Origin of the sequence: Pseudomonas sp. NPDC077649, from assembly GCF_044542855.1 — a bacterium.
Classification (GTDB): Bacteria; Pseudomonadota; Gammaproteobacteria; order Pseudomonadales; family Pseudomonadaceae; genus Aquipseudomonas.
The window spans coordinates 643146-824238 of sequence record NZ_JBITVF010000001.1 but is presented as its reverse complement, the minus strand read 5'-3'; the positions used below and the strand labels follow the sequence as shown (position 1 = coordinate 824238).

The window sequence follows — 181093 nt, the reverse complement described above, 5'->3', positions numbered from 1 at the left end:
CGACCTCAACAGCCTGTTCGCCCAACGCCGCAACCTGGTCTCGCCGGGATTCTGGGGCATGCTGCGCGACATCCTGCGCTTCAACCGCCAGACCCAGGACGACCTGGCCTGCGGCCGCATCGCCGCCGACACCACCCTCGGCGACTACCTCGCGCGCAACGGCTACGGCCAGCGCTTCATCGACCACTACATAGTGCCCATGGGCGCGGCGATCTGGTCGATGTCGCTGGCCGGCATGCTCGGTTTTCCGCTGCAGTTCTTCGTGCGCTTCTGCAAGAACCACGGCCTGCTGTCGATCAGCGACCGCCCGCAGTGGCAGGTGATCGCCGGCGGCTCGCGCAGCTACGTGGCGCCGCTGACCGCCGGCTTCGCCGAGCGCATCCGCCTGAACTGCCCGGTGCAGCGGGTCGAGCGCGACGCCGGCGGCGTCACCCTGCACAGCGCCGCGGGCGCCGAGCGCTTCGACAAGGTGGTATTCGCCTGCCACAGCGACCAGGCCCTGGCCCTGCTGGCCAAGCCCAGCGCCGCCGAGCAGGCCATCCTCGGCGCCCTGCCCTACGCCGACAACGAGGTGGTGCTGCATACCGATACGCGCCTGCTACCCCGGCGCAAGCTGGCCTGGGCCAGCTGGAACTACCGCCTGGGCGGGCCGACCGATCTGCCGGCAGCGGTCACCTATAACATGAACATCCTGCAGGGCATCGACAGCGATACCACCTTCTGCGTCAGCCTCAACCAGGGCGCGGCCATCGACCCGGCCAAGGTGCTCGCACGCTTTCGTTACGCCCACCCGCAGTACAGCCTCGCCGGCGTGAGCGCCCAGGCGCGCTGGGAAGAGCTGCAAGGCGCCCAGCACAGCTACTACTGCGGCGCCTACTGGGCCAACGGCTTCCACGAGGACGGCGTGCTCAGCGCGCTGCGCGTGGCCCGCGCCTTCGGCGAGGCGCTGTGATGCACAGCGCCCTGTACAGCGGCTGGGTGCAGCATCGGCGCTTCGCCCCGCGCGCGCACGCCTTCCGCTACCGCATGGGCCTGCTCTACCTCGATCTGGACGAGCAGGACGCCCTGTTCGCCCTCTCAAAGCTGGCCGGGCGCAGCCGCTGGATGCCCTTGGCCTTTCGCGAGTCCGATTACCTGCCGCAATTCACCCGCGGCGGCATGCCCCTGGCCGAGGCGGTGCGCCAGCGCGTCGAGCAGGCCATCGGCCGGCGCCCGCTGGGGCGCATCTGCCTGCTGACCCAGCCGCGCAGCTGGGGCCTGGCGTTCAACCCGGCGAGCTTCTTCTACTGCTTCGACGCCGACGAGCAACTGCTGGCGATCCTCTGCGAAGTGAGCAACACGCCCTGGCGCGAGCGCTATCACTACGTGCTGCCGGCAGCCGGCACTGGGCGGCAGCAGTTCAGCGTGGCCAAGGCCTTCCACGTCTCGCCCTTTCTGCCGCACGAGCTTGAGTACCGCATGAGCTTCAGCCCGGTGGGCGAGCGCCTGGGCATTCATATGGCCGACTGGAACGGCGAGGAAAAGCTCTTCGACGCCAGCCTCAGCCTGCAGCGCCAGCCCCTGAGCCGCGCCAGCCTGCACCGCCATCTGCTGAGTTTCCCCTGGATGACCGCCAAGACCCTCGCGGCCATCTACTGGCAGGCCCTGCGCCTGCTGCTCAAACGCGTGCCCCTGTTCGCTCACCAGGCCGCGGAAGGCGACTTCCGCGTCGCCCGCCCGCAACCGAAGGACCTGCCCTATGAAAAGCTCTAGCCTGACCTCCGCCAAAGACAGCGTGCGTGCCGGCAGCGGCCTCGGTGCCGGCCTGTTGCGCCGCGCCGTACTGCGCCAGCTGGGTCGCCTGCGCCATGGCCGGCTGACCATCCACGAGGGCGCCGAGACCCTGCACTTCGGCGACCCGCAGGCCAGCCTGCGCGGCGAAATCCGCGTGCTCGACGGCGCGGTCTGGGGCCTGGTGGCCGGCAACGGTTCGATCGGCTCGGGCGAGGCCTATATCCACGGGTACTGGAGCACCCCGGACCTGACCGCGGTGATCCGCATCTTCGTCGCCAATCTGGAGGTGCTCGACGCCATGGAGCGCGGCCTGGCGCAACTCGGCCGGCCGCTGATCCAGGGCCTGCACTGGCTCAACCGCAACACCCGCCAGGGCTCGCGGCGCAATATCGCCGCGCACTACGACCTGGGCAACGAACTGTTCGAGCAGTTCCTCGACCCGACCATGATGTATTCGGCGGCCATGTTCAAAGGCGCGGATGACAGCCTGGAGCAGGCGCAGCTCAACAAGCTGGAGCGCATCTGCCAGAAGCTGGCGCTCAGGCCATCCGACCACCTGCTGGAGATCGGCACCGGCTGGGGCAGCATGGCCATCCATGCCGCCACCCGCTACGGCTGCCGGGTGACCACCACCACCTTGTCGCGCGAGCAGCATGCCCATACCGCACGGCGTATCCGCGAGCTGGGCCTGGAGGATCGCATCACCCTGCTGCTGGAGGATTACCGCGACCTCGAGGGCCAGTACGACAAGCTGGTCTCTATCGAGATGATCGAGGCGGTCGGCCACCGTTTCCTGCCCACCTACTTCCAGCAGTGCGCGCGCCTGCTCAAACCCGACGGGCTGATGCTGCTGCAGGCCATCACCATCCGTGATCAACGCTACGAGCAGGCTTGCAAGTCGGTGGACTTCATCCAGCGCTACATCTTTCCCGGCGGCGCCCTGCCCTCCGTGCAGAAGATGCTCGAGGTGGTCGGCCGCCATACCGACTTCAACCTGCACCATATGGAAGATTTCGGCCTGCACTACGCGCGTACCCTGCGCCTGTGGCACGACAACCTGCGCCAGGCCCGCCAGCGCCTGGAGCAGTTGGGCTACGACGACTACTTCTACCGACTCTGGGAGTTCTACCTGTGCTATTGCGAGGGAGGCTTCCTCGAACGCACCATTGGCACCGCGCAACTGCTGCTGGCCAAGCCGGCCGCGCGGCCCGCCCCTCTGCTAGGAAACTTCGATGCCTAAACTGATCGCCAACGCCCTTCTCTTCCAGCTCGGCTGGCTGGCCTGCGTATTCGCCGGCGACAGCCCCTGGCTGCTGCTGGTGGCGGCGATCATGGCGGTGCACCTGCTGTGGGTCAGCAGTTGGGCGGCGGAGGGCAAGCTGCTGCTCAGCGTGTTTCTCGCCGGCAGCGCGCTGGACAGCTTCCTGCTCAACCTCGGCCTGTTCGACTTCGGCGAGCCGCGCCAACTGATCCCGCTGTGGCTGGCGCTGCTCTGGCTGCTGCTGGCCAGCACCCTCAACCATTGCCTGGCCTGGACCGCGCAGCCCTGGTGGAAAGGCAGCCTGCTCGGCGCGCTGGCGGCGCCGCTGTCCTACTACGGCGGCGCGCAGATCGCCGGCGTCGGCCTGCCGCTGGGCACCTGGCCGACCCTGGCCATCCTCGCCGCGGTCTGGGCGGTGGCGATGCCGGTGCTGCACGGCTTCGCCCGGCTGTATCGCGCCCAGTACGAACAGAGTCTGCGTAGCCGGCGAGCGGCGTAGATTCGGCCTTGAGATCGACGGGCGGAGCGCCGCGCGCTCCCTGTCGGCCTTCGCGGCGCTCGGCGCCAACCGGCGCCGCGAACCGCTCAGCCGTCCGCACAGCACGACGGCGAGCCTTGGCGTACACTGCCGCGCCATGAGCCAGACCATCCCCCACAGCCAATTGCCGAGCGAGCCCGAAGTCAGCTGCAGCACCTGCGCGGCCTGCTGCTGCCAGCTGGAAGTGATGCTGTTCGGCGACAGCGGCGTGCCGCCGCGCTATATCGATACCGACCAGTGGGGCGGCGAGGTGATGCGCCGCCTGGACGACGGCTGGTGCGCGGCGCTGGATCGCGACAGCATGCGCTGCACCATCTACGCAGTGCGCCCGCTGATCTGCCGCGAATTCGAGCTGGGCGCGGCCGAGTGCCTGGAGCAGCGCCGCGGTATCGCCGGGGCCTATCGATAACGGAGTAACCCCGTGCGCCGCGCGCCCCCAATCCCCAGGCGAGACGCGCAACGAATAAAGACCGGGACTGGCCCGGTCTTTTGGTTCAGAAGCTCAGCCGATAATGCAGGGTGTAGGCTTCGGCGCCGTCGTTGGGGTTCTTCAGGCCGGCGTTGGAGTAGTGCACCGCGCGCAGGCCGACCTCCTGGCCGGAGAAGCGCAGGCCAACGCCGATGCGGTCCTCGAACTGGAAGGACGAGCCCAGGTCGTTGTCTTCCAGCTCGGTGCTGGAGAAGGCCGCCACGCCGATGCCCGCCTCGATATAGGGGCGCACGTGCTGGCCGGCGAACTCGTAGACGAACACCGGAGCGAACGACAGACTGTGGTTGCTCGCCGTCTCGTCGCCGTCCCAATAGGTGTACCCCAGATCCCAGTAGCCGGTCAGGCGACCGACGTCGCTCTGCAGCCAGCTGCTGCTCCAGTCCCATTGCGCCCCCAGGCGATAGACCATGGTGGAATCGCCGCTCTGGCCGATGGCAGCGGTCACGTCCGCCGCCTGTACCGCCCCCATCTGTCCCATGGACAAGGCTGCACAGGCAGCCAAAACACACAGCTTCTTCATGAATTATTCCTTCTCGAGAAGTCAGCTAGAACGAATGACCTGCACCTCAGTATAGAAGCCTTCGTTATGAGCGAAAGGCTACAAAGGTACAAAACCCCGCTCAGAATGCCCGTACTTCGGCCGTCTCGCCCAGCAGCACCGGCAATACCCGCTGCATTTGCGCAGGCGACCCGCTGCTCCAGTAACGGGTCGCCTGCGCCGGCCCGGCGGCCAGCAGCTGGCCCTGTTCGAGCAGGCGCTGCAGCTGGCGCGCCACCGCCGCGCCGGTGTCGATCAGGCTCACCGAGTCCGGCACCAGACGACGCAGCAGCGGCTTGAGGAAGGGGTAATGGGTGCAGCCGAGGATCAGCGTGTCGCAGCCCTCGGCCAGCAGCGGTGCGACATAGCCCTGCAGCAGCTCGCGGGTGGCCGGCGCCTCCAGCGCGCCGGCCTCGATGCACTCCACCAGTCCCGGACAGGGCTGGGTGATCACCCGCACATCGCTGGCGAAGCGGTCGAGCAAGGCGGCGAACTTGGCGCTCTTCAGCGTGCCGGTGGTGGCCAGCACGCCGACCACGCCGCTGCGGGTGGCCGCCGCGGCCGGCTTGACCGCCGGCTCCATGCCGACGATGGGCAGCGCCGGGTAACGCTCGCGCAGCTCGGCCACCGCCGCCACGGTGGCGGTGTTGCAGGCCAGCACCAGCGCCTTGGCGCCCTGGGCGAGGAGGAATTCGGCGATGGCACGGCTGCGCTCGCGGATGAACTCGGGGCTCTTCTCGCCGTAGGGCACGTAGCCGCTGTCGGCGACGTAGAGCAGCGACTCGTGCGGCAGCAACTGGCGAATCTCGCGCAGCACCGACAGGCCGCCGACCCCCGAGTCGAACACGCCGACCGGCGCGTTACCGGCCATCGCCACCGCCGCACACGTTGCAGGCCGGATCGCGCTTGACCCGCAGCTCGCGAAAGCGCGTGCCGAGGGCATCGATCAGCAGCAGGCGGCCGACCAGCGGCTCGCCGAAGCCGGCCAGCAGCTTGAGCGCCTCCAGCGCCTGCAGGCTGCCGACCAGGCCCACCAGCGGGCCGACCACCCCGGCCTCGCTGCAGGTCAGCTCGGCCTCGCTGCCGTGGCCGTAGAGGCAGTGGTAGCAGGGGCTGGCGGCATTGCGCGGATCGAATACCGAGAGCTGGCCTTCCAGGCGGATCGCCGCGCCGGACACCAGCGGTTTGCCGGCGGCCACGCAGGCGGCGTTGACCGCCTCGCGGGTGGCGAAGTTGTCCGAGCAGTCCAGCACCAGGTCGACGCCGCTCACCGCGGCGGCCAGCGAGTCGGCGTCCAGCGCCTGGCGATGCGGCACCAGGGTGATCTGCGGATTGATCGCGGCCAGCCGCGCCATGGCCGAATCCACCTTGGCCTGGCCGATGCTATTGGTGTCGTGGGCGATCTGCCGCTGCAGGTTGGTCAGGTCGACGCGGTCGAAGTCGGCCAGGTGCAACTCGCCGACGCCGGCGGCGGCCAGGTACAGCGCCACCGGCGAGCCCAGCCCGCCGAGGCCGACGATCAGCGCGCGGCTCTGCTTGAGGCGCAACTGGCCGTCGACGTCGATCTGTTTGAGGAGAATCTGCCGGCTGTAGCGCAGCAGCTCGTCGTCGCTGAGCATGTTGGGGTCACTCATGATGGAAACGTCCCAGACTGATGCGCTGGTGGCCGGCCAGGTCACGCCGGCTGTCCACCTCGGCGAAGCCGGCAGCTTTGAGCAGCGCGCGCACCGCCTCGGCCTGATCGAAGCCGTGCTCCAGCAGCAGCCAGCCGCCGGGCTGCAGATGGGCCAGCGCGGCCTGGATGATGACACGGATATCGTCCAGCCCGTCGGCGCCGGAGACCAGCGCGCTGCTCGGTTCGAAACGCAGGTCGCCCTGATCGAGGTGATGGTCGTCGGCGCGAATATAGGGCGGGTTGCTGAGGATCAGGCCATAGCGCCGGCCGGCCAGGGCGGAGAACCAGTGGCTGTGGAGAAACTCGGCATTGTCCAGCTTGAGGCGCTGGCGATTGCGCTCGGCCAGGGCCACCGCCTCCGCCACCCGGTCCACCCCGGTGACGCGCCAGGCCGGCCGCTCGCTGGCCAGGGCCAAGGCGATGGCGCCGCTGCCGGTACCCAGGTCCAGCACCGCCAGCGGCGTGGCCGGCAGCAGCTCGAGGGCGCTTTCCACCAGCAGTTCGGTGTCCGGGCGCGGAATCAGGGTATGGCTCGCCACCTCCAGATCCAGGCTCCAGAAGCCCTGGTGGCCAAGGATATAGGCCACCGGCTCGCCACTGCGACGACGCAGCAGGCTCGCCTGGAACCGGGCCAATTGCTCGGCATCCGGCTCGCGCTCCGGCCAGGTGCGCAGGTAGCTGCGCGGCTTGCCCAAGGCGGCGGCGAGCAGCAGCTCGGCGTCCAACCGCGGGGTGGGCGAGTCGGGTAGATCGGCGGTATTGAGCAGCGATTCGATGGTGGCCATGGTTCTCTCGTAGGGTGGATCGGCGCGTAGCTCGCGCTTTATCGACCCACCGTGCGGGATGGTGGATGAAAACAGCGTCATCCACCCTACGGGTCTGTCAGCTCTTCCCGGATCGCCTCCGGGCTGCGGTGCGCACGGCGCAGCCTACGAGGCGCACACCGTGCGGCTGCACTCAATCGCCCAGCGCCGCCAACTGGTCGGCCTGGTACTCGGCCAGCAGCGGCTCGATGATGGCGTCGACGCCGCCGGCGATCACTTCGTTCAGCGAATACAGGGTCAGGTTGATGCGGTGGTCGGTGACCCGGCCCTGCGGGAAGTTGTAGGTGCGGATGCGCTCGGAGCGGTCGCCCGAGCCCACCAGCAGCTTGCGCGTCTCGGAGATTTCCTTGTGCGCCGCGGCTTCCTGCTGGTCCTGCAGCTTGGCCGCCAGCCAGGCCATGGCCTTGGCGCGGTTCTTGTGCTGCGAACGCTCTTCCTGGCATTCCACCACGGTGCCGGTGGGAATGTGGGTGATGCGGATCGCCGAGTCGGTGGTGTTGACGTGCTGGCCGCCGGCGCCGGATGAGCGGTAGGTGTCGACGCGCAGGTCGGCCGGGTTGATCTCGATGGCCGCCTGCTCGTCCGGCTCCGGCAGCACCGCCACGGTGCAGGCAGAGGTGTGGATGCGGCCCTGGGACTCGGTTTCCGGCACGCGCTGCACGCGGTGGGCGCCGGACTCGAACTTGAGCTTGGCGTAGACGTTGTCGCCCTCGACGCGGGCGATCACCTCCTTGAAGCCGCCGTGCTCGCCTTCGTTGCACGACAGCACCTCGACCCGCCAGCCCTGCTTCTCGGCGTAGCGCGAGTACATGCGGAACAAATCGCCGGAGAAGATCGCCGCCTCGTCGCCGCCGGTGCCGGCGCGCACCTCCAGGTAGACGTTGCGGCCGTCGTTGGGGTCTTTCGGCAGCAGCATGCGCTGCAGCTTGTCTTCCAGGGCGACCAGGGCTTCCTTGGCCTGGGCCACTTCCTCTTCGGCCATCTCGCGCAGGTCCGGGTCGCTGTCCTTGAGCAGCGCCTGGGCGCTTTCGAGGTCGCCCTGCACCTTGCGCAGCTCGCGGAAGGTGGCGATCACCGGCTCGATCTCGGCGTATTCCTTGGAATAGGCGCGGAACTGGCTCTGCTTGGCGATCACCTCGGCGTCGCCGAGCAGCGCCGTCAGCTCCTCGAAGCGGTCGCTGAGGTTGTCCAGCTTGTTCAACAGTGAAGCTTTCATTGCAGACCTTTGTCCTGCGGCGCGCCCTCGTCGAGGGCGAAGAGTTCCTGGGCCAGACCGAGCGCATCGAGGCGCCCTTCGGCGGTGAGTTTCTTCATGCGCACACTGGGCGCGTGCAGCAGCTTGTTGGTCAGGCCGCGGGCCAGTTGCGCCATCACCTCTTCGGCACTGGCACCATTGGCCAGCAGGCGCTGGGCCTTGGCCAGCTCCTCGTCGCGCAGACGCTCGGCCTGCTGGCGGTAGGCCTTGAGCACGTCCACCGCGGCCAGCTCGCGCAGGCGCTGCATGAACTCCTCGGTGCCGGCGGCGATCAGCTCCTCGGCGGCCTGCGCCGCGCCCTGGCGGCTCTTGAGGTTTTCCTCGATGACCTCGTGCAGGTCGTCGACGGTATAGAGGTAGACGTCGTCCAGCTCGCCGACCTGCGACTCGATATCGCGCGGCACGGCGATGTCGACCATGAAGATCGGCTTGTGCTTGCGTTTTTTCAGCGCGCTTTCCACCGCGCCCTTGCCGAGAATCGGCAGCTGGCTGGCGGTGGAGCTGATGACGATATCGCTGTGCGCCAGCACCTCGGGGATGTCCGACAGCAGCACGGCGTGCGCGCCGAACTGCTCGGCCAGCTGGCTGGCGCGCTCCAGGGTGCGGTTGGCGACGACGATGCGCTTGATGCCCTGATCGTGCAGGTGGCGCGCCACCAGGCTGATGGTCTCGCCGGCGCCGATCAGCAGCGCCTGGCTGCGGTGCAGGTCGGCGAAGATCTGCTTGGCCAGGCTGACCGCGGCGAAGGCCACCGACACCGGGTTCTCGCCGATGGCGGTGTCGGTGCGCACGGTCTTGGCGGTGCTGAAGGTGGCCTGGAACAGCCGGCCGAGCAACGGGCCGACGGTGCCGGCCTCGCGCGCCACGGCATAGGCGGACTTCAGCTGGCCGAGAATCTGCGGCTCGCCGAGCACCATCGAGTCCAGCCCGCAGGCCACGCGCATCATATGGCGCACCGCGTCGTTGTCGCTGTGCACGTAGGCGCAGGCGCGCAGCTCGTCGAGGCTCAGGCGGTGATAGTCGGCCAGCCACTGCAGCACCTCGTCGATGCTCAGCTGATCCTGCTCCAGGTACAGCTCGCTGCGGTTGCAGGTGGAGAGGATCGCCGCCTCGCGACTGGGGGTCAGCCGGCACAGCTGCTGCAAGGCCTCGACCAGTTGCTCCGGGGTGAAGGCAACGCGCTCGCGCACCTCTACCGAGGCGGTCTTGTGGTTGATACCGAGGGCGATAAAGGCCATGCAGGGTCGCTGAGGGGCAGTACGGAAGGCGGCGATTGTCCTACTTCGACCCGGCGAGAACAACTACCGCGACCTATTGTCCCAATAGACAGTTCGCCGCGGCGTCCGCTGCCAGTGGGCTTGCCCCATGGCTTGTGTCATGATGCCGCGAACGTCGCAGGGCGCCAGCCGCCCGGAAATAACGCACGACAAGGCCCTATGAACAGACCCCTCGCGTTGCTCACCGCACTCGCCTTGCTCGGCGGTTGCCAAACCTTCGCCCCCAGCGAGCCGGACGGCACCCCGCCGGTGCAGGAAGCCGACCAGAAGACCCAGCTGGAGCCGAGCGAATACGGCTCGTTCAGCCAGGAAACCCTGTTCGCCCTGCTCACCGCCGAGCTGGCCGGGCAGCGCAACCGCTTCGACATCGCCCTCGGCAACTACGTGCAGCAGGCCAATGCCACCGGCGACGCCGGCGTCGCCGAGCGCGCCTTCCGCATCGCCGAATACCTCGGCGCCGAACAGGCGGCGCTGGACAGCGCGCTGATCTGGGCCGAGAACGCCCCCGGCAATATCGACGCGCAGCGCGCCGCCGCCGTGCAACTGGCGCGCGCCGGCCGCTACGACGAGTCCATGACCTTTATGGAAGGGGTGCTGCAACGCCAGGGCGACACCCATTTCGACTTCCTCGCCCTGTCCGCCGCGGAAACCGACCCGGACACCCGCGCCGGCCTGCTGCAGGGCTTCGACCGCCTGCAGAGCAAGTACCCGGACAACAGCCAGCTACTGTTCGGCAAGGCCATCCTGCTGCAACAGGACGGCCGCGCCGAGGAAGCCCTGGCCCTGCTGGAAAGCCAGCCGAGCAGCCAGACCGAAGTCTCCCCGCTGCTGCTGCGCGCACGCCTGCTGCAAAGCCTGAAACGCGGCGACGAGGCCCTACCGCTGCTGGAGAAGGGCATTCGCCAGCACTCGGACGACAAGCGCCTGCGCCTGACCTACGCGCGCCTGCTGGTGGAACAGGATCGCCTCGACGAGGCCAAGGGCGAGTTCTCCACCCTGGTCCAGGAAAATCCCAACGACGACGACCTGCGTTTCTCCCTGGCCCTGGTGTGCCTGGAGGCCGAGGCCTGGGAAGAGGCCATCGTCTACCTGGAAGAACTGGTCGAGCGGCGCAGCCATGTCGACGCCGCCCACTACAACCTCGGCCGCGCCTACGAGGCCCTGGAGGACGCCGACAGCGCCCTGCAGGAATACGGCCTGGTCGGCCCGAGCAACGACTACCTGCCGGCCCAGCAACGCCAGGCCGAACTGCTGTTCGCCCAGCAGCGCGGCGCGGAAGCCAGCGCCCGCCTGGCCCAGGCCCGCGAGGCGCAGCCCGACTACGCCATCCAGCTGTACCTGATCGAGGCCGAGGCGCTGAGCAACCGCAGCCAGGTCGAACCGGCCTGGGCCGTGATCCAGCAAGGCCTGGAGCAGTTCCCCAACGACCTGAACCTGCTCTATACCCGAGCCATGCTGGCGGAGAAGCGCGACGACCTCGGCCAGCTGGAAAGCGACCTGCGCTTCATCCTCGAACGCGAGCCGGATCACGCCATGGCCCTCAACGCCCTCGGCTACACCCTGGCCGACCGCACCACGCGCTATGAAGAAGCGCGCGAGCTGATCGAAAAGGCCCACCAGCTCAGCCCGGACGACCCGGCCATCCTCGACAGCCTGGGCTGGGTCAACTACCGCCAGGGCAGGCTCGACGAGGCCGAACGTCTGCTGCGCCTGGCCCTGGAGAAATTCCCCGACCACGAAGTCGCCGCCCACCTCGGCGAAGTGCTCTGGGCCCAGGGCAAACAGCGCGAAGCCCGGCGCGTCTGGCGCGACGCACTGGCCGAAACCCCCGACAGCTCCATCCTGCGCGGCACCCTGCTGCGCCTGACCGGTTCCGAGACGCTCTGATGTTCCTGCGCCACCTCCTCGTTTTCAGCCTGATCGCCCTGCTCGCCGGTTGCGCCGGCCTTACCTCGCGCGAAGCGCTGGAAGGCCAGGGCGACCCCGCCCAGTGGCAAGCCCACAAACGGCAGATCACCCAGCTCGACGGCTGGCAGATCAGCGGCAAGATCGGCATCCGCGCCCCGCGCGATTCCGGCAGCGCCACGCTGTTCTGGCTGCAGCGCCAGGACTACTACGACATCCGCCTGTCCGGCCCGCTCGGCGGCGGCGCCGCGCGCCTGACCGGCCGCCCCGGCGACATCCTCCTGGAAGTGGCCAACCGCGGCCGCTACCAGGCCGCCTCGCCGGAAGCCCTGCTACGCGAACAGCTGCGCCTCGACCTGCCGGTGTCCAACCTCTTGTGGTGGATTCGCGGCCTGCCCGCACCGGACAGCCGCAGCCGCCTGACCCTCGACGGCGACAGCCACCTGGCGCGCCTGGAGCAGGACGGCTGGCAAGTGGAATACCAGCGCTACGCCCAGCAGAACGGCTACGCCCTGCCCGAGCGCCTCAAGCTGTACGGCCAGGACCTGGAAGTGACCCTGGTGATCAAGGACTGGCAACCGCGTCTGCTGGGCCAGTAGTTTCCGTAGCCCGGATGAAATCCGGGGAATGACGACCTAATCGCACCTAGGGTGGAAAACCGCGAAGCGTTTTCCACCGCAGCCGGTGGATGGAAAAGCGTCATCCACCCTACAAGCTAAAAGCCGTAGCCCGCCCTCTCCCGCCCCCCACAATTCGCCAACTTGCACCTATGACCGCCACGCCCATCCCCGCCCACGCCGAACTCATCCTGCCCGCCCCGGCCAAGCTCAACCTGATGCTGCATATCCTCGGCCGCCGCGCCGACGGCTATCACGAGCTGCAGACCCTGTTCCAGTTTCTCGACCACGGCGACGAGCTGGGCTTCAGCGTCCGCCAGGACGGCGAAATCCGCCTGCACACGCCCATCGACGGCGTGCCGCACGACAGCAACCTGATCGTGCGCGCCGCCAGGCGCCTGCAGCAGGCCTCCGGCACCGCGCTCGGCGCCGATATCTGGCTGGACAAGCGCCTGCCCATGGGCGGCGGCATCGGTGGCGGCAGCTCGGACGCCGCTACCACCCTGCTCGGCCTCGACCACCTGTGGCACACCCAGCTCGGCGAGGAGCGCCTGGCCGAGCTGGGCCTGGCCCTGGGCGCCGACGTACCGGTGTTCGTGCGCGGCCGCGCGGCCTTCGCCGAGGGCGTCGGCGAGCGCCTCACGCCGGTCGAACTGGACGAGCCCTGGTTCCTCGTCGCCGTGCCGCAAGTCTTTGTCAGCACAGCAGAAGTTTTCGGCGCGCCCGAGTTGACACGGGATACGCCGCCCATTAAAGTTCGCAGCCTTCTTGCGGGGGGTGGTCGAAACGACTGCCAGCCGGTGGTCGAGAAGCGTTACCCAGAGGTTCGTAACGCTTTGATCTTGTTGAACAAATTTGTTTCAGCTAGATTGACCGGCACTGGAGCTTGCGTATTTGGGAGCTTCCCAAAGCGGGACGATGCTGATAAAGTCGCCCGCCAACTTCCAGGCACTCTGCCGAGCTTTGTCGCTCAAGGTCGCAACATCTCGATGCTGCACCGCAGGCTCCAAGCATTGGCCAAGAAGTGAATGCTGAGCATTCGGTTATACGATACAGGGGCGTCGCCAAGCGGTAAGGCAGCAGGTTTTGATCCTGCCATGCGTTGGTTCGAATCCAGCCGCCCCTGCCATAACCTCCCACGGGAGGCATCGCCAGCCGTATCACACAGCGTTCGACACAGAATATAGGGGCGTCGCCAAGCGGTAAGGCAGCAGGTTTTGATCCTGCCATGCGTTGGTTCGAATCCAGCCGCCCCTGCCATTTTCCATACCCATCCAGGTATACCCCAGCCGGCAGGTACTGCGCGTGTCCAAGATGATGGTCTTCACGGGGAACGCAAACCCCGATCTGGCGCGACGGATCGTTCGTCAGCTGCACATTCCCCTCGGCGATGCTTCGGTCGGCAAGTTTTCCGACGGCGAAGTCATGATCGAAATCAACGAGAACGTCCGCGGCAAGGACGTGTTCCTGATTCAGCCGACCTGTGCGCCCACCAACGACAACCTGATGGAACTGGTAGTGATGGCCGATGCCTTCCGCCGTTCCTCGGCGACCCGCATCACTGCGGTCATCCCCTACTTCGGTTACGCCCGCCAGGATCGCCGTCCGCGTTCCGCGCGCGTGGCGATCAGCGCCAAGGTAGTGGCCGACATGCTCACCGTGGTCGGCATCGACCGCGTGCTGACCGTCGACCTGCACGCCGACCAGATCCAGGGCTTCTTCGACATTCCGGTGGACAACATCTACGGCTCCCCGGTCCTGGTCGACGACATCGAAGACCAGCGCTTCGACAACCTGATGATCGTCTCCCCCGACATCGGCGGCGTCGTCCGCGCCCGCGCCGTGGCCAAGAGCCTGGGTGTCGACCTGGCGATCATCGACAAGCGTCGCGAGAAGGCCAACCAGTCCGAAGTGATGCACATCATCGGCGACGTCGAAGGCCGTACCTGCATCCTGGTCGACGACATGGTCGACACCGCCGGCACCCTCTGCCACGCCGCCAAGGCGCTGAAAGAGCGCGGCGCCGCCAAGGTCTACGCCTACTGCACCCACCCGGTGCTGTCCGGCCGCGCCATCGAGAACATCGAGAATTCCGTCCTGGACGAGCTGGTGGTCACCAACACCATCCCGCTGTCCGCTGCGGCACAGTCCTGCTCGCGCATTCGCCAGCTCGACATCGCCCCGGTCGTCGCCGAAGCGGTCCGCCGCATCAGCAACGAAGAATCGATCAGCGCCATGTTCCGCTAAGCGGAACAGGCCAGATCAACACTGCCCCGCCTCGTGCGGGGCTTTTTGCCCTACCGCCCAACGCTGGTCGCAAGCGTGCAGGCGGTTTGGTTATTTTGGAGAAATGCAATGACTGACTTTACCCTGAATGCCGAAGTGCGTTCCGACCTGGGGAAAGGTGCGAGCCGCCGCCTGCGTCGTAACGCCAACCTGGTTCCTGCCGTGATCTACGGTGGCGACAAGGCCCCGCAATCCATCAGCCTGCTGACCAACCAACTGGCCAAGCTGCTGGAAAACGAAGCCGCGTTCAGCCACGTACTGGCCCTGAACGTTGCCGGCACCACCGAAAACGTGGTGATCAAGGCCCTGCAGCGCCACCCGGCCAAAGGCTTCGTCCTGCACGCCGACTTCCAGCGCGTCGTCGCCGGCCAGAAGCTGAGCGCCCACGTACCGCTGCACTTCCTCAACGAAGCTACCTCCGTTGGCGTGAAGCAGCAGGGCGGCGAAGCCTCCCACACCATCAACGAAGTCGAAGTTTCCTGCCAGCCGCAAGACCTGCCGGAATTCCTCGAAGTCGACCTGGCTGCCGTAGAAGTCGGTCAGACCGTTCACCTGTCCGACCTCAAGCTGCCGAAAGGCGTCGAGCTGGTCGCACTGGCTCACGGTAACGACCTGGCCGTGGCCAACATCCACGCCAGCCGCGTGAAAGAAGAAGGCGCTGCCGAGTAATCGCAGCGCGGAACCCGCCCGGTAGGCGATCACGCCGGGCGATTTCCTCGAAAGGGCTCCTGTATGACTGCCGTACAACTGATCGTTGGCCTGGGTAACCCCGGCCCCGAATACGACCAGACCCGGCACAATGCAGGGGCCCTTTTCGTTGAGCGTGTGGCGGACAGCCAGCGCGTCAACCTCAGCGTCGATCGCAAGTATTTCGGCCTGGTGGGCAAGTTCAACCACCAGGGGCGCGAAGTTCGTCTGCTCATCCCCACCACCTACATGAACCGCAGCGGCCAGTCCGTGGCGGCCCTGGCCAATTTCTTCAAGATCAAACCCGAAGAGATCCTGGTGGCCCACGACGAACTCGACATGCCGCCCGGCATCGCCAAGCTCAAACAGGGCGGCGGCCACGGCGGACACAACGGCCTGCGCGACATCATCGCCCAGCTCGGCAACCAGAATAACTTCCATCGCCTGCGGCTCGGCATCGGCCACCCGGGGCACGCCAGCCTGGTTTCCGGCTACGTGCTCGGACGCGCCCCACGCAGCGAACAGGAACTGCTCGACCAAAGCATCGACTTCGCCCTCGGCGTGCTGCCCGACATCCTCGCAGGCGACTGGACCCGCGCGATGCAGAAGCTGCACAGCCAGAAGGCCACCAAGTAACCACCTTTCCCTCGAGGGACACATCATGGGATTCAACTGCGGCATCGTCGGCCTGCCCAACGTCGGCAAGTCCACCCTGTTCAACGCCCTCACCAAATCCGGCATCGCCGCGGAAAACTTCCCCTTCTGCACCATCGAGCCGAACAGCGGCATCGTACCGATGCCCGATAGCCGCCTGGACGCCCTGGCCGAGATCGTCAAGCCGGAGAAGGTCATCCCCACCACCATGGAATTCGTCGACATCGCCGGCCTGGTAGCGGGCGCGTCGAAAGGTGAAGGCCTGGGCAACAAGTTCCTCGCCAATATCCGCGAGACCGACGCCATCGCCCACGTGGTGCGCTGCTTCGAAGACGAGAATGTCATCCACGTCGCCAACAGCGTCGACCCCAAGCGCGACATCGAGATCATCGACCTGGAACTGATCATGGCCGACCTCGACAGCTGCGAGAAGCAGCTGCAGCGCGTCGCCCGCACCGCCAAGGGCGGCGACAAGGAAGCCGTGGCGCAGAAGGCCCTGCTGGAAAAACTCATCCCCCACTTCACCGAAGGCAAGCCCGCGCGCAGCCTGCTCAAGGACCTGGGCGACGACGAGAAGCGCCTGGCCAAGACCTTCCACCTGCTCACCACCAAGCCGGTGATGTACATCGCCAACGTCGCCGAAGACGGCTTCGAGAACAACCCGCACCTCGACGTGGTCAACGCCATCGCCAAGGAAGAAGGCGCCATCGTCGTGCCGGTGTGCAACAAGATCGAGGCCGAGATCGCCGAACTGGACGATCTGGAAGAAATGCAGATGTTCCTCGAAACCATGGGCATGGAAGAGCCGGGCCTGAACCGCGTGATCCGCGCCGGTTACTCGCTGCTCAACCTGCAGACCTACTTCACCGCCGGGGTGAAGGAAGTACGCGCCTGGACCGTGCGCGTCGGCGCCACCGCCCCGCAGGCCGCCGCCGTGATCCACACCGACTTCGAGAAAGGCTTTATCCGCGCCGAAGTGGTCGCCTACGACGACTTCATCGCCTACAAGGGCGAAGCCGGCGCCAAGGAAGCCGGCAAATGGCGCCTGGAAGGCAAGGACTACATCGTCAAGGACGGCGACGTGATGCACTTCCGCTTCAACGTCTGAGCCTTGTCAGCGCATAAAGAAAACCCCGCTTCGGCGGGGTTTTCTTTGCCTATCGCCCACGATCCGTAAGAGCGAATTTATTCGCGATTCCTTCATGAATATCGCGGATAAGTCCGCTCCTACAGGTGACAGCAAGCCTCTCACGCCCGGCCCTCCCCCACTGCAGGAGCCACGCCCCGCGGCGAAAGCGCCTATCGCCGACGACGCCATACTCCCACCGAGCGAGCCCCTCAGCCGCCCTCCTCATCCTTGACCTCAACCTAACTTGAGGTCCTAGGCTGGCCTCCATCCCTCCCAAGACCAAGGAGCCAGCCATGCAACAGATTCGAGACGACCTCTGGGAAACCGCCACCGAGACCCCCATGCCGGGCCTGACCACCCATGCCTACCTGCTGACCCGCGAGGCCGGCAACCTGCTGTTCTTCAACACCAGCCTGCAGCAGGAGATAGAACGGATGGGCGAGCTGGGCGGCGTCGCCTACCAATTGCTCAGCCACCGCGACGAACTGGGCGACTCGCTGCTGCAGATCCGCCAGCGCTTCGGCACTCGGCTTGGCGGCCACCGCAGGGAGCAGGCGGAATTCGCCCGCTTCGTCACACCAGACATCCTGTTCGACGACCGCGAAACGCTGCTCGGCAATATCGACGTGATCCCCACTCCCGGGCACAGCCCCGGCAGCACCTGCTTTCTGGTGCATAGCCCGACCGGCCAGCGCTACCTGTTCACCGGCGACACCCTGTACCGCAGCGCGGACGGCAGCTGGAAGGCCGGCTTTATTGCCGGCCACAACAGCCCCGCAGACCGCCAGACCATGGCCACCAGCATCACCGGCCTGCGCGAACTGGAACCCGACCTGGTCATCGGCAGCGCCTTCGCCGGCAGCAACGGTTACCAGGAAATGGGCCAGGGGGAATGGCAGGCGCATGTGGATGACGCGCTGGAACGACTAATGCGCTAAAGGCGTAACTCGGCGTCATATGGCGCAATTTTTCGCGCACAAACAAAAAGGGGTTAGCTTGCGCTAACCCCTTGAAATTTATGGTGGCTACACCGGGACTTGAACCTGGACATCAGCATTATGAGTTCGCGACGAATCACCCCACCGAGCCAGAAAGCCCCATAAATCGGGGCCGCAGCGCCCCCCTATGCTGGCTAGACCAGCTCTTTCCAGAAAATCAGGTCAATGTAGTCGCCGCTCCTCACATACGCCAAGCGCTGGCACAAAGCCATATCATGCAGTTTAATCCTTGCCGCCAGCTTGAAGAGATGGCATGCTTGAGTTAACCTGCGTGTTAAGGTGTGCGGATGAAGCTAACGAAACTGACAAGGAAGCTCATGCTTGAGAAGGCAGGGATCAATCCGTCTAAAGCTCCTATCGCAGGTGGCGGAGTCGATAAGTGGACACCAGTCATGATCCTCTCAGGCGCGCAAAGCGTTGATAAGTCGCATCTGGTTAAATCTATAGCTGAGAATGTAGATGATCCCAAGAAGCGCTCCTTCTACCTTCAGATGGTCGACGCCTTGTTTCGCGCGGTTACCTTGGATGACTTTAGCCAATTTTTTAACGGCTCCGTCGTCATCTATAAAGTGGCTCACTCCTTTAAATATAAAGGCAAAACCGAGTCACTTTACGAACTAAAAAAAGGCAAGAAAGACAGAATTTACGTCTACCCGTACAATGGCAAGTGCGGACGATTCATCTTTGTTTTGGAGGCCTTACATAAAGACCAACAAAACACTCCACCTGAAATAAAAGCCTATGCAGAACATACTATAAAGTCAATTTTAGACACTAAATTGATGGCCCCCGTTAACTGAGGTTTACCATGACTAACTATGAGATTGCTAGCCAGATTCAAGAAGACCTTGAAATCTTTGGCCCTACTTGGCGATCTGCGTTTGCCTTTGACATCAAAAGAGCAATGATTAGTAAAGGATTGAAGAACATCGACATCGCTCAGCGACTTGATGTTTCCGAAGCCAATGTTTCTCGCATGCTTCGCGGCGACCAAAACCTTAAAATCGAAACCATGTATATGCTTGCCGCCTCTATTGGTGAAAAGCTTAACATCTGCATTGCCGATCGATACAAAGATGAAATTGGTTTTTCCGAGGTTACTGAGGACATCGATTTTAACGGTGACTCCGTAGATCTTCATAAGCACATGAAAAAAATGCGTGACATGGCAATGCTCGCCCCCAGGAACGAACCCATTTATATGGAGGTCGCCAATGAAGGCGCCTTTGCTTTCCGTTGACAAAATCGAATTCGAAAAAATCAGTGTTGAGGCAAACCCTGAGTTCGATGGGGTATTTTCGTCTGAGCTGAAAAAAGTCGAATTTAACTATAAAGGCTCTAGATTCTTTCGCTCGGTAGGCTTGTCTTATCCAGACGATCAACTGGAAGACCCTAAATTTTTTTCCTTCACCTTGAACTTGGTGCTCAGCCAAGAAAATCAAAAATCTGAGATAATTTTGCCTTATAGCGTTGATGTTAAAGCAACTGCTTACATGCGCTATAACGCCGACAAACATAAAGGCGCTGATCTTTTCAGAGCTGTCCGCGCTACTGGATATGCAATTCTCTACGGTTCTATTCGGGAGATGATCTCTAATCTCACGGCTAGAGGTCCTCACGGTCTGTGGATGCTCCCTGCCGCTGATTTTAATAGCGCAGCCCAAGATGAAGCCCAGCAAGATGAGAAAGATCGCCAGGAAGGACTTGCTGAGCGCCAATCTATTGATGATTCAGACGAAAAAAACGAGAAAAAGCCCAAAAAAGCAAGCTCAATCAAAAGAAGCAAAACCAGCAATAGGTCTTTGGAATAACAAAACCCCGCTTGCGCGGGGTTTTTCTTAGGGGCAAAAGGGGACAGATTTATTTAACGGCTTATGCCCTCCCCCGCAAGGTGGCCACCCCACCTGGCCACTCCCCCGCTTCGTCAGAGCTGCCGTCGACAAGCGCGTAACGCCCTTGTTTGCTATCAATGATTGCAGCGCATTCACAGGAACCGGCGGCATGGCCAGCATCACCATCCGCAACCTGGACGACGAGCTCAAGGCTCAACTGCGTGTAGTCGCAGCCGGCCATGGTCGCTCGATGGAAGAAAAAGCCCGCGTGATCCTTCGCCAGACCCTTGCCCGCCATCAGAAGCACGGCGGACTGGGTAGCCGTATCCACTCGCGCTTCGCTGCGGTAGGCGGCGCAGACCTCGATTTGCCAGCGCGCCAGGACAAAGCCCGAGCAGCGAGCTTCGACGGATGATCCTGCTCGATACCAATGTGCTGTCCGAGCCTATGCGCGCGCAGCCTGCTCCCGAAGCGATTGCATGGGTCGATGCCCAGCTCAGCTCGATCACCGTTGCGGAGATCCTTTATGGCAGTGCCAGGATGCCGGACGGCAAGCGTAAACAGGGGGGCTCGATGCGGCTTCGGTCATGTTCGATAAGGACTTCGCCAGCAGTATCCGCCGCTTCGAAGCACTGGGCGTAGCGCTGGCCGATCCCTGGCAGGATCGAGGCTAACCCGTTCCAACTGAAAGCCGGGCCGTAGTCACTTTTCGCGCACAAACAAAAAGGGGTTAGCTTGCGCTAACCCCTTGAAATTTATGGTGGCTACACCGGGACTTGAACCTGGGACATCAGCATTATGAATGCTGCGCTCTAACCGACTGAGCTATGTAGCCAACGTGGCGCGCATTTTCCGCGTCTCGGTGGCGACTGTCAACCCTGAACCCTAGATAAATTTACGCTTTATCAAGCGGTTAGCCGGGCTGCATGCGGCAGCCGGGAGCAGGCTTGCGCCAGCCGGCGGCGAACGCCCGGCTGGCGAACCGGGCTCAGGTGCGATCCCTCTCGCAGGCGCTCAATAGCCCCCACCACCGCCCGTGGGGCTGCGCGGTTTTTCCTGCTTCTGTTGCGACATGTCGCCGCCATCGCCGCGTGGGTGGTGGTCGTGACAGGAAGAGCCGCTGAGGGCGATCAGCACGGCGAGGGCGAACAGGGGGAGCATCGGTCTGAACATAGCGGGGTCTCCTCTGCGGTTATCCCCCAAGGCGGTTAGACAGATGAGCCGGGTAAATATCGTGCGTGCGGTGCGGCGGGGAGACGAGCGGCGCACGCCGGGCTCCTGCGCCGCGCAGCGGTTCACTCAGGCCTTGCCCGGGCGGGTGGCCAGCAGCAGGCCGGCGAAGATCAGCGTGGCGCCGGCCCAGTGGTAGGGCTGCAGGCCTTCGCCCAGCAGCAGCCAGCCGAGCAGCGCGGTGAAGACCGGCATCAGGTAGTTGGACAGCGCCGCCTTGGCCGCGCCGATGACCTTGACCCCGTGGTTCCAGGCCAGGTAGGCCAGCAGCGAGGCGAACACCGCGGTGTAGGCGATGGCGGCGAGGTTGCTCGGGGTGCTGGCGAAGTGCGCGCCCTGGCTCAGTTCGTACAGGTAGAACGGCAGGATCAGCGGCACGCCGAGCAGGATCAGCACGCCGAGCAGCGCCAGCGGCGGGATGGCGTGCAGGTAGCCGGACCAGCGCCGCAGCAGCAGGGAGTACAGCGCCCAGTCGGCTACGGCGAGCAGCATGATCAGGTCGCCGCGGTTGAACGACAGGCTGGCCAGGCGGCTCCACTGGCCCTGGGCGATCAGCACCAGCAGGCCGATGGCGGCCAGGGCCATGCCCCACCAGGCGCGCCGCGCCGGCCATTCGCCGAGCAGCAGGCCCGCGCCGATAAAGGTCATCAGCGGTAGGCAGGTGTTGACCAGGGTGATGTTGATGGCCGCGGTGGTCTGCGCCGCGCTGTACAGCAGCGAGTTGTAGCCGGCGATGCCGAGGCCGGCGACCAGCAGCAGGCGCCAGCCGGCGGCCTTGAGTTGCTGGCGGTGGTGCCACAGCGGCAGCGCGACGAAGGGCAGAAGCAGCGCCAGGGCCAGGCTCCAGCGCCAGAACGACAGGGCGAAGGGCGGGATCTCGCCGGCGAAGGCGCGCGCCACCAGGGCGTTGCCGGACCAGCAGAGCACGGCCAGCAGCAGGCCGAACAGAGCCAGCGGACGGGAAGGGTTGAGCGAATTCATTGGGCGTGGCGCAGCGGGCAGTCGGCGAAATTTACGGCCCGCGAGGCGCGGCCAGGGCATGGGTTGTGCTGAGCCAGCATGGCGTCGCTTCCGGATCGGGCGGCCTTGCACCATACGGAGGCAGTGGGGGCTTGGCAAGGTTGCGGGGCAGGCGCCGGGGGCGTCGAGCCTCGGTGCGCACGGCGCACCCTGCGGGCGGAGCCTCGAGCCTTGGTGCACGCGGCGCCCCTGAGGGCGACGCATCAATCCGGCGATGCGCCCGACGCCGCCGCTGGCTCGACGCTTCTGGGGCGGCGCAGCAGACGGGTCAGCAGCCAGAGGATCAGCAGCAGGCCGGCCAGGATCACCGCGCTGGCGCCCCATTGCAGCGGGCCGGCCAGGCGCAGCAGTTCGGCCGGGTGCAGGCTGGGCTGGCGCAGCATGCGCTGCTCGGCCGCCGCGCCGCTGGTGGGGATGTCGGCCAGGCCGTCGCCGTCCAGGTCCGGCAGGTTGCGGATATGGTCGAGCAGCGCCTGCCATTCCTTGAGTTCCTGCACGCCGGGGGTGTCCGGGTCCTGGTCGATGATGGCGTCTTCGATGCGCGGCAGCGGGCGGCCGGCGGCATCCTTGGGCACCACGTCGAGCAGGCCCCTGGTCAGGTCCGGCACCAGCCAGGTGAAGCTGCCGACGTAGCTGGTGGCGCCGATGCTGTAGAGGCGAGGGTCATCCAGATCCAGCTCGCGGTAGCCGTTGACCGGGTCGCCGATCTCGATGCGGCTGACGCGGTCGAATGGCACGCGCCAGGGGTTGTAGCTGAAGCGCACGCCGGACACCCGCGGGTAGTAGCTGCGGCTGTCGCGCAGCTGGTAGGCGAGCAGCAGCACCTCCAGCATGGTCTTGATCTCGCGGGCGCTGACGTGGACCTTGATCAGCGGGTAGCCGGGTTCGTCGTCGAACTGGCCGATGCCCAGCGGGGCGATGCGGAACAGGTCGGAGACGCTCTGCACGCCGTGGCGGCCCTTGATCAGGTCGTCGCGGATGGTGCCGTTGCCGGTGAAGGCCAGGTCGGCGCCGGCGGCGTGGCGCAGGGCGTCGGTGACCAGGTTGGCCAGGGTGGTATCGGTGAAGTCGCGGCCGAGGCGCTGGTCGACCTTGGCCAGCGGCTGGTCGAAGCGATAGCCCTTGGGCGCCAGCATGCGTTCGCTGACCACCTGCTTGAAGCCCTCGACCTGGGTGGTGATCGCCGCGTCGCCGGCGATGCGGTCGTCGAGCGGGTGCAGGCGGTAGTCACGCAGGCGCGGCACGCCGTCGGCGTCGAGGCTCATGCGCAGCTCGCCGAGGTACTGGATTTCCGAGCCGGCCTGCATCACCGGGGTGCGCCCATTGACCAGCACCGGCTGCGGCAGCGCCACGTGCGAATGGCCGCCGACCACTATGTCGATGCCCGGCACCTGCTCGACCAGCTCCACTTCCTCGCCGCGCCAGCTGCCGTCGGCCTGCTGGGTGACGCCCATGTGCGAGAGCAGGATGACCACCTCGGCGCCCTCCTCGCGCAGCTTGGCGACCATGATCTTGGCGGTCTCTACAGGGTCGGCGAAGGTCACCGGCTTGATCATCGGGCTGACCGCCACGGCGTTGTTGCCGAGCAGGCCGAACAGGCCGAAGCGGATGCCGCCGCGCTCGATCAGCTGGTACGGCAGGATGCGCCCGGCCTCGAAGTGCGCCTGCAGGCTGTCGTCCTCCTTGCGCGCGGGGTCGAAGCGGATATTGCTCGACAGCAGCGCCGGCAGCGCCTCGCCCTTGGCCCTGTGCGCGGCGCCGATCATCGCGGCGAGGCCGGCGGGGCGGAAGTCGAATTCGTGGTTGCCGAGCACCGCGGCGTCGTAGCCCAGCTCGCTCATCAGGCGCAGTTCGCTGCCCATCTCGCGGGCGACGGTGTGAAACAGCGTGCCCATGGTGAAGTCGCCGCCATCGAGCAGCAGCACCGCCTCGCCCTCGGCCGCCGCGCGGCGCTCGCGCAGCAGGGTGGCCAGGCGCGCGACGCCGCCGACCGTGTCGTCGTCGTTCAGCGTGGCCGGGCTGTATTCGTTGTCGGGGCCGAAGCCGAGCAGGCGCGATTGCCAGTCGTTGCTGTGCAGGATGGTGAAGCTGCGTTCGGCGGCCGACAGCGGCGCGGCGCTCAGCAGGCCGGCGAGCAGCAGGGTGGGAAACAGGCGCATGGACGATCCTTGACGATGACTGCGGCGAAGTATGCAGCAAGCCGCCGACAGCGGCAGCGACCGATCAGGCCGCGGCTTGTCGCCAATCGGGTCAGGCCTTCATTGCCACAGGTCAGCGCCGCAGACCGGCACAGCGACTAGGCTGAAAGCAGGACAGCGAGGCGGAGAAGAGCGATGGATCACTTTCACCTGATGCTGGTGCTGCTGATCGGCGGCTTCGTGCTGCTGGGGGTCGGTTTCAACTTCCGCGAGCACGAATGGGGCGTGCGCGTGCTCGGCCTGGGGGTGTTGCTGATGCTGGTGCCGATTGCGCTACGGGTGCATCTGGCATTGGCGTAGATCGGGCGCGCCCTACCGTTTCCAGCGCTCGGCGGCGCTCTGGTCGCTGCAGCGGCCTTCGACCCAGCGCGGGCCTTCGCTGGTGTCTTCCTTCTTCCAGAACGGCGCGCGGGTCTTCAGATAATCCATGACGAAGTTGCAGGCGTCGAACGCGGCCTGGCGGTGGGCGCTGCTGGTGCCGACGAAGACGATGGGCTCGCCCGGCTCCAGGCGACCGATGCGGTGGATGATCTCGATGCCCAGCAGCGGCCAGCGCGCGCGCGCCTCGTCGGCGATCTTGGCCAGGGCCTTCTCGGTCATGCCGGGGAAGTGTTCGAGGAACATGCCGCCGACGTCGCGCCCTTCGTTGAAGTCGCGCACGTAGCCGACGAAGCTCACCACCGCGCCGATGCCGAGGTTGGCGGCGTGCAGGGCGTTGAGTTCACTGCCGGGGTCGAAGGGTTGGGTTTGGACGCGGATGGTCATGCGGGCGTGTCTCGTTTGATGAGGGCTGTGGTCAGGGTCGGTCGGCGGGCTCTTGGTGAGCCGATTGGTGGGCTGAAGCCCACCCTACGCGGAGCGCCGCCCGACCGCTCCTACAGGGGTATCAGCCGCCGGTAACGGTGGGGAAGAAGGCCACTTCATCGCCTTCGCTCAGCGGCTCGTCGAGGCCGCACAGTTCCTGGTTGCGCGCGCACATCAGGTTCTGCTCGCCGAGCACCTCCCACTCGCCGCCACGGGCCAGCAGGTGCAGGCGCAGTTCGTCGAGGCTGGCGAAATCGCCGCTGAGTTGCTCCTCGTCGCGGCCCAGGGCTTCGCGGTAACGGGCGAAATACTGCACGCGGATCATGCTGGCTCCTCCGCCTTGTAGTGGCCGCTCTTGCCGCCGAGTTTCTCCAGCAGGCGCACGTTCTCGATGACCATGCCGCGGTCCACCGCCTTGCACATGTCATAGATGGTCAGCGCGGCGACGCTGGCGGCGGTCAGCGCCTCCATCTCCACGCCGGTCTGGCCGGACAGCTTGCAGCGCGCGGTGATGCGCACGGCATCCTCGCCCTCTGCGCTCAGCTCGACCTTGACCCCGGTGAGCATCAGCGGGTGGCACAGGGGGATCAGGTCGGAAGTTTTCTTCGCCGCCTGGATGCCGGCGATACGCGCCACGGCGAACACGTCGCCCTTGGGGTGCTCGCCGGCGACGATCATCTGCAGGGTGGCGGGCAGCATGCGCACGCGCGCTTCGGCGGTAGCTTCGCGAAAGGTGGTCGCCTTATCGGTGACGTCGACCATATGCGCGCGGCCTTGGGAATCGAGGTGAGTCAGCACGGGAAAGCTCCAGGCGGGGATCGGCCGATTGTAAACCCCTGGGTCAGGATTTGGCAGGCATAAAAAAGCGATGCCGCGTCATATGCCGGGGCTCCACCCTGCTTCTGTAGCAGCGAATTTATCCGCGACCATCGCGGCTGAGGCCGCTCCTAGAAGGCGCGCAAATAACAACGCCCCTGCTCTTGCGAACAGGGGCGCGAGCGCTCAACAGCCCGAGCGCTACATATGGGTTTCCGCGTATTCGGCGAGGATCGAGCGCGGCACCCCTTGCAGGGTGATGTGCACACCGTGGGGGAAGTCCTTGAAGCGTTCGGTGAGGTAGGTCAGGCCCGAGCTGGGCGCCGACAGATAGGGGGTGTCGATCTGCGCCAGGTTGCCCAGGCACACCACCTTGGAGCCGTTGCCGGCGCGGGTGATGATGGTCTTCATCTGGTGCGGGGTGAGGTTCTGGCATTCGTCGATGAGGATCAGGCTCTGCTGGAAGCTGCGCCCGCGGATGTAGTTGAGCGACTTAAATTGCAGCGGCACCTTCTGCAGGATGTAGTCGACGCTGCCGTGGGTGCTCTCGTCGTCCATGTGCAGGGCTTCGAGGTTGTCGGTGATGGCGCCGAGCCAGGGCTCCATCTTCTCCGCCTCGGTGCCGGGCAAAAAGCCGATCTCCTGATCCAGCCCCTGCACGCTGCGGGTGGCGATGATGCGCCGGTAGCGCTTGCTGACCATGGTCTGCTCGATGGCCGCGGCCAGCGCCAGGATGGTCTTGCCGGAACCGGCGGCGCCGGACAGGTTGACCAGGTGGATATCCGGGTCGAGCAGGGCGAACAGCGCCAGCGACTGGTACACGTCGCGCGGCTTGAGGCCCCAGGCTTCCTGGTGCAGCAGCGGCTCCTGGTGCATGTCGAGGATCACCAGCTCGTCGCCCTTGATCGCCTTGATCCAGCCGACGAAGCCCTGCTCGTCGAGGATGAACTCGTTGATGTGCACCGCCGGCAGGTTGTCGGTGAGCTGCACCCGGTGCCAGGTGCGGCCGTGGTCCTGGCGGGTTTCCACCTTGCTGACGCGGTCCCAGAAGGAGCCGGTCATGTCGTGGTAGCCCTTGGACAGCAGGGAGACGTCGTCCACCAGCTGGTCGGTGTGGTAGTCCTCGGCATCGATACCACAGGCGCGCGCCTTCAGGCGCATATTGATGTCCTTGGTCACCAGCACCACGGACAACCCCGGATTACGCGATTTCAGCTCCACCAGCTGGTTGATGATCTTGTTGTCGTTGAGGTCTTCCGGCAGCCAGGTGATGGGCGCCGCGCGCTTGCTCATGAGAATCGACAGACGCCCGCAGGGGCCGCTCTTGCCGCGCTGGATGGGTACGCCGTGCTCCACGTCGTCCGGGCTGGCGACACCGAGGATCTGATCGATGAGGCGGATGGCCTGGCGGCATTCGGCGGCGACGCCGTGCTTGCCGGATTTCAGCTTATCGAGCTCCTCCAGCACCGTCATCGGGATGGCGACGTGGTGCTCTTCGAAGTTCAGCAAGGCGTTCGGATCGTGGATCAGGACGTTGGTGTCGAGGGCGTAGAGGGTTGGAGCGGTGGGCTTGGAGCGTCCGTGGTCATCCATACTCGGTCACCTTCTTGTAGTAGCCAAGCGACGCAATACCAAGGCGGTGCTGCGCCGCGGAGAGGCCGCCGACTCCTCAGTGCCGGGGCTGAGAAGGTGCAAGCAAGGTGAGGGCCAGTGGCCGCCACCTGTCTGCAGGTTTCGGCGGTCTTGCTGTTTAATTACTCCAATTCAGGTGACAGAAAAACGTTTTTTTGTGGTTTTACCGGTTTATTTGTCGCCACGACAAATAGCGCTTGGCGGGCTCCGACGACGCCGTTACAGTCCGAAGTCCCACCCGTCGTTTTTCGCCCTCAGCCGTGGTCGACCTCGGCGCAGCGATTGACCTCCACCGTGACGTGCACCAGCTCGGCAAAGCCCGCCAGACGGGCCTTGTAGCGATCGGCCGTGGTTTCGCCATGGGTCACCACGCTGACGATGCAGGCGTACTGGGCGCGACCGACGCGCCACAGGTGCAGGTCGGCCAGCTCGGTGTCGTGCTCCTGCTCCAACGCGGTGCGCACACGCTCCACCAGGGGGCTGTCCATCTCGCGGTCGAGCAGCACCTTGGCGGTCTCCAGCAGCAGGCCCTTGGCCCACACCGCGATGATCAGCGCGCCGACCACGCCCATCAGCGGGTCGAGCCAGTTCCAGCCCAGCCACCAGCCGCCGAGCAGGGCGAGGATCGCCGCCACCGAGGTCAGGGCATCAGCCAGCACGTGAAGGAAGGCGGCGTGGCGGTTGAGATCGCGCCCGCCGGCCGGCGCGTGATCGTGATCGTGATCGTGATCGTGATCGTGCCCAGCATGGCCGTGGCCATGCTCGTGCTGGTCGCGCAGCATCCAGGCCGACGCCAGGTTGACCAGCAGGCCGAGCGCCGCCACCGCCAGGGCCATGTCGAAGGCGATCGGCTGCGGCCGCCACAGACGCCACAACGACTCGACGGCGAGCAGGGCGATCACCACCAGCAGCAGCACGGCGCTGGCGAAGCCGGCCAGCACCTCCACCTTCCAGGTGCCGAAGGCGAAGCGCCGGTCGTTGGCATAGCGCCGCGCCAGCAGGTAGGCCAGCGCGGTGAGGCCGATGGCGAGCATATGCGAGGCCATGTGCCAACCGTCGGCGAGCAGGGCCATGGAGTTGAAGGCGTAGCCGGCGGCGATCTCCACCAGCATGGTCGCGCCGGTCAGCGCGGTGACCCGCCAGGCCTGGCGCTCGGCCGTGGACTCCAGCGGGCGATAGTCGTGGGAAGGCTCCCAGCGCGAATGGTTGCAGCTCGTCATGACGACTCCCTGTGCGAGGTTCGCCGCCACACTACAACCCCGGGGCGGCCCCGGGGTCAAGCCGGCGCCTGGCGCCCGTTCCTGCACACTAGGTTCCGGATTGCCTCCGGGCTGGGCGCTGCGGTCGCTGTCCTGACTCAATCGCCCCTATAGGTGGTCTTGCCCGGCCCCAGCTTCTAGAATCGCCGCCAGACTTTCAGGAGCAGATGTCCATGCTGATGGTGATTTCACCGGCCAAGACCCTCGACTACGAGACCCGGCCGGCCACGCCGCGCTTCACCCAACCCGAACACCTCGACCACGCCCAGGAACTGATCGAGCAGCTGCGCGACTTCAGCCCGGCGCAGATCGCCGAACTGATGCACCTCTCGGACAAGCTCGCCGGCCTCAACGCCGCGCGCTTCGGCAGCTGGCAGCGGCCGTTCAATCCGTCCAACGCCAAGCAGGCGCTGCTGGCATTCAAGGGCGACGTCTACACCGGGCTGCATGCCGAGGACTTCTCCGAGGACGATTTCGACTTCGCCCAGGCCCACCTGCGCATGCTCTCCGGCCTGTATGGCGTGCTGCGCCCGCTGGACCTGATGCAGCCCTATCGCCTGGAGATGGGCACCAAGCTGGTCAACGGTCGCGGCAAGGATCTCTATGCCTTCTGGGGCGAGCGCATCAGCGGCTGGCTGAATGAGGCGCTGGCCGCCCAGGGCGACGAGGTGCTGCTCAACCTGGCGTCCACCGAGTACTTCGGCGCGGTCAAGCGCAAGGCGCTGAAGGCGCGGATCATCGACACCGAGTTCAAGGACCTGAAGAACGGCCAGTACAAGATCATCAGCTTCTACGCCAAGAAGGCCCGCGGCCTGATGGCGCGCTACGTGATCAAGGAGCGCCTGACCAACCCCGAGGGCCTCAAGGACTTCGACTACCAGGGCTACCGCTACTCGGCCGAGCATTCCAAGGAAGACAACCTGGTGTTCCTGCGCGACCAGCCGCAGGACTGATCCTCGCCTCGCGGCCCGGCGCTCTGCCCGGCCGCCTCCTCTCCCGCCGCAGCGACTGGCCTGCCTGGCCGTCCCGCAGCCCTGGCCATCGAAGCCGTGGCGCCTCCACGTCCTTGGTTCCCGCCAACCAAACCCGCACGCCTTGGCAATTTCGACGCCGGCCTGTTTTAGCGCGAGCCATTGCCCGTCCTTAGTTACCCGCTAATTGCACGCCAATTAAACTGCAAAGTGCCATCGTGCAATTTGCAAGTTGCCATTAACTTGCGATCAATTAATCGTTCAGCTTGCGTTCAGGAACAGGACGAACGGTAGGAACTATCGCAAAAGTCATGCACTCATACAGCCCGTAACACATTTCAATACATAACTTTCTTGCCATTTTAAACTGCCACCATGCGAATCAACCTTCGCTGGGCGGTTTCGCCCGGAAGAAAGTAGACGGGCCACCAGAGGGAGATAGACACCCGCGCAAGAGTACCGAAACAGAGGCCTCCACTCGGGCCTAACAGACAATACCCAAGGGCCACCACTTTATATAAAGGCCCACATTTGGCGCCACTTCCGGCGCCCTACCCTACTTATGCCTGAAGGAACTTGCTGACGCACAAACAGCAAGTTCGCAGAACAGTTTTGGCCATTTGGCCAGTATTTGAAAACGCATCGAACGGACGAGGTGAATACCATGCGAATCAGTATTTTCGGTTTGGGTTATGTGGGCGCCGTGTGCGCCGGTTGTTTGTCGGCCCGCGGCCACGAGGTGATTGGCGTGGATATCTCCGCGCACAAGATCGAGCTGATCAACAACGGCAAATCGCCCATCGTCGAACCCGGCCTGGAGGAACTGCTGCAACAGGGCCTGCGCCAAGGTCGCCTGCGCGGTACCACCGACGTCGCCGCCGCCGTGCTGGAGAGCGACGTGTCGTTCATCTGCGTCGGCACGCCGAGCAAGAAGAACGGCGACCTGGAACTGAACTACATCGAAGGCGTGTGCCGCGAGATCGGCTACGCCCTGCGCGACAAGCCCGGCCGTCATACCGTGGTGGTGCGCAGCACGGTGCTGCCGGGTACCGCGAAGAACGTGGTGCTGCCGATCCTCGAGGATTGCTCCGGGAAGAAGGCCGGGGTCGACTTCGGCCTGGCGGTCAACCCCGAGTTCCTCCGCGAGAGCACCGCGATCAAGGACTACGACTTCCCGCCGATGACCGTGATCGGCGAACTGGACAAGGCCTCCGGCGACCTGCTGGCCAGCATCTACGGCGAGCTGGACGCGCCGATCATCCGCAAGGACATCGAAGTCGCCGAGATGATCAAGTACACCTGCAACGTCTGGCACGCGGCCAAGGTCACCTTCGCCAACGAGATCGGCAACATCGCCAAGGCGGTCGGCGTCGACGGCCGCGAGGTGATGGACGTGATCTGCCAGGACCACAAGCTCAACCTCTCCAAGTACTACATGAAGCCCGGCTTCGCCTTCGGCGGCTCCTGCCTGCCCAAGGACGTGCGCGCGCTGAACTACCGCGCCGGCAGCCTGGACGTCGAGGCACCGCTGATCGGCTCGCTGATGCGCAGCAACGCCGCCCAGGTGCAGAAGGCCTTCGACATCATCGCCAGCCACGACACCCGCAAGGTCGCCCTGCTCGGCCTGAGCTTCAAGGCCGGCACCGACGACCTGCGCGAGAGCCCGCTGGTGGAACTGGCCGAGATGCTGATCGGCAAGGGCTATGACCTGGGCATCTACGACCGCAACGTCGAATACGCCCGCGTCCACGGCGCCAACCGGGACTACATCGAGTCGAAGATCCCGCACGTGTCCTCGCTGCTGGGCAGCGACCTCGACGCGGTGATCGCCAAGGCCGACATCATCGTCCTCGGCAACGGCGACGAGCGTTTCGCCAAGCTGGCCGCGCAGGCACCCAGCGGCAAGCGGGTGATCGACCTGGTCGGCTTCATGCCGCACGCCAGCAATGGCGTGGCCGAAGGCATCTGCTGGTAAGGCCAAGCGTGCCCGCGCGCCCTGCGCGCGGGCACCGAGAGACGCATATGGACAAGCTCAAGAACGGCCTCAACCACGCCAGCGGCTGGCTGCTGTACCTCAGCGCGCTGATGCTGCTGGCACTGGCCCTGCCACGTACGGTGTTCGACCCCGAATCGCGGGACTTCCTCCTGCTGATCGGCATCGTCGGCATCTGGCGTTATTCCATGGGCGCCGTGCATTTCGTGCGCGGCTGCCTGTTCCTCTACCTGGTGTATCCCTGGTATCGCCGCAAGGTACAAAGACTCGGCAAGGATGCCGACCCCTCTCATGTCTTTCTGCTGGTCACCAGCTTTCGCATCGAGGCGCTGACCACCGCCATGGTCTATCGCTCGGTGATCCGCGAGGCGATCGACTGCGGCTACCCGAGCACCGTGGTGTGTTCGATCGTCGAGCTGTCCGACGAGCTGCTGATCAAGACGCTCTGGGCCCAGGCCCAGCCGCCGGCGCACGTCAAGCTGAACATCGTGCGCATTCCCGGCACCGGCAAGCGCGACGGCCTGGCCCACGGTTTCCGCGCCATCTCCCGGCAGCAGCCGGATCGCGATGCGGTGGTGGCGGTGATCGACGGCGACACCGTGCTCGAGCCGGGCGTGGTGAGCAAGAGCGTGCCCTGGTTCAAGCTGTTCCCCAACGTCGGCGGGCTGACCACCAACGAGTTCTGCGAGGTGCGCGGCAGCTACCTGATGAGCGAGTGGCACAAGCTGCGCTTCGCCCAGCGCCACCTCAACATGTGCTCGATGGCCCTCTCCAAGCGCGTGCTGACCATGACCGGGCGCATGTCGGTGTTCCGCGCCAGCGTGGTGACCGACCCCGAGTTCATCCGCGACGTGGAGAGCGATCACCTCGAGCACTGGCGTCTGGGCCGCTTCCAGTTCCTCACCGGCGACGACAAGTCCAGCTGGTACAGCCTGATGCGCCTGGGCTACGACACCTTCTACGTGCCGGATGCGGCGATCAACACGGTCGAGCATCCGCCGGAGAAGAGCTTCATCAAGGCCAGCCGCAAGCTGATGTTCCGCTGGTACGGCAACAACCTGCGGCAGAACTCGCGCGCCCTGCGCCTGGGCCTGAATCGCCTCGGCGCCTTCACCAGTCTGGTGCTGCTGGACCAGCGCGTGTCGATGTGGACCTGCCTGCTCGGCCTGTGCGTGGCGATCATCGCCAGCATCAAGTACAGCCTGATGTACCTGTTGATCTACCTGCTGTGGATTGGCAGCACGCGCCTGGTTCTGACAGTGCTGCTGATGCTCTCCGGCCACCGCGTCGGCCCGGCCTACCCGGTGCTGCTCTATTACAACCAGATCGTCGGCGCCCTGGTGAAGATCTACGTGTTCTTCCGCCTCGACCAGCAGTCCTGGACGCGCCAGAACACCAAGCTCAACCGCGGCCTGTCCAGCTTCGCCAACTGGTTCAACAGCTGGTCGTCGCGCGCCATGACCTTCTCTGCCTCCTGTGTATTCATCGCCGCGCTGTTGGCGCTGGTATGACCGAACTCGAATAGGAACTAGCCACCATGAACTCAGTCGCCAACCTCAACGTCGTCCATGAGTCCGAGGCCCAGCGCCAGCACGCTCGGGTCAAGCTGCCTGGACGCCTGCGCTACAGCAATGCCCAGCGCGAACGCATCGACGTGCGCCTGCTGGATGTCTCCGCCGGCGGCTTCAGCTTCGCCAGCGAACGCACCGCACACAAGGTCGGCGACTTCCATCGCGGCCAGCTGCAGTTCCAGCTCGACAGCCTGGTGCTGGGCCTGGACATGGATTTCCAGGTCTGCTCGGTGCAGCCCGAACAGGGCCGCGTCGGCTGCCAGTTCCACAACCTCGGCACCCGCGAAACCGCCGCCCTGCGCCACCTGATCAGCGCCCACCTGGCCGGCGAGCTGGTCAACGTCGGCGAGGTGCTGCACATCCTCCAGCGCGAGAACTTCACCAAGGCGCGCAAGAACGGTGCCGGCGGCGGCATGGGCCTGTTCGGCCGCCTGCGCGCGGTGACCTTCAGCACCGCGATCTTCCTCGTCGGCCTGGCCGCCTTCGGCTACATCGGCAAGTCGATCTACGGCCTGTACTTCGTCACCCACGCCCAGTCGGCGCAGATCAGCCTGCCCGCCCTGCAGGTGACCATGCCGCGCGAAGGCAGCGTGCAGAGCCTGGTGCAGCCCGACGGCATCGTCGAGAAAGGCGCACCGATCGCCACCTTCACCACCAGCATGCTGGAGATGCTCAAGGGCCATCTGGGCGAGGAGCAGCTCGAGCCGAGCCAGATCGAGGCACTGTTCAGCCGCGAGATGCAGGGCACCCTGACCAGCCCGTGCAACTGCAAGATCGCCCGCCAGCTGGTGGCCGACGGCCAGTTCGCCAGCAAGGGCGACGTGATCTTCGAACTGGTGCCGCAGGACGGCATCGCCACCGTCAGCGCCAGCTTCCCCTACCGCCACCTGGAACAGGCGCGCCCGGGTACCCCGGTGAGCTTCAAGGTGGCCGGCGAAGACCAGCCGCGCCGCGGCGAGATCGTCAGCAGCAGCCTGCACGATGGCGGCCTGTCCGCCGACATCCGCGTGCAGATCAAGCCCGAACAGACCCTGCCCGCCAGCCTGGCCGGCCAGCCGGTGGACGTGGTCATCGACCGCGGCCCGTCGCTGAGCTGGCTGGTCGACCGGGCCATCGCCGCCGGACGTTAACGCCATGTCTCTGCCTCTTCTCCGCCCCGCCCTGCTCGGCCTGGCCGTGAGCGCCGCCCTCGCCGGTTGCGCCGGTCTGCCCGATCAACGCCTGGCCCGCGAGGCGCTGCAGCGCGGCGACCAGCAGACCGCCGAGCGGCATTTCCGCCAGCTCGCCGAACTGGGTTACGACGAAGCGCAGATCGGCCTGGCCGACCTGTATGTCGCCAACGGCCAGCCGCAGGACCTGGCCGAGGCCGAGCGCGTCTATCGCCAGGCCCTCGACGGTTCGCCGCGGGCCAAGGCGCGGCTCGGCAAGCTGCTGGCGCGCAAGCCCGGCAGCAGCTCCGCCGAGCGCCAGGAAGCGGCCGAACTGCTGGAGACCGCCAGCCGCGCCGGCGAGCCCGGCGTGCTGCTGCCGCTGACCGAGCTCTACCTGTTCTACCCACAGGACTTCCCCGCCATGAACCTATCGCAACGCATCCATGACTGGCGCCAGCAGGGACTGCCGCAGGCCGAACTGGCGCAAATCCTCGTCTACCGCAGCGACGGCAGCTACGACCAGCACCTGGGCGAAATCGAGCGCATCTGCCAGGCCGGCCTGGCGGCGAACGACGTGTGCTACGTCGAGCTGGCCACGGTGTACCAGAAGCAGGGGCGCGCCGAAGAGCTCGACGCCCTGCTCGAACAGCTGATGGCCGACTACCGCGCCGGCCGCGTGTCGCCCAACCGGGTCGACGCCGTGGCCCAGGTGCTGGCCGATGCCGAAGTCGGCCAGCCGCAGCCCGGGCGCGCACAGGAGCTGCTCGAAGCCATCGCGCCACAGCATCCGGCCGCCTGGGTCAGCCTGGCGCGGCTGCTCTACGACTACCCGCAGCAGGGCGACAGCGAGACCCTGCTCGGCTACCTGGACAAGGGCCGCGACGCCGCCCTGCCGCGCGCCGAGCTGCTGCTCGGGCGCCTGTACTACGAAGGCAAGCTGCTGCCGCAGGAGCCGAAGAAAGCCGAGGAGCACCTGCGCAAGGCCGCGCCCAGCGAGCCCAGCGCCAACTACTACCTGGGGCAGCTCTACCTGCGCGGCTACCTCGGCGAGGTCTACCCGCAACAGGCGCTCGATCATTTGCTCAGCGCCGCCCGCGCCGGCCAGCTCAGCGCCGACTTCGCCCTGGCGCAGATGTTCAGCCAGGGCCGCGGCGTCAAGCCCAACCCGGTCAATGCCTATGTCTTCAGCCAGCTCGCCCTGCCGCGCAACACGCCGCAGACCCACGAGCTGGCCCATGCCATCGCCCAGCGCCTGACCCCGGCGCAACTGGCCGAGGCCCAGCGCCTGCTGCAAGAGGAGCGCGAGGCGCGTGGCAACGCCTGGCGCGAACAGAACAGCCTGCAGGCGAGCCAGCCATGAACAAGGACACCCGTATGCAGTTCAATCGAATCGTCAGCCAGCTCGGCCTCGGTGCCAGCCTGCTCGCCGCCGGCACCGCCTGGGCGACCGACAACCAGACCGACTTCGGCCTGGACATCAAGATCACCGCGCAATCGGAAGACGACCGCGACCTCGGCACCCGCGACGGCGGCGACGTCAACGGCATCGGTCTCGACCTGCGCCCCTGGGCCTATGCCCAGCGCGGCGACTGGAGCGCCTTCGCCATGGGCCAGGCGGTGACCGCCACCGACACCATCGAGACCGACCCGCTGCAGCGCGCCGGCGACGACGGCGAAACCGCCGCCAGCAGCAGCCGCAGCGACGCGCGCCAGCCGGACGACAGCTACCTGGCCCTGCGCGAGTTCTGGGTCGACTACAGCGGCCTCACCGCCTACCCCGGCGAGCGCCTGCGCTTCGGCCGCCAGCGCCTGCGCAGCGACGAAGGCACCTGGTGGGACACCAATATCGAGGCCCTGCACTGGCGCTTCGACAGCACCCTGCTGCAGGCCGATATCGGCGTCGCCGAACGCTTCTCCGAGTACCGCACCGACCTCGACGAGCTGGCCCCGGAAGACGAGGACCGCCGCCACTACTTCGCCGGCCTCGCCTACCAGTGGACGCCGGGCCACCGCATCGGCGCCAAGCTGCACCACAGCCGCGACGACGGCAGCCTGCCCAGCGTCGGCGAGCGCATCGACGAGCTGAGCAAGCGCCATACCGGCGACCTCACCTGGTTCGGCCTGCATGCCGACGGCGGCTTCTTCGAGCGCAACTCGCGCAACCGCCTCAACTACTGGGCGCAGATGACCTGGCTCAAGGGCGACACCGACCAGCTGCAGCAGCAGGTGATCGGCGACGAACGCGTGGCCAGCGGCTCGCGTAGCCAGGACGTCGACGCCTGGGCGGTGGACCTCGGCCTGCGCTACAGCCTCGACGAGCACTGGAAGATCGGTGCGGCCTATGCCCGCGGCAGTGGCGGCGGCGATGAGGACGAGTCGCGCCAGTTCATGCAGACCGGCCTGCACAGCAACCGCGCCAATTTCACCGGCGTCGAATCGCGCCTGCACCGCTTCGGCGAGGCCTTCCGCGGCGAGCTCTCCAACCTGCAGGTGGCCAGCGCCTTCAGCTCCTGGCAACTGGGCCAAGACTACGACGCCAGCCTGGTCTACCACCGCCTGTGGCGCGTCGACGGCGACCAGGACATCGGCGACAGCGGCGTCGACGCGCCGCTGGTGGCGGGCGAGAAGGACGTCGGCCAGGAGGTCGACCTGGTCCTGACCCGCTACTTCAAGCAGGGCCTGCTGCCGGCCTCGGTGGCGGAACGACTCGACGAACGTTCGGCCCTGGTGCGTCTGCGCGGCGGCGTGTTCCTGCCCGGCGACGCCTATGGCCGCGGCACCGACTCGGTGATGCACCGCGCCTTCGTCGACTTCATCTGGCGCTTCTGAGGAGAGATCCCATGCCACGCAGGATCAACAAGCGCCTCGCCTTCTGTCTGCTCGGCGCAGGCGCGCTGCTCGGCGCCGTGCAGCTGGCCGCGCCGCCGGCGCTCGGTGCCGAGAGCGAGCACCAGTTCGACTACCGGGTGCGCAGCGCGCCGGCCGAGCCGCTGCACCTGAAAGCGCCGACGCTGCCGGATCTGTCCGGCTACACCATGGACGCCGTGCTGGCCAAGATTCCACGCCAGGACAAGGGCCGCGTGGCGGTGCGGCGTATGCTGCGCCAGGACGCGCTGAAGGACTTCACCGGCGGCAACGAGCGCCTGCGCGAATGGGTCAAGCGCCAGCAGGGCATGCCCCAGGCGATCTTCATCGAAGGTGGCCTGGTCACCGCGCAGGACCTGGCCAAGGCCCTGCCCGCCAGCCAGTTCGAAGAACAGCAGCCGGGCGTCTACCTCGCCCGCCTGCCGATCGTGGTCGCCCAGGGCGCGACCCTGCACGTCGGCAAGGAGACCCGCGAGCTGCGCCTGTCGCAGGAACGCGGCGCCTTCCTGGTCAACGACGGCCTGATGTTCCTCACCGACACCCGCGTCACCGCCTGGCGCGAGGCCGACAAGGGCCCGGCCACCTTCCGCGGCGATCCCAAGGAGTTCCGCCCCTTCCTGGTGTCCTGGGGCGGCAGCGAGCTGTACATCGCCGGCAGCGTGCTGACCAGCCTGGGCTATTCGAATTCCAAGTCCTACGGGGTGTCGATCACCCAGTACACGCCGAACATGCATGCCCGCCTCAAGCGCGAGGAGCCGACCGGCTGGCTGATCGATTCGGAGTTCGTCGACCACTGGTACGGCTTCTACTGCTACGAAGCGCAGAACGTGGTGATCAAGGGCAACACCTACCGCGACAACATCGTCTACGGCATCGACCCGCACGACCGTTCGCACGGCCTGATCATCGCCGAGAACAAGGTGTTCGGGACCAAGAAGAAGCACGGCATCATCATTTCGCGCGAGGTCAACGACAGCTGGATCATCAACAACGAGAGCCATGACAACAAGCTCTCCGGGGTGGTCATCGACCGTAACAGCGTCGGCAACCTGATCGCCTACAACCGCGTGCACGGCAACCATGCCGACGGCATCACCATCTACGAGAGCGGCGACAACCTGTTGTGGGGCAACCAGGTGCTGCGCAACCGGCGCCACGGCATCCGCATCCGCAACAGCGAGAACATTCGCCTGTACGACAACCTCGCCGCGCTCAACGAGCTGACCGGCGTGTACGGCCACATCAAGGACCTGTCCGATACCGACCGCGACCTCAAGCTCGATCCCTTCGACACCAAGGTGTCGATGATCATCGTCGGCGGCACCCTGGCCGGCAACGGCTCCAGCCCGATCAACATCGACTCGCCGCTGTCGGTGGAGCTGTACCGGGTCAAGCTGATCGCCCCGCGCAAGAGCAACGGCATCCAGCTCGCCGGCATCCTCGGCGAAAAACAGGAACAGATCCTCGACCTGCTGGTGCGCCAGCGCCAGCCCGTGCTGATCGACCCGATCGATCCCGAGCAGATGACCAATTGACGAGGCCCACCATGATCGTTTCTCCGCTCAAATCCCTCGCCCTGGCCGTGGCCTGCGCCGCCTGCGGTGCCCTGCAGGCGCAGGAGCGCCAGGCGCCGCAATACCAGGTCGAAGACTGCTGCTCGCTGTGCCCCGCCGCGCACGACGCCAGCCGCTACACCAGCAACTACATGAAGAACTTCATCACCCTGATGGACGCCGAGGAAGGCTGGCTGTTTCGCAGCGTGGAAGACCTGCGCACCGAGTTCGGCACCAGCGAAGCCGGCTACCAGCGCCTCAAGGAACTGCGCGACGGCCTCAAGCAGCGCGGCGTGGAATTGGTGGTGGTCTATCAACCGACCCGCGGTCTGGTCAATCGCAGCAAGCTCAAGCCCGCCGACTACCAGCGCTTCGACTACGACAAGGCGCTGGCCAACTACCGCCAGGCGCTGGCGCGCTTCGAGCAGCTGGGTATCTGGGTGCCGGACCTGAGCAACCTGACCGACGAGGACAGCGACCAGGCGTTCTACTTCCGCCGTGACCAGCACTGGACACCCTACGGCGCCGAGCGCACCGCACGCCTGGTGGCCGAGACGGTCAAGCGCATCCCCGGCTTCGAAGATATTGCGCAGAAGGAATTCGTCACCGAGCGCGTCGGTCTGATGGGCAAGACCGGCACCATGCAGAACGTCGCCAGCCAGCTGTGCGGCACCGGCTACGCGGTGCAGTACGTCGATCAGTTCGTCACCGAGCCGAAGGACGCCAGCGATGGCAACGCACTGTTCGGCGAGGCGAGCAGCCCGAAGATCGCCCTGGTCGGCACCAGCCACAGCGGCAAGAACTACAACTTCGGCGGTTTCCTCGAACAGCACCTGGGCGCCGAGGTGCTCAATGCCGCCTTCGCCGGCGGCGGCCTGGAAGGAGCGATGCTCGAGTACCTGGGCAGCGAGGCGTTCCAGAAGGATCCGCCGAAGATCCTGATCTGGGAATTCTCGCCGCTCTACGACCTGGCCTCGGACAAGATCCACCGCCAGCTGATGGCCACCCTGAACAACGGCTGCAGCGACCAGAGCGCCCTGCTCAGCGCCGAGACGCGCCTGCGCCCGGGCAGCAACGAGGTGCTGGTCAACGGCGAGAACCGCCTGCTGACCCTGGCCGGCACGCGCCATCAGCTCGACCTGCGCTTCAGCGATCCCTCGGTCAAGCGCGTCGACGCCACCGTCTGGTACCTCAACGGCCGCCGCGAGCAACTCAAGCTGGAGAAACCCGACACCGCCGACACCGACGGCCGTTTCGCCTTCGAGCTGCGCGACGAGCCGGGCTGGGGCGAACAGAACTTCTTCGCCCTGGAAATCCAGAAACCCGAAGACAGCGCCGACGACCTCAAGGTCGAGGCCAGCCTGTGCCAGCGCCCGAGCGGTGCCGGCCAGCAGGTGGCCCGCCACGAGCCCAGGAGTTGAGGTTGCCCATGAAGCGATTCGCCCCCGCCCTGCTCGCCAGCCTGCTGTTCGGCGCTCCGGCCTTCGCCGCGCTGCAGCCGCCGCCCGGCTACCAGGCGCCGGTACGGCAGCAAGGCGGCCAGGCGCCCAGCTGCCCGGTGACGCCTGCGCCCTACACCGGTGCGCTGCAGTTCACCAGCAAATACGAGGGTTCAGGCAGCGCCCGCGCCACGCTCAACCGCCAGGCGGAGCAGAACTTCCGCGCGCAGACCGCGCCCATCACCCGCCTGGAAAAGGAAGCCGGGCGGATGATCACCGGCTATATGCGCACCGGTCAGCAGGGGCGCCTGGACTGCGCCATCGACTGGCTCGACCAGTGGGCCAGCGCCGATGCGCTGGCGTCCGAGCAGTTCAACCACACCGGCAAGTCGATGCGCAAATGGGCGCTCGGCAGCCTGGCCGGCGCCTGGCTGCGCCTGAAGTTCTCCGCGTCGCAGCCGCTGGCCGCCTACCCGCAGCAGAGCGCGCGCATCGAAGCCTGGTTCGTGCGTCTGGCCGAGCACACGGTGCGCGAGTGGAGCGACCTGCCGCTGAAGAAGATCAACAACCACAGCTACTGGGCCGCCTGGTCGGTGATGGCGGTGGCCGTCATCGCTGACCGCCGCGACCTGTTCGACTGGTCGGTGGGCCAGTTCCGCATCGCCGCGGGTCAGGTCGACGACCAGGGTTACCTGGCCAACGAGATGCGCCGCAGCCAGCGCGCCCTGGCCTATCACAACTACGCCCTGCCGCCGCTGGCGATGATCGCGGCCTTCGCCGAGGCCAACGGCGTCGACCTGCGCGGCGAGAACCAGGGCGCCCTGCAGCGCCTGGCCGAGCGCGTGCTGCAAGGCGCGCGCGACCCGGCGGCATTCGCCCAACGCAGCGGCGCCAAGCAGGACATGAGCGAGCTGCGCAAGGACTACAAGTACGCCTGGCTGGCTCCCTACTGCAGCCTTTACGCCTGCGGCGAACAGACCCGCGAACTGAACCGGACGATGGGGCCGTTCAACAGCTTCCGCCTCGGCGGCGAGGTGAGCCAGGTATTTGAAAGCCCGTAGGCGCGGCTTGAGCCGCGAATTTCGCGAACAAGTTCGCGCCTACGGGACGCAGCAAAACAAACCCTCCGCTCGCGGGGGGAAAGGGGGGCGCTGCCCCGGCTATTTTCGGAGAAGCCCGGATGGTCTTTTCATCCAATGTCTTTTTGTTCCTGTTCCTGCCGATCTTCCTCGGCCTGTACTACCTGTGCCCGAATCGCGGGCGCAATCTGCTGATCCTGGTCGGCAGCTACACCTTCTATGCCTGGTGGCGGGTGGACTTCCTCCTGCTGTTCGCCGCGGTGACGCTGTGGAACTTCGTCTTCGCCCTGCGCATCCAGGCCCATGCCGGCACCCAGGCGGCACGCCGCTGGGTGGTGGCCGGGGTGGTCGGCAACCTGGCCACGCTGGGCTACTTCAAGTACGCCAACTTCGGCGTGGCCAATATCAACGCCCTGCTCGAATCCTTCGGTCTCGAGCCCTTCGTCCTCACCTCGGTGATCCTGCCAATCGGCATCTCCTTCTACATCTTCCAGTCGATCAGCTACCTGATCGACGTGTACCGCCGCGACACCGAACCGACGCGCAACCTGATCAACTTCGCCGCCTTTATCGCCCTGTTCCCGCAGCTGATCGCCGGCCCGGTGCTGCGCTACAAGGACCTGGCCGACCAGTTCACCGAGCGCAGCCACAGCCTGGACAAGTTCAGCGAAGGCGCCACGCGCTTCATGCAGGGCTTCGTCAAGAAAGTGTTCATCGCCGACAGCCTGGCGCCGCTGGTCGATCACTGCTTCGCCCTGGAAAACCCCAGTACCGGCGACGCCTGGCTGGGCATGATCGCCTACACCGCGCAGCTCTACTTCGACTTCTCCGGCTACAGCGACATGGCCATCGGCCTGGGCCTGATGATGGGTTTTCGCTTCATGGAGAACTTCAACCAGCCCTATATCAGCCAGTCGATCACCGAGTTCTGGCGGCGCTGGCACATCAGCCTGTCGACCTGGCTGCGCGACTACCTCTATGTGCCGCTGGGCGGCAACCGCCACGGCACCTTCAACACCTACCGCAACCTGTTCCTGACCATGCTGCTGGGCGGTTTCTGGCACGGCGCCAACTGGACCTTCCTGATCTGGGGCGCCTGGCACGGCACCTGGCTGGCCGTCGAACGAGCGCTGGGCGTGAAAGCCGCACCGATTGTGTTCAACCCGCTGAAATGGGCCTTCACCTTGCTGCTGGTGATGCTCGGCTGGGTGATCTTCCGCGCCGAGAATCTGGAGGTGGCCGGGCGCATGTACGCCGCGCTGCTGCCCTTCGGCGACTGGCGCCCGAGCGAGCTGACCCTGGCGCAGATCAGCGGGCTGCAGATGGTCACTCTGGTGCTGGCCTGGGTGGTGATCGCCGTCAACGGCGCCCGCCAGTTCCTTGCCAGCCGCAGCCATGCGCCGGGCCTGACCCTGGCCAGCGCCGGTGTCACCCTGCAGGCCGTCGACCTGCGCATGCTGGCGCTGCGCGGCGCCCTGCTGCTGTTGTTCTGCGCCTCGCTGCTCAAGCTCTCGGCGCAGAGCTACTCCCCCTTCCTCTACTTCCAGTTCTGAGCGGAGGTCAGCCATGAATCGCCCCGTCACCACCCTCTACGTCGCGCTGTTCAGCCTGCTGCTGGTACCCACCAGCCTGCTCGCCCTCGGCGGCCTGGCGGACTATAGGCCGCCCGCCGAACCGCGCGTGCTCGACGGCAGCCTGGCCAAGAGCCTCGAGCGACACTACGACGAGCACTTCCCGCTCAAGCAGGTCGGCATCAACCTGTGGGCGGCCCTGGAATACCTGGCGTTCGGCGAAGGCCGCGCCGGCCTGGTGATCGGCCAGGACGGCTGGCTGTACTCGGACGAGGAATTCGACCCGGTGGTCGATGCTCAACGCCAGCTGCGCGACAACCTGGCACTGATCCGTGGCGTGCAGCGCCAGCTGCAAGATCGCGATATCCAGCTGCTGCTGGCCATAGTCCCGGCCAAGACCCGCCTCTACCCGGAGCACACCGGCGCCCATCAGCCCAGCGCCCTGCAGCGCAGCCTCTATCCGCGCTTTCATCGCGCGGTGCGCAATGCCGGGATCGCCGCGCCGGACCTGCTCGGCCCGCTGCAGGCGGCCAAGAGTGAGGCGCCGATGTTCCTGCGCACCGACACCCACTGGACGCCGGAAGGCGCCGAGGTCGCCGCGCGCGCCCTGAGCGAGGTGGTGCGCAGCGCCGTGCAGCTGCGCGGCGAGCCGCAGGAGTTCGTCACCGAGACCCTGGAAACCCGCGCGCACCAGGGCGACCTGACCCGCTTCCTGCCGCTCGGCCCGCTGTTCGAGAGCCTGCTGCCGAGCGCCGACCGCCTGCAACTGCGCCAGACCCATGCCGCCGGCGGCGACGGCAATGCGCTGTTCGCCGAGACCGACCTGCCGGTGGCTCTGGTCGGCACCAGCTACAGCGCCAACCCGGCCTGGAACTTCGCCGGCGCGCTGCGCCAGCACCTGCAGCGCGACCTGGCCAACCACGCCGAGGAAGGCGGCGGCCCGCTGGTGCCGATGCTCAAGTACCTGCAGAGCGAGGAGCTGAACAACGCCCCACCGCAGCTGGTGATCTGGGAGTTCCCCGAGCGCTACCTGCCGATGACCAGCGATCTCACCGACTTCGACCCGCAATGGCTCGCCGCCCTGAGAGACGGCGGCGAGCGCCAGGGGCTGGCTGCCGCCAGCCACTGATTCATCCCCCAAGGAGGACTATCCGATGAACACTCAAACCACCCTGCGCCGCTTCACCCTGGGCGCCTGCGCCCTGGCCCTGGGCCTCGGCATGTTCCAGGCCCAGGCCGACGACGGCGCCCTCTACGGGCCCAAGGCCCCCAAGGGCTCGGCCTTCGTTCGCGCCTACAACGCCGGCAACGCCGAGCTCGACGTCAACGTCGGCGAGGTGCAGCTCAAGCGGGTCGCACCGCTGGGCTCCAGCGACTTCGAGTACCTGCCGGCCGGCAGCTACCAGGCCCAGGTCGGCAACGCCCAGTTGCCGGTGCAGCTGCAGGCCGCCCACTACTACACCCTGGTCAGCCAGACCGGCAGCGCGCCGCGCCTGGTCGAGGAACCGGCGTTCAGCAACAAGCAGAAGGCGCTGCTGCGGGTGCAGAACCTCAGCGACAGCCCGCTCAGCCTGAAGACCGCCGACGGCAAGACCGCGGTGGTCGCCGATGTGCAGCCCGACGGCCGCGGCGAGCGCGAGATCAACCCGGTCAAGGTCGGCCTGGCGCTGTTCGAGGGCGAGCGCAAGGTGGCCGACCTCAAACCCGTGACCCTGGAGCGCGGCGAGGTGGTCAGCCTGTTCGTCACCGGCGCCCAGGGCAAGTTGGCGCCGGTGTGGGTCAAGCGCCCCATCGACGGTTAAGGAAACTCTGAAATAGCCGTCATTCCCGCGCAGGCGGGAATCCAGAGCCTGCGTAGTCCCTGGGCTCCCGCCTTCGCGGGAGTGACGATAAATGGCTTTTTCAGAACTTCCTTAAGGCAACGAGTTTTTTCGAGAACAAGGAAAACGGCGGGCACACGCCGCACCACATGACGCTGGAGCACCTCATGACCCTCATCTCAGGAGACACACCATGACCCCGATCATCCTTTCCGGTGGCAGCGGCTCGCGACTCTGGCCGCTCTCGCGCAAGCAGTATCCCAAGCAGTTCCTCGCCCTCACCGGCGAGCACACGCTGTTCCAGCAGACCCTGCAGCGCCTCTCCGTCGAGGGCATGCAGCCGCCGGTGCTGGTGGCCAACCTGGAGCACCGCTTCATCGTCCAGGAACAGCTGCAGCAGATCGGCCAGCAGGCGCAGCTGCTGCTGCTCGAACCCTTCGGCCGCAACACCGCGCCGGCGGTGGCCATGGCCGCCCTGCAGCTGATCGCCGAGGGCCGTGACGAGCTGATGCTGGTGCTGCCGGCCGACCACGTGCTGGACGACCAGCAGGCCTTCAGCCAGGCCCTGGCGCTGGCCACCGTGGCCGCCGAGAAGGGCGAGATGGTGCTGTTCGGCGTACCGGCCGACCGCCCCGAGACCGGCTACGGCTATATCCGCGGCAGCGTCGATGCGCAGCTGCCGGACGGCGTGGCGCGGGTCGCCCGCTTCGTCGAGAAACCCGACGCCGAGCGCGCCGCCGAATACGTGGCCAGCGGCGACTACTACTGGAACAGCGGCATGTTCCTGTTCCGCGCCAGCCGCTTCCTCGAGGAGCTCAAGCGGCACGACGTGGACATCTACGACACCTGCCTGCTGGCCCTGGAGCGCAGCCAGCGCAAGGACGCGGAAATCAGCATCGACCCGGCCACCTTCGCCTGCTGCCCGGACAACTCCATCGACTACGCGGTGATGGAGAAGACCACCCGCGCCTGCGTGGTGCCGCTGGCCGCCGGCTGGAACGACGTCGGCAGCTGGTCGTCGATCTGGGAAGTGCACGACAAGGACGCTGCCGGCAACGTCACCAAGGGCGACGTGCTGCTCGAGGACAGCCGCAACTGCCTGGTGCACGGCAACGGCAAGCTGGTCTCGGTGCTCGGCCTGGACGACATCGTCGTGGTGGAAACCAAGGACGCCATGATGGTGGCGCACAGGGACCGCGTGCAGGACGTCAAGAAGCTGGTGGGCAGACTCGATGCCCAGGGCCGCAGCGAGACCCAGAACCACTGCGCCGTGTACCGCCCCTGGGGCTCGTACGACTCGGTGGACATGGGCGGGCGCTTTCAGGTCAAGCACATCACCGTCAAGCCGGGGGCGCAGCTGTCGCTGCAGATGCACCACCACCGCGCCGAGCACTGGATCGTGGTGTCCGGCACGGCCAAGGTGACCTGCGACGACCGCGAGTTCCTGCTCACCGAGAACCAGTCCACCTACATCCCGATGACCTCGGTGCACCGCCTCTCCAACCCGGGCAAGATCCCGCTGGAGATCATCGAGGTGCAGTCCGGCACCTACCTGGGCGAGGACGATATCGAGCGCCTGGAGGACGTCTACGGCCGCAGCGATGCCGCGGTCATCAGCGCACATTGAGCCGCCGTAGTCCGGACGCAATCCGGGGCCCCGCCGCCGAGGCCCCCGGATTGCATCCGGGCTACGCCCCTGTCACAGCTTGAGACAGCCCCTGCGGTTACCCTGACAAACCGCCTTGTGTAGGATGAGGGCAGACTTTTCCAAGGCTGCCCCCATGCTGATCGGTGTCCTGCTCGTCGTCTCCTGGCTGATCCTGCTGATCCGCTACCCGCTCAAGGCCCTGCCGATCTCCATGGCGGCGCTGGCCGGCCTGGCCCTGGTCGCCAGCTGGGTGCTCTGGCAGGAAAACCGCGACGCCCGCTACCTCGCCCACCTGGAACTGCGCCTGCGCTACGATCCGCAGCAGTGCCCGGCCGACCGGCCGTTGTTCGTCACGCTGAAGAACGGCAGCGACGCCGCCCTGCTGGAACTGCGCTGGGAAGTCGCCGCCTACCGCCCCGGCAACGCCACCAACCTGGCTCAGCGCCTGTACGAATCGCCGCGCTACAGCGGCCCCGGCGAACTGCTGCCTGGCGCCAGCTGGAACGACTGCCTGCCGCTGCCCGACCTGCGCAGCGGCTACAGCCCGGCTACCCTGGAGTTTCGCGCCGAGCGCCTGCAGGGCCAGTTCGTCCGTTGAGCCCCGGGTTGCACCGCGCATACCGATAACCCGTCACAAGGAAGACCGCCGCATGTCCCAAGCCAATGTCCTGATCACCGGTTGCTCCAGCGGCATCGGCCGCGCCCTGGCCGACGCCTTCCAGGCCGCCGGTTACCGCGTCTGGGCCACCGCGCGCAAGGACGGCGATCTGGCGGCGCTGCAGCAGGCCGGTTTCCAGGCGGTGCAGCTGGACGTCAACGACGGCGAGGCCCTCGAACGCCTGGCCAGCCGCCTGAACGAGGAGATCGGCGGCCTCGAGGTGCTGATCAACAACGCCGGCTACGGCGCCATGGGCCCGCTGCTCGACGGCGGCGTTCAGGCCATGCGCCAGCAGTTCGAGACCAACGTGTTCGCCGTGGTCGGCGTGACCCGCGCCATGTTCCCGCTGCTGCGTCGCAGCCGCGGCCTGGTGGTGAATATCGGCAGCGTTTCCGGCGTGCTGGTCACCCCCTTCGCCGGCGCCTACTGCGCCTCCAAGGCGGCGGTGCACGCGCTGAGCGACGCCTTGCGCCTGGAGCTGGCGCCCTTCGCCATCGAGGTGATGGAGGTGCAGCCCGGCGCCATCGCCTCTAGCTTCGGCGCCAACGCCAGCCAGCAGGCCGAAGCACTGATCCGCCAGGACTCGCCCTGGTGGCCGCTGCGCGACGGCATCCGCGCCCGCGCCGGCGCCTCGCAGGACAACCCCACCCCGGCCGAGGCGTTCGCCGCGCAACTGCTCGCTGCCGTGCAGCGCGACAAACGCCCGCGCCTGCTGCGCCTGGGCAACGGCAGCCGCGCCCTGCCGCTGCTCGCCGCGCTGCTGCCCGGCGCCCTGCTGGACCGGGTGCTGAGCAAACGCTTCGGCCTGGCCCGCAGCCTGTGAGCGGCGCCGTGCAACTGCGCTACTACGCCCTCGGCGGGGTGCTCGCGGCGGTGCTGCTGAACCTGCTGCTGCGCACCTTCGTGCGCCTCGGCGGGGTGCTGACCACCCTGCTGATCGCCGCCGCCATCGCCGCCGGCCTGGCGCTGCTGTTCCACTGGCGCGAAGGGCGCGCGCCGAGCAACGCCGAACGCTGGCGCTTCACCGCGCTCTACGGCGGCCTGCTGGCGCTGCTCTACCTGGGCCTGCTGGCGATGATGGCCCTGCAGGACACCCCCAGCCCCATGGGCCTGTTCCTGTTCAGCCTGCACTACCTGTGCTACCCGCTGCTGGCCTGGCTGGCCTTCTCGCCGCGCCACGGCCGCTGATTCCTGGTCAGGACGACACCCATGCTGCATACCCTCGCCGTCGCCAACTACCGCTCGATCAACAGCCTGGTGCTGCCGCTGGGCCAACTCAACCTGATCACCGGCGCCAACGGCAGCGGCAAGTCCAATCTCTACCGCGCCCTGCGCCTGCTGGCGGAAACCGCCCAGGGCGGGGTGGTCAATGCGCTGGCCCGAGAGGGCGGGCTGGAGTCGAGTTTCTGGGCCGGGCCGGAGCAGATTTCCCGGCGCATGCGCAGCGGCGAGGTGCCGGTGCAAGGCGGCCCACGGCAGCACGCAATGCGTCTGCGCCTGGGCTTTGCCGGCGAGGATTTCGGCTATGCGATTGCCCTCGGCCTGCCCGAGCCGAGCCGCTCGGCCTTCGCCCTCGACCCGGAGATCAAGCGCGAATGCATCTGGGCCGGCGCCAACTATCGCCCCGCCTCGCTGCTGGTGGATCGCGCCGGGCCCATGGTGCGCCTGCGCGAAGGCCGCAGCTGGCAGGTGCTGGCCCAGCACCTGCCGAGCTACGACAGCCTGTTCGACCAGATCGGCAACGACCCCAGCTGCCCGGAAGTCTTCCAGCTGCGCGAAACCATCCGCCGCTGGCGCTTCTACGATCACTTTCGCAGCGACGCCGAGGCCCCGGCGCGCCAGCCGCAACTGGGCACGCGCACACCGGTGCTGCATCACGATGGCCGCGACCTGGCCGCGGCGCTGCAGACCATCCGTGAAATCGGCGATCGCGCCGCGCTGGATGCCGCCATCGACGACGCCTTTCCCGGCAGCCGCCTGCATATCGATTTCCAGCCGGGCGGCCGTTTCGCCGTCGAGCTGCGCCAGGAAGGCCTGCTGCGCCCCTTGAGCGCCGCCGAGCTATCCGATGGCACCCTGCGCTACCTGCTGCTGGTGGCCGCCCTGCTCACCCCGCGGCCGCCGTCGCTGATGGTGCTCAACGAACCGGAAACCAGCCTGCACCCGGATCTGCTGCCCGCGCTCGGCCGCCTGATCATCGCCGCCTCGCAGCACACCCAGGTGTGGGTGGTGTCCCACGCCAGCCGCCTGATCGCCACGCTCAAGCAAAGCCCGGCGTGCAACGCCCTGGAGCTGGACAAAGCGCTGGGCCAGACCGGCATCCGCGGTCAGGGCCTGCTGGACGAACCGGCCTGGCACTGGCCGGATTGACTCATAGTGGGTGGGGGGCGCTCGCGTAGCCCGGATGACATCGGGGCGACCACGAAAAAGCCCCGCCATCTCGCGATGCCGGGGCTTTGTCCACAACCGGAGCTCAATGCCCGTCGAGATAATGCTCGACATCCAGCGCCGCCATGCAGCCGGCACCGGCCGAGGTGATCGCCTGGCGATAGACCGAGTCGGCCACGTCGCCGGCGGCGAACACGCCGGGGATGCTGGTGGCGGTGGCGTTGCCCTCGCGCCCGCCGTTGACCACCAGGTAACCGTCCTTGAGCGCCAGCTGGCCCTCGAACAGGCTGGTGTTGGGGGTGTGGCCGATGGCGACGAACAGACCGTCCACGGCCAGCTCGCTGCTGGCACCGTCTTGGTGCTTGAGGCGCACGCCGGTGACGCCGCCGGCATCGCCCAGCACCTCGTCCACCTCGGCATTCAGGCGCAGCTCGATCTTGCCCTCGGCGATCCGCGCGCGCAGCTTGTCCTGCAGGATCTTCTCGGCGCGGAAGGTCTCGCGGCGGTGGATCAGGGTCACCTTGCTGGCGATATTGGCCAGGTACAGCGCCTCCTCCACCGCGGTATTGCCGCCGCCGACCACCGCCACCGGGCGACCGCGGTAGAAGAAGCCGTCGCAGGTGGCGCAGGCCGACACGCCCTTGCCCATCAACGCCGCCTCGCTGGGCAGCCCCAGGTAACGGGCGCTGGCGCCCGTGGCGATGATCAGCGCATCGCAGCTGTAGATGGCGCTGTCGCCAACCAGGGTGAAGCGCGGCCCGACCAGGTCCACCGCGTTGATATGGTCGAAGACGATCTCGGTCTCGAAGCGCTCGGCGTGTTCCTGCATGCGCTGCATCAGCGTCGGGCCGGTGAGGCCGTGGGGATCGCCCGGCCAGTTGTCCACTTCGGTGGTGGTGGTCAGCTGGCCGCCGGCCTGGATGCCGGTGATCAGCAGCGGCTTGAGATTGGCCCGCGCCGCGTACACCGCGGCGCTGTAACCGGCCGGCCCGGAACCCAGGATGATGACGCGGGCATGGCGAATGGCAGACATCGACGACTCCTCCCGGCACCTGCGCCGGCTGAGATAAGAACGGGCTCCCGAGCACGTGGGGAAGGCTGACACAGGGGGGAGCCCGGCAAAGTGTGAAACTGGTCGCCAGGCTAGCGAGCGCTCGGCGCGAGCGGAAATACCCATTGCCAATGCGCGACATAGAGCCCCGCTATCGACCGGAAGGATCGCCCGCCCTGGCTATACTGGGCCCATCGACTTCAGGGACGAATGCCGTCATGACCCTGCGCACCCGCCTGTTCTCGCTGTTCGCCCCCCTGCTGGTGCTGACCCTGCTGGCCGTCTACGGCCTCTCCGAGCGCCTGCTGCTGAGCCGCTTCGACCAGCAGGACAACCTGCGCCTGCAGGCCGAGGCGCACAAGGCGCATGCCCTGCTGCTCGCCCATATCCACCGCACCAGCAGCCTGCTGCGCAGCTATGCCTGGTGGGACGGCAGCTACGAGCTGCTGCTCGGCGAAGGCGACCGCAGCCGCTTCCTGCGGCGCAACCTCGACCCCGGGCAACTGGCCAACCTCGACTTCGACTTCATGGTGCTGCTCGACGACCGCGGCCAGGTGGTGGTCGAACAATGGGCGCCGCCGGACCTGCTCGACATGCTCCCGGTCGGCGGCGAGCGCCCGCGCAGCATCGCCAGCCTGCGCCGCGACATCCTCGCCCGCAGTCAGCGCCTGGGCCTTTTGCAGCACGGCGGCGATGCGCAGTTCCAGTCCGGCCAGCTGCTGCTGGTGCAGGGCGTGCCGCTGCTGCTGACGGTCAGCGCGGTGAGCAACAGCCAGGGCAGCGCCGAGGCCATCGGCAGCCTGCTGGCCGGCTATTTCTTCGACGGCGCACGCCAGGAGAACCTGCAGCTGCGCACCCTCGGCGACCTGCGCCTGCTGCCGCCCGTGGAGATGGATGACGACTGGCAACGCCTGGCCCTGCCCGCCGACACCCCGCTGCCGCAGGGCTGGCTCAGCCCGCGCAGCCTGCTCGACGCGCAGCGTCAGCGCATTGAGCTGCAATCGGCCAACAGCCTCGGCGAGCCGGAACTGCGCCTGCAGCTGACCGGCGAGCGCATCAACTTCCGCAAGGGCGGCGAGGCCATCCACTTCTTCCTCGGCCTCAGCCTGGCGATCGCCCTGGCGGCGGCGCTGCTGGTGTACATCGGCCTGGAGTTCTGGGTGCTGCGCCGCCTCGGCCGGCTCAATGGCGAGATCGCCGCCATCGGCGACCAGGCCCGCCTGCCGCGGGTCGGCGACCTCGGCCGCGACGAGCTGGGCGCGCTCAGCACCGGCCTCAACCAGATGCTCGAGCGCCTGGAACAGAGCGAGGCGCGCGACCGCGTGGTGCTCGACGCGATCCACGACGGCTACTTCGAGGTGGACGCCGAGGGACGCCTGCAGCGTTTCAACCGCGCCCTGGAGCGCCTGCTCGGCTACCGCGACGACCAGCTGCTGCACCGCCCCTTCGTCGAGCTGCTGGCCGGCGACGAGGTCGAGCGCGCCCGCCAGCTGTTCCAGCAGGCGCGCGACGACGCCAGCCGCGACACCTTCAACGCGCGCTTTCGCCGCGGCGACGGCCAGACGCTGGACTGCGAGGCGCGGGTCAGCGCCATCCGCGAGCGCGGCGGCGCCTTGCTCGGCTACCGCGGCATCCTGCGCGACGTCAGCGAACGCATGGCCTACCAGCGCCACCTGCACGACCTGGCCTACCGCGACCCGCTCACCGGCCTGGGCAACCGCAAGGCGTTCAACGAACAGCTGCAGCACGACCTCGACCAGGCGCTGAGCGGCAACGCCGGCCCGCTGGCCCTGCTGTTCATCGACCTGGACCACTTCAAGCAGGTCAACGACCAGTTCGGCCACGACGCCGGCGACGCCCTGCTGGTGGCCATCGCCGCGCGTCTGCAGCACGGCCTGCGCCAGCCCGGCAAGCTGTACCGCCTGGGCGGCGACGAATTCACCCTGCTGCTCGCCGGCGCCAGCGCCGAGGCCGCGCAGGCCCTGGGCGAGCGTCTGCTGGCCAGCCTCGGCGCGCCGTTCGACATACTCGGCGAGCGCATCGACTTCGTCACCCCGAGCATCGGCATCGCCCTCTGCCCGCAGCACGCCGGCGAGGCCGAGGCGCTGATCAAGGCCGCCGACAGCGCCATGTACCTGGCCAAGCGCAAGCGCAACCAGGTGGTGCTGTACCAGCCGCAGGCCAGCACGGCGGAGCCATGAACCGCTGAACTTTCGCCGCCCCGGCAAAGTCGGTATGGTCGCGCGACTCAACCACCCTGGAGCCCATCATGCCCGCTGCCCCCGTTCTGTCCGGCCCGCAATACCTGCGCGAAGGCCTGAAGCTGGTGCTCAGCCCCGGCCTGCGCCTGTTCGTGCTGCTGCCGCTGACGGTCAACCTGATCCTCTTCGTCGCCTTGATCGGCGTCGCCGTGCAGCAGTTCGGCGGCTGGGTCGATGCCTTCATGCCCAGCCTGCCGAGCTGGCTGAGCTTTCTCGAGTACCTGCTGTGGCCGCTGTTCGTGGTGCTGGTGCTGCTGATGGTGTTCTTCAGCTTCACCCTGCTGGCCAATATCATCGCCGCGCCGTTCAACGGTTTTCTCGCCGAGAAGGTCGAGGTGGTGGTGCGCGGCGAGGATCACTTCCCACCCTTCAGCTGGGCCGAACTGGCGGCCATGGTGCCGCGCACCCTCGGCCGCGAGGCGCGCAAGCTGGCCTATTTCCTGCCGCGCGCCATCGCCCTGCTGATCCTGAGCTTCATCCCGGTGGTCAACCTGGTGGCCGCGCCGCTGTGGCTGCTGTTCGGCGTGTGGATGATGGCGGTGCAGTACATCGACTACCCGGCGGACAACAACAAGCTGAGCTGGCAGGACATGCTCGCCTGGCTGCGCGAGAAGCGCTGGCAGAGCCTGAGCTTCGGCGGCATCACCTACGCCGCACTGCTGGTTCCCTTCGTCAATATCCTCGTCATGCCGGCGGCGGTGGCCGGCGCCACGCTGTTCTGGGTGCGCGAACGCGGCGCAGAGCCCGTCACAAAAGCGCAACCCTGACGTCACATGGGCTACATGGCGGCGGTCCACACTGCCGTCATGAGCCCGACCGCCCTACAAATCACCCTGATCAGCGAAACCTACCCGCCGGAAATCAACGGCGTGGCCAACACCCTCGGCCGCCTGGTCGAGGGCCTGCGCGGCCGCGGCCATCGCGTGCAGCTGGTGCGCCCGCGCCAGGCGACGGACCCGGCGCAGCCGCTGGACGCCGACCTGCTGCTGACCCGCGGCTGGCCGCTGCCCGGCTACCCCGGCCTGCAGTGGGGCCAGTCGGCGCTGCACAAGCTGCTGCGGCGCTGGCAACGGCAACGCCCGGACGTGCTCTATATCGCCACCGAAGGCCCGCTCGGCCTGTCCGCCCTGCGCGCCGCCCGGCGTCTGGGCATCCCGGTGGTCAGCGGCTTTCATACCAACTTCCAGCAGTACACCGGGCACTACGGCGTCGGTCTGCTGACCCGCCTGCTGACCAACTACCTGCGCTGGTTTCACAACCGCTCGCAACTGACCCTGGTGCCCAGCGCCGGGCAGCAGATCGAGCTGCAGCGGCGTGACTTCGAGCGCCTGGCCCTGCTCGCCCGCGGCGTCGACAGCCAGCTGTTCCACCCCAGCCGGCGCAGCGAGGCGCTGCGCGCCAGCTGGGGCCTGGGCCCGGACGAGCTGGCCGTGCTGCATGTCGGCCGCCTGGCCGCGGAGAAGAACCTCGGCCTGCTGGGCAAGGCCTTCACCGCCCTGCAGGCGAGCCAGCCGCGGCGACGCATGCGCCTGATCCTGGTGGGCGACGGCCCGCAGCGCGCCAGCCTTCAGGCGCAGCTGCCGGACGCGGTGTTCTGCGGCCTGCAGCGCGGCGAGGCGCTGGCCGCGCACTACGCCTCGGGCGATTTGTTCCTGTTCCCCAGCCTGTCGGAGACCTTCGGCAACGTGGTGCTCGAGGCACTGGCCTCGGGCCTCGGCGTGGTGGCCTACGACCAGGCCGCCGCCGCCCAGCATATCCACCACGGGCACAACGGCGCACTCGCCCGCCCCGGCGACGAGCACGGTTTCTGCGAAGCGGCCTGCTGGCTGCTGGAAGACGGCGAGACCCTGCGCCGGGTTCGCCTCAATGCCCGCCAGCACGCCGGCAGACAGGGCTGGGACGGCATCGTCCAGCTGTTCGAACAGCACCTGCGCGGCGCCCTGCAGGCACCGCCCAAGGTCGCCGACAGGGCTGGCGCGGCCGCAATCCGGGGCAAGGCGCCCGGGCCCTGATCCCTGCCGGATTGCAGCCGGGCTAGGCAGCCGAGGCGCACCCCGCACCCTGCCAGCGGGCGTAAAAAAGCCCCGATGTGCCGGGGCTCGAAAAGAGGCGCCGCAAACCGGCGCCCGGGGAAGTCGCAGAACCAACCCACGATCTGCTGCGCGTCGGCCCTACTGCGTTGAAAACCGGCTCGGACTGCTCATTTACAGCTCGTAAACTCCGCGCCCTCGCCGGTTTTCGCCTTATAGGACTCTAGCTCGCGAGATCGTGAGCAGGTTCTTAGACCAGCTGCATCAGCGCATCGCGGCTGAACGGCAGGATGTCGCCCTCGCGCCCTTCGCGCACCTTCAGCGCCCAGTCCGGGTCGACCAGCAGCGCGCGGCCCACCGCCACCAGGTCGAACTCCTGCTTGTGCAACCGCTCGAGCAGGTTGTCGATGCTGGCCGGCTCGGCGACCTTGTCGGTCTTGACCATGAACTGCAGGAACTCGCCGTCCAGGCCGACGCTGCCGACGGTGATGGTCGGCTTGCCGGTGAGCTGACGGGTCCAGCCGGCCAGGTTGAGGTCGCTGCCGGCGAACTCCGGCTCCCAGAAGCGCCGGGTCGAGCAGTGGAAGATATCCACGCCGGCCTCGGACAGCGGCTTGAGAAAGGCTTCCAGCTCCTCGGGGCTCTGCACCAGGCGCGCGCTGTAGTCCTGCTGCTTCCACTGCGAGAAGCGCAGGATGATCGGAAAGTCCGGGCCGACCGCGGCGCGCACCGCCTGGATCAGCTCGATGGCGAAGCGCGAGCGGCCGGCCAGGTCGCCACCGTAGGCGTCCGTGCGCTGGTTGCTGCCTTCCCAGAAGAACTGGTCGATCAGGTAGCCGTGGGCGCCGTGGATCTCCACGCCGTCCATGCCGATGGCCTTGGCATCGCGCGCGGCCTGGGCGAAGGCGGCGATCACCTCGTCGATATCCTGTTTGGTCATGCCGTGTACCACGACATTGCCGTCCTTGAGCTTCTCCATCGGCCCGTAGCCCGGCACGCCGGCGTCCGGCTCGGTACCCAGGCGTCGCACGTTGCCCACGTGCCACAGCTGCGGAACTATCTTGCCGCCCTCTGCATGCACCGCCTCGACCACCTGCTTCCAGCCGGCCAGGGCGTCCTCGCCATGGAAACGCGGCACGTTGGGGTAGCCGTTGGCGGCCTGGTGGCCGACCGTGGTGCCCTCGGTGATGATCAGGCCGACGCCGGCGGCGGCGCGGCGGCGGTAGTACTCCACCACCTGGGCGTTGGGCACGCCGCCGGGGGAGAAGGAACGGGTCATCGGCGCCATCACCACGCGGGTCGGCAGCTCCAGGTTGCCGAGGCGGAAGGGGGCGAACAGGGCTTGTACGGGGGCGCTCATGGGGTCTCCTGGGGCCGGCCAACCGACCGGTCGTCTCGTTTCAAGGGTCAAGAAAAATCAGGCCTGCAGCAGACGCTCCAGGCGCAACACGAAAGCTTCCAGCGGCTGCAGGCTGCGGCCCACCTTGAGCCGCGCCAGCACGCCCTGCCAGGCGTTGGCGATAAACACGGCGAGGTTGCCGCAGTCCTCGTCGGCACTCAGCTCGCCGCTGGCGCGCGCCTGCTCCAGGCACTGACGGAGGATTTCCACCGAGGCCTGCTGGATGGCCTCCACCTCGGCGCCGATGGCCGGCAGCATCTCGCTCATCTCGAAACTCAGGCTGCCGATGAAGCAGTGGTACTGCGGCGAGTCCTGGCGGGCGAAGTGCGCCAGCAGGTTGCGGTAGTAGCCGAGGATGCGCGCCCGCGGGCTCAGCGCCGGGTTGCCCAGCGCCTGGGCATAACGCTCCAGCCGCGGGCGGTAGATAAAGGCCAGCGCCTGCAGGGCGAAGTCTTCCTTGCTGGCGAAGTAGTGATAGAAGCTGCCCTTGGGAATCCCGGCGGCCTGGACGATCTCCTGTACCCCGGTGCCGTGGTAGCCGCGACGGGTCATCACCGCCGAGCCCTTGCTCAGGATCAGGTCGCGCTTGTCGAGTCGAATGCTGTTCATGGCGCCGAGCATATGACCGGTCGTCTCGCTCGGCACAGCACTATTGATGATGGTGATTAAGAGCTACAAAAGCGCCGATTAGCGGAGATGGCGGGATGGCCGTAGGGTGGATATCGCTTTTTATATCCACCAGAGCGGTGGATCGATAAAGCGCGATCCACCCTACGCGGCCAGGGTATCCCGACTCAGGGTTGCAGCCAGATCAGCGAGGCGAAACGCCCGGTGCGTGGGCTGCGCCGGTAGGAATAGAAACGCGGGTCGCTGTAGGTGCACAGGCCGCCGCCGCTGACCGCAGTGACGCCGACGGCGGCCAGGCGGATGCGAGCCAGCTGGTAGATATCGGCCATGTACTTGCCGGCATTGGCGCCAGGCACGAAGGCGCTTGCCGCTTCGCCGTGCTGGCGGACGAAGGCCTCGCGCACCTCGGCGCCGACTTCGAAGGCCGCCGGGCCGATGGCCGGGCCAAGCCAGACCAGCAGGTCCTCGGGCGCCACGTCGAGCGCCTGCACGGTGGCCTCCAGCACGCCGCCGGCCAGCCCGCGCCAGCCGGCATGGGCGGCGGCCACCCGAGTGCCGGCGCGGTCGCAGAACAGCGCCGGCAGGCAGTCGGCGGTCATCGCGGTGCAGGCGATGCCGGGGGTGGCGGTCCAGCTGGCATCGGCCTCGGCGACCCGCGCCGGGTCGGCGGCGACCACCTGGATACCATGCACCTGGCGCAGCCAGGCCGGCTGGCAACCCAGCTGGCTGAGCAGGCGCTGACGGTTCTTGGCCACGGCGGCGGGGTCGTCGTCGACGTGCTCGCCGAGGTTGAGGCTGTCGAACGGCGCCGCGCTGACCCCGCCGCGGCGGGTGGTGACGCAGGCGCGCACCCTGGCCGGCGCGGGCCAGTCCGGGGTCAACCAGTCATGTGCCCAGGCGTTCACCCGACGAATGCCTCGCGGTCCTGGCGCAGCAGGGTGAGCAGCCAGACCAGGTCGTCCGGCAGCGGCGACTCCCACTTCATGCGCTGGCCGGTGGCCGGGTGGTCCAGCTCGAGGAAGCGCGCGTGCAGCGCCTGGCGCGGGAATTCCTTGAGGCTCTGCACCAGGCTCGGGCTGGCCGCCGGCGGAATGCGGAAGCGCCCGGCATACACCGGGTCCCCCACCAGCGGGTAGCCGACGTGGCTCATGTGCACGCGAATCTGGTGGGTGCGCCCGGTTTCCAGCTTGACCCGCACGTGGGTGTGCGAGCGGTAGCGTTCCAGCACCCGGTAGTGGCTGACCGCCGGCTTGCCACCGTCGGTAACCGCCATGCGCTGGCGCTGCGCCGAGCTGCGGCCAATGGGCGCGTCGATGGTGCCGCCGGCGGTGATCACGCCGATGCAGATGCATTCGTAGATGCGGCTGACCGTGCGCTTCTGCAACTGCTCGACCAGGATGGTCTGCGCCTGCAGGGTCTTGGCCACCACCATCAGGCCGGTGGTGTCCTTGTCCAGGCGGTGGACGATGCCGGCGCGCGGCACGTTGACGATGTCCGGCACGTGGTGCAGCAGGGCGTTGAGCAGGGTGCCGTCGGCGTGTCCGGCCGCGGGGTGGACGACCAGGCCGGCCGGCTTGTCGATCACCAGCAGGTGCTCGTCCTCGTAGACGATGTTCAGTTCGATGTCCTGCGCCAGCCACTCGCCCTGGGCTTCCTGCTCGGCGTCCAGCACCAGCTGCGCGCCGGCATGGACGATGTCACGCGGGCGCGCCACGGCGCCGTCGACGGTCAGCCGGCCGTCCTTGATCCAGGCGGACAGGCGCGAGCGGGAGAACTCGCCGAACAGCTGCGCCGCCACCTGGTCGAGGCGCTGCCCGCCCTGTTCGAAGGGCACGGTGGCCTGGAGTTGGATCAGCTGTTTATTGATAGAAGTCATCTTCGGCAACGGCGGGAGCCCGGCCTTTGGTTTCGGCGACGGGCTTGTGGTTAAATACGGCGTCTTTGCCCCAGGGGAACCCAGGGGGCGCTCATCATAACAGGACGGCCGCGCGGCCGTCACAGGGACGCAAGCCGCCATGCAAGTGAGACACCTGCTGCTGATCGCCATCCTCGCCCTCACCGCCGCCTGTTCCTCGAAGCAGCCGGAGGTCGACGAAAACCTGAGCGAGGTGGAGCTGTACCAGCAGGCCCAGGCCGACCTGGACAACCGCAGCTACACCAGCGCCATCAGCAAGCTCAAGGCCCTGGAGTCGCGCTACCCGTTCGGCCGCTACGCCGAGCAGGCGCAGCTGGAGCTGATCTACGCCTACTACAAGAACGTCGAGCCGGAGGCCGCCAAGTCCGCCGCCGAGCGTTTCATCCGCCTGCACCCGCAGCACGCCAACGTCGACTACGCCTACTACCTCAAGGGCCTGGCTTCCTTCGACCAGGACCGCGGCCTGCTGGCGCGCTTCCTGCCGCTGGACATGACCAAGCGCGACCCCGGCGCGGCGCGCGACTCCTACAACGAGTTCGCCCAGCTCACCAGCCGCTACCCCACCAGCCGCTACGCGCCGGACGCCAAGCAGCGCATGATCTACTTGCGCAACCTGCTGGCCGCCTACGAAGTGCACGTCGCCCACTACTACCTCAAGCGCCAGGCCTATGTCGCCGCCGCCAACCGCGGCCGCTACGTGGTGGAAAACTTCCAGGAAACCCCGGCGGTCGGCGACGGCCTGGCGATCATGACCGAGGCCTACCAGCGCCTGTCCCTCGACGACCTGGCCGCCACCAGCCTGGAAACCCTCAAGCTCAACTACCCCGACCACCCCAGCCTGGTCGACGGCCAGTTCGTGCCACGCGAGGAAGAGGCGGACAACCGCTCCTGGCTGGCCAAGGCCACCCTCGGCCTGATCGAGACCGACACCCCGCTGCCGCCAGGCGAAACCCGCGCCAGCCAGGACGTGATCCGTCAGTACGAAGATGCCGAGCAGCAGATTCCGGCCGAGCTGCAGCAGGACGCCGAGACCGGCGAGACCGAAAAGAAGCGTTCGATCTGGAGCTACCTGACCTTCGGCCTGTTCGACTGATCGCCACGCCCGCATAGAAGGGAGGCCACGGCCTCCCTTTTTTATTGCCCGGAATCAGCGCACAGCCTGCCACCCGGCCCCTGTGCCGATGGCCGCGGCTTGGCTAAACTGCCGGCTTTAACCGACTAAAGAGCACACCATGGGCCTGTTCCGCCTGCTGTTCTGGATCGCCGTGATCTTCGCCGCGATCTGGATCTGGCGCCGCTTCGTCAGCAAACCGAAACGCCCGCGTCCGCGCGAGGACGCCGCCGCGCCCATGGTGCGCTGCGCCCACTGCGGCGTGCACGTGCCGCAAAGCCAGGCACTGAGCCAGGATCAGCGCTGGTACTGCAGCCAGGCCCACCTCGAACAAGGCCCGCACGCCGGTGATCGCTGACGCCAGCGTCCTCGACAGCACGCAGGGGCGGCGCATCCTCAGGCTCTACCACTTCTATCGCCTGAGCATCGGCCTGGCGCTGATCCTGCTGATCTCCAGCAACCTCGACGAGCAACTGCTGGACGTGGTGCATATCGAGCTGTTTCGCACCGGCAGCTGGATCTACCTGGTGATGAATATCTTCATCGCCGTGCTGGTGCAGAAGCCCAGGCACCTGATGCAGCTGTTCAGCCTGGCGCTGGTCGACGTGATCTTCCTCTCCGGCCTGTTCTACGCCGCCGGCGGCACGCCCAGCGGCATCGGCAACCTGCTGGTGGTGGCGGTGGCCATCGCCAATATCCTGCTGCGCGGACGCATCGGCCTGCTGATAGCCGCCGTCGCCGCAATGGCGCTGATCTACCTGACCTTCTACCTCAGCCTCAGCCGCCCGGCCGCCGCCGCGCAGTACGTACAGGCCGGCGCCCTCGGCGCGCTGTGCTTCGCCGGCGCGCTGTTCGTCCAGGGCATCACCCGCCGCCTGCGCCTGAGCGAGAGCCTGGCCGAGCAACGCGCCGCCGACGTGGCCAACCTGGAAGAACTCAACGCGCAGATCCTCCAGCGCATGCGCACCGGCATCCTGGTGCTGGATGGCCAGCACCGCGTGCTGCTGGCCAACCAGGGCGCCACCCAGCTGCTGGGGCGCGGCGAACTGACCGGCAAGATCATCGACCCGCACTGCCCCGAGCTGGTCAAGCGCCTGCAGCAGTGGCAGCACAACCCCACCCTGCGCCCGGACAACCTGCAGGCCCAGCCCGGCGGCGCGGTGCTGCAACCCAGTTTCATTTCCCTGCAGCGCGGCGAGCAGCAGCACACCCTGGTGTTTCTCGACGACATCTCGCAGATCGCCCAGCAGGCCCAGCAACTCAAGCTGGCCTCCCTGGGAAGACTGACCGCCGGCATCGCCCACGAGATCCGCAACCCGCTCGGTGCCATCAGCCACGCCGCGCAGCTGCTGCAGGAGTCGGAAGAGCTGCAGGGCCCGGACCAGCGCCTGGCGCAGATCATCCAGGATCACTCCAAGCGCATGAACCTGGTGATCGAGAACGTCCTGCAGCTGTCGCGCCGGCGCCAGGCCGAGCCGCAATTGCTCGACCTGAAATACTGGTTGCACCGCTTCGCCAGCGAGTTCCGCAGCTCGGCGCCGGCGGACCGGCAGATCCACCTGGAGACCCAGGGTGGCAGCCTGCAGACGCGCATGGACCCGCACCAGCTGACCCAGGTGCTGACCAACCTGGTGCAGAATGGCCTGCGCTACAGCGCCAAGCAGCACCGGATCGGCCAGGTCTGGCTGCGCCTGTTCCGCGACGAGGCCAGCGACCTGCCGGTGCTGGAAATCCTCGACGACGGCCCCGGCGTGCCACCCGAGCAGGAGCAGCACATCTTCGAGCCCTTCTACACCACCGAGAACAAGGGCACGGGCCTGGGCCTGTATATTTCCCGCGAGCTGTGCCAGGGCAACCAGGCACGCCTCGACTACAAACCCCGCGAAGGTGGCGGCAGCTGCTTTCGCATCACCTTCGCCCACCCGCGCAAACTGAGCTGACCATGACCCGCCAGAGAGCCTTGATCGTCGACGACGAACCGGACATCCGCGAACTGCTGGAAATCACCCTCGGCCGGATGAAGCTGGACACGCGCAGCGCGCGCAACGTCAAGGAAGCGCGCGAGTGGCTGGCACGCGAACCCTTCGACCTGTGCCTGACCGACATGCGCCTGCCCGACGGCACCGGCCTCGACCTGGTGCAGTACATCCAGCAGCGCCACCCACAGGTGCCGGTGGCGATGATCACCGCCTACGGCAGCCTGGATACCGCGATCAACGCGCTCAAGGCCGGCGCCTTCGACTTCGTCACCAAGCCGGTGGACCTCGGCCGGCTGCGCGAACTGGTCGCCACCGCCCTGCGCATTCGCTCTCCCGAGGGCGAGGACGCGCCGGTGGACAACCGCCTGCTCGGCGACTCGCCGCCAATGAAGGCGCTGCGCAAGCAGATCCAGAAACTCGCCCGCAGTCAGGCGCCGGTCTATATCAGCGGCGAGTCGGGCAGCGGCAAGGAACTGGTGGCGCGGCTGATTCACGAACAGGGCCCGCGCGCCGAGCAGCCGTTCGTCCCGGTCAACTGCGGCGCCATCCCCTCGGAGCTGATGGAGAGCGAGTTCTTCGGCCACAAGAAAGGCAGCTTCACCGGCGCCATCGAGGACAAGCAGGGCCTGTTCCAGGCCGCCAACGGCGGCACCCTGTTCCTCGACGAAGTGGCCGACCTGCCGCTGCCGATGCAGGTCAAGCTGCTGCGCGCGATCCAGGAGAAGGCCGTGCGCGCCGTCGGCGGCCAGCAGGAAGTGGTGGTGGACGTGCGCATCCTCTGCGCCACGCACAAGGACCTGGCCGCCGAAGTGGCCGCCGGGCGCTTCCGCCAGGACCTCTACTACCGCCTCAACGTCATCGAACTGCGCGTGCCACCACTGCGCGAGCGCCGCGAGGACATCGCCCAGCTGGCCACGGTGATGCTCGCGCGCCTGGCCGACGGCAGCGGCCTGGCCGCCGCCAAGCTGCAACCCGAGGCGCTGGAAAAACTGAAGAACTACCGCTTCCCGGGCAACGTGCGCGAACTGGAGAACATGCTCGAACGCGCCTACACCCTGTGCGAGGACGACCAGATCAGCGCCGCCGACCTGCGCCTGGCCGACGCCGCAGGCCCGAGCGGCGAGGCCGGCGAAACCAGCCTGGCGCAGATCGACAACCTGGAGGACTACCTCGAAGGTATCGAGCGCAAGCTGATCATGCAGGCCCTGGAAGAAACCCGCTGGAACCGCACCGCCGCCGCCCAACGCCTGGGCCTGACGTTCCGCTCGATGCGCTACCGCCTGAAGAAACTGGGGATCGACTAGGACACACAGCGTTCCGCAGGGTGGATGTCGCTGTTTACATCCACCCAAGCGCTGGATCGATACCGCATGCCGCTGGCCAAGCTAGCCCAGCCGCCCCGCCGGCGCATAGGGCGCCGGATCGATGATCGGCTCGCGCCCCAGCAGCAGATCGGCCAGCAAGCGGCAGGACGCCGGCGCCAGCACCAAGCCGTTGCGGTAATGCCCGCAATTGAGCCACAGCCCGGGATACGAAGGCACCTCGCCGATAAAGGGAATACCCTCCGGCGAACCCGGCCGCAGACCGGCCCAATGGCCGACCACCTCGGCCTCCTTCAAGGCCGGCAACAGCGTCTCCGCCGAATCCTTCAGACTGGCCAGGGCCACCTCGGTCGGCGTCTTGTCGAAGCCGGCATGCTCCAGGGTGCTGCCCACCAGGATATGCCCGTCGCGCCGCGGGATCGCATAGCGCCCGCCGGCCAGCACCATGCTCGGCAGAAAGTCCGCGGCGCACTTATAGAGAATCATCTGGCCCTTGACCGGCTGCACCGGCAGATCGATCCCCAGGCTCTTGAGCAACTCGCCACTCCAGGCCCCGGCGGCCAGCACCACACGCTCCGCGCGAATCTCGCCGTCGGCCGTGGTGACGCCACAGATCCGTCCACCCTCCTGAATGAAGCCGCTGACCGCACACTGCTCACGCAACTCCACGTTCGGCATCGCCAGCAGCGCCGCGCGCAGCGCCTTAACCAGCCGCGGGTTACGCACATTGGCCACCCCCGGCATATGGATGGCGTGCGCGAAGCCCGCTCCCAACGCCGGCACCCGGGCATGCACCTCGTCAATCTCCACCGCCCGCAACACCCGCCCCTCGCGCGCCGCCCAGGCCAGCGCCGCGGCCTCGTCGTCCAGATCCAGCCAGTACAGGCCGGTGACGTGCACCTCGGGATCGATCCCGGTCGCCGCCAGCAACTGCTCGCCGAGCTCCGGATAGAAATCCTGCGACCAATGCGCCAGCGCCGTCACTGCCGCGCCGTAGCGCCAGGGATAGAGCGGCGAAACGATGCCGCCGCCGGCCCAGGAGGATTCGCCGCCCAAGGGCCCGCGATCGAGCAGGCACACTTCGGCGCCGCCCTGCGCCAGCAGGCTGGCACTCAACAGGCCGATGGCCCCTCCCCCTACGATCAACACGCGCATGACTTTTCCTCGGACGAATACGCCGTGATCCGGGCGACCGGCACAGGAACCGGGCGAGTTCGCCAGCTGTGCGACGCTAGGCTTGGATCTTGGCTAACGAAAACGGGCCGCCTCGTGCAAGACGAGGCGGCCCGTTATACGCCAGCAGCGCGTCGGCTACCAGCACTCGGCGGCGCTACGGCTGGCATTGCTCAGCGTACGAGCGCCGGTGTGGCTGACACGAAAGTTGCCACAGGGATCGCTGGCCATGCTGCCGGTGCGAGTGGCCTGCAGGAGGAAACTGGTGGCCGTGGCGTTGCCGCTGGCCGCCAGGGTATAGCTGGTACCGGCCACCTGCGGGAACACCGCCGCCAGGTTGCCATCCGCGCCCAGGTAAGTGCCCTGAGCGGCGAAGTGGCGCTCCAGACTCTGTGCGCCGTCCATCAGCGCGGCCTTGGCCTCGGCGCGCTTGCCGCGGGCGACGTACTCGGTGTAGTTGGGATAGGCGATGGCGGCGAGGATGCCGATCACCGCTACCACAATCATCAGTTCGATCAGGGTGAAACCTTGTTGTCGTGACATCTGCTTGAGTCCGGGGCGCCGAGCAGGCGCCATTGTCATCGCTAAATTGGGTGTGCCAGGGCAATCGCTCGAAGCGGAAAGAACCAGCAGGCGGCGCCCTGTCGGAACCAAGGGGGCACCTGGCCTCTATCGCGAAATCGCGAATAAATTCGCTCCTACCCCCTCATGCCCTTGCCCTGGACGCGCCTGGGCTACTTGATCTGATTCCACGACTGGCGCCCTTCGATGACATTCAGACCATTGGCGGCAGGAATGCAATCGTCCACCCCGGTGCCGCGGCAGAGCCAGTACTTGTTATCGTCCAGCAGGTCGTAACCGCCGGTGGGAATGCCCCCCTCCGAGCCAAGGCCGGAAACGTCCATCGGCACGCCGTCGACCAGCACGGTATCGCCGCTGTCGAAACTGCCGTCCTTGTTCATGTCGAACAGGGTGTAGTTGAGCCGTCCTCCCGTCCCCAGGTCGAGTACCAGGGTCCAGCCGCTGCCGCCGCCCATGCAAGGGTCACTGGACGGAATGGCGGTCTGCACCACCAGGCGGTTGAGCAGGATGCTCGGCGCATGGATCACCCGCTCGCCCTGGGCGCCGGATACCGGCGAGGTCAGGTCGAGGTACCAGCCGCGCTGCGTGGCCCAGTTGAGCCCGGCGGACCGATCCAGCACCCGCACCAGACGCTCGTGCGCTCTGCCCTCGAAGAGGATGGAACGAGCGTCCAGCGCGCCGCGACCGGTGAAGGCGATGGAGCCGCCGTTGCTGGTCGGCTTGTCCCAGATGCCGTAGAAGCTCTGGGTGCTGCGATCGGTGACGTCGCCGGCGCTGTACATGCGTCCGCTGCCGAAGAAGATCATGTTGCCTGCGAAGCCCTCCTGCGGGTGGGGGGCGATCTCCGGCTTGACGGTGATCGGCTGGCGCTTGCCACTGCTGTCGCTGGCCACGTAGAGCGGTTGCGGCCGGCCGCCGGAGCGCAGGCTGACCTCGAAGTCGTCGGCGCCGCTGCCATTGTTCTTCAGGTTGAACTTCCACAGGTTGCCGCTGAGGTCGCCGGCATAGATGGCATCGACGTAGATGTATCCGTCGTCGTCGCGCGCATAGACGAAGGACGGGCTGGACAATCCGCCGGTCGCGGCACCGGCGCGCACCTTGTTCAGCTCGCCGCTGGCCAGGTCGACGATCAGCAGCACCGAGTCGTCGTTGGTGCTGCCGTGGCCGTTGCCGAAGATCGCCACCCACTTGCCGTCCTTCAGGCGACCGATCACCGGGTCGCCGAACACATGGCCCAGATCGGCATCGTCCTTGATCTCCCAGAGCACCTTGCTGGCGTCGAAACCGCTGCTGGAGGTGTCGGTCACGTCCAGGGCGAATACCGTCTTGCCGCCCGCGCCGAGACTGCCCACCAGCACCGAGCGCCAGCGTCCGTCGAGCACGGCGTCGCGAACCTGTAGGCCGCCGTCGACGAAGTAACGGTGGTTGTAGTCGCTGGCGGCCAGCTGTTTGACATTGCTCAGCACACCGCTGGGCATGTAGGCGAACAATTCTCGGCCGCTGTTGGCGTCGAAGGCATGAAGGAAACCGTCGTTGGCCCCGACGAACAGGGTCGGCGTGCGCCCGGCCTTGCCGGCGACGAAGGCGTTGTAGTCCTGGGCTCCGTTGCCGGGCGCCGGCACCCGCCCCTGGAAGCCCCAGTTCTGCTTGTTGGCGAGCACCAGGGTGGAATTGACGATATCGCCCAGCAGCGTACTGCGCGACCGATACTTGAGCCCGGCGGGCGCCTCGTTGGCATCGCTGCCCATCAGGTAATCGAACAGCGCCTGGTTGTTGTCGAAGTGCCCGCGCATCCCGCTGGACAACCCGCTCCAGTTCAGCGCCAGGCCCTGGCCGCTGCCGGCCGCACCGCTGTGGCCGAACAGACGCCGGGCGCTCGGGTTGATCAGCCTCCCGGCCTCCCACTGGTCGCTGAAGACGATGCCCGTGCTGGTCTGCGTCGGGCGCTTGGCCAGCAGCTTGCCGGACCAGTCGGCACTGCTGAAGTTGGCCTCGTAGACCAGGGTCTCGCTATCCAGACGCCGGGCGCTGGGCACCGCCGCCGTGTTGGAGCCGTTGCGCACGGCGATCGAACCCAGAGTGTCGCTCAGGGCCTTGGCGAAGGATTGCGGATCCTGGGCGCTAAAGAACTCGCCGCGGCTGTTGACGGCGGCGTGCAACAGGTCGTCGATCTTGGCCGGCTCGCTGGCCGACGGATCCGGCCAGGTCAGGGCGGCGCCGCTGCCGATGGCGGCGAACGCCTGCTGCGCATCGACGCTGCCACTGACCCCCAGGCCGATGCCGAAGGTCACCATATGCTGCCAGAAGGCCGGATTGGCCGGCGACGTCGGCACCCGGTTGGCCAGGTTGGCGATCAGGTCGCGGCTCCAGTAGTACATCGCCACGTCGGCCAGGGTGCCGGCGTGGTTGTCGCGGAACGGCGACTTGGGCACGTAGCGGTAGGTGGCGCCGTCCGGCCCACTGATGGTCGGCCCGTTGCCGTTATCGACGTTGCCCTGCGCGTCGCTGTTGGCAGCGCCGTCGCCATTCCAGTAGCCGTCGGTGGTGAGCAGGCTGTAGCTCTGCCGGCAGGCATAGTCCTGTCCACCGCTGGCACCCGGCGTGGAGTTCCAGGGCCCGCGCGCATCGGCGCGCGAATAGTACTCGCCGGCATCGCCCAGAGCCTTGCGCAGCGGCGTACTGCCACTGGCCTGGGCGGCGAACAGCCAGTCGTAAAAATCGCTGCGGCCGCTGCCCTCGAAGCGCCGCACGCCGCGCACCAGGGTATCGGTGGCGACGCCATCGACCGTGTTGCCGGCAAGGTTGATGGCGCCGTAGCCGACGCGGATATCGCCGCCCTGGCCATGGAAGGCCTGGCTGACGCCGGCCTTGGCCGCCAGCATGCGAGTACGGTAGTAGGAAAACCAGTTGGCGAAGTTCTGCTGCTGGTCAGCGCTGACGGCACGCTCGGCGTAGCAGCTGTCCTGGCGCGGATTGCTGGCACAGCTGCCGCCGCCGACGTAGTCGTGGTAGAAGGCCGCCACGCCGCCAGAGGCGTTGCCGATGGCGAAGCCACGGTAGTAACGCACGTTGTCGCAGCGCCGATTGAGGCATTCGTAGCTGCTGGCGGCAAAATAATCGTCCATGGTCGCCATATAGTTGCTGCGCAGGTCCACGGTCGCGCTGCCGGCATAGCCATCGAGCCAGGCCGCACTGAAGCTGGCGCTGGCGAAACGCTGGCCATCGCTCTTGATCGGTGGCAGGTAGGTGACGGCCGGGTTGAAATACACCTTGTTCAGATGACTGGAGGTCAGATAACGGCGCGTGCCCTTGCTGCAGAAATGGGTGTAAGCGCCGCCATAGGCACCACGGCCGGTACACTCGGCCTGGTTGTACCAGCCCTGCCCGGATTCCATGTAGGACGGGCGCAACTCATCGGGCATGAACCCCCAGCGCATCGAGCCCGAGTCGTCGAGGATGAACAGGATGTTCGGCTCCACCTGACCGCCGAGGTTGAGCGGCGACTGCGCCGGGGTAAAGGCCCAGGCCGCCTGCAACGACGCGCCGGTCAGCAGCGCCGCCAGCAGCGCGCGCAGGGTGAAGGAAGCCATTGCCGCTTGCATCTCATGCTCCTTGATCAGTTCTGTCCACGAATGGCGATGGCCACCGTGGAGCGCAGATGGACTTCCGCGTCGCCGCTGCCGTAACCCCGTGCCTCGACATTGAACAGGAAGGTGCGGCTGAGGCAGTCGAAGGCGCGATCCTCGCTGATCGAGCCGTCGGTCTCGCAGATGAAGGTGGTCCCACTTGCGGCGTCGCCGTAGAAATTGCTCACCGTGCAGGTCGGCGTGGCGGGCTGGCGCCGGAGATTGTCCGGTGCGGCCCACTGCTCGGCAGTCAGCACCGGACAGGCGCTCGCCACCAGGAACAGGCTGGCCGGATCGGCACTGGCCTCCACCTGCTGACGCACATAGGCTTCGCCGCTACGCAACGCCGCCTCGGCGGCCTGGAAGGCGGTGTTGTAATCGCGGGTACCACCGACCATGCGCTCCTGCAGGGTGCTGCCGGACATGGACGCCAGACCGATCACCGTGAGGATCAGCACCATCACCAGGCATACCAGGAGCACCACGCCCCGCTGCCGTTTCATCTGCATAAAGGGCCTCATCAGTCGATCCGGTTGCGCAGGGCGACCACGGTCCGGTAGACCTGGCGCAGACGTCCATCGGCGGCGACCGCCGCCCCATCGAACACCACCGTCTGATCGCGGGCACTGGCCAGTTGGCCGTCGCTCTCCAGCAGCAGCTCGAAACTGAGGGTGCGCACGTCATCCCAGCGGTTGGCCGCCTCGACCTCGGCGGCGCTCAGATAGTCGCGTACCCCCACCCCGCCGGCGGCAACCAGTCCATAGTGCGCGCGCATGGACTGCACGCCCTCGACCATCTCCTCGGCGACGCCGGTGGCCGAATTGCGCACGAACAGAGCATGCAGCGGCCGGCCGTCGACGCCGTTGCGCCCGGTCTCGGCGACGTAGAACACCCGGTGGGCGAAACCGAATATGCGCGCGGGGCTTTCGAAGCGAATCTCGGAGAATTTGAACCCGCCGCACAGGGCTGCAGCGTTGTTGGTGCCCGCGGCATGGGCCAGGGTCGGCTCCTTGACATTGGCATTCGGGGCGTTGGTGATACGGATCACCACCGCCTTCTGCAGATCCGCCACCATCACCAGTTGATTCTGTTGCATGCTCGGGCAGTAGCGGTCGACCTTGACGTTGGCGTTCTTGCCCGGCGCCATCACCTCGCCCTCGGTGAGGAAGGCCTCGCAACCGTCGTTGGCGAACACATGTACCTCGTCGCTGCCGGCCACGCCCAGCTCGCCCGCGGCACCTGCGCTGGTACGGCCCCAAACGGGACGATTGATGCCTGCCCAGTCGGCCGGATCGGCATTGCTGGCCACCACGCAAATGCTTTCTTCCGGCAGGCGCACGCCAAGGCCGATGCCGGCCGGGCGAACCTGCTGCGCCAGATACTGCAAAGCGAAACGACCGTTTTCCTGCAGCCGGTTCAGGTTGCCCTGCATGACGAAGGTAGTCTTGCTGCTGAGAAACACCTGCAGAACCGCACCGGTGACGATCAGGCCGAGCAACATGGCCACCATCAACTCGATCAGGCTCAAACCGCGCTGTTTGCGCATAGCCACCTCGTCAGATCTGAGTCACGAAAGAGAACTGCTGGGCCGGACTGCCGCCCACCCGCTCCTCTGTCCATTGCACCGTGATGGTGAAGCGTTGCCCGTCGCGAGCCACGCCACCGGTACCGTCCGGCAGCTGGCTGGCCAGATTGGCGCGCCACTGCGCCTGGTCGCGCTGGAACGGCAGGCAGTCGTCCTCTGCGGACGGCACGCAGGCCAGCTCGGCATCCAGCGCCAGGTCGTAGAGACCGGCCTGGGCGTCGCCACGACCAGCGCGCATGCGGTCGGCCATCTCGTAGGCGAGGAACACCGCATGCGAGCGAACCGATGCGCTCTGGTTGGCCTTCAGCGCGTTGAGCTGCATGGCCGCCAGACCGAGAATCGCCAGGGAAAAGATCACCACCGCGACCAGCACCTCGATCAACGAGGCGCCCTGCTGCATGCATCGGCTCATCGCGCTTGCTCCTTGGCTACCGAGACCACACCGGACAGGGCGATGGTTACGGTGCGCGCATACTGGGCCGCGCTCTCGCCGTACTGAGTGTCGACGCTCAGGGTCAGGGCCTTGGCCGCATTGGCGACCAGGCGTCCCTGGCCATCGAAGACGACCGCCTGCACGCCGGCGGGCTGGACGAAAAACGCCTCCATGGCCGGAAACTCGCGCAACAGCAGATCATCCGCGACCCGGCTCACCTGCCATATGCCGCTATCCTGCAGCGGCCCGCGCAGGCGCACCTGCTGGCCACGTTGAGCGGCTTCGCCGCGGGCATAGTTGAGCATGCTGACGAAGCCGTTGGCCTCGGCAGCCAGGCGGTTGTCGCGCAGCATCTGCGAAAAGCCGGGGGCCGCCACACCGAGGAGAATGGCCAGCACGGCGAGCGTCACCATCAGCTCGATTAGCGAAAATCCTTTCTGCGACATCACTGCGCCTCATAGACAATGCCCGCGCCATGGATAAACGGCGATGCGAAATCCCGACAAACCAACCGCTCATCCATGAAAAGTTGCCGCTCATCGCAAAAACCGACGAAGGCCCGAATACTAAACGAATAAACATTTGTTTGAAAAATGGGATGCAGCGAATGCGACACTGCCCGCAGGAATACTGCGAACCGATAGGATTTTTTTGAATTGGCACGAAAGTGCATGCCAGCCGCCGGGACGGCACATTAGCAGATCGCAGGCGCGATGAGGAAAACGCGCCGCGGCCAGACAGGTGTCCGACCGGTAGACGCGTAAGGCTTAGGGACTAGGGGGACGGTTTGTGCCGCCCACGCCTATCAGGAACAACTGGAGGAAGACTTGCGCTCGACGGCTACACCCACTGGTTTCTGCAGTGGCTCGCCCACCGGCCGAGCCACATGATGATCAGCAGGCAAGCTCCTGCAATCAACGATCAATATCCGTATTCCAATAGATTCGCTGCCTGGTTTGATCCGTCTCCGGCACGATCTCGTTGACCTTGAGGCCCTCGCAGCCGATACAGACGGTCACCAGTTCCTCTCCATTTCCATCCGCGTCCGTTACCGGGACCGTTGTGATGATTGGCGGAATCGGCATGCCGCCGCCAACAATTTCAGTGCTGGTATCACGATCACAAGACGACGGCGTGAACAGGCTCCGCTGATAAGCCTTGCCAATACCCGGCGCCCGCGAACACAACCCTGGCTTGTCACCTCCGGGTTGATAGGAATTGAACAGTACCTGACCGCCTGCAATGGCTGCAGGATTGACAATCTGCTCCCCTCGCCCATTCAAGTTCATATACCAACCGCGCGGCCCTGCGACATTACAACTGGTGTTAGCGTCGACATTGGAGAAGCTGACGTTGGCCAACTGATTGCCATCCAAATCGACGGCACCTGACTGAGTAGCGCCAGGAAGATCCACATAGGCATAGAAGCGATCCTGGACGCTGGAAACATAGGGGTAATTGCTTTCCAACGGACGCTCACGGTTGCCCGAGCCAAGCGCGACATAGACGCTGTCGCGGAGGACTGCAACGGTTGGGCGGTTCAGGAACCGCCGGGTCGTATCCAGCGTATTGGCGATCTTGGTGATCGACCAGGCGCTCTGCGCTAGGGCGGTAAGACTGCCATCCGCGTTCAATGTGGCGAAGTTGACTCTGTACAACCCACCGGCTGCGTCCGCAGCATAGGCAAAATCGACGGTGCCGTTGAAGTCCATATCTACAGTCGCCACCTCGGCAACCACAGGCGCATCGGTCGACAGATCAGTCGGCCCGCGAAGTACGACCCCACTCACAGCGTCCAAAACATAAACGCCCTTGCCCTTGGCGGAGGAACTGCATGGATACGCCGCCTGATCGCTATCCAAGCATTTGTCATAGCCACCACCAAAAACGACTACAGCCTTCTTCGCCCCCGCGTTACTGGTATCCGCCACGAAAGCCCCTTGCGGAGTCGACCAGCTCTGGCCCAGCCCCTCAAAGCCCGTTGGGCAACCGGTGTCGTTGTCGAGGCTCGGGCAACCGAAGCGCCACAAAAGCGTGGGCGAGGTTGGATTGGTTACATTCAGGCCATACACCATCCGCCCACCACGCCGCATGGAAGGATAGATGTAGGCGCTATTGACTTGATTATCCTCGCCGTATGTCACGATCTGCCCGATCGAACCGTCGAAGAAGTAGTCCTTCGGCAACGGCGTCGGCGTGGCCGTCATGTCCTGATTCGGGAAGGCAACAATCGGCGAGTTCTGGTAGAGCCGGTTGATCTTGGCCACATGCTCGGGCGCCAGCAACGACCACTGTTCCCCGCCATCCGCCGCACGCACCGACCTGAACAGCCCGTCATTGGAGCCGTAGTAGACGAAGATCCCTGTGCTGCCGCCGTAGTTGATCGTCAGTGGCCGCGAATGGATAACGTCACCATGGATACTTGGCCGACCACCGACGTCTTGCTCCTCGCCAGTTTCCGACTCTTCGGCTGCCGGCATCTTTTCACCGGCCCCAGGCTCGGTGCCTATGATGTAATCCAACAGCGCCTGATCGACATGAGAGCTGGTCAGCGCAGTTAAACCGCTAGCTCCGACAGTGAGGAGAGTGCGGGCATCGAGATCACTGCGACGGGTAACCTGGGCCACCCCCCCTTTCTCGACAAAGGGACCATCGGGCGAGTCGGACCATACGCTATTAGTGTTGGATTCATCCACGCATTGGCTGCGCGGCGGGGGAGTGATACTCAGCCCCGACCAGTAGTCGCCAGAATCTTCTGTCCAGAAACTTTCCGCGCACTCTGTCGCAAAGCCGGAAAGTGGGTTGATCGCCTGCTTACGATTGGCGTCGGCGAGCTCGGGGCGACCATTGAACAAGGTGATCTGGTAGCGCTTGAGGTTACCGAACCAGCGCGGCAGCGCCTCCTTGTCCGGACGGAACATGCCGATAAAGACCTGGTTCTCCTGCTGAGCGCGGTTGGTCGCACTCAGCGGCAGGGTAACAGCCGCAAAGGTTGAACTGGTAGAGAGGATATCGGACAGCGCATTACCGATGGCCTCGACGATTGCATCTTCACTGCGCGCAGCGAAATAACGGCCGCCCCCTACACCCTCAGATGCACTGAGCATCAGCCCGGTGTGGTCTTCGTTCTGCTGCCTATTGAACACATCAATTGCATAGGTGATGACATTGACACGCTGTTGCTGCACCTCGCCCTCTGCGTCGGTGTAGCTAACAGGAACACCATAGTCGTGCAGGAACTTGGCCCAATCATCGAAGTTCCAAGCCCTGCCGGAGGAGCTATCCACCCCGTCAGTGGGCTCTATCGTCGTTGTTGTCCCCCCCCCTTGCAAAACGGCAAGCCGCGCAGTCCGCTGATTCTGGTTGCCCGATGTGATGCAGCCGGAGGTATTCGTGCTCTTAGTAGTGATACTGCAGGAACAGTTAGTTTGACCTACACAAAGTCCAGTACCGGTAGACTCTGCCGCCGTACAGCTATCGACAGCGGCATCCGTATAGCACTGACTCGAGAATCCTAGAGTAGTGGACGGCTCGGTAACATCGGTGCGCGAAAACTCTGGTATTGGAAGAGGTGCACTGCCGGTCGAGCCGGCCAAGCCATCGGGAGTTCCTCCAACCTCAGCATAGAGCGCGCGCAACGCCGCACTATTGGCTGCACTATCGGCAGTAGGCCCACTACTGTTTGGATTACCGATAAAAATCACATAGGTGTTGGAGCACATGCTATTGGAGGTCAACGGTGAGCGGAACACGCCATACTGCGAGCTATAGCCCCCAGTATCAGCCTTGCTCGCCGGAGTACCACCACCCGAAAAGCTTTGCGCCCTTCCCGACAGGTAGTTGTACACGTCGTACATCAAGTTGCCATAGGGCGTATTGGCACTACGCTTCTCGACAGGCGCTTCGATATTCTGATAGATCGAGCCACTACCATCGACCAAGGTATTACTAAGTTGCGCGTAGCTTGCCGCTGTCAACTGCTGCAAGTTGAACCGAACATATCCGCCATCTTGGTTGGCATTGCCCTCGGTCGTGAACTCAACCAGCCCAACATTAACCTTATCCACCAGACCGGCCAATGCGCGCTTGATTGCCCGCACCTCGGACTGCCCCTGGGTCAAGCCGCCCGGCCATTGCTGGCTTTGCCGCGACCAATTGGAGGTATTATCAAGAACGAAAATGATATTCGGCAGACCACTATCGGCACCGGCACTGCCCACGAATATATCGATATCCTCAGCCTGAGCTGCCCCAGCAACCCCCAATCCGGCGAGCAGAAGAACACGCTGCAACCAATTCAGACACTTCATCATTACATTGCCCTCCTGCTACTCCGGACAAGCCGTCGCAATATTATTACTGGTCGCGCGAACCGCAACGCCCTGCCGCACAACGACCTCAGCGCCTGTAAGCACGTCACGCGCCGTTGCCCGCATTTCCCAAACAGAATTTACACACATGGAATTTTCGGATTCCGGAATAAAGCAACTGGCGTCGGAAGGATCTGCCACGTTCAACGCAGAGTTCTTGATCGGCAAAACAATCACGCAACTCGGACTATCCACTACAACAGCTATATCGACGCTGCCGTCTCCATTGAAGTCGTAGCATTTGCGATTGGACTGCCCGCATGACGCCTGAAAAATATTGGAAGGCGAACTGAGGAACTGCGCGGAACTTATTGCCTCTTCTAAGGCAGCATTGGCTGCATACTTGGCAAGGTTACGACTCTCCATATTTTGAACGACCTTAAGGTTGGTCTGAGTCATATTGAAGCCGCTAACCACCATCAGCGTCACTAACAGCAGCATTATCAGCGCCACCAGTAGCACAGCCCCTCGCTGTCGGCGGATCGACTCAAAATTGCTCATGGCAGCTCCCTCCGCCCGGCCACGTTGCGCAAGTGCACAGTGGTGGAATAAAGCTGGCGCTTGAACCCCCTTTGCGCTTCAGGCACCTCGTACTCCTCTCCCGCGAGAGTGTAACTACGAGAGTCGGTGTAGCCCGCTGTGGGCTCTGGGTTACGCGCGATGAGCGACACCTTGACTGCCACCACATCTGACCATTGAGCCGTTGCGGGGGCAGCAGTGAACTCGTCAATCTGGCCGTCACCATCGGTATCGATCCCATATTCGAAACGCATGATCTCGATGCCATCGACCAACGAGGTGACGGTGTTGTAGTTCCCACCCGCCAACTCGGCACGCACCAACTCATCACTGTCATTCACGTAGTAGACGCGGCTAAATAAGCGGTAAACCGGGGCAGGGGTTGAACAATCTCGTTGCGTGAAAGTCAGATCAGCCGAAGCACTCTTCAGCAATACCGTTCCTGGCGAGACATCCTTGCAGGCAGAAACCTGAATATGAAAGTTGCCATTGCTGAAAAGCGCGCATCCGGCAGTACCTACCGCGCAGGTGCTCGCTCGACGCAGCGCAATGAAATCGGAACTTGCCTTGCTATTCTCACAATCGGTGCCGGAGTCCGCTGCTCCCTGTACCGGGTAGCCCATAGCATCCTCCAGTTCCGCAGCACTGGTCGGACACAGGGGCGGTAGGCCCGCCGGCACCGGCTGAGCCCCGGCCTCCCCCCAGAATCCTGCGTTGGCCAACTCGTCCTCCATCAAGCGCAGCGCATATATGCCGTTCTCGATCTGCCGGCCGGTCTTCTCGATCTCTCCGCGGGTACGGCTGTTACTGATAAAAACCTCCGAAACCGCCAGCAAGATCACGATGCCGAGCACCATTGCCACCATGATCTCCACCAGGGAGAAGCCGTGCTGTCGTCCGGGCGTCATGAGACCGCTACCTTTCATCCTCATACTCCCAGATAAGCCAGAACGACATCGACGCTGACCGCCCGGCGCAACCTGTCGTCAGCACCATAGGCATTGGCGCCACAGGACAGTGGGGGGATCACCGTTGGCGTCAAGCCTTGCCAGGCAACGGTTACCCGGATGACAGCCTGCCCGGTCGCCGCGATGCTAACGTTGTCGATACAGCCCCTGGCCCCCATGATGCTGCCAAGTTGCTGCCCCGATGCCTCGACGCTGGCGCCACGAAGCGCCTGATTCCATTCACACAGATCGATCGATACACCGTAGGCGCCGGAGCAATTCTGGTTGTTCAGACCATGCACGGTGTCCGTGTCGTAGTCGCCGTTACGAGCAGCCTGGGGATTACTCCGGATTCGGCTAGCCATATCCTCCACCAACATCATGGCCTGGGCACGCTGATAGGCCTCGAACTGGCTGTTGAGCATCCGGGCATTCATGCCCGCGAGCCCCAGCAAGCCGATGGCAAGTATCAGCAGCGTGACCAATACCTCTACCAGAGTGAACCCATACTGCCCTGCGCGAAGAGATACGCTGTTCATTTCAGCATTCCCCCTTGCTGGAGCTGGCTCGACCATCCAGGCCAAGCGAAAGACAACTGACCGATGCCGCGTCGCTAGCGTCACTGCTCACTTCAAACTCCACGGCACTAGTCGTTCGGCCGGAAGCGCTGAAAATAATGCCGGCATTCGGACCAGTTATCCCCACGCCAGACGACAGGGTATGCGCCAAAATCGCAGGCTGCCCCGCCGTAGGATGTGCAATGCCCCAGCCCGCAGCCCAACCACCAGCCGCGGGGGCGAGAGTAATCTGACGATTAAGCTTGATTGCTTCGGAACGCGCCAAACTGATCGCAGTATGGAGGTCGGTGATAGTTGCCCGCACCCTCTGCTCAGCGATGATCGCGCGGTAAGACGGCACTGCGACCCCTATCAAAATGCCCAGAACCACCAGGCTTACCATCAACTCGATCAACGAGAACCCCCGAGAGCGATAAACCTGCTCTGTATTTCGGCGCGCCATAAGCTCCGAACGACCTGCAAGCAGCAGCTTCATTACCATGAGCCTCCCGCCCAAGTCTTAGCGCCACTCTGGTTGATCGTCAGGTTGCCGTCTCCAGCCTGAGCCGTACCGGACTTAGGGGCAGCAGTGATAGTGAAAGTCGGAGGCGTGGCACTCACCCCACTCAGGCTCACATCGTAATTGCGTGCAACGCTCGCCGGCTCCGGAACGCCGAGAGCGCTGACGGTGGACGCATACGCTCGCGAGTCCATAAGAATCTGCTGCTGGCGCTGCGCCAAATCCATCAAGTAGGCCTGGGCTTCGCCACGATTGGCGCGAACCACGTACTGCGTATAGGAGGGGTAGGCTACTGCGGCCAAGATACCGATAACCGCTACCGTGATCATGAGTTCAATCAGGGTAAATCCTTTGGCTGTTTGCACGCTGGGACTCCTCCATCAAATGCAGGGCAGAATTGCACAACTAGGCTATACAGGTCTTCACGGCAAGGACGACCGGCTCATCTGGACCGTTGAGCGGCACAACGCCGCTCTCTTTGTCGTTTTAATAGCCACTGCATACGAGGCAGGACGCCATGTATAAAAGCGCGAAGGGATTTACCCTGCATGAGCTAATGATCGGCATGGCCATTCTGGTCCTAACAGCCAGCCTAGGTCTGCCAACTCTGTACAATTTCATCCACGATTACCGCCTGACAGCCGCAGCGAACGACCTTCTGCTGGCAGCCCTGTATGCGCGCAGCGAGGCGATAAAGCGCAATGCACCAGTATTCCTTGTGGCGCGCTCCGGATCCTGGCCGAGCGGCTGGGAGGTGTACCCCGACTACAATTACAGCAGCACTCGAGATGAAGCGGAAAATGTACTGCTGGTGGGAAAGGAGCAGCCAGAACTGACAATTAGGGGCAATCAACCGGTAGCCGCCTACATCAGATTCAGCCCCAGCGGGAGGGCCAAACTTCCGGGCGGGGCTTTTCAAGCAGGCACCATAACCCTCTGCCACCCGAAGAGTAGATCCATGCAACGAGAGCTAGTGTTGAACTCCAGAGGTCGCCTCAAGCTCCAGAAATCTTCTCGTGAAGGCTGCTCCCCATGACCAAAGCTCAGAGCGCCTTGACCCTGAGCTCCTTGGGCATCGAGAAGGTCACGTTCTCCGGCCGCCCGTCCAGTTCGGTCTCCCCTTGCGCGCCCCAGGCGCGCAGCTGTTCGACCACCCCACGCACCAGCACCTCAGGGGCCGAGGCGCCGGCGGTGATGCCGATGCCGCTTACCCCGTCGAACCATTCACGCCGCAGGTCCTCGGCGCCGTCGATCAGGTAGGCCGGGGTGCCCATGCGCTCGGCCAGCTCGCGCAGGCGGTTGGAGTTGGAACTGTTGGGGCTGCCCACCACCAGCAGCACGTCGCACTCGGCGGCGAGCTGCTTGACCGCGTCCTGGCGGTTCTGCGTGGCGTAGCAGATATCGTCCTTGCGCGGCCCGCCGATGGCCGGGAACTTGGCGCGCAGGGCGTCGATCACCTTGCTGGTGTCGTCCATCGACAGCGTGGTCTGGGTGACGAAGGCCAGCGCCTCGGGATTGCGCACCTGCAGCTCGGCGACGTCGGTCTCGTCTTCCACCAAGTAGATGGCGCCGCCGTTGCTGGCGTCGTACTGGCCCATGGTGCCTTCCACTTCCGGATGACCCTCGTGGCCGATGAGGATGCACTCGCGGCCCTCGCGGCTGTAGCGCACCACCTCCATATGCACCTTGGTCACCAGCGGGCAGGTGGCGTCGAACACCTTCAGTCCACGGCGCTCGGCCTCGTCACGCACGGCCTTGGACACGCCGTGAGCGCTGAAGATGACGATGACGTCGTCCGGTACCTGGTCCAGCTCTTCGACGAAGATGGCACCGCGGGCGCGCAGATCCTCGACCACGAACTTGTTGTGCACCACTTCGTGACGCACGTAGATCGGCGGGCCGAAGACTTCCAGGGCGCGGTTGACGATCTCGATGGCGCGGTCGACGCCGGCGCAGAAGCCGCGGGGATTGGCAAGTTTGATATGCATGCTGGTTGTCTCGGTATTGATCGAGGATCGACGCGCCGCTATCGGTCGATCCCGGAAGATACAGCCTGCGCGGGATAAGCGCAGGCTGCAACAAGAGCTTCGCGGCTAAAGCCGCTCCCACAGAAGCGGCGATTCGGGCTAGAGCGCCTTGACCGAGAGGATCTCCACCTCGAAGTCGAGCACCTTGCCGGCCAGCGGGTGGTTGAAGTCGATGGTCACCTGCTTGTCGTCGAAGGCCTTGACCACCCCGGGCAGCTCGGCATTGGCGGCGTCGTTGAAGATCACCAGCAGCCCTTCGGACAGTTCCATGCCCTCGAACTGGCTACGCGGCATGACCTGCACGTTCTGCGGGTTGGGCTGGCCGAACCCCTGCTCCGGCTGTACCTGCACGCTGCGCTTGTCGCCGGCCTTGAAGCCGTAAAGCGCCTGCTCGAAGCCGGGCAGCAGGTTGCCGTCGCCGACCTTGAAGGTGGCCGGCTGCTTGTCGAAGGTGCTGTCGACCACGTCGCCGTTCTCCAGCTTGAGGGCGAAATGCAGGGTGACTTCCCTGTCCGGGCCGATGCGTACGTCAGTCATTGGCAGGTTCTCCGGACTTGTTGCTCTTGAACATATCCAGCGCCAGGAGGATGGCGCCGACGGTGATGGCGCTGTCGGCCAGGTTGAACGCCGGGAAATACCAGCGGTTCTGCCAGTGCACCAGGATGAAGTCGACCACATGGCCGAGCACCACGCGGTCGTAAAGGTTGCCCAGCGCACCGCCGAGCACCAGCGCCAGGGCGATGGCCAGCCAGGTTTCCTCGGGCTTCAGGCGCTTGAGCCAGACCACCAGCACGATGCTGACTACGATGGCGATAGCGGCGAAGAACCAGCGCTGCCAGCCGGCGGCATCGGCCAGGAAACTGAAGGCCGCACCGGTGTTGTAGGCCAGGGTCCAGCTGAAGTAGTCGGGAATCACCACGATCTGCTGATACAGGCTGAGGCTGCCCTCGAAATAGTGCTTGGTCAGCTGATCGACGACGAACACCGCCAGGGTCAGCCAGAGCCAGGCCAGTCGGCCGAAACGCGAGACCTCAGGCATGCTTGCGCACCTCGCCTGCACCTTCGATATTGCTTACGCAGCGGCCGCACAGTTCCGGGTGGGCGGCATGGCTGCCGACGTCGGCACGGAAGTGCCAGCAGCGGCCGCACTTGGCGTGGGCGGACTTGAGGATCTTCAGCTTCAGCCCCTCCACCTCGGTGACCACCGCATCGACCGGCGCCTCGGCCAGCGTCGCAGTCTGCGCCGCCGAGGTGATCAGGGCGAAACGCAGCTCGTCGCCGAGCTTGGCCAGATCGGCCTGCTTGGCCTCGTCGCAGAACAGGGTGACCTCGGCCTGCAGGCTGCCGCCGATGGCCTTGGCCGTGCGCAGGTTCTCCAGTTCCTTGTTGACCGCGGCCTTGACCGCCATGATCCGATCCCAGTAGGCACGATCCAGCTCGAACCCCTCCGGCAGGCGGCTGAGCCCCTCGTACCAGGTATTGAGCATCACCGACTCGTTGCGCTCGCCCGGCAGGAACTGCCAGATTTCCTCAGCGGTGAACGCCAGGATCGGCGCGACCCAGCGCACCAGCGCCTCGCTGATGTGGTACAGCGCGCTCTGGCAGGAGCGACGCGCGACGCTGTCGGCAGCGGTGGTGTACTGACGGTCCTTGATGATGTCCAGGTAGAAGCCGCCCAGCTCCTGCACGCAGAAGTTGTGCACCTTGGAATAGACGTTCCAGAAGCGGTAGTCGGCGTACGCCTCGATGATCTCTTCCTGCAGGCGTAGGGCCGCGTCGACGGCCCAGCGGTCGAGGTCGAGCATCTGCTCGGGCTGCAGCAGGTCCTTGGCTGGATCGAAGCCGTTGAGGTTAGCCAGCATGAAGCGCGCAGTGTTGCGGATGCGGCGGTAGGCGTCGGCGCTGCGCTGCAGGATCACCTTGGACACCGCCATCTCGCCGGAATAGTCGGTGGAGGCGACCCACAGGCGCATGATGTCGGCGCCCAGGCTGTCGTTGACCTCCTGTGGCGCGACCACGTTGCCGAGCGACTTGGACATCTTGCGGCCGTTCTCGTCGACCACAAAGCCGTGGGTCAGCAGCGCCTTGTAGGGCGCGTGGCCGTCGATGGCGCTGCCGGTCAGCAGCGACGAGTGGAACCAGCCACGGTGCTGGTCCGAGCCTTCCAGATACAGATCGGCGCGCGGGCCGTCGGTGTGGCCCATGTCGTGCGAACCGCGCAGCACGTGCCAGTGGGTGGTACCGGAGTCGAACCAGACGTCCAGGGTGTCGTTGATCTTGTCGTAGTCGGCAGCCTCGGCGCCGAGCAATTCGGCGGCGTCGAGCTTGAACCAGGCTTCGATGCCCTCTTGCTCGACACGCTTGGCCACGATCTCCATCAACTCGACGGTGCGCGGGTGCAGCTCGCCGCTGACCTTGTGCAGGAAGAACGGGATCGGCACGCCCCAGTTGCGCTGACGCGAGATGCACCAGTCGGGACGACCGGCGATCATGCTGTGCAGGCGCGCCTGGCCCCAGGCCGGGACGAACTGGGTCTGCTCGATGGCGGCCAGCGCGCGCTCGCGCAGGGTCGCGCCATCATTGGGTTGAGTGTCCATGCCGACGAACCACTGCGCGGTGGCGCGGTAGATCAGCGGGGTCTTGTGCCGCCAGCAGTGCATGTAGCTGTGCTGGATCGGCTGGTGCTTGAGCAGCGCGCCGACTTCGTCGAGCTTGGCCACGATGTTGGCATTGGCCTTCCAGATAAACTGGCCGCCGAAGAACGGCAGACCCGCGGTGTAGACGCCGTTGCTCTGCACCGGGCTGAGGATGTCGTCGTTGCTCATGCCGTAGGCTTTGCAGGTGCGGAAGTCGTCCTCGCCGTAGGCCGGCGACGAGTGGACGATGCCGGTACCGGCGTCGAGGGCGACGTAGTCGGCCAGGTAGATCGGCGAGAAGCGTTCGTAGAAGGGGTGGCGGAAACGGATCAGCTCCAGCGCCGCGCCCGGCGCGGTGGCGAGCACCTGGCCGTCGAGGCCGTAGCGCTGCAGGCAGGACTCGACCAGCTCCTCGGCCAACAGCAGCAGGCGCGCGCCGGTGTCGACCAGCGCGTAGCTGAATTCCGGATGGACGTTGAGCGCCTGGTTGGCCGGGATGGTCCAGGGCGTGGTAGTCCAGATGACGATGGCGGCCGGCTTGCTCAGCTCGGCCAGGCCGAAGGCGGCGGCCAGCTTGCCGGCGTCTTCCACCGGGAAGGCGACGTCGATGGCGTCGGATTTCTTGTCCTGGTACTCCACCTCGGCCTCGGCCAGGGCCGAGCCGCAGTCGAAGCACCAGTTGACCGGCTTCAGGCCCTTGAACACGAAGCCCTGCTTGACCATCTCGGCCAGGGCGCGGATCTCGCCGGCCTCGTTGGCGAAATCCATGGTCTTGTAGGGGTTGTCCCAGTCGCCCAGCACGCCGAGGCGGATGAAGTCGGCCTTCTGCCCTTCGATCTGCTCGCCGGCGTAGCTGCGGCAGCGCTCACGGGTCAGGTCGGCCGGCTGGTTCTTGCCGAAGGTGGTCTCGACCTTGTGCTCGATCGGCAGGCCATGGCAGTCCCAGCCTGGCACGTAGGGCGCGTCGAAACCGGCCAGGGTCTTGGAGCGGGTGATGATGTCCTTGAGGATCTTGTTCACCGCATGACCGATATGGATGCTGCCGTTGGCGTAGGGCGGGCCGTCGTGCAGGACGAACTTGGGCCGACCCTCGCCGATCTGCCGCAGCTTGCTATACAGGCCAATCTCGTTCCAGCGCTGCAGGGTCTGCGGCTCGCGTTGCGGCAGGCCGGCCTTCATCGGGAACGGGGTATCGGGCAGGTTCAGCGTGGCTTTGTAATCGGTCATGTCGGGCTCTTCATCAGCGGGTGGCTCTGCCAATAATCACGGGCAGCGGCAATATCGGCGGCAATCGCCGTCTTCAGGGCCTCCAGCGAGGCGAAACGCTGCTCGTCACGCAGCTTGTGGTGGAAGGCCACCGAGAGGCGCCGGCCATACAGGTCGCCGGCGAAATCCAGAAGGTGCACTTCCAGATGGGCGCTGCCGTCGCCGGCAACGCTGGGGCGCACGCCGATATTGGCCACGCCCGGTTGAATTTGGCCGTCCACCACGCAACTCACCAGGTACACCCCGGACAGCGGCACCTTGCGCCGCTTGAGCTGGATATTGGCGGTGGGAGCGGCCAGCTGGCGGCCGAGCTTCTGCCCGTGCAGCACCCGCCCGGCGATGCGGAACGGCCGGCCCAGCAGCGCCTCGGCCAGCTCGAAATCGCCATCGGCCAGGGCCTGGCGCACGCGGGTACTGCTGACCCGGCCACCGCGCACCTCCACCGTGGTCGAGGCATCGACGCTGAAACCGTGGCGCCGCCCGGCGGCCTGGAGAAATTCGAAATCGCCGGCGCGGTCGCAGCCGAAGCGGAAATCGTCGCCGATTTCCAGGTCCTTCACGCCAAGGCCGTCGACCAGCACACGCTGGACGAACTCGGCCGCCGACAGCTCGCGCAGGCGGCGGTTGAAGGCCAGGCACAGCACCATGTCGACGCCTTCGGCGGCCAGCAGGGCGAGCTTGTCGCGCAGCCGGGTCAGCCGCGCCGGAGCGGTGTCGGGACCGAAGAATTCGCGCGGCTGCGGCTCGAAGATCACCACGCAGCTGGGCACGGCCAATTCCGCGGCACGCTCGCGCAGGCGCGCCAGGATGGCCTGGTGCCCACGATGAACGCCGTCGAAATTACCGATGGTGACCACGCAGCCCCGCGTCTGGGGCTGCAGGTTATGAAGACCTCGAACCAGCTGCATAGCACGCTTCTTGTTCACAAAGTGGCCGATTATACGCACAGCCCGCGGCCCAATACAGGCGTCAGACCGTCCGCCGGGCAAAGTCGCGCAGGCGGAAACCGAGCAGCAGCAGCATGCCGAAGTAGACCAGCAGCCCGGCGACCACCAGCGCGCCGAGACGCAGCAGGCGCAGCGGCATGTCGCCCTCGGCCCATGCCGGCATGATCTGCAGCAGGCCCAGCAGCACCGCCACCATCGCCGTCACCGCCAGCACCAGCTTGAGCAGGAACAGGCCCCAGCCCGGCAGCGGCCGGAAGATATCGGCGCGGCGCAGCTGCCAGTACAGCAACCCGGCGTTCAGGCAGGCCGCCAGGCTGATCGCCAGGGCCAGGCCGGCATGCGCCAGCGGGCCGACCAGCACCAGGTTCATCAACTGGGTGAAGACCAGGGTCACCACGGCGATCTTCACCGGCGTCTTGATGTTCTGCTGGGCGTAGAAGCCGGGCGCCAGGATCTTCACCAGGATGATGCCGAGCAGGCCGATGGAATAGGCGATCAGCGCCTGCTGGGTCATCAGCGCGTCGCTGGCGGTGAACTTGCCGTACTGGAACAGCGACACGGTCAGCGGCTCGGCCAGCACCGCCAGGGCCAGGGCGCTGGGCAGCACCAGCAGGAAACACAGGCGCAGGCCCCAGTCGAGCAGGCGGCGGTACTCCTCGCGGTCGCGGCTGGCGTAGGTCTTCGACAGCGCCGGCAGCAGGATGGTGCCCAGGGCCACGCCGAGCACGCCCGAGGGCAGCTCCATCAGGCGGTCGGCGTAGTACATCCAGGACACCGAGCCGGCGACCAGGAAGGAGGCGAAGATGGTGTTGATGATCAGCGAGATCTGGCTCACCGACACGCCGAAGATCGCCGGCCCCATCTGCTTGAGCACGCGCCACACGCCGAGGTCGCCAAAACTCAGGCGCGGCAGCACCAGCATGCCGATCTTCTTCAGATGCGGCAGTTGCCAGAGCAGCTGCAGCAGGCCGCCGACCAGCACCGCCCAGCCCAGGGCCATGATCGGCGGGTCGAAATAGGGCGTCAGGAAGACGGAAAAGCCGATCATGCTGACGTTCAGCAGGGTCGGCACGAAGGCCGGCACCGAGAAGCGGTTCCAGGTGTTGAGGATGGCGCCGGCCAGCGACGACAGCGAGATCAGCAGGATATAGGGGAAGGTCACCCGCAGCAGGTCGACGGTCAGCTCGAAGCGCTCGGCCTCATCGGCGAACCCCGGCGCGGTGGCCCAGACGATCCAGGGTGCGGCCAGCACGCCGATGGCGGTGACCAGCGCCAGCACCAGGGTCAGCAAGCCCGAGACGTAGGCGACGAAGGTGCGCGTGGCCTCCTCGCCCTGCTGCATCTTGTACTCGGCCAGGATCGGCACGAAGGCCTGGGAGAACGCCCCCTCGGCGAAGATGCGGCGCAGCAGGTTGGGCAGCTTGAAGGCCACCACGAAGGCGTCCGACGCCACCCCGGCGCCGAAGGTGCGAGCGATGATGGTGTCGCGCACGAAACCCAGCACGCGCGAGACCATGGTCAGGGAACTGACCGCGGCCAGGGATTTGAGCAGATTCATGGAGTGACTCGATTTCCCGCAAACGGGCGCGCCGCTGGACAATCCGCCGGCGCGCGAAGGCGTCGAGTGTAGCGAGCCGCCATTGGTCAGGCCAGCACGGGAAAGCGCCAGCGGGCTTGACAGATGCCCAGGGGGTCGGCATGATTCGCGGCCTTATTTGTCGTAACCCCCCAGTTTTCGAGGAGCTTGACGGTGGCCAACTCACCTTCTGCCAAAAAACGCGCCAAACAGGCTGAGAAGCGCCGTAGCCATAACGCCAGCCTGCGCTCCATGGTCCGTACCTACATCAAGAACGTGGTCAAGGCTATCGACGCCAAAGACCTCGAGCTTGCCAAGTCGTCCTACACCCTGGCCGTTCCGGTCATCGACCGCATGGCCGACAAGGGCATCATCCACAAGAACAAAGCCGCTCGTCACAAGAGCCGCCTGAACGCGCACATCAAGGCGCTGGGCGAAGCTGCTGCCGCCTAATCGCGACAGGTTCTTGAAAAACCGGCCCCCGTGGCCGGTTTTTTATTGCCTGGAAGAAAGGCAAACCGCAGGACGGACAAGCCTTCGGCATGCCCGCCCGACTATAGGATCAGCCGGCGCGCGCGGCCTTGATCACCTCGATATAGGGTTCGGCGTTGCGCTGATCCTGGATCAGGGCGACGAAGTCGTGGCCCTGCGCGTCGGTAGCCGTCAGGTCGTAGCCGGCGGCGACGAAGAAGCCGACGAAACGCTCGAAGTCGTCGATACGCAGACCGCGATAGGCCTTGATCAGCTTGTGCAGCGAGGGTGGCGTGGCGTCGGCCGGCTCCACCGCCAGGAACAGCTTGATCGAGTCGTCGCTGATTTCTTCGCCAATCACCTGCTTCTTGTCTTTACGCATCGCCCGCTCCCGCCAGCATTACAGAGGGCCGGCAGTTTACCGCCGCGCCGCGCGCGGCTCAACGCGCAGCCGAGCAGGCTAGCACGCGAACATTCGACGCAACAGCCGACCTAGGTCATGCCGCCGCACGGCGCGCCGCTCCTATAATGCGCCGAGCCATCCCGGAGCCACCATGCCACGCCACTCCCTGCCGCTGTTCGCCGCCTGGCGCCAGACCCTGCGCGCCGGCTACTCCTGGAAGGCCCTGCGCGGCGACCTGAGCGCCGGGCTGACGGTCGGCATCATCGCCATCCCCTTGGCCATGGCGCTGGCCATCGCGGTCGGCGTGGCGCCGCAACACGGCCTGTACACCGTGCTGATCGCCGCGCCGCTGATCGCCCTGTGCGGCGGCTCGCGCTTCAACATCTCCGGGCCCACCGCGGCCTTCGTGGTGATCCTGCTGCCGATCACCCAGCAATATGGTCTGGGCGGGTTGCTGCTGTGCACTCTGCTGGCCGGCGTCATCCTGATCACCCTGGGCCTGCTGCGCGCCGGCCGCCTGATCGAGTTCGTGCCCTATCCGGTGACCCTGGGCTTCACCGCCGGCATCGGCATCGTCATCGCCATCCTGCAGCTCAAGGACCTGCTCGGCCTGGAACTGGCCGAAACCCCACAGCACCTGCTGCAGCAGCTCGCCCTGCTGGCCAGCGCGCTGCCCAGCCTGCAGCCAGGCGACAGCCTGGTCGGCGCCATCTGCCTGGCCACCCTGCTGCTGTGGCCGCGCCTGGCGCCGAAGATTCCCGCGCATCTGGTCGCCCTGGCCGTCGGCGCCCTGCTGGCCCTCGCCCTGGAACACCTCGGCCTGCCGGTGGCGACCCTGGGCGAACGCTTCAGCTATACGCTCGACGGCATCGAGCACCCCGGCATCCCGCCCTTGCTGCCCAGCCCGAGCCTGCCCTGGCAGTTGCCCGGCGCGGACGGCCAGCCGCTGGTGCTGTCCTTCGAGCTGGTCCGCCAGCTGCTGGCGCCGGCCTTCGCCATCGCCATGCTCGGTGCCATCGAATCCTTGCTCTGCGCCGTGGTCGCCGACGGCATGAGCGGCAGCAAGCACGACCCCAATGCCGAGCTGATCGGCCAGGGCCTGGGCAACCTGGCCGCGCCCTTCTTCGGCGGCATCACCGCCACCGCGGCCATCGCCCGCACCGCCGCCAACGTGCGCGCCGGCGCCTTCTCGCCGCTGGCGGCGCTGATTCACGCCGGCGTGGTGCTGGCGGCGATCCTGCTGCTGGCGCCGCTGTTCAGCTACCTGCCGATGGCGGCGCTGGCGGCCCTGCTGCTGGTGGTGGCGTGGAACATGAGCGAACCGCAGCATGTGGCCCACACCCTGCGCATCGCCCCGCGCGGCGACGTGCTGGTGCTGCTCACCTGCCTGCTGCTGACGGTGCTGTTCGACATGGTGCTGGCGGTCGGTGTCGGCCTGCTGCTGGCCGCCGGGCTGTTCATCAAGCGCATGAGCGAGCTGACCGACACCGCCGCGCTGAGCCGGCAGCAGCGCCAGGCCCTGCAGGATCTGCCCGAGCACGTGCTGGCCTACGCCATTCGCGGGCCGCTGTTCTTCGGCGCGGCGGAGAAGGCACTGAGCGTGCTGCGCCGCTTCACCCCGGGGGTGCGCGTGGTGATAGTCGATATCAGCGCGGTGCCGCTGCTGGACATGACCGCCATCGCCGCGCTGGACAACGTGCTGCGCGACTACCGCCAGCAGGGCGTGGCGCTGATCCTCAGCGGCCCGACCGCGCAGGTGCGCCTGCAACTGCGCCGCGCCGGGGTGCACCGGCGCGCCGGCGAACTGGCCTACGTGCGCGATCTGGCGCAGGCGCGGCAGAAGGCGCTGCGCTGGCTGGGAGAAGGCCTGGAGCCGTAGCCCGGATGAAATCCGGGCGCAGAACGCGCTTACAGCCCCTTGACCGCGTAGATGCCGGCGGCGTTGCGCCAGTAGCCCTTGTAGTCCATGCCGTAGCCGAAGATATAGCGGTCGATGCAGTGCAGGCCGACGTAGTTGGCCTTGAGGTCCGGGCGTGCCTTGCGCTGGTGTTCCTTGTCGATCAGCACCGCGGTGTGCACCGCACGGGCGCCGGCGTGGCGGCAGAAGTCGATGATCGCGCCGAGGGTGTGCCCTTCGTCGAGGATGTCGTCGATGATCAGCACGTCGCGATCGATAAAGGAGACTTCCGGCTTGGCCTTCCAGAACAGCTCGCCGCCGCTGGTCTCGTTGCGGTAGCGGGTGGCGTGCAGGTAGGACGCCTCCAGCGGGAAGGCCAGCTTGGGCAGCAGCTTGCCGGAGAAGATCAGGCCGCCGTTCATCACGCAGAACACCACCGGGTTGCGTTCGGCCAGTTCGGCGTTGATTTGGGTGGCGACGCGGTCGATGGCCGCTTCCACCTCGGCTTCGGTGAACAGGCAGTCGGCTTCCGCCATGACTTGGCGGATGTGCGCGAGATCGGCGGACATGGGGCGTTCTCTCTTGGTCGGGCTGATGAAATGAGCGGCGATCGGCGGCAAAAGCTGAGCGATCAGTCAAATAAAAGCGGGCAAAGGTACAGACCTGCGTCGCACTTGCCAAGCCTCGCCTGACCAGCGTAGCCGAGGCCGCTCGCGCGGTGTGCTGACCCATCAGTCACCCACCACCTGGCATGAGCAATGCTTTAATCTAACGCGATTTTTCCCAGAGCCCAGTTGGAGATTCCAGCCCATGCCCACTCGCGAGATCCGCCACCCGCTGATCCGTCACAAAATCGGCCTGATGCGCCGCGCCGACATCAGCACCAAGAATTTCCGCGAACTGGCCCAGGAAGTGGGCGCGCTGCTGACCTACGAGGCGACCAACGACCTGCCGCTGGAAAGCTACGAGATCCAGGGCTGGGCGGGCGCGGTGCAGGTGGAGAAGATCGCCGGCAAGAAGATCACCGTGGTGCCCATCCTGCGCGCCGGCATCGGCATGCTCGACGGCGTGCTCAGCCTGATCCCCGGGGCCAAGGTCAGCGCCGTGGGCGTGGCGCGCAACGAGGAAACCCTGGAGGCGCACACCTACCTGGAGAAACTGGCACCGGAGATCGACGAGCGCCTGGCGCTGATCATCGACCCGATGCTGGCCACCGGCGGCTCCATGGTCGCCACCATCGACCTGCTGAAGAAGGCCGGCTGCAAGGACATCCGCGCCATGGTGCTGGTCGCCGCGCCCGAGGGCATCAAAGCGGTCGAGAAGGCCCACCCCGACGTGACCATCTTCACCGCCTCGATCGACGAACGCCTGAACGAGCACGGCTACATCATCCCCGGCCTGGGCGATGCCGGCGACAAGATCTTCGGCACCAAGCAGAAGGACGCCTGAACATGTCGCAAACGGAATTCAAGGATCCGCTCTGGCGCCAGGGCCTCTCCGGCGCGCAGATGCTCTTCGTGGCCTTCGGCGCCCTGGTGCTGATGCCGCTGATCACCGGCATGGACCCCAATGTCGCGCTGTTCACCGCCGGCCTCGGTACCCTGCTGTTCCAGCTGGTGACCAAACGCCAGGTGCCGGTGTTCCTCGCCTCCAGCTTCGCCTTCATCGCGCCGATTCTGGCGGCCAAGGGCGAGTTCGGCCTGCCGGCGGTGCTCGGCGGGGTGATGGCGGCCGGCCTGGTCTACATCCTGCTCTCGGTGCTGGTCAAACTGCGCGGCCCCAGCTTCATCGACCGCCTGCTGCCGCCGGTGGTGATCGCCCCGGTGATCATCTCCATCGGCCTGGCCCTGTCGCCGGTGGCGGTGAACATGGCCATGGGCAAGGCCGGCGACGGCAGCGTCGAGCTGGTGCCCTATGCCACCGCCATGCTGATCTCGATGCCGGCGCTGCTCACCACCCTGCTGGTCGCCGTGCTCGGCCGCGGCATCTTCCGCCTGGTGCCGATCCTTGCCGGCATCGCCGTCGGCTGCCTGATCGCCGCCGTGCTCGGGGTGATCGACACCAGCGCGGTGGCGAGCGCGCCCTGGCTGGCGCTGCCCAATTTCGTCGCGCCCGAGCTGCACTGGGGCGCCATCCTGTACATGGTGCCGGTAGCGCTGGCGCCTGCCATCGAGCATATCGGCGGCGTGGTGGCGATCGGCAGCGTCACCGGCAAGAACTTCGTCAAACAGCCGGGCCTGCACCGCACCCTGCTCGGCGACGGCCTGGCCACCTCGGCCGCCGGCCTGTTCGGCGGCCCGCCCAACACCACCTACGCCGAAGTGACCGGCGCGGTGATGCTGACCAAGAGCTACAACCCGAAGATCATGACCTGGGCCGCGCTGTTCGCCATCGCCCTGGCCTTCGTCGGCAAGTTCGGCGTCGCCCTGCAGAGCATTCCGGTGCCGGTGATGGGCGGCATCCTCTGCCTGCTGTTCGGCTCCATCGCGGTGGTCGGCCTCAACACCCTGATCCGCCACCAGGTCGACCTGTCCGAGGCGCGCAACCTGATCATCGTCTCGGTCACCCTGGTATTCGGCATCGGCGGCATGGTGATCGGTGGCAAGGAATTCGCCCTGTCGGGGATTTCCCTGTGCGCCGTCAGCGCCCTGCTGCTCAACCTGCTGCTCCCCGGCGGCGCCGGCTGGAATAACAAAAGCCTCGAAGAGACCGACTGAGTCGCCCCCACGAAAAAAGCCCGCGACTATCGCGGGCTTTTTCGTACTCGACCACTGCGCCGGGCGCTTACCAGCCGACGCCGAAGCCCAGGCTGTAACGGGTCTCGTCCAGCTCGCCCTCGGCACCGCTGACGATGTCCTTTTCCGCCTTCATGTTCAGCGAGGCCCAGTCGGTGACCTTGTAGCGCAGGCCGACCTCGGCATCCAGGGTGTAGTCGGCGACGCCTTCCAGCGGCTTGCCCACCTCGCCGACGCTGAACAGTTCCACCGCCTTGCCGATCAGGTAGCGGTTGTAGTCCCACTTGACGCTGAGCGCGTAGAAGCGGTCCTGCTCGCCGTTGCTGTAGACGTAGTCGCTGCGGTTGGCCAGGGTGGCGATGGAGAAGGCGCCCAGTTCGTTGTCCCAGAACTGGTAACCGGGACCGGTACCCAGGGTGCGCTGACGCTCCAGCTCCTCGATGCGGTCGCGCTTGTACTCGAAGCGACCCTGCCAGAACCACTGTTCGGTGAGGAAGCGGTCGAGGGCGTACTCGGCGCTCCAGTTGTCGGTGCTGACCACATCGTCCTTCAGCTCGCGGTTGTACTCGGCCTGCGCGTTGTGCCGCCACCAGCCGTGGCGGGCCTGGGTCTTGACGTCGACGTCGTAGTCGTCGGTGTCGCTCTCGGCGCGCTTGTAGTCCAGCGCCAGGTCGACGTTGCCCTTCCAGGTGAAATCCTCCACCAGCGGCTTGGGCTTGATGATCTGGGCGATCTCGCTCAACTCCACGGTCTTCGGCACGTCGCCATTGGCCAGTGTCACCTTGCCCGGCTCGGCGGCCTGCAGCGACTTGGCGCGCTCGCCATTGAAGTCGTCCTGCTTGATCAGCAGCGCCTGCTCGCTCTCCAGGGTGGCGATCTTCTTCCAGTCCAGGGCGATGGCGCCGCCATAGTCGGTCTGGAGCAGCAACTTGTTGCCGTCGTAGAACTTGATGGTGCCGGTCAGGCGGTCGCCGTTCTTCAGCCAGACGGTGTCGGCGGCGGCGGTGGAGCTGAGCAGGGCGAGGCTCAGGCTGAGCAGGGAAAGCGGTAGCGAACGCGACATAACGAGGACAACTGAGCTCTGATGGGGCAAAAAGCCGGGCATTATGCGCAAGCCCGACGCCAGAGCAAGAGCTGACCGGCATCGGCCGGCAGAGTTCAGCTGTTTCCGCCGGGCGGCACTCCGCGGGGCGGCATCACCAGCCCACGCCGACGCCGATCAGGTAATGGCGATCCGAGATGGTCTGGCCCTGGCCGCGCAACTGGTCGAGCTCGTACAGCAGCGACAGCCGCGCCCACTGGTTGAGGCGGTAGCGCAGGCCGAACTCGCTGTCGAGCACGTAGTCGATGGCGTCGATATGCGGCATCTGCAGCTCGGCGTTGGCATAGAACTCCAGCCGCGTGCCCCACAGCAGGCGCTTGTAGTCCAGCTCCAGCGAGGTGGTGTCGAAGGCCAGATCGACGATGTCCGACTCCAGCCGCACCCGGTTGAACTGGGCGATCAGGTCGAAGCGGCCCAGCTCGTCGTCCCAGAAGCGGTAGCCCGGCCCGGTGCCGAGGATGCGCTGGCGCTCGATGGACTCGAACTCGTCCTCGCGCTGCTCCCCCCCCACCCGCCAGAACCAGTGCTCGGTGAAGAAGCGGTCGAGGTCGTACTCCAGCTCCCAGTTGTCGTCGACCTTCTCGCCGTTCTTGGTCTCGTGCTCCAGCTCGCCGCTCAGCACATGGCGCCAGCGCCCATGTTCGACGCGCGTGTTGCCCTTGAGCTTCCACTCGTCGACCTTGCTGTCGTTGCGCTCCATATCCAGCTTGGCGTCGAGATTGCCTTCCCAGACGCGATCCTCCAGCAGCGGCCGCGGCGGCACCAGGCGGGTGATCTCGGCCAGCGGCAGCACCTGGCTGCGCTCGCCCTCCACCCGCACCATGCCGGCGCCGGCCGCCGCCAGGGTCTTGCTCAGCTCGCTGTCGAAGCCCTGGCGGCGCAGCAGCAGGGGTTTGTCCGAGCTCAGGGTGTCGATATCCTTCCAGTCGATCAGCACCTGGCCGGCGTACTTGGTCTTCAGCGCCAGCTTGCCGCCGTCGAGCAGGACGATCTCGCCGCTGAGGCGGTCGCCGTTGTCGAGCCACACGGTGTCGGCCCACAGCGGTGCGGCCAGGGTATAAAGGACGAAGGCGAACAACAGGCGTGGCAGCATGACGAGGACAACCCATAGGGGCACAGTGGACCCGGCAGAGTCTGCATGGCCGGCCCCGCCACCGGCAAGCGCCGAGGCCCGGCGCGAGGCGCTGTACCTGGTACTGGCGCAGGTGCCGGCGGGCAAGGTGATCAGCTACGGCGAGCTGGCCCGACTGGCCGGCCTGGGTCGCGCCGCGCGCTGGGTCGGGCGCACCCTCGGCCAGTTGCCGGAGGGCACCGCGCTGCCCTGGCATCGGGTGCTCGGCGCCGGCGGACGCCTGAGCCTGGGCGCCGGAACGCCGGCGGGCAACGAGCAGCGCGCGCGCTTGCGCGCCGAAGGCATCAGTATCCTGAACGAACGGGTGGATATCCGTCGGCACGGCTGGCGCCCGATGGAGCACAGCGGTTAGAGTGCGCCCTATCACCCGTTCCCCAGATTCGAGCCCGATGCCACGCAAATCCTGGCGAGAAGCCCTCGCCACCTATGCCAGCCCCGCCACCCTGGCACTGCTCCTGCTCGGCTTCGCCGCCGGCCTGCCTTACATGCTGGTGTTCTCCACCCTGTCGGTGTGGCTGCGCGAAGCCGGCGTGGCGCGCGAGACCATCGGCTTCGCCAGCCTGATCGGCCTGGCCTACGCCTTCAAATGGGTGTGGGCGCCGATGCTCGACCAGTGGCGCCTGCCGCTGCTGGGCAAGCTGGGCCGGCGCCGCTCCTGGCTGGTGCTGGCACAGAGCCTGATCGCCGTCGGTCTGGTCGGCATGGCCAGCTTCGACCCGCAGACCCAGCTCAGCTGGCTGATCGCCCTGGCGGTGCTGGTGGCCTTCGCCTCGGCCACCCAGGACATCGCGGTGGACGCCTACCGCCTGGAGATCGTCGACGACACCCGTCAGGCCGCCCTGGCCGCCGCCTACATGGCCGGCTACCGGGTCGCCGCGCTGCTCGCCACCGCCGGCGCGCTGTATTTCGCCGAGGGCTTCGGCTCCACCGCGCAGCTGTACAAGCACGGCGCCTGGGCCGGCACCTACCTGGTGTTCGCCCTGCTGATGCTGCCGGGCCTGCTCACCAGCCTGTGGATGCGCGAGCCGCCGGTGCCGCTGAAGACCCAGCTGGCGGCGGCCAAGTACGGCTTCGTGCGGCAGATCCTCTCGGTGCTGGTGCTGATCGTGCTGCTGGTGTCGGTGCCGGCGATGTTCACCCAGTTCTTCCACACCGACTTCGCCAGCGTCCTGCGCGGCGAGGCCAGCCTGCTCGACCTGCTGCTGGAGGACCGCGCCTTCCTGCGTGCCCTGCTCTACACCATCCTCACCGCGCTGTGCCTGTCGGCCATGGGCCGGCGCAGCCTGGCGCCGGTGCTGACCCCGGTCAACGACTTCATCCTGCGTTACCGCTGGCAGGCCCTGCTGCTGCTGGGCCTGATCGCCACCTACCGGCTGTCGGACACGGTGATGGGGGTGATGGCCAACGTCTTCTATATCGACCAGGGCTTTTCCAAGGATCAGATCGCCAGCGTCAGCAAGCTGTTCGGCCTGGTCATGACCCTGCTCGGCGCCGGCATGGGCGGCCTGCTGATCGTGCGCTTCGGCATCATGCCGATCCTGCTGATCGGCGCCTTCGCCTCGGCGGCCACCAACCTGCTGTTCATGCTGCTGGTGGGCATGGGCCCGCACCTGAACATGCTGATCGTCACCATCAGCTGCGACAACTTCAGCGCCGGCCTGGCCACCGCGGCCTTCGTCGCCTACCTGTCGAGCCTGACCAACCTGAAGTTCTCCGCCACCCAGTACGCCCTGCTCAGTTCCATCATGCTGCTGCTGCCGCGCCTGATCGGCGGCTACTCCGGGGTGATGGTGGAGAAGCTCGGCTACGCCCACTTCTTCCTCGCCACGGCGCTGCTCGGCATCCCCACGCTGATCCTGATCGCCCTGCAGTGGGGCCGCGACCGCCGCCAGCCCAACGGCGACACGCCGGTAGCGCCGGCGGAGAAGGCCTGAACGACAGACAGAAAAAAGCCCCGGACCTGCCGGGGCTTTTTCCATCCGCTACGCCTCAGTCGGCCTTGGCCAGGTGCACCACCCGCTGCGGGAAGGGGATGCCGATGCCGGCGGCGGTCAGGCGCTCCTTGGCCAGCTCGGTGAACTCGAAGGTCACCGGCCAGAAATCGGCGGTGGCCACCCACACCCGCAGCGACAGGTTGACCGCGCTGTCGCCCAGACCGGTGACGAACACCACCGGCGCCGGATCGAGGTGCACGCGCGGGTCCTTGGCGATCTCCAGCAGCACTTCGCGGGCGCGCTTGATGTCGCTGGAGTAGTCGATGCCGATATTGATGTCGGCACGCCGGCGCGGTTCGCGCGAATAGTTGGTGATGTGGCCGTTGGACAGGCTGCCGTTGGGCACGATGACCACCTTGTTGTCGGCGGTCTTCAGCGTGGTGTGGAAGATCTGGATGCTGTCGACGCTACCGGCCACGCCCTGCGCCTCGATCCAGTCGCCGGCGCGGAACGGGCGGAACAGCATGATCAGCACGCCGCCGGCAAAGTTGGCCAGGCTGCCCTGCAGGGCCAGGCCGATGGCCAGACCGGCGGCACCGATCATGGCGATGAAGGAGGTGGTCTCCACGCCGATCATCGAGGCCACGCTGATCAGCAGCAGAATGCGCAGCACTATGCTGACCAGGCTGCCGATAAAGCTACTCAGCGCCCGATCCACGCGCCGCGCCTCGAGCAGACGACCGATGCTGGCGGTCAGCCGGCCGATCAGCCACCAGCCGATCAGCAGGGTGATCAGCGCCAGGGTCAGCTTGCCGCTGTACTCCAGCACCACCGGCAGCCAGGCCTCCGAGAGCTTCACCAGTTCGTCGACGTTCATCTCCATGGGGTACTCCTTTCCTGTGCATGAAACGACACCGCCATGGCAGGCCATGGCGGTCAGAATGCTATCAACCCTGCGTTGCGACGCCGCTAAGCGGCAAAGGTTCAATCGCGGAAGTTGTTGTACTGCAGCGGCATGCCGAAGTCGTGACCGCGCAGCAGGGCGATGGCCTCCTGCAGGTCGTCGCGCTTCTTGCCGGTGATGCGCACCTGCTCGCCCTGGATGGCGGCCTGCACCTTGAGCTTGGCGTCCTTGATATGGGCGACGATCTTCTTCGCCAGCTCCTTGTCGATGCCCTCGCGGAAGGTCACCTCCTGTTTCATCACCTTGCCGGAGGCGTAGGCCTCCTTGGCTTCCATGCACTGACAGTCGATCTTGCGCTTGATCAGGCTGCTGCGCACGATGTCGAGCACCTGCTCGAGCATGAACTCGGCTTCGGCGGTCAGGGTGAGGGTCTTGTCCTTGCTTTCGATGCTGCACTTGCCGCGCAGATCGAAACGGCGATCGAGTTCCTTGACGGCATTGTCGACCGCGTTGGTCAGTTCGTGTTTGTCCAGTTCCGACACCACGTCGAACGAAGGCATGGGCTTGCTCCTGATGGACGGCGCGATCCCCTTCACGGAGTGAACGCGCCTGACTTGACGATAACTATGGCGGGCCCATTATAACCGGACTGATCCACGCCGTTTGGCGTCCTTCCTCTCTGTCGCGAGCCTGCCCATGCCCAACCCCCATCTCAGCATCCTGGTGGTGGACGACGCCAAGTTCTCCAGCGCCATGATCGGTCGCGCCCTGAGCCAGGCCGGCTACCAGGACGTGCGCTTCGCCAGTAGCGCCGCCGAGGCCCTGCAGCTGCTCGAAGAGCGTCCCGCCAGCGTACTTCTGGCCGACTGGCTGATGCCCGAGATAGACGGCCTGGAGCTGACCGCGCGGGTGCGCCAGCTGGACGAGACGGCCGATCACTACACCTACGTCATCCTGCTCACCGGCAAAGAGGGCGAGAACGTGCTGGGCGAGGCCTTCGATCGCGGCGTCGACGACTTCATCAGCAAGGCGGCGATGAACGAGCAACTGGTGCCGCGCGTCTACGCCGCCGACCGTCTGTGCAACACCCTGCAGCGCCTGCTGCAGGAAAACCGCCTGCTGACGCAGAACATCGCCAGCCTGGAGCGGCGCAACCTGGTCGACCCGCTCACCGGCCTGGGCAACCCGCGCTACCTGCGGCAGAAGCTGGCCGACAGCCTGCGCCAGGTGGAGTCGCGCGGCGGCGCGGTGTGCTACCTGCTGATCGGCCTGCCAGAGGCCGGCCAGCTGCACCGCAAGTTCGGCGACCGCTTCTACAACGAGCTGCTGCACGGCGTGGCCCGGCGCCTGCAGCAACTGGTGCGGCCGCTGGACGTGCTGACCCGCCTGGACGACAACCACTTCGGCCTGATCACCCTGCTCGAAGACCTCCACGAATGCTCGCCGAGCAGCTTCAAGCGCCTGCACGAGGGCCTCAACCTCAAGGCGTTCAAGACCAGCGAAGGCTTTGTCACGCTCAAGGCCGGCATCAGCCTGGTGGGCCTGGACGCCAAGGCCCTGCCCACCGATCCGGAACAGCTGATCCGCCATGCCGAAGGCCTACTGGCCGAGTCCTACGCCAGCGGCCGGGTCGCCGCCATGCGCCTGCCGCTGCTGTGACCTGGCACGTTCTCGGCGCCGGCAGCCTGGGCAGCCTGTGGGCCGCCCGCCTGGCCCGCGCCGGCCTGCCAGTACGGCTGATCCTGCGTAACCGCGAACGCCTGGCGGCCTACCAGCAGGCCGGCGGCCTGACCCTGGTCGAGCGCGGCGCAGCCCGCCGCTACGCCATCCCCGCCGAACTGCCGCAGGCCGATGCGCCGATCCACCGCCTGCTGCTGGCCTGCAAGGCCTACGATGCCGAGGCCGCAGCCGCCGAACTGGCGCCGCGCCTGGCCGCCGATGGCGAGTTGCTGCTGCTGCAGAACGGCCTGGGCAGCCAGGACGCGGTGGCCCAGCGCCTGCCGCAGCAGCGCTGCCTGTTCGCCTCCAGTACCGAGGGTGCGTTTCGCCAGGCCGACTTCCAGGTGGTGTTCGCCGGCAACGGCCACACCTGGCTGGGCGATCCGGCCGACCCGCTGCCGCCGCCCTGGCTCGACGAGCTCGAACGCGCCGGCATTCCCCATCAGTGGAGCCCGGACATCCTCGCCCGGCTGTGGCGCAAGCTGGCGCTGAACTGCGCGATCAACCCGCTGACCGTGCTCCATGACTGCCGCAACGGCGGCCTGCGCGAACACCCGGCCGAGGTCGCCACGCTCTGCGCCGAGCTGAGCGAGCTGCTGCAGCGCTGCGGCCAGCCGGCGGCGGCCGAGCAGCTGCACGAGGAAGTGCAGCGGGTGATAGAAGCCACCGCGGCCAACTACTCCTCCATGCACCAGGACGTGGCCCAGGGCCGCCGCACCGAGATCGCCTACCTGCTCGGCCATGCCTGCGCCACCGCCCGCCGCCATGACCTGCAGCTGCCGCACCTGCAGCACCTGCAGCAGCGCCTGCTGGCGCACCTCGGTACACGCGGCCTGCCGTTGGACTGACGGCCCTGTCCACCAGCGCCCGCCCCCGTGGACAAGCCGGGCTGCGGCATGTCCACCCCACGACCTGTGCGCAGCCGCCCGATCCCGCCATGGCAATGGCCGCCCGCCCGCGCTAACCTGCCCTTCCCGCCCGTCACAGCGATAGCCACATGCGACTGCGTCAGCACCTCGACAACCTGCCGGTCGGCCGCAAGCTGCTCGCCGCGCTGCTGGTGCTGCTCGCCGCGGTGCTGCTGATCGCCAACCTGGCCTTTATCAGCGCCGCCTACTGGATCACCCAGGAGAGCATGGCGCCGCAGGCCCTGCACACCCTCGGGCGGCTGATCGCCAGTCCGGCGCTGAGCAAGGAGGCGCTGCACTCGCCGGCCTCCGCCGAAGCCCTGCTCAAGCGCCTGGACGACTACGCGCCGCTGCGCGCGGCGGTGATCTACGACAGCAACGGGGTCAGCCTGGCGCAGCTGCAGCGCGGCGAGAAACTGCAGGTGCCGTTGCAGCTCAGCCAGCTGCCGCACTGGCGCGAGACCGCCTTTCGCGCCAACCACCTGGTCGAGCTGCCGCACCCCAGCGGCCGCCCCGGCGCCCTGCTGCTGGTGGCCTCCAGCGAACTGCCCGGCGCCTTCTACACCGGCACCCTGACCGCCAGCCTGGCGATCCTGGCGCTCAGCGTGCTGCTCTGGCTGCTGGTGGCGCGGCAGATCAGGCGCCTGGTGACCAGGCCGATCCGCAAGCTGGAGGAGCTGTCGCGCCAGGTCACCCGCGAGGAGAACTACGCCCTGCGCGCCGCCCGCGGCAACCAGGACGAGATCGGCAGCCTGGCCGACGCCTTCAACACCATGCTGATGCGCATGGAGGCGCGCGAGCAGCAGCTCAGCCGCGCCCGCGACGACGCCCAGGCCGCCTTCGACCGGGCGCAGAGCCTGGCCGAGGAAACCCGCCACTCCAACCGCAAGCTGGAGCTGGAGGTGCAGGTGCGCAGCAAGATCGAGAAAAAGCTCACCGGTTTCCAGAACTACCTCAACAGCATCATCGACTCCATGCCCTCGGCGCTGATCGCCCTCGACGAGCAGCTCTACGTCACCCAATGGAACCAGGAGGCCAGCGCGCTTTCCGGCACGCGCCTGGACGAGGCGCTGAACCAGCCGGTGTTCCTCGCCTTCCCGCCGCTCAAGCCCTTCCTGCCACAGCTCAAGCGCACCGCCGAACAGCACAAGGTGGAGAAGATCGAGCGGGTCACCTGGCACAAGGACGAGGAGCCGCGCCACTATGCCCTGACCTTCTACCCGCTGATGGGCGGTGCCGGACGCGGCGCGGTGATCCGCATCGACGACATCACCCAGCGCCTGGCGCTGGAGGAAATGATGGTGCAGTCGGAGAAGATGCTCTCGGTCGGCGGCCTGGCCGCCGGCATGGCGCACGAGATCAACAACCCGCTCGGCGCCATCCTGCACAACGTGCAGAACATCCGCCGGCGCCTGTCGCCGGAACTGGAAAAGAACCGCGAACAGGCCGAGCAGGTCGGCGTCTGCCTGGAAAGCATCGACCGCTACCTCGAGGCCCGCGAGGTGCCGCGTCTGCTCGACGGCATCCAGCAGGCCGGCCAGCGCGCCGCGAAGATCGTCAGCCATATGCTCAGCTTCAGCCGGCGCAGCGACCGGCAACTGGCGCCCTGCCAGCTGCCGGCACTGATCGACCAGGCGCTGGAGATCGCCGGCAACGACTTCGACCTCACCGACAGCTTCGACTTCAAGGCGCTGCACATCGTCCGCGACTTCGACCCGCAGCTGGGCGCGGTGGCCGCCACCGCCAACGAGCTGGAGCAGGTGCTGCTCAACCTGCTGAAGAACGCCGCCCAGGCCATCCACCAGCGCAGCGCGCCCGACGAACCCGGGCGCATCACCCTGCGTACGCGCCAGGTCGGCAACTGGGCCGAACTGCAGGTCGAGGACAACGGCACCGGCATGAGCGAGGCCGTGCGCAAGCGCATCTTCGAGCCGTTCTTCACCACCAAGGAAGTCGGCCAGGGCACCGGCCTGGGCCTGGCGGTGTCCTATTTCATCGTCACCAACAACCACAAGGGGCAGATGGAAGTGCAATCCAAGCCCGGCCAGGGCACCTGCTTCACCCTGCGCCTGCCGCTGGCCCCCGCTCCCGACAGCACAGGACTCTGAACATGGGCTACCGCCTTTCCAAGATCTACACCCGCACCGGCGACAAGGGCGAGACCGGCCTGGCCGATGGCCGCCGGGTGACCAAGGACCACCCGCGCATCGAGGCCATGGGTGAGCTGGACACGCTCAACAGCCAGCTCGGCCTGCTGCTGGCCGAGCTGGCCGAAGGCGAGGCTAGGTGGCCGGGCTTGCAGGAAATCGCCGCGGTGCTGGCGCCCTGTCAGCACCGCCTGTTCGACCTCGGCGGCGAACTGGCGATGCCCGACTACCAGGCCCTGCAGGCCAGCGAAGTGCAGCGCCTGGAGGCGGCCATCGACTGCTGGAACGAGGAGGTCGGCCCGCTGGAGAACTTCATCCTGCCCGGCGGCTCGCGCCTGGTGGCCCAGGCCCATCTATGCCGCAGCGTCGCCCGCGGCGCCGAACGCCGCTGCCAGCACCTCAACGCGGTGGAACCGCTGCGCGCCGAGGGTCTGGCCTACGTCAACCGCCTCTCCGACCTGCTGTTCGTCGCCGCGCGCCTGATCGGCAAGCGCCAGGGCATCGCCGAGGTGCTCTGGCAGGCGGCGGAGAAACACGACGCACCCTAGGGGCCTGGCGAGCTCAGGCCGGGGTCAGGCACTCCGGCGCATCCAGCTTGGGGTCGTTGACCAGGGTGGCCAGGGCGCGCTCGCGCAGACCGCCCTGGGGCCTGGCCAGCAGCGCCTGCAGTTGCTCCAGCCCGGTCTCGCCGCTCAGCCACAGGGCCCGCTCCTGCTCGTCGAGAATCAGCGGGCGGCGCTGCGAGGCGGCTGCCTGGGTGATCAGCGCCACGCTCAGGTACTCGTGCCCGCCGACCGGATAGACCTCCCACAGCGCGGCGAAATACAGCAGCGAATCGGCGTTGGTCATCCAGTACGGGCGCTTGCGCGCTGCGCCGCGCCATTCGTAGAAACCGTTGGCCGGCAGCAGGCCGCGGCGCAGGCGTAGGGGTTCGCGGAACATCGGTTGCTCGGCCAGGGTCTCGGCGCGGGCATGCGCGGGGGTCTTCGACAGGTCTTTGAGCCAGGCCGGGGTCAAGCCCCAGCGCGCCGCGGCGGCTTCAGTCCCGGCGGCGCCGGCACGCAACAGCAGCACCTGGCCGTTCGGCGCGATATTCCAGTGCGGCTGCTGATCGGTGGGAAAACCGGGCAAGGCCGCCAGGGCCGGCGACCAGCGAAACAGGGCGTAGCGTCCACACATGCGGCAACTCGACAGGTAGGCAGGGGCGCGTCAGCACAGCAGCACGCCCTGGAAGGATTCCGGCTCGTCGCCGGGCAGAGGTTGCGCGGCATTGTACGCCCCGATCAGCGCGCGTGCCCGCTCGGCGTCATGGTCGGCTACCAGCAGCGCGAGCAGCCCGCAGACCGGCAACTCGCCCACCGCACCGACCAGGTGCTGGCCGAGCAGATGCGCCTCGATACCCTCGCTGGCCAGCATGCCCAGCAGCATCTCGCCCTCCAGCAGATTCTCCGGCTCGTAGATTCGTTGCATCAGTCGTTCTCCCCGCGAACCTCCAGTTGCCAGTCGACGCCGTCGGTGCGCAGCTCGAACAGGATCGGTCGGCAGCACACCGGGCAATCCTCGATATAGGACTGATCACCCGCCGACAGATCGAGCACGGCTTCGGCCGGCTCGCCGCAGTAGGGGCAGAAATAGGCCTCGGTTTCCAGCATCGCGGCCTCCTTGTGACTTGGCGGTATAATCGCCGGTCTATTGCTGGCCTGTTCGCCAGGCGTTTTCGTTCAGCACCTCATTTCAACCATAGCCGTTCTACAACAAGAGAGCATGATGGGCGCATTCGATGCCATCCGACCCTATGCCGACGCAGAAGTACGCCCCGTACTGGCGCGCCTGCTCGCCGACCCGGCCTTTCTCGGCACCCTCACCCGCTTTCGCTTCCCGCGCCTGGCCGGGCCGCTCGGCTGGTTGCTCAAGCCGCTGATCGCCGCGCGCCTGCGCAGCGAGTTCGCCGGCATCGACTCGGTGGCCAAGCTACAGGAGAAGATCGAGCCCTACGTCGACCGCAGCATCGAGCGCGCCAGCGACGGCATCACCTACTCCGGCCTCGAGCACCTGCAACCGGGCAAGGCCTACCTGTACCTGGCCAACCACCGCGACATCGTCATGGACCCGGCATTCGTCAACTACGCGGTGTACCACGCCGGCCTGCAGACGCCGCGCATCGCCATCGGCGACAACCTGCTGCAGAAGCCCTTCGTCGGCGACCTGATGCGCCTGAACAAGAGCTTCATCGTGCACCGCTCGATCAGCGGCCGGCGCGAGAAGCTGGCGGCCTACCAGCTGCTCTCGGCCTATATCAACCACTCGATCCGCGAGGACGGCGAGTCGATCTGGATCGCCCAGGCCGAAGGCCGCGCCAAGGACGGCGACGACCGCACCGATTCGGCGATCCTCAAGATGTTCCACATGAGCCGCAAGGACGAGCCGTTCGCCGCGGTGATCGACTCGCTCAACCTGATCCCGGTGTCGATCAGCTACGAGTACGACCCCTGCGACCTGGCCAAGGCCCGCGAGCTGAGCGTGCGTGCCGCCACCGGCAGCTACACCAAGGCGCCCGGCGAGGACGACGCCAGCATCGCCCTCGGCATCACCGGCTACAAGGGTCGCGTCCACCTGCACTTCGGCGCCCCGGTCGCAGGTCTGGACGACACCAAGCAGCTGGCCCAGGAACTGGACCGGCAGATTCTCGGCCAGTACCGCCTGTTCCCGGTGCACTACCTGGCCTATGCCATGTGGGCGCAGCGCGACCCGGAGCTGGCCGTGCCCGCCGCCCGCGAGCTGTTCGCCGCCGACGAACTGGCCAAGGCCGAGGCTGAGTGGAACAGGCGCCTGGCCGCCTGCAGCGCCGAGGAGCAAGCCTACCTGGTGCTGCAATACGCCAACCCGGTGCGCAACCAGTACCGGATCAAGGCCGGCCTGCCGCTCTGAAAGACCCCGCCACAAAGGAAAACGGCAGCCCGAGGGCTGCCGTTTTCGTATCTGTCGCCCATTACAGCCGCGTGCTGAACCAGGACAGCAGCAGCGCCGCTGCCAGGCAGGCGCCGCCGAAGCGGTAGAAGAAGCGATTAATGCGCAGGGTGCGCTCGTCGCACGTCTCGGCCTCGGCGCTCAGGCTTTCCAGTTCGCCCTGCGCCAGCATGCGGGCCTGGCCGCGCTGCTCGCGCAGGCGGGTCATCAGGCACAGCCAGGCGCCGGCCAGGCCGAAAAACAATGCCAGCGCATTCATCGCCACGGCCGGATGGGCGAGGAACAGCGACCACAACATCTGCAGCGACATGCAACACCTCAGGATCAGCTCGGTGCAGCGACGCCGTCGCCGCACCAGAATGGGGATTCACGCCGAAAATGAGGTGCAGCAGCGCCCGTTCCGGCCGTCGAAAGTCGTCGCGCAGTGTACTGAAATCCATGTTTTATAAGGTTCGTTTCCGACGAACGCGGCGGCTATCCCGAAATCGTCTGAAAACTGTCATATCCCTGGCCTAGGGTTTGTATCTCTCATCCTGACCACGCAGTCACGACCTGCAGTGGAGCCTTACCCTTAATGTCCGCGGAGGACCTGCCATGCTCAACCCACAACCGCTGGATCGCGACTACCTGATCGACTCGCTGGATGAAGTGGACGCAGTGGTCGACGAACTTTCCTTCAACGTGCAGGACCACCACTGGCTGGTCTACTGCGCCCTGGGCGGTCACGAACACTACGACCTGCCAGACATCGACAACCGCACCGGCATGAGCCTGCCGGAGCTCTACGAGCAGGCTGCCTGAAGCGTGCGCAGAAATGAAAACGCCCCGCAATGCGGGGCGTTTTCGTGTCGGGGCTCTGCGTTACTGCAGCAGCACCTGACCAATGGTCGGATCCTTGAAGGCACGGGTCAGGGCGTCGCTGAGCACGTCGCTGACCAGCTTGGTGTTGGTCTGCTGGTTCGGCGCCATGCCGAAGCGCTGGTTCAGCGAGGCGCCGTAACGGCCGCTGTAGCGGCGGCTGGCGCCCTGCACGTCGGCGCGGATGGAGGCGGTGATGTCGGCCTCGGTGACGTACAGGCCTTCCTTGGGCGACTGGTACTTCAGCTCGGCCAGGGTCAGGGTCAGCTGCGGCGCGTTGTAGGCGTTGCTCGACGGGGTGAAGCCGAGCAGGCGTACCGCGGCCTCGGCCTCGGCCTGCAGCTTGGGCAGGATGGCTTCGCTGCTGACGCTGATGGCGCTGGTTTCCGGATACAGCCCGCCGCGGGTGCCGAGGTTCGGCGACGGACGCCCGTCGACCACCCGTACCACCACCGGCTGGCCCTGACCGACCGCGGTCAGCGCGCTGGTGAGCTTGGGTTGCGGGCTGAGTTGCTGAGGGCTGTGGGCGCAACCGGCCAGGGTCAGGCTGGCGGCGGCAAGCAAGGCGAACAACGCGCGGTGCAACATGCTCATCTCTCCAAGAGGGGTTGAAAAAGTGGCCGGTAGTATACCCAGCGGCGACTGGCGCCGACAGCACTCGCAGTATCGGACTGCCAGCCCCGGTCTGCGGTTCCTGTCATCAGCCTGTCACCGCCGTACGGCATAAAGGACGCCAGCCCATCCGCCGGAGTTTTCGCCATGTCGCTGCTGCGCCGCCTGTTCAGCCCCCGCCGCCCGCTGCGTCATTTCGCCTGGCTCGACGCCCAGGGGCATTGTCGCGCGCTGCGTCAGGCGCAGGCGCATCCGCAGCAGGCCGGCTGGGTCGAGGTGAGCGAGTCGCGCCCCTGCTGGCTGGGGGCGCCGCTGCCCGCCGGCGTGCGCGTCACACCGGTCGTCACGCATGCAGCAGACGCCCGGCCGTTGGCGGCCTGACCGACGGAAGAAGAAAAGTCACGCAGGGCGATCAATTTCGCCTCATTCACCGCTATAATCGCGCCCCGATTATAAGGACGTCTCCTGATCGGGCCGCACCACCTCGCCGATGCTAGGTCATCGCTCCCGCCCCAGAGAGTCGCCCACTTCGCGCTGCCGTTTCCGGCCAGCCGCTTTAAGCCCATACGCAGAGCCGATTGCAGCCATGCAATGCATGACCTGCGCGGGCTAGAAGCGCGCCGAGGCAGACGAGCTTTTGAGGTTCACCGCTCCAAAAGAGCGTGAAAAAACGGTTTTTACAACTTCACAAGAGTGTGGCGAATAAATGAACAGTTTTGCGTCCGCAAATCCCAGCCTTAACCCTCCCGGCCGCGCGACCAGGCACTGCGTCTGAGTCCACCGGCATCGCCCTAGCAGGCCGACAGGCCGTCAATCTGGTGCAGTATTTCTTGGAGTGAGGTTAATGGCGCATAACGATTACCAAAGCGTAGATGTGGTGCTGGTCGGCGCCGGCATCATGAGCGCGACCCTGGGCGTGCTGCTCAAGGAACTCGATCCCGGCATCACGCTGGAAGTGGTGGAACTGCGCGAGTCCGGCGCGGTGGAAAGCTCCAACCCCTGGAACAACGCCGGCACCGGCCACGCCGCGCTGTGCGAGCTGAACTACACCCCGGAAGGCGCCGACGGCAGCATCGACATCAAGAAGTCGGTGAGCATCAACGCCCAGTTCGAGGAGTCCAAGCAGTTCTGGGCCTACCTGATCGACAAGGGCGCGATCAACTCGCCGAAATCCTTCATCAACCCGGTGCCGCACATGAGCTTCGTGCGGGGCCAGGATGGCATCGCCTTCCTCAAGAAGCGCTTCGAGGCCCTGCGCCAGCACCATGCCTTCAGCGCCATGGAGTACACCGAGGATCGCGCCACCATCGCCGACTGGGCGCCGCTGCTGATCCCCGGCCGCGACCCCGGCGAGCCGCTGGCCATGACCCGCGTGCAGGCCGGCACCGACGTCAACTTCGGTGCGGTCACCCAGCAGATGCTCGACTACCTGGCCAGCCAGGCGGACGCCAAGGTCACCTGCAACCAGAAGGTCACCGACCTCAAGCGCGAAGACGACGGCTGGCGCGTCAGCGTCAAGGACACCCAGACCGGCGCCACTCGGCAGATCCAGGCCAAGTTCGTCTTCCTCGGCGCCGGCGGCGGCGCCCTGCCGCTGCTGCAGCTGTCCGGCATCCCCGAAGGCAAGGGCTTCGGCGGCTTCCCGGTGAGCGGCCAGTGGCTGCGCTGCGACAACCCCGAGGTGGTGGCCAAGCACCAGGCCAAGGTCTACAGCCAGGCCGAAGTCGGCTCGCCGCCGATGTCGGTGCCGCACCTCGACACCCGCGTGGTGGACGGCAAGAAATCCCTGCTGTTCGGCCCTTACGCCGGCTTCTCCACCAAGTTCCTGCGCCACGGCTCGTTCCTCGACCTGCCGCTGTCGGTACGCCCGAATAACATCGGCCCGATGCTGGCGGTGGCGCGCGACAACATGGACCTGACCCGCTACCTGATCAAGGAAGTGATGCAGTCCGAAGAGCAGCGCCTGAAAACCCTGCGCGGCTTCTACCCCGAGGCCAAGGCCGAGGACTGGCGCCTGGAAGTGGCCGGTCAGCGCGTGCAGATCATCAAGAAGGACAGCAAGAACGGCGGCATCCTGCAGTTCGGCACCGAGCTGGTGGCCGCGGCTGACGGCTCCATCGCCGCCCTGCTCGGCGCCTCGCCGGGCGCCTCGGTGACCGTGTCGATCATGCTCGACCTGATCCGTCGTTGCTTCCCCGAGCAGGCCCAGTCCGCGGACTGGCGCAGCAAGCTGGACCAGATCTTCCCGGCCATGGCCGACGTCCTGGCCAAGGACGCCGAGCGCTACCGTGAAGTGCAGGCGCAGTCGAACCAGCGCCTGCAGCTCGACGCCGGCGCCTGATCGGCCCGCGCACAAGAAACCGCCCTTAGGGGCGGTTTTTTATTGATGCCGTAGCGCGCGCGCCGCTCCCCAACTTTCCGCTGGCCAAGCGTCGATGGCCGGATATGACTGCAACATTGGCTGTTGCGAACCTGTGCCGGTAAGCCCGCTGACGCCATAGTCGGTCGCACTTCATCAGCGCAAGGGAGCCCTTATGGCCAGCACCACCCCGGAAGGTTTGCAGATCCGCCCCCGACACATGGACTTCGACCTGCCCAACCCGCTGCCGCGCCACTGGAACGGCGGCGACGCCTTCAAGACCCACCTGTTCGATGCCATGTCGGTGCTGTTTCCCGACGGCGAACGCTTCTTCATCGACTCGGTGCGCCAGTTCCGCGACCGCATCGACGACCCGCTGCTGAAGGAGCAGATCCGCGGCTTCATCGGCCAGGAGGGCCATCACAGTCGCGAGCACCTGGAATACAGCCAGCGCCTGCGCGACCTGGGTTACGACATCGAGCGCATCGAGAAGCGCGCCCGCGCGCGCATCCGCTATACCCAGAAGAAGTTCTCGCAAGAGCGCCAGCTGGCCGCCACCGCGGCGCTGGAGCACATCACCGCGATCATGGCCGACGGCCTGCTGAAGAACCCGGCGCACATGGCCGGCGCCCATCCGACCCTGGTGCGCCTGTGGCGCTGGCATGCGCTGGAAGAGACCGAGCACAAGGCGGTGGCCTTCGACGTCTACAACCAGGTGTGCGGCAGCCGCAAGCTGCTGCGCCGGGCGATGGTGATGGGCACCTTCTTCTTCGTCCTCGACACCACCCGCGGCCTGGCGCATATGCTCAAGGTCGACGGCCTGCTGTGGAACTGGCGCGTATGGCGCGACGGCCTGCGCTGGATGTGGGGCAAGGACGGCGTGTTCCGCCCGCTGATCGGCACCTATCTGGACTTCTTCAAGGACGGCTTCCACCCCTGGGAGCACGACAACCTCGCGCTGCTGCACGCCACCCGCGAGGAGTTCGACGCCGCGCCGCAGCCCCAGGCCAGCGCGGCCTGACACCACCCGCTCCTTTTCTCCGGCGGAAAAGGAGCGCCCTCCCCTCAATATTTCCGCTCCGAACGTCGTTGCTCCAGAGGGCTAAGGAGCCCCTGGATCGCTCGGGGAAAGTCCCAGGTGGGGCTCGGTCGCCCGCCGCCGCAGCGCTAAAGATTGAATATCTCTCTCGCCGATCGTGCGATCTCGGTATCCAGAACGTCGATCGTCGCTTGATTCTGTCGATGCGCGGCAGTGAGGCGATGCCGTCCGTCCGCGGTACGAATCCGGATCATCCCGCCCTCGTCCACAAGTTTCTCAATCGCGATAGCAGGTAGAGGCTGGTTGAGAATCAGCATGTTCACATAATGCTGAACCGCTGGCTCGTGGATGTTGTTGTCCCTCTGGGATCGCTGCCAGTTATCCCAAAGCCCTTGGACGCTCAGTGCTATGGTCATGGGCCACTCCTTGCTGTTGAGGACAAAGCACAGGGTAGAAGGCCGCACCCGACCTGTCGAAGCAGGTCGGGCCGCCCGCCGCTCTCGCAGGAGCGTCCCGACCGTGGCGGGACGCATCAACCCAGCAGAAACCTCATCGCATCGGCCGCGCTCTGCTCGGCTATCTCCTCCATGGGAATGTGCCCGACGCCCGGGTAGGTCTTGACCTGGATGTCCGGCAAATCGCGCTGCCACAGCGGCACGTGCTTGGGCGAGATCCAGCGGTCGCGCTCGCCCCACAGCAGCAGGGTCGGCGCCTGGATCTGCGCCACCCGCTGCGGCGTGGCGTGCAGCTCCTCTCTGTTGACCTTGAGCAGCACGCGGAAGATATCCATCATGCCGCGGCGATTGCCGGGCCGGCGCGACAGGTCGTAGTAGCGGTCGACCACCCCCGGCTTGATCCGCCCCGGCTCGCCGTAGACCTCCTTGATGCCCTGGGCGATCAGCGCACGCGGCATCCACAGCGGCATGGCCAGGGTGGCGCCGGGCAGCGCGGCGGCGGCGATCATCCACGGCACCTTGGCCATGGGGTAGCCGGCCGGGTCGACCAGCACCAGCTTGCTCACCCGCTGCGGCTGGGCCAGGGCGAAGTTCCAGGCGATATAGCCGCCGAGGGAGTTGCCGGCGATATCCGCCCGCTCCACCTGCAGGTAGTCGAGCAACAGGCCGAGCACGCGAATCATGCGCTCGGCCGAATACTCGCCGTCGCGCGCCGGGCCGGTGAGGCCGAAGCCCGGTACGTCGAAACGGATGATCCGGTAGTGCGGGGCGAAGGCCTGCACCCAGCCGTCCCAGGTGTGCAGCGAGGCGACCACGCCGTGGATCAGCACCAGCGCCGGCTTGTCGCGGCTGCCCTCGTCGCGGTAGTGGATATTGAAACCGTCCAGCTCGATATAGCGCGAACCGCTCTCGGCACTGCCGTAGCGGGCCTTGAGGCGCTCCAGCGGCAGGGCGCCGAAGCCCAGACGGGCGAAACCGACGGCCAGGGGCGGTTGCAGAGACAGGCTGTTGGCGGACATGCGGGCACCTCGATCTTGTTATGGGCACCCGCCATCAGAGCATGAGCCGGCGCCGGATACCGCCCAACCTAGGTTGAGCCGGGGCACAGCGAGGCGATCAGCAGGTCGCCGAGCACCGCCTTGGCCCGCTCGATCTCCGCGCGACTGGCGCTGCGCCCGAGCAGGTCGAGGGAGGCGGCCTCCAGCGCCCAGATCAGCGCCTGGTAGACCAGCGGATCGCGCGGCGCCAGCTCCGGCTCCAGGCGCTCCACCAGCAGGCGCAGCATCTCCTGGTGGGCACGCTGGCGATGCGCGGCCAGCGGCGACTCGGCGCGCAGCGCCTCCTCCTGCATCAGACGGATGATCGGGCCGACCGCCAGGTGATAGTCGAAAAACCGCCCGACCATGGCGCGCAACCAGGCCTGCGGGCTGCCGGCCACCTGCTGCATCTCGCGAAAGCGCGCCAGCAGGAGCAGCACCGAGGTCTGGTAGATGCCCTCGAGCACCTCCATCTTGTTGGCGAAGTACTTGTAGAAGGTGCGCCGCGACACCTGCGCGGCATCCAGCAGGTCGTTCACCGTGACCTGCTCCAGGCCCTTGCGGGCGAACAGGGGAATCGCCGCCAGCTGGATATTGGTGCGCTGCAGGTGACCGACCAGCGGCCCCGCGTCGCCCTGCTGCGAGGTCAGCGCGCCGTAGCCGCCCAGGTCCTCGAACACCGCGCGGATGGCCCCGTGCTCGGCCAGCTCGTCCATGCCCTCTCCCCAACCAAGGCGCGGGTGACGCAGGTCTCCGAGCTGGGTACTCTGGAGCCGCCTCTAGCCGCGGATATTCATCGTGTCGCCCACCCTAGCACGTCGCCTGCTCTGGCCGCTGGCCATCCTTTTGCTGGTCTGCCAGGCGCCGGCCGGCGCCGCCGAGCTGTTCTACCTGGGCCAGCGCGTCCCGGACATCCACCAGCCCTGGCGCAGCGGCGACTACCAGCAGCTGCACGCGGCCCTGGAGCAGATCGACAAGACCCAGGCCAATGCCCTGCCGCGGCGCAGCGGCGAATTCACCGGGCCGATCTACCAGCGCATGGTCTCGGCGGAGAACTTTCGTCCGCAGCTGAATATCTACGCGCCGCTGGAGCTGCGGCAGAACGAGGCGCGCGAAGTGCTGTTCCAGCTCAAGGAGCTGATGCGCCTGTATTTCGATTTCCGCGCCAAGCAGCAGCCCTACGCCGCCGAGGCCCTCGGCCTGATGAGCTACTCGCTGCGCCAGCAGGCCATCCTCTTCACCCTCACCACCGAGTTCTGGATGACCCTGTCGCAGAGCGAGCAGAGCAACCCGGTGCGCCTGCAGGGCCTGCAGGAGACCAAGGCGGCGGCGGCGATGCTCACCGGCAGCGCGCTGGACTACCTGGAGCTGACCCAGGCCTTCGGCCGCGACGAGCTGCTGCTGTACAGCGCCGAACTGAGCCAGCAACTGCCGGAGCTGTTCGTCCACCTGCCGGCCGAGGTGCAGGCGCAGTTGCTGACACGCATCGACGGGCTGGCGAGCGACCATCGTTACCCCCAGGTGCAGAGCAACATGGCCGAGCTGCTGCCGGTGCTGCAGATGATCCATCGGGACGTGCAGGCCAAGCTGGCGCAGCCGCCCACGCCGGCGCTCAAGGCGCCGACGCTGGATCTGTCGCTGCCGGGTTCAGCGCAGTAGGCCGAGGCCCTTGGCCCGCGCCACCGCCTGGGTGCGGCGTTCGACGCCGAGCTTGCTGTTGATGTGGCGGGCGTGGGTCTTGACCGTGTGCAGGGAGATGAACAGGCGCTCGCTGATCTCCTGATTGGAGCAGCCGCCGGCGATCAGCTGCAGCACCGCCAGCTCGCGGGCGCTGAGTTTCTCGGTCAGCACGCCCTCCTCCGTCAGCGCCTCCTCGCCCTCGCCCTGTCCCGTCGGCAACTGCCCGAGCAGGGCCTCGCGCAGCGGGCAAACCGGCCGTGCGAGCAGGCGCTCGCGCAGCCACTGCGGCTGGTGCTGGAGCAGTTCGACGAAGGGCAGCAAGGCGCCTCCCTGCGCCACCTCCAGGCAGGCGTCGAACTGCTGCTGCGCCTCGCGCTCGCGCCCGTTCTGGCGCAGCAACTGGGTCAGTTGCGCCTGCGCCATCAGCCCAACCAGTTGCCCGCCCAGGCCGTGGGCACGCTGCTGCAGTGCGCGCAGGCGCCGCTCGGCCGCCTCCGCCTGCCCCTGCAGGCGCTCCAGCGCGGCCTGCTGCAGATCGATATGCAGCGCCAGCTGCGGGTGGAACTCCGGCGCCACCGCCCGCCCCTGGGCACCGTAGGTCTCGCCCAGTTGCGGCAGCCAGGCCGCCGCCAGCTCGACCTGGCCCTGGCGCAGCCACAGCTCGCATTTGCTCAGGGTGATCATCGCCAGGTAGTAGATCGCCGGCACGTCCCACACGTGCATCAACCGCTCGGCCTCGCCGAGCAGGGCGAAGGCCTCGGCCGGCCGGCCGCTGCGCCCTTCCAGGCCGGCCAGCACGCAGTAGCCGATCAGCACGCCGACATCGCGGCAGGCGCGCGCTTCGGCGATGCCGGCGCGCAGGCGTGGCGCCGCCTGCGGCTGCAGACGCAGGCTGAGCAGATAGCCTTCGTAGAGGGTCAGTCGCGCGCGCACCGAATAGCTACGCTGCGCCACCAGGCCCTGCAGCCGCGCCAGGCCCTGCCGCACTTCCTCCAGGGCGCGCAACACCTCGCCACGAGCCTGCAGCACGCGTGCCCGCTCGTAATGGGCCAGGGCCTCGAACAGCGGGTTGTCGATGCGCTGCGCCAGCTCCAGCGCCTCGCGATTGAGGCCGCGCGCACGCCACAGATCGCCGCGCACCATGGCCAGGTTGGCCAGGGTGGACAGGCACATGAAATGCGGACCGTAGCGCTCCGCGGACAGGCCGGCCAGCGCCTCGGCGCATTGCCGCTCGGCCCGCCCGCTGTCGCCGCGACCGCGGGCGATCACCCCATCCAGTGCCTGCCACTGCGCCAGCAGGCTGCACTGGCTGGTCGCATCCGCCGCCGGTAGGAAGCGCCCCAGTTGCTCGAGCAGCTCCTGCGCCGCATCCAACTGGCAGGCCAGCGCCAGCGCCCAGCCATAGAGCATGATCAGCCGCGGCGTGCTGGCCAGCAGCTCGTCCGGCAGGTTGGTCTTCCAGCGCAGCAGCATGGCGACGTTCTGCTCGGCCAGCAGCTGCTCCTCGGAGAGGTTCTGCACCAGGCTGGCGGCGACGTCGGCCTGGCCGGCCAGCAGCGCCTGCTCGATGGCGGCATCGAGCATGCCCTCGGCGGCGAACCAGCGACAGGCGCGCAGGTGCGAACTGCCGCGCGAGCGACTCAGGCCCTCGGCCGGTCGCGCGTTGAGCAGATCGGAAAACAGATGGTGGTAGCGAAACCAGCGCCCCTGCTCGTCCAGCGGCACCAGGAACACCTGGTTGGCCTGCAGCTGGCGGATGATCGCGGCGCTGTCATGGCTGTCGCGCAACGCGTCGCACAGCTCGGCGCAGAAGCGCTCCAGGCAGGCGGTGTCGTAGAGGAACTGCTGCACCTCGGCCGGCTGGCGCTCGATCACCTCCTCCAGCAGGTAGTCGCGGATCAGCCCCTCGCCGCCGTGCAGCTCGAGCCTGGCCTGCGCCTCGCTGCCCAGGTCCTCGCCGGCCAGCAGCCACAGGCGCAAGCCGGCGACCCAGCCCTCGCTGCGCTGCAGGATGCCGGCGACCTGCTGGCGTTCCAGGCAGGCGCCCTGGCTGGCCAGCAGGGCGTCCAGCTCGTCGGCGGTCAGGCGCAGATCCTGTTCGCTCAACTCCAGCAGCTGGCGCGACAGGCACAGACGCGCCAGGTGCCAGTCCGGCCGCTGGCGACTGGTCACCAGCAGCAGGACGCCGGGTGGCAGGTGATTGAGGAAAAACTGCAGGCAACGGTCGAGCACCGGCCCCTGGGCCAGGTGATAGTCGTCCAGCACCAACAGCAGCGGCTGACCGCCGTCCAGTTCATGGGCCAACTCGTCGAGCAGGCCATCGAGCCACTGCTCGAAGGCGAAAGGCTGATGGCGCTGACGCATCTTCAGCAGGCCCAGCGCCTCTTCCCCCAGGCTCGGGTAGAACTGCTGCAGGCCCTGCAACAGGCGTTCGAGAAAACGCCCGGGATCGCTATCGCGCTCGCTCAGGCCCAGCCACAGGCTGTGCCAATGGGTCGGCAGGCGCTCGCAGAATTCGATGGCCAGGGAACTCTTGCCGAACCCGGCCGGCGCACAGACCAGCAGCAGACGGCCCTGCAGCCCCTCCTCCAGACGCTGGCACAGGCGTTCGCGGGGCGTATGCCCCGCCGGTAGCGGCGGCCGGTAAAAACGGGCTTCGACCGGCGTGGCCGGCATGTAGGGGAAACCTGGCGAACGGGAAAGGTCAGTCATCGGCCAATTCTTGGAAGTCTCATGTATGCAGCGGGCGCGACCTGACCCCAGCCTAGCGGCTTGCACTGACCATTTGAAGCGCCGGCTACAGTCGGTAACGAAAAAGCCGGTTGGCAAGCGCAGCAGCTGCGGTTGCCAGACCCGGGCTCAACTCGCTGCGGTGCCGGCAATGGCGGACCAGGCTGCGCCATGTGCCCAGCCCGAGAAAGTCGGCGCGCAGCAACGAAAAAGCCGGCACAAGGCCGGCTTCTTCGTGTTGCAGGACGCGAGGGTTTAGCGCACGCCCGCCTGGCGCAGCGCCGCCGGGGTGTAGTCGCTGCCGGCTGCCTTGTAGTTGAAGTCGTAGGCCTGTTTCTCCTCGTTCTTCATGCCCAGGGCCAGGTAACGACCGGACAGCAGGTCGTACAGGGTCTCGACGGTGTACCAGGGAACCTGCTTGTCGTAGTAGTACTGAGCATGAGCCTCGGCCACGCGCCACAGGGTACCGCGACCGTCGTAGTGATCGATCAGTGCGGCCTGCCAGGTGTCCTCGTCGATGAAGAAGTCACGCTTGGCGTAGATGTGGCGCTCGCCGTCCTTCAGGGTCGCGGTCACGTGCCACACGCGGTGCAGCTCGTAACGGGTCAGGTCCTGGTTGATGTGGCCGGCCTTGATGATGTCGGAGTACTTCAGGCTCGGCGAATCCAGCTTGTAGGCGTTGTAGGGGATAAAGATCTCCTTCTTGCCGTTGAGCTGCCAGTTGTAGCGATCCGGCGCACCGTTGTACATGTCGAAGTTGTCGGAGGTACGCAGGCCATCGGAGGCGGTACCCGGACCGTCGTAGGACACCTGCGGGGCGCGGCGCACGCGACGCTGACCGGCGTTGTACAGCCAGGCCAGACGCGGTTCCTTGACCTGGTTGAGGGTCTCGTGCACCAGCAGCACGTTACCGGCCAGACGCGACGGGGCGGTGACGCGCTGCTTGAAGTAGAACAGCACGTTGCTTTCCTTGCTGGCGTCGAAGTCGGTCAGCGCATCGCGGAAGGTGAACTCGTCCTGGAAGTACACCAGCGAGTAGGAACCGTTGGCCTGCGGCGTGGCCTGGGTGACCAGACGACGCACGCTGCCGCCGCGGTAGCGGGTGATGTGGTTCCAGATCGCTTCCAGACCGTTCTGCGGGATCGGGAAGGGGTTGGCGGTCTGGAAGTTTTCCAGGCCGTTGCCGCCCTCGACCATCTTGGTGTTGACCGCGTTCTGCTTGGTCGCCTCGAGCACCGCCGACGGCAGGCTGGCCGAACGGTGGGTCGGATAGACCGGCATCTTGTAGCTGTCCGGGTAGCGCTTGAACATGGCCAGCTGGCCGGGAGTCAGCTTGTCCTTGTACTGCTCGACGTTCTGCGCGGTGATGGTGAACAGCGGCTGCTCGCTGGCGAAGGGGTCGGAGAGGAAGCCCTTGCCGTCGACGGTGCCGGCATTGGCCGGCAGGCCGCCGGTCCAGGCCGGAATCGAACCATCGGCGTTGCCGGCCATCTCGGCGCCTAGCGGCGTCAGGCTGGTGCCCAGCTTGGCCGCTTCGTCCGGAGATACTGCCGCCATCACGCCGCTGGCCAGCAGGGACAGGGTCAGGACGCCGCTTTGCCACAGAGTTTTTGTTGTTTTCATTCGCATCATGATTCCTCGAAATTCCTGGCCGCTTAGAAGTTCAAACCGAAGCTGAGCGCGACGAAGTCGCGGTCGATATTGGTGTTGTACTCGCCACCGAAGAAGTCGGTGTAGGACAGGCTGGCGGTGTAGGTGTTCTGGTATTCGGCATCCAGGCCCAGGCTGATGGCCTTGTTGCCTTCGTTGAAGGTCGGACCGTAGCCGTCCACGTCATGCGACCAGGACAGGCTGGGCTTGAGGTTCACGCCGGCGAACACGCTGTTGTAGTCGAGCACCGCACGCAGACGGTAACCCCAGGAGGTGTTGGTGAAGAAACCCTTGTCGTCGCAGTTCTGCGGATTCGCCGGGTTGGCAATACCGGTGCAGAGGCTGTTGTCGGGGTAGGCGCCAGCGCCGAACTCAGGTGCACGGCCGAAACGCAGCTCGTTCTTGCCCAGGTTGCTGACGTGCGTATAGCCCACCTCGCCCACCAGGGTGAGGCGCTCGGCGCCGGCGACCTGATCGACAAACTGGGTAACGCTGACCTGCGCCTGAGTCATGGGCTTGCGCACATAACCGGTCAGGGTCTCGCCTGCGCCGAACGCCGCATGGCCGCTGGTGTAGATCGGCAGGTTGGTCGGTACGCCAAGCAGACCAGCGATAGGGCCCTGGGCGATGGAGGCCAGGGTCAGATCGGTGGTGTTGATCTGCATCGGCATGTTCGGCCGATAACTCAATTCGCCGTTCACCGCGGTGGAGCCGACGTTGGTGGCGAAGCTCACGCCATGCAGGCGAATGTCTTCCGGGTATTCCAGGCCGTACTTGGCGAACAGCTCGCCTGTGGCCGGATTTTCCACCGAGTCGGGGAACAGGTAGACGCTCTGCCCCGCCTTGTAGGACAGGATCGGCGTACGGCTGTGGTAGTTCATGGTGTAGAAGCCGAACTCGGTATTGTTCAGTTCCTCGACGAACCAGCGCAGTGCGATACCGTACTGCCCGCTGTCGCGCGCGTCCTTGTCGGCCATGCGCCCCACGTACTTGTAGCCGGGGCTGCCCGGACCGCCGAAATCGCTGCCATCGACGGCCAGACGATCGACGCAGCCATCTTGCACCACATCGACGGCGAAGAAGGTGCCGCAGTTGTCGAGAACGGTCTGGTCCCACTCGAGCTGATAGAAGAACTCGGCCGAGAGGTTGTCGGTCAGGCTCTGCGACACATAGAACATGTTGACCGGGATCAGGCCTTCCTTGATCTCGGCGCCGGGACGACGGAATGCCGAGACGTCCACCGGGTTGATCGAGTTGATCGAGTTCTGGATAAAGGTGCTCTCGCCCCAGCTCACCACCTGCTTGCCGACCCGCACGCTGCCCGGCAGGTCGCCGAAGGCGTAGTTGTGGTAGAGGAAGGCGTCGAGCAGCTGCACGCCGGACGATTGCGCGGCGGTCTTGCGGTTGCTGTCGTCGATGTCGTAGAGCAGGCGGCTCTCGTCCTTCAGCTCGAAGTCGTACCAGTACTTGCCGCGCACGAACACCCCGGTATCGCCGTACTTCAGCTCGAGGTCGTGGATGCCCTTGAAGATCTTCGAGAAGGTCTCGCCTTTCTTGAAGTTCAGGCGACCGTCGTCGCCGGTCTGGGACGAGGCCTCGCCACCGTTACGAGTCCCCACCAGGCTCGGATCGGCGCCGCGCACCGCCCAGCTGGCACCGACGGACAGCTGCGAATCGAACTGCCCCTCGATCTCGCCGATATTGAAAGTGACACCGAATGCCGGAGCGACGAGGGTGGAAGCGAGGCTGACGGCCAGCGGCAGTTTCGCCAGGCGCCAGTAAGGTGTTGTTTTTGTCATCGACGCTACTCCATCTATTTTTTGTTATGGATGCTTGGACTATAGCCAGCGGGTATTACTGCTTGATCCCTCGAAAGTGTGATTTGCAGCCCCCAGGCACTCTGGCTCGCCGGTTTCAAGGCCTGCGACTAGCCAAGCATGGACGTGAAACAGCAATTAGCAAGCCAAACGCTTGTTTGACTGAGCGGTCATTTCCGCCGCCCAGTCAAACCGCTACTCACAGGGTGGAAAGGAAGGCGCTGCCGGCCTCCTGCCACTGGGCGATATCGACGCGGATGCGCTTTTTGTCCAGCTTGCCGACGCTGGTCTTGGGAATTTCGGTAACAAGGGCGATCTGCGTGGGAATCGCCCACTTGTTGATATGGCCCTGCTCGACGAAAGGCTTGAGGTGCTCCTTGAGCCCCTTGGCGTCCAGCACCTGGCCTTCGCGCGCCACCAGCAGGGCGAACGGCCGCTCGCCCCACTGCGGGTCGGGCACGCCGACTACCGCCACCTCGCGCACCGCCGGATGGCGACTGATCAGGTCCTCCAGCTCCAGCGAGGAGATCCACTCGCCGCCGGTCTTGATCACGTCCTTGATGCGGTCGCGGATCTCGATGAAGCCCATGCCGTCGATGGTCGCCACGTCGCCGGTGTGCAGCCAGCCGTGCGCCCAGAGTTCCTCGCCCTTCTCCGGCTCGCGGAAGTAGCCCTGGGTCAGCCAGGGCGCGCGCAGCACCAGCTCGCCCTGGGCCTCGCCGTCGCTGGGCAGCAGTTTGCCCTCGGCATCCATGATCGCCGCCTCCACCAGCGGCACCGGAATGCCGGCCTTGATCCGGTAGGCGGTGCGCTCGTCCTCGCTGCCGGCGCGCAGTTCCTCGTTGAGGTAGCCGCAGGAGATCAGCGGACAGGTCTCGGACATGCCGTACGCCGCGGTCAGCTGGATGCCGCGCGCCTTGGCGGCCTCGTACAGCGAGCGGTTCAGCGCGCTGCCGCCGATGATCATCTTCATCCCGCCGAAATCATGGCCCTGGGCGTTGGGTGCATTGAGCACCATCTGCAGGATGGTCGGTACGCAGTGGGAGAAATTGACCTTCTCCTCCTTGATCAGCCGGCACAGCATCTCCGGCTCGTAACGCCCCGGGTAGACCTGCTTGACCCCGAGCATGGTGGCCACGTAAGGCACGCCCCAGGCGTGCACGTGGAACATCGGAGTGATCGGCATGTAGACGTCGTCGTTGCCGAGCAGGCGAATGCTGTCCAGCGAGCTGACCGTGGCGGCCATCGACAGGGTGTGTAGCACCAGCTGCCGATGGGTGAAGTACACCCCCTTGGGGTTGCCGGTGGTACCGGTGGTATAGAAGGTGGTGGCCACCGAGTTCTCGTCGAAGTCGGCGAAGTCGTACTGCGGGCTGGCGGCGGCCAGCAGGCTCTCGTACTCGCCGACCAGGTTCGGCAGTTCGGCGGTTTTTTCCTCGCCATCGGTCAGCAGCAGGGTCTTTTCCACCGTGGTCAGCTGGCCGGCGATGCCGTTGTACAGCGGCACGAACTCGCTGTTGACCAGCACGAAGCGATCTTCGGCATGGTTCATGGTGTAGAGGATCTGCTCCGGCGACAGGCGGATGTTGATGGTGTGCAGCACCGCGCCAATCATCGGAATGGCGAACATGCACTCGAGGTAGCGGTGACTGTCCCAGTCCATCACCGCCACGGTGTCGCCGGCCTTGACCCCGGCCGCGCTCAGCACGTTGGCCAGCCGCGCGACGCGCTCGTTGAAGGTGGCGTAGCTGTAGCGCAACTGGTCGCGGTAGACGATTTCGCGGGTCTTCTCGTAGCGGCTGCCGGACAGCAGCAGGCGCTTGATCAGCAGCGGGTAGGCGTGGGCGTTGGCGGCGGAAGGGATCAGACGGGTCTGCAACATGGGGTCACCTGAGGGCACACAAGGAAGGGATGCTGCGACTCTAGAGCGGCGCCGGCGGGGCGAAATCAGCCCAAAGAATGATTTGCCACGTGACCCTTTGGCCGCTTTCGGTCACAGGTTAGAATCCAGCCATGCAGCCGGTCGCGAAACAGGCTGCGCCCAGCCCAACTTTCGTTCGAGGTAACAACTATGTCCGACATCGTCATCGTCAGCGGCGCCCGCACCCCCATGGGCGGCTTCCAGGGCAGCCTGGCCAGCGTGTCCGCCGTCGACCTGGGCGCCGCCGCCATTCGCGAGGCGGTCAGCCGCGCCGGTATCGCCCCGGCCGAGGTGCAGGAAGTGATCATGGGCTGCGTGCTGCCCGCCGGCCTCAAGCAGGGCCCGGCACGCCAGGCCGCGCTCAACGCCGGGCTGCCCGCCGCCACCGGCTGCACCACCATCAACAAGCTGTGCGGTTCGGGCATGAAGGCGGTGATGCAGGCCTTCGACGCGCTCAAGGCCGGCAGCAACCAGGTGATGATCGCCGGCGGCATGGAAAGCATGTCCAACGCCCCCTACGTGCTGGAAAAGGCGCGCACCGGCCTGCGTATGGGCCACGGCGAGATCAAGGACCACATGTTCCTCGACGGCCTGGAAGACGCCCGCAGCGGCCGCCTGATGGGTTCCTTCGCTCAGGAAACCGCCGATAAGTACGGCATCAGCCGCGAAGAGATGGACGCCTACGCCATCGAGTCGCTCAAGCGCGCCCAGGCCGCCATCAAGGACGGTTCGCTGGACGCCGAGATCGTTCCGATCACCGTCGCCACCCGCAAGGGCGAGGTGCTGGTCAAGGACGACGAGCAGCCGCTGACCGCCAACCTGGACAAGATCCCCGCGCTCAAGCCCGCCTTCCGCAAGGACGGCAGCATCACCGCGGCCAACGCCAGCTCGATCTCCGACGGCGCCAGCGCCCTGCTGCTGATGACCGCCGAAGAAGCGGCCAGACGCGGCCTCAAGCCGCTGGCCAGGATCGTCGCCCACGCCACCCAGAGCCAGGAGCCGAGCGAGTTCACCCTGGCGCCGATCGGCGCGATGAGCAATCTGCTGAAGAAGACCGGCTGGAACAAGGACGAAATCGACCTGTTCGAGATCAACGAAGCCTTCGCCATGGTGACCATGCTGGCCATGCGCGAACACGGCCTGGATCACGCCAAGGTCAATGTCTTCGGCGGCGCCTGCGCCCAGGGTCACCCGGTCGGTTCCACCGGCTCGCGGATCATCCTCACCCTGATCAACGCCCTGCAGAAAAAAGGCGGCAAGCGCGGCGTCGCCTCGCTGTGCATCGGCGGCGGCGAGGCCACCGCGGTGGCCATCGAACTGCTGTAAGCCAGCCCATCACGACAGAGCCCCGCAGTTGCGGGGCTCTTGCGTTCAGCGCATCTCGCTCAGCGCCAGCTTCACGCCAATGGCCACCAGCACCGCGCCCATCAGCCGATCGAACCAGTGGCCCATGCGGGCAAAGCCGGCGCGCACCCGCTGCTGGCTGAACAGCCAGGCGACCATGCAGAACCACAGCGCGGTGGCCAGCGCCAGGTAGAGGCCGTAGCCGGCCTGCACCGGCACCGGCGTGTGCGGGTCGATCACCACGGTGAACAGCGACAGGAAGAACAGCGTCGCCTTGGGGTTCAGGCCGTTGGTGACGAAGCCGCTGACGAAGGCGCCGCGAGCGCTACGCTCGCCCGCCGCCAGGCTCAGCTCGGCGCTGGCCGGATCGGCCGGGCGCGCGCGCAGCGCCTTGATGCCGATATACAGCAGGTAGGCCGCCGCCAGCCATTTCAGCGCGTTGAACAGCACGATCGACTGCGACACGATCAGGCCGATGCCGAGCAGCGAGTAGGTGACGTGCACGAGGATCCCGGTGCCCACGCCGAAGGCGCTGAACAGCCCGGCGCGACGACCATGGGCCACGCTCTCGCGCACCACGATGGCGAAGTCCGGCCCCGGGCTGGCCACGGCCAGCAGATGGATCAGGGCGACGGTGAGAAACTCGGTCCAGTACATGGTGGCTCCGCAGCGGCAGGCGAGGTCTGGTAGGCTCGCCAATCTACTCCTGCGCCCCCTCTGCGAAAAGGTACAGCTGATGAGCAACAGCGCCCGCGCCGTCTTCCTCGACCACGCCTCCCTCGACCTCGGCGACCTCAACCTGCAGCCGCTGCAGCAGGCCTTCGCCGCACTGACCCTGCACCCGCAGACCGCCCCCGAGCAGGTCGCCGAACGCCTGCAGGGCGCCCAGGTAGCGATCAGCAACAAGGTACCGCTGACCGCCGCCACCTTCGCCGCCTGCCCCGAGCTCAAGCTGGTGCTGGTCACCGCCACCGGCACCAACAACGTCGACCTGGCCGCCGCCCGCGCCCATGGCGTGGTGGTGAGCAACTGCCAGGGCTACGGCACACCGTCGGTGGCGCAGCACTGCCTGATGCTGCTGCTGGCCCTGGCCACCCGCCTGCCCGACTACCAGCGCGACGTCGCCGCCGGGCGCTGGCAGCAGGCCAGCCAGTTCTGCCTGCTCGACCACCCCATAGTCGAGCTGGAGGGCAAGACCCTCGGCCTGCTCGGCCACGGCGAATTGGGCGGCGCGGTGGCGCGCCTGGCCGAAGCCTTCGGCATGCGCGTGCTGCTCGGCCAGTTGCCGGGCCGCCCGCCGCGCGAGGATCGCATCGCCCTGCATGAACTGCTGCCGCAGGTGGACGCCCTGACCCTGCACTGCCCGCTCAACGAGCAGACCCGCAACCTGATCGGCGCCGCCGAGCTGGCGCTGATGAAACCGCAGGCGTTTCTGATCAACACCGCGCGCGGCGGCCTGGTCGACGAACAGGCCCTGGCCGACGCGCTGCGGCGCGGCCACCTGGGCGGCGCCGCCACCGACGTGCTGCTGCAGGAGCCGCCGCAGGACGGCAACCCGCTGCTGGCCGCCGACATCCCGCGTCTGATCGTCACGCCGCACAACGCCTGGGGCAGTCGCGAGGCGCGCCAGCGCATCGTCGGCCAGGTGGCGGAGAACGCCGCGGCCTTCTTCGCCGGTGCGCCGCGGCGGCTGGTCGGCTAAGCTGCGCAGCTTTTTCAGGAGCCCCCGATGGACCCGCGAAGCGAAGTTCTCCTGCGTCAGGCCGAGCTGTTCGGCGGCGAGCTGCTGCTGGCCGGTCTGCCGGCCGACGACCTGCTCGGCGCCCTGCCCCAGGCGCGCGGCTGGAGCTGGCACGCCGGTGACCAGGCACTGCTGCAGGCACGCTTTGCCGGGCGCAGCCAGTTCGACACCCTGATGCCGGAGGGCGACTACCGCGCCGCCGTGCTGTTTCTGCCCAAGTCGCGCGAACTCGCCGATTACCTGCTGCAGGCCCTGGCCGCGCGCCTGAATGGCCGCCCGCTGTACCTGGTCGGCGAGAAGCGCGGCGGCATCGAGCGTGCGGCCAAGCAGCTGGCGGCCTATGGCACGCCGCGCAAGCTGGACAACGCGCGCCATTGCCAGCTGTGGTGCGTGCAGGTCGAGCAGGCGCCCGCGCAGCCCGAGCTCGAAGCCCTGGCTCAGGTCTACAGCCTGCCGCTGGCCGACGGCCCGCTGCAGGTGGTGAGCCTGCCCGGGGTGTTCGCCCACGGCCGCCTGGATCGCGGCAGCGCCCTGCTGCTGGAGCACCTCGACGACCTGCCGCACGGCCATCTGCTGGACTTCGGCTGCGGCGCGGGCGTGCTCGGCGCCGCGCTCAAGCGCCGCTACCCGGCCAGCCAGCTGAGCCTGCTGGACGTGGACGCCTTCGCCCTGGCCAGCAGCCGCCTGACCCTGGCCCGCAACGGCCTGGATGCCGAGCTGATCGCCGGCACGGGCATCGAGTCGGCGCCACAAGGGCTGGCCGCCATCGTCAGCAACCCGCCCTTTCACCAGGGCGTGCACACCCATTACCAGGCCAGCGAAAACCTGCTGACCCAGGCCGCCGCCCACCTGAACATCGGCGGCGAACTGCGCCTGGTGGCCAACAGCTTCCTCAAGTACCCGCCGCTGATCGAACGCCACCTCGGCCCCTGCCGCACCCTGGCCGAGGTCGACGGCTTTCGCATCTACGCCGCCCGGCGGCGTTGAGCGGGGTTGCTCTGGGCGAGACGCTTGGGCACAATGCGCCGGTCCTAGGGGAGTAGTCTCCCGCGAGCGCCCAGCTCGCCCGGCACGCGTCAACACACTTGCTCCGCAGAGCATGGCGCGCGCGACCCAAGGCCTCCCAGAGGGGCCTGCGGTTTGACAAGACCTATGACACGCACACCTTACCCGGGGCGGGAAGGTCGTACGTGTCATAGCCGTGTCGACCCGCCCCTTTAGGAAAACCCCATGCTGGAATCCCTGTTCGTCCCCACCCTGATCGTCGCCCTCGCCGAAATCGGCGACAAGACGCAACTGCTCGCCTTGCTCCTGGCCGCGCGTTTTCGCCGCCCCTGGCCGATCATCTGGGGCATAGTGGTCGCCACCCTGGCCAACCACTTCGCCGCCGGCGCCGTCGGCAACTGGGTCGCCGGCCTGTTCTCGCCCGCCACCCTGAGCTGGATACTCGCCGCCAGTTTCGTCGCCGTGGCCGCCTGGACGCTGATCCCCGACAAGCTGGACGAGGACGAGGAATCCGGGTTGAAGAAGTACGGTCCCTTCCTCACCACCCTGATCGCCTTCTTCATCGCCGAGATGGGCGACAAGACCCAGGTCGCCACGGTGATGCTGGCCGCGCAGTACCCGCACTTCGTGCTGGTGGTGCTCGGCACCACCCTGGGCATGCTGATCGCCAACGTGCCGGTGGTGCTGGCCGGCAACTTCGCCGCCGAGCGCCTGCCGCTGACCCTGATCCGTCGCCTGGCCGCCTGCGCCTTCGCCGCCCTGGCGCTGTACGCCGGCTACCAGGCGCTGCAGTTGAGCGGCCTGGCATGACGCATCGCTGACGCCATCTAGCTGGCACATCGGCCAATTCCAGCCCCCTCCTGCCTGCTGCTACAGTGCGCTGCAGATCGCACAGCAGTCAGGAGGACAGCATGTCATTGGATGATCGGAAGAAGGTGGTGTGCCAGCACATCGACCTGACCTGGAACAAGGGCCGTCTGGCGCTGGCCGAGCAACTGCACAGCCGCGACTTTCTCTACAAGAGTTCGTTTATCGGCCGCCCGCTGAGCAGCGCCGGCTTCGCCCAGATGGTGCAGGACATCCGCCACGCCATGCCGGACCTGCAGGTGGTGGTCGAGGAATGCATCGCCGAAGGCTACAAGGTGGTCACCTGGAGCACCCTGATCGGCACCATCGAGAAACCCGCGCTGGGCTACCCGCCCAGCGACAAGGTGCTGAGCATCTCGGCCATGGCCTTCTGGACCCTGACCCCGGGCAACGAGATCCAGGAAATCTGCACCATGTTCGACATGGAAAGCTTCCGCGCCCAGCTCAATCTGGAAACCCGCCCCTTCGCCGAAAAAGCCCTGCCCTGAAACGCCAACGGCGCGCCCTGAGCCCTCAGGACGCGCCGCCGGTCCATCCCGAGGCCGGACTCAGCGCCCGGCCTTGGCCTGCTCGTACAGCGGCATCACCTTGGGAATCGCCGCCTGCAGCGAGGCGATACGGCTGCTGGAGGACGGGTGGGTGCTCATGAACTCCGGCGGCGCCCCGCCGCCGGCGGCCGCCATCTTCTGCCACAGGCTGACCGCCGCATTGGGGTCGTAGCCGGCGCGCGCGGCCAGCTCCAGGCCGATCAGGTCGGCCTCGTTCTCGTTGCCGCGGCTGTTGGGCAGGGTCAGGCTGTACTGCACCACGGTGTCGGCCAGGGCCAGGCCGCCCTCACCGAGACCGAGCAGGGCGCCAGCGCCCTGCTTGGCCATCTCGATGCCATAGGCCTTGGACATCGCCTCGCGGCTGTGCTCGCGCAGGGCGTGAGCCATCTCGTGGCCCATGATCGCGGCGATCTCGTCGTCGCTCAGCTTGAGCTTTTCGATGATGCCGCTGTAGAAGATGATCTTGCCGCCGGGGCCGCAGTTGGCGTTGAGCTCCGGGCTCTTGATCAGGTTGACCTCCCACTGCCAGTTGGCCGCATCCGGGCGGAAACGCGGCGCCTGCGGGATCAGTCGGTTGGCGACGGCCTGCAGGCGCTTGGCGTTGGCGCTGCTCTTGTCCAGCACGCCCTGGCTCGACGCCTCGCTCAGGGTCTGCTGGTAGGACTGCGCATACATCTGGTTGACCTGGTCGGCCGACAGCATGCTGAACATGTACTGCTTGCGCTCCACGCCCACCGCACCGCCGCTAGTGGTGTTGACGGCCTGACAGCCGGCCAGCAGCAGCGCCGCCGCCAGGCCACCCAGGGTAAGAACCTTGTTCATCGAACGATCTCCTTTATCGACCGACCTATGCTAGGCCGCCGCCTCGGCGCGAGCAACCACGCCACTTGCACGATGGCCGCGGGCCATCTTTGCTAAGCGATGAAACCGCCAAAACGCCGTCCGAGAGCTTATCCACGACAGCCCGCTAAGGTTTTCCGCCGACGCTGCCGATAGCCGTTTTAGAGCTTGTTCAAAGGCTCGCGAGCTAGAGCAATGCAAGGCGCAACGACCAACGGGAGTAACAGCCAAAGGCTGGCCCGAAGGGTGAGCGCCAGCGAATCAAACAGGCGAGAAAGCGGAGTGTACTTTTGTACATGAGCATTACTCGCTGCGCTCGCCCTGCGGGCCGTCCTGCGGAGTTTCAGTGACAAGTCACTGTCCGAGCCTGTTTTTAATGCAGCAGTGCCGACGCGCAGCAGCCTTTGAACAGGCTCTTACAGGCCACATCGCGCCCCGGAGCCAATATGAAGTTCAAGTCGATCCAGTTTTCCGTCGCCTTCCTCGCCGGCGCCATCGTGCTGGCCGTGGTCGTGGCCCTGGTGCTCTATGCCCTGTTCGCCAGCGCTCGCACCCAGGCGCTGGTGGAGCAACGGACCCAGGCGCTGCTCGAACAGGTCATCGAACAGCGCCTGGCGGCACTGGCGCGCGCCCAGGTCAGCGAAATCCAGCGCGAGCTGGAGGTGCCGCTGCAGATCACCGCCGACCTGGCCCGGGTCAACGCCCTGCTCGGCATGAGCGATGCCAACGGCGCCCCGCTGCTGGCCGTCAGCCGCGAGGAACTGGCCAACCTGGTGCGCGAGACCACGGCGCAGAACCCCAAGCTGCTGGGCAGCTACATCGGCTGGGAGGCGAACGCCTTCGACGCCAGCGACGACCTCTACGCCGGCAGCCGCGAGAACGGCTACGACGGCAGCGGCCGCTTCCTGCCCTGGTGGTATCGCAACGCCGACGGCAGCCTGGGTCTCGACGCCATAGGCTCGATGGAAAGCGAGAAACTGCTGCCCACCGGGGTGCGCGAGGGCGAGTACTACCTGTGTCCCAAGGAACGCAAGCGCCCCTGCGTGATCGACCCGGCGCCCTACGACGTCGGCGGCAAGATGACCATGCTCGCCTCCTTCACCTCGCCGATCCTGGTGGACGGCGAATTCCGCGGCATCGCCGGCGCCGACCTGGCGGTCAATTTCATCCAGGACCTGCTGACCCAGGCCGACGCCCAGCTCTACGACGGCGCCGGCGAGATGGCGCTGATCGCCGGCAACGGCCGCCTGGTGGCCTCGACCAAGGCCCCGGACAAGCTCGGCGAACCGGCCACCGCACTGCTCGACGCCAACGAACTGAGCAACCTGAGCGGCCTGCAGCCGGGCCAGCCGAAGTACGACATCCACGTCGAGGACGATCCCGCCGACAGCCATATCGAGCTGTTTCTCAGCTTCACCATCGGCCAGGCCGATACCCGCTGGGTGCTGATGCTGGTGCTGCCGCTGGACACCGTGATGGCCGACCTGCGCCAGCTGCAGGGCGAACTGGCCGCGCAGCGCGAAGCCGATACCCTGGGCATGAGCCTGGTCGGCCTGCTGATCGCCGCCCTCGGCCTGCTGGTGATCTGGTTCGTCGGCTACGGTATCGCCCGCCCGCTCAAGCAGATGGTCGGCATGCTCGACGACATCGCCAAGGGCGACGGCGACCTGACCGTGCGCCTGCGGGTCGAGCGCAGCGACGAACTGGGGCAGATCGCCCAGGGTTTCAACGCCTTCCTGAGCAAGCTGCAGGCGATGATCGGCGACGTGGTGAGCTCGGTGCAGCAAGTCAGCGACTCGTCCGAGCACACCGCCGACATCGCCATCCGCACCAACCAGGGGGTGCAGAAGCAGCTGGCCGAGATCGAGCTGGTGGCCACCGCCGTACACCAGATGACCGCCACCGCCCAGGACGTGGCGCGCAACGCCACCCACGCCGCCGAGGCCGCCAACCACGCCGACCGCGCCGCCAACCAGGGCAAGCAGGTGGTGCAGAGCACCTCGAGCGCCATCGCCGCGCTGGCCAGCGAAATCGGCCGCGCCGTCGGCGTGGTGCAGAGCCTGGCCAAGGACAGCGAGAACATCAACGCGATCCTGGTGGCGATCCGCGGCATCGCCGAGCAGACCAACCTGCTGGCGCTCAACGCCGCCATCGAGGCGGCGCGGGCCGGCGAACAGGGCCGCGGTTTCGCCGTGGTCGCCGACGAGGTGCGCAACCTGGCGCAGAAGACCCAGCAGGCCACCGAAGAGATCCAGAGCATGATCCAGCAGCTGCAGCACGGCACCCGCGAGGTGGTCAAGGTGATGGAGCAGAGCCAGGTCAAGACCGACGACAGCGTGGCGCACGCCAACCAGGCGGCCGACTCGCTGGAGGCCATCACCCAGGCGGTCTCGGTGATCAACGACATGAACACCCAGATCGCCAGCGCAGCCGAGCAGCAGAGCGCAGTGGCCGAGGACATCAACCGCAACGTCACCAATATCAGCCAGGTGGCCAACGAGGTGGCCGGTGGCGCCGACGAGGCCAGCCAGGCCAGCGCCGGACTGACCAAGCTGGCCGAGCAGCAGCGCCGGCTGGTCAACCAGTTCAGGGTGTAACGGCCACTCCGCGCCGGCAGGGCTGCGCCATGTGCACCCTGTCCCCAGGCGCGCACGACCTGGGCGGCCCTGCGACACCCTAGGGCCAGAACGCGCGGATTCCGGCGACGCCCTGGGCGCCGATCTGCCGGGCGCGCTCGATTTCGCCGGGGCCGACGCCGCCGAGCAGGTAGGCCGGCCGGTTGCAGTGCTGCAGCAACTCGGCGGCGGCGTCCCACCCCAGCGGCCGGGCCTGCGGGTGGGACTGGGTGGCCTGCAGCGGCGACAGGGTGACGAAGTCCACTGCCAGCTCGCCGGCCAACGCCAGCTCCTCGGCATCGTGACAGGAGGCGGCCAGCCAGCGCCCGGGCTCCAGCGGCCGGCCGCGGCCGGCGAGCTGGCGCAGCTGCGCCGCGGTCAGGTGCCAGCCGGCGGCGGGAAAGTCCGCCAGCCACTCCGCCGGGCCCTTGAGCATCAGCTGCGCCTTGCCGGCGCACAGGCCCTGGATATCCAGCGCCAGATCACGATACTGGGCGTCGAACAGATTCGGCGCGCGCAGCTGCAGCAGCCGCGTGCCGCCGGCGATGGCGCGCTGCACGCCGGCGAGCAATTGCTCGGGCGTCAGCCCGTCGGGGGTGATCAGGTACTGCTCGGGCAGGCGCGCCGCGGCGACTATCGGCGCGTTGGCGGCGGGGAACTGGTAATCGCCGAGCCGTCCCGGGGCGACCCAGGCCAGCGGCTGGCCCTCGGCGCCATGGGGCTCGCCGGCGAATGCCGAGACCTCCCAGACATCCAGCAGCACCTGCTTGTCCGGGTAGTCGTGGCGCACCTGGATCAGCGGCCGCACCACCGTCGGGCGGATGCCCAACTCCTCCTCCAGCTCGCGGGCCAGGGCACGCTCGACCGCCTCGCCGTCTTCCACCTTGCCGCCGGGAAACTCCCACAGGCCGCCCTGGTGCTTGTCCGGCGGGCGCTTGGCGATCAGGATGCGGCCGTCCGCGCCGCGAATCACCGCCGCCGCGACATGGATGCGCTTCACCCCTGCACCTCCTGCAGGGCGGCCCGGTACCAGCGCTGGAACGCCGGCCACTGGTAGAGGGTCTCGACATAGGCCGCCGCGGTCGTCGGCAGCACCACCCGGTAGCTGCGCAGGCGCGCCGCCACCGGCGCGTAGAAGGCATCGGCGATGCTGGCGTGGCCGAACAGGTAATGACCGTCCTGACCGAAGCGCTCGCGGCAATCGGCCCAGATCGCGCAGATGCGGTCGATGTCGGCCTGGGCCGCGTCGGGCAACTCGGTCAACGCCTGGTCGCGCGCCAGGTCCATCGGCAGGTGGCTGCGCAGCGCGGCGAAGCCGCTGTGCATTTCCGCGCAGATGCTGCGCGCCAGCGCGCGGGCGTACTCGCCGCGCGGCCACAGATGGGCCTCGGGAAAGCGCTCGGCCAGGTACTCGGCGATGGCCAGCGAGTCCCACACCGGGCCTTCCTCGGTCAGCAGCACCGGCACCTTGCCGGTCGGCGAATGCGCGAGCAGGCGCGCGCGGCTGTCCGGCTGGTAGAGCCGCACCTGCACCTCGTCGTAGGGCTCGCCGGCCAGTTCCAGGGCCAGGGCCGCGCGCAGCGACCAGGAGGAATAGTTCTTGTCGCCGATCACCAGTTGCAGGGCCATGCCGATGCTCCTTGGATTGCTTAAGGAAGGGATCGAGAGACGGTAAAAGTTCGCTCCCCGAAAGGCAAATTCCCGCGCGTCATGGGGGCATGAGGCGCGGGAATAGTGCACAGCCGAGGGTACTCAGGTGCGGTATTCGGCGTTGATCTTGACGTATTCGTGGGACAGGTCGGTGGTCCAGATGGTCTCGCTGCAGCTGCCACGGCCCAGCTCGATGCGAATGCTGATTTCCTCGCGGGCCATCACCGCCGCGCCCTGCTCTTCGGTGTAGCTGGCGGCGCGGCAGCCCTTGCTGGCGATGCACACCTCGCCGAGGAACACGTCGATCTTGCTCACGTCCAGTTGCGCCACGCCGGCGTAACCGACGGCGGCGAGAATACGGCCCCAGTTCGGGTCGGAGGCGAACAGCGCGGTCTTGATCAGCGGCGAGTGGGCCACGGCGTAGGCCACATCGAGGCATTCCTGGTGGGTGCCGCCGCCGTTGACCTGCACGGTGACGAACTTGGTCGCACCCTCGCCGTCGCGGACGATGGCCTGGGCCACTTCCATGAACACCTCGAACACCGCCTGCTTGAGCTTGGCGAACAGCTCGCCGGAGGCCTCGACGATCTCCGGCAGGGCGGCCTGGCCGGTGGCGATCAGCATGCAGCAGTCGTTGGTCGAGGTGTCGCCGTCGATGGTGATGCGGTTGAACGACTTGTTCGCCGCGTCGCGCACCAGGTCCTGCAGCACGCCGCGGGCCACTTTGGCATCGGTGGCGATATAGCCGAGCATGGTCGCCATGTTCGGCCGGATCATCCCGGCGCCCTTGGAAATGCCGGTCACGGTGACGGTGACGCCATCATGCTGGAACTGACGGCTGGCGCCCTTGGGCAGGGTATCGGTGGTCATGATGCCGGTGGCGGCATTGGCCCAGTTGTCTTCCTTGAGATCGTCCAGCGCCGCCTGCAAGGCGGACTCGATCTTCTCCACCGGCAGCGGCTCGCCGATCACCCCGGTGGAGAACGGCAGCACGGCGCTTTCAGCCACGCCGGTCAGCTCGGCCAGCCGGGCGCAGGCACGGCGGGCACGCGCCAGGCCATCGGCGCCGGTGCCGGCGTTGGCATTGCCGGTGTTGGTCAGCAGGTAGCGCACCTCGCCACCCAGGCGCTCGCGGGTGATCAGCACCGGTGCCGCGCAGAAGGCGTTGGTGGTGGTCACCCCGGCGATGCGCGAACCTTCGGCGCAGCGCATCACCACCACATCCTTGCGCCCCGGGCGCTTGATGCCGGCCGAGGCGATGCCCAGCTCAAAGCCAGGAACCGGGTGCAGGGTGGACAGCGGGCCAAGACCAACAGCCATAGAGTGCGCTCCTTTAAGGTGTTCGGTGACCGCGCAGGCGGCCGGGTAGATGGTAAAACGCCGCGAGCGGCTGGGCCGTTCGCGGCGTTGTCAGGGCGGCGACAGCATAGCTGAAGCGCCCTCTACTGCAAGCGGCCCTTGCGGGCCGGCGGTCAGCCGATCTGACCGTGGCAGTGCTTGTACTTCTTGCCCGAGCCACAGGGGCAGGGCTCGTTGCGGCCGACCTTGGGCTCTGCGCGCACCGGCGCGGCGGCCACGGCGACGTCGCCCTCCTCGCCGAGCGCTTGCGGCTGGGCCAGGGCGGAGGCTTCAGCGTGCTGGAACTGCATGCGCTCGGCCAGGGCCTCGGCCTCGCGACGCAGGCGCGCCTCTTCCTCGGCCGGGTCTTCGCGGCGCACCTGCACATGGCACAGCACGCGGATGGTGTCGCGCTTGATCGACTCCAGCAGGTCCTGGAACAGGGCGAAGGACTCGCGTTTGTATTCCTGCTTGGGGTTCTTCTGCGCGTAGCCGCGCAGGTGGATGCCGTGACGCAGGTGATCCATGGTCGACAGGTGGTCCTTCCACAGGTCGTCCAGCACGCGCAGCAGGATCTGCTTCTCGAAGGTCCGCAGGGCCTCGGCGCTGGCCTGGGTTTCCTTCTCGTTGTAGGCGGCCAGCAGCTCGGCGAGGATGCGCTCGCGCAGGGTCTCCTCGTACAGCTTGTCGTCCTCGTCGAGCCACTGCTGAATCGGCAGCTTGAGGCCGAAGTCGCTCTGCAGGGTGGCCTCCAGGCCGGCGACGTCCCACTGCTCGGGCATCGACTGCGGCGGGATGTGGCCGTTGATCGCGGCGCTCAGCACTTCCTCGCGGAACTCGGCGATGGTGTCGCCGACGCTTTCCGCAGCCAGCAGGCTGTTGCGCATGTGGTAGATCACCTTGCGCTGCTCGTTGGCCACGTCGTCGAATTCGAGCAGCTGCTTGCGCATGTCGAAGTTGCGCCCTTCCACCTTGCGCTGGGCCTTCTCGATGGCGTTGGTGACCATGCGGTGTTCGATGGCCTCGCCGGACTGCATGCCGAGCGCCTTCATGAAGTTCTTCACCCGGTCCGAGGCGAAGATGCGCATCAGGTTGTCTTCCAGCGACAGGTAGAAGCGGCTGGAACCCGGGTCACCCTGGCGACCGGCACGGCCGCGCAGCTGGTTGTCGATACGTCGCGATTCGTGACGCTCGGAGGCGATCACGTGCAGGCCGCCGGCCTCGATCACCTGCTGGTGGCGCTTCTGCCACTCGGCCTTGATCTGCGCGATCTGCTCGTCGGTGGGGTTCTCCAGGGCGGCGACTTCCACCTCCCAGTTACCGCCGAGGAGGATGTCGGTACCGCGACCGGCCATGTTGGTGGCGATGGTCACCGCGCCGGGACGCCCGGCCTGGGCGATGATCTCGGCTTCCTTGTCGTGGTACTTGGCGTTGAGCACCTTGTGCTCGATCTTTTCCTTGTTCAGCAGCTGGCTGACGTACTCGGACGCCTCGATCGACGCGGTACCGACCAGGGTCGGCCGGCCCAGGGCCTGGCATTCCTTGATGTCGGCGATGATCGCCTGGTACTTCTCCTCCTGGGTCAGGTAGACCAGGTCGTTGAAGTCCTTACGGGCGACGGCCTTGTTGGTGGGGATCACCACCACGTCGAGGCCGTAGATCTGACGGAACTCGAAGGCCTCGGTGTCGGCGGTACCGGTCATGCCGGACAGCTTGTTGTACAGGCGGAAGTAGTTCTGGAAGGTGGTCGAGGCGAGGGTCTGGCTCTCGGCCTGGATGTTCACCCCTTCCTTGGCCTCGATGGCCTGGTGCAGGCCTTCGGACAGGCGACGGCCGGGCATGGTGCGGCCGGTGTGCTCGTCGATCAGGATCACCTGGCCGTTCTGCACTATGTATTCGATGTTGCGGTGGAACAGGGTGTGCGCGCGCAGGCCGGCGTAGACGTGGGTCAACAGGCCCAGGTTGTGCGCCGAATAGAGGCTCTCGCCCTCGGCCAGCAGGCCGGCGTCGGTGAGCATTTCCTCGACGTACTGGTGGCCCTGCTCGTTGAGTTCGACCTGGCGCGACTTCTCGTCGACCTTGTAGTGGCCTTCCTGAGTGACCACGCCTTCCTCTTCCTCGATGTGCTGCTTGAGGCGCGGGATCAGCTTGTTGATCTCGATGTACAGCTTGGAGCTGTCCTCGGCCTGACCGGAGATGATCAGCGGGGTACGCGCCTCGTCGATGAGGATGGAGTCGACTTCGTCGATCACGGCGAAGTTCAGCTCGCGCTGGAATTTGTCCTCCAGGCTGAAGGCCATGTTGTCGCGCAGGTAGTCGAACCCGAATTCGTTGTTGGTGCCATAAGTGATGTCGGCGGCATAGGCGGCGCGCTTCTCTTCCGGCGGCTGGAAGGGGGTGACGATGCCCACCGACAGGCCGAGGAACTCGTACAGCGGCCGCATCCAGTTGGCGTCGCGGCGGGCCAGGTATTCGTTGACCGTGACCACGTGGGTGCCCTTGCCGGACAGCGCGTTGAGGTACACCGCCAGGGTGCCCACCAGGGTTTTGCCCTCGCCGGTACGCATCTCGGCGATCTTGCCTTCGTGCAGGGTCATGCCGCCGATCAGCTGCACGTCGAAGTGGCGCATGCCCATCACCCGCTTGCCGGCCTCGCGGGCTACGGCGAAGGCTTCGGGAAGCAACTGATCGAGGGTTTCGCCCTGGCCCAGACGGGCCTTGAACTCTTCGGTCTTGCCGCGCAGTTGCTCGTCCGAGAGGGCGATCATCTGCTCTTCGAGGGCGTTGACGGATTGCACCGCCTTGAGCATGCGTTTGACTTCACGCTCATTCTTGCTTCCGAAAAGTTTTTTCAACAGAGGCGCAAACATATCGACAGGATCTTCCGGCGAATGGATGGAGGTCGGCGCAAATCGCGACCTGGCAGCCAGTGTGGCTGCGGGCGAAGGGGGCATTCTACCCGGAAAAGCCGGGGAGGAAAGTGACGTTGTCTGCCCATTGCTACCGCGTGATGGCGCAGGCCGCGCACGCCCCGGACAATCGCGGCGGCGCGGCATGGGCCAATAGGTTGGGGCGAATGCGAGGAATTCAAGCGACGGCGGTTGCCGACCCTTTCAGAGGCAACTCACTCGACGCCGCTGGCGCGGGCGATATAGAGCGCGGGATTGACCTGGCGGCCATCCTTGCTGACTTCGAAATGCACGTGATAACCGGTGGAGCGGCCGCTGCGGCCGACCTTGGCGATGGTCTGACCACGCTGCACCAGGTCGCCTATCTGCACCGTGTTGCTCTGGTTGTGCGCATAGAGGGTGACATAACCGTCGGCGTGGCTGATTTCCACCACATTGCCGTAGCCGCTCTTCCTGCCGGAGAAGGTCACCACCCCGGCGGCCACCGCCACCACGTCGCTGCCGGGCTTGGCGGCGAAGTCGACGCCCTTGTGCATGCTCGAACGCCCGGTCAGCGGGTGCACCCGGCGGCCGAACGGCGAAGACATGTAGCCCTGCAGCACCGGCCGCCCGGAGAGGAACTCGGCCTCGCTGAGGCGGCGCTCGCCGAGCAGTTGCTCGAGCACTTCCAGCTGCTGCTCGCGGCTGTCGACGCGCAGGGCCAGCTCGTCCAGCGCGGTCATGAACGGCGGCGGCGCATAGGCCGAGGCGCCGAGGGCATCCTCGGCACCGCCCTGGCCGACGTCGAGGGAGAAATCGAATTCACTGGCGTCCAGTTCGGCCAGTTCGGTCAGGCGCTCGCCGAGGGCATCGAGACGGGTCAGGCGCGCCTGCAGTTCGGCGACATGAGCGGCGAAGGCATCCAGCTGGCGCTGGGCGTCCAGGCGTACCGCGCCGACCTGCTCGCGCTGCTGGTCGAGGGCTTCGGCCAGCTGGCTGTCGGCAATGGGCTCGGCGATCAGCCATTTGGCGCCGAGGGCGGCGCCGGCGCCGAGGCTCAGGCTGAGCAGGAGGAACAAAGCCAGCAGCAGCCAGCGCAGGTCGAGATTGATCGTTCGCGCCGAACCGTGCCGGCCATTGAGCAGGATAATATGCATGGCATCCCCTTCTGGCAGAACCCAGGCTGGTAGCAGGCTCTGCTACCATGACGGCTCTGCAATACTAAGGCCTCCTGCCATGACGTTCCGTCCCTTGCCGGCCCAGGCACCCGCTGCGCTGTTACGCGAAGCCAAGCCCCTGAAAGCGCTGTTCGGTCAGGCGCAACGCCTGGCCCATCTGCAGCGTCTTGTCGAAAACCAGCTGCAACCAGCCGCCCGGGAGCACTGTCATGTGGCCTCCTGGCGCGACGGCTGTTTGTTGTTGATCGTGACCGATGGCCACTGGGCAACACGCTTGCGCTATCAGCAGCGCAGGCTGCACAGGCAGCTGCAAGCGTTGGAAGAGTTCGCGACCTTAACGAAAATCCTGTTCAAGGTGCAACCGCAAAGCGGCGCGAGTCGTGCGCCCGGTCGCACAATTCACCTCTCCGCCAGCGCCGCGCAGAGCATCCAGGCCGGCGCCGAAGGTATCCGCGATCCCAGGCTGCGCGCGGCTCTCGAGCGCCTGGCCAGCCATACCAAGGACGCCGAATAAGCGCCCAGGACCGCTCGTCGAAAGATCCAGGCAAAAAAGAGGCCACCCTAGGGTGGCCACTAATTTTGAAGCGCGAAAGAGAGGTCGAACTACACCGCCGCAACCGGGCGCATGTAGGAGATCGGCGCGAGCTTGGCGTCCTCGAAGGTCACCATTTCCCAGGCATCGGTCTGCTCGATCAGGGTGCGCAGCAGGCGATTGTTCAGCGCGTGCCCCGATTTGAAGCCCCTGAACTCGCCGATCAGGCTGTTGCCCAGCAGGTACAGGTCGCCGATGGCGTCGAGAATCTTGTGCTTGACGAACTCGTCCTCGTAACGCAGGCCGTCTTCGTTGAGCACGCGGTACTCGTCGACCACGATGGCGTTCTCCACGCTGCCGCCGAGTGCCAGGTTCTGCGAACGGAGGAACTCGATGTCACGCATGAAACCGAAGGTACGGGCCCGGCTGACTTCCTTGACGAAGGAGGTGCTGGAGAAATCCACACTGGCGCTCTGCGTGCGATTGCGGAACACGGGGTGATCGAAATCGATCTCGAAGCTCACCTTGAAACCGTCGAAGGGCACGAAGGTGGCGCGCTTGTCGCCCTCCTCCACCGTGACTTCGCGCAGGATGCGGATGAACTTCTTCGGCGCGTCCTGCTCCTGCAGGCCGGCGGATTGAATCAGGAATACAAAGGGACCGGCGCTGCCATCCATGATCGGCACTTCGGACGCGGAGAGCTCGACGTAGGCGTTATCGATGCCCAGGCCTGCCATGGCCGAAAGCAGGTGCTCTACCGTATCCACCTTGACATCACCATTGACCAGCGTGGTCGACATGGTGGTTTCACCGACATTCCCGGCCAGCGCGCGGATTTCCACCACGGGGTCGAGGTCGGTACGACGGAACACGATGCCGCTGTCCACCGGAGCCGGCTTCAGGGTCAGGTAAACCTTTTCCCCCGAGTGCAGGCCGACGCCGGTGGCACGGATGATGTTCTTCAGGGTGCGTTGTCTGATCATGGCTTTGGCCGCTATATCGCTAGTTGCGAACTGTTTTCAACAATGGCCGGGGATGATAGCAGAACCGGCCTTTGCTGAACACCAATCACCCTTATACTCCTGATACATTCCATCAATCGGCCTGACGACGCAGGAACGCCGGAATATCCAGGTAATCGAGATCGTCCTGGGTACTGAGCTTGGCCGCGGTCGCCGCGCCGCCGTGGCTCTGGCGCTGTACGGTGGGACGCTCGTAGTCCTTGTAGTTGACCGACTGCTCGCTGCGCGGCTGCGCGGCGGACTGCTGGGCAACCGGCTGGCTGGCGGCGACCTGCACGGTGTTGTCGATCACCTTGACCGGCTTCTCCATGCGCGCGCCGAGGCCGGTGGCGACCACGGTGACGTGCAGCTCGTCGCGCATGTCGGCGTCGATCACGGTGCCGACCTTGACGGTGGCCTGGTCGGAGGCGAACTGCTCGATGATGTTACCCACGTCGGAGTACTCGCCCAGCGACAGGTCCGGGCCGGCGGTGATGTTGACCAGGATGCCGCGCGCGCCCTGCAGGTTGACGTCTTCCAGCAGCGGGTTGCGGATCGCCGCCTCGGTGGCCTCGCGGGCGCGGTTCGGGCCGCTGGCGCAGCCGGTACCCATCATGGCCATGCCCATTTCGCTCATCACCGTCTTCACGTCGGCGAAGTCGACGTTGATCATGCCCGGACGCTTGATGATGTCGGAGATACCGCGCACCGCGCCGGCCAGCACGTCGTCGGCCTTGGCGAAGGCGGACAAGAGGCTCGCGTCCTTGCCGAGGATGGTCAGCAGCTTCTCGTTGGGGATGGTGATCAGCGAGTCGACGCTCTCGGCCAGCGCACGGATGCCTTCGTCGGCGATCAGCATGCGCTTCTTGCCCTCGAACGGGAACGGACGGGTGACCACGGCGACGGTGAGGATGCCCAGCTCCTTGGCCACCTCGGCGATCACCGGCGCGGCGCCGGTACCGGTACCACCGCCCATGCCGGTGGTGATGAACACCATGTCGGTGCCCTGCAGGACTTCGGCGATGCGCTCGCGATCTTCCAGCGCGGCCTGACGACCGACTTCCGGATTGGCGCCGGCGCCCAGACCCTTGGTCACGCCTGGGCCGAGCTGCAGCACGGTACGCGCACCGATGTTCTTCAGCGCCTGCGCATCGGTGTTGGCGCAGATGAACTCGACGCCTTCGATGTTGCTGACCGCCATGTGGTTGACCGCGTTGCCGCCGCCACCACCGACACCGATGACCTTGATGACCGCGCTTTGCGGAATGTTATCTACTAGTTCGAACATGATCCCTCTCCTTCCTTTCTAGTTGTAACGCCTACTGCAAATTCAGAAATTGCCTTGCACCCAGCGCTTGAGGCGCTCGAGTACCGGGGTCTTGTTTTCGTCCTGGTAAGGACTGCCCACCGACATGGAAACGCCGTCGTTCTGCTTCTGCAGCCCGTACATCAGCAGCCCCACGCCGGTGGAATAAATCGGGTTGCGCACCACGTCGGCCATGCCCTTGACGCTGTGCGGCACGCCGAGACGCACGGGCATGTGGAAGATCTCCTCGGCCAGCTCGACCGCACCTTCCATCTTCGCCGTGCCGCCGGTCATGACGATGCCGGCGGGAATCAGGTCTTCGTAGCCGCTGCGGCGCAGCTCGGCCTGGATCAGGGTGAACAGCTCGTCGTAGCGCGGCTCGACCACCTCGGCCAGGGACTGGCGCGACAGATCGCGCGGCGGCCGGTCGCCGACGCTGGGCACCTTGATGGTTTCGCCGGCACCGGCCAGCTTGGCCAGGGCGCAGGCGTAGCGGATCTTGATTTCCTCGGCGTACTGGGTCGGGGTGCGCAGGGCCATGGCGATGTCGTTGGTGACCTGGTCGCCAGCAATCGGGATCACCGCGGTATGGCGAATCGCCCCCTCGGTGAAGATGGCGATATCGGTGGTGCCGCCGCCGATGTCGACCAGGCAGACACCCAGTTCCTTCTCGTCCTCGGTCAGCACCGAATAAGCCGAGGCCAGCTGCTCGAGGATGATGTCGTCGACTTCCAGGCCGCAGCGGCGTACGCATTTCTCGATGTTCTGCGAGGCGTTGACCGCGCAGGTGACCACGTGCACCTTGGCCTCCAGGCGCACGCCGGACATGCCCAACGGCTCGCGCACGCCTTCCTGGTTGTCGATCACGTAGTCCTGCGCCAGGGTGTGCAGCACCCGCTGATCCGCCGGGATGGCCACCGCCTGGGCGGCGTCGAGCACCCGTTCGATATCGGCCGGGCTCACTTCGCGATCACGAATGGCGACGATGCCGTGGCTGTTCAGGCTGCGGATATGGTTGCCGGCCACGCCGACGAAGGCCGAGTGGATGCGGCAGCCGGCCATCAGCTGCGCCTCCTCCACCGCGCGTTGGATCGAGGCCACGGTGGACTCGATATTGACCACCACGCCCTTCTTCAGGCCGCGCGACGGGTGCGTGCCGATGCCGACGATTTCCAGCTGGCCGTCGGCCGTCACCTCGCCCACCAGCGCCACCACCTTGGAGGTGCCGATGTCCAGGCCGACGATCATCTTGCCGCTCTGCGCGCTATTCATTGTGCTGCCTCTCCTCAATTCACTTTCTGCTCGGCCGCGGCCGGCTCCACCGGCTCGCGCCAGGCCACGGCCAGGCCGTTGGCGTAGCGCAAGTCGATGCGCGCGATGTTCGCGCTCTGTTCTTTCAGTTCCCGCTCATAGATGGCGGCGAACCGACGCATTTTTTCCACCACGTGATCGCGCCCCAGCAGCAGCTCGATGCGTTGGCCGCTGGCGTTCTCGGTGGCCGAGAGGAACCAGCTGCCGCGCTCGCGCAATTGCAGGCCGACCACGGTAAAACCCAGCGGCCGTAGCAGCTGGCTGAGCATCTGGTACTGCTGCATCACCCTGGGCTGCGCGCGCTTGGGGCCGGACAGCTGCGGCAGGTGCTGATAGTGGTTCAGCTCCTGCGGGGCGAACGCCTGGCCCTGGTTGTTGAGCAGCGCCTCGTCGCCCCAGCGGGCGATCGGCAGTTGCTCCTCCAGGCGCACGTCGACCTGGTCCGGCCACACCCGGCGCACCTCGGCGTGGGCGATCCAGGGCATCTGCTCCAGCTCTTCGCGCATGCCGCGCAGGTCGACGCTGAAGAAGCTCGCCTCGATATAGGGCGCGATGCGCCGCTGCACCGCCTGCTGGCTGACATAGGCCAGATCGCCCTGCACGCTGACCTTGGCGATGGGCCGGTCGGCATAGGGCAGCAGACGCAAGGCGCCCTCGTAGGCGCCGAAGCCCAAGCCCACCAGCAGCAGCGGCCAGGCCAGACGCCCCACCCAGGAAAAATCCGCCTTGGGCAGGCGCAGGCGCACCGGCTCCTTGGCCACCAGACGGCTGGCGCCACGCGGCGCGGGCTTGCCGCGCAGCGGCGCCCTCAGCGAGTCTTGGTGACGCACGGCCGTGACCATTGCTTAACCCCTCGCCTCGACGCTGTCGGCCAGGATCGCCAGCACCAGCTGCTGGAAATCCAGGCCGGCGGCGCGCGCGGCCATCGGTACCAGGCTGTGATCGGTCATGCCCGGTACGGTGTTGACTTCCAGCAGCCAGAACTGGCCGCTGGCATCCTGCATCACGTCGGCGCGCGCCCAGCCCTGGGTGCCCACGGCCTCGCAGGCACGCGCGGTCAGCTCTTTCAGTTCCGCCTCTTTCTCGGCCGAAAGGCCGCAGGGAATGCGGTACTGGGTGTCATCGGCCAGGTACTTGGCGTCGTAGTCGTAGAAGCTGTGCGGGGTGCCCAGGCCGATCGGCGGCAGCACCTGGCCGCGCAGCACGGCGATGGTGAATTCCGGACCGGCGATCCACTGCTCGACCAGCACCTGGCTGTCGTAGCGCGCGGCGTCCTGCCAGGCCGCGATCAGCGCCTCGACGCTGTCGACCTTGGCCATGCCGATACTGGACCCTTCATGGGCCGGCTTGACGATCAACGGGAAGCCCAGCGCGGCGGCGGCCGCCTCGCAGTCGGCCTTGGAGCTCAGCACCGCATGGCGCGGCGTCGGCAGGCCGAGGCTGTGCCAGACCTGCTTGGTACGCAGCTTGTCCATCGCCAGGGCGGAGGCGAGGATGCCGCTGCCGGTATAGGGGATGCCGGCGCACTCGAGCAGGCCCTGCATGGAGCCGTCCTCGCCGCCGCGACCGTGCAGCACGATAAAGGCGCGGTCGATCTTCTCGGCATTCAGGCGAGCCAGGAAATCGTCGCCCACGTCGATGCCGAAGGCGTCCACCCCGGCGGCCTGCAGGGCGCCGAGCACGGCCTTGCCGGACTTCAGCGACACCTCGCGCTCGGCGCTCTTGCCGCCGAACAGCACGGCGACGCGGCCGAAAGCCTTGGGATCGAGGCTACTGTGCAAACTCATTGCGACTCCCCCACGAACAGCGGGTGCTTGATCAGTTGCGGCGCCACCGCACCGATATCGCCGGCGCCCTGGCACAGCAGGATGTCGCCGGCACGCAGCAGCGGTTTGAGCAGCGGCGCCAGGTCGGTACCGCGCTCGACGTAGATCGGGTCGAGCTGGCCGCGCTGGCGGATGCTGTGGCACAGCTGTCGGCTGTCGGCGCCGGGGATCGGCTCCTCGCCGGCCGGGTAGACCTCCACCAGCAGCAGCACGTTGGCTTCGCCGAGCACCTGCACGAAGTCGTCGTACAGGTCGCGGGTACGGCTGTAGCGGTGCGGCTGGTAGACCATCACCAGGCGGCGCTCCGGCCAGCCGCCGCGCACGGCCTTGATCACCGCGGCCACTTCGCGCGGGTGGTGGCCGTAGTCGTCGACCAGCATCACGCTGCCGCCGTCCACCGGCAGCTCGCCGTAGACCTGGAAGCGTCGACCGACGCCCTGGAAGCCCGACAGGCCGGCGACGATGGCGGCATCGTCGATGCCCTCGTCGGTGGCGATGGCGATGGTCGCCAGGGCATTGAGGACGTTGTGATTGCCGGGCATGTTGACCGACACGTCGAGCGGCGCGCAGTCCGGGCGCAGCACGGTGAAGTGGGTGCGCATGCCTTCCTGACGCACGTTGATCGCGCGCACGTCGGCGTCTTCGGCAAAGCCGTAGGTCACGGTCGGGCGACCGACCTGCGGTAGCAGCTCGCGCACCACCGGATCGTCCACGCAGAGCACGGCCAGGCCGTAGAACGGCAGGTTGTGGAGGAACTCGATGAAGGTCTTCTTCAGCACATTGAAGTCGCCGCCATAGGTGCTCATATGGTCGGCGTCGATATTGGTGACCACCGAGACCATCGGTTGCAGGTGCAGGAAGCTGGCGTCGCTCTCGTCCGCCTCGGCGATCAGGAAACGGCTGGAGCCGAGCTGGGCATTGGTGCCGGCGGCGTTGAGGCGGCCGCCAATGACGAAGGTCGGATCCAGGCCACCGGCGGCGAACACCGAGGCCAGCAGGCTGGTGGTGGTGGTCTTGCCGTGGGTACCGGCCACCGCGATGCCGTGGCGGTAGCGCATCAGCTCGGCGAGCATCTCGGCGCGCGGCACCACCGGAATGCGCCGCTCCAGGGCGGTGGCGACTTCCGGGTTGCGGGCGTTGACGGCGCTGGACACCACCAGCACGTCGGCCTGCTCGGCGTTCTCCGCGGCATGGCCGATAAAGATCTTGGCGCCAAAGTTTTCCAGGCGCTCGGTCACCGCCGAGGCCTTGAGGTCGGAGCCGGACACGTCGTAGCCCAGGTTGAGCAGCACCTCGGCGATGCCGCACATGCCGGCGCCGCCGATGCCGACGAAATGGATGCGGCGGATACGGCGCATGCGCCGCACTTCGGCCTTGACCGCGGCGGGCGACTTAGCCATGGGCCACCTCCTGGCAGATATCGACCACCGCGCGGGTGGCGTCGGGCTTGGCCAGGCGACGCGCGGTGGCGCCCATGGCGGTGAGTTTTTCCAGGTGCATCAGAACCTCGGTGAGCTGCGCGGCGAGCTTGGCCGCGTCAGTGGCGTGTTGCGGAAGAAGGACGGCCGCGCCCTCCTTCGCCAGGTATTCGGCGTTGCGGCTCTGGTGGTCGTCGATGGCATGCGGCAAGGGCACGAGAAACGACGGCAGACCGGCGGCAGCCAGTTCGCTGACGGTCAGCGCACCGGCGCGGCAGATCACCAGATCGGCCCAGCCGTAGGCACGGGCCATGTCCTTGATGAAGGGCGCGACCTCGGCTTCGACCGCGGCATTGCGATAACGCTCCGCGGTGACCTCGGCGTGTTGCTTGCCGGCCTGGTGGAACAGCTGCGGGCGCAACTCGGCCGGCAGCAGGGCCAGGGCCTCGGGCAGCAGCTTGTTCAGCGGTTCGGCGCCCAGGCTGCCGCCCAGCACCAGCAGGTGCGGCTTGCGCCCGGCCAGCGGTTCGCGCGGGGTCTCGAGGAACAGCTCCTCACGCACCGGGTTGCCGGTGGTACGGCGCTTGTCGGACGCGGCGAAGGTATTCGGGAAGGCCTCGCAGATACGCGCGGCGATGCGCGACAGCAGGCGGTTGGCGGTGCCGGCCACGGCGTTCTGCTCGTGGATCACCAGCGGCACGCCGGCCAGGCGCGCGGCCAGGCCGCCGGGGCCGGTGACGTAGCCGCCCATGCCGAGCACGCACACTGGCTGCAGCTGGCGCACGATGCGCCGCGCCTGCCACAGCGAACGCAGTAGCTGGAACGGCGCCTTGAGCAAGGACAGTTTGCCCTTGCCGCGCAGGCCGCGGACGTCGATCAGGTGCAGCGGCAGGCCGGCCTGCGGCACCAGCTCGTTCTCGATGCCGCGCGGCGTGCCCAGCCAGTGCACGGCGTAGCCGCGTGCCTGGAACTCACGGGCGCAGGCCAGCGCCGGGAACACGTGGCCGCCGGTGCCGCCGGCCATGATCAGCACGTTACCGCGCATGGGCGACCTCCTGGTTCGGCTCGGCGAAATCCGCCTCGTCGAACTCGACGTCCTCGCTGCCCAGCACGTTGCGACGCTCCCACTCGATGCGCAGCAGCAGCGCCAGGCTGACGCAGCAGATCACCAGCGAGCTGCCGCCGTAGCTGAGGAACGGCAGGGTCAGGCCCTTGGTCGGCAGCAGCCCGGTGTTCACCCCGATATTGATCAGGAACTGGCCGATCCACAGGAACGACAGGCCATAGGCCACGTAGGCGGCGAAGAACTGCTTGGCCTTCTCCGCCCACAGGCCGATGTACAGGCCGCGCACGCAGACGAAGACGAACAGCGCCAGGGTCGCCAGGGCGCCGATCAGGCCGAGCTCCTCGGCCAGCACCGAGAAGACGAAGTCGGTGTGGGCTTCCGGCAGGTAGAACTGCTTCTGGATGCTATTGCCCAGGCCGACGCCGAACCATTCGCCACGGCCGAAGGCGATCAGCGCCTGAGTCAGCTGGTAGCCGGCGCCGTACTGGTCGGCCCAGGGGTCGGTGAAGGTGATCAGGCGCTGCAGGCGGTATTCCTGAGTCTGCACCAGGACGAACACCGCGCCGACCGCCAGGGCCACCATCAGGCCGAAGCGCAGCAGGCCGACGCCGCCGAGGAACAGCATGGCCATGGCCGCGCCCATCATCACCACGGTGGCGCCGAAGTCCGGCTCCAGCAGCAGCAGGCCGGCCATTGGCAGCAGCACGACGAAGGGCTTGAAGAAACCGGCCCAGCTCTCGCGCACTTCTTCCTGACGGCGCACCAGGTAGCCGGCCAGATAGACCACCACGAACACCTTGGCGATTTCCGAGGGCTGCACGTTGAACGCGCCGAAGCCGATCCAGCGCCGCGCGCCGTTAACCTCGCGGCCGATGCCCGGCACCAGCACCAGCACCAGCAGGGCGAAGGCGGCCAGCAGCAGCATCCAGCCGTAGCGTTGCCAGAAGCTCATGGGGATCAGCAGCACCACGCCGGCGGCGCCGAGGCCGATGATCAGGTAAATCAGGTGGCGAATCATGTGGTACAGCGGGTTGCCGGACAGCGCCGCCGCCACTTCCGAGGAGGCCGAGGTGATCATCACCAGGCCCAGGCCGAGCAGACCCAGGCAGCCGGCCAGCAGCGGGAAGTCGAGGTCGAGGCCACGACGACTGAGCAGCGGCGACGGGTAGGGACGCAGGAAGGCCAGCATCAGACGAGCACCTCCACGGCCTGGGCGAACAGCCGCCCGCGTTCTTCGAAGTTCTTGAACATGTCCAGGCTGGCGCAGGCCGGCGACAGCAGCACGGCATCGCCCGCCTCGGCCAGCTCGCTGCAACGCAGCACGGCTTCGTCGAGGGTTTTCACCCGAACCAGCGGCGCGGCGTCGCCCAGGGCCGCGGCGATCCGCTCGGCATCGCGGCCGAGCAGCACCACGGCGCGGCAGAAACGCGCCACCGGCGCCTTCAGTGCGGAGAAATCGGCGCCCTTGCCGTCGCCGCCGGCGATCAGCACCAGCTTGCCGGCGATATCGCCACCCAGGCCTTCGATGGCGGCCAGCGCGGCACCGACGTTGGTGGCCTTGGAATCGTCGTAGTAGTTCACCCCGGCGCGCTCGCCGACCCACTGGCAGCGGTGCGGCAGCCCGGCGAACTGGCGCAGGGCGGCCAGCATGGCGTCCATCCGCAGGCCGACGGCATGGCCAAGGGCCAGGGCGGCCAGGGCGTTGGACTGGTTGTGCGCGCCGCGGATCTTCAGCGCAGCGGTCGGCAGCAGCGCCTCGAAACGCCAGGCCAGGAACTTCTCGCCATTCTCTTCGAGCAGGCCGAAGCGCTTGAAGTCCGGCTTGCCCAGGCCGAATTCCCAGCAGGTCACCTGGTCGGCGATCAGCGGACGCGACAGCGCGTCGTCGCGGTTGACCACCACCTGGCGGGCGCCGCGGAAGATCCGGTGCTTGGCCAGGTGGTAGGCCGGCAGGCCGCTGTAGCGATCCATATGGTCTTCGCTGACGTTCAGGCAGGTGGCCACTTCGGCGTTGAGCTGATCGGTGGTTTCCAGCTGGAAGCTGGACAGCTCCAGCACGTACAGCTCGACGTCGTCGGCCAGCAGATCCAGCGCCGGAGTGCCGAGGTTGCCGCCCACGGCGACGCGCTTGCCCGCCGCCGCCGCCATTTCGCCGACCAGGGTGGTGACGGTGCTCTTGGCGTTGGAGCCGGTGATGGCGACGATCGGCGCACGGGCCTCACGGGCGAACAGATCGATATCGCCGGACAGCTTGACCCCACGTGCAGCCGCTGCGGCCAGCGCTGGAGTCGCCACAGCCAGGCCCGGGCTCACGTACAGCTCCGAGGCGCGGCAGAGGAAATCCACGTCCAGCTCGCCGCAACGCACTTCCACCTCGGGGTAGTCGCGCTTGAGCGTCTCCAGCTCCGGCGGGTTCGCGCGCGTATCGGCCACGGCGAAGCGCACGCCCTGCTGCGCCAGGAAGCGCACCAGGGACATGCCGCTCTTGCCGAGGCCGACAACGATGCGGAACTGGTCGGAAGCGATCAATGACACGCTCTATTACCTCAGTTTCAGGGTGGCCAGGCCGATCAGCACGAGAATCACGGTGATGATCCAGAAACGGACGATCACGCGCGGCTCAGGCCAGCCCTTGAGTTCGAAATGGTGGTGGATCGGTGCCATGCGGAACACGCGCTTGCCGGTCAGCTTGAAGCTGGCGACCTGAATGATCACTGACAGGGTTTCCATGACGAACACCCCGCCCATGATGAACAGCACCACTTCCTGGCGCACGATCACGGCGATGGTGCCCAGCGCGGCGCCGAGGGCCAGCGCACCGACGTCGCCCATAAAGACCTGCGCCGGGTAGGTGTTGAACCAGAGAAAGCCCAGGCCGGCGCCGACCAGCGCGGCGCAGAACACGATCAGTTCACCGGCGCCCGGCACGTAGGGAATCAGCAGGTACTCGGCGAATTTGATGTTGCCCGACAGGTAGCAGAAGATCGCCAGCGCGCCAGCCACCATCACCGTGGGCAGAATGGCCAGGCCGTCGAGGCCGTCGGTGAGGTTCACCGCGTTGCTGGTGCCGACGATGACGAAATAGGTCAGGACGATGAAGCCGACGCCCAGGGGAATGGCGACGTCCTTCAGCAGCGGCAGGATCAGGGTGGTCTCCACCGGGCTCTGTGCGGTCATATAAAGGAAGATCGCCGCCGCCAGGCCGAATACCGACTGCCAGAAATACTTCCAGCGGCTCGGCAGGCCGCGCGAGTTCTTCTCGATCACCTTGCGGTAGTCATCGACCCAGCCGATAGCACCGAACAGCAGGGTCACCGCCAGCACCACCCATACATAGCGGTTGGACAGGTCGGCCCAGAGCAGAGTGCTCACAGCGATGGCACTGAGAATCAGCGCGCCGCCCATGGTCGGCGTGCCCTTCTTCGACAGGTGCGACTGCGGGCCGTCGTGGCGCACGGCCTGGCCGATCTGGCGGATCTGCAGGGTGCGGATCATCCAGGGCCCGAGCCACAGCGACAGGGCCAGGGCGGTGAGCACGCCGAGGATGCCGCGCAGGGTCAGGTATTGAAAGACCGCGAAGCCCTTGTGGAACTGTTGCAGGTACTCCGCCAGCAGCAGCAGCATTTAGTGATTCTCCCCAGATACGCCACAGAGCGCCGCCACGACCTTGTCCATGGCAGCGCTGCGTGAACCCTTGATTAGTAGTGTGCTGCCGGCCTGCTCGGCGCGAAGCGCTGCGATCAGGCCGGCTTGATCGGCGAAATGGCGGCCTTGTGAGCCGAATTCCTCGACCGCAAAGCGCATCAGCGGCCCGACGGCATAGAGCGCATCGACCTTGCCGGCGGCATGACGGCCGACATCGCGGTGGCCCTGCTCGGCCCACTGGCCCAACTCGCCCATATCCCCGAGCACCAGGACGGTGCGACCGGAGAAGGCGGCGAGTATATCCACCGCCGCGCACATCGACACCGGGTTGGCGTTGTAGCTGTCGTCGATCACCCGCACGCCATTGGCCGTCAACTGCGCTACGGCGCGGCCTTTGACCGGCTGCAGGCTTTCCAGGCCCTGAATCATGGCGACCAACGGCAGGCCCAAGGCATGGGCGGCGGCGCAGGCGGCCAGGGCGTTGGCGACGTTGTGCACGCCGAGCAGGTTGAGCTGGATGCGCGCGCTGCCAGCCGCCCCCTGCAGGGTGAAGCCCTGGCAGCCGCGCTCGTCGCGGCTCAGCTCGCCGGCATGGAAGTCGGCGGCCTGATCGACCAGCGAGAAGCTCAGCACCCGGCGCCCGGCGGCCCGTTGCTGCCAGATGGCGAAAGCCTTGTCGTCCAGATTGAGCACGGCCACGCCGTCCTGCGGCAGGCCTTCGAGAATCTCGCCCTTGGCCTGGACAATCTTTTCCGGACCGCCGAACTCGCCGACGTGGGCATTGCCGGCATTGGTGATGATCGCCACCTGCGGCCGGGTCAGGCTGACGGTGTAGGCGATCTCGCCGACATGGTTGGCGCCCAGCTCGATCACCCCGGCGCGGTGCTCCGGCGCCAGTTCGAGCAGGGTCAGCGGCGCGCCCAGATCATTGTTGAGGTTGCCGCGGGTGGCCAGCACCGCACCGTTCAGGCCGGCGCGCAGAATGGCGGCGAGCATCTCCTTGACGCTGGTCTTGCCGCTGGAACCGGTCACGGCCGCCAGCGGGCCGCTGAAGGCCTGGCGATTGAGCGCGCCGAGCTGGCCGAGGGCCAGGCGGCTATCGGCCACCAGCAACTGCGGCAGCGGTGCATTGGCCACTTCACGCTCGACCAGGGCGGCGACCGCGCCCTTGGCGGCCACTTCGGCCAGGTAGTCATGGCCGTCGAAGCGCGGCCCGGTCAGCGCCACGAACAGCTGGCCAGGGGCGATGGTACGGCTGTCAGTGCCGACGGCGGAGAAGGCGACGTCGGCACCAATCAGGCGGGCGTTGAGAGGGCCGGCGACTTCGCCGAGCAGCCAGGGTTTAAGCATGGGCCGCCTCCCAGGCCGCCAGGGCCTTGTTCGCCTCGATCAGATCGGAGAAGGGGTGACGCACGCCCATGATCTCCTGGTAATCCTCGTGACCCTTGCCGGCCAGCACCAGCACATCGGCGGCCTCGGCCTGCGCCACCAGGCGGGCGATGGCCTCGCCGCGCCCCGGGACGAACTGCACGGCATCCGGTGCTTTGAGGCCGGCGCGGATATCCTTGATGATCTGCGCGGGGTCTTCGCTGCGCGGATTGTCGTCGGTGACCCACACCGCATCGGCCAGACGCTCGGCCGCCGCGGCCATCAGCGGGCGCTTGCCGCGGTCGCGGTCGCCGCCGCAGCCGAACAGGCAGATCAGCCGCCCGCGCACGTGCGGGCGCATGGCCTCGAGCACCTTCTCCAGGGCGTCCGGGGTGTGCGCGTAATCCACCACCACCAACGGCCGGTCGCCGCCGCCGAGGCGCTGCATGCGCCCGGCCGGCCCCTGCAGCTGCGGCAGCACCTGGAGAATCTCGTCGAGGCCGTAGTCCATGCCCAGCAGCGCACCGACCACCGCCAGCAGGTTGCTCAGGTTGAAGCGGCCGAGCAGGTTGCTGCGCAGCATGCCTTCGCCACGCGGGGTGACCAGGCGCGCACGTACGCCATGATCATCGAACTGCGCTTCGCTGCAATAAACGAAGGCGTTGGCGTCGCTCAGGCTGTAGCCGATCAGGCGCGAATCATGCGCCTGCTGCGCCAGCTCCTGACCGAAGGCGTCATCCAGATTGATCACCCGGCAACGCAGGTTCGGCCAGGCGAACAGCTTGGCCTTGGCCGCACCGTAGGCCTGCATGTCGCCGTGGTAATCGAGGTGGTCGCGCGACAGGTTGGTGAACACCGCGACGTCGAACTCCAGCGCCGCCACTCGGCCCTGATCCAAGCCGTGGGAGGACACTTCCATGGCCACCGCACGGGCACCGGCCTGCTTGAGGCCGGCCAGGGTGGCCTGCACCCCGACCGGGTCGGGCGTGGTGTGCTTGCCCTGTTCCAGCGCGCCGTGGAAACCGTTGCCCAGGGTACCGACGATGCCGCAACGCTGGCCGAGCAGGTCCAGCGCCTGGGCCAGCAGCTGGCTGACGCTGGTCTTGCCGTTGGTGCCGGTGATGCCGACCAGGTGCAGGCCGCGGCTCGGCTCACCATAGAAGCGCCCGGCGATGGCCGACAGCTGGCCGGCCAGCCCCTTGACCGGCACCAGCACCGCAGTTTCGGCGTGCATGGGGGCAGCCCCTTCGGCCTCGTAGGCCACCGCGGCGGCGCCGCGGGCGACGGCGTCGGCGATATGCACGCGGCCATCCTGCTGGGTGCCGGGCACGGCGAGGAACAGGTCGCCCGGGCGCACCTTGCGGCTATCCAGGGTCAGTTCGCGAATCAGCACGGCGCTCTCGGCGGCCGGCAGCAATTGATTGAGTGGCATGGGCATCAGTTGCGCCCTCCCTGGGTCATGGCGGCTACCTTCTGCTCCGGCGTCGGCAGGTTGTCCGGCGCGATATTCATCAGGCGCAGCGAACCGGCCATCACCCGGCTGAATACCGGCGCGGAGATCAGGCCGCCGTAATAGGCGCCCTTGCCGGGCTCGTCGACCACCACCACCATGGCGATGCGCGGGTTCTGCGCCGGGGCGAAGCCGGCGAACAGCGAACGGTAGGAGTTGGCCTGGTAGCCCTTGGTACCGACACTGGTCTTGCGCGCCGTACCGCTCTTGCCGGCCACGTGGTAGCCCGGCACCTGGGCGCGAACGGCCCCGCGCGGGGACTCGATGACCTGTTGCAACATGCCCTGCAGGGTCTTGGCCACCTCTGGCGGCACCACCTGCATCGAGCCCGGCGTGCTGTCCACGCGGATCATCGACAGCGGCACCATGCCGCCGCCGTTGCCCAGCGCGGCGTAGGCGTGGGCCAGCTGCACCGCGGTCACCGACAGGCCGTAGCCGTAGGACAGCGTGGCGGTCTCGGCCTGGCGCCACTGGCGGTGGTTGGGCAGATTGCCGACCCGCTCGCCGGGAAAGCCCAGACCGGTGTCGCGACCGAAGCCCAGCTTGCTGAATACTTCGTAGAGCTGCTCGCCGCCGACGTCGAAGGCGATCTTGCTCATGCCGACGTTACTGGAATTGATCAGGATGCCGGGCAGATCCAGCGCCGGGCCCTGGGTGCGGGACACGTCGCGGATGTTGTAACGGCCGATCTGCAGCGTGCCGTTGCCCACCTGGACGATATCGCTGGGCTTCCAGCGTCCGGTCTCCAGGGCGGCGGCCATCGACAGCGGCTTGATGGTCGAGCCGGGCTCGAACACGTCGATCATGGCGCGATTGCGCATCGCCGCCGGGGTCAGGTTGCGCCGGTTGTTGGGGTTGTAGGTGGGGTGGTTGACCATGGCCAGCACTTCGCCGGTCTTGACGTCGACCATCACCAGGCTGCCGGCCTTGGCATCGTGTTCCAGCAGCGCGTTGCGCAGCTCGCGATGGGCCAGGTACTGCAGACGCAGGTCGATGGACAACGCCAAGGCCTTGCCGGCCTTGGCGTTCTGCGCGACCTGGACGTCCTTGATCAGCTTGCCGCGGCGGTCCTTGAGCACCTGGCGCTTGCCCGGCACGCCGGCCAGCCATTCTTCATAGGCCAGCTCCATGCCTTCGCGGCCGCGGTCGTCGATATCGGTGAAGCCGACCACATGGGCCGCCACTTCGCCGGCCGGGTAGAAGCGGCGGAATTCCTCGATGGCGTAGACGCCCGGCACCTTGAGGTCGAGCACGCTCTGGCCCTTCTCCGGGGTCAGGCCGCGCACCAGGTACATGAACTCGCGCTCCTTGTTTTGCTGCAGGCGCTCGGCGAAGGCCTTGGGCTCCTGACCCAGGGCGGCGGCCAGCGCCGGCCAGCGCTCGCGCCCGGCCTGCAGCTCCTTGCCGTTGGCCCACAGGGTGGTGACCGGCGTGCTCACCGCCAGCGGCTCGCCGTTGCGGTCGGTGATCAGGCCGCGGTGCGCCGGAATCGGGATGTGTCGCACGCTGCGCGCATCGCCATGGGCCTTGAGGAAATCGTGGTCGAGCACCTGCAGATCGAGCATGCGCCAGGCGATGGCGCCGACCATCAGCGCCAGCAGGGCCAGCACCAGACGGAAGCGCCAGGGGTAGAGCGCGCCTTCGAGTCCGATCATGGCTGCACCATGCGCACTTCGGCGGGGTCGGGAATGCGCATCTGCAGCCGCTCGCTGGCCAGCGCCTCGATACGGTTGTGCGCCGTCCAGGTGCTCTGTTCGAGAATCAGTCGGCCCCACTCGGCCTGCGCCTTGTCGCGCACGCTGAGTTCGCCATACAGCTCGTTGAGTAGCTGGCGGTTCCAGTGCGCGCTGTAGGACACCGCCAGGGCGGACAGCAGCACCGCGATGAACAGCACCAGCATCAGCAGGCTGCCGCTGGGCATGGTCTTGCCGAGGCGCAGGTTCACCGCAGTTTCTCCGCGATGCGCATCACCGCGCTGCGCGAGCGCGGGTTGACCTTGAGCTCGGCTTCGCCGGCGAAGACCGGCTTGCCGATCAGCTTCAGGCGCGGCTCGAAGGCCTTGGGAATGATCGGCAGGTCGCGCGGCAGCTTGTCCGCTTCGCCCTTGGCCTGGCGCCTCATGAACTGCTTGACGATGCGGTCTTCCAGCGAGTGGAAGCTGATCACCACCAGGCGACCGCCGACTTCCAGCGCTTCCAGCGCCGCGTCGAGGCCGCGCTCGAGGTCGCCCAACTCGTTGTTGATATAGATACGAATGCCCTGGAAAGCGCGGGTCGCCGGGTTCTTGCCCTTCTCCCAGGCCGGGTTGGCCACGGTCAGCACCTGCGCCAGGTCGGCGGTGCGGGTAAAGGGCTGCTGCTCGCGGCGCTGCACCACGGCACGCGCCATGCGCTTGGCGAAACGCTCTTCGCCGTAGTCCTTGAGCACGCGGGCGATCTCGTCTTCGGCGGCCGTGGCGATCCAGTCCGCCGCGCTGACGCCCACTGCGGGGTTCATACGCATATCCAGCGGGCCGTCGTTGAGGAAGCTGAAGCCGCGTTCGGGATCGTCCAACTGCGGCGACGACACGCCGAGGTCCAGCAGGATGCCGGCGACCTTGCCGACCAGGCCGCGGACAGCGACTTCCTCGCCGAGTTCCGCAAAACTGCGCTGTACAACGACAAAGCGGCCGTCTTCGGCCGCCAATGCTTCCCCGGTGGCTATCGCCAGGGGGTCCTTGTCGAACCCCAGGAGCCGCCCGTCCGGGCCGAGCTTCTGCAAGATCAGCCGACTGTGTCCGCCGCGACCGAAGGTACCGTCCAAGTAGCAGCCGCCGGCGCGCACGGCGAGCCCCTCGACGGCCTCGTCGAGCAGCACGGTGATATGGCGCAAGGTGCTATCGGTCATGGTCACAGGATCAGGTCACGCAAGTCGTCGGAAAGGGCGCCGGGCTGCTTGATGGCAGCCAGATCGGCTTCGGCTACGGCATTCCAGGTATCTTCGTCCCAAAGTTGAAACTTGTTGAGCTGGCCGACGAGCATCGCCCGCTTGTCCAGCTTGGCGTACTCGCGCAGGCGCGGCGGCACCAGGAAACGGCCGCTGGCATCCAGCTCGAGGTCGACGGCGTTGCCGATCAGCAGGCGCTGCAGGCGGCGGTTCTCTTCACGGAAGGAGGCCAGTTCGCGCAGCTTGTTCTCGATCAGCTCCCATTCGGCCAGCGGGTAGACACAGAGGCAGGGGTCGACGGCATCGATGGTGACGATGAGCTGGCCGGCACAACGCGAAACGAGCTCGTCGCGATACCGACTCGGCATCGCGAGGCGCCCTTTGGCGTCGAGACTGATGGCGTTAGCTCCGCGAAACACGGCTGCGCTTCCCCTGTAATTAGCTTTCCATGCCCAAAAAAACCCACTTCATGCCACTTCTCACCACTTGCGCACACTATAGGAATGCGTACGCCCCACCGTCAAGGCGCGCCAGAAGGGAAAAATCCTTACAGGACGGAGATTTAGCGAAGGAAAGCGAGGAAAAAAGCGATGCCGGAAGGGGTAGTCGAGAGACAAAAACCAGCTATTCCAGAGAGCTGAAATTCGAACTTAAAGTAATTTGTTAAGAGTAAGATTTTTTCGGTATTAGAAAGGCGGGAAGTAAAAGCGCAAATCGAGGGGAAAAAGAGGTGGAGAGTCGATCTGTAAGCCGGGTTCTGTCGAGGACAGTCATTCCTCTACGACGTACATCACTGCACGCCTTTAGCAACCTACCCGGTTCCAGCGCGGGCCACGCCAATGGAACCCTATTTGGTCTTGCTCCGAGTGGGGTTTACCTAGCCACGGACTGTTGCCAGCCGCGCGGTGCGCTCTTACCGCACCTTTTCACCCTTACCGGCGCCGAAGCGCTTAGGCGGTTATTTTCTGTGGCACTTTCCGTAGGCTCGCGCCTCCCAGGGGTTACCTGGCACTCCGCCCTATGGAGCCCGGACTTTCCTCCCCCTTCTTGCGAAGGCAGCGACTGTCCGATCGACTCTCCACCGGCAAGGGTAACAAAGCCGCAAGCGGCAAGCCACAAGCTGCAAGAAAAAGCAGCCTGCCCCCTGCAGGAGCGAGCTCATCCCTGGCGCGTCAGCGCCACCTGGTAGAGCAGGTTCTTACGCACCCCGGTGATCTCGGCGGCCAACGCCGCCGCGCGCTTGAGCGGCATTTCCGCCAGCAGCAGGTCGAGCACCCGCAGCGCCTCGGCGCTGACCGCCTCCTCGCCTTCCGGCGCCTGCCAGCCGGCTACCAGCACCACGCACTCGCCGCGCTGCTGATTGCTGTCGCCGGCCACCCAGGCGCACAGTTCGGCCAGCGGCAGGCCCTTGAGGGTCTCGAAGGTCTTGGTCAGCTCGCGGGCCAGCAGCGCCGGACGCTCGTCGCCGAACACCGCACGCATATCCTCCAGGCACTCGAGAATCCGGTGCGGCGCCTCGTAGAAGATCAGCGTGCGCGGCTCCTCGCGCACCTGCTCCAGGCGCGCACGCCGCCCCACGGCCTTGGCCGGCAGAAAACCCTCGAAGATGAAGCGATCCGACGGCAGGCCGGCGGCCGACAGCGCGGCGATCAGCGCACAGGCCCCCGGCACCGGCACCACGGCGAAGCCGGCGGCGCGCGCCTGGCGTACCAGGTGGTAGCCGGGATCGGAGATCAGCGGCGTGCCCGCATCGGAGATCAGCGCCACATCCTCGCCGGCCTCCAGTTTGGCGAGAAAGCGCCCGCCCTGGTCGCGCTCGTTGTGCTCATGGCAGGCCGCCAGCGGCGTTTCGATGCCGAAATGCTGCAGCAGGCGCACCGAGTGACGGGTGTCTTCGGCGGCGATCAAGGCCACGTCGCGCAGAACTCGCAGGGCGCGGGCACTGATGTCGTCCAGGTTGCCGATCGGCGTGGCGACCACGTAGAGGGTGCCGGGCTGAGCACTAGCGACGGCGGAATGACTCACTGGAAACACCTCGTTAATTGAAAGAGCGCTCATTCTAGCCGCTTCCACCCCGGCAACATCGCACCGACTGCAGGGCTTGGGTACAATCGCCGCCTGATTCGCTCAAGCACCAGGATGCCCCGATGATCGCTAGCCTGCGCCCCCTTTCCGTCCTTTGCCTGGCCGGCCTGCTCGCCGCCTGCGCCAGCTCGCCCTCCAACACCCTGGGTCAGCTGCCGCGCACCCCACAGGCCAGCATCGAGCAGATGCTCCAGCAGGCCGCCGAAAGCAAGCCGGAGCAGGCCGCCCTGCTGCGCCTGGCCGCCGCCGACCAGGCCTATCAGCAGAAGGACATCGCCCGCGCCGCGCGCATCCGCGAACAGATCGACCTGGCCGCCCTGGCGCCAGCCCAGCAGATCTTCGCCAGCACCCTGGACGCCGAACTGGCGCTGGCCCGCCAGCAGCCCAAGAGCGCCCTGCAGGCCCTGCAACACCCCAGCCTGGAGCGCCTGGCCGAGCTGCCGGTGGAGCAGCAGATCCGTACCCAACTGGTACGCGCCCGCGCCCTGGAAGCCGACGGCCAGGCCCTGGCCGCCGCCCGCGAGCGGGTGTTCATCGCCCCGCTGCTCAGCGGCCAGGCCGCCCACGACAACCATGAAAGCATCTGGGCCCTGGTTTCCACCCTGCCGCCGCAGACCTCGGCCGGCGCCGACAGCGACCTGGCCGGCTGGCTGGAACTGGCGCGCGTGACCAAGGCCGGCGCCACCCTGGAGCAGCAGCAAGCCGCCATCGATCAATGGGTCGCGCAGAACCCGCAACACCCGGCCGCCGAACAGCTGCCCGAGGCGCTGAGCAAGCTGCGCGAGCTGGCCAGCCAGCCGCTGACCCGCATCGCCCTGCTGCTGCCTCAGGAAGGTCAGCTGGCCAGCGTCGCCCGCGCCCTGCGCGACGGCTTCCTCGCCGCCCACTACGAGGCCCAGCAGGCCGGCCAGAACCCGCCGCAGATCCAACTCTACGACAGCGCCCGCATCGGCTCGCTGGACGCCTTCTACCAGCAGGCCCAGGCCGACGGCGTGCAACTGGTGGTCGGCCCGCTGGAGAAGCCGCTGGTCAAGCAGCTCAGCGAGCGCGAGCAGCTGCCGATCACCACCCTGGCGCTGAACTACAGCGACGCCAGCCAGGAAGGCCCGGCCCAGCTGTTCCAGTTCGGCCTGGCCGCCGAGGACGAGGCCCGCGAAGTGGCCCGTCGCGCCTGGGACGATGGCATGCGCCGCGCCGTGGCCCTGGTGCCGCGCGGCGACTGGGGCGACCGCGTGCTGGAAGCCTTCCGCCAGAGCTGGCAGGCCCAGGGCGGCAGCCTGATCGCCGCCGAACACGTCGACCAGCCGGTGGAACTGGCCCGGCAGATCGCCGACCTGTTCCAGCTGCGCGAAAGCGAGGCCCGCGCCCGTCGCCTGCAGAACACCCTGGGCACCAACCTCGACGCCCAGCCGGCGCGGCGCCAGGACATCGACTTCATCTTCCTCGCCGCCACCCCGCAACAGGCGCAGCAGATCAAGCCGACCCTGGCCTTCCAGTACGCCGGCGACGTGCCGGTGTACGCCACCTCGCACCTGTTCACCGGCGCCCACAGCCAGGCGCAGTACCAGGACCTGGAAGGCATCCGCTTCTGCGAGACGCCCTGGCTGCTGGACGCGCAGGATCCGCTGCGCCAGCAGGTCAGCGGTCAGTGGCCGCAGGCCGCCGGCAGCCTCGGCCGGCTGTACGCCATGGGCGTCGACGCCTACCGCCTGGCGCCGCGCCTGGGCCAGCTCAAGGCCCTGCCGGAGTCGCGCATCGACGGCCTGTCCGGCAGCCTCAGCCTCAACCCGGCGCAGCGTATCGAACGCCAGTTGCCCTGGGCCGAGTTCCGCGGCGGCCAGGTCCAGCGCCTTCCCGACGCGCTCAATTGAGTGCCCACAACGAGCTCGGCCGGGCCGCCGAACAGGCAGCCCGAGAGCATCTGGAACGTAACGGCCTGCGCTTGATCGAACGGAACTGGAGCTGTCGCCGCGGCGAGCTCGATCTGGTCATGCTCGACGGCGATACAGTAGTATTCGTCGAAGTCCGCGCCCGCCGTCACAGCGCCTGGGGCGGCGCCCTGGAGAGTATCGATGCGCGCAAGCGCGGCAAGTTGATCATGGCCGCCGAGCTCTTCCTCCAGCAGCAGTCTCGCTGGGCCCGCCACCCCTGCCGCTTCGACGTGGTCGCCATCGGCGGCCCTGGCCTCGACTGGATCAAGAACGCCTTCGACGCCTGACGGCCGCACACTCAAGGTTTAACCGATGGACATGCAATCCCGAATCCGCCAGCTGTTCCAAGCCAGCATCGACACCAAGCAACAGGCCATGGAAGTCCTGGTTCCCTACATCGAGCACGCCAGCCTGGTGATGGTTCAGGCCCTGCTCAACGAGGGCAAGATTCTCTCCTGCGGCAACGGCGGCTCGGCCGGCGACGCCCAGCACTTCTCCTCCGAGCTGCTCAACCGCTTCGAGCGCGAGCGCCCCAGCCTGCCGGCCATCGCCCTGACCACCGACAGCTCGACCATCACCTCGATCGCCAACGACTACAGCTACAACGAGGTGTTCTCCAAGCAGATCCGCGCCCTCGGCCAGCCCGGCGACGTGCTGCTGGCCATCTCCACCAGCGGCAACTCGGCCAACGTGATCCAGGCCATCCAGGCCGCCCACGACCGCGAGATGACCGTGGTCGCCCTCACCGGCCGCGACGGCGGCGGCATGGCCTCGCTGCTGCTGCCCGAGGACGTGGAGATCCGCGTGCCGGCCAAAGTCACCGCACGCATCCAGGAGGTCCACCTGCTGGCCATCCACTGCCTGTGCGACCTGATCGACAGTCAACTATTCGGGAGTGAAGAATGAAGCGTTCCGCCCTGATCCTGGCCGCCCTGGCCGTTACCCTGAGCCTGGCCGGCTGCGGCAGCCGCAGCATCGGCAACAAGATCGACGACCAGTTCCTCGGCCCGGATGTCGCCACCCAGGTCAGCAAGGCCCACGCCGACCTGGCCAGCCCGACCTCGCGGATCATCGTCACCAGCTACAACGGCGTGATTCTGCTCGCCGGGCAGACCCCGCGCAGCGAGCTGAAGGACGCCGCTGCCCAGGCCGCGCGCCGCGTGCAGGGGGTGAAGAAGGTCTATAACGAGCTGCAGGTGCAGCAACCGGCCTCGCTGCTGGCGCGCAGCAACGACTCGCTGCTGACCACCAAGATCAAGACCCAGATGCTCGCCGACGCCACGGTGCCGAGCACGCGGATCAAGGTGGTCACCGAAAACGGCATCGTCTACTTGCTCGGCCTGGTGACCCGCGAGGAAGCCAACGCCGCCACCCGCGTGGTGCAGGGCGTGGCCGGGGTGCAGAAGGTGGTGCGCCTGTTCGAGTACACCAACTGAGGCAGCGGCAAACCATAAGGCGGATGGCCGCCGCCCCCGCAAGCTGCAAGTAAAAACGGGCGCCCATTGGCGCCCGTTTTTATTGTCATGCAACTCTTTCTTGCCCTGGCCTGCAGCAGCCCTACTTGACCACCTTGAGGCTCGGCCGACCGCTGGGCCGCGGCGGCTCGCCGCCGGACGGGCCGTCGTCGTCCGGACCTTGCTCGTCTTCGTCGTCCGCCTGCGGTGGTTCCATGTCGAAGACCATGCCCTGGCCGTTCTCCCGCGCATAGATCGCCAAGATCGCCGCGGCCGGGATGTACAGGCTGTGAGCCACGCCGCCGAAGCGCCCCTCGAAGCTCACCGCCTGATTGTCCATATGCAGGTGTCGCACCGCGCCGGGCGATGCGTTGAGCACGATCTGCCCGTCGCTGGCGAAGCCCGGCGGCACCTGCACCCCGGGGTATTCGGCATTGACCAGCAGGTGCGGGGTGCAGTCGTTGTCGACTATCCACTCGTACAGGGCGCGCACCAGGTAGGGACGGCTGGAATTCATGGTTTTCTCCTTCTCAGCGCATTTCGCGCTCGGCGGCGGACAGACTGGCCTGGAAGGCCTCGCGGGCGAACTGCCGTTCCATGTAGTCGAGCAGCGGCTTGGCCGGTCGCGGCAACTCGATCCCCAGCCGCGGCAAACGCCAGAGAATCGGCAGCAGGCAGCAATCCACCAGGCTCAACTCGTCACTGAGAAAGAACGGCTTGTCGGCGAACAGCGGCGACACGCCGGTCAGGCTCTCGCGCAACTCCTTGCGCGCCAGCTGGCGCTCGGCCTCCTTGCTGCGCTTGTCGAGAATGCGGTCGACCAGGGCGCACCAGTCGCGCTGGATACGGTGCATCAGCAGGCGGCTGTTGGCGCGCGCCACCGGATACACCGGCAACAGCGGCGGATGCGGGTAACGCTCATCCAGATATTCCATCACCACGGACGATTCGTACAGCGCCAGGTCGCGGTCGACCAGGGTCGGCACGCTGCCGTAGGGATTGAGTTCGGCCAGCTTGGGCGGACAGCGGCCCAGCTCGACATCGACGATCTCGACGCTGACACCTTTCTCGGCGAGCACCAGACGCACGCGATGGGAATAGTGGTCGGCGGGGTCGGAGTAGCAGGTCAACCTATTGGTCACCGCCATGGCGATCCTCCTCGCGTTTTGGATTTATCAGAAGCAGGAAAAATTGCCGGGAGCAATTTTTGACGTCGCTTGCGACGGCCCCGCAGGGGTGGCCGCCAGGGATGGCAGGTCACAAAAACCTGCGCGCCCATATAGGGCGCGCAGGTCGACAGCAGGGGTAAAGCGGCTTAGTGCACGTCCTTCCAGTATTCGCGCTTGAGCAGGTAGGCGAAGACGAAGAAGAAGGCCAGGTACAGCAGCACGTAGGTGCCGATGCGCTGGGACTCCAGCTTGACCGGGTTGGCCGAGTAGGCCAGGAAGGTCACCAGGTTCTTGATCTTCTCGTCGAACTCGGCCTCGCTCAGGCTGCCGCTGTTCGGCTCGACGGTCAGCTGGTCGCAGGCTTCGTGAGTGATCGGGGTGCCGGTCAGCGGGTCGAACTGCTTCTTGCCGTTCTCCACCACCTGCACCTGCTTGCAGCCGATCACCTGGTTGCCCTGCAGACCTACCAGCACGTTGGGCATGCCGACGTTGGGGAACACCTTGTTGTTGGCGCCCAGCGGACGTGCCGGGTCGGCGTAGAAGGTGCGCAGGTAGGTGTACAGCCAGTCGTTGCCGCGTACCCGGGCGACCAGGGTCAGGTCGGGCGGCGCCGCACCGAACCAGGCCTTGGCGTCGTCCGGCTTCATGCCGATCTTCATGTGGTCGCCGATCTTGGCATCGGTGAACACCAGGTTCTCCAGCATGATCTCGTGCGGAATGCCGAGGTCGTCGGCCACGCGCTCGTAACGCTGGTACTGGGCCGAGTGGCAGCCCATGCAGTAGTTGGCGAAGGTGCGCGCGCCGTCCTGCATGGCGGCCTTGTCGCGCAGGTCGATATCCACTTTGTCCAGCGGATAGTTGCTGGCTGCACCCAGGGCCAGGGCCGGCAGCGCAGCGATCACAAATGCAGCGAAGAGCTTTTTCATCAGCCAATCACCCTTTCCGGAACCGGTTTGGTCTTCTCCATCCTGGTGTAGAACGGCATCAGGATGAAGTACGCGAAGTACAGGAAGGTGCACACCTGCGACAGCAGGGTACGACCCGGAGTCGGCGACAGCACGCCCAGTACGCCGAGGATGACGAAGGAAATGCAGAAGATCACCAGCCAGATCTTGCTCAGCCAGCCCTTGTAGCGCATGGACTTGACCGGGCTACGGTCGAGCCACGGCAGGACGAACAGCACCGCGATGGCCGCGCCCATGGCGATTACGCCGAGCAGCTTGTCCGGCACCGCGCGGAGGATCGCGTAGTAGGGGGTGAAGTACCACACCGGGGCGATATGCTCAGGGGTCTTGAACGGGTTGGCCGCTTCGAAGTTCGGCTTCTCGAGGAAGTAACCGCCCATTTCCGGGAAGAAGAACACCACGAAGCAGAAAACGAAGAGGAACACCACCACGCCAACGATATCTTTCACGGTGTAGTAAGGGTGGAAGGCGATACCGTCCAGCGGCACACCGTTCTCGTCCTTGTTCTTCTTGATGTCGACGCCGTCCGGGTTGTTCGAGCCGACTTCGTGCAGCGCAAGGATGTGCAGCACCACCAGGCCGAGAATCACGATCGGCAGGGCGATCACGTGCAGGGCGAAGAAGCGGTTCAGGGTGATCCCGGAAATCAGGTAGTCACCGCGAATCCACTGGGTCAGGTCGTCGCCGATCACCGGGATGGCGCCGAACAGCGAGATGATCACCTGGGCGCCCCAGTAGGACATCTGACCCCAGGGCAGCAGGTAGCCCATGAAGGCCTCGGCCATCAGCATCAGGTAGATCAGCATGCCGAAGATCCACACCAGCTCACGCGGCTTCTGGTAGGAGCCGTAGAGCAGACCGCGGAACATGTGCAGGTAGACCACCACGAAGAACGCCGAAGCGCCGGTGGAGTGCAGGTAGCGCAGAATCCAGCCGTACTCGACGTCGCGCATGATGTATTCGACGGAGGCGAAGGCGCCCTCGGCCGAAGGCTCGAAGCTCATGGTCAGCCAGATGCCGGTGACGATCTGGTTGACCAGCACCAGCAGCGCCAGGGAGCCGAAGAAGTAGAAGAAGTTGAAGTTCTTCGGTGCGTAGTACTTGGACAGATGGTCTTCCCACATCTTGGTGGCGGGGAAGCGCGCATCCACCCATTCCATGAATTTGCTCATCAGGCGTTCTCCTGGTCCACACCGATGATGATCACATCATCCGTCTCGTAGGTGTGCGGCGGCACTGGCAGGTTCAACGGCGCGGGCTGAGCCTTGTAGACGCGGCCGGCGAGGTCGTAGCGCGAACCGTGGCAGGGGCAGAAATAGCCACCGACCCAATCCGGACCGAGGTCGGCCGGGGCCACTTCCGGGCGGAAGGACGGTGCGCAGCCCAGGTGGGTGCACAGGCCGACCAGCACCAGCAGCTCGGGCTTGATCGAACGGGTCTTCTTGTCGACGTACTCCGGCTGCACCGAGGCAGCGGATTCGGGGTCGGCCATGCCGCCTTCGATCTTGGTCAGGTTGGCCAGGATCTCCTCGGTACGGCGCACGATGAACACCGGCTGACCGCGCCACTCAGCAACCATCTGCTGACCCGCCTCGATCTTGCTGACGTTCACCTTCACCGGTGCCCCGGCCGCCTTGGCCTTGGCACTGGGGAACCATGACCCCACGAACGGAGTCGCAGCACCTACCGCTCCGGCAGCGCCCACCACGGAAGTGGCTGCCACCAGGAAGCGACGTCGGCCTGCATTCACGCCGTCATTGCTCATTCAGTCGTCTCCCATCAGCTTTGTGGCCTGTTGTTCAGGCCTCTACTAAGTAAAAATCGGGCCGCGCAAAAAATTCGCCAAATGGTAAAGAAAAGCCCCTTTTCTGACAAGGTAATTACCCCCGAACAGGCCGGCGAAAGCCTTGTCGCGCGCGGCTTGCGCGGCTGCGGCACGTTGTCGCAGCGTTTTGTCTCGCCCATAAAAAACGCCCAGTTCCGAAAGGAAACTGGGCGTCTTCGAAAGCGCCAGCGAATTAACGCTTGGAGTACTGCGGACGCTTACGCGCCTTGCGCAGACCGACTTTCTTACGCTCGACTTCACGGGCGTCGCGAGTGACGTAACCAGCTTTACGCAGCGGGCTGCGCAGGGTCTCGTCGTACTCGATCAGGGCGCGGGTGATGCCGTGACGGATGGCACCGGCCTGGCCGCTGACACCGCCACCGATAACGGTAACGTAGATGTCGAACTTCTCGGTGGTCTCGGTCAGTTCCAGCGGCTGACGCACGACCATGCGAGCGGTCTCGCGGCCGAAGAAGGTATCCAGGCTGCGGTTGTTGATGGAGATGTTACCGGTGCCCGGACGCAGGAATACGCGCGCGGTTGCGGTCTTGCGACGGCCAGTGCCGTAGTTTTGAGTCGCCGACATAATGAACTATTCCGTTAAATCTTCAGTTCTTGGGGCTGCTGAGCGGTGTGCGGGTGGACGGCACCCTTGTACACCTTCAGCTTACGGTACATGTCGCGACCCAGCGGGTTCTTCGGCAGCATGCCTTTGACCGCGGTCTCGATCACGCGCTCAGGAGCACGAGCGATCAGCTTCTCGAAGTTGATCGACTTGATGCCGCCCGGGAAACCGGAGTGGGAGTAGTACATCTTGTCGCTGGTCTTGGCACCGGTGACACGCACCTGCTCGGCGTTGATCACGACGATGTAATCGCCAGTGTCGACGTGCGGGGTGTACTCGGGCTTGTGCTTGCCGCGCAGACGGCTGGCGATTTCGGTGGCCAGACGACCCAGGGTCTGACCTGCAGCGTCGACGACGTACCAGTCGCGCTTAACAGTTTCCGGTTTTGCAGTAAAAGTCTTCATTCGCTATAGCCTCAGGGGCCGCCCTGAAAATAAGACGGCGGATCTTACTGAATAGTGCTTGCTTTGACAAGTCAAAGACGGCCGGAAACAGACGCTATCGGGGGCTCGGGTCAGCGCGTCCGCTACGGCGGGGTGTTCGGCGGGCTAGGCATCCCCACCTTCTCTGTCAGCGAGCTAGGCGTTCCCGCGTCGAGAGCCGCGGAATTATGCCGATTGCAGCGAAAATAGCAACCTGCTTTGATGCCCCCTCTCACCTGCAGTCGAAAACTAGGAGTCAGCAATGGAATACCGTCAGCTGGGCCGTACCGACCTCAGGGTCAGCGCCCTCTGCCTGGGCACCATGACCTGGGGCGAACAGAACAGCGAGGCCGAGGGCCATGCCCAGATCGAGCGCGCCAAGGCCTGCGGCATCAATTTCATGGATACCGCCGAGATGTACCCGGTGCCGCCGCGCGCCGAGACCTACAGCCGCACCGAACAGATCATCGGCAGCTACTTCAGGCAGCGTGGCGACCGCGCCGACTGGATCCTGGCGAGCAAGATCGCCGGCCCCGGCAACGGCATCGGCCATATCCGCGGCGGCAAGTTGAAATTCGACCGCGCGCATATAGTCGCGGCGCTGGACGCAAGCCTGAAACGCCTGCAGACCGACTGGATCGACCTCTACCAGCTGCACTGGCCGGAACGTCCGACCAACTTTTTCGGCCAGCTCGGCTACCAGCATCAGGAAGCGGACTTCACGCCGCTGGAAGAAACCCTGCGAGTGCTCGACGAGCAGGTCAAGGCCGGCAAGATCCGCCATATCGGCCTGTCCAACGAAACGCCCTGGGGCACCATGAAGTTCCTGCACCTGGCCGAGAGCCGCGGCTGGCCGCGTGCGGTGTCGATCCAGAACCCCTACAACCTGCTCAACTGCAGCTTCGAGGTGGGCCTGGCGGAGGTGGCGATGCGCGAGCAGTGCGGCCTGCTGGCCTACTCGCCGCTGGCCTTCGGCATGCTCAGCGGCAAGTACGAGGGCGGCGCGCGGCCGGCCGGCGCGCGCATCAGCCTGTTCAGCCGCTTCACCCGCTACACCAACCCGCAGTCGGAGGCGGCCTGCTCGCGCTATGTCGCCCTGGCCCGCGCACACGGCCTGGATCCGGCGCAGATGGCCCTGGCCTTCGTCACCGCACAGCCCTTCGTCACCAGCAACATCATCGGCGCCACCAGCCTGGCGCAACTGGACAGCAACCTGGCCAGCGCCGAGCTACGACTCTCCGAGGACGTGCTGGCCGGCATCGAGGCGATCCACAAGGCGCAGCCCAACCCGGCGCCCTGATCCCGACTCAAACGAAAAAGCTCGGCAATGCCGAGCTTTTTCTTGTCATCACCGCACTCAGACCAACGAACGGGCGATGATTTCCTTCATGATCTCGTTGGTGCCGGCGTAGATGCGCTGCACCCGCGCATCGGCCCAGGCGCGCGCCACCGGGTATTCCCACATGTAGCCGTAGCCACCGTGCAGCTGCACGCACTCGTCGAGCACCTTGCACTGTAGGTCGGTGCCCCAGTACTTGAGCATCGCCGCGGTGGGCACGTCCAGCTTGCCCTGCAGATGTAGCTCCAGGCAGCGGTCGACGAACACCCGGCCGACCTGGATCTCGGTGGCCATCTCGGCCAGCTTGAAGCGGGTGTTCTGGAAGTCCGCCACCGCCTTGCCGAACGCCTTGCGCTCGCGGGTGTAGTCCAGCGTCCACTGCAGCGCCGCCTCGGCCGAGGCCAGGGCGCCGACGCCGACGGTCAGGCGCTCCTGCGGCAGCTCCTGCATCAGGTAGGCGAAGCCCATGCCGGCCTGACCCAGCAGATTTTCCTTGGGGACGCGCACGTCCTGGAAGAACAGCTCGGAGGTATCCTGCGCCTTCATGCCCACCTTCTCCAGGCGCTTGCCCTTGGCGAAGCCCGGCGTACCCGCCTCCACCAGGAACAGACTGGTGCCTTTGGCCCCGGCCTTGGGATCGGTCTTGGCCACCACTATCACCAGGTCGGCCAGCCAGCCGTTGGTGATAAAGGTCTTCGAGCCGTTGATCACGTACTCGTCGCCGTCCAGCACGGCGGTGGTTTTCACCCCCTGCAGGTCGGAGCCGGCGCCCGGCTCGGTCATGGCGATGGCGGTGACCAGCTCGCCGCTGACCAGCTTGGGCAGGTAATGCTGCTTCTGCGCCTCGCTGCCGTAATGCAGGATGTAGGGCGCGACGATGTCCGAATGCAGGGAGAAGCCGATGCCGGTCAGGCCCAGGCGGCCGATCTCCTCGATCACCACGGCGCTGTAGAGGAAGTCCGCCGCCATGCCGCCGTATTCCTCGGGGATGTGCGAGCAGAGCATGCCGGCCTCGCCGGCCTTGTTCCACAGCGCGCGGTCGACATGACCGTCCTTTTCCCACTGTGCATGAAAAGGCACCGCTTCCTGCTCGAGGAACTTGCGCACGCTGTCGCGGAACAGTTCATGGTCGGAGCTGAAAATCGTTCTGGGGATCATGGCGCTACCTGTGTCTGAGACCTTGGGGACAGTGGCCTCGACTTTAGCCAAGCAAACGCTTGGTCACACTGGACACAAGCGCCAAAAAATAAGACGATCCAGCCGTCGCATGACCGCTTAGCCCTAAAAAGAACAATATCTATGCCTACCCAATCCAATGCCCCGCTGCGCCGCGTCAGCATCCTCGCCACCGACGGCGTATTCGCCTCCACCCTGATGCAGGCCAAGGATTTCTTCCATATGGCCGGCATCCGTTACGCCAAGCAGCAGGGCCTGGGCCATGAGCCGCCGTTCGAGATCCACCTGGTCAGCCCGGACGGCCTGCCGGTGAACAGCTTCAGCAAGGTGCAGGTGCCGGTGGACGGCGGCCTGGAGGCCTGCGACGTGATCATCCTGCCGGCCTTCTGGGACGACTTCGACGCCCTCAGCCGCCGCTATCCGCAGGTGCTGGACTGGCTCAAACGCCAGCACGCGGCCGGCACGGCGATCTGCGGCGAAGCCAGCGGGGTGTTCTGGATGGCCGAGGCCGGCCTGCTCGACGGCAAGGAGGCGACCACCTACTGGCGTTTCTTCCGCGAGTTCGCCGAGCGCTTCCCCAGGGTGCTGCTCAACCAGGACAAGCACCTGTCCGATGCCGACAACCTGTACTGCGCCGGCGGCGTCACCTCGGCCTGCGACCTCTATATCTACCTGATCGAGCGCTACTGTGGCGCCGGCGTGGCCCAGGGCGTGGCCCGCGACATCCTCTACGAGGTGCAGCGCAGCTATACCCCGGGGCGCATCGGTTTCGGCGGCCAGAAGCTGCACCAGGACGTCACCGTGCTGCAGATCCAGCACTGGCTGGAGGAACACTACGCCGACAAGTTCCGCTTCGAGGACGTGGCCCGCGAGCACGGCATGAGCATCCGCAACTTCATGCGCCGGTTCCAAGGTGCAACGGGCGACAAGCCGCTGCACTACCTGCAGCGCCTGCGCATCGAGACCGCCAAGAGCCTGCTGTCCTCCACCCGCAAGAGCATCAAGACCATCAGCTACGAGGTCGGTTACGACGACGCCAGCTTCTTCGCCCGCTTGTTCCGCCAGCACACCGAGCTGTCGCCGAATCAGTACCGCCGCCAGTTCCAGCACAAGGACAGCCACTGAACAGCCACCCACCCTTGGTTAGGTTGGCCACAGGTGACGCCGGCCTATGATCGGGACACTGATAACAACAACAGGTCCATCGCCATGCGCCGCACCCTTATCGCCCTGCTTGCCGCCTGCAGCCTCACCGCCGTGGCGGACGACAACTGGAAGCCCTTCCCGCTCGACCAGAGCGCCTACGACTACAGCGGCGACAAGCTGCGCCAGGCCTGGCCGCAGCTGACCCGCGGCTTCGGCGACTACCCCTTCCCCGACGCCGACTGGGTGGTGAGCATGGCCAGCCGCCATCCGCAGGCGCTGGAGAAGACCGTCGGCGCCGATATCGGCTTCACCGGCAAGCCGCAAGAGGCCGAGGTCTATGCGCAGAAACTGCAGGAGGTCTGGCGCCTGATGTTCCGCGGCGACTTCGCCCAGGCCAAGGAGCAGGGCCTGGCCCTGGGCGTCGGCGGGCAGATCCCGGCGCTGTTCGCCCAGGTGATCTACGCCATGTTCCTGGTGCCGGAGCAGGCCGAGAAGCATCGCCTGCTGGAAGAAGTGATCGCCTACACCGACGAGGCCGGCGAACTGGTGCAGGCCGACACCGTCGCCCAGTTCGGCCGGGTCTACGCCAAGGCGCGCCTGGGCGAGGAGCTGTCGGTGCCGGTGGTGCTCAAGCGCGGCTATACCTCGCAGATCCCCGACGAGCTCGAGGCGCTGCTGGCCAAACAGCCGCAGCAGCCCTTCGCCCTGGCGCTGTACGGCGGCTACGAGGCCGGGGTGATCCGCAAGGTGGGCAAGCTGGTGGGCAAGATGACCTACGGGGTCAGCGCGGACAATATGGAGAAATACTTCAGCCGCAGCTTCCAGGCCCGCGACGACCTGCCGATCGGCCATTACGAATACGCCAACGCGCTGACCTACGTGTACGGCGACGACCAGCACGACAAGGTCGTCGAGCACCTCGAGCGCGCCGTAGCGATCACGCCGATCAACGCCATGGAGGCGCTGGAAGTGGCCCATGCGCAGAAGATGCTCGCCCAGTACCAGCAGAAGCTGGCTAAGCACTGAGCCGCCGGCGGCGCCCCCTATCCGGATCGCCGCACGCACCAGCCAATACGAAAAAGGCGACCTTGCGGTCGCCTTTTTTCATGCTGCGCAAACCATCAGGGCTTGTGCGGCCGCGACAGGAACTCGTGCGACTGCATCTCCAGCAGGCGGCTGAGGGTGCGCTGGAACTCGAAGGTCAGGCGGCCGCCGGTGTACAGGTCCTTCAGCTCCACCTCGGCGGAGATGATCAGCTTGACGTTGCGGTCGTAGAACTCGTCCACCAGGTTGATGAAGCGCCGGGCAATGTCGTCCTTGGCGGTGCTCATCTGCTCGACGTTGGCCAGGATCACCGCGTGGAAGATCTTGCCCAGCTCGATGTAGTCGTTCTGGCTGCGCGGGCCGTCGCACAGCTCGCGGAACTCGAACCAGGCCACGTCGTCGCCGACCTTGCGCGCGACTATGGGGCGGTTCTCGATCATCAGCGCCTCGTGCTCCTGCACCGAGCAGTGCTCCGGCAGCAGGCTCCTGAAGCTCTTGTCCAGGCTGACCTCGGCCTCGGCGTCCAGCGGGAAGTGGAACAGCTCGGCCTGCTCCAGCGCGCGCAGGCGGTAGTCTACGCCGCTGTCGACGTTGACGATGTCGGTGTGCTGCTTGAGCAGGGCAATGGCCGGCAGGAAGCGCGCGCGCTGCAGGCCGTCCTTGTACAGGCCGTCCGGCACGATGTTGGAGGTGGCCACCAGGGATACGCCGTTCTTGAACAGCTCCTCCAGCAGGGTGGCGAGGATCATCGCATCGGTGATATCGCTGACGAAGAACTCGTCGAAGCAGATCACCCGCGCCTCGTCGGCGAAGCGCCGGCCGATGATGGTCAGCGGGTTCTTCTCGCCCTTGAGGGTGCGCATCTCCTCGTGCACGCGCTTCATGAAGCGGTGGAAGTGGGTGCGCATCTTCCGCTCGAAGGGCAGCGCGTCGAAGAAGGTATCGACCAGGTAGGTCTTGCCGCGCCCGACGCCACCCCAGAAATAGATGCCCTTGACCGGCCCCTGCGGCTTCTTGCCGAACAGTTTGCCGAGCAGACCGCCCTTGCCCTGGTCGGCGGCGACCAGCTCGTCGTACAGCCGCTGCAGGTGGCGCACGGCGTTTTCCTGGGCCGCATCATGGAAGAAGTCGGGCCGCTGGAGGTCGGCCTGATAGCGCTCGAAAGGAGTCATGATTCGTTAGCCGGGCAAGTAAAAACGGGGGCGTCACTTTAGCGACGCCCCCGTGGATTGGCAATCGCAGGTTGGGCTGAGCGCAGCGCAGCCCAACGACCGGCAACGGCATGCCATGAGCCGTTGGGCTTCGTCGCTACGCGCCTCAACCCAACCTACGGCGTCAGGCCGTTACCCGGCTGCCATCCGGGCGACATCATTCCTGCGTCGCCAACGCCTCGCGCAGACGGGCGATGGCGGCGTCCAGCGCCACGGCATCGGCGAACTCGGGGCTGCTCGCCACGCATTCGTCATCCAGCCAGACGCCGAAGCCCTGCCCTTCGGCGCGCACATCCAGTGGTTCGCCGGACTGCAGGCGCTTATTGACCATGCCGGCCGACTTGCCATCGGCGAAGGCTTTCGACAGCAACAGCTGCTCGCCAGCGGCGTCCAGCAGGCGGAAGCGGAAGCTGCCGTCGTCGTCGCGGAAGCTGACGAAGCGCGCGCTCTTGGCCGCCTTCTTCTTCTCGCCGGAGGCGGTTTGCACCTGCTCGCGGAACGAACGCAGGCCCACCGCCTCGCGCAGCTCGCCGAGGAAGGGCGTGGCAATCTTGCGCGCCTTGGCGGCGCCGGCCAGGAGGATGTCCTCCAGATCGGCGGGCCTGGCGATCAGCGCGTTGTAGCGCTCGCGCGCCTCGCCCAGCTCGTTTTCCAGCAGCTGGTACAGGCGATTCTTCGCCTCGCCCCAGGCCAGGCCGCCTTCCAGCTCGGCGCGGAACTCGGCCTGCTGCGCCGGGGTGGCGAAGGCCTGGTACAGGGTGAACAGGTGCGAGCCGTCGGCGTCCTTGGGTTCGCCCGGCAGGCGCGAGTCGGTGACGATGCGGGCGATGGCGTCCTTGAGCTGCTTGGCGCTACCGAACAGCGGGATGGTGTTGTCGTAGCTCTTGCTCATCTTGCGGCCGTCGAGGCCGGGCAGGGTCGCCACCTCCTCCTCGATCACCGCCTCGGGCAGGGTGAACAGCTCGCGACCGGCGCCGAACAGGTGGTTGAAGCGCTGGCCGATGTCGCGGGCCATCTCCACGTGTTGGATCTGGTCACGGCCGACCGGCACCTTGTGCGCGTTGAACATCAGGATGTCCGCCGCCATCAGCACCGGGTAGCTGAACAGGCCCATGGTGATGCCGGCGTCCGGGTCTTCGCCGGCCTCGACGTTCTTGTCCACCGACGCCTTGTAGGCGTGGGCGCGATTGAGCAGGCCCTTGCCGGCGACGCAGGTGAGCAGCCAGCACAGCTCGGGAATCTCGGGAATGTCGGACTGGCGATAGAAGGTCGCCTTGTTCACGTCCAGGCCCAGCGCCAGCCAGGTGGCGGCGATCTCCAGACGCGAGCGCTGGATGCGCGCCGGGTCGTCGCACTTGATCAGCGCATGGTAGTCGGCGAGGAAGTAGAAGGAATCGGCATCCGCGGCGCGGCTGGCGACTATGGCCGGGCGGATGGCGCCGGCGTAGTTGCCCAGGTGCGGGGTGCCGGTAGTGGTGATGCCGGTGAGGATACGGGTGGTCATGGCGTTCGCTTGTCGTACAGCTGATTCAGAGACGCGGCAACAGCAGATCCTTCAGATCGGTCAGCTTGCCGTGAAAGAAGTGGCCGCATTCTGCCACTTTCAGCAGCTCGTGGGCACGCCCAAGGTTCGCCGACCAGTCGTACACCGCCTGCGGCTCGACCACTTCGTCGGCGTCCGGCTGGATCAGCACCAGCGGGCAAGTGGCCGCCGGCGGATTGTCGGCGGTCAGCCGGTGCACCGCCGGCGCCACCATAAACAGCTTGTCCAGCGCCACGCCCTGGCGCTCCAGACGCGCGCCCAGCGCGGCGGCGACGAAACCGCCGAAGGAGAACCCGAGCAGGGTGAGCGGCAGATCCGGGTACCCTTCGCGCAGCCAGGCGGCCACCGCTTCGGCGTCGTCCACCTCGCCGCTGCCCATGTCATGGCTGCCGGCACTGGCGCCGACGCCGCGATAATTGAAGCGCAGGGTATGCAGGCCGCAGTCGCGGGCGCTGCGTTGCAGGGTGGAAACCACCTTGTTGAGCATGGTGCCGCCCTGCACCGGATTGGGGTGGCAGATCAGCGCCACGCCGCGAGCGTCGGGCACTTCGAGAAAAAGGGCTTCGAGCTGGCCGACGGGGCCAGGGATAAAAACGGCGGTTTCGCGGTTGAGCAACAGAGAACTCCGTGACCCCGGATCGGGTCGACTCGTCTAGCAAACTGTCTGCGCGGCACGGCATAGCCGTATACAGCGCAGGTTCGAGCCGCTAACGTAAAGCAAAGCCGTTTTGAGAGGAAGGACTCGTGGAACAGACCCTTACAGCCTGGTTGATACCCGCCCTGACCCTGGTGGTCGGCATTGCCGTCGGCTTTCTGATCGCTCGCCTGGCGCCCAGCGCCGCACCGAGCCGCACGCAGCGGCAGATGGAAGAAATGCAGGCACGCTTCGAGGCCTACCAGAACGAAGTGGTGACCCACTTCAACACCACCGCCAGCCTGGTGAAGAAACTCACCCAGAGCTACCAGGACGTGCAGGAGCACCTGTCCGACGGCGCCAATCGTCTGGCCCTGGACGAACTGACCCGCCAGCGTCTGCTGGCCGCCCTCAGCAGCAGCGAAGGCGGCGAGAAGCGCGAACGCCTGACCCCGCCGAAGAACTATGAAATGCCCAAGGACTACGCGCCGAAAAGCGACGGTCCCGGCATGCTGGACGAGAGCTACGGGTTGAAGAAGTAACCCCTCGGCCAAGACAGGGAGCCCCGCTATTGCGGGGCTTTTTATTGGCCTTGTAGCCCGGATGCAATCCGGGAAGGCTCGACACGGGCACCGTGGATGGCCGCCAAGGCGCAGGTTTATCCGCGAAATTCACCGCGCAACCGCGAATAGATTCGCACCTGCGGAGGCCGGTTCTGCGCATCGACAGGCCAGGTGGACCTCGCCCGTTACGCCCCAATAAAGCGCAACCAACAAAAAGCCCCGCTGGCGAGCGGGGCTTTTTGCATTGCGCGCAGGCTGTTAGATGGCGCCGCGACTACGCAGCAGCTGCAGCACCTGCTTGACGCCCTCTTCCACCGACACGGTCTGGGTGTCGATCACCAGATCGGCGTCCAGCGGCACGTCGTAGGCGAAGGACTCGCCGGGGATGTTGTCGCCGGCGGCGGCATACAGGCCCTGCGGGTCGCGTTCGCGGCAGACCTGCGGCGAGGCCTGCACGTAGACGGTGAGCAGGCGCTCGCCGCCGATCAGCGCCTTGGCCTGCTCGCGGCCCTCGGCATCCGGGGCGACGAAGGCGGCCAGGGTGAGCAGGCCGGCCTCATTGAACTGGCGCGCCACATGGGCGGCGCGACGCCAGTTCTCGGTACGCCCGGCGCGATCCTGCGGCAGGCCCTTGTTCAGGTCGTGGCGCAGGTTCTGGCCATCGAGCACGTAGACGGCGCGGCCCATGTCGAACAGCTTGCGCTCCACGGCGTAGGCCAGGGTGCTCTTGCCGGCGCCGGACAGGCCGCTGAACAGCACGGTGGCCGGCTGCTGGCCGAAGCGCGCGGCGCGCTCCTCGGTCGACACGTGGGCTAGGCGACCGTGCTGGCCGCCGCCATGGCCGACCGGATCGGCAATGATCATGCCCGCGCCGACGGTGCCGTTGGTCAGGCGGTCGATGACGATAAAGGCGCCGGTGGTGCGGTTGTGCTCGTAGCCGTCGAGGGCAATGGGCGCATCCAGGGCGACCTTGACCCGGCCGATCTCGTTGAGCTTCAGTTCGCTGGCCGCGCCCTGCTCCAGGGTGTTGACGTCGACGCGGTGCACGATGCTCGGGATCGAGCCCGGCACGTAGCTGGTGGCGCGCTTGATGTCGTACTTCTTGCCCGGCAGCATCGGCTCTTCGCCCATCCACACCAGCATGGCCTCGAAGCTGTCGGTGACCTGCGGACGGTTGTCGGCGTGCACCAGCATGTCGCCGCGCGACACGTCGATCTCGTCTTCCAGGGTCAGGGTGATGGCCTGGCCGGGGCCGGCGTGCTCCAGCTCGCCCTCGAAGGTGACGATGGACTTGACCTTGCTGGTCTTGCCCGACGGCAGCGCCATCACTTCGTCGCCCTTGCGCACGATGCCGCTGGCCAGGGTGCCGGCGAAGCCGCGGAAGTTGAGGTTGGGGCGGTTGACGTACTGCACCGGGAAGCGCAGGTCGTCGAAATTGCGGTCGCCCGCCACTTCCACGGTCTCGAGGATTTCCATCAGCGACTGGCCATCGTACCAGGGCGAGCGCTCGGACTTGTTGACCACGTTGTCGCCCTTGAGCGCCGACATGGGGACGAAATGCAGCGTACTGGGCTTGAGGCTGATCTTGTCGGCGAAAGCCAGGTAGTCGGCCTTGATCGACTCGAACACGCCCTGGTCGAAGTCCTTGAGGTCCATCTTGTTGACCGCGACGACGATGTGCTTGATGCCCAGCAAGGAGGCGATGAAGCTGTGGCGCTTGGTCTGGGTCTGCACGCCGTAGCGGGCGTCGATCAGGATGATCGCCAGGTCGCAGGTGGACGCGCCGGTGGCCATGTTGCGGGTGTACTGCTCATGGCCGGGGGTGTCGGCGATGATGAACTTGCGCTTGGCCGTACTGAAATAGCGGTAGGCCACGTCGATAGTGATGCCCTGCTCGCGCTCGGCCTGCAGGCCGTCGACCAGCAGCGCCAGGTCGATGTCGTCGCCGGTGGTGCCAACCTTCTTCGAGTCGCGGCTGATGGCTTCCAGATGGTCTTCGTAGATCATCTTGGAGTCGTGCAGCAGGCGCCCGATCAGGGTGCTCTTGCCGTCGTCGACGTTGCCGCAGGTGAGAAAGCGCAGCAGTTCCTTGCGTTCGTGCTGGGCCAGGTAGGCGAGGATGTCCTCGCTGATCAAATCGGATTGATGACTCATGGTGCGGAATCCTTAGAAGTAGCCCTGGCGTTTTTTCTCTTCCATCGAGCCGGCGGCGTCGTGGTCGATCACCCGGCCCTGGCGTTCGGAAGTACGAGTCAGGAGCATTTCCTGGATGATGTCCGGCAGGGTCGCCGCGGTGGACTCCACCGCGCCGGTCAGCGGGTAGCAGCCCAGGGTGCGGAAGCGCACCATCTTCTTGGTGATACGCGCCTTCTCCTCGTCCGACAGGTGCTCGAGGATGCGCTCGTCGTCGATCATGATCAGGGTGCCGTTCCTCTCGATCACTTCGCGCTCAGCGGCGAAGTACAGCGGCACGATCGGGATCTGCTCCAGGTAGATGTACTGCCAGATGTCCAGCTCGGTCCAGTTCGACAGCGGGAACACGCGGATCGACTCGCCCTTCTTGACCTTGCCGTTGTACACGTTCCACAGCTCGGGACGCTGGTTCTTCGGGTCCCAGCGGTGCTTGCTGTCGCGGAAGGAGTACACCCGCTCCTTGGCGCGGGACTTCTCCTCGTCGCGGCGCGCGCCACCGAAGGCGGCGTCGAAGCCGTACTTGTCCAGCGCCTGCTTGAGACCCTCGGTCTTCATCACGTCGGTGTGCTTGGCACTGCCGTAGGTGAAGGGGTTCATGTCCTGCGCCACGCCATCGGGGTTGATGTGGGTGATCAGGTCCAGGCCCATCTCGCTGACCATCTTGTCGCGGAAGCGGTACATCTCCTGGAATTTCCAGCGGGTGTCGACGTGCATCACCGGGAACGGCAGCTTGCCGGGAAAGAACGCCTTGCGCGCCAGGTGCAGCATCACGGCGGAGTCTTTACCGATGGAATAGAGCATTACCGGGTTGTCGAATTCGGCGGCCACTTCACGAATGATGTGGATACTTTCCGCCTCCAGCTGCTTCAGGTGGGTCAGTTTATCGAGCATGGCTACTCACGGTTTGCTGTGTAATTGGGCCGGCGGGCCGTGGACGAGGGCGCACTCTAGCACAGCGCCAACTTCTAATCAGGACGCTACTTAGATCGAAAAGGTCTAGTTTTATACCCGCAAGAAAGCGCGCTCAGATCGGATTCGGGCAGTCGATAAACAGGTGTTCGAGGGCGAAACGCCGCGCCAGATAATCGCCCAGTGCCTGCACGCCGTAGCGCTCGGTAGCATGGTGGCCGGCGGCGATGAAACTCACGCCGTTCTCCCGCGCGCTGTGGAAGGTCTGCTCGGAGGCTTCGCCGGTCAGGTACAGGTCGACGCCGGCGGCGATGGCCTGGTCGATGTAGCCCTGACCGCCGCCGGTGCACCAGCCAACCCGGCGGATCAGTCCCTCGCCCTCCACCAGCAGCGGCTCGCGGCCGAGCGCCTGTTGCACCTGGCGAGCGAAATCGGCGGCGCTCATCGGCTCCTCCAACGACCCCACCAGGCCGACGGTGCGCGGGTTGTCCGGCTCCAGCGGGCCTTCGACGACGATGCCGAGCTGGCGCGCCAGTTGCACGTTGTTGCCCACCTCGGGGTGCAGATCCAGCGGCAGGTGATAGGCCAGCAGGCTGATGTCGGCAGCCAGCAGTGCCTTCAGCCGGCGCTGCTTCATACCGGTGACGCAAGGGTTCTCGCCCTTCCAGAAGTAGCCGTGGTGCACCAGCAGCACGTCGGCCTCGGCGTCGATGGCCGCCTCGATCAGCGCCTGGCTGGCGGTGACGCCGCTGACGATGCGACGGACCTGCGGCCGCCCCTCGACCTGCAGGCCGTTGGGGCAGTAATCGGCGATGCGCGCGGCGCCCAGATAGGCATCGGCTTCGGCGACCAGGGTAGACAAGGCAATGGCCATGGGGTTTCCTCACAAGCTGTTGCGGGCCGCTGCCTTATTGGCCGGCACCTCTCTATAATGCGCCACCTTAAGGGGCACCTTGGCCCCTCGCAACTCTCAGAGATCGTCTCGATGTCCCAGGCCCTGCGTTTCCTCGGCTGGCCCTTGCTGGTCGGCGTGCTGCTCGCGCTGTTGATTATCCAGCGCTACCCGGAGTGGGTCGGCCTGCCCCGCCAGGAAGTGCATATGCTGCAGGCGCCGATCTACAGCCGTCTGCAGGAAGGCCCGGTGTCCTATGCCGAGGCGGTGGATACCGCCTCGCCGGCGGTGGCCAACCTCTACACCACCAAGCTGGTGAGCAAGCCGACGCACCCGCTGTTCGAGGACCCCACCTTCCGCCGCTTCTTCGGCGACAACCTGCCGCGCCAGCAGCGCATGGAGTCGAGCCTGGGCTCGGCGGTGCTGATGAGCCGCGAGGGCTACCTGCTGACCAACAACCACGTGGTCAGCGGCGCCGACCAGATAGTCGTGGCGCTCAAGGATGGTCGCGACACCCTGGCAAGGGTGATCGGCACCGATCCGGAAACCGACCTGGCGGTACTCAAGATCGACCTGCCCGACCTGCCGGCCATCACCCTGGGCCGCTCCGATACCATCAAGATCGGCGACGTCACCCTGGCCATCGGCAACCCCTTCGGCGTCGGCCAGACCGTGACCATGGGCATCATCAGCGCCACCGGGCGCAACCAGCTGGGCCTCAATACCTACGAGGACTTCATTCAGACCGACGCGGCGATCAACCCGGGCAACTCCGGCGGCGCGCTGGTCGACGCTCACGGCAACCTGGTGGGCATCAACACCGCGATCTTCTCCAAGTCCGGCGGCTCGCAGGGCATCGGCTTCGCCATCCCGGTCAAGCTGGCGCTGGAGGTGATGCAGGCGATCATCGAGCACGGCCAGGTGATTCGCGGCTGGCTGGGCATCGAGGTGCAGCCGCTGACTCCGGAACTGGCCGAGTCCTTCGGCCTCGAAGGCCGCCCCGGCATCGTCGTTGCCGGCCTGTACCGCGACGGCCCGGCGCAGAAGGCCGGCCTGCAGCCGGGCGACCTGATCCTCAGCATCGACGGCGAACCGGCCGGCGACGGCCGCCGCTCGATGAACCAGGTGGCGCGCACCAAGCCGGGCGACCAGATCCGCATCGAGGTGCTGCGCAACGGCAAGTCGCTGGAACTGACCGCGGAAATCGGCCTGCGCCCCCCCGTCAACGGCAACTGACCGGCTGAATTTTCATCTGGGAACTCTTCTCGAATGGGCTTAATGTTATGTTATTACATTAAACACAATCGACAGGAGCCTTCCCTTGCGCGCCACCCTTGCCCTGCTTGCCAGCCTGCTGGCTCCCAGCGCCCTCGCCACGCCGTCTCCCGCCCAGCTCGAGGACAGCATCATCAGCGCCGACGCCGAGCTGGCCGACGGTCCGGTGCAGGGCTACCGCGCCACGCGCTCGGCCAGCGCCACCCGCACCGACACGCGCATCGAGGCGATTCCCCAGAGCATCGCCGTGGTGCCCGCCCAGGTGCTCGACGACCTCGGCAGCACGCGCATCGACCGCGCCCTGGATTTCGCCGGCGGTGTGTCGCGGCAGAACAACTTCGGTGGCCTGACCTTCCTCAACTACAGCGTGCGTGGCTTCACCACCGGCGAGCTGTACCGCAACGGTTTCGCCATCAACCGCGGCAGCTACAGCTCGCCGGACGCCTCGGCCATCGAGCGCCTGGAGGTGCTCAAGGGCCCGGCCGCGGCACTCTATGGCCGCGGCGACCCCGGCGGCCTGGTCAATATCGTCACCAAGCGCCCGCAACTGGAGCCCTTCACCCAGTTCAAGGCCAGCGCCGGACGCTGGGATCGCTACCGCAGCAGTCTCGACGTCAACACGCCGCTGAACGCCGAGGGCACGCTGCTGTCGCGGGTCAACCTGGCAGTGGAAGACAACGGCAGTTTTCGGGACCACGTCGGCAACCAGCGGCAGATCGTCAATCCGACTTTCAGTTGGCAGTTGTCGCCGGACACCCTGCTGACCCTCGACAGCGAGTTCTCGCGCACCGACTCGGTGTTCGACCGTGGCATTCCGGCGGTCGACGGCAAGATGGGCGCGGTCAAGCGCTCGACCTTTCTCGGCGAGCCCAACGACGGCAAGATCCGCAACGACAACCAGCTGCTGCAGGCCAGCCTCGAGCATTATCTGAACGATGCCTGGAAACTGCGCCTGGCCAGCCATTACAGCCAGGGCACGCTGGACGGCAACAGCTCGGAGCCATCGCGGCTGATCGGCGACCAGGTCACGCGCTTCTATCGCGAGCGCAGTTTCGAGTGGAACGACAGCATCACCCAGGCCGAACTGCACGGCCAGTTCGAGCTGGCCGGCTGGCAGCACCAGACGCTGCTGGGCCTGGAGTACGAGAACTACCGCAACAGCCAGAAGTACCCGCAGAGCGTCACCGGCCTGGGCTACGGCCAGGACATCCATAACCCGATCTACGGGCAACCGAAACCACCCATCGTCAATCCCAACGACTTCCACGAGCACACCGAGAGCTACGCCCTCAACCTGCAGGACCAGATCGCCTTCAGCGAGCGCTGGAGCGGCCTGCTCGGCGTGCGCCTGGAGCGTTTCGAGCAGACTGCGCGCAACCGCAGCACGCGGGTCAGCAACGAGCAGAGCAAGGATGTCGCCACCCCACGCGCGGGCCTGCTCTATCAGCTGACGCCGGAGGTCGGCGTATTCGCCAACGCCTCGATGTCGTTCAAACCCAATACCATCGGCGCTCAGGGCCAGGTGTTCAAACCGGAAAAGGGTCTCGGCTATGAAACGGGGCTCAAGCTCGACCTGCTCGACAGCCGCCTGGGCGCCACCGTGGCGCTGTTTCATATCGACAAGGAAAACGTGCTGACCGCCGACCCGAACAGTCCCGGCGACAGCATCGCCGCCGGCAAGGCGCGCAGCCAGGGCCTCGACCTGCAGATCAGCGGCCAGCTCAGCGAGGCCATGAGGCTTATCGGTGCCTACGCCTACATCGACGCCGAAGTGACCGAGGACAACAGCATTCCCGAGGGCAGCGACCTGCTCGGCATCGCCCGCAACAGCGCCAGCCTGATGGGCGTTTATCAGTTCCAGGGCGGCGCCCTGCAAGGCTCGGAGCTGGGCGCCGCGATCACCCATGTCGGCGACCGCTCCGGGCAGACCGGCAGCGATTTCGAGCTGCCGGCCTACACCACGGTCGACCTGCTGGCGCGCTGGCAGGCCACCCAGGACCTCAGCCTGGGCCTGAACCTCAACAACCTGTTCGACCGCAAGTACTACGAGCGCTCGTTCAACAGCGTCTGGGTACTGCCCGGCGAACCCCGCAACCTCAGCGTCAGCCTGACCCTCAACCTCTGAACCGGAGTTTCACATGCGTATCCCTGCCTACCTGCTCCTCGCCGGCCTGTTCGCCAGCGGTAACGTCCTTGCCCATGGTCTGTGGACCGAACAGCGTCGCGGCAACATCGAAGTGGTCTATGGCCACGGCGCCGAGGACAACGTCTTCAAGGCCGAGAAGATCAGCGGCGCCTGGGCCTATGACGCCGCCGGCAAGATGATCCCGGTGAGCGTCGAGCGCCTGAGCGACCACGCCCGCCTGCACCCCTTGAAGCCCCCCGCCGTGCTCGGCGTGGCGCTGGACAACGGCGCCTGGTCGAAAACC

172 protein-coding genes, 3 tRNA genes, 1 other RNA gene and 1 pseudogene (1 of these 177 running past the window's edge) are annotated in these 181093 nt (G+C 66.3%); 80 read left to right on the top strand and 97 right to left on the bottom strand.

The genetic code is table 11. The features are described from left to right. From ACIGFL_RS03670 to ACIGFL_RS03650, 5 genes are all read left to right on the top strand, one after another. On the top strand, window positions 1-952 hold a 952-nt coding region (locus ACIGFL_RS03670), incomplete at its 5' end, for an NAD(P)/FAD-dependent oxidoreductase (RefSeq protein ID WP_397496165.1). Further along, complete coding sequence (locus ACIGFL_RS03665; protein WP_397496164.1) at window positions 952-1752, top strand: DUF1365 domain-containing protein; 801 nt, start codon at window positions 952-954, stop codon at window positions 1750-1752. The genes ACIGFL_RS03670 and ACIGFL_RS03665, both read left to right, overlap by 1 nt. Beyond that, on the top strand, window positions 1739-3013 hold the full coding sequence (locus tag ACIGFL_RS03660; RefSeq protein ID WP_021443345.1) for a cyclopropane-fatty-acyl-phospholipid synthase family protein: 1275 nt from the start codon (window positions 1739-1741) through the stop codon (window positions 3011-3013). Before ACIGFL_RS03665 ends, ACIGFL_RS03660 begins: the two co-directional genes overlap by 14 nt. Continuing rightward, the gene (locus ACIGFL_RS03655) at window positions 3006-3533 is read left to right on the top strand and encodes a DUF2878 domain-containing protein (protein WP_397496163.1); all 528 of its coding nucleotides are present in this window, start codon (window positions 3006-3008) and stop codon (window positions 3531-3533) included. Before ACIGFL_RS03660 ends, ACIGFL_RS03655 begins: the two co-directional genes overlap by 8 nt. 136 nt (window positions 3534-3669) lie before the next feature. Continuing rightward, window positions 3670-3981, top strand: a complete 312-nt coding sequence (locus tag ACIGFL_RS03650; RefSeq protein WP_021443347.1) for a YkgJ family cysteine cluster protein — start codon at window positions 3670-3672, stop codon at window positions 3979-3981. An 85-nt stretch (window positions 3982-4066) separates the two neighbouring features. Here ACIGFL_RS03650 and ACIGFL_RS03645 read toward each other — a convergent pair whose 3' ends face one another. From ACIGFL_RS03645 to hemA, 6 genes are all read right to left on the bottom strand, one after another. Continuing rightward, window positions 4067-4582: an acyloxyacyl hydrolase gene (locus tag ACIGFL_RS03645; RefSeq protein WP_031302943.1), complete on the bottom strand. Its 516-nt coding sequence runs from the start codon at window positions 4580-4582 to the stop codon at window positions 4067-4069. A 100-nt stretch (window positions 4583-4682) separates the two neighbouring features. Then, window positions 4683-5471, bottom strand: a complete 789-nt coding sequence (gene murI, locus ACIGFL_RS03640; protein WP_397496162.1) for a glutamate racemase — start codon at window positions 5469-5471, stop codon at window positions 4683-4685. Next, window positions 5461-6219: a molybdopterin-synthase adenylyltransferase MoeB gene (locus tag ACIGFL_RS03635; RefSeq protein ID WP_397496621.1), complete on the bottom strand. Its 759-nt coding sequence runs from the start codon at window positions 6217-6219 to the stop codon at window positions 5461-5463. The genes murI and ACIGFL_RS03635 overlap by 11 nt, the downstream gene beginning before the upstream one ends. Before the next feature lie 7 nt (window positions 6220-6226). Next, window positions 6227-7060, bottom strand: coding sequence for a peptide chain release factor N(5)-glutamine methyltransferase (prmC, locus tag ACIGFL_RS03630; RefSeq protein ID WP_397496161.1), 834 nt, complete (start codon window positions 7058-7060; stop codon window positions 6227-6229). A 172-nt stretch (window positions 7061-7232) separates the two neighbouring features. Next, window positions 7233-8315, bottom strand: a complete 1083-nt coding sequence (gene prfA, locus ACIGFL_RS03625; RefSeq protein WP_031304060.1) for a peptide chain release factor 1 — start codon at window positions 8313-8315, stop codon at window positions 7233-7235. Then, entirely contained in the window at window positions 8312-9592 is a 1281-nt protein-coding gene (hemA, locus tag ACIGFL_RS03620) for a glutamyl-tRNA reductase (RefSeq protein WP_397496160.1), read from the bottom strand. Before hemA ends, prfA begins: the two co-directional genes overlap by 4 nt. Window positions 9593-9790: 198 nt before the next feature. Here hemA and ACIGFL_RS03615 point away from each other — a divergent pair, with 198 nt between their 5' ends. The 15 genes and pseudogenes from ACIGFL_RS03615 to ACIGFL_RS03545 form a co-directional block, all read left to right on the top strand. After that, entirely contained in the window at window positions 9791-11518 is a 1728-nt protein-coding gene (locus ACIGFL_RS03615) for a tetratricopeptide repeat protein (RefSeq protein ID WP_397496159.1), read from the top strand. Beyond that, window positions 11518-12135, top strand: a complete 618-nt coding sequence (gene lolB, locus ACIGFL_RS03610; protein ID WP_021446123.1) for a lipoprotein insertase outer membrane protein LolB — start codon at window positions 11518-11520, stop codon at window positions 12133-12135. Before ACIGFL_RS03615 ends, lolB begins: the two co-directional genes overlap by 1 nt. Window positions 12136-12305: 170 nt before the next feature. After that, a complete protein-coding gene (gene ispE, locus ACIGFL_RS03605; protein ID WP_397485926.1) occupies window positions 12306-13181 on the top strand; it encodes a 4-(cytidine 5'-diphospho)-2-C-methyl-D-erythritol kinase in 876 nt (291 codons plus the stop codon). Window positions 13182-13207: 26 nt separating this feature from the next. Beyond that, a tRNA-Gln gene (locus tag ACIGFL_RS03600) sits at window positions 13208-13282 on the top strand. A 56-nt stretch (window positions 13283-13338) separates the two neighbouring features. Beyond that, window positions 13339-13413: transfer RNA gene (locus tag ACIGFL_RS03595), tRNA-Gln, on the top strand. A gap of 45 nt (window positions 13414-13458) precedes the next feature. After that, complete coding sequence (locus tag ACIGFL_RS03590; protein ID WP_003244667.1) at window positions 13459-14400, top strand: ribose-phosphate pyrophosphokinase; 942 nt, start codon at window positions 13459-13461, stop codon at window positions 14398-14400. 108 nt (window positions 14401-14508) lie between these two features. Then, window positions 14509-15108: a 50S ribosomal protein L25/general stress protein Ctc gene (locus ACIGFL_RS03585; RefSeq protein WP_397496158.1), complete on the top strand. Its 600-nt coding sequence runs from the start codon at window positions 14509-14511 to the stop codon at window positions 15106-15108. Between the two features lie 63 nt (window positions 15109-15171). After that, complete coding sequence (pth, locus tag ACIGFL_RS03580; RefSeq protein WP_031304062.1) at window positions 15172-15762, top strand: aminoacyl-tRNA hydrolase; 591 nt, start codon at window positions 15172-15174, stop codon at window positions 15760-15762. Between the two features lie 25 nt (window positions 15763-15787). Beyond that, window positions 15788-16888, top strand: coding sequence for a redox-regulated ATPase YchF (gene ychF, locus ACIGFL_RS03575; protein WP_021446127.1), 1101 nt, complete (start codon window positions 15788-15790; stop codon window positions 16886-16888). A 314-nt stretch (window positions 16889-17202) separates the two neighbouring features. Further along, the gene (locus ACIGFL_RS03570; RefSeq protein ID WP_397496157.1) at window positions 17203-17847 is read left to right on the top strand and encodes an MBL fold metallo-hydrolase; all 645 of its coding nucleotides are present in this window, start codon (window positions 17203-17205) and stop codon (window positions 17845-17847) included. A 347-nt stretch (window positions 17848-18194) separates the two neighbouring features. Beyond that, a complete protein-coding gene (locus ACIGFL_RS03565; protein ID WP_397496156.1) occupies window positions 18195-18707 on the top strand; it encodes a hypothetical protein in 513 nt (170 codons plus the stop codon). Between the two features lie 8 nt (window positions 18708-18715). Further along, window positions 18716-19147, top strand: coding sequence for a helix-turn-helix domain-containing protein (locus ACIGFL_RS03560; RefSeq protein ID WP_397496155.1), 432 nt, complete (start codon window positions 18716-18718; stop codon window positions 19145-19147). After that, window positions 19122-19718 carry a hypothetical protein gene (locus tag ACIGFL_RS03555; RefSeq protein ID WP_397496154.1) on the top strand — a complete coding sequence of 199 codons (597 nt, stop codon included), beginning with the start codon at window positions 19122-19124 and terminating at the stop codon, window positions 19716-19718. The genes ACIGFL_RS03560 and ACIGFL_RS03555 overlap by 26 nt, the downstream gene beginning before the upstream one ends. A 190-nt stretch (window positions 19719-19908) precedes the next feature. Next, window positions 19909-20154: a FitA-like ribbon-helix-helix domain-containing protein gene (locus ACIGFL_RS03550; RefSeq protein WP_397496153.1), complete on the top strand. Its 246-nt coding sequence runs from the start codon at window positions 19909-19911 to the stop codon at window positions 20152-20154. Further along, window positions 20151-20371 (top strand): annotated as a pseudogene (locus ACIGFL_RS03545) (VapC toxin family PIN domain ribonuclease); the annotation flags it as partial. The gene ACIGFL_RS03550 and the pseudogene ACIGFL_RS03545, both read left to right, overlap by 4 nt. A gap of 126 nt (window positions 20372-20497) precedes the next feature. Here the strand turns inward: ACIGFL_RS03545 and ACIGFL_RS03540 are convergent. The 4 genes from ACIGFL_RS03540 to ACIGFL_RS03525 all read right to left on the bottom strand — a co-directional run bounded on the left by ACIGFL_RS03540 (window position 20498) and on the right by ACIGFL_RS03525 (window position 24148). Continuing rightward, window positions 20498-20574, bottom strand: a tRNA-Met gene (locus ACIGFL_RS03540). A gap of 179 nt (window positions 20575-20753) precedes the next feature. Further along, a complete protein-coding gene (locus ACIGFL_RS03535; protein WP_397496152.1) occupies window positions 20754-20912 on the bottom strand; it encodes a hypothetical protein in 159 nt (52 codons plus the stop codon). Between the two features lie 126 nt (window positions 20913-21038). After that, window positions 21039-21950 (bottom strand): DMT family transporter, encoded by a 912-nt coding sequence (locus ACIGFL_RS03530; RefSeq protein ID WP_397496151.1) that lies wholly within the window; start codon window positions 21948-21950, stop codon window positions 21039-21041. A 242-nt stretch (window positions 21951-22192) separates the two neighbouring features. Beyond that, on the bottom strand, window positions 22193-24148 hold the full coding sequence (locus tag ACIGFL_RS03525) for a bifunctional metallophosphatase/5'-nucleotidase (protein WP_397496150.1): 1956 nt from the start codon (window positions 24146-24148) through the stop codon (window positions 22193-22195). Between the two features lie 174 nt (window positions 24149-24322). On the opposite strand from ACIGFL_RS03525, the gene ACIGFL_RS03520 reads away from it, so the two are divergent. Next, the gene (locus ACIGFL_RS03520; RefSeq protein WP_021441941.1) at window positions 24323-24487 is read left to right on the top strand and encodes a hypothetical protein; all 165 of its coding nucleotides are present in this window, start codon (window positions 24323-24325) and stop codon (window positions 24485-24487) included. A 12-nt stretch (window positions 24488-24499) separates the two neighbouring features. On the opposite strand, the gene moaE is transcribed toward ACIGFL_RS03520, so the two are convergent. The 5 genes from moaE to dmeF all read right to left on the bottom strand — a co-directional run bounded on the left by moaE (window position 24500) and on the right by dmeF (window position 28659). Next, a complete protein-coding gene (moaE, locus tag ACIGFL_RS03515; RefSeq protein WP_397496149.1) occupies window positions 24500-24952 on the bottom strand; it encodes a molybdopterin synthase catalytic subunit MoaE in 453 nt (150 codons plus the stop codon). Window positions 24953-25073: 121 nt separating this feature from the next. Further along, complete coding sequence (locus ACIGFL_RS03510) at window positions 25074-25316, bottom strand: MoaD/ThiS family protein (RefSeq protein ID WP_397496148.1); 243 nt, start codon at window positions 25314-25316, stop codon at window positions 25074-25076. Next, window positions 25313-25789 (bottom strand): cyclic pyranopterin monophosphate synthase MoaC, encoded by a 477-nt coding sequence (gene moaC / locus ACIGFL_RS03505; protein ID WP_122108283.1) that lies wholly within the window; start codon window positions 25787-25789, stop codon window positions 25313-25315. Before moaC ends, ACIGFL_RS03510 begins: the two co-directional genes overlap by 4 nt. Window positions 25790-26008: 219 nt before the next feature. Continuing rightward, window positions 26009-27400, bottom strand: coding sequence for a PhoH family protein (locus ACIGFL_RS03500; protein ID WP_021441937.1), 1392 nt, complete (start codon window positions 27398-27400; stop codon window positions 26009-26011). A 293-nt stretch (window positions 27401-27693) separates the two neighbouring features. After that, entirely contained in the window at window positions 27694-28659 is a 966-nt protein-coding gene (dmeF, locus tag ACIGFL_RS03495; RefSeq protein WP_397496147.1) for a CDF family Co(II)/Ni(II) efflux transporter DmeF, read from the bottom strand. A gap of 212 nt (window positions 28660-28871) precedes the next feature. On the opposite strand from dmeF, the gene yaaA reads away from it, so the two are divergent. From yaaA to ACIGFL_RS03410, 17 genes are all read left to right on the top strand, one after another. Further along, entirely contained in the window at window positions 28872-29651 is a 780-nt protein-coding gene (gene yaaA / locus ACIGFL_RS03490) for a peroxide stress protein YaaA (protein WP_021441935.1), read from the top strand. Between the two features lie 682 nt (window positions 29652-30333). Continuing rightward, window positions 30334-31644, top strand: coding sequence for a GDP-mannose 6-dehydrogenase (gene algD, locus ACIGFL_RS03485; RefSeq protein ID WP_021441934.1), 1311 nt, complete (start codon window positions 30334-30336; stop codon window positions 31642-31644). Between the two features lie 47 nt (window positions 31645-31691). Next, window positions 31692-33173 carry a glycosyltransferase family 2 protein gene (locus ACIGFL_RS03480; protein WP_397496146.1) on the top strand — a complete coding sequence of 494 codons (1482 nt, stop codon included), beginning with the start codon at window positions 31692-31694 and terminating at the stop codon, window positions 33171-33173. Window positions 33174-33199: 26 nt separating this feature from the next. Next, complete coding sequence (locus ACIGFL_RS03475; protein ID WP_021441932.1) at window positions 33200-34363, top strand: alginate biosynthesis protein Alg44; 1164 nt, start codon at window positions 33200-33202, stop codon at window positions 34361-34363. A 4-nt stretch (window positions 34364-34367) separates the two neighbouring features. Further along, window positions 34368-35744, top strand: a complete 1377-nt coding sequence (algK, locus tag ACIGFL_RS03470) for an alginate biosynthesis TPR repeat lipoprotein AlgK (protein WP_397496145.1) — start codon at window positions 34368-34370, stop codon at window positions 35742-35744. A 14-nt stretch (window positions 35745-35758) separates the two neighbouring features. After that, a complete protein-coding gene (locus ACIGFL_RS03465; RefSeq protein ID WP_397496620.1) occupies window positions 35759-37213 on the top strand; it encodes an alginate export family protein in 1455 nt (484 codons plus the stop codon). A gap of 11 nt (window positions 37214-37224) precedes the next feature. After that, entirely contained in the window at window positions 37225-38784 is a 1560-nt protein-coding gene (gene algG, locus ACIGFL_RS03460; protein WP_397496144.1) for a mannuronan 5-epimerase AlgG, read from the top strand. Between the two features lie 11 nt (window positions 38785-38795). Then, complete coding sequence (locus ACIGFL_RS03455; protein ID WP_397496143.1) at window positions 38796-40223, top strand: alginate O-acetyltransferase; 1428 nt, start codon at window positions 38796-38798, stop codon at window positions 40221-40223. An 8-nt stretch (window positions 40224-40231) separates the two neighbouring features. Continuing rightward, window positions 40232-41302, top strand: a complete 1071-nt coding sequence (locus tag ACIGFL_RS03450) for a mannuronate-specific alginate lyase (protein ID WP_397496142.1) — start codon at window positions 40232-40234, stop codon at window positions 41300-41302. A 119-nt stretch (window positions 41303-41421) separates the two neighbouring features. Beyond that, window positions 41422-42873, top strand: a complete 1452-nt coding sequence (locus tag ACIGFL_RS03445; protein WP_397496141.1) for an MBOAT family O-acyltransferase — start codon at window positions 41422-41424, stop codon at window positions 42871-42873. Window positions 42874-42886: 13 nt separating this feature from the next. Next, window positions 42887-44020 (top strand): alginate O-acetyltransferase, encoded by a 1134-nt coding sequence (locus tag ACIGFL_RS03440; protein ID WP_397496140.1) that lies wholly within the window; start codon window positions 42887-42889, stop codon window positions 44018-44020. A 25-nt stretch (window positions 44021-44045) separates the two neighbouring features. Beyond that, window positions 44046-44693, top strand: coding sequence for an alginate O-acetyltransferase AlgF (locus ACIGFL_RS03435; RefSeq protein WP_397496139.1), 648 nt, complete (start codon window positions 44046-44048; stop codon window positions 44691-44693). Window positions 44694-44904: 211 nt separating this feature from the next. Continuing rightward, complete coding sequence (locus ACIGFL_RS03430) at window positions 44905-46338, top strand: mannose-1-phosphate guanylyltransferase/mannose-6-phosphate isomerase (protein WP_397496138.1); 1434 nt, start codon at window positions 44905-44907, stop codon at window positions 46336-46338. Between the two features lie 154 nt (window positions 46339-46492). Further along, window positions 46493-46957 (top strand): hypothetical protein, encoded by a 465-nt coding sequence (locus ACIGFL_RS03425; RefSeq protein WP_021443312.1) that lies wholly within the window; start codon window positions 46493-46495, stop codon window positions 46955-46957. 52 nt (window positions 46958-47009) lie between these two features. After that, window positions 47010-47840: an SDR family oxidoreductase gene (locus ACIGFL_RS03420; protein WP_397496137.1), complete on the top strand. Its 831-nt coding sequence runs from the start codon at window positions 47010-47012 to the stop codon at window positions 47838-47840. After that, window positions 47837-48205, top strand: coding sequence for a hypothetical protein (locus ACIGFL_RS03415; protein WP_122108270.1), 369 nt, complete (start codon window positions 47837-47839; stop codon window positions 48203-48205). The genes ACIGFL_RS03420 and ACIGFL_RS03415 overlap by 4 nt, the downstream gene beginning before the upstream one ends. A 21-nt stretch (window positions 48206-48226) precedes the next feature. Beyond that, entirely contained in the window at window positions 48227-49387 is a 1161-nt protein-coding gene (locus ACIGFL_RS03410) for an AAA family ATPase (protein WP_397496136.1), read from the top strand. A 103-nt stretch (window positions 49388-49490) separates the two neighbouring features. Here the strand turns inward: ACIGFL_RS03410 and trxB are convergent, their stop codons facing one another. Further along, the gene (gene trxB / locus ACIGFL_RS03405; protein WP_397496135.1) at window positions 49491-50438 is read right to left on the bottom strand and encodes a thioredoxin-disulfide reductase; all 948 of its coding nucleotides are present in this window, start codon (window positions 50436-50438) and stop codon (window positions 49491-49493) included. Between the two features lie 236 nt (window positions 50439-50674). On the opposite strand from trxB, the gene ACIGFL_RS03400 reads away from it, so the two are divergent. From ACIGFL_RS03400 to ACIGFL_RS03390, 3 genes are all read left to right on the top strand, one after another. Continuing rightward, window positions 50675-52657, top strand: a complete 1983-nt coding sequence (locus tag ACIGFL_RS03400; protein ID WP_397496134.1) for a diguanylate cyclase domain-containing protein — start codon at window positions 50675-50677, stop codon at window positions 52655-52657. A 68-nt stretch (window positions 52658-52725) separates the two neighbouring features. Then, on the top strand, window positions 52726-53484 hold the full coding sequence (cysZ, locus tag ACIGFL_RS03395) for a sulfate transporter CysZ (RefSeq protein WP_397496133.1): 759 nt from the start codon (window positions 52726-52728) through the stop codon (window positions 53482-53484). Window positions 53485-53499: 15 nt separating this feature from the next. Continuing rightward, window positions 53500-54729 carry a glycosyltransferase family 4 protein gene (locus ACIGFL_RS03390; RefSeq protein WP_397496132.1) on the top strand — a complete coding sequence of 410 codons (1230 nt, stop codon included), beginning with the start codon at window positions 53500-53502 and terminating at the stop codon, window positions 54727-54729. A gap of 268 nt (window positions 54730-54997) precedes the next feature. Here ACIGFL_RS03390 and ACIGFL_RS03385 read toward each other — a convergent pair whose 3' ends face one another. The 4 genes from ACIGFL_RS03385 to rluD all read right to left on the bottom strand — a co-directional run bounded on the left by ACIGFL_RS03385 (window position 54998) and on the right by rluD (window position 58649). Then, window positions 54998-56107: an NADH:flavin oxidoreductase gene (locus ACIGFL_RS03385; protein ID WP_397496131.1), complete on the bottom strand. Its 1110-nt coding sequence runs from the start codon at window positions 56105-56107 to the stop codon at window positions 54998-55000. Window positions 56108-56164: 57 nt separating this feature from the next. Next, window positions 56165-56755 (bottom strand): TetR/AcrR family transcriptional regulator, encoded by a 591-nt coding sequence (locus ACIGFL_RS03380; protein ID WP_397496130.1) that lies wholly within the window; start codon window positions 56753-56755, stop codon window positions 56165-56167. Window positions 56756-56940: 185 nt separating this feature from the next. Next, window positions 56941-57678: a peptidoglycan editing factor PgeF gene (gene pgeF, locus ACIGFL_RS03375; protein ID WP_122108265.1), complete on the bottom strand. Its 738-nt coding sequence runs from the start codon at window positions 57676-57678 to the stop codon at window positions 56941-56943. Next, on the bottom strand, window positions 57675-58649 hold the full coding sequence (rluD, locus tag ACIGFL_RS03370; protein ID WP_397485960.1) for a 23S rRNA pseudouridine(1911/1915/1917) synthase RluD: 975 nt from the start codon (window positions 58647-58649) through the stop codon (window positions 57675-57677). Before rluD ends, pgeF begins: the two co-directional genes overlap by 4 nt. A gap of 139 nt (window positions 58650-58788) precedes the next feature. Between rluD and ACIGFL_RS03365 the strand changes: the two genes are divergently transcribed. From ACIGFL_RS03365 to ACIGFL_RS03350, 4 genes are all read left to right on the top strand, one after another. Then, on the top strand, window positions 58789-59781 hold the full coding sequence (locus ACIGFL_RS03365; protein WP_021441729.1) for an outer membrane protein assembly factor BamD: 993 nt from the start codon (window positions 58789-58791) through the stop codon (window positions 59779-59781). A 139-nt stretch (window positions 59782-59920) separates the two neighbouring features. Continuing rightward, the gene (locus ACIGFL_RS03360) at window positions 59921-60157 is read left to right on the top strand and encodes a PP0621 family protein (protein WP_021441730.1); all 237 of its coding nucleotides are present in this window, start codon (window positions 59921-59923) and stop codon (window positions 60155-60157) included. Then, complete coding sequence (locus tag ACIGFL_RS03355) at window positions 60147-61739, top strand: sensor histidine kinase (RefSeq protein WP_397496129.1); 1593 nt, start codon at window positions 60147-60149, stop codon at window positions 61737-61739. The genes ACIGFL_RS03360 and ACIGFL_RS03355 overlap by 11 nt, the downstream gene beginning before the upstream one ends. Window positions 61740-61741: 2 nt before the next feature. After that, window positions 61742-63082: a sigma-54-dependent transcriptional regulator gene (locus ACIGFL_RS03350; RefSeq protein ID WP_397496128.1), complete on the top strand. Its 1341-nt coding sequence runs from the start codon at window positions 61742-61744 to the stop codon at window positions 63080-63082. A gap of 81 nt (window positions 63083-63163) precedes the next feature. On the opposite strand, the gene thiO is transcribed toward ACIGFL_RS03350, so the two are convergent. The 14 genes from thiO to ACIGFL_RS03280 form a co-directional block, all read right to left on the bottom strand. Then, window positions 63164-64255 (bottom strand): glycine oxidase ThiO, encoded by a 1092-nt coding sequence (gene thiO / locus ACIGFL_RS03345; protein ID WP_397496127.1) that lies wholly within the window; start codon window positions 64253-64255, stop codon window positions 63164-63166. A gap of 156 nt (window positions 64256-64411) precedes the next feature. Beyond that, window positions 64412-64816, bottom strand: coding sequence for a type IV pilin protein (locus ACIGFL_RS03340; protein ID WP_397496126.1), 405 nt, complete (start codon window positions 64814-64816; stop codon window positions 64412-64414). Between the two features lie 191 nt (window positions 64817-65007). Continuing rightward, window positions 65008-68457 (bottom strand): pilus assembly protein, encoded by a 3450-nt coding sequence (locus tag ACIGFL_RS03335; RefSeq protein ID WP_397496125.1) that lies wholly within the window; start codon window positions 68455-68457, stop codon window positions 65008-65010. 14 nt (window positions 68458-68471) lie between these two features. Then, window positions 68472-68990 carry a PilX N-terminal domain-containing pilus assembly protein gene (locus ACIGFL_RS03330; RefSeq protein WP_256679190.1) on the bottom strand — a complete coding sequence of 173 codons (519 nt, stop codon included), beginning with the start codon at window positions 68988-68990 and terminating at the stop codon, window positions 68472-68474. Window positions 68991-69001: 11 nt separating this feature from the next. Continuing rightward, window positions 69002-70027: a PilW family protein gene (locus ACIGFL_RS03325; protein WP_397496124.1), complete on the bottom strand. Its 1026-nt coding sequence runs from the start codon at window positions 70025-70027 to the stop codon at window positions 69002-69004. A gap of 10 nt (window positions 70028-70037) precedes the next feature. After that, window positions 70038-70478 (bottom strand): type IV pilus modification protein PilV, encoded by a 441-nt coding sequence (gene pilV / locus ACIGFL_RS03320; protein WP_122108260.1) that lies wholly within the window; start codon window positions 70476-70478, stop codon window positions 70038-70040. After that, the gene (locus ACIGFL_RS03315; RefSeq protein ID WP_021441739.1) at window positions 70475-70945 is read right to left on the bottom strand and encodes a GspH/FimT family pseudopilin; all 471 of its coding nucleotides are present in this window, start codon (window positions 70943-70945) and stop codon (window positions 70475-70477) included. Before ACIGFL_RS03315 ends, pilV (ACIGFL_RS03320) begins: the two co-directional genes overlap by 4 nt. After that, window positions 70945-71172: a hypothetical protein gene (locus ACIGFL_RS03310; RefSeq protein ID WP_397496123.1), complete on the bottom strand. Its 228-nt coding sequence runs from the start codon at window positions 71170-71172 to the stop codon at window positions 70945-70947. Before ACIGFL_RS03310 ends, ACIGFL_RS03315 begins: the two co-directional genes overlap by 1 nt. Window positions 71173-71413: 241 nt before the next feature. Continuing rightward, window positions 71414-74812 carry a pilus assembly protein gene (locus ACIGFL_RS03305; RefSeq protein WP_397496122.1) on the bottom strand — a complete coding sequence of 1133 codons (3399 nt, stop codon included), beginning with the start codon at window positions 74810-74812 and terminating at the stop codon, window positions 71414-71416. 15 nt (window positions 74813-74827) lie between these two features. Then, window positions 74828-75370, bottom strand: a complete 543-nt coding sequence (locus tag ACIGFL_RS03300) for a PilX N-terminal domain-containing pilus assembly protein (RefSeq protein ID WP_021441741.1) — start codon at window positions 75368-75370, stop codon at window positions 74828-74830. Beyond that, window positions 75367-76314, bottom strand: coding sequence for a PilW family protein (locus ACIGFL_RS03295; RefSeq protein WP_021441742.1), 948 nt, complete (start codon window positions 76312-76314; stop codon window positions 75367-75369). The genes ACIGFL_RS03300 and ACIGFL_RS03295 overlap by 4 nt, the downstream gene beginning before the upstream one ends. Before the next feature lie 2 nt (window positions 76315-76316). Further along, window positions 76317-76874: a type IV pilus modification protein PilV gene (gene pilV, locus ACIGFL_RS03290; RefSeq protein ID WP_021441743.1), complete on the bottom strand. Its 558-nt coding sequence runs from the start codon at window positions 76872-76874 to the stop codon at window positions 76317-76319. Between the two features lies 1 nt (window position 76875). Further along, complete coding sequence (locus ACIGFL_RS03285; RefSeq protein ID WP_021441744.1) at window positions 76876-77388, bottom strand: GspH/FimT family pseudopilin; 513 nt, start codon at window positions 77386-77388, stop codon at window positions 76876-76878. Then, the gene (locus ACIGFL_RS03280; protein WP_021441745.1) at window positions 77388-77777 is read right to left on the bottom strand and encodes a type IV pilin protein; all 390 of its coding nucleotides are present in this window, start codon (window positions 77775-77777) and stop codon (window positions 77388-77390) included. Before ACIGFL_RS03280 ends, ACIGFL_RS03285 begins: the two co-directional genes overlap by 1 nt. A gap of 152 nt (window positions 77778-77929) precedes the next feature. On the opposite strand from ACIGFL_RS03280, the gene ACIGFL_RS03275 reads away from it, so the two are divergent. Beyond that, window positions 77930-78448 carry a GspH/FimT family protein gene (locus tag ACIGFL_RS03275; RefSeq protein WP_021441746.1) on the top strand — a complete coding sequence of 173 codons (519 nt, stop codon included), beginning with the start codon at window positions 77930-77932 and terminating at the stop codon, window positions 78446-78448. A gap of 7 nt (window positions 78449-78455) precedes the next feature. Here ACIGFL_RS03275 and ispH read toward each other — a convergent pair whose 3' ends face one another. From ispH to murJ, 6 genes are all read right to left on the bottom strand, one after another. Further along, window positions 78456-79400 carry a 4-hydroxy-3-methylbut-2-enyl diphosphate reductase gene (gene ispH, locus ACIGFL_RS03270; RefSeq protein ID WP_397496121.1) on the bottom strand — a complete coding sequence of 315 codons (945 nt, stop codon included), beginning with the start codon at window positions 79398-79400 and terminating at the stop codon, window positions 78456-78458. A gap of 138 nt (window positions 79401-79538) precedes the next feature. Continuing rightward, window positions 79539-79976: a peptidylprolyl isomerase gene (locus ACIGFL_RS03265; protein WP_021441748.1), complete on the bottom strand. Its 438-nt coding sequence runs from the start codon at window positions 79974-79976 to the stop codon at window positions 79539-79541. After that, on the bottom strand, window positions 79969-80478 hold the full coding sequence (lspA, locus tag ACIGFL_RS03260) for a signal peptidase II (RefSeq protein ID WP_397496120.1): 510 nt from the start codon (window positions 80476-80478) through the stop codon (window positions 79969-79971). Before lspA ends, ACIGFL_RS03265 begins: the two co-directional genes overlap by 8 nt. Continuing rightward, a complete protein-coding gene (ileS, locus tag ACIGFL_RS03255) occupies window positions 80471-83302 on the bottom strand; it encodes an isoleucine--tRNA ligase (RefSeq protein WP_397496119.1) in 2832 nt (943 codons plus the stop codon). The genes lspA and ileS overlap by 8 nt, the downstream gene beginning before the upstream one ends. Then, on the bottom strand, window positions 83299-84249 hold the full coding sequence (gene ribF / locus ACIGFL_RS03250; protein WP_021441751.1) for a bifunctional riboflavin kinase/FAD synthetase: 951 nt from the start codon (window positions 84247-84249) through the stop codon (window positions 83299-83301). The genes ileS and ribF overlap by 4 nt, the downstream gene beginning before the upstream one ends. 61 nt (window positions 84250-84310) lie before the next feature. Next, on the bottom strand, window positions 84311-85846 hold the full coding sequence (gene murJ / locus ACIGFL_RS03245) for a murein biosynthesis integral membrane protein MurJ (protein WP_122108255.1): 1536 nt from the start codon (window positions 85844-85846) through the stop codon (window positions 84311-84313). Window positions 85847-86038: 192 nt separating this feature from the next. On the opposite strand from murJ, the gene rpsT reads away from it, so the two are divergent. Beyond that, entirely contained in the window at window positions 86039-86317 is a 279-nt protein-coding gene (gene rpsT, locus ACIGFL_RS03240) for a 30S ribosomal protein S20 (protein WP_021441753.1), read from the top strand. Window positions 86318-86426: 109 nt separating this feature from the next. Here rpsT and ACIGFL_RS03235 read toward each other — a convergent pair whose 3' ends face one another. Continuing rightward, window positions 86427-86717: a PA4642 family protein gene (locus ACIGFL_RS03235; protein ID WP_021441754.1), complete on the bottom strand. Its 291-nt coding sequence runs from the start codon at window positions 86715-86717 to the stop codon at window positions 86427-86429. Between the two features lie 172 nt (window positions 86718-86889). Between ACIGFL_RS03235 and dauA the strand changes: the two genes are divergently transcribed. Beyond that, window positions 86890-88617, top strand: a complete 1728-nt coding sequence (dauA, locus tag ACIGFL_RS03230; RefSeq protein WP_397496118.1) for a C4-dicarboxylic acid transporter DauA — start codon at window positions 86890-86892, stop codon at window positions 88615-88617. Window positions 88618-88646: 29 nt separating this feature from the next. On the opposite strand, the gene ACIGFL_RS03225 is transcribed toward dauA, so the two are convergent. After that, window positions 88647-89204: a hypoxanthine-guanine phosphoribosyltransferase gene (locus ACIGFL_RS03225; protein ID WP_397496117.1), complete on the bottom strand. Its 558-nt coding sequence runs from the start codon at window positions 89202-89204 to the stop codon at window positions 88647-88649. A 241-nt stretch (window positions 89205-89445) separates the two neighbouring features. On the opposite strand from ACIGFL_RS03225, the gene upp reads away from it, so the two are divergent. Next, a complete protein-coding gene (upp, locus tag ACIGFL_RS03220; protein ID WP_397496116.1) occupies window positions 89446-90084 on the top strand; it encodes a uracil phosphoribosyltransferase in 639 nt (212 codons plus the stop codon). A gap of 2 nt (window positions 90085-90086) precedes the next feature. Then, window positions 90087-91352, top strand: coding sequence for a uracil-xanthine permease family protein (locus tag ACIGFL_RS03215; protein ID WP_397496115.1), 1266 nt, complete (start codon window positions 90087-90089; stop codon window positions 91350-91352). A 67-nt stretch (window positions 91353-91419) separates the two neighbouring features. Here the strand turns inward: ACIGFL_RS03215 and ACIGFL_RS03210 are convergent, their stop codons facing one another. Together ACIGFL_RS03210 and ACIGFL_RS03205 are read right to left on the bottom strand one after the other, a co-directional pair. After that, complete coding sequence (locus tag ACIGFL_RS03210) at window positions 91420-92433, bottom strand: DUF481 domain-containing protein (RefSeq protein ID WP_397496114.1); 1014 nt, start codon at window positions 92431-92433, stop codon at window positions 91420-91422. A gap of 133 nt (window positions 92434-92566) precedes the next feature. Beyond that, entirely contained in the window at window positions 92567-93565 is a 999-nt protein-coding gene (locus ACIGFL_RS03205; protein WP_021441760.1) for a DUF481 domain-containing protein, read from the bottom strand. Here ACIGFL_RS03205 and ACIGFL_RS03200 point away from each other — a divergent pair. Then, window positions 93564-93956, top strand: a complete 393-nt coding sequence (locus tag ACIGFL_RS03200; protein ID WP_122108250.1) for an MGMT family protein — start codon at window positions 93564-93566, stop codon at window positions 93954-93956. The genes ACIGFL_RS03205 and ACIGFL_RS03200 overlap by 2 nt on opposite strands. Before the next feature lie 37 nt (window positions 93957-93993). After that, the gene (locus ACIGFL_RS03195; RefSeq protein ID WP_397496113.1) at window positions 93994-95538 is read left to right on the top strand and encodes an AmpG family muropeptide MFS transporter; all 1545 of its coding nucleotides are present in this window, start codon (window positions 93994-93996) and stop codon (window positions 95536-95538) included. A 55-nt stretch (window positions 95539-95593) separates the two neighbouring features. Here ACIGFL_RS03195 and ACIGFL_RS03190 read toward each other — a convergent pair whose 3' ends face one another. Both ACIGFL_RS03190 and ACIGFL_RS03185 read right to left on the bottom strand, forming a co-directional pair. Next, entirely contained in the window at window positions 95594-96421 is an 828-nt protein-coding gene (locus ACIGFL_RS03190; protein ID WP_021444166.1) for a mechanosensitive ion channel family protein, read from the bottom strand. A 101-nt stretch (window positions 96422-96522) separates the two neighbouring features. Next, entirely contained in the window at window positions 96523-97002 is a 480-nt protein-coding gene (locus tag ACIGFL_RS03185) for a YajQ family cyclic di-GMP-binding protein (RefSeq protein ID WP_021444165.1), read from the bottom strand. A gap of 136 nt (window positions 97003-97138) precedes the next feature. On the opposite strand from ACIGFL_RS03185, the gene ACIGFL_RS03180 reads away from it, so the two are divergent. The 4 genes from ACIGFL_RS03180 (at window position 97139) to ACIGFL_RS03165 (ending at window position 101764) form a co-directional block, all read left to right on the top strand. Beyond that, a complete protein-coding gene (locus ACIGFL_RS03180) occupies window positions 97139-98101 on the top strand; it encodes a response regulator (protein WP_021444164.1) in 963 nt (320 codons plus the stop codon). Next, a complete protein-coding gene (locus tag ACIGFL_RS03175; protein WP_397496112.1) occupies window positions 98098-99009 on the top strand; it encodes a putative 2-dehydropantoate 2-reductase in 912 nt (303 codons plus the stop codon). The genes ACIGFL_RS03180 and ACIGFL_RS03175 overlap by 4 nt, the downstream gene beginning before the upstream one ends. Before the next feature lie 149 nt (window positions 99010-99158). Next, window positions 99159-101177 carry an ATP-binding protein gene (locus ACIGFL_RS03170; RefSeq protein ID WP_397496111.1) on the top strand — a complete coding sequence of 673 codons (2019 nt, stop codon included), beginning with the start codon at window positions 99159-99161 and terminating at the stop codon, window positions 101175-101177. Between the two features lie 2 nt (window positions 101178-101179). Next, entirely contained in the window at window positions 101180-101764 is a 585-nt protein-coding gene (locus ACIGFL_RS03165) for a cob(I)yrinic acid a,c-diamide adenosyltransferase (protein ID WP_021446058.1), read from the top strand. Between the two features lie 13 nt (window positions 101765-101777). On the opposite strand, the gene ACIGFL_RS03160 is transcribed toward ACIGFL_RS03165, so the two are convergent. Genes ACIGFL_RS03160 through ACIGFL_RS03150 form a run of 3 tightly spaced genes read right to left on the bottom strand, consistent with a single transcriptional unit; the run spans window position 101778 to window position 102868 of the window. Next, on the bottom strand, window positions 101778-102395 hold the full coding sequence (locus tag ACIGFL_RS03160; RefSeq protein ID WP_122108246.1) for an SOS response-associated peptidase: 618 nt from the start codon (window positions 102393-102395) through the stop codon (window positions 101778-101780). A 30-nt stretch (window positions 102396-102425) separates the two neighbouring features. Further along, window positions 102426-102686: a DUF2007 domain-containing protein gene (locus tag ACIGFL_RS03155; protein ID WP_021446060.1), complete on the bottom strand. Its 261-nt coding sequence runs from the start codon at window positions 102684-102686 to the stop codon at window positions 102426-102428. Further along, window positions 102686-102868 carry a CPXCG motif-containing cysteine-rich protein gene (locus tag ACIGFL_RS03150; protein ID WP_021446061.1) on the bottom strand — a complete coding sequence of 61 codons (183 nt, stop codon included), beginning with the start codon at window positions 102866-102868 and terminating at the stop codon, window positions 102686-102688. Before ACIGFL_RS03150 ends, ACIGFL_RS03155 begins: the two co-directional genes overlap by 1 nt. 112 nt (window positions 102869-102980) lie before the next feature. On the opposite strand from ACIGFL_RS03150, the gene ACIGFL_RS03145 reads away from it, so the two are divergent. Continuing rightward, the gene (locus ACIGFL_RS03145; protein WP_051365833.1) at window positions 102981-104144 is read left to right on the top strand and encodes a 1-acyl-sn-glycerol-3-phosphate acyltransferase; all 1164 of its coding nucleotides are present in this window, start codon (window positions 102981-102983) and stop codon (window positions 104142-104144) included. A 61-nt stretch (window positions 104145-104205) separates the two neighbouring features. Here ACIGFL_RS03145 and ACIGFL_RS03140 read toward each other — a convergent pair whose 3' ends face one another. Further along, window positions 104206-104493, bottom strand: a complete 288-nt coding sequence (locus tag ACIGFL_RS03140; RefSeq protein ID WP_122108245.1) for a hypothetical protein — start codon at window positions 104491-104493, stop codon at window positions 104206-104208. Window positions 104494-104777: 284 nt separating this feature from the next. Between ACIGFL_RS03140 and ACIGFL_RS03135 the strand changes: the two genes are divergently transcribed. Beyond that, window positions 104778-104984 (top strand): hypothetical protein, encoded by a 207-nt coding sequence (locus ACIGFL_RS03135; protein ID WP_021446064.1) that lies wholly within the window; start codon window positions 104778-104780, stop codon window positions 104982-104984. Between the two features lie 60 nt (window positions 104985-105044). Here ACIGFL_RS03135 and ACIGFL_RS03130 read toward each other — a convergent pair whose 3' ends face one another. After that, window positions 105045-105629, bottom strand: a complete 585-nt coding sequence (locus tag ACIGFL_RS03130; RefSeq protein ID WP_021446065.1) for a YajG family lipoprotein — start codon at window positions 105627-105629, stop codon at window positions 105045-105047. 171 nt (window positions 105630-105800) lie between these two features. Here ACIGFL_RS03130 and ACIGFL_RS03125 point away from each other — a divergent pair, with 171 nt between their 5' ends. The 3 genes from ACIGFL_RS03125 (at window position 105801) to ACIGFL_RS03115 (ending at window position 109033) form a co-directional block, all read left to right on the top strand. Beyond that, complete coding sequence (locus ACIGFL_RS03125) at window positions 105801-106034, top strand: hypothetical protein (protein ID WP_021446066.1); 234 nt, start codon at window positions 105801-105803, stop codon at window positions 106032-106034. Between the two features lie 463 nt (window positions 106035-106497). Then, window positions 106498-107994 carry a malate dehydrogenase (quinone) gene (gene mqo / locus ACIGFL_RS03120; RefSeq protein ID WP_021446067.1) on the top strand — a complete coding sequence of 499 codons (1497 nt, stop codon included), beginning with the start codon at window positions 106498-106500 and terminating at the stop codon, window positions 107992-107994. A gap of 193 nt (window positions 107995-108187) precedes the next feature. Then, the gene (locus ACIGFL_RS03115) at window positions 108188-109033 is read left to right on the top strand and encodes a metal-dependent hydrolase (protein ID WP_122108242.1); all 846 of its coding nucleotides are present in this window, start codon (window positions 108188-108190) and stop codon (window positions 109031-109033) included. Window positions 109034-109179: 146 nt separating this feature from the next. Here ACIGFL_RS03115 and ACIGFL_RS03110 read toward each other — a convergent pair whose 3' ends face one another. From ACIGFL_RS03110 to ACIGFL_RS03100, 3 genes are all read right to left on the bottom strand, one after another. Further along, window positions 109180-109467, bottom strand: a complete 288-nt coding sequence (locus tag ACIGFL_RS03110) for a hypothetical protein (RefSeq protein ID WP_021446069.1) — start codon at window positions 109465-109467, stop codon at window positions 109180-109182. A 116-nt stretch (window positions 109468-109583) separates the two neighbouring features. Next, window positions 109584-110525 carry an alpha/beta fold hydrolase gene (locus ACIGFL_RS03105; RefSeq protein ID WP_397496110.1) on the bottom strand — a complete coding sequence of 314 codons (942 nt, stop codon included), beginning with the start codon at window positions 110523-110525 and terminating at the stop codon, window positions 109584-109586. A 68-nt stretch (window positions 110526-110593) separates the two neighbouring features. After that, window positions 110594-111259 carry a TetR/AcrR family transcriptional regulator gene (locus ACIGFL_RS03100; RefSeq protein WP_397496109.1) on the bottom strand — a complete coding sequence of 222 codons (666 nt, stop codon included), beginning with the start codon at window positions 111257-111259 and terminating at the stop codon, window positions 110594-110596. Window positions 111260-111341: 82 nt separating this feature from the next. Here ACIGFL_RS03100 and ACIGFL_RS03095 point away from each other — a divergent pair, with 82 nt between their 5' ends. After that, on the top strand, window positions 111342-112202 hold the full coding sequence (locus ACIGFL_RS03095; protein ID WP_397496108.1) for a hypothetical protein: 861 nt from the start codon (window positions 111342-111344) through the stop codon (window positions 112200-112202). Here ACIGFL_RS03095 and ACIGFL_RS03090 read toward each other — a convergent pair. The 4 genes from ACIGFL_RS03090 to ACIGFL_RS03075 all read right to left on the bottom strand — a co-directional run bounded on the left by ACIGFL_RS03090 (window position 112191) and on the right by ACIGFL_RS03075 (window position 120302). Continuing rightward, window positions 112191-114935, bottom strand: coding sequence for a LuxR C-terminal-related transcriptional regulator (locus ACIGFL_RS03090; RefSeq protein ID WP_397496107.1), 2745 nt, complete (start codon window positions 114933-114935; stop codon window positions 112191-112193). The two genes, ACIGFL_RS03095 and ACIGFL_RS03090, sit on opposite strands and share 12 nt — an antisense overlap. A 273-nt stretch (window positions 114936-115208) precedes the next feature. After that, window positions 115209-116576, bottom strand: a complete 1368-nt coding sequence (locus ACIGFL_RS03085) for a DUF1329 domain-containing protein (protein WP_021442595.1) — start codon at window positions 116574-116576, stop codon at window positions 115209-115211. A 32-nt stretch (window positions 116577-116608) separates the two neighbouring features. Then, window positions 116609-118402, bottom strand: a complete 1794-nt coding sequence (locus ACIGFL_RS03080) for a DUF1302 domain-containing protein (protein WP_397496106.1) — start codon at window positions 118400-118402, stop codon at window positions 116609-116611. 217 nt (window positions 118403-118619) lie between these two features. Beyond that, window positions 118620-120302: a fatty acid--CoA ligase gene (locus ACIGFL_RS03075; protein ID WP_397496105.1), complete on the bottom strand. Its 1683-nt coding sequence runs from the start codon at window positions 120300-120302 to the stop codon at window positions 118620-118622. 189 nt (window positions 120303-120491) lie between these two features. On the opposite strand from ACIGFL_RS03075, the gene ACIGFL_RS03070 reads away from it, so the two are divergent. Continuing rightward, window positions 120492-121667, top strand: a complete 1176-nt coding sequence (locus ACIGFL_RS03070) for a thiolase family protein (RefSeq protein WP_397496104.1) — start codon at window positions 120492-120494, stop codon at window positions 121665-121667. A 45-nt stretch (window positions 121668-121712) separates the two neighbouring features. Here the strand turns inward: ACIGFL_RS03070 and ACIGFL_RS03065 are convergent, their stop codons facing one another. Next, window positions 121713-122342, bottom strand: a complete 630-nt coding sequence (locus tag ACIGFL_RS03065; protein ID WP_021442591.1) for a LysE family translocator — start codon at window positions 122340-122342, stop codon at window positions 121713-121715. 79 nt (window positions 122343-122421) lie between these two features. Between ACIGFL_RS03065 and ACIGFL_RS03060 the strand changes: the two genes are divergently transcribed. The 4 genes from ACIGFL_RS03060 to ACIGFL_RS03045 all read left to right on the top strand — a co-directional run bounded on the left by ACIGFL_RS03060 (window position 122422) and on the right by ACIGFL_RS03045 (window position 125786). Then, window positions 122422-123387 carry a 2-hydroxyacid dehydrogenase gene (locus ACIGFL_RS03060; RefSeq protein WP_397496103.1) on the top strand — a complete coding sequence of 322 codons (966 nt, stop codon included), beginning with the start codon at window positions 122422-122424 and terminating at the stop codon, window positions 123385-123387. Window positions 123388-123414: 27 nt separating this feature from the next. Beyond that, window positions 123415-124413: a methyltransferase gene (locus ACIGFL_RS03055; RefSeq protein WP_397496102.1), complete on the top strand. Its 999-nt coding sequence runs from the start codon at window positions 123415-123417 to the stop codon at window positions 124411-124413. A 246-nt stretch (window positions 124414-124659) separates the two neighbouring features. Beyond that, window positions 124660-125241, top strand: coding sequence for a TMEM165/GDT1 family protein (locus ACIGFL_RS03050; protein ID WP_031303026.1), 582 nt, complete (start codon window positions 124660-124662; stop codon window positions 125239-125241). A gap of 101 nt (window positions 125242-125342) precedes the next feature. After that, a complete protein-coding gene (locus tag ACIGFL_RS03045; protein WP_021443668.1) occupies window positions 125343-125786 on the top strand; it encodes a ketosteroid isomerase-related protein in 444 nt (147 codons plus the stop codon). A 60-nt stretch (window positions 125787-125846) separates the two neighbouring features. On the opposite strand, the gene ACIGFL_RS03040 is transcribed toward ACIGFL_RS03045, so the two are convergent. Then, window positions 125847-126668, bottom strand: coding sequence for a M48 family metallopeptidase (locus ACIGFL_RS03040; RefSeq protein ID WP_122108231.1), 822 nt, complete (start codon window positions 126666-126668; stop codon window positions 125847-125849). 464 nt (window positions 126669-127132) lie between these two features. Between ACIGFL_RS03040 and ACIGFL_RS03035 the strand changes: the two genes are divergently transcribed. Further along, window positions 127133-129283 (top strand): methyl-accepting chemotaxis protein, encoded by a 2151-nt coding sequence (locus ACIGFL_RS03035; protein ID WP_397496101.1) that lies wholly within the window; start codon window positions 127133-127135, stop codon window positions 129281-129283. A gap of 79 nt (window positions 129284-129362) precedes the next feature. On the opposite strand, the gene ACIGFL_RS03030 is transcribed toward ACIGFL_RS03035, so the two are convergent. The 5 genes from ACIGFL_RS03030 to ACIGFL_RS03010 form a co-directional block, all read right to left on the bottom strand. After that, window positions 129363-130301 (bottom strand): Nudix family hydrolase, encoded by a 939-nt coding sequence (locus ACIGFL_RS03030; protein WP_397496100.1) that lies wholly within the window; start codon window positions 130299-130301, stop codon window positions 129363-129365. Next, window positions 130298-130930, bottom strand: a complete 633-nt coding sequence (locus ACIGFL_RS03025; RefSeq protein ID WP_021445038.1) for a glutathione S-transferase family protein — start codon at window positions 130928-130930, stop codon at window positions 130298-130300. The genes ACIGFL_RS03030 and ACIGFL_RS03025 overlap by 4 nt, the downstream gene beginning before the upstream one ends. 123 nt (window positions 130931-131053) lie before the next feature. Continuing rightward, entirely contained in the window at window positions 131054-132271 is a 1218-nt protein-coding gene (gene argJ / locus ACIGFL_RS03020; RefSeq protein WP_397496099.1) for a bifunctional glutamate N-acetyltransferase/amino-acid acetyltransferase ArgJ, read from the bottom strand. A gap of 152 nt (window positions 132272-132423) precedes the next feature. Continuing rightward, window positions 132424-135159, bottom strand: a complete 2736-nt coding sequence (gene secA, locus ACIGFL_RS03015) for a preprotein translocase subunit SecA (RefSeq protein WP_122108226.1) — start codon at window positions 135157-135159, stop codon at window positions 132424-132426. Window positions 135160-135413: 254 nt separating this feature from the next. After that, window positions 135414-136334, bottom strand: coding sequence for a M23 family metallopeptidase (locus ACIGFL_RS03010; RefSeq protein WP_021442014.1), 921 nt, complete (start codon window positions 136332-136334; stop codon window positions 135414-135416). Window positions 136335-136413: 79 nt separating this feature from the next. Between ACIGFL_RS03010 and ACIGFL_RS03005 the strand changes: the two genes are divergently transcribed. Then, entirely contained in the window at window positions 136414-136869 is a 456-nt protein-coding gene (locus ACIGFL_RS03005) for a DUF721 domain-containing protein (protein WP_397496098.1), read from the top strand. 89 nt (window positions 136870-136958) lie between these two features. Here ACIGFL_RS03005 and lpxC read toward each other — a convergent pair whose 3' ends face one another. The 18 genes from lpxC to rsmI form a co-directional block, all read right to left on the bottom strand. Continuing rightward, window positions 136959-137870, bottom strand: coding sequence for a UDP-3-O-acyl-N-acetylglucosamine deacetylase (lpxC, locus tag ACIGFL_RS03000; RefSeq protein WP_021442017.1), 912 nt, complete (start codon window positions 137868-137870; stop codon window positions 136959-136961). A gap of 112 nt (window positions 137871-137982) precedes the next feature. Further along, window positions 137983-139176, bottom strand: coding sequence for a cell division protein FtsZ (ftsZ, locus tag ACIGFL_RS02995; RefSeq protein ID WP_397496097.1), 1194 nt, complete (start codon window positions 139174-139176; stop codon window positions 137983-137985). 42 nt (window positions 139177-139218) lie between these two features. Beyond that, a complete protein-coding gene (gene ftsA, locus ACIGFL_RS02990) occupies window positions 139219-140466 on the bottom strand; it encodes a cell division protein FtsA (RefSeq protein WP_021442019.1) in 1248 nt (415 codons plus the stop codon). A gap of 14 nt (window positions 140467-140480) precedes the next feature. After that, window positions 140481-141347, bottom strand: a complete 867-nt coding sequence (locus ACIGFL_RS02985) for a cell division protein FtsQ/DivIB (RefSeq protein ID WP_021442020.1) — start codon at window positions 141345-141347, stop codon at window positions 140481-140483. Between the two features lie 3 nt (window positions 141348-141350). Continuing rightward, complete coding sequence (locus ACIGFL_RS02980; protein WP_397496096.1) at window positions 141351-142292, bottom strand: D-alanine--D-alanine ligase; 942 nt, start codon at window positions 142290-142292, stop codon at window positions 141351-141353. After that, window positions 142289-143731: a UDP-N-acetylmuramate--L-alanine ligase gene (murC, locus tag ACIGFL_RS02975; protein ID WP_397496095.1), complete on the bottom strand. Its 1443-nt coding sequence runs from the start codon at window positions 143729-143731 to the stop codon at window positions 142289-142291. Before murC ends, ACIGFL_RS02980 begins: the two co-directional genes overlap by 4 nt. Next, the gene (murG, locus tag ACIGFL_RS02970) at window positions 143724-144794 is read right to left on the bottom strand and encodes an undecaprenyldiphospho-muramoylpentapeptide beta-N-acetylglucosaminyltransferase (RefSeq protein WP_397496094.1); all 1071 of its coding nucleotides are present in this window, start codon (window positions 144792-144794) and stop codon (window positions 143724-143726) included. The genes murC and murG overlap by 8 nt, the downstream gene beginning before the upstream one ends. Beyond that, complete coding sequence (ftsW, locus tag ACIGFL_RS02965) at window positions 144784-146004, bottom strand: putative lipid II flippase FtsW (RefSeq protein ID WP_397496093.1); 1221 nt, start codon at window positions 146002-146004, stop codon at window positions 144784-144786. Before ftsW ends, murG begins: the two co-directional genes overlap by 11 nt. Further along, window positions 146004-147350, bottom strand: coding sequence for a UDP-N-acetylmuramoyl-L-alanine--D-glutamate ligase (gene murD / locus ACIGFL_RS02960; RefSeq protein WP_397496092.1), 1347 nt, complete (start codon window positions 147348-147350; stop codon window positions 146004-146006). The genes ftsW and murD overlap by 1 nt, the downstream gene beginning before the upstream one ends. A 6-nt stretch (window positions 147351-147356) precedes the next feature. Further along, window positions 147357-148439 (bottom strand): phospho-N-acetylmuramoyl-pentapeptide-transferase, encoded by a 1083-nt coding sequence (gene mraY, locus ACIGFL_RS02955; protein WP_021443818.1) that lies wholly within the window; start codon window positions 148437-148439, stop codon window positions 147357-147359. Then, on the bottom strand, window positions 148440-149810 hold the full coding sequence (gene murF, locus ACIGFL_RS02950; RefSeq protein WP_397496091.1) for a UDP-N-acetylmuramoyl-tripeptide--D-alanyl-D-alanine ligase: 1371 nt from the start codon (window positions 149808-149810) through the stop codon (window positions 148440-148442). Then, the gene (locus ACIGFL_RS02945; protein ID WP_397496090.1) at window positions 149803-151266 is read right to left on the bottom strand and encodes a UDP-N-acetylmuramoyl-L-alanyl-D-glutamate--2,6-diaminopimelate ligase; all 1464 of its coding nucleotides are present in this window, start codon (window positions 151264-151266) and stop codon (window positions 149803-149805) included. Before ACIGFL_RS02945 ends, murF begins: the two co-directional genes overlap by 8 nt. Then, window positions 151266-152993 carry a peptidoglycan D,D-transpeptidase FtsI family protein gene (locus ACIGFL_RS02940; RefSeq protein ID WP_397496089.1) on the bottom strand — a complete coding sequence of 576 codons (1728 nt, stop codon included), beginning with the start codon at window positions 152991-152993 and terminating at the stop codon, window positions 151266-151268. Before ACIGFL_RS02940 ends, ACIGFL_RS02945 begins: the two co-directional genes overlap by 1 nt. Then, on the bottom strand, window positions 152990-153259 hold the full coding sequence (gene ftsL, locus ACIGFL_RS02935; RefSeq protein ID WP_031303043.1) for a cell division protein FtsL: 270 nt from the start codon (window positions 153257-153259) through the stop codon (window positions 152990-152992). Before ftsL ends, ACIGFL_RS02940 begins: the two co-directional genes overlap by 4 nt. A 20-nt stretch (window positions 153260-153279) precedes the next feature. Further along, on the bottom strand, window positions 153280-154224 hold the full coding sequence (rsmH, locus tag ACIGFL_RS02930) for a 16S rRNA (cytosine(1402)-N(4))-methyltransferase RsmH (protein WP_397496088.1): 945 nt from the start codon (window positions 154222-154224) through the stop codon (window positions 153280-153282). 2 nt (window positions 154225-154226) lie between these two features. After that, entirely contained in the window at window positions 154227-154682 is a 456-nt protein-coding gene (gene mraZ / locus ACIGFL_RS02925; RefSeq protein ID WP_031303041.1) for a division/cell wall cluster transcriptional repressor MraZ, read from the bottom strand. A gap of 311 nt (window positions 154683-154993) precedes the next feature. Then, an RNA gene (gene rnpB, locus ACIGFL_RS02920) (RNase P RNA component class A) lies at window positions 154994-155341 on the bottom strand. Between the two features lie 80 nt (window positions 155342-155421). Continuing rightward, window positions 155422-156321: a 16S rRNA (cytidine(1402)-2'-O)-methyltransferase gene (rsmI, locus tag ACIGFL_RS02915; protein ID WP_397496087.1), complete on the bottom strand. Its 900-nt coding sequence runs from the start codon at window positions 156319-156321 to the stop codon at window positions 155422-155424. A gap of 89 nt (window positions 156322-156410) precedes the next feature. Here rsmI and ACIGFL_RS02910 point away from each other — a divergent pair, with 89 nt between their 5' ends. Genes ACIGFL_RS02910 through ACIGFL_RS02895 form a run of 4 tightly spaced genes read left to right on the top strand, consistent with a single transcriptional unit; the run spans window position 156411 to window position 159715 of the window. After that, on the top strand, window positions 156411-158219 hold the full coding sequence (locus ACIGFL_RS02910; RefSeq protein WP_397496086.1) for a penicillin-binding protein activator: 1809 nt from the start codon (window positions 156411-156413) through the stop codon (window positions 158217-158219). After that, the gene (locus tag ACIGFL_RS02905) at window positions 158216-158566 is read left to right on the top strand and encodes a YraN family protein (RefSeq protein ID WP_021442286.1); all 351 of its coding nucleotides are present in this window, start codon (window positions 158216-158218) and stop codon (window positions 158564-158566) included. The genes ACIGFL_RS02910 and ACIGFL_RS02905 overlap by 4 nt, the downstream gene beginning before the upstream one ends. Window positions 158567-158591: 25 nt before the next feature. Next, on the top strand, window positions 158592-159185 hold the full coding sequence (locus ACIGFL_RS02900) for a phosphoheptose isomerase (protein WP_021442287.1): 594 nt from the start codon (window positions 158592-158594) through the stop codon (window positions 159183-159185). Then, on the top strand, window positions 159182-159715 hold the full coding sequence (locus ACIGFL_RS02895; RefSeq protein ID WP_021442288.1) for a BON domain-containing protein: 534 nt from the start codon (window positions 159182-159184) through the stop codon (window positions 159713-159715). The genes ACIGFL_RS02900 and ACIGFL_RS02895 overlap by 4 nt, the downstream gene beginning before the upstream one ends. A gap of 121 nt (window positions 159716-159836) precedes the next feature. Here the strand turns inward: ACIGFL_RS02895 and ACIGFL_RS02890 are convergent, their stop codons facing one another. The 7 genes from ACIGFL_RS02890 to rplM all read right to left on the bottom strand — a co-directional run bounded on the left by ACIGFL_RS02890 (window position 159837) and on the right by rplM (window position 164721). After that, on the bottom strand, window positions 159837-160250 hold the full coding sequence (locus tag ACIGFL_RS02890; protein WP_397496085.1) for a ClpXP protease specificity-enhancing factor: 414 nt from the start codon (window positions 160248-160250) through the stop codon (window positions 159837-159839). Window positions 160251-160263: 13 nt separating this feature from the next. Further along, window positions 160264-160881 (bottom strand): glutathione S-transferase N-terminal domain-containing protein, encoded by a 618-nt coding sequence (locus ACIGFL_RS02885; RefSeq protein WP_021442290.1) that lies wholly within the window; start codon window positions 160879-160881, stop codon window positions 160264-160266. Window positions 160882-161048: 167 nt separating this feature from the next. Further along, on the bottom strand, window positions 161049-161828 hold the full coding sequence (locus ACIGFL_RS02880; protein WP_021442291.1) for a cytochrome c1: 780 nt from the start codon (window positions 161826-161828) through the stop codon (window positions 161049-161051). Continuing rightward, on the bottom strand, window positions 161828-163039 hold the full coding sequence (locus ACIGFL_RS02875; protein ID WP_397496084.1) for a cytochrome bc complex cytochrome b subunit: 1212 nt from the start codon (window positions 163037-163039) through the stop codon (window positions 161828-161830). The genes ACIGFL_RS02880 and ACIGFL_RS02875 overlap by 1 nt, the downstream gene beginning before the upstream one ends. After that, window positions 163039-163632 (bottom strand): ubiquinol-cytochrome c reductase iron-sulfur subunit, encoded by a 594-nt coding sequence (gene petA / locus ACIGFL_RS02870; RefSeq protein WP_031302693.1) that lies wholly within the window; start codon window positions 163630-163632, stop codon window positions 163039-163041. The genes ACIGFL_RS02875 and petA overlap by 1 nt, the downstream gene beginning before the upstream one ends. A 253-nt stretch (window positions 163633-163885) precedes the next feature. Further along, the gene (gene rpsI, locus ACIGFL_RS02865) at window positions 163886-164278 is read right to left on the bottom strand and encodes a 30S ribosomal protein S9 (protein WP_003242948.1); all 393 of its coding nucleotides are present in this window, start codon (window positions 164276-164278) and stop codon (window positions 163886-163888) included. A 14-nt stretch (window positions 164279-164292) separates the two neighbouring features. After that, window positions 164293-164721: a 50S ribosomal protein L13 gene (rplM, locus tag ACIGFL_RS02860; protein WP_021442294.1), complete on the bottom strand. Its 429-nt coding sequence runs from the start codon at window positions 164719-164721 to the stop codon at window positions 164293-164295. A gap of 280 nt (window positions 164722-165001) precedes the next feature. Between rplM and ACIGFL_RS02855 the strand changes: the two genes are divergently transcribed. Continuing rightward, the gene (locus tag ACIGFL_RS02855) at window positions 165002-166039 is read left to right on the top strand and encodes an NADP(H)-dependent aldo-keto reductase (protein ID WP_397496083.1); all 1038 of its coding nucleotides are present in this window, start codon (window positions 165002-165004) and stop codon (window positions 166037-166039) included. A 57-nt stretch (window positions 166040-166096) separates the two neighbouring features. On the opposite strand, the gene ACIGFL_RS02850 is transcribed toward ACIGFL_RS02855, so the two are convergent. Beyond that, window positions 166097-167236: an acyl-CoA dehydrogenase family protein gene (locus ACIGFL_RS02850; RefSeq protein ID WP_122108210.1), complete on the bottom strand. Its 1140-nt coding sequence runs from the start codon at window positions 167234-167236 to the stop codon at window positions 166097-166099. Window positions 167237-167476: 240 nt separating this feature from the next. Here ACIGFL_RS02850 and ACIGFL_RS02845 point away from each other — a divergent pair, with 240 nt between their 5' ends. Both ACIGFL_RS02845 and ACIGFL_RS02840 read left to right on the top strand, forming a co-directional pair. Beyond that, window positions 167477-168379, top strand: coding sequence for a GlxA family transcriptional regulator (locus tag ACIGFL_RS02845; RefSeq protein ID WP_177342870.1), 903 nt, complete (start codon window positions 167477-167479; stop codon window positions 168377-168379). A gap of 84 nt (window positions 168380-168463) precedes the next feature. Further along, window positions 168464-169426, top strand: a complete 963-nt coding sequence (locus ACIGFL_RS02840) for a hypothetical protein (protein ID WP_397496082.1) — start codon at window positions 168464-168466, stop codon at window positions 169424-169426. A 95-nt stretch (window positions 169427-169521) separates the two neighbouring features. Here the strand turns inward: ACIGFL_RS02840 and zapE are convergent, their stop codons facing one another. The 3 genes from zapE to ACIGFL_RS02825 all read right to left on the bottom strand — a co-directional run bounded on the left by zapE (window position 169522) and on the right by ACIGFL_RS02825 (window position 172814). After that, entirely contained in the window at window positions 169522-170616 is a 1095-nt protein-coding gene (gene zapE / locus ACIGFL_RS02835) for a cell division protein ZapE (protein ID WP_397496081.1), read from the bottom strand. A 196-nt stretch (window positions 170617-170812) separates the two neighbouring features. Beyond that, window positions 170813-172159 carry a tryptophan--tRNA ligase gene (locus ACIGFL_RS02830; RefSeq protein WP_397496080.1) on the bottom strand — a complete coding sequence of 449 codons (1347 nt, stop codon included), beginning with the start codon at window positions 172157-172159 and terminating at the stop codon, window positions 170813-170815. Window positions 172160-172184: 25 nt separating this feature from the next. Continuing rightward, entirely contained in the window at window positions 172185-172814 is a 630-nt protein-coding gene (locus ACIGFL_RS02825) for an alpha/beta hydrolase (protein ID WP_021442301.1), read from the bottom strand. A 128-nt stretch (window positions 172815-172942) separates the two neighbouring features. Here ACIGFL_RS02825 and ACIGFL_RS02820 point away from each other — a divergent pair, with 128 nt between their 5' ends. Beyond that, entirely contained in the window at window positions 172943-173374 is a 432-nt protein-coding gene (locus ACIGFL_RS02820; RefSeq protein WP_031302694.1) for a YhcB family protein, read from the top strand. Between the two features lie 279 nt (window positions 173375-173653). On the opposite strand, the gene cysN is transcribed toward ACIGFL_RS02820, so the two are convergent. The 3 genes from cysN to ACIGFL_RS02805 all read right to left on the bottom strand — a co-directional run bounded on the left by cysN (window position 173654) and on the right by ACIGFL_RS02805 (window position 177371). Continuing rightward, the gene (gene cysN / locus ACIGFL_RS02815; protein WP_021442303.1) at window positions 173654-175549 is read right to left on the bottom strand and encodes a sulfate adenylyltransferase subunit CysN; all 1896 of its coding nucleotides are present in this window, start codon (window positions 175547-175549) and stop codon (window positions 173654-173656) included. A gap of 12 nt (window positions 175550-175561) precedes the next feature. Beyond that, on the bottom strand, window positions 175562-176479 hold the full coding sequence (gene cysD / locus ACIGFL_RS02810) for a sulfate adenylyltransferase subunit CysD (protein ID WP_021442304.1): 918 nt from the start codon (window positions 176477-176479) through the stop codon (window positions 175562-175564). 133 nt (window positions 176480-176612) lie between these two features. Next, on the bottom strand, window positions 176613-177371 hold the full coding sequence (locus ACIGFL_RS02805; RefSeq protein WP_397496079.1) for a Nif3-like dinuclear metal center hexameric protein: 759 nt from the start codon (window positions 177369-177371) through the stop codon (window positions 176613-176615). 111 nt (window positions 177372-177482) lie between these two features. Here ACIGFL_RS02805 and algW point away from each other — a divergent pair, with 111 nt between their 5' ends. From algW to ACIGFL_RS02790, 3 genes are all read left to right on the top strand, one after another. Further along, window positions 177483-178625, top strand: coding sequence for a Do family serine endopeptidase AlgW (gene algW, locus ACIGFL_RS02800; RefSeq protein ID WP_397496078.1), 1143 nt, complete (start codon window positions 177483-177485; stop codon window positions 178623-178625). A 103-nt stretch (window positions 178626-178728) separates the two neighbouring features. Further along, window positions 178729-180789, top strand: coding sequence for a TonB-dependent siderophore receptor (locus ACIGFL_RS02795; protein WP_397496619.1), 2061 nt, complete (start codon window positions 178729-178731; stop codon window positions 180787-180789). A gap of 13 nt (window positions 180790-180802) precedes the next feature. Continuing rightward, window positions 180803-181093, top strand: the 5' end (the start) of a protein-coding gene (locus tag ACIGFL_RS02790; RefSeq protein ID WP_397496077.1) for a DUF4198 domain-containing protein. Its footprint extends 429 nt past the window's final position; 291 of the gene's 720 nt are visible here — the first part of the coding sequence; it begins with the start codon at window positions 180803-180805; its stop codon lies off the right edge, out of view.

Coding starts and splice junctions, on each gene's coding strand:
- ACIGFL_RS03075 (WP_397496105.1), bottom strand. CDS start 120,302: ATGTTGCAGACCCGTCTGATCCCTTCCGCCGCCAACGCCCACGCCTAC.
- ACIGFL_RS03655 (WP_397496163.1), top strand. CDS start 3,006: ATGCCTAAACTGATCGCCAACGCCCTTCTCTTCCAGCTCGGCTGGCTG.
- ACIGFL_RS03060 (WP_397496103.1), top strand. CDS start 122,422: ATGAGCAACAGCGCCCGCGCCGTCTTCCTCGACCACGCCTCCCTCGAC.
- mqo (WP_021446067.1), top strand. CDS start 106,498: ATGGCGCATAACGATTACCAAAGCGTAGATGTGGTGCTGGTCGGCGCC.
- ACIGFL_RS03130 (WP_021446065.1), bottom strand. CDS start 105,629: ATGTTGCACCGCGCGTTGTTCGCCTTGCTTGCCGCCGCCAGCCTGACC.
- ACIGFL_RS03170 (WP_397496111.1), top strand. CDS start 99,159: ATGCGACTGCGTCAGCACCTCGACAACCTGCCGGTCGGCCGCAAGCTG.
- ACIGFL_RS03480 (WP_397496146.1), top strand. CDS start 31,692: ATGGACAAGCTCAAGAACGGCCTCAACCACGCCAGCGGCTGGCTGCTG.
- ACIGFL_RS03440 (WP_397496140.1), top strand. CDS start 42,887: ATGAATCGCCCCGTCACCACCCTCTACGTCGCGCTGTTCAGCCTGCTG.
- ACIGFL_RS03390 (WP_397496132.1), top strand. CDS start 53,500: ATGGCGGCGGTCCACACTGCCGTCATGAGCCCGACCGCCCTACAAATC.
- ACIGFL_RS02910 (WP_397496086.1), top strand. CDS start 156,411: ATGATCGCTAGCCTGCGCCCCCTTTCCGTCCTTTGCCTGGCCGGCCTG.
- ACIGFL_RS03155 (WP_021446060.1), bottom strand. CDS start 102,686: ATGCAACGAATCTACGAGCCGGAGAATCTGCTGGAGGGCGAGATGCTG.
- ACIGFL_RS03525 (WP_397496150.1), bottom strand. CDS start 24,148: ATGCGCCTGTTTCCCACCCTGCTGCTCGCCGGCCTGCTGAGCGCCGCG.
- ACIGFL_RS03140 (WP_122108245.1), bottom strand. CDS start 104,493: ATGTCGCTGCAGATGTTGTGGTCGCTGTTCCTCGCCCATCCGGCCGTG.
- ileS (WP_397496119.1), bottom strand. CDS start 83,302: ATGACCGATTACAAAGCCACGCTGAACCTGCCCGATACCCCGTTCCCG.
- ACIGFL_RS03535 (WP_397496152.1), bottom strand. CDS start 20,912: ATGTTCAGACCGATGCTCCCCCTGTTCGCCCTCGCCGTGCTGATCGCC.
- mraY (WP_021443818.1), bottom strand. CDS start 148,439: ATGCTGCTGCTGCTGGCGGAGTACCTGCAACAGTTCCACAAGGGCTTC.
- ACIGFL_RS02900 (WP_021442287.1), top strand. CDS start 158,592: ATGGACATGCAATCCCGAATCCGCCAGCTGTTCCAAGCCAGCATCGAC.
- ACIGFL_RS02805 (WP_397496079.1), bottom strand. CDS start 177,371: ATGGCCATTGCCTTGTCTACCCTGGTCGCCGAAGCCGATGCCTATCTG.
- murG (WP_397496094.1), bottom strand. CDS start 144,794: ATGCGCGGTAACGTGCTGATCATGGCCGGCGGCACCGGCGGCCACGTG.
- ftsL (WP_031303043.1), bottom strand. CDS start 153,259: ATGCCCAGCGGCAGCCTGCTGATGCTGGTGCTGTTCATCGCGGTGCTG.
- ACIGFL_RS03450 (WP_397496142.1), top strand. CDS start 40,232: ATGAAGCGATTCGCCCCCGCCCTGCTCGCCAGCCTGCTGTTCGGCGCT.
- ACIGFL_RS02890 (WP_397496085.1), bottom strand. CDS start 160,250: ATGAATTCCAGCCGTCCCTACCTGGTGCGCGCCCTGTACGAGTGGATA.
- ACIGFL_RS03425 (WP_021443312.1), top strand. CDS start 46,493: ATGCTGATCGGTGTCCTGCTCGTCGTCTCCTGGCTGATCCTGCTGATC.
- ACIGFL_RS03145 (WP_051365833.1), top strand. CDS start 102,981: ATGATGGGCGCATTCGATGCCATCCGACCCTATGCCGACGCAGAAGTA.
- ACIGFL_RS03110 (WP_021446069.1), bottom strand. CDS start 109,467: ATGACCATAGCACTGAGCGTCCAAGGGCTTTGGGATAACTGGCAGCGA.
- cysZ (WP_397496133.1), top strand. CDS start 52,726: ATGCCCGCTGCCCCCGTTCTGTCCGGCCCGCAATACCTGCGCGAAGGC.
- ACIGFL_RS03660 (WP_021443345.1), top strand. CDS start 1,739: ATGAAAAGCTCTAGCCTGACCTCCGCCAAAGACAGCGTGCGTGCCGGC.
- ACIGFL_RS03285 (WP_021441744.1), bottom strand. CDS start 77,388: ATGAAGCTGCTGCTTGCAGGTCGTTCGGAGCTTATGGCGCGCCGAAAT.
- upp (WP_397496116.1), top strand. CDS start 89,446: ATGCCCACTCGCGAGATCCGCCACCCGCTGATCCGTCACAAAATCGGC.
- moaE (WP_397496149.1), bottom strand. CDS start 24,952: ATGACCATCCGCGTCCAAACCCAACCCTTCGACCCCGGCAGTGAACTC.
- ftsA (WP_021442019.1), bottom strand. CDS start 140,466: ATGAATAGCGCGCAGAGCGGCAAGATGATCGTCGGCCTGGACATCGGC.
- ACIGFL_RS03070 (WP_397496104.1), top strand. CDS start 120,492: ATGTCCGACATCGTCATCGTCAGCGGCGCCCGCACCCCCATGGGCGGC.
- rpsI (WP_003242948.1), bottom strand. CDS start 164,278: ATGTCGGCGACTCAAAACTACGGCACTGGCCGTCGCAAGACCGCAACC.
- ACIGFL_RS03570 (WP_397496157.1), top strand. CDS start 17,203: ATGCAACAGATTCGAGACGACCTCTGGGAAACCGCCACCGAGACCCCC.
- ftsW (WP_397496093.1), bottom strand. CDS start 146,004: ATGCTGGCCTTCCTGCGTCCCTACCCGTCGCCGCTGCTCAGTCGTCGT.
- algD (WP_021441934.1), top strand. CDS start 30,334: ATGCGAATCAGTATTTTCGGTTTGGGTTATGTGGGCGCCGTGTGCGCC.
- pth (WP_031304062.1), top strand. CDS start 15,172: ATGACTGCCGTACAACTGATCGTTGGCCTGGGTAACCCCGGCCCCGAA.
- ACIGFL_RS03465 (WP_397496620.1), top strand. CDS start 35,759: ATGCAGTTCAATCGAATCGTCAGCCAGCTCGGCCTCGGTGCCAGCCTG.
- ACIGFL_RS03040 (WP_122108231.1), bottom strand. CDS start 126,668: ATGAACAAGGTTCTTACCCTGGGTGGCCTGGCGGCGGCGCTGCTGCTG.
- yaaA (WP_021441935.1), top strand. CDS start 28,872: ATGCTGATGGTGATTTCACCGGCCAAGACCCTCGACTACGAGACCCGG.
- lpxC (WP_021442017.1), bottom strand. CDS start 137,870: ATGATCAGACAACGCACCCTGAAGAACATCATCCGTGCCACCGGCGTC.
- rluD (WP_397485960.1), bottom strand. CDS start 58,649: ATGACTTCTATCAATAAACAGCTGATCCAACTCCAGGCCACCGTGCCC.
- algK (WP_397496145.1), top strand. CDS start 34,368: ATGTCTCTGCCTCTTCTCCGCCCCGCCCTGCTCGGCCTGGCCGTGAGC.
- ACIGFL_RS03385 (WP_397496131.1), bottom strand. CDS start 56,107: ATGAGCGCCCCCGTACAAGCCCTGTTCGCCCCCTTCCGCCTCGGCAAC.
- ACIGFL_RS03435 (WP_397496139.1), top strand. CDS start 44,046: ATGAACACTCAAACCACCCTGCGCCGCTTCACCCTGGGCGCCTGCGCC.
- cysN (WP_021442303.1), bottom strand. CDS start 175,549: ATGAGTCATCAATCCGATTTGATCAGCGAGGACATCCTCGCCTACCTG.
- ACIGFL_RS03005 (WP_397496098.1), top strand. CDS start 136,414: ATGACGTTCCGTCCCTTGCCGGCCCAGGCACCCGCTGCGCTGTTACGC.
- ACIGFL_RS03225 (WP_397496117.1), bottom strand. CDS start 89,204: ATGTCCGCCGATCTCGCGCACATCCGCCAAGTCATGGCGGAAGCCGAC.
- ACIGFL_RS03340 (WP_397496126.1), bottom strand. CDS start 64,816: ATGTCACGACAACAAGGTTTCACCCTGATCGAACTGATGATTGTGGTA.
- ACIGFL_RS03365 (WP_021441729.1), top strand. CDS start 58,789: ATGCAAGTGAGACACCTGCTGCTGATCGCCATCCTCGCCCTCACCGCC.
- ACIGFL_RS03025 (WP_021445038.1), bottom strand. CDS start 130,930: ATGGCCCTGCAACTGGTGATCGGCGACAAGAACTATTCCTCCTGGTCG.
- ACIGFL_RS03335 (WP_397496125.1), bottom strand. CDS start 68,457: ATGCAAGCGGCAATGGCTTCCTTCACCCTGCGCGCGCTGCTGGCGGCG.
- ACIGFL_RS03665 (WP_397496164.1), top strand. CDS start 952: ATGCACAGCGCCCTGTACAGCGGCTGGGTGCAGCATCGGCGCTTCGCC.
- ACIGFL_RS03445 (WP_397496141.1), top strand. CDS start 41,422: ATGGTCTTTTCATCCAATGTCTTTTTGTTCCTGTTCCTGCCGATCTTC.
- prmC (WP_397496161.1), bottom strand. CDS start 7,060: ATGGCCACCATCGAATCGCTGCTCAATACCGCCGATCTACCCGACTCG.
- ACIGFL_RS03135 (WP_021446064.1), top strand. CDS start 104,778: ATGCTCAACCCACAACCGCTGGATCGCGACTACCTGATCGACTCGCTG.
- ACIGFL_RS03180 (WP_021444164.1), top strand. CDS start 97,139: ATGCCCAACCCCCATCTCAGCATCCTGGTGGTGGACGACGCCAAGTTC.
- ACIGFL_RS03330 (WP_256679190.1), bottom strand. CDS start 68,990: ATGCAGATGAAACGGCAGCGGGGCGTGGTGCTCCTGGTATGCCTGGTG.
- ACIGFL_RS03125 (WP_021446066.1), top strand. CDS start 105,801: ATGTCGCTGCTGCGCCGCCTGTTCAGCCCCCGCCGCCCGCTGCGTCAT.
- trxB (WP_397496135.1), bottom strand. CDS start 50,438: ATGTCTGCCATTCGCCATGCCCGCGTCATCATCCTGGGTTCCGGGCCG.
- ACIGFL_RS03410 (WP_397496136.1), top strand. CDS start 48,227: ATGCTGCATACCCTCGCCGTCGCCAACTACCGCTCGATCAACAGCCTG.
- ACIGFL_RS03500 (WP_021441937.1), bottom strand. CDS start 27,400: ATGGATGACCACGGACGCTCCAAGCCCACCGCTCCAACCCTCTACGCC.
- ACIGFL_RS03315 (WP_021441739.1), bottom strand. CDS start 70,945: ATGTCGCAGAAAGGATTTTCGCTAATCGAGCTGATGGTGACGCTCGCC.
- ACIGFL_RS03055 (WP_397496102.1), top strand. CDS start 123,415: ATGGACCCGCGAAGCGAAGTTCTCCTGCGTCAGGCCGAGCTGTTCGGC.
- ACIGFL_RS03615 (WP_397496159.1), top strand. CDS start 9,791: ATGAACAGACCCCTCGCGTTGCTCACCGCACTCGCCTTGCTCGGCGGT.
- hemA (WP_397496160.1), bottom strand. CDS start 9,592: ATGGCCTTTATCGCCCTCGGTATCAACCACAAGACCGCCTCGGTAGAG.
- murF (WP_397496091.1), bottom strand. CDS start 149,810: ATGCTTAAACCCTGGCTGCTCGGCGAAGTCGCCGGCCCTCTCAACGCC.
- ACIGFL_RS03325 (WP_397496124.1), bottom strand. CDS start 70,027: ATGCGCAAACAGCGCGGTTTGAGCCTGATCGAGTTGATGGTGGCCATG.
- ACIGFL_RS03035 (WP_397496101.1), top strand. CDS start 127,133: ATGAAGTTCAAGTCGATCCAGTTTTCCGTCGCCTTCCTCGCCGGCGCC.
- secA (WP_122108226.1), bottom strand. CDS start 135,159: ATGTTTGCGCCTCTGTTGAAAAAACTTTTCGGAAGCAAGAATGAGCGT.
- ACIGFL_RS02875 (WP_397496084.1), bottom strand. CDS start 163,039: ATGAGCAAATTCATGGAATGGGTGGATGCGCGCTTCCCCGCCACCAAG.
- ACIGFL_RS02980 (WP_397496096.1), bottom strand. CDS start 142,292: ATGAGTTTGCACAGTAGCCTCGATCCCAAGGCTTTCGGCCGCGTCGCC.
- ACIGFL_RS03565 (WP_397496156.1), top strand. CDS start 18,195: ATGAAGCTAACGAAACTGACAAGGAAGCTCATGCTTGAGAAGGCAGGG.
- ACIGFL_RS03185 (WP_021444165.1), bottom strand. CDS start 97,002: ATGCCTTCGTTCGACGTGGTGTCGGAACTGGACAAACACGAACTGACC.
- pilV (WP_122108260.1), bottom strand. CDS start 70,478: ATGAGCCGATGCATGCAGCAGGGCGCCTCGTTGATCGAGGTGCTGGTC.
- ACIGFL_RS02985 (WP_021442020.1), bottom strand. CDS start 141,347: ATGGTCACGGCCGTGCGTCACCAAGACTCGCTGAGGGCGCCGCTGCGC.
- argJ (WP_397496099.1), bottom strand. CDS start 132,271: ATGGCTGTTGGTCTTGGCCCGCTGTCCACCCTGCACCCGGTTCCTGGC.
- thiO (WP_397496127.1), bottom strand. CDS start 64,255: ATGCGCGTGTTGATCGTAGGGGGAGGGGCCATCGGCCTGTTGAGTGCC.
- ACIGFL_RS03350 (WP_397496128.1), top strand. CDS start 61,742: ATGACCCGCCAGAGAGCCTTGATCGTCGACGACGAACCGGACATCCGC.
- dauA (WP_397496118.1), top strand. CDS start 86,890: ATGCCACGCCACTCCCTGCCGCTGTTCGCCGCCTGGCGCCAGACCCTG.
- rplM (WP_021442294.1), bottom strand. CDS start 164,721: ATGAAGACTTTTACTGCAAAACCGGAAACTGTTAAGCGCGACTGGTAC.
- dmeF (WP_397496147.1), bottom strand. CDS start 28,659: ATGACGAGCTGCAACCATTCGCGCTGGGAGCCTTCCCACGACTATCGC.
- ACIGFL_RS03510 (WP_397496148.1), bottom strand. CDS start 25,316: ATGATCCGCGTGCAGTATTTCGCCCGTTACCGCGAAGCCCTGGGCCGC.
- prfA (WP_031304060.1), bottom strand. CDS start 8,315: ATGAAAGCTTCACTGTTGAACAAGCTGGACAACCTCAGCGACCGCTTC.
- ACIGFL_RS03430 (WP_397496138.1), top strand. CDS start 44,905: ATGACCCCGATCATCCTTTCCGGTGGCAGCGGCTCGCGACTCTGGCCG.
- murI (WP_397496162.1), bottom strand. CDS start 5,471: ATGGCCGGTAACGCGCCGGTCGGCGTGTTCGACTCGGGGGTCGGCGGC.
- ACIGFL_RS03010 (WP_021442014.1), bottom strand. CDS start 136,334: ATGCATATTATCCTGCTCAATGGCCGGCACGGTTCGGCGCGAACGATC.
- pilV (WP_021441743.1), bottom strand. CDS start 76,874: ATGAACAGCGTATCTCTTCGCGCAGGGCAGTATGGGTTCACTCTGGTA.
- murC (WP_397496095.1), bottom strand. CDS start 143,731: ATGGCTAAGTCGCCCGCCGCGGTCAAGGCCGAAGTGCGGCGCATGCGC.
- rsmI (WP_397496087.1), bottom strand. CDS start 156,321: ATGAGCGCTCTTTCAATTAACGAGGTGTTTCCAGTGAGTCATTCCGCC.
- ACIGFL_RS03205 (WP_021441760.1), bottom strand. CDS start 93,565: ATGCTGCCACGCCTGTTGTTCGCCTTCGTCCTTTATACCCTGGCCGCA.
- ACIGFL_RS03045 (WP_021443668.1), top strand. CDS start 125,343: ATGTCATTGGATGATCGGAAGAAGGTGGTGTGCCAGCACATCGACCTG.
- ACIGFL_RS03115 (WP_122108242.1), top strand. CDS start 108,188: ATGGCCAGCACCACCCCGGAAGGTTTGCAGATCCGCCCCCGACACATG.
- ftsZ (WP_397496097.1), bottom strand. CDS start 139,176: ATGTTCGAACTAGTAGATAACATTCCGCAAAGCGCGGTCATCAAGGTC.
- ACIGFL_RS02840 (WP_397496082.1), top strand. CDS start 168,464: ATGCGCCGCACCCTTATCGCCCTGCTTGCCGCCTGCAGCCTCACCGCC.
- ribF (WP_021441751.1), bottom strand. CDS start 84,249: ATGCAGCTGGTTCGAGGTCTTCATAACCTGCAGCCCCAGACGCGGGGC.
- ACIGFL_RS02885 (WP_021442290.1), bottom strand. CDS start 160,881: ATGGCGGTGACCAATAGGTTGACCTGCTACTCCGACCCCGCCGACCAC.
- ACIGFL_RS03635 (WP_397496621.1), bottom strand. CDS start 6,219: ATGCTCAGCGACGACGAGCTGCTGCGCTACAGCCGGCAGATTCTCCTC.
- ychF (WP_021446127.1), top strand. CDS start 15,788: ATGGGATTCAACTGCGGCATCGTCGGCCTGCCCAACGTCGGCAAGTCC.
- ACIGFL_RS02855 (WP_397496083.1), top strand. CDS start 165,002: ATGGAATACCGTCAGCTGGGCCGTACCGACCTCAGGGTCAGCGCCCTC.
- ACIGFL_RS03645 (WP_031302943.1), bottom strand. CDS start 4,582: ATGAAGAAGCTGTGTGTTTTGGCTGCCTGTGCAGCCTTGTCCATGGGA.
- ACIGFL_RS03215 (WP_397496115.1), top strand. CDS start 90,087: ATGTCGCAAACGGAATTCAAGGATCCGCTCTGGCGCCAGGGCCTCTCC.
- ACIGFL_RS03090 (WP_397496107.1), bottom strand. CDS start 114,935: ATGACTGACCTTTCCCGTTCGCCAGGTTTCCCCTACATGCCGGCCACG.
- ispE (WP_397485926.1), top strand. CDS start 12,306: ATGACCGCCACGCCCATCCCCGCCCACGCCGAACTCATCCTGCCCGCC.
- ACIGFL_RS03650 (WP_021443347.1), top strand. CDS start 3,670: ATGAGCCAGACCATCCCCCACAGCCAATTGCCGAGCGAGCCCGAAGTC.
- ACIGFL_RS03455 (WP_397496143.1), top strand. CDS start 38,796: ATGATCGTTTCTCCGCTCAAATCCCTCGCCCTGGCCGTGGCCTGCGCC.
- algW (WP_397496078.1), top strand. CDS start 177,483: ATGTCCCAGGCCCTGCGTTTCCTCGGCTGGCCCTTGCTGGTCGGCGTG.
- ACIGFL_RS03530 (WP_397496151.1), bottom strand. CDS start 21,950: ATGAATTCGCTCAACCCTTCCCGTCCGCTGGCTCTGTTCGGCCTGCTG.
- petA (WP_031302693.1), bottom strand. CDS start 163,632: ATGAGCAATGACGGCGTGAATGCAGGCCGACGTCGCTTCCTGGTGGCA.
- ACIGFL_RS03105 (WP_397496110.1), bottom strand. CDS start 110,525: ATGTCCGCCAACAGCCTGTCTCTGCAACCGCCCCTGGCCGTCGGTTTC.
- ACIGFL_RS03195 (WP_397496113.1), top strand. CDS start 93,994: ATGCCACGCAAATCCTGGCGAGAAGCCCTCGCCACCTATGCCAGCCCC.
- ACIGFL_RS03420 (WP_397496137.1), top strand. CDS start 47,010: ATGTCCCAAGCCAATGTCCTGATCACCGGTTGCTCCAGCGGCATCGGC.
- murJ (WP_122108255.1), bottom strand. CDS start 85,846: ATGAATCTGCTCAAATCCCTGGCCGCGGTCAGTTCCCTGACCATGGTC.
- ACIGFL_RS03200 (WP_122108250.1), top strand. CDS start 93,564: ATGACGAGGACAACCCATAGGGGCACAGTGGACCCGGCAGAGTCTGCA.
- zapE (WP_397496081.1), bottom strand. CDS start 170,616: ATGACTCCTTTCGAGCGCTATCAGGCCGACCTCCAGCGGCCCGACTTC.
- ACIGFL_RS03585 (WP_397496158.1), top strand. CDS start 14,509: ATGACTGACTTTACCCTGAATGCCGAAGTGCGTTCCGACCTGGGGAAA.
- ACIGFL_RS03190 (WP_021444166.1), bottom strand. CDS start 96,421: ATGGAGATGAACGTCGACGAACTGGTGAAGCTCTCGGAGGCCTGGCTG.
- ACIGFL_RS02880 (WP_021442291.1), bottom strand. CDS start 161,828: ATGAAAAAGCTCTTCGCTGCATTTGTGATCGCTGCGCTGCCGGCCCTG.
- ACIGFL_RS02895 (WP_021442288.1), top strand. CDS start 159,182: ATGAAGCGTTCCGCCCTGATCCTGGCCGCCCTGGCCGTTACCCTGAGC.
- ACIGFL_RS03400 (WP_397496134.1), top strand. CDS start 50,675: ATGACCCTGCGCACCCGCCTGTTCTCGCTGTTCGCCCCCCTGCTGGTG.
- ACIGFL_RS03080 (WP_397496106.1), bottom strand. CDS start 118,402: ATGACAAAAACAACACCTTACTGGCGCCTGGCGAAACTGCCGCTGGCC.
- ACIGFL_RS03275 (WP_021441746.1), top strand. CDS start 77,930: ATGTATAAAAGCGCGAAGGGATTTACCCTGCATGAGCTAATGATCGGC.
- ACIGFL_RS02850 (WP_122108210.1), bottom strand. CDS start 167,236: ATGATCCCCAGAACGATTTTCAGCTCCGACCATGAACTGTTCCGCGAC.
- ACIGFL_RS02940 (WP_397496089.1), bottom strand. CDS start 152,993: ATGATCGGACTCGAAGGCGCGCTCTACCCCTGGCGCTTCCGTCTGGTG.
- ACIGFL_RS03360 (WP_021441730.1), top strand. CDS start 59,921: ATGGGCCTGTTCCGCCTGCTGTTCTGGATCGCCGTGATCTTCGCCGCG.
- algG (WP_397496144.1), top strand. CDS start 37,225: ATGCCACGCAGGATCAACAAGCGCCTCGCCTTCTGTCTGCTCGGCGCA.
- ACIGFL_RS02945 (WP_397496090.1), bottom strand. CDS start 151,266: ATGCCCATGCCACTCAATCAATTGCTGCCGGCCGCCGAGAGCGCCGTG.
- ACIGFL_RS03165 (WP_021446058.1), top strand. CDS start 101,180: ATGGGCTACCGCCTTTCCAAGATCTACACCCGCACCGGCGACAAGGGC.
- lspA (WP_397496120.1), bottom strand. CDS start 80,478: ATGCCTGAGGTCTCGCGTTTCGGCCGACTGGCCTGGCTCTGGCTGACC.
- lolB (WP_021446123.1), top strand. CDS start 11,518: ATGTTCCTGCGCCACCTCCTCGTTTTCAGCCTGATCGCCCTGCTCGCC.
- ACIGFL_RS03100 (WP_397496109.1), bottom strand. CDS start 111,259: ATGGACGAGCTGGCCGAGCACGGGGCCATCCGCGCGGTGTTCGAGGAC.
- ACIGFL_RS03555 (WP_397496154.1), top strand. CDS start 19,122: ATGAAGGCGCCTTTGCTTTCCGTTGACAAAATCGAATTCGAAAAAATC.
- rsmH (WP_397496088.1), bottom strand. CDS start 154,224: ATGACCGATAGCACCTTGCGCCATATCACCGTGCTGCTCGACGAGGCC.
- ACIGFL_RS03265 (WP_021441748.1), bottom strand. CDS start 79,976: ATGACTGACGTACGCATCGGCCCGGACAGGGAAGTCACCCTGCATTTC.
- ACIGFL_RS03160 (WP_122108246.1), bottom strand. CDS start 102,395: ATGTGTGGACGCTACGCCCTGTTTCGCTGGTCGCCGGCCCTGGCGGCC.
- ACIGFL_RS03305 (WP_397496122.1), bottom strand. CDS start 74,812: ATGATGAAGTGTCTGAATTGGTTGCAGCGTGTTCTTCTGCTCGCCGGA.
- ACIGFL_RS03560 (WP_397496155.1), top strand. CDS start 18,716: ATGACTAACTATGAGATTGCTAGCCAGATTCAAGAAGACCTTGAAATC.
- ACIGFL_RS03520 (WP_021441941.1), top strand. CDS start 24,323: ATGGATCACTTTCACCTGATGCTGGTGCTGCTGATCGGCGGCTTCGTG.
- ACIGFL_RS03210 (WP_397496114.1), bottom strand. CDS start 92,433: ATGTCGCGTTCGCTACCGCTTTCCCTGCTCAGCCTGAGCCTCGCCCTG.
- ACIGFL_RS03550 (WP_397496153.1), top strand. CDS start 19,909: ATGGCCAGCATCACCATCCGCAACCTGGACGACGAGCTCAAGGCTCAA.
- ACIGFL_RS03065 (WP_021442591.1), bottom strand. CDS start 122,342: ATGTACTGGACCGAGTTTCTCACCGTCGCCCTGATCCATCTGCTGGCC.
- ACIGFL_RS03085 (WP_021442595.1), bottom strand. CDS start 116,576: ATGAAAACAACAAAAACTCTGTGGCAAAGCGGCGTCCTGACCCTGTCC.
- ACIGFL_RS03300 (WP_021441741.1), bottom strand. CDS start 75,370: ATGAGCAATTTTGAGTCGATCCGCCGACAGCGAGGGGCTGTGCTACTG.
- ACIGFL_RS03380 (WP_397496130.1), bottom strand. CDS start 56,755: ATGAACAGCATTCGACTCGACAAGCGCGACCTGATCCTGAGCAAGGGC.
- ACIGFL_RS03150 (WP_021446061.1), bottom strand. CDS start 102,868: ATGCTGGAAACCGAGGCCTATTTCTGCCCCTACTGCGGCGAGCCGGCC.
- ACIGFL_RS03310 (WP_397496123.1), bottom strand. CDS start 71,172: ATGCACTTTCGTGCCAATTCAAAAAAATCCTATCGGTTCGCAGTATTC.
- cysD (WP_021442304.1), bottom strand. CDS start 176,479: ATGCTCGATAAACTGACCCACCTGAAGCAGCTGGAGGCGGAAAGTATC.
- ACIGFL_RS03475 (WP_021441932.1), top strand. CDS start 33,200: ATGAACTCAGTCGCCAACCTCAACGTCGTCCATGAGTCCGAGGCCCAG.
- ACIGFL_RS03235 (WP_021441754.1), bottom strand. CDS start 86,717: ATGCGTAAAGACAAGAAGCAGGTGATTGGCGAAGAAATCAGCGACGAC.
- ACIGFL_RS03295 (WP_021441742.1), bottom strand. CDS start 76,314: ATGAAAGGTAGCGGTCTCATGACGCCCGGACGACAGCACGGCTTCTCC.
- ispH (WP_397496121.1), bottom strand. CDS start 79,400: ATGCATATCAAACTTGCCAATCCCCGCGGCTTCTGCGCCGGCGTCGAC.
- ACIGFL_RS02830 (WP_397496080.1), bottom strand. CDS start 172,159: ATGACCACCCGTATCCTCACCGGCATCACCACTACCGGCACCCCGCAC.
- ACIGFL_RS02845 (WP_177342870.1), top strand. CDS start 167,477: ATGGCCGGCATCCGTTACGCCAAGCAGCAGGGCCTGGGCCATGAGCCG.